Annotated in this window: 215 protein-coding genes and 8 pseudogenes (2 of these 223 only partly in view); 112 read left to right on the plus strand and 111 right to left on the minus strand. The window is 54.0% G+C overall.

Annotated elements, in window-relative coordinates:
• On the minus strand, positions 1-600 hold the 5' portion of the coding sequence (locus LIW51_RS25515; RefSeq protein ID WP_227378933.1) for a ring-cleaving dioxygenase. Its footprint begins 348 nt before the window's first position; the window shows 600 of its 948 coding nt (coding positions 1-600); the start codon lies at positions 598-600; its stop codon lies beyond the left edge, outside the window.
• 269 nt (positions 601-869) lie between these two features.
• Between LIW51_RS25515 and galK the strand changes: the two genes are divergently transcribed.
• A complete protein-coding gene (gene galK / locus LIW51_RS25520) occupies positions 870-2,045 on the plus strand; it encodes a galactokinase (protein WP_227378934.1) in 1,176 nt (391 codons plus the stop codon).
• Positions 2,046-2,917: 872 nt separating this feature from the next.
• On the opposite strand, the gene LIW51_RS25525 is transcribed toward galK, so the two are convergent.
• Both LIW51_RS25525 and LIW51_RS25530 read right to left on the minus strand, forming a co-directional pair.
• Positions 2,918-5,209, minus strand: a complete 2,292-nt coding sequence (locus LIW51_RS25525; protein WP_227378935.1) for a glycoside hydrolase family 3 N-terminal domain-containing protein — start codon at positions 5,207-5,209, stop codon at positions 2,918-2,920.
• A gap of 228 nt (positions 5,210-5,437) precedes the next feature.
• Positions 5,438-6,370, minus strand: coding sequence for a PLP-dependent cysteine synthase family protein (locus LIW51_RS25530; RefSeq protein ID WP_227378936.1), 933 nt, complete (start codon positions 6,368-6,370; stop codon positions 5,438-5,440).
• Between the two features lie 306 nt (positions 6,371-6,676).
• Between LIW51_RS25530 and LIW51_RS25535 the strand changes: the two genes are divergently transcribed.
• On the plus strand, positions 6,677-7,660 hold the full coding sequence (locus LIW51_RS25535) for an LLM class flavin-dependent oxidoreductase (RefSeq protein WP_227378937.1): 984 nt from the start codon (positions 6,677-6,679) through the stop codon (positions 7,658-7,660).
• 142 nt (positions 7,661-7,802) lie between these two features.
• On the opposite strand, the gene LIW51_RS25540 is transcribed toward LIW51_RS25535, so the two are convergent.
• Positions 7,803-8,072 (minus strand): hypothetical protein, encoded by a 270-nt coding sequence (locus LIW51_RS25540; protein ID WP_227378938.1) that lies wholly within the window; start codon positions 8,070-8,072, stop codon positions 7,803-7,805.
• Between the two features lie 559 nt (positions 8,073-8,631).
• Here LIW51_RS25540 and LIW51_RS25545 point away from each other — a divergent pair.
• The 3 genes from LIW51_RS25545 (at position 8,632) to LIW51_RS25555 (ending at position 12,898) form a co-directional block, all read left to right on the plus strand.
• On the plus strand, positions 8,632-9,408 hold the full coding sequence (locus LIW51_RS25545; protein ID WP_227378939.1) for an IclR family transcriptional regulator: 777 nt from the start codon (positions 8,632-8,634) through the stop codon (positions 9,406-9,408).
• A 76-nt stretch (positions 9,409-9,484) separates the two neighbouring features.
• Positions 9,485-11,491 (plus strand): AMP-binding protein, encoded by a 2,007-nt coding sequence (locus tag LIW51_RS25550; RefSeq protein ID WP_227378940.1) that lies wholly within the window; start codon positions 9,485-9,487, stop codon positions 11,489-11,491.
• Positions 11,492-11,626: 135 nt separating this feature from the next.
• Positions 11,627-12,898, plus strand: a complete 1,272-nt coding sequence (locus LIW51_RS25555; RefSeq protein WP_227378941.1) for an acyl-CoA dehydrogenase family protein — start codon at positions 11,627-11,629, stop codon at positions 12,896-12,898.
• Positions 12,899-12,901: 3 nt separating this feature from the next.
• Here the strand turns inward: LIW51_RS25555 and LIW51_RS25560 are convergent, their stop codons facing one another.
• Positions 12,902-14,101, minus strand: a complete 1,200-nt coding sequence (locus LIW51_RS25560) for an MFS transporter (protein ID WP_227378942.1) — start codon at positions 14,099-14,101, stop codon at positions 12,902-12,904.
• A 122-nt stretch (positions 14,102-14,223) separates the two neighbouring features.
• Here LIW51_RS25560 and LIW51_RS25565 point away from each other — a divergent pair, with 122 nt between their 5' ends.
• The 4 genes from LIW51_RS25565 (at position 14,224) to LIW51_RS25580 (ending at position 16,696) form a co-directional block, all read left to right on the plus strand.
• The gene (locus tag LIW51_RS25565) at positions 14,224-14,766 is read left to right on the plus strand and encodes a carboxymuconolactone decarboxylase family protein (protein WP_227378943.1); all 543 of its coding nucleotides are present in this window, start codon (positions 14,224-14,226) and stop codon (positions 14,764-14,766) included.
• Positions 14,767-14,804: 38 nt separating this feature from the next.
• Entirely contained in the window at positions 14,805-15,581 is a 777-nt protein-coding gene (locus tag LIW51_RS25570) for an enoyl-CoA hydratase/isomerase family protein (RefSeq protein WP_227378944.1), read from the plus strand.
• Positions 15,582-15,692: 111 nt separating this feature from the next.
• Entirely contained in the window at positions 15,693-16,442 is a 750-nt protein-coding gene (locus LIW51_RS25575) for an SDR family oxidoreductase (RefSeq protein ID WP_227378945.1), read from the plus strand.
• 50 nt (positions 16,443-16,492) lie between these two features.
• Positions 16,493-16,696, plus strand: coding sequence for an FAD-binding protein (locus LIW51_RS25580; RefSeq protein WP_227378946.1), 204 nt, complete (start codon positions 16,493-16,495; stop codon positions 16,694-16,696).
• Here LIW51_RS25580 and LIW51_RS25585 read toward each other — a convergent pair.
• Both LIW51_RS25585 and LIW51_RS25590 read right to left on the minus strand, forming a co-directional pair.
• The gene (locus LIW51_RS25585) at positions 16,693-17,124 is read right to left on the minus strand and encodes a universal stress protein (RefSeq protein WP_227378947.1); all 432 of its coding nucleotides are present in this window, start codon (positions 17,122-17,124) and stop codon (positions 16,693-16,695) included. The genes LIW51_RS25580 and LIW51_RS25585 overlap by 4 nt on opposite strands.
• Before the next feature lie 40 nt (positions 17,125-17,164).
• Positions 17,165-18,649 carry an aldehyde dehydrogenase family protein gene (locus tag LIW51_RS25590; RefSeq protein ID WP_227378948.1) on the minus strand — a complete coding sequence of 495 codons (1,485 nt, stop codon included), beginning with the start codon at positions 18,647-18,649 and terminating at the stop codon, positions 17,165-17,167.
• 78 nt (positions 18,650-18,727) lie between these two features.
• On the opposite strand from LIW51_RS25590, the gene LIW51_RS25595 reads away from it, so the two are divergent.
• Positions 18,728-19,555, plus strand: coding sequence for an enoyl-CoA hydratase/isomerase family protein (locus LIW51_RS25595; RefSeq protein ID WP_227378949.1), 828 nt, complete (start codon positions 18,728-18,730; stop codon positions 19,553-19,555).
• Between the two features lie 3 nt (positions 19,556-19,558).
• Here LIW51_RS25595 and LIW51_RS25600 read toward each other — a convergent pair whose 3' ends face one another.
• Both LIW51_RS25600 and LIW51_RS25605 read right to left on the minus strand, forming a co-directional pair.
• A complete protein-coding gene (locus LIW51_RS25600) occupies positions 19,559-20,275 on the minus strand; it encodes an SDR family NAD(P)-dependent oxidoreductase (RefSeq protein WP_227378950.1) in 717 nt (238 codons plus the stop codon).
• Between the two features lie 101 nt (positions 20,276-20,376).
• Positions 20,377-22,482 carry a TRAP transporter permease gene (locus LIW51_RS25605; protein WP_227378951.1) on the minus strand — a complete coding sequence of 702 codons (2,106 nt, stop codon included), beginning with the start codon at positions 22,480-22,482 and terminating at the stop codon, positions 20,377-20,379.
• Between the two features lie 119 nt (positions 22,483-22,601).
• Here LIW51_RS25605 and LIW51_RS25610 point away from each other — a divergent pair, with 119 nt between their 5' ends.
• The 4 genes from LIW51_RS25610 to kce all read left to right on the plus strand — a co-directional run bounded on the left by LIW51_RS25610 (position 22,602) and on the right by kce (position 26,302).
• Positions 22,602-23,375 (plus strand): SDR family NAD(P)-dependent oxidoreductase, encoded by a 774-nt coding sequence (locus LIW51_RS25610; RefSeq protein ID WP_227378952.1) that lies wholly within the window; start codon positions 22,602-22,604, stop codon positions 23,373-23,375.
• 231 nt (positions 23,376-23,606) lie between these two features.
• On the plus strand, positions 23,607-24,038 hold the full coding sequence (locus tag LIW51_RS25615; RefSeq protein WP_227378953.1) for a PaaI family thioesterase: 432 nt from the start codon (positions 23,607-23,609) through the stop codon (positions 24,036-24,038).
• Between the two features lie 53 nt (positions 24,039-24,091).
• Positions 24,092-25,306, plus strand: coding sequence for a CaiB/BaiF CoA transferase family protein (locus LIW51_RS25620; RefSeq protein WP_227378954.1), 1,215 nt, complete (start codon positions 24,092-24,094; stop codon positions 25,304-25,306).
• A 57-nt stretch (positions 25,307-25,363) separates the two neighbouring features.
• Positions 25,364-26,302, plus strand: a complete 939-nt coding sequence (gene kce, locus LIW51_RS25625; RefSeq protein ID WP_227378955.1) for a 3,5-dioxohexanoate:acetyl-CoA acetone transferase — start codon at positions 25,364-25,366, stop codon at positions 26,300-26,302.
• 33 nt (positions 26,303-26,335) lie between these two features.
• Here kce and LIW51_RS25630 read toward each other — a convergent pair whose 3' ends face one another.
• The gene (locus tag LIW51_RS25630) at positions 26,336-27,262 is read right to left on the minus strand and encodes a ketopantoate reductase family protein (RefSeq protein ID WP_227378956.1); all 927 of its coding nucleotides are present in this window, start codon (positions 27,260-27,262) and stop codon (positions 26,336-26,338) included.
• 142 nt (positions 27,263-27,404) lie between these two features.
• Between LIW51_RS25630 and LIW51_RS25635 the strand changes: the two genes are divergently transcribed.
• From LIW51_RS25635 to LIW51_RS25665, 7 genes are all read left to right on the plus strand, one after another.
• Entirely contained in the window at positions 27,405-28,301 is an 897-nt protein-coding gene (locus tag LIW51_RS25635; RefSeq protein ID WP_227378957.1) for a DUF6282 family protein, read from the plus strand.
• Between the two features lie 2 nt (positions 28,302-28,303).
• Complete coding sequence (locus LIW51_RS25640) at positions 28,304-29,302, plus strand: LLM class flavin-dependent oxidoreductase (RefSeq protein WP_227378958.1); 999 nt, start codon at positions 28,304-28,306, stop codon at positions 29,300-29,302.
• Positions 29,303-29,394: 92 nt separating this feature from the next.
• Positions 29,395-30,582 (plus strand): CaiB/BaiF CoA transferase family protein, encoded by a 1,188-nt coding sequence (locus tag LIW51_RS25645; protein ID WP_368411866.1) that lies wholly within the window; start codon positions 29,395-29,397, stop codon positions 30,580-30,582.
• A 68-nt stretch (positions 30,583-30,650) separates the two neighbouring features.
• Complete coding sequence (locus LIW51_RS25650) at positions 30,651-31,592, plus strand: HpcH/HpaI aldolase/citrate lyase family protein (RefSeq protein ID WP_227378960.1); 942 nt, start codon at positions 30,651-30,653, stop codon at positions 31,590-31,592.
• Positions 31,593-31,624: 32 nt separating this feature from the next.
• Positions 31,625-32,632, plus strand: a complete 1,008-nt coding sequence (locus LIW51_RS25655) for a hypothetical protein (protein WP_227378961.1) — start codon at positions 31,625-31,627, stop codon at positions 32,630-32,632.
• Positions 32,633-32,762: 130 nt separating this feature from the next.
• Positions 32,763-33,893, plus strand: a complete 1,131-nt coding sequence (locus tag LIW51_RS25660) for a TAXI family TRAP transporter solute-binding subunit (protein ID WP_227378962.1) — start codon at positions 32,763-32,765, stop codon at positions 33,891-33,893.
• Positions 33,894-34,454: 561 nt separating this feature from the next.
• Positions 34,455-35,018 (plus strand): polysaccharide deacetylase family protein, encoded by a 564-nt coding sequence (locus LIW51_RS25665; protein WP_438267435.1) that lies wholly within the window; start codon positions 34,455-34,457, stop codon positions 35,016-35,018.
• An 809-nt stretch (positions 35,019-35,827) separates the two neighbouring features.
• On the opposite strand, the gene LIW51_RS25670 is transcribed toward LIW51_RS25665, so the two are convergent.
• Both LIW51_RS25670 and LIW51_RS25675 read right to left on the minus strand, forming a co-directional pair.
• On the minus strand, positions 35,828-36,184 hold the full coding sequence (locus LIW51_RS25670) for a DUF7344 domain-containing protein (protein ID WP_227378963.1): 357 nt from the start codon (positions 36,182-36,184) through the stop codon (positions 35,828-35,830).
• A gap of 174 nt (positions 36,185-36,358) precedes the next feature.
• Positions 36,359-36,865: an Lrp/AsnC family transcriptional regulator gene (locus tag LIW51_RS25675; protein ID WP_227378964.1), complete on the minus strand. Its 507-nt coding sequence runs from the start codon at positions 36,863-36,865 to the stop codon at positions 36,359-36,361.
• Between the two features lie 257 nt (positions 36,866-37,122).
• Between LIW51_RS25675 and LIW51_RS40080 the strand changes: the two genes are divergently transcribed.
• Positions 37,123-37,338 carry a HalOD1 output domain-containing protein gene (locus LIW51_RS40080; protein ID WP_438267436.1) on the plus strand — a complete coding sequence of 72 codons (216 nt, stop codon included), beginning with the start codon at positions 37,123-37,125 and terminating at the stop codon, positions 37,336-37,338.
• 45 nt (positions 37,339-37,383) lie between these two features.
• On the opposite strand, the gene LIW51_RS25680 is transcribed toward LIW51_RS40080, so the two are convergent.
• From LIW51_RS25680 to LIW51_RS25700, 5 genes are all read right to left on the minus strand, one after another.
• On the minus strand, positions 37,384-38,148 hold the full coding sequence (locus tag LIW51_RS25680; RefSeq protein ID WP_227378965.1) for a ZIP family metal transporter: 765 nt from the start codon (positions 38,146-38,148) through the stop codon (positions 37,384-37,386).
• Between the two features lie 89 nt (positions 38,149-38,237).
• Positions 38,238-38,597: a 2Fe-2S iron-sulfur cluster-binding protein gene (locus LIW51_RS25685; RefSeq protein WP_227378966.1), complete on the minus strand. Its 360-nt coding sequence runs from the start codon at positions 38,595-38,597 to the stop codon at positions 38,238-38,240.
• A 4-nt stretch (positions 38,598-38,601) separates the two neighbouring features.
• Entirely contained in the window at positions 38,602-39,987 is a 1,386-nt protein-coding gene (locus LIW51_RS25690) for a selenium-binding protein SBP56-related protein (protein ID WP_227378967.1), read from the minus strand.
• A 342-nt stretch (positions 39,988-40,329) separates the two neighbouring features.
• Positions 40,330-41,124 (minus strand): helix-turn-helix transcriptional regulator, encoded by a 795-nt coding sequence (locus tag LIW51_RS25695; RefSeq protein WP_227378968.1) that lies wholly within the window; start codon positions 41,122-41,124, stop codon positions 40,330-40,332.
• Between the two features lie 410 nt (positions 41,125-41,534).
• Positions 41,535-41,732: a hypothetical protein gene (locus LIW51_RS25700; protein ID WP_227378969.1), complete on the minus strand. Its 198-nt coding sequence runs from the start codon at positions 41,730-41,732 to the stop codon at positions 41,535-41,537.
• A 375-nt stretch (positions 41,733-42,107) separates the two neighbouring features.
• On the opposite strand from LIW51_RS25700, the gene LIW51_RS25705 reads away from it, so the two are divergent.
• Positions 42,108-42,335 carry a hypothetical protein gene (locus LIW51_RS25705; protein WP_227378970.1) on the plus strand — a complete coding sequence of 76 codons (228 nt, stop codon included), beginning with the start codon at positions 42,108-42,110 and terminating at the stop codon, positions 42,333-42,335.
• A 333-nt stretch (positions 42,336-42,668) separates the two neighbouring features.
• Here LIW51_RS25705 and epsC read toward each other — a convergent pair whose 3' ends face one another.
• Both epsC and LIW51_RS25715 read right to left on the minus strand, forming a co-directional pair.
• On the minus strand, positions 42,669-43,235 hold the full coding sequence (gene epsC / locus LIW51_RS25710; protein WP_227378971.1) for a serine O-acetyltransferase EpsC: 567 nt from the start codon (positions 43,233-43,235) through the stop codon (positions 42,669-42,671).
• Positions 43,236-43,358: 123 nt separating this feature from the next.
• A complete protein-coding gene (locus LIW51_RS25715) occupies positions 43,359-43,700 on the minus strand; it encodes a DUF7853 family protein (RefSeq protein ID WP_227378972.1) in 342 nt (113 codons plus the stop codon).
• 206 nt (positions 43,701-43,906) lie between these two features.
• On the opposite strand from LIW51_RS25715, the pseudogene LIW51_RS25720 reads away from it, so the two are divergent.
• Positions 43,907-44,929: pseudogene (locus LIW51_RS25720) on the plus strand (threonine ammonia-lyase).
• Between the two features lie 215 nt (positions 44,930-45,144).
• On the opposite strand, the gene arsN2 reads toward LIW51_RS25720, so the two are convergent.
• From arsN2 to LIW51_RS25755, 7 genes are all read right to left on the minus strand, one after another.
• Positions 45,145-45,609: an arsenic resistance N-acetyltransferase ArsN2 gene (gene arsN2 / locus LIW51_RS25725; RefSeq protein WP_227378973.1), complete on the minus strand. Its 465-nt coding sequence runs from the start codon at positions 45,607-45,609 to the stop codon at positions 45,145-45,147.
• Positions 45,606-46,943, minus strand: a complete 1,338-nt coding sequence (locus tag LIW51_RS25730; protein WP_227378974.1) for an amidohydrolase — start codon at positions 46,941-46,943, stop codon at positions 45,606-45,608. The genes arsN2 and LIW51_RS25730 overlap by 4 nt, the downstream gene beginning before the upstream one ends.
• Before the next feature lie 4 nt (positions 46,944-46,947).
• Entirely contained in the window at positions 46,948-47,310 is a 363-nt protein-coding gene (locus LIW51_RS25735) for a hypothetical protein (protein ID WP_227378975.1), read from the minus strand.
• 395 nt (positions 47,311-47,705) lie between these two features.
• Entirely contained in the window at positions 47,706-48,377 is a 672-nt protein-coding gene (locus tag LIW51_RS25740) for a right-handed parallel beta-helix repeat-containing protein (RefSeq protein WP_227378976.1), read from the minus strand.
• 165 nt (positions 48,378-48,542) lie between these two features.
• Complete coding sequence (locus LIW51_RS25745) at positions 48,543-50,045, minus strand: cobyric acid synthase (RefSeq protein WP_227378977.1); 1,503 nt, start codon at positions 50,043-50,045, stop codon at positions 48,543-48,545.
• Positions 50,045-50,752 carry a cob(I)yrinic acid a,c-diamide adenosyltransferase gene (locus LIW51_RS25750; protein WP_227378978.1) on the minus strand — a complete coding sequence of 236 codons (708 nt, stop codon included), beginning with the start codon at positions 50,750-50,752 and terminating at the stop codon, positions 50,045-50,047. The genes LIW51_RS25745 and LIW51_RS25750 overlap by 1 nt, the downstream gene beginning before the upstream one ends.
• A 2-nt stretch (positions 50,753-50,754) precedes the next feature.
• Positions 50,755-52,053, minus strand: coding sequence for a cobyrinic acid a,c-diamide synthase (locus LIW51_RS25755; RefSeq protein WP_227378979.1), 1,299 nt, complete (start codon positions 52,051-52,053; stop codon positions 50,755-50,757).
• A gap of 169 nt (positions 52,054-52,222) precedes the next feature.
• On the opposite strand from LIW51_RS25755, the gene LIW51_RS25760 reads away from it, so the two are divergent.
• A complete protein-coding gene (locus LIW51_RS25760; RefSeq protein WP_227378980.1) occupies positions 52,223-53,296 on the plus strand; it encodes a PGF-CTERM-anchored ABC transporter substrate-binding protein in 1,074 nt (357 codons plus the stop codon).
• A 16-nt stretch (positions 53,297-53,312) separates the two neighbouring features.
• Here the strand turns inward: LIW51_RS25760 and LIW51_RS25765 are convergent, their stop codons facing one another.
• The 7 genes from LIW51_RS25765 to LIW51_RS25795 are packed head-to-tail and all read right to left on the minus strand — an operon-like array spanning position 53,313 to position 58,806.
• The gene (locus tag LIW51_RS25765) at positions 53,313-54,050 is read right to left on the minus strand and encodes an adenosylcobinamide amidohydrolase (RefSeq protein WP_303659921.1); all 738 of its coding nucleotides are present in this window, start codon (positions 54,048-54,050) and stop codon (positions 53,313-53,315) included.
• Positions 54,010-55,020 carry an aminotransferase class I/II-fold pyridoxal phosphate-dependent enzyme gene (locus LIW51_RS25770; protein ID WP_227378981.1) on the minus strand — a complete coding sequence of 337 codons (1,011 nt, stop codon included), beginning with the start codon at positions 55,018-55,020 and terminating at the stop codon, positions 54,010-54,012. The genes LIW51_RS25765 and LIW51_RS25770 overlap by 41 nt, the downstream gene beginning before the upstream one ends.
• Entirely contained in the window at positions 55,010-56,011 is a 1,002-nt protein-coding gene (cobT, locus tag LIW51_RS25775) for a nicotinate mononucleotide-dependent phosphoribosyltransferase CobT (RefSeq protein WP_227378982.1), read from the minus strand. Before cobT ends, LIW51_RS25770 begins: the two co-directional genes overlap by 11 nt.
• Positions 56,008-56,553, minus strand: a complete 546-nt coding sequence (locus LIW51_RS25780) for an NTP transferase domain-containing protein (protein WP_227379006.1) — start codon at positions 56,551-56,553, stop codon at positions 56,008-56,010. The genes cobT and LIW51_RS25780 overlap by 4 nt, the downstream gene beginning before the upstream one ends.
• Positions 56,553-57,293 (minus strand): adenosylcobinamide-GDP ribazoletransferase, encoded by a 741-nt coding sequence (cobS, locus tag LIW51_RS25785; protein WP_227378983.1) that lies wholly within the window; start codon positions 57,291-57,293, stop codon positions 56,553-56,555. The genes LIW51_RS25780 and cobS overlap by 1 nt, the downstream gene beginning before the upstream one ends.
• On the minus strand, positions 57,284-58,186 hold the full coding sequence (cbiB, locus tag LIW51_RS25790) for an adenosylcobinamide-phosphate synthase CbiB (RefSeq protein ID WP_227378984.1): 903 nt from the start codon (positions 58,184-58,186) through the stop codon (positions 57,284-57,286). Before cbiB ends, cobS begins: the two co-directional genes overlap by 10 nt.
• Positions 58,183-58,806 (minus strand): HAD family hydrolase, encoded by a 624-nt coding sequence (locus LIW51_RS25795; RefSeq protein WP_227378985.1) that lies wholly within the window; start codon positions 58,804-58,806, stop codon positions 58,183-58,185. The genes cbiB and LIW51_RS25795 overlap by 4 nt, the downstream gene beginning before the upstream one ends.
• A 241-nt stretch (positions 58,807-59,047) precedes the next feature.
• On the opposite strand from LIW51_RS25795, the gene LIW51_RS25800 reads away from it, so the two are divergent.
• The 7 genes from LIW51_RS25800 to LIW51_RS38750 all read left to right on the plus strand — a co-directional run bounded on the left by LIW51_RS25800 (position 59,048) and on the right by LIW51_RS38750 (position 63,129).
• Complete coding sequence (locus LIW51_RS25800) at positions 59,048-59,518, plus strand: phosphopantetheine adenylyltransferase (RefSeq protein WP_227378986.1); 471 nt, start codon at positions 59,048-59,050, stop codon at positions 59,516-59,518.
• A 135-nt stretch (positions 59,519-59,653) separates the two neighbouring features.
• Complete coding sequence (locus LIW51_RS25805) at positions 59,654-60,433, plus strand: DUF7344 domain-containing protein (RefSeq protein WP_227378987.1); 780 nt, start codon at positions 59,654-59,656, stop codon at positions 60,431-60,433.
• On the plus strand, positions 60,426-60,812 hold the full coding sequence (locus LIW51_RS25810; protein ID WP_227378988.1) for a hypothetical protein: 387 nt from the start codon (positions 60,426-60,428) through the stop codon (positions 60,810-60,812). Before LIW51_RS25805 ends, LIW51_RS25810 begins: the two co-directional genes overlap by 8 nt.
• 480 nt (positions 60,813-61,292) lie before the next feature.
• Positions 61,293-62,498 carry a NosD domain-containing protein gene (locus LIW51_RS25815; protein WP_227378989.1) on the plus strand — a complete coding sequence of 402 codons (1,206 nt, stop codon included), beginning with the start codon at positions 61,293-61,295 and terminating at the stop codon, positions 62,496-62,498.
• An 86-nt stretch (positions 62,499-62,584) separates the two neighbouring features.
• Positions 62,585-62,707 (plus strand): VOC family protein, encoded by a 123-nt coding sequence (locus LIW51_RS38745; protein WP_255767556.1) that lies wholly within the window; start codon positions 62,585-62,587, stop codon positions 62,705-62,707.
• Between the two features lie 24 nt (positions 62,708-62,731).
• Positions 62,732-63,025 carry a geranylgeranylglyceryl/heptaprenylglyceryl phosphate synthase gene (locus LIW51_RS25820; RefSeq protein WP_255767557.1) on the plus strand — a complete coding sequence of 98 codons (294 nt, stop codon included), beginning with the start codon at positions 62,732-62,734 and terminating at the stop codon, positions 63,023-63,025.
• Positions 62,977-63,129, plus strand: coding sequence for a geranylgeranylglyceryl/heptaprenylglyceryl phosphate synthase (locus LIW51_RS38750; RefSeq protein ID WP_255767591.1), 153 nt, complete (start codon positions 62,977-62,979; stop codon positions 63,127-63,129). The genes LIW51_RS25820 and LIW51_RS38750 overlap by 49 nt, the downstream gene beginning before the upstream one ends.
• Before the next feature lie 54 nt (positions 63,130-63,183).
• Here the strand turns inward: LIW51_RS38750 and LIW51_RS25825 are convergent, their stop codons facing one another.
• Entirely contained in the window at positions 63,184-63,426 is a 243-nt protein-coding gene (locus LIW51_RS25825) for a hypothetical protein (protein ID WP_227378324.1), read from the minus strand.
• Positions 63,427-63,706: 280 nt separating this feature from the next.
• Here LIW51_RS25825 and LIW51_RS25830 point away from each other — a divergent pair, with 280 nt between their 5' ends.
• The 5 genes from LIW51_RS25830 to LIW51_RS25850 all read left to right on the plus strand — a co-directional run bounded on the left by LIW51_RS25830 (position 63,707) and on the right by LIW51_RS25850 (position 72,876).
• Positions 63,707-64,090, plus strand: coding sequence for a hypothetical protein (locus LIW51_RS25830; protein WP_227378325.1), 384 nt, complete (start codon positions 63,707-63,709; stop codon positions 64,088-64,090).
• Positions 64,091-64,151: 61 nt separating this feature from the next.
• Complete coding sequence (locus tag LIW51_RS25835; RefSeq protein WP_227378326.1) at positions 64,152-65,624, plus strand: TrbL/VirB6 family protein; 1,473 nt, start codon at positions 64,152-64,154, stop codon at positions 65,622-65,624.
• Positions 65,624-65,995, plus strand: coding sequence for a PrgI-related protein (locus LIW51_RS25840; protein ID WP_227378327.1), 372 nt, complete (start codon positions 65,624-65,626; stop codon positions 65,993-65,995). Before LIW51_RS25835 ends, LIW51_RS25840 begins: the two co-directional genes overlap by 1 nt.
• 18 nt (positions 65,996-66,013) lie before the next feature.
• Positions 66,014-69,058 carry a VirB4 family type IV secretion system protein gene (locus LIW51_RS25845; protein ID WP_227378328.1) on the plus strand — a complete coding sequence of 1,015 codons (3,045 nt, stop codon included), beginning with the start codon at positions 66,014-66,016 and terminating at the stop codon, positions 69,056-69,058.
• Positions 69,058-72,876, plus strand: a complete 3,819-nt coding sequence (locus tag LIW51_RS25850) for a type IV secretory system conjugative DNA transfer family protein (protein ID WP_227378329.1) — start codon at positions 69,058-69,060, stop codon at positions 72,874-72,876. The genes LIW51_RS25845 and LIW51_RS25850 overlap by 1 nt, the downstream gene beginning before the upstream one ends.
• Positions 72,877-73,013: 137 nt before the next feature.
• Here LIW51_RS25850 and LIW51_RS25855 read toward each other — a convergent pair whose 3' ends face one another.
• From LIW51_RS25855 to LIW51_RS25900, 10 genes are all read right to left on the minus strand, one after another.
• Positions 73,014-73,238 (minus strand): hypothetical protein, encoded by a 225-nt coding sequence (locus LIW51_RS25855; RefSeq protein ID WP_227378330.1) that lies wholly within the window; start codon positions 73,236-73,238, stop codon positions 73,014-73,016.
• A gap of 417 nt (positions 73,239-73,655) precedes the next feature.
• The gene (locus LIW51_RS25860; RefSeq protein ID WP_227378331.1) at positions 73,656-74,132 is read right to left on the minus strand and encodes a transcriptional regulator; all 477 of its coding nucleotides are present in this window, start codon (positions 74,130-74,132) and stop codon (positions 73,656-73,658) included.
• Between the two features lie 518 nt (positions 74,133-74,650).
• A complete protein-coding gene (locus tag LIW51_RS25865; RefSeq protein ID WP_227378332.1) occupies positions 74,651-74,914 on the minus strand; it encodes a hypothetical protein in 264 nt (87 codons plus the stop codon).
• A 1,614-nt stretch (positions 74,915-76,528) separates the two neighbouring features.
• A complete protein-coding gene (locus LIW51_RS25870; protein WP_227378333.1) occupies positions 76,529-76,711 on the minus strand; it encodes a DUF7835 family putative zinc beta-ribbon protein in 183 nt (60 codons plus the stop codon).
• 168 nt (positions 76,712-76,879) lie between these two features.
• A complete protein-coding gene (locus LIW51_RS25875) occupies positions 76,880-77,707 on the minus strand; it encodes a hypothetical protein (RefSeq protein ID WP_227378334.1) in 828 nt (275 codons plus the stop codon).
• Between the two features lie 927 nt (positions 77,708-78,634).
• Complete coding sequence (locus LIW51_RS25880) at positions 78,635-79,711, minus strand: TIGR00341 family protein (RefSeq protein WP_227378335.1); 1,077 nt, start codon at positions 79,709-79,711, stop codon at positions 78,635-78,637.
• A gap of 127 nt (positions 79,712-79,838) precedes the next feature.
• A complete protein-coding gene (locus LIW51_RS25885) occupies positions 79,839-81,092 on the minus strand; it encodes a WD40/YVTN/BNR-like repeat-containing protein (protein ID WP_227378336.1) in 1,254 nt (417 codons plus the stop codon).
• 260 nt (positions 81,093-81,352) lie between these two features.
• Complete coding sequence (locus LIW51_RS25890) at positions 81,353-82,534, minus strand: DUF7972 family membrane protein (RefSeq protein ID WP_227378337.1); 1,182 nt, start codon at positions 82,532-82,534, stop codon at positions 81,353-81,355.
• A 783-nt stretch (positions 82,535-83,317) separates the two neighbouring features.
• The gene (locus LIW51_RS25895; RefSeq protein ID WP_227378338.1) at positions 83,318-84,931 is read right to left on the minus strand and encodes a cbb3-type cytochrome c oxidase subunit I; all 1,614 of its coding nucleotides are present in this window, start codon (positions 84,929-84,931) and stop codon (positions 83,318-83,320) included.
• 32 nt (positions 84,932-84,963) lie between these two features.
• Positions 84,964-85,761, minus strand: coding sequence for an MFS transporter (locus LIW51_RS25900; RefSeq protein ID WP_227378339.1), 798 nt, complete (start codon positions 85,759-85,761; stop codon positions 84,964-84,966).
• Positions 85,762-86,755: 994 nt separating this feature from the next.
• Here LIW51_RS25900 and LIW51_RS25905 point away from each other — a divergent pair.
• The gene (locus tag LIW51_RS25905) at positions 86,756-86,929 is read left to right on the plus strand and encodes a hypothetical protein (protein WP_227378340.1); all 174 of its coding nucleotides are present in this window, start codon (positions 86,756-86,758) and stop codon (positions 86,927-86,929) included.
• A 445-nt stretch (positions 86,930-87,374) separates the two neighbouring features.
• Here LIW51_RS25905 and LIW51_RS25910 read toward each other — a convergent pair whose 3' ends face one another.
• Entirely contained in the window at positions 87,375-88,079 is a 705-nt protein-coding gene (locus LIW51_RS25910; protein ID WP_227378341.1) for a DUF2182 domain-containing protein, read from the minus strand.
• Between the two features lie 898 nt (positions 88,080-88,977).
• Between LIW51_RS25910 and LIW51_RS25915 the strand changes: the two genes are divergently transcribed.
• From LIW51_RS25915 to LIW51_RS25955, 9 genes are all read left to right on the plus strand, one after another.
• The gene (locus tag LIW51_RS25915; RefSeq protein ID WP_227378342.1) at positions 88,978-89,928 is read left to right on the plus strand and encodes a WD40/YVTN/BNR-like repeat-containing protein; all 951 of its coding nucleotides are present in this window, start codon (positions 88,978-88,980) and stop codon (positions 89,926-89,928) included.
• Between the two features lie 89 nt (positions 89,929-90,017).
• Positions 90,018-91,598: a permease gene (locus LIW51_RS25920; RefSeq protein ID WP_227378343.1), complete on the plus strand. Its 1,581-nt coding sequence runs from the start codon at positions 90,018-90,020 to the stop codon at positions 91,596-91,598.
• Positions 91,599-91,951: 353 nt separating this feature from the next.
• Complete coding sequence (locus LIW51_RS39490; protein WP_368411868.1) at positions 91,952-92,068, plus strand: YHS domain-containing protein; 117 nt, start codon at positions 91,952-91,954, stop codon at positions 92,066-92,068.
• Positions 92,069-93,030: 962 nt separating this feature from the next.
• The gene (locus LIW51_RS25930) at positions 93,031-93,855 is read left to right on the plus strand and encodes an MFS transporter (RefSeq protein ID WP_227378345.1); all 825 of its coding nucleotides are present in this window, start codon (positions 93,031-93,033) and stop codon (positions 93,853-93,855) included.
• A gap of 497 nt (positions 93,856-94,352) precedes the next feature.
• The gene (locus LIW51_RS25935) at positions 94,353-94,646 is read left to right on the plus strand and encodes a helix-turn-helix transcriptional regulator (RefSeq protein ID WP_227378346.1); all 294 of its coding nucleotides are present in this window, start codon (positions 94,353-94,355) and stop codon (positions 94,644-94,646) included.
• Between the two features lie 108 nt (positions 94,647-94,754).
• A complete protein-coding gene (locus LIW51_RS25940) occupies positions 94,755-95,069 on the plus strand; it encodes a hypothetical protein (RefSeq protein WP_227378347.1) in 315 nt (104 codons plus the stop codon).
• 114 nt (positions 95,070-95,183) lie between these two features.
• Positions 95,184-95,507, plus strand: coding sequence for a hypothetical protein (locus tag LIW51_RS25945; RefSeq protein ID WP_227378348.1), 324 nt, complete (start codon positions 95,184-95,186; stop codon positions 95,505-95,507).
• Positions 95,508-95,846: 339 nt separating this feature from the next.
• Entirely contained in the window at positions 95,847-96,518 is a 672-nt protein-coding gene (locus tag LIW51_RS25950; protein WP_227378349.1) for a DUF7504 family protein, read from the plus strand.
• A gap of 218 nt (positions 96,519-96,736) precedes the next feature.
• On the plus strand, positions 96,737-98,806 hold the full coding sequence (locus tag LIW51_RS25955; protein ID WP_227378350.1) for a hypothetical protein: 2,070 nt from the start codon (positions 96,737-96,739) through the stop codon (positions 98,804-98,806).
• 112 nt (positions 98,807-98,918) lie between these two features.
• Here LIW51_RS25955 and LIW51_RS25960 read toward each other — a convergent pair whose 3' ends face one another.
• Positions 98,919-99,479 carry a hypothetical protein gene (locus LIW51_RS25960; RefSeq protein WP_227378351.1) on the minus strand — a complete coding sequence of 187 codons (561 nt, stop codon included), beginning with the start codon at positions 99,477-99,479 and terminating at the stop codon, positions 98,919-98,921.
• A gap of 667 nt (positions 99,480-100,146) precedes the next feature.
• Between LIW51_RS25960 and LIW51_RS25965 the strand changes: the two genes are divergently transcribed.
• Positions 100,147-100,362: a heavy-metal-associated domain-containing protein gene (locus LIW51_RS25965; RefSeq protein ID WP_227378352.1), complete on the plus strand. Its 216-nt coding sequence runs from the start codon at positions 100,147-100,149 to the stop codon at positions 100,360-100,362.
• A gap of 426 nt (positions 100,363-100,788) precedes the next feature.
• Entirely contained in the window at positions 100,789-101,403 is a 615-nt protein-coding gene (locus LIW51_RS25970) for a hypothetical protein (protein ID WP_227378353.1), read from the plus strand.
• Positions 101,404-101,472: 69 nt separating this feature from the next.
• Here LIW51_RS25970 and LIW51_RS40085 read toward each other — a convergent pair whose 3' ends face one another.
• The gene (locus tag LIW51_RS40085) at positions 101,473-101,607 is read right to left on the minus strand and encodes a DUF7503 family protein (RefSeq protein ID WP_438267411.1); all 135 of its coding nucleotides are present in this window, start codon (positions 101,605-101,607) and stop codon (positions 101,473-101,475) included.
• Positions 101,608-102,161: 554 nt separating this feature from the next.
• Here LIW51_RS40085 and LIW51_RS40090 point away from each other — a divergent pair.
• The gene (locus LIW51_RS40090) at positions 102,162-102,242 is read left to right on the plus strand and encodes a hypothetical protein (protein WP_438267437.1); all 81 of its coding nucleotides are present in this window, start codon (positions 102,162-102,164) and stop codon (positions 102,240-102,242) included.
• Positions 102,243-102,258: 16 nt separating this feature from the next.
• On the opposite strand, the gene LIW51_RS25975 is transcribed toward LIW51_RS40090, so the two are convergent.
• Positions 102,259-102,708, minus strand: coding sequence for a universal stress protein (locus LIW51_RS25975; RefSeq protein ID WP_227378354.1), 450 nt, complete (start codon positions 102,706-102,708; stop codon positions 102,259-102,261).
• A gap of 574 nt (positions 102,709-103,282) precedes the next feature.
• Between LIW51_RS25975 and lpdA the strand changes: the two genes are divergently transcribed.
• The 7 genes from lpdA to LIW51_RS26010 all read left to right on the plus strand — a co-directional run bounded on the left by lpdA (position 103,283) and on the right by LIW51_RS26010 (position 111,532).
• On the plus strand, positions 103,283-104,707 hold the full coding sequence (gene lpdA / locus LIW51_RS25980) for a dihydrolipoyl dehydrogenase (RefSeq protein WP_227378355.1): 1,425 nt from the start codon (positions 103,283-103,285) through the stop codon (positions 104,705-104,707).
• Between the two features lie 106 nt (positions 104,708-104,813).
• Entirely contained in the window at positions 104,814-107,006 is a 2,193-nt protein-coding gene (locus LIW51_RS25985) for an alpha-ketoacid dehydrogenase subunit alpha/beta (protein WP_227378356.1), read from the plus strand.
• 81 nt (positions 107,007-107,087) lie between these two features.
• The gene (locus LIW51_RS25990) at positions 107,088-108,530 is read left to right on the plus strand and encodes a dihydrolipoamide acetyltransferase family protein (protein WP_227378357.1); all 1,443 of its coding nucleotides are present in this window, start codon (positions 107,088-107,090) and stop codon (positions 108,528-108,530) included.
• A 48-nt stretch (positions 108,531-108,578) separates the two neighbouring features.
• Positions 108,579-108,908, plus strand: a complete 330-nt coding sequence (locus LIW51_RS25995; protein ID WP_255767558.1) for an OsmC family protein — start codon at positions 108,579-108,581, stop codon at positions 108,906-108,908.
• A 158-nt stretch (positions 108,909-109,066) separates the two neighbouring features.
• Complete coding sequence (locus LIW51_RS26000) at positions 109,067-109,708, plus strand: phosphoribosyltransferase (RefSeq protein WP_227378358.1); 642 nt, start codon at positions 109,067-109,069, stop codon at positions 109,706-109,708.
• A 195-nt stretch (positions 109,709-109,903) separates the two neighbouring features.
• Positions 109,904-111,142: an RNA-guided endonuclease InsQ/TnpB family protein gene (locus tag LIW51_RS26005; protein ID WP_227378359.1), complete on the plus strand. Its 1,239-nt coding sequence runs from the start codon at positions 109,904-109,906 to the stop codon at positions 111,140-111,142.
• A gap of 15 nt (positions 111,143-111,157) precedes the next feature.
• Positions 111,158-111,532 carry a DUF7522 family protein gene (locus tag LIW51_RS26010; RefSeq protein WP_227378360.1) on the plus strand — a complete coding sequence of 125 codons (375 nt, stop codon included), beginning with the start codon at positions 111,158-111,160 and terminating at the stop codon, positions 111,530-111,532.
• A gap of 26 nt (positions 111,533-111,558) precedes the next feature.
• Here the strand turns inward: LIW51_RS26010 and LIW51_RS26015 are convergent, their stop codons facing one another.
• Positions 111,559-111,903: a hypothetical protein gene (locus tag LIW51_RS26015; protein ID WP_227378361.1), complete on the minus strand. Its 345-nt coding sequence runs from the start codon at positions 111,901-111,903 to the stop codon at positions 111,559-111,561.
• Between the two features lie 847 nt (positions 111,904-112,750).
• On the opposite strand from LIW51_RS26015, the gene LIW51_RS26020 reads away from it, so the two are divergent.
• Both LIW51_RS26020 and LIW51_RS26025 read left to right on the plus strand, forming a co-directional pair.
• Complete coding sequence (locus LIW51_RS26020) at positions 112,751-112,900, plus strand: rubrerythrin-like domain-containing protein (RefSeq protein ID WP_227378362.1); 150 nt, start codon at positions 112,751-112,753, stop codon at positions 112,898-112,900.
• 9 nt (positions 112,901-112,909) lie between these two features.
• The gene (locus tag LIW51_RS26025; RefSeq protein ID WP_227378363.1) at positions 112,910-113,776 is read left to right on the plus strand and encodes a universal stress protein; all 867 of its coding nucleotides are present in this window, start codon (positions 112,910-112,912) and stop codon (positions 113,774-113,776) included.
• Positions 113,777-114,980: 1,204 nt separating this feature from the next.
• Here the strand turns inward: LIW51_RS26025 and LIW51_RS26030 are convergent.
• The 4 genes from LIW51_RS26030 to LIW51_RS26045 all read right to left on the minus strand — a co-directional run bounded on the left by LIW51_RS26030 (position 114,981) and on the right by LIW51_RS26045 (position 119,149).
• Complete coding sequence (locus tag LIW51_RS26030; protein WP_227378364.1) at positions 114,981-116,438, minus strand: alkaline phosphatase family protein; 1,458 nt, start codon at positions 116,436-116,438, stop codon at positions 114,981-114,983.
• A 275-nt stretch (positions 116,439-116,713) separates the two neighbouring features.
• Complete coding sequence (locus LIW51_RS26035; protein WP_227378365.1) at positions 116,714-117,553, minus strand: ABC transporter permease; 840 nt, start codon at positions 117,551-117,553, stop codon at positions 116,714-116,716.
• Complete coding sequence (locus LIW51_RS26040; RefSeq protein WP_227378366.1) at positions 117,550-118,512, minus strand: ATP-binding cassette domain-containing protein; 963 nt, start codon at positions 118,510-118,512, stop codon at positions 117,550-117,552. Before LIW51_RS26040 ends, LIW51_RS26035 begins: the two co-directional genes overlap by 4 nt.
• Before the next feature lie 415 nt (positions 118,513-118,927).
• Positions 118,928-119,149, minus strand: coding sequence for an SWIM zinc finger family protein (locus LIW51_RS26045; RefSeq protein WP_227378367.1), 222 nt, complete (start codon positions 119,147-119,149; stop codon positions 118,928-118,930).
• A gap of 194 nt (positions 119,150-119,343) precedes the next feature.
• On the opposite strand from LIW51_RS26045, the gene LIW51_RS26050 reads away from it, so the two are divergent.
• The gene (locus tag LIW51_RS26050; protein ID WP_227378368.1) at positions 119,344-119,514 is read left to right on the plus strand and encodes a hypothetical protein; all 171 of its coding nucleotides are present in this window, start codon (positions 119,344-119,346) and stop codon (positions 119,512-119,514) included.
• A 261-nt stretch (positions 119,515-119,775) separates the two neighbouring features.
• Here LIW51_RS26050 and LIW51_RS26055 read toward each other — a convergent pair whose 3' ends face one another.
• Complete coding sequence (locus tag LIW51_RS26055) at positions 119,776-120,249, minus strand: class I SAM-dependent methyltransferase (protein WP_227378369.1); 474 nt, start codon at positions 120,247-120,249, stop codon at positions 119,776-119,778.
• A 414-nt stretch (positions 120,250-120,663) separates the two neighbouring features.
• Positions 120,664-121,371: a helix-turn-helix domain-containing protein gene (locus tag LIW51_RS26060; RefSeq protein WP_227378370.1), complete on the minus strand. Its 708-nt coding sequence runs from the start codon at positions 121,369-121,371 to the stop codon at positions 120,664-120,666.
• Positions 121,372-121,656: 285 nt separating this feature from the next.
• On the opposite strand from LIW51_RS26060, the gene LIW51_RS26065 reads away from it, so the two are divergent.
• Positions 121,657-122,097 carry a DUF6069 family protein gene (locus LIW51_RS26065; protein WP_227378371.1) on the plus strand — a complete coding sequence of 147 codons (441 nt, stop codon included), beginning with the start codon at positions 121,657-121,659 and terminating at the stop codon, positions 122,095-122,097.
• Positions 122,098-122,784: 687 nt separating this feature from the next.
• Here LIW51_RS26065 and LIW51_RS26070 read toward each other — a convergent pair.
• The 3 genes from LIW51_RS26070 to LIW51_RS26080 all read right to left on the minus strand — a co-directional run bounded on the left by LIW51_RS26070 (position 122,785) and on the right by LIW51_RS26080 (position 124,912).
• Entirely contained in the window at positions 122,785-123,165 is a 381-nt protein-coding gene (locus tag LIW51_RS26070; protein WP_227378372.1) for a DUF1428 domain-containing protein, read from the minus strand.
• 229 nt (positions 123,166-123,394) lie between these two features.
• On the minus strand, positions 123,395-123,817 hold the full coding sequence (locus LIW51_RS26075; protein ID WP_227378373.1) for a VOC family protein: 423 nt from the start codon (positions 123,815-123,817) through the stop codon (positions 123,395-123,397).
• A gap of 288 nt (positions 123,818-124,105) precedes the next feature.
• Positions 124,106-124,912: a DUF1801 domain-containing protein gene (locus LIW51_RS26080; protein WP_227378374.1), complete on the minus strand. Its 807-nt coding sequence runs from the start codon at positions 124,910-124,912 to the stop codon at positions 124,106-124,108.
• 453 nt (positions 124,913-125,365) lie between these two features.
• Between LIW51_RS26080 and LIW51_RS26085 the strand changes: the two genes are divergently transcribed.
• On the plus strand, positions 125,366-126,781 hold the full coding sequence (locus tag LIW51_RS26085) for a CehA/McbA family metallohydrolase (protein WP_227378375.1): 1,416 nt from the start codon (positions 125,366-125,368) through the stop codon (positions 126,779-126,781).
• A gap of 115 nt (positions 126,782-126,896) precedes the next feature.
• Here LIW51_RS26085 and LIW51_RS26090 read toward each other — a convergent pair whose 3' ends face one another.
• The gene (locus LIW51_RS26090) at positions 126,897-128,081 is read right to left on the minus strand and encodes a glycoside hydrolase family 76 protein (RefSeq protein WP_227378376.1); all 1,185 of its coding nucleotides are present in this window, start codon (positions 128,079-128,081) and stop codon (positions 126,897-126,899) included.
• Between the two features lie 192 nt (positions 128,082-128,273).
• Complete coding sequence (locus tag LIW51_RS26095) at positions 128,274-129,362, minus strand: TrmB family transcriptional regulator (RefSeq protein ID WP_227378377.1); 1,089 nt, start codon at positions 129,360-129,362, stop codon at positions 128,274-128,276.
• 164 nt (positions 129,363-129,526) lie between these two features.
• Between LIW51_RS26095 and LIW51_RS26100 the strand changes: the two genes are divergently transcribed.
• From LIW51_RS26100 to LIW51_RS26125, 6 genes are all read left to right on the plus strand, one after another.
• Positions 129,527-130,903 carry an extracellular solute-binding protein gene (locus LIW51_RS26100; RefSeq protein WP_227378378.1) on the plus strand — a complete coding sequence of 459 codons (1,377 nt, stop codon included), beginning with the start codon at positions 129,527-129,529 and terminating at the stop codon, positions 130,901-130,903.
• Positions 130,904-131,005: 102 nt separating this feature from the next.
• Positions 131,006-131,956 carry a carbohydrate ABC transporter permease gene (locus LIW51_RS26105; RefSeq protein ID WP_227378379.1) on the plus strand — a complete coding sequence of 317 codons (951 nt, stop codon included), beginning with the start codon at positions 131,006-131,008 and terminating at the stop codon, positions 131,954-131,956.
• 1 nt (position 131,957) lies between these two features.
• On the plus strand, positions 131,958-132,818 hold the full coding sequence (locus LIW51_RS26110) for a carbohydrate ABC transporter permease (protein ID WP_227378380.1): 861 nt from the start codon (positions 131,958-131,960) through the stop codon (positions 132,816-132,818).
• 81 nt (positions 132,819-132,899) lie between these two features.
• On the plus strand, positions 132,900-134,048 hold the full coding sequence (locus LIW51_RS26115) for an ABC transporter ATP-binding protein (RefSeq protein ID WP_227378381.1): 1,149 nt from the start codon (positions 132,900-132,902) through the stop codon (positions 134,046-134,048).
• Positions 134,045-135,070 (plus strand): Gfo/Idh/MocA family protein, encoded by a 1,026-nt coding sequence (locus LIW51_RS26120; RefSeq protein WP_227378382.1) that lies wholly within the window; start codon positions 134,045-134,047, stop codon positions 135,068-135,070. Before LIW51_RS26115 ends, LIW51_RS26120 begins: the two co-directional genes overlap by 4 nt.
• Positions 135,071-135,591: 521 nt before the next feature.
• The gene (locus tag LIW51_RS26125) at positions 135,592-135,846 is read left to right on the plus strand and encodes a hypothetical protein (RefSeq protein ID WP_227378383.1); all 255 of its coding nucleotides are present in this window, start codon (positions 135,592-135,594) and stop codon (positions 135,844-135,846) included.
• A 381-nt stretch (positions 135,847-136,227) separates the two neighbouring features.
• Here LIW51_RS26125 and LIW51_RS26135 read toward each other — a convergent pair whose 3' ends face one another.
• The 7 genes from LIW51_RS26135 to LIW51_RS26165 all read right to left on the minus strand — a co-directional run bounded on the left by LIW51_RS26135 (position 136,228) and on the right by LIW51_RS26165 (position 142,525).
• Positions 136,228-137,061, minus strand: a complete 834-nt coding sequence (locus tag LIW51_RS26135; RefSeq protein ID WP_227378384.1) for an ABC transporter permease — start codon at positions 137,059-137,061, stop codon at positions 136,228-136,230.
• The gene (locus LIW51_RS26140) at positions 137,058-137,978 is read right to left on the minus strand and encodes an ABC transporter permease (protein ID WP_227378385.1); all 921 of its coding nucleotides are present in this window, start codon (positions 137,976-137,978) and stop codon (positions 137,058-137,060) included. Before LIW51_RS26140 ends, LIW51_RS26135 begins: the two co-directional genes overlap by 4 nt.
• Positions 137,978-139,069 carry an ABC transporter ATP-binding protein gene (locus tag LIW51_RS26145; protein ID WP_227378386.1) on the minus strand — a complete coding sequence of 364 codons (1,092 nt, stop codon included), beginning with the start codon at positions 139,067-139,069 and terminating at the stop codon, positions 137,978-137,980. Before LIW51_RS26145 ends, LIW51_RS26140 begins: the two co-directional genes overlap by 1 nt.
• Before the next feature lie 5 nt (positions 139,070-139,074).
• Positions 139,075-140,193: an ABC transporter substrate-binding protein gene (locus LIW51_RS26150; RefSeq protein WP_227378387.1), complete on the minus strand. Its 1,119-nt coding sequence runs from the start codon at positions 140,191-140,193 to the stop codon at positions 139,075-139,077.
• Positions 140,194-140,314: 121 nt separating this feature from the next.
• A complete protein-coding gene (locus tag LIW51_RS26155; RefSeq protein ID WP_227378388.1) occupies positions 140,315-141,400 on the minus strand; it encodes a pyridoxal phosphate-dependent aminotransferase in 1,086 nt (361 codons plus the stop codon).
• Positions 141,401-141,832: 432 nt separating this feature from the next.
• Positions 141,833-142,234: a PIN domain-containing protein gene (locus tag LIW51_RS26160; protein ID WP_227378389.1), complete on the minus strand. Its 402-nt coding sequence runs from the start codon at positions 142,232-142,234 to the stop codon at positions 141,833-141,835.
• A gap of 3 nt (positions 142,235-142,237) precedes the next feature.
• Entirely contained in the window at positions 142,238-142,525 is a 288-nt protein-coding gene (locus LIW51_RS26165) for an AbrB/MazE/SpoVT family DNA-binding domain-containing protein (RefSeq protein ID WP_227378390.1), read from the minus strand.
• A gap of 13 nt (positions 142,526-142,538) precedes the next feature.
• Between LIW51_RS26165 and LIW51_RS26170 the strand changes: the two genes are divergently transcribed.
• Positions 142,539-142,949, plus strand: a complete 411-nt coding sequence (locus LIW51_RS26170; protein WP_227378391.1) for a hypothetical protein — start codon at positions 142,539-142,541, stop codon at positions 142,947-142,949.
• A 358-nt stretch (positions 142,950-143,307) separates the two neighbouring features.
• On the opposite strand, the gene LIW51_RS26175 is transcribed toward LIW51_RS26170, so the two are convergent.
• The 9 genes and pseudogenes from LIW51_RS26175 to LIW51_RS26205 all read right to left on the minus strand — a co-directional run bounded on the left by LIW51_RS26175 (position 143,308) and on the right by LIW51_RS26205 (position 150,000).
• Positions 143,308-143,661 carry a DUF7344 domain-containing protein gene (locus LIW51_RS26175; protein WP_227378392.1) on the minus strand — a complete coding sequence of 118 codons (354 nt, stop codon included), beginning with the start codon at positions 143,659-143,661 and terminating at the stop codon, positions 143,308-143,310.
• 60 nt (positions 143,662-143,721) lie between these two features.
• Entirely contained in the window at positions 143,722-143,889 is a 168-nt protein-coding gene (locus LIW51_RS26180) for a helix-turn-helix domain-containing protein (RefSeq protein ID WP_438267412.1), read from the minus strand.
• 95 nt (positions 143,890-143,984) lie between these two features.
• Positions 143,985-144,425 (minus strand): annotated as a pseudogene (locus tag LIW51_RS26185) (RNA-guided endonuclease InsQ/TnpB family protein); the annotation flags it as partial.
• 727 nt (positions 144,426-145,152) lie between these two features.
• Positions 145,153-145,269, minus strand: a complete 117-nt coding sequence (locus LIW51_RS40095) for a DUF7344 domain-containing protein (RefSeq protein ID WP_438267438.1) — start codon at positions 145,267-145,269, stop codon at positions 145,153-145,155.
• A 613-nt stretch (positions 145,270-145,882) separates the two neighbouring features.
• The gene (gene ddfA / locus LIW51_RS26190; protein ID WP_227378393.1) at positions 145,883-146,167 is read right to left on the minus strand and encodes a DdfA family disk-determining factor; all 285 of its coding nucleotides are present in this window, start codon (positions 146,165-146,167) and stop codon (positions 145,883-145,885) included.
• 170 nt (positions 146,168-146,337) lie between these two features.
• Entirely contained in the window at positions 146,338-146,760 is a 423-nt protein-coding gene (locus LIW51_RS40100; RefSeq protein WP_438267413.1) for a DUF7344 domain-containing protein, read from the minus strand.
• A 630-nt stretch (positions 146,761-147,390) separates the two neighbouring features.
• On the minus strand, positions 147,391-148,218 hold the full coding sequence (locus tag LIW51_RS26195) for a metal ABC transporter permease (protein ID WP_438267439.1): 828 nt from the start codon (positions 148,216-148,218) through the stop codon (positions 147,391-147,393).
• Positions 148,205-148,942, minus strand: a complete 738-nt coding sequence (locus LIW51_RS26200) for a metal ABC transporter ATP-binding protein (protein ID WP_227378395.1) — start codon at positions 148,940-148,942, stop codon at positions 148,205-148,207. The genes LIW51_RS26195 and LIW51_RS26200 overlap by 14 nt, the downstream gene beginning before the upstream one ends.
• Positions 148,939-150,000, minus strand: coding sequence for a metal ABC transporter substrate-binding protein (locus LIW51_RS26205; RefSeq protein WP_227378396.1), 1,062 nt, complete (start codon positions 149,998-150,000; stop codon positions 148,939-148,941). Before LIW51_RS26205 ends, LIW51_RS26200 begins: the two co-directional genes overlap by 4 nt.
• A 129-nt stretch (positions 150,001-150,129) precedes the next feature.
• Between LIW51_RS26205 and LIW51_RS26210 the strand changes: the two genes are divergently transcribed.
• Positions 150,130-150,462 (plus strand): type II toxin-antitoxin system VapC family toxin, encoded by a 333-nt coding sequence (locus LIW51_RS26210; protein WP_255767560.1) that lies wholly within the window; start codon positions 150,130-150,132, stop codon positions 150,460-150,462.
• Between the two features lie 577 nt (positions 150,463-151,039).
• On the opposite strand, the gene LIW51_RS26215 is transcribed toward LIW51_RS26210, so the two are convergent.
• From LIW51_RS26215 to LIW51_RS26230, 4 genes and pseudogenes are all read right to left on the minus strand, one after another.
• Positions 151,040-151,714, minus strand: a complete 675-nt coding sequence (locus LIW51_RS26215) for a bacterio-opsin activator domain-containing protein (RefSeq protein WP_227378398.1) — start codon at positions 151,712-151,714, stop codon at positions 151,040-151,042.
• Between the two features lie 1,119 nt (positions 151,715-152,833).
• Positions 152,834-153,136 (minus strand): hypothetical protein, encoded by a 303-nt coding sequence (locus tag LIW51_RS26220; RefSeq protein WP_227378399.1) that lies wholly within the window; start codon positions 153,134-153,136, stop codon positions 152,834-152,836.
• 309 nt (positions 153,137-153,445) lie between these two features.
• Positions 153,446-154,666: pseudogene (locus tag LIW51_RS26225) on the minus strand (RNA-guided endonuclease InsQ/TnpB family protein).
• A gap of 3 nt (positions 154,667-154,669) precedes the next feature.
• Complete coding sequence (locus LIW51_RS26230; protein WP_139328907.1) at positions 154,670-154,822, minus strand: DUF2080 family transposase-associated protein; 153 nt, start codon at positions 154,820-154,822, stop codon at positions 154,670-154,672.
• A 208-nt stretch (positions 154,823-155,030) separates the two neighbouring features.
• Between LIW51_RS26230 and LIW51_RS26235 the strand changes: the two genes are divergently transcribed.
• Together LIW51_RS26235 and LIW51_RS26240 are read left to right on the plus strand one after the other, a co-directional pair.
• Positions 155,031-155,261, plus strand: coding sequence for a DUF7120 family protein (locus LIW51_RS26235; RefSeq protein WP_227378400.1), 231 nt, complete (start codon positions 155,031-155,033; stop codon positions 155,259-155,261).
• Positions 155,262-155,786: 525 nt separating this feature from the next.
• Positions 155,787-156,125: a DUF7344 domain-containing protein gene (locus LIW51_RS26240; RefSeq protein ID WP_227378401.1), complete on the plus strand. Its 339-nt coding sequence runs from the start codon at positions 155,787-155,789 to the stop codon at positions 156,123-156,125.
• A 135-nt stretch (positions 156,126-156,260) separates the two neighbouring features.
• Here the strand turns inward: LIW51_RS26240 and LIW51_RS26245 are convergent, their stop codons facing one another.
• Complete coding sequence (locus LIW51_RS26245; protein WP_227378402.1) at positions 156,261-156,752, minus strand: Lrp/AsnC family transcriptional regulator; 492 nt, start codon at positions 156,750-156,752, stop codon at positions 156,261-156,263.
• A 158-nt stretch (positions 156,753-156,910) separates the two neighbouring features.
• Here LIW51_RS26245 and LIW51_RS26250 point away from each other — a divergent pair, with 158 nt between their 5' ends.
• Together LIW51_RS26250 and LIW51_RS26255 are read left to right on the plus strand one after the other, a co-directional pair.
• Positions 156,911-157,225 (plus strand): DUF7344 domain-containing protein, encoded by a 315-nt coding sequence (locus LIW51_RS26250; protein WP_227378403.1) that lies wholly within the window; start codon positions 156,911-156,913, stop codon positions 157,223-157,225.
• A 484-nt stretch (positions 157,226-157,709) separates the two neighbouring features.
• Positions 157,710-158,579: a TrmB family transcriptional regulator gene (locus LIW51_RS26255; protein ID WP_227378404.1), complete on the plus strand. Its 870-nt coding sequence runs from the start codon at positions 157,710-157,712 to the stop codon at positions 158,577-158,579.
• A 271-nt stretch (positions 158,580-158,850) separates the two neighbouring features.
• On the opposite strand, the gene LIW51_RS26260 is transcribed toward LIW51_RS26255, so the two are convergent.
• The 4 genes and pseudogenes from LIW51_RS26260 to LIW51_RS26275 form a co-directional block, all read right to left on the minus strand.
• A complete protein-coding gene (locus LIW51_RS26260) occupies positions 158,851-160,119 on the minus strand; it encodes an RNA-guided endonuclease InsQ/TnpB family protein (RefSeq protein WP_227378405.1) in 1,269 nt (422 codons plus the stop codon).
• Positions 160,120-160,663: 544 nt separating this feature from the next.
• A pseudogene (locus tag LIW51_RS26265) lies at positions 160,664-160,792 on the minus strand (IS5/IS1182 family transposase); the annotation flags it as partial.
• Between the two features lie 395 nt (positions 160,793-161,187).
• Positions 161,188-161,991: a hypothetical protein gene (locus tag LIW51_RS26270; RefSeq protein WP_227378406.1), complete on the minus strand. Its 804-nt coding sequence runs from the start codon at positions 161,989-161,991 to the stop codon at positions 161,188-161,190.
• Between the two features lie 82 nt (positions 161,992-162,073).
• On the minus strand, positions 162,074-162,265 hold the full coding sequence (locus LIW51_RS26275; protein WP_227378407.1) for a 30S ribosomal protein S17e: 192 nt from the start codon (positions 162,263-162,265) through the stop codon (positions 162,074-162,076).
• An 845-nt stretch (positions 162,266-163,110) separates the two neighbouring features.
• On the opposite strand from LIW51_RS26275, the gene LIW51_RS26280 reads away from it, so the two are divergent.
• The 3 genes from LIW51_RS26280 (at position 163,111) to LIW51_RS26290 (ending at position 164,811) form a co-directional block, all read left to right on the plus strand.
• A complete protein-coding gene (locus LIW51_RS26280) occupies positions 163,111-163,329 on the plus strand; it encodes a DUF7979 domain-containing protein (RefSeq protein WP_227378408.1) in 219 nt (72 codons plus the stop codon).
• Positions 163,330-163,479: 150 nt separating this feature from the next.
• Positions 163,480-164,397 carry a DUF8073 domain-containing protein gene (locus tag LIW51_RS26285; RefSeq protein WP_227378409.1) on the plus strand — a complete coding sequence of 306 codons (918 nt, stop codon included), beginning with the start codon at positions 163,480-163,482 and terminating at the stop codon, positions 164,395-164,397.
• Between the two features lie 264 nt (positions 164,398-164,661).
• Complete coding sequence (locus tag LIW51_RS26290; protein ID WP_227379008.1) at positions 164,662-164,811, plus strand: 30S ribosomal protein S17e; 150 nt, start codon at positions 164,662-164,664, stop codon at positions 164,809-164,811.
• A 15-nt stretch (positions 164,812-164,826) separates the two neighbouring features.
• On the opposite strand, the gene LIW51_RS26295 is transcribed toward LIW51_RS26290, so the two are convergent.
• From LIW51_RS26295 to LIW51_RS26305, 3 genes are all read right to left on the minus strand, one after another.
• Complete coding sequence (locus tag LIW51_RS26295) at positions 164,827-166,623, minus strand: archaea-specific SMC-related protein (RefSeq protein WP_227378410.1); 1,797 nt, start codon at positions 166,621-166,623, stop codon at positions 164,827-164,829.
• On the minus strand, positions 166,620-167,264 hold the full coding sequence (gene rdfA / locus LIW51_RS26300; RefSeq protein ID WP_227378411.1) for a rod-determining factor RdfA: 645 nt from the start codon (positions 167,262-167,264) through the stop codon (positions 166,620-166,622). Before rdfA ends, LIW51_RS26295 begins: the two co-directional genes overlap by 4 nt.
• Before the next feature lie 357 nt (positions 167,265-167,621).
• On the minus strand, positions 167,622-168,920 hold the full coding sequence (locus tag LIW51_RS26305) for an amidohydrolase family protein (RefSeq protein WP_227378412.1): 1,299 nt from the start codon (positions 168,918-168,920) through the stop codon (positions 167,622-167,624).
• Positions 168,921-169,140: 220 nt separating this feature from the next.
• Between LIW51_RS26305 and LIW51_RS26310 the strand changes: the two genes are divergently transcribed.
• The gene (locus LIW51_RS26310; protein ID WP_227378413.1) at positions 169,141-170,487 is read left to right on the plus strand and encodes a dihydroorotase; all 1,347 of its coding nucleotides are present in this window, start codon (positions 169,141-169,143) and stop codon (positions 170,485-170,487) included.
• A gap of 137 nt (positions 170,488-170,624) precedes the next feature.
• On the opposite strand, the gene LIW51_RS26315 is transcribed toward LIW51_RS26310, so the two are convergent.
• Positions 170,625-172,343, minus strand: coding sequence for an NAD(+)/NADH kinase (locus tag LIW51_RS26315; RefSeq protein ID WP_227378414.1), 1,719 nt, complete (start codon positions 172,341-172,343; stop codon positions 170,625-170,627).
• 595 nt (positions 172,344-172,938) lie between these two features.
• Between LIW51_RS26315 and thrC the strand changes: the two genes are divergently transcribed.
• Complete coding sequence (thrC, locus tag LIW51_RS26325) at positions 172,939-174,198, plus strand: threonine synthase (RefSeq protein WP_227378415.1); 1,260 nt, start codon at positions 172,939-172,941, stop codon at positions 174,196-174,198.
• Between the two features lie 215 nt (positions 174,199-174,413).
• On the opposite strand, the gene LIW51_RS26330 is transcribed toward thrC, so the two are convergent.
• Both LIW51_RS26330 and LIW51_RS26335 read right to left on the minus strand, forming a co-directional pair.
• Positions 174,414-175,451, minus strand: coding sequence for an LLM class flavin-dependent oxidoreductase (locus LIW51_RS26330; RefSeq protein WP_227378416.1), 1,038 nt, complete (start codon positions 175,449-175,451; stop codon positions 174,414-174,416).
• Positions 175,452-175,628: 177 nt separating this feature from the next.
• A complete protein-coding gene (locus LIW51_RS26335; protein WP_227378417.1) occupies positions 175,629-177,284 on the minus strand; it encodes an N-acyl-D-amino-acid deacylase family protein in 1,656 nt (551 codons plus the stop codon).
• A gap of 264 nt (positions 177,285-177,548) precedes the next feature.
• On the opposite strand from LIW51_RS26335, the gene LIW51_RS26340 reads away from it, so the two are divergent.
• The 3 genes from LIW51_RS26340 to LIW51_RS26350 all read left to right on the plus strand — a co-directional run bounded on the left by LIW51_RS26340 (position 177,549) and on the right by LIW51_RS26350 (position 180,721).
• Positions 177,549-178,784, plus strand: a complete 1,236-nt coding sequence (locus tag LIW51_RS26340; protein ID WP_227378418.1) for a Zn-dependent hydrolase — start codon at positions 177,549-177,551, stop codon at positions 178,782-178,784.
• 154 nt (positions 178,785-178,938) lie between these two features.
• Positions 178,939-180,267: a 5'-deoxyadenosine deaminase gene (locus LIW51_RS26345; protein WP_227378419.1), complete on the plus strand. Its 1,329-nt coding sequence runs from the start codon at positions 178,939-178,941 to the stop codon at positions 180,265-180,267.
• Positions 180,268-180,490: 223 nt separating this feature from the next.
• Entirely contained in the window at positions 180,491-180,721 is a 231-nt protein-coding gene (locus LIW51_RS26350) for a sulfurtransferase TusA family protein (RefSeq protein ID WP_255767592.1), read from the plus strand.
• Between the two features lie 53 nt (positions 180,722-180,774).
• Here the strand turns inward: LIW51_RS26350 and npdG are convergent, their stop codons facing one another.
• A complete protein-coding gene (gene npdG / locus LIW51_RS26355) occupies positions 180,775-181,443 on the minus strand; it encodes an NADPH-dependent F420 reductase (RefSeq protein WP_227378420.1) in 669 nt (222 codons plus the stop codon).
• 306 nt (positions 181,444-181,749) lie between these two features.
• On the opposite strand from npdG, the gene LIW51_RS26360 reads away from it, so the two are divergent.
• From LIW51_RS26360 to ade, 3 genes are all read left to right on the plus strand, one after another.
• Positions 181,750-182,277, plus strand: coding sequence for a (2Fe-2S)-binding protein (locus LIW51_RS26360; protein WP_227378421.1), 528 nt, complete (start codon positions 181,750-181,752; stop codon positions 182,275-182,277).
• Positions 182,270-184,723 carry a xanthine dehydrogenase family protein molybdopterin-binding subunit gene (locus tag LIW51_RS26365; RefSeq protein WP_227378422.1) on the plus strand — a complete coding sequence of 818 codons (2,454 nt, stop codon included), beginning with the start codon at positions 182,270-182,272 and terminating at the stop codon, positions 184,721-184,723. The genes LIW51_RS26360 and LIW51_RS26365 overlap by 8 nt, the downstream gene beginning before the upstream one ends.
• A 269-nt stretch (positions 184,724-184,992) precedes the next feature.
• Positions 184,993-186,684 carry an adenine deaminase gene (gene ade, locus LIW51_RS26370; protein WP_227378423.1) on the plus strand — a complete coding sequence of 564 codons (1,692 nt, stop codon included), beginning with the start codon at positions 184,993-184,995 and terminating at the stop codon, positions 186,682-186,684.
• A gap of 145 nt (positions 186,685-186,829) precedes the next feature.
• On the opposite strand, the gene LIW51_RS26375 is transcribed toward ade, so the two are convergent.
• From LIW51_RS26375 to LIW51_RS26385, 3 genes are all read right to left on the minus strand, one after another.
• Positions 186,830-188,293: an NCS2 family permease gene (locus LIW51_RS26375; protein WP_227378424.1), complete on the minus strand. Its 1,464-nt coding sequence runs from the start codon at positions 188,291-188,293 to the stop codon at positions 186,830-186,832.
• A gap of 250 nt (positions 188,294-188,543) precedes the next feature.
• Positions 188,544-188,933, minus strand: a complete 390-nt coding sequence (locus tag LIW51_RS26380) for a glycosyltransferase family protein (protein WP_227379010.1) — start codon at positions 188,931-188,933, stop codon at positions 188,544-188,546.
• 392 nt (positions 188,934-189,325) lie between these two features.
• Positions 189,326-189,592: a glycosyltransferase family protein gene (locus LIW51_RS26385; RefSeq protein ID WP_227378425.1), complete on the minus strand. Its 267-nt coding sequence runs from the start codon at positions 189,590-189,592 to the stop codon at positions 189,326-189,328.
• Between the two features lie 202 nt (positions 189,593-189,794).
• On the opposite strand from LIW51_RS26385, the gene LIW51_RS26390 reads away from it, so the two are divergent.
• The 6 genes from LIW51_RS26390 (at position 189,795) to yqeB (ending at position 195,475) form a co-directional block, all read left to right on the plus strand.
• Positions 189,795-190,355 (plus strand): (2Fe-2S)-binding protein, encoded by a 561-nt coding sequence (locus LIW51_RS26390; protein ID WP_227378426.1) that lies wholly within the window; start codon positions 189,795-189,797, stop codon positions 190,353-190,355.
• Complete coding sequence (locus tag LIW51_RS26395; RefSeq protein WP_227378427.1) at positions 190,352-192,802, plus strand: xanthine dehydrogenase family protein molybdopterin-binding subunit; 2,451 nt, start codon at positions 190,352-190,354, stop codon at positions 192,800-192,802. The genes LIW51_RS26390 and LIW51_RS26395 overlap by 4 nt, the downstream gene beginning before the upstream one ends.
• A 126-nt stretch (positions 192,803-192,928) precedes the next feature.
• On the plus strand, positions 192,929-193,300 hold the full coding sequence (locus LIW51_RS26400) for a DsrE/DsrF/TusD sulfur relay family protein (RefSeq protein WP_227378428.1): 372 nt from the start codon (positions 192,929-192,931) through the stop codon (positions 193,298-193,300).
• Positions 193,297-193,650, plus strand: a complete 354-nt coding sequence (locus tag LIW51_RS26405) for a DsrE family protein (RefSeq protein ID WP_227378429.1) — start codon at positions 193,297-193,299, stop codon at positions 193,648-193,650. Before LIW51_RS26400 ends, LIW51_RS26405 begins: the two co-directional genes overlap by 4 nt.
• Positions 193,651-193,676: 26 nt before the next feature.
• The gene (locus LIW51_RS26410; protein ID WP_227378430.1) at positions 193,677-193,898 is read left to right on the plus strand and encodes a DsrH/TusB family sulfur metabolism protein; all 222 of its coding nucleotides are present in this window, start codon (positions 193,677-193,679) and stop codon (positions 193,896-193,898) included.
• Positions 193,895-195,475 carry a selenium-dependent molybdenum cofactor biosynthesis protein YqeB gene (gene yqeB, locus LIW51_RS26415; protein WP_227378431.1) on the plus strand — a complete coding sequence of 527 codons (1,581 nt, stop codon included), beginning with the start codon at positions 193,895-193,897 and terminating at the stop codon, positions 195,473-195,475. The genes LIW51_RS26410 and yqeB overlap by 4 nt, the downstream gene beginning before the upstream one ends.
• On the opposite strand, the gene selD is transcribed toward yqeB, so the two are convergent.
• The gene (gene selD / locus LIW51_RS26420) at positions 195,472-196,506 is read right to left on the minus strand and encodes a selenide, water dikinase SelD (RefSeq protein ID WP_227378432.1); all 1,035 of its coding nucleotides are present in this window, start codon (positions 196,504-196,506) and stop codon (positions 195,472-195,474) included. The two genes, yqeB and selD, sit on opposite strands and share 4 nt — an antisense overlap.
• A complete protein-coding gene (locus LIW51_RS26425) occupies positions 196,499-196,759 on the minus strand; it encodes a sulfurtransferase TusA family protein (RefSeq protein WP_227378433.1) in 261 nt (86 codons plus the stop codon). The genes selD and LIW51_RS26425 overlap by 8 nt, the downstream gene beginning before the upstream one ends.
• A gap of 94 nt (positions 196,760-196,853) precedes the next feature.
• Between LIW51_RS26425 and yqeC the strand changes: the two genes are divergently transcribed.
• Positions 196,854-197,612, plus strand: coding sequence for a selenium cofactor biosynthesis protein YqeC (gene yqeC / locus LIW51_RS26430; protein WP_227378434.1), 759 nt, complete (start codon positions 196,854-196,856; stop codon positions 197,610-197,612).
• Positions 197,613-197,657: 45 nt separating this feature from the next.
• Here yqeC and LIW51_RS26435 read toward each other — a convergent pair whose 3' ends face one another.
• Positions 197,658-198,089, minus strand: a complete 432-nt coding sequence (locus tag LIW51_RS26435; RefSeq protein WP_227378435.1) for a hypothetical protein — start codon at positions 198,087-198,089, stop codon at positions 197,658-197,660.
• Positions 198,090-198,224: 135 nt separating this feature from the next.
• Here LIW51_RS26435 and LIW51_RS26440 point away from each other — a divergent pair, with 135 nt between their 5' ends.
• Genes LIW51_RS26440 through LIW51_RS26450 form a run of 3 tightly spaced genes read left to right on the plus strand, consistent with a single transcriptional unit; the run spans position 198,225 to position 201,193 of the window.
• Positions 198,225-199,271: a PLP-dependent cysteine synthase family protein gene (locus LIW51_RS26440; RefSeq protein WP_227378436.1), complete on the plus strand. Its 1,047-nt coding sequence runs from the start codon at positions 198,225-198,227 to the stop codon at positions 199,269-199,271.
• A gap of 39 nt (positions 199,272-199,310) precedes the next feature.
• Complete coding sequence (locus tag LIW51_RS26445) at positions 199,311-200,549, plus strand: molybdopterin molybdotransferase MoeA (RefSeq protein WP_227378437.1); 1,239 nt, start codon at positions 199,311-199,313, stop codon at positions 200,547-200,549.
• Positions 200,546-201,193: a nucleotidyltransferase family protein gene (locus LIW51_RS26450; RefSeq protein ID WP_227378438.1), complete on the plus strand. Its 648-nt coding sequence runs from the start codon at positions 200,546-200,548 to the stop codon at positions 201,191-201,193. The genes LIW51_RS26445 and LIW51_RS26450 overlap by 4 nt, the downstream gene beginning before the upstream one ends.
• A gap of 148 nt (positions 201,194-201,341) precedes the next feature.
• Here the strand turns inward: LIW51_RS26450 and LIW51_RS26455 are convergent, their stop codons facing one another.
• The 3 genes from LIW51_RS26455 to LIW51_RS26465 are packed head-to-tail and all read right to left on the minus strand — an operon-like array spanning position 201,342 to position 203,858.
• Positions 201,342-202,391, minus strand: coding sequence for an ABC transporter ATP-binding protein (locus LIW51_RS26455; RefSeq protein ID WP_227378439.1), 1,050 nt, complete (start codon positions 202,389-202,391; stop codon positions 201,342-201,344).
• A gap of 2 nt (positions 202,392-202,393) precedes the next feature.
• Positions 202,394-203,194, minus strand: a complete 801-nt coding sequence (locus LIW51_RS26460; RefSeq protein ID WP_227378440.1) for a molybdate ABC transporter permease subunit — start codon at positions 203,192-203,194, stop codon at positions 202,394-202,396.
• Positions 203,169-203,858 (minus strand): substrate-binding domain-containing protein, encoded by a 690-nt coding sequence (locus LIW51_RS26465; RefSeq protein WP_255767561.1) that lies wholly within the window; start codon positions 203,856-203,858, stop codon positions 203,169-203,171. The genes LIW51_RS26460 and LIW51_RS26465 overlap by 26 nt, the downstream gene beginning before the upstream one ends.
• Positions 203,859-204,313: 455 nt before the next feature.
• On the opposite strand from LIW51_RS26465, the gene LIW51_RS26470 reads away from it, so the two are divergent.
• Entirely contained in the window at positions 204,314-205,693 is a 1,380-nt protein-coding gene (locus tag LIW51_RS26470; protein WP_227378442.1) for a uracil-xanthine permease family protein, read from the plus strand.
• Positions 205,694-205,773: 80 nt separating this feature from the next.
• Here the strand turns inward: LIW51_RS26470 and LIW51_RS26475 are convergent, their stop codons facing one another.
• Positions 205,774-206,133: a hypothetical protein gene (locus LIW51_RS26475; protein ID WP_227378443.1), complete on the minus strand. Its 360-nt coding sequence runs from the start codon at positions 206,131-206,133 to the stop codon at positions 205,774-205,776.
• A gap of 880 nt (positions 206,134-207,013) precedes the next feature.
• Between LIW51_RS26475 and hpt the strand changes: the two genes are divergently transcribed.
• The 3 genes and pseudogenes from hpt to LIW51_RS26490 all read left to right on the plus strand — a co-directional run bounded on the left by hpt (position 207,014) and on the right by LIW51_RS26490 (position 209,492).
• Entirely contained in the window at positions 207,014-207,559 is a 546-nt protein-coding gene (hpt, locus tag LIW51_RS26480; RefSeq protein ID WP_227378444.1) for a hypoxanthine/guanine phosphoribosyltransferase, read from the plus strand.
• Positions 207,560-207,849: 290 nt separating this feature from the next.
• A pseudogene (locus LIW51_RS26485) lies at positions 207,850-209,084 on the plus strand (RNA-guided endonuclease TnpB family protein).
• A 27-nt stretch (positions 209,085-209,111) separates the two neighbouring features.
• Positions 209,112-209,492: a S8 family serine peptidase gene (locus LIW51_RS26490; RefSeq protein WP_227378445.1), complete on the plus strand. Its 381-nt coding sequence runs from the start codon at positions 209,112-209,114 to the stop codon at positions 209,490-209,492.
• 235 nt (positions 209,493-209,727) lie between these two features.
• Here LIW51_RS26490 and LIW51_RS26495 read toward each other — a convergent pair whose 3' ends face one another.
• The 3 genes and pseudogenes from LIW51_RS26495 to LIW51_RS26505 all read right to left on the minus strand — a co-directional run.
• Positions 209,728-210,165: a DoxX family protein gene (locus LIW51_RS26495; protein ID WP_227378446.1), complete on the minus strand. Its 438-nt coding sequence runs from the start codon at positions 210,163-210,165 to the stop codon at positions 209,728-209,730.
• Entirely contained in the window at positions 210,162-210,329 is a 168-nt protein-coding gene (locus tag LIW51_RS26500) for a hypothetical protein (protein ID WP_227378447.1), read from the minus strand. Before LIW51_RS26500 ends, LIW51_RS26495 begins: the two co-directional genes overlap by 4 nt.
• A pseudogene (locus tag LIW51_RS26505) lies at positions 210,326-210,688 on the minus strand (SRPBCC domain-containing protein); the annotation flags it as partial. The gene LIW51_RS26500 and the pseudogene LIW51_RS26505, both read right to left, overlap by 4 nt.
• A 110-nt stretch (positions 210,689-210,798) precedes the next feature.
• Here LIW51_RS26505 and LIW51_RS26510 point away from each other — a divergent pair.
• The 8 genes from LIW51_RS26510 (at position 210,799) to LIW51_RS26545 (ending at position 219,160) form a co-directional block, all read left to right on the plus strand.
• The gene (locus LIW51_RS26510) at positions 210,799-211,761 is read left to right on the plus strand and encodes an endonuclease/exonuclease/phosphatase family protein (protein WP_368411860.1); all 963 of its coding nucleotides are present in this window, start codon (positions 210,799-210,801) and stop codon (positions 211,759-211,761) included.
• 558 nt (positions 211,762-212,319) lie between these two features.
• Entirely contained in the window at positions 212,320-212,964 is a 645-nt protein-coding gene (locus LIW51_RS26515) for a helix-turn-helix domain-containing protein (protein ID WP_227378449.1), read from the plus strand.
• A 131-nt stretch (positions 212,965-213,095) separates the two neighbouring features.
• The gene (locus LIW51_RS26520) at positions 213,096-213,593 is read left to right on the plus strand and encodes a DoxX family protein (protein ID WP_227378450.1); all 498 of its coding nucleotides are present in this window, start codon (positions 213,096-213,098) and stop codon (positions 213,591-213,593) included.
• A 3-nt stretch (positions 213,594-213,596) separates the two neighbouring features.
• Positions 213,597-213,839 (plus strand): hypothetical protein, encoded by a 243-nt coding sequence (locus LIW51_RS26525; protein WP_227378451.1) that lies wholly within the window; start codon positions 213,597-213,599, stop codon positions 213,837-213,839.
• Positions 213,836-215,371, plus strand: coding sequence for an MATE family efflux transporter (locus LIW51_RS26530; RefSeq protein ID WP_227378452.1), 1,536 nt, complete (start codon positions 213,836-213,838; stop codon positions 215,369-215,371). The genes LIW51_RS26525 and LIW51_RS26530 overlap by 4 nt, the downstream gene beginning before the upstream one ends.
• A gap of 712 nt (positions 215,372-216,083) precedes the next feature.
• Complete coding sequence (locus LIW51_RS26535; protein ID WP_227378453.1) at positions 216,084-217,130, plus strand: thiamine pyrophosphate-dependent dehydrogenase E1 component subunit alpha; 1,047 nt, start codon at positions 216,084-216,086, stop codon at positions 217,128-217,130.
• A complete protein-coding gene (locus LIW51_RS26540) occupies positions 217,127-218,131 on the plus strand; it encodes an alpha-ketoacid dehydrogenase subunit beta (RefSeq protein WP_227378454.1) in 1,005 nt (334 codons plus the stop codon). Before LIW51_RS26535 ends, LIW51_RS26540 begins: the two co-directional genes overlap by 4 nt.
• A gap of 9 nt (positions 218,132-218,140) precedes the next feature.
• On the plus strand, positions 218,141-219,160 hold the full coding sequence (locus tag LIW51_RS26545) for an NAD(+)/NADH kinase (RefSeq protein WP_227378455.1): 1,020 nt from the start codon (positions 218,141-218,143) through the stop codon (positions 219,158-219,160).
• Positions 219,161-219,220: 60 nt separating this feature from the next.
• On the opposite strand, the gene LIW51_RS26550 is transcribed toward LIW51_RS26545, so the two are convergent.
• Together LIW51_RS26550 and lipP1 are read right to left on the minus strand one after the other, a co-directional pair.
• Positions 219,221-220,564: an E3 binding domain-containing protein gene (locus tag LIW51_RS26550; RefSeq protein WP_227378456.1), complete on the minus strand. Its 1,344-nt coding sequence runs from the start codon at positions 220,562-220,564 to the stop codon at positions 219,221-219,223.
• Between the two features lie 208 nt (positions 220,565-220,772).
• Positions 220,773-221,714, minus strand: coding sequence for a LipP1 family hormone-sensitive lipase (gene lipP1, locus LIW51_RS26555; RefSeq protein WP_227378457.1), 942 nt, complete (start codon positions 221,712-221,714; stop codon positions 220,773-220,775).
• 412 nt (positions 221,715-222,126) lie between these two features.
• On the opposite strand from lipP1, the gene LIW51_RS26560 reads away from it, so the two are divergent.
• On the plus strand, positions 222,127-223,359 hold the full coding sequence (locus LIW51_RS26560) for an RNA-guided endonuclease InsQ/TnpB family protein (protein ID WP_227378458.1): 1,233 nt from the start codon (positions 222,127-222,129) through the stop codon (positions 223,357-223,359).
• Positions 223,360-223,401: 42 nt separating this feature from the next.
• Here the strand turns inward: LIW51_RS26560 and LIW51_RS26565 are convergent.
• Positions 223,402-223,578 (minus strand): annotated as a pseudogene (locus tag LIW51_RS26565) (inorganic phosphate transporter); the annotation flags it as partial.
• Positions 223,579-223,702: 124 nt separating this feature from the next.
• Here LIW51_RS26565 and LIW51_RS26570 point away from each other — a divergent pair.
• Complete coding sequence (locus LIW51_RS26570) at positions 223,703-224,107, plus strand: CBS domain-containing protein (RefSeq protein ID WP_227378459.1); 405 nt, start codon at positions 223,703-223,705, stop codon at positions 224,105-224,107.
• Positions 224,108-224,261: 154 nt separating this feature from the next.
• Here the strand turns inward: LIW51_RS26570 and LIW51_RS26575 are convergent, their stop codons facing one another.
• Positions 224,262-225,008: a S1 family peptidase gene (locus tag LIW51_RS26575; RefSeq protein WP_227378460.1), complete on the minus strand. Its 747-nt coding sequence runs from the start codon at positions 225,006-225,008 to the stop codon at positions 224,262-224,264.
• A gap of 314 nt (positions 225,009-225,322) precedes the next feature.
• Between LIW51_RS26575 and LIW51_RS26580 the strand changes: the two are divergent.
• Positions 225,323-226,200: pseudogene (locus LIW51_RS26580) on the plus strand (geranylgeranylglycerol-phosphate geranylgeranyltransferase).
• A gap of 399 nt (positions 226,201-226,599) precedes the next feature.
• Here LIW51_RS26580 and LIW51_RS26585 read toward each other — a convergent pair.
• Positions 226,600-227,862, minus strand: coding sequence for a PQQ-dependent sugar dehydrogenase (locus LIW51_RS26585; RefSeq protein ID WP_227378461.1), 1,263 nt, complete (start codon positions 227,860-227,862; stop codon positions 226,600-226,602).
• 377 nt (positions 227,863-228,239) lie between these two features.
• A complete protein-coding gene (locus tag LIW51_RS26590) occupies positions 228,240-228,824 on the minus strand; it encodes a YqaA family protein (RefSeq protein ID WP_227378462.1) in 585 nt (194 codons plus the stop codon).
• A gap of 336 nt (positions 228,825-229,160) precedes the next feature.
• On the opposite strand from LIW51_RS26590, the gene LIW51_RS26595 reads away from it, so the two are divergent.
• Together LIW51_RS26595 and LIW51_RS26600 are read left to right on the plus strand one after the other, a co-directional pair.
• Positions 229,161-229,985: an aldo/keto reductase gene (locus LIW51_RS26595; RefSeq protein ID WP_227378463.1), complete on the plus strand. Its 825-nt coding sequence runs from the start codon at positions 229,161-229,163 to the stop codon at positions 229,983-229,985.
• A 548-nt stretch (positions 229,986-230,533) separates the two neighbouring features.
• A protein-coding gene (locus LIW51_RS26600) for an MSCRAMM family adhesin SdrC (RefSeq protein WP_227378464.1) crosses the window boundary here: on the plus strand, positions 230,534-230,686 show its start. Its footprint extends 552 nt past the window's final position; 153 of the gene's 705 nt are visible here — the first part of the coding sequence; its start codon is at positions 230,534-230,536; its stop codon lies off the right edge, out of view.

The raw sequence follows: 230,686 nt of genomic DNA on the forward strand, positions 1-230,686 counted from the left end.
CGACCCCGGTCCGCCGCCATCCGCACGATATCGTCGACGCCCCTCCGTTTCGGCCTCGAGTTCGAAGCCAAGGACATCGGTAAGTACTGACGCAGTTGGGCCGACCTCTGCAACGGCGAGCGTGATACTGTGAAATCCGCGGAGTTGATGATCAACAGAAACGGGGCTCCCTTCCCACGGCTCGGCAGTGGTTTCAGCGTTCGCGCTTGCAACGAGTTCGAGACCGATTCCGTCCGGGTCGCTGAACCTGAGCACGGTATCTCCGAACCGGGTCGTTCGCCCGATGTCGATGCCCTCGGCTTCGAGCCGATCAGTCCAGTAGTCGATTGACTCGGGACGAATCAAATAGGCCGTGGCAGTGGTCTGTCCAGCACCGAATCGGCCCTGTCGACCACCGATACTCCACGGGAAGAACGTGATGTTTGTCCCCGGCGTGCCTTCACGGTCGCCGAAGTAGAAGTGATACGTTCCCGGATCGTCGTGGTTTACGGTTCGCTTGACGAACCGCAATCCGAGTGTGCCGACGTAGAAGTCTGCGTTGCGCTGTGGATCACCTGCAATCGCTGTCACGTGGTGCAGACCAGGGGTTGTCAGCGCCATCGTACTGGAATAGGATTTGAGCGAGTATGAGTTCTGTGGGCACGGATATCACCGCACACTTATTTATTGAACCCGGAATTTTCACTATCCGATCGGGTTTGTCCAAGAACGTCTCGTACATCCACTGGAGTACGTCGTCAGCGTACGAGAGATCGTGTTCTTCCGAGAAGCTGGCATCTCTCATCAGAAGCCCAGTCCCGCGGGAAGCATTGACGTCGGTCGTGAAGAAATGAAGTAGAGTAAAGGGATAGGGTCGGGGAACAACAGACATGGAGAAAGAACAGTGGGTGACCGATGGCAAAGCTGCATTCCGATCAGTATTCGATGGCGAGCCCGACTGTATTTCGGTAGCACCCGGACGTGTGAACCTCATCGGTGGGCACACCGACTATAACGATGGCTACGTGCTTCCCGTTGCAATTGACCGTCACACAGTCGTCGCCGGTCGTCGTCGACCCGACCGGACGGTCGTCGCTCACTCACAAACCCTCGCGAAAACGATACGATTCGACCTCTCTTCGGTCGAGCAACAACGAGACGCTTCGTGGGGCGAGTATGTCGCCGGCGTCATCGATGCTCTCAACACTGAGTCAAGCCTCGGAGGTATGGAGTTCGTGATTACAGGCGACATCCCACTGGGGGCGGGGGTCTCTTCGTCAGCGGCGCTCGAGCTCTCCGTCGGTGCCCTTGTCCGAGACCTCTTCGACCTCCAAGTAGACGACCGGACACTCGCCGATCGGTGTTGGAAAGCAGAAACTGAATTCGTCGGTGTCGAATGTGGCATCATGGATCAGTACGCCGCGGCATTCGGCAAAGCAGACCATGCGCTTTTCCTCGACTGCCAGGATCAAACACACGATGCTGTTCGGTTATCCGACGACGTCCGTATCGTTGTGATCGACACCAACGTGAAGCACGAACTCGCTGCGTCGGCTTACAATGACCGGGTTTCAGAGTGCCAGGAAGGGGTTGCCGAATTCGATGCTTTGCTTTCACACACGGTGACCTCGCTTCGCGACGTTTCAGTCGAGGAATTCGAGAGACACGCCGAGTCCATTCGCCAGCCCGTTCGAGATCGATGCGAACACGTAATCAGCGAAAACGACCGGGTCCGAATGGCTGCTGAGGCTCTTGAGAGCGGTGACTCAGAACGGTGTGGTACTCTCATGTTCGCCTCTCATGAGAGCCTCAAAGAGCTCTACGAGGTGAGTTGCCCAGAGTTGGATCTGGTTGTCCGCTGTGCACACGAGACTGAAGGAGTCATCGGCGCTCGAATGACTGGTGGTGGCTTCGGTGGATCCGTCGTCGCACTCGTTCGTCCCGACACGATTAGCTCGTTCGCTGAAACGCTGCACAAGGTGTATCCGGCAGAAACCGGTATCGAACCCGACGTCTACACCTGCCGGACCTCCGACGGCGTTTCGGTTTCAACTTCTCAACAGTAAGCGTTCGATCGTCGATTGCCATCTCGCTGTCGTACACCGTCCGCAGATCGGAGATTCGATCGCGGATTCGGCAGTCACTCTACCGATTTGCAAATAACGTGATGCTTAGCCGGCCAACTTATCTGTTTTAAATATCGAAACCCGACAGCACACAATCCTTGGCCGAGGAACAGCAGCAAGAGCAATTTGGCGGGGACGTCGTACGCCGTTAGTAGTTGGTGGACTGCCAGACTCGCGAGTATGCCGCCAATCATGAACCACGAAATCATTTTCACGGTCTGTCCGGAGGATACGAATTCAGTGAATCGAGCTTCGTTCGAACGCACGACTGAATCCTCCCACTCCTCTTGCCCTGACTCTTGTAGTGGCATCCTATCTTGCTATTGGATACCACGACATATGAAATCCTTGGGCGACTATCGGTTAAGTTCTTAATCAAAGTAATTGCAGAACAGTGATATTATCAGCGGTTTTGAGGGGGATGCTTCCCGAGACACCTCAGTGATTCCCTTCGATTCGGACGAGGGAGATCGACGGTCCATAAACTATCAGAATTTATATACTTTCGTCAGACGTCGAACTGACTGGCGGCAGTATCTCGAAAACGAGTCTGGCAGAGTCTGCGCTTGCGCTTAGTCATCAGCGGTTTGTGACCGATTCGTACCGGACGTTTCGTGCACACCGTACTGAGTGGTGATATACAGTTTATACTGAATTAGTGACTGATACTGCTATGATGATTTCCGAACTGTTCTTCGCAGCCGTGAGAGACGTGAACGATGCGGTAGAGTACAATAAACCGTGATGAAACGGCAGGTGAGAAGGAATAACTTTCGAGCACGGCGGCGACTGAAGAGGAGCGGTGCAGGCAGTCAGATGACCGAGAGACTCTCAGCCAACTCGCCGACGGCGAGCCAATACTCCCCCGTGTCGACGACCAGTTCACCGCGGGCGAACACATCGCCAAGCACGGTCGCGAGCGGAAGAATCGTCGCTCGAATATCGACTCGCTTGGTTTCACCCGGCTCAAGGGCGACGCGATTTAAGCCGACGACGACTTTCCGCGGGTAGAGCACCTGACCGTGGTCGCGGCCACCGTACACCGGGACGGCCGTCTCGCCCGCTCTGTCACCGGTATTGCGAACCGAGACGGATACGGTAATCTCGTCCGTCGCGGCGCGTTGCGGAAGCTTCGTCGGACGAATTTCGAGATTCGAGTACTCGAAGTCGGTGTAACTGAGGCCGTGACCGAACGAGAAGAGCGGCGTCTGATCCGACTCGGGGGGCCGATTATCGCCGGCCTCGTTGAACTGATCCGGCGGGTAGTTGTTGTGGAGATTGAGCAGTTGACCGGTTCCCGTCGGCCACGTGAACGGGAGCCGACCGCTCGGATTGTTGTCGCCGAACAGGGTCGCAGTGACCGCCGGTCCGGCCGCGGTTCCCGGAAGATAGGCCATCAGGGACGCCGAGAGATGGTCGAACACCGTCGTCCCCCGAGGCCGACCGGCCATGAAGACGCCCACGGTTGGTGTCTCGGTGCCCGCGACAGTCTTAACGAGTCGCTGTTGGGCGGTCGGGAGTTCGAGCGTATCCGTGTCGCCTTTCTCTTCGGCGTACGGCCCCTCGCCGAGGACTGCGACGACCACGTCGGCGGACTCGGCCGCTGTGCGCACCTTCTTTTCGTTCGTGAATTCCCGTAGACCGGTGGGAACGTGCGTGACGGTCGTCGACGCGGACGCCGCGTCGGTGATTCCTTCGAGAACGGTAACCGCCGGTGGCTTCGTCTCCCCGACACCCTGCCATCCGAGCGACCAGCCTCCCATCTGGTTCGCCACGCTATCGCCGCTCGGGCCGGTGACGAGAACCGAACCGACGTCGGAGTCAAGCGGGAGCGTGCCGTCGTTGGTGAGGAGGGTCATCGATTCTGTCGCCACGTCCCGCGCGAGTTCGCGGCTCTCGGAAACTACTTCATCTACCTTGGAGGGCTTGGCGTACGGGTCTTTGAACAGTCCGACGTGCTCTTTGAACACGAGGATGTTCGTAACCGCTTCGTCGATGCGCTCCATCGTGACGCTCCCCTCCTCGACGAGTTCGATGAGGCGACTCTGATAACCCTCGGCGGTGTCGCCCTCGATACCAGCGGCCGGCACCATGTACATGTCTACGCCGGCGTTGATTCCCAAACGGGTCGCCTCCTTGAGGTCCTCGGCGTATCCGTGTACCTTGATCATCCGATAGAAGTCGTGCCAGTCGGAGACCACCATTCCGTCGAATCCGAGTTGATCACGGAGGATATCCGTGAGGAGTTCTTTCGAAGCGTGCGCGGGAACCCCGTTCAGTGACCCGCTGTTGACCATCGCCGTCTCGGCCCCGGCGGTGAAACCTGCGGAAAAGGGTGGGAGAATTGTGTTCGTGAAGGTTCGGTACGGTAGCAGCGCGGCGGTACGGTCGTTCCCGTTCGCCGGTTCTGAGTACCCCGCGAAGTGTTTGACGGTGGCGCCGGTTCGCTTGTAGCCGTTCGTCTTCTCCTCGTACCCTCGAACTTTCGAGGCAACCAACTGTGACGCGAGGAAGGGATCCTCGCTGAATCCTTCGTAGAACCGTCCCCAGCGCGGGTCACGCTGAAGATCGGCGACGGGCGAGAAGTTCCAGTGCGTTCCGGTGACGCGCATCGTTCGACTCGTAATCGACGCCATCTCCTCGGCGTTGTCCGGATTCCATGTCGCACCGACACCGTGGTTGTGCGGGAAAATCGTCGCCCCTTTGAGGTTGTTGTTGCCGTGAACCGAGTCGATACCGTAAACGAACGGGACTCCTAGTCTCGTTTCCTCGACCATCGCCTTCTGCAGTTCGTTACTGGTCTGGGCGACCTCGTTCGGGTTCTTCGAGGTCAGGAACATGAGCGAGCCCGGCTTGTACTCCCGAAGCACCTCTGCCGCCTTGTCGGTCGGCACCTCGTAGGCCGCCATCTGCGTCATCTGGCCCACCTTCTCTTCGAGCGTCATCTCGTCGACGAGCCGCGTCACCCGGTCGCTCGGCGTCGCCCGTCCGGTGGCGACCGCCGACTCGCCGAGATAGCCTGCGAGCGCCGTTGCCAGGGTAATTCCGCCGGAGTTTTCCATGAACTGCCGTCGAGACGTGCCGTCTGTGGTATTCTTTCGCATACTATTGAAAATGGAGAAAGATAGTTAATCAATTTTTCCTCCACGAAATAATTCTAACCCTTATAAATATATTATCACTGGTAGTATGGGATAGGAAATACCGGAAGTAATCTAACAGATGGATGCCCTCCCGAAGCCCAGTTACTCAGGTTTGTCAAGCAACCACTTCATCCAGCGAGCTGTAGCTCGATGTTCCTCGAGACACCCGAAACGATGCTATACGCTTCATCAACACCGTTTTCGAAAGAGGTCGCCATCAAGATATTTGAGTCCCGTATCGACAGCGATCGTCACCACGGCGGCATCGGTCGGCCGGTTCGCTGCAACTTGGGTGGCTGCTGCGATATTCAATCCCGTACTCGTCCCGGCGAAGAGTCCTTCATCGGCGGCGGCCCGCTGGGCCACTCGCCGGCCCTCGGCCTCGGGAATGGCGACGACATCATCGTACAGGTGTTCTTCTAAATGCAGTGGCTCGAACCAGACGGCCATACCCTCGACGTTGTGCGAGCCGGACTCTCTCCACAACAAGGCCGCGGATTCGTCGGGTTCGACCAGCGTGACGTACACGTCGCGGCTGCCATCACGGAGGACGCGTGTAGTCCCCATCGAACAGGCGCCGGTGCCAACGCCCATGACGAAATCCGTTATCTCGGAACAATCGGCTACGATCTCCTCACTAAGGCTCGCGTATCCCGCGGGGTCGTGAGGGTTGTTGAACTGGTCGTGATAATAGGCACCGGACTCTTCGACGATCTCCTCGACCAAGACTCCCATGTAATCGATGAGGCCGGGGTAGATCTTTCCTTCTGGCGTCTCCATGACCGTCACGTCATCACCGAGCGCACGCATCATCTGGATTTTCTCCTCGGCGAAACAATCGACCGATACCAGGGAAATCGGATGGTCCTTCACCGTGCAGACGAACGCCAGGCTGGCGCCGGTGGAACCGCGGGTGAGTTCGACTACCCGCTGACCGGGTTCGAGGTTGCCGTCCTGTTCAGCGCTTTCGATGGCCGACAGCGCCATCCGGTCTTTCATGCTCCTTTTGGGATTCGCACCCTCCCACTTGGCAAAAACGCGGGCTCCCCCTTCGGGACGGACGCTTGCGAGTTCGATCAGCGGAGTGTCTCCGATAGCCCCGAGCACAGATTGGGCTTGCATACTTGATTTGAGATTTTGAAGTATTAAAATGGTTTCAAGACTGGTTCATTATTAGACTGACTACTAGAGGAAATTTCACTCGAAGGGAGCCGATGAGCACGCGCGTTTTATGCACGTGGTCTCGCTACTATACGTTTCTGATAAATATTCCAGCGGTACGCACACAGAGCTGCTTACCGGCTGTTTCACGCGGAATGGCTTCTAAACACTGGAGTTTCACCGGCGCAGATTGTCTCTCCGAAACTAAAGACCATCGACTGCAATTATCCGCCCGGATTTTTCACCCTCCAGTTCGTGGGGTAGACCATGCCAACCGACCTGCTGTTGCCACAGGTGACGAACCTCGACCAGACCGAGCTCGGCGTCCGCGCCGAGACGCTCGGCTACGATGGCCTCTGGCTCGGCGAACTCTGGGGAGCAAGCTCCGTCGTCCGGCTCACCGACATTGCCGCCCGCACTGACACCATCGCGCTCGGCACGGCGATTCTCAACGTCTTCTCACGGACTCCCGCCGTGTTGGCGATGACCGCCGCCACGCTCGATCAGGTCTCTGACGGTAGATTCCAGCTCGGCGTCGGAACGTCGACGAAGAAGGCCGTCGAAGACCTCCACGGCATGGACTGGGACGACCCCAACCCGGTTCGGCGGGCGCACGAGACCATCGAACTGATCACGGCATTTCTCGGCGATGTGGGCCGTGTCGACTACGAGGGAGACGTCTTCGATGTCCAGGACTTTCCATCGCTGGACATCGACGTTCCCATCTACCACGCGGCGCTCGGAAAGGCAAATCGGCGCGTCGTCGCCCGGCTATGCGATGGCTGGATACCCCACAATATCCCGTTCCCGGATCTCGAAGAGAACTTCGCGTACATCGTCGACCAAGCGGAAGCAGCAGGCCGCGACACTACTATCGATGTCGCGCCGTACGTCCCCACGGCTGTCAGTGACGATGCTGAAAAAGCCAAGGACGCCATCCGCGGCCACGTCGCCTACTACGTCGGCAACGGTCAGGGCTACGAGCAGGCGGTTGCCCAGCGGTTCCCCGACGACGCCGCGGCCGTCGCCGACGCCTGGAGGGGCGGCGACCGAGAGACCGCCGCCGAGAACGTCACCAACGAAATGATCGAGGCACTCGGAGTCGCTGGGACGCCCGAGCAGGCCCGCAAGCAGTTCCAGACCATCGCCGATATCGACTGCGTCACCCGACCGATGGTGACCATTCCAAGCAACGCTGACGAGAAGATGACCGAGCAAACCATCGAAGAGATGGCGCCGTCTAGCGATTGAACTGTTACGCGTTCTTCTCACCGAAATTGACCAATTGTTTCATAATAGTCTACCCATACCCTTCGATAAATTGGTGCGTGCTGATGCGCGAATGTTCCACGTCGAACTGTTCTTTTAACAACCGTTAAACGAGTAGCACGTTCTATTCTTTAGCGTCGTATTCGGTGTTCTCGGGCGTCTCTTGTGAGAGATAACGGTCTTCAATGTCTTCCCTTTGGTCGAGTTTTGGCGAGTGACCGGTGGGAGCCGTCTCGCTGGCCGCAGTGAGAATCGAGTCAGCCTCGAATCGTCGCAGCCAGTTATAAACCGTTTTTCCAGGAGAGTCCGTCCCCTCGGCTAATTCCGTCTGCGCGACGCCCCGTTTGTAGGTGATCGCCACCTTGAGCTGCTTCCTCGCACGGACGCCATCCACGTTAACGTCGACCCGTCATCGAACGCACTCCGGTGGTAAGTGACAGAGACATTCCTCGAATTTACTACCACGAAAAGCAGCGAAAGGTACGAGTAAATAATTTTGAAATAACGTTGCGAATTTCGACCTCCGTCTGCGCGCTTCATCGGGGGAAGTAGCGCACAAAGATCAGCTTATTTCGATTGTCTTGCTTGCCGTTACAGATATAGTTATGTAACGAATTTTCAGTGAGAGAAACGAGCGGAGAGAATCTACGATTTCCAGCGGAGAGCACTCGTTTGCTCTCAAAACGATCGTAAAACCGTTCTTCCAGCCCTATCCTGGCTCACGGTACGGTATCACGTCTACTGTCATTACAATACTATAGCCGTAATCGCTCGTGAGAATGGATACAGATGCCGATTTTCGCGGCTTCTCAGTGTCTAAGAGGAGTGAACGGGTTTGTTGCACCTCTCTTTATATCTAATACGAACTAATGCTGTCGCAGACGCTGAAGCGGGATCGTAGGCGCGTTCAATAGGGGTGAACACTTAAGTGGTGTGTGTGCATACCCCATGCCATGGCAAAACCCGAACCCAAAGCGGGAACAGGAATCGAGGCAGTGAACAAGGCCATCCAGATCATCGAACTCCTGAAGGAGCGAAACGGTGCCGGTGTGACCGAACTGGCTAGCCAGCTCGACTGGCCGAAAAGCACGGTTCACGCTCACCTACAGACCCTGAAGGAGAACGAGTACGTCGTGTACGAGAACGACGAGTACGTCCTTGGATTCCGATTCCTCGAACTCGGTGAATACGTAAAACATCGCAAGGACGTCTACGCACTAATCGAGCCTAAAATCGAACAACTAGCGGAGGAAACCGGCGAACGTGTCCAGTTCGTCGTGAATGAACACGGTGACGGGGTCTACATTCGCATCGCCGAAGGAGAACAGGCGGTAAGTACGGGTAGCAGCCTAGGCCGAAGACGAACGATGCTACACGCGACGGCGGCAGGGAAGGCTATACTCGCCTTTCTACCCGAAGAGCAGGTGTACGACATCATCGAACGCACGGGACTGCCTGAGTTGACACCGAACACGATTACCGAGGAATCGGAACTCCTCGACGCGTTAGAGGAGGTTCGAGAGAGGGGGTACGCGTTCAACCATGAGGAACACATAGAAGGCCTACAGGCCGTCGCAGCACCCGTTGAAGATTCCGGTGGTGACGTTATCGGAGCGATCAGCGTCTCGGGACCGGCTCATCGAGTGAAAGGAGAGCGCATGACCGAGGATATCCCGGACAAGATACTCGGGGTCCGGAACGAAGTCGAGTTGGATATCATCTACCGCTGACCGAATCGTTCTTCGTTTTCACCGCTCCCCGGAACAATCAAGACAATCCGACCAGTGCAACCAATCGGAACAACTCATGACCAGCGATACCACAGCTGACGGCGATCGGCCGGTTCACACACCGAGCCGGGAGTTCGTAGAATCGACCAACGTTTGGCAGTTCATGCGGACGTACGGGATCTACGAATACGATGAATTGATCGAACGCACCTGTAAGGGAATCGAGGGCGTTGACGAGTCGGGCGTGGACTGGTTCTGGAACGAGATCGTCGACTATCTCGATATCGAATTCTATCACGACTACGAGCGGGTGCGAGACGATAGCGAGGGGCCACAGTTCACCGACTGGTATCCCGGTGGGAAAATCAATATCGCCCACAACGCGCTGGATCGTCACGCTACGATCGACAGCGAGCGCCGAAACAAAGTAGCGTGTATCTGGGAGGGGGAGGACGGGAACGTCCGAGAGGTCACGTTCCACGAACTCCATCGCCAAGCCAACAAGGTGGCGAACGCGCTCGAAGCTCGAGGAATCGATACCGGGGATACGGTCGGCATGTACATGCCGATGGTACCGGAGGTCGTCTCGATTCTCTACGGTTGTTTCAAGGTCGGCGCCGTCGCCGTCCCCATCTTCTCCGGATTCGGCGTCGACGCCACCGCAACGCGCATCGAAGACTCGAACTGTTCCGTTCTTTTTACCGGCGACGGGTTCTTGCGTCGGGGGGATGAAATCCTGCTGAAAGACACCGCCGACGAGGCGATCGACGAGGTCGGCCACGTCGAACACACCATCGTCTTCGACCGCCTAGGTCGGGCCACCGCGGAAGAAATCCCCTGGTACGACGATAGAGACGAACACTGGGAAAACGCTGTCGGAGTGCAGGACGACAAGTACGAGACGAAAGAACTCGACGCTAGTCGGGAGTCGATGTTGCTGTACTCGTCAGGCACCACCGGAATGCCGAAGGGCATCGTTCACACGAACGCGGGAATCCAGATGCAGACGGCCAAAGAGGTGTACTTCGGGTTCGATCTGAAGCCGTCGGATCGATTCTTCTGGGTCTCCGACATCGGCTGGATGATGGGGCCGTGGACCTTGATTGGCAACCACACCTTCGGTGGTACAATCTTCATGTACGAGGGCGCTCCCGATCACCCGCAGCCGGATCGGTTCTGGAAAATGATCGACCGACACAAGCTCACCCAATTCGGTATTTCACCCACCGCGATTCGGGCGCTACGTAAGCAGGGTGACGAGTGGGTCGAGGGTCACGATCTCTCGAGCCTGCGATTGCTGGGCTCGACGGGAGAACCGTGGGACGAGGAGTCGTGGTTGTGGTTTTACGAGAACGTGGGGCGAGAGAAGGCACCGATCATCAACATCTCCGGCGGCACCGAGATCTGCGGCTGCTTCCTCATGCCGATGCCCATCCAGTCGTTGAAACCCAGCACCCTCGGCGGCCCGGGCCTCGGCATGAACGTCGATATCGTCGACGCGCACGGCTCTTTCATCGCTGATGACCACGGGCGGGGCTACCTCGTCGCCCGCGACTCCTGTCCGTCGATGACCAAAAGCCTCTGGGCGGGTGATGAACGCTACTTAGAGGAGTACTGGTCGACGTGGGACGATCTCTGGGATCACGGCGACTGGGCCCAGATGGACGAAGACGGCCTCTGGTTCCTACACGGGCGCGCCGACGACGCTCTGAACATCGCAGGTCGCAAGGTCGGCCTCGCAGAGGTTGAAGGGGCAGCGATGGAACACGACGCGGTCAATCAGGCCGCCGCCGTCGGCGTTCCCGACGAGACGACCGGTACTGCCGCCGTCCTCTACAGCATCGTTGAGCGGGGACGCGAAGAATCGGACGCGCTCCGCGAGGAAATCCGCACGAGCGTAGGAGAGGAACTCGGGAAGCCCTTCAAGCCCCGTGAAGTGTTGTTCATCGGCGAATTCCCCAAGACTCAAAGCGGGAAGATCATTCGGCGGGCCGTCAAGGCGACCTACACCGGCGACGAACTCGGCGACCTTTCCAGCATCGAGAATCCGGAGGCGTTGAACGACGTTGCGTCGGCGCGATAACCGGTAAATCAGGAGGCCGTTGCATTCGTCACCGATATGTCTCTGCCGTTGGTCGGCGGTCGGTGACCCGCTGATTTCTCGTGTCACCGCAACACTTACTTGATAGTTCTTCCAATATTTGTGTGCCACAAACCCATGGACTTAGAGTTCTCCAACCAAACCAAGATGCTCCGGCGGGAGATTCGCAGATTCGTCGACGACGAATTCAGACCCATCCTGAATGATCTGCCGGATAAAATCGAACGCTACCACGACCTCGACCCCGAGAACCCGGAACTCACCGATGATGTCCGCCCCCATCCCATCAAAATCCCCGAGGAAGATCGGAAACGGCTCCGGGCGAAGGCCAAGGAGGTCGGCTTCTGGGCGATGGGCGTTCCGGAACAGTACGGTGGTGGTGGCCTCAACCTTCTTGAACGCTGCGTCGTCTTGGAGGAGTTATCCAAACACCGTATGGGGCTATATCAGCCGGGGATCGGCGTTATCGAACTCGGACCGGGGTTGACGGTCGGCGAACCGTCGGCGTATCTCAACAATGCGAACGAAGACCAGATCGACCGCTTCTTCCAGCCCTGTATCGACGGTGACAAGCAGAGCTGTTTTGCGCTCACCGAACCCGCCGCCGGATCCGATCCGCGCGGTATGGAAACGCGAGCCGAGAAAGAGGGTGACGAGTGGGTCATCAACGGAACGAAGCATTACATCTCTTGGGCGGGTGACGCGGACTTTCTCATCCTGTTCGCGCGAACGGAGCCCAAGAACGATGGTATCAACGAACACGGCATTACGACGTTTCTCGTCCCCGCCGACAGCGACGGGGTTTCGATGCGCTCGATTCCTGTCATTCGTCCGGAGTACCCCTTCGAAGTCACGCTGAAGGACGTTCGGGTTCCCGACGAGAACGTCCTCGGGGATATCGGGCAGGGGCTGAGCATCGCCAAAGAGTGTCTGGGCGAATCCCGGGTACTGTACGCCGCGAACTGCTTGGGTCCGATCGACCAATCGATTCGGATGGGTATCGATTGGGCCAACGATCGGCAAGTCGGCGGGCAACCGCTGGCCGATCGACAAGCCATCCAGTGGAAGATAGCGAAATCGGCCGTCGACTACCAGGCGGCGAAATACTCCGTCTATCACGCCGCGTGGAAGTTCGACCAGGGAGAGGATATCAGACACGAAGCATCAGTCACGAAGTACCAAGCGTCGGAGACCCTCTGGACGGTTCTCGATAGGATGGTTCAGATTCACGGAGGTGCCGGCGTCGACGCCGATCTGCCGCTCGAACGGTGGCTCCGCGAAGCGCGCGTTCGAAGAATCGGCGAAGGGCCGACGGAGATCCACCTCAAAACCATCGCACGGAACCTACTCAAGGGCTACGAGGATCCAGATCCGATTCCGCTCGATTGACCGCTATCGTGGAACGCTCCGTCCGACACGAACCGCGGAAACCCCGGCACCGAGGGTGATGAGCCCGATGGCTCCTAACGGTAGGGAGTAACTCCCCGTCGCTTCCACGATAAAGCCGAATACGGGTGGGAAGAGCACTGCCCCCGCCATCACGGCGGCCACGCCCATCCCGGTTGCGACGCCGGCATCTTCATCACCGGCGAGTTCCCCGGCGATTGTGAGATAGACCCCGTTGTAGCCGAGGGACACCGCCCCGACGACTACGAGGACGCCGACCACGATAGGGAGCCCGGTGTTCGCGGTGAACAGCGCCATCGGGAGAAAGAAGACGAATCCGACGATGCCGAGACCGGCCAGTACGAGTTGTTTGTTCTCAGCGAACAGCGAGTCCGTGAGGAAGCCGAGTCCGATGCGGGAGACGATGCCAGCGAGTTGCATTCCAGTGTAGAGCACGCCCGCAACCGCCGGCGCGAGGAACAGATTCTCGGTCAGGTACAGAACGATGTACGCCATGATCGTGAACTGGGACATGCCGAACAGAACACCGCTGACGAGCAGCGGAAGCACGCCGGGTTCGCTGGCAAGTCCATGCATTCGTTTGAACTTCCCGACGATACGGTCGTGGGGAGGGAGCCAGCGTCCGGACGGCTGCTCGCCCGGCGAGTAGACGTACAGGACGCCGAGCGTTGCAAACGCGAGGGAGCTGACGATTCCCCAAACCGACCGCCACCCCGTGAGTTCGGCGAGGGCGGGCAGAAACGCCGCCCCTATCGCACCGCCGAACATCACGCCGGTCTGTTTGATGCTGATACCGATCGTTCGCTGCTCGGACGGAAACCAGTCGAATATGCCTTTGTTCGTGCCCGAGGGAATCGTTCCGTATCCGAGACCGAGCAGGAAGACTCCGCTGCACAGCATCCAGTACATGGGAAAGATGCTGAGCGTCACCGCGACGAGTCCGACGGTCGTCATCCCGAGCGCTAAGGTGAACCGCTCGCCGGCGAAATCCGTCAGGATTCCACCGGGCGTCAACGAGAGAAAGTATCCCAAATACAGTGCCGTCACGAGGAACCCGATGTCCGACGTTGAGACGCCAAAATCGCTCTTGATGAAGGGTGTGAGGACAGTCAGCGAGAGGAACGTGAGACTCCCTACGCATTGGATGACGAACATCACTCCCAGCGCGTGCCAGCGGGGTTTCATTGAGTGTGAGTGAGACTATCGCTCCGCGTCCGGGTTAAGTAATGCGATTCCGGCGGTCGTCCACACGAAAGCGAACCTTCCGACCAAAGGGTTCATTATCGCCATCCTCCTTCGAATAGACAATGGCACGCATTCCCCTACTAACGCAATCGGATCTGCCCGAAGAGTACCGGTATCTCCTGAGCGAGGACGCGATGGGGGAGATAAACCTACTCTGCGCGATGGCGAACAACCCGGCGGTTCTCCAGTCATACATGCGCTACGGTTCGACGCTGTGGTCCGATGGAGGGTTGAACTCGGTCGATCTCGAACGTTGTATCCTCGCCGTCGCCCGGGCGCTCGATGCCCGTTACGAGTGGCACCAACACGTCCCTATCGCTCGAGAGCAGGGTGTCGACGACGAGGAGATCCTCGCGATCTCCCGTGGCGAGTTCGACCAGTTCGACGAGCGAACCGCCGCCCTTCTCGGCTACGTCCGAGACGTCGCTCTTGGCGAGATCGATGACGAATCGTTCGACTCGCTCGGTGTGCACGTCACGGACGAGAGCGTGATCGGGGCCACGATACTAGCAACCCACTACCTCGCAACCGCACGGTTTCTCACCGCTCTCGCCATCCCGCTGGAAACGGAGTTCGTCGGGTGGGAACTCGAAGGCGAGACGTGACCAAGAGTTAAGAGCGTTCGCGGGAAAGCTAGCCATCGATGTCAGACCGTGTGCTCGTAGAACGGAGTGGCGGCATCGCGACCGTCACCGTGAACCGACCGGAAAAGCGCAATGCGATGGACGTCCCGACGCGAAAGGATCTCCGGGATTCCTTCGAGACCGTCGGCGAGGACGATTCCGTGCGTGCAGTTATCCTCCGCGGCGCGGGGGACGGCTCGTTCATCGCCGGCGGTGACATCGACTCGTTTGCGGAGTTCGATCACATGGAAGGGCTGGAGTACGCGACGAAATACGCGCAAGGACTGTACAACTACCTCGCCGAGCTTCCGAAGCCGACCGTCGCCGCGGTCGACGGGTACGCGCTCGGAGGGGGAACGGAGATCGCCCTCGCCTGCGACATCCGTCTTGCGACGGAGGATGCGAAGTTCGGACTTCCGGAAGTCGACATCGGCGTCCTTCCCGCCGGCGGAGGGACACAGCGCCTCGTGCAGGTCGTCGGTGCAGGGAGGGCAAAGGAGCTCATTCTGACCGGCCGCATCATCGACGCCGGAGAAGCGAAGGAGATCGGCCTGGCGAATCACGTATATCCGGCGGCTGACTTCGACGATGCCGTTCTGGAGATGGCTGAGTCCCTCACCTCGAAAGCTCCCGTGGCACAACGATTGGCAAAGGAGTCAATCAATCGAGGGCTGAACGCCGAACAGGGTCTCGATTTCGAGCGCATGGCCGGTGCGTTCCTCTTCGGAACCGAAGACCGCGAGGAAGGGATGAACGCCTTTCTCGAAGATCGTGACCCCGAGTACGAAGGTAGATAACGACCACCGACGGCGCGACTGAGTCTCATCGTAGCGTGCGTTACGTTCTTCGTCTCACTCGCTTCCAGTGTTCGGGGGAATACTTATCGTCGTTCTACGAGACGTGTATCTATGGATTACGGAATCGAGGGTACCGTCGCACTCGTCACGGCATCGAGCAGTGGACTCGGCAAAGGCTCGGCCATGGCGCTGGCTCGGGAAGGCGTGCACGTGGTCGTCAACGGACGGGATCGGGAGAAGTTGGCCCACGCAGTTGCGGATATCGAATCGGTTGCGAAGGGGGACGTGATCGGCCGTCCCGGGGATATCACGGATCCTGATGACCTCACAGCACTCGTCGACGACACCGTCGAAGAGTTCGGTCGCTTGGATCACCTCGTGACGAGCGCCGGTGGACCGCCACGACACTCGTTCTTCGAGCTTACCGACGAGCACTGGTACGACAACTTTGACATGCTAGTGATGAGTGTGGTTCGCCTCGTCCGCGAAGCCGCACCGTACCTTCGTCGGGATGGCGGTGGATCGATAGTCAACATCACCTCGCTGGTCGTGAAGGAGGCGTCGCCGTCGAATCCGCTCTCGAGCTCCATCCGAATGGCAACGATGGGACTGGAGAAGTGCCTCTCCTACCAGTTAGCTCCGGAAGTGCGAGTCAACGCGGTTCTTCCTGGCCTGTTCGATACCCCGCGTCGAAACGACCCGGGGAGTGCGCGAGTCGAGCCCTCGGACGTACCCGCAGGCCGCCTCGGCGAGGCGATCGAGCTGGGCGAAGTGGTGGCGTTTCTGTGCTCGGAAGCCGCAGGGTACCTCACCGGCGCTTCGATTCCTGTCGATGGCGGTGCCCTCGAGTCGACGTTGTGAGGACGGCACAATAATAATCACTTAGCGCACAGTCCGTGGTGTCTGTATCCATGGTACACACAACGGGAGATGCGCGCGTCGTAAGCGACTACGACGTCGTCGTCGGGTGCGGAATGGCCGGACTATCCGCCGGAATCAGAGCGGCGGAACAGGACGCGAGCGTCGTCATTCTCGAGAAGTTGTCGAAGGAACACCGGGGCGGCCATACGCGGCTTACCGAATCGTTCGGGGTTCCCGCGGCAGATACCGATTAGGCTTCATCCTCGACGGAGTCCCCGACGACGAGCACCGGAAACGGCGAACGTAAGATGACGTCTTGTGCCACGCTTCCGAAGACGGCCTTCCCGACGGGCGACCGCTTTCGACCACCGACGACGATCTGATCGGCACCGAGGTTCCTCGCAACGTCTAAAATTTCGTCCGCGGGGTCACCGCTCGCCCCGGTCTCGCTGACGCTGATACCTCGCTCTTCGAGGTAGTCGCTCGCGACGGCGACGCTCTCCGGCGGCTCGGCGTACTGTTGCATATCGAACGTCCCGCCCTGATCGCCGTAAACCTCCTTGAACACGTGCAACACCGTGACCGCAATGCTTTCTGTAGCGTCGGGGAGCGATGCGATCGCCTTGGCTTGTTTCCGGACGCGCTGTTCGTTTCCGTCGGTCGCTAGAACGATGCGGAACATATCCTCTTCTCAGGCTCGAGGGAGTATAAATGTAGGCCAGTTAACGGCGATCGACTGAACTCATCGAATCGATGTTCGCACAGACGTTTTTCGTCGTAGTGAACGTTCTGAGTGCTTCCATCCCCTTCTCACGGCCGAATCCACTCTGGCGGTACCCGCCGAAGGACGTTTCGACGCCGCCGGCGAACCACTCGTTGATGAACACCTGTCCCGCCACGACATCCCTCGCAAAGCGATGCGCACGGTTTAGATTCCGCGTGAAAATTCCCGCGACGAGGCCGTAATCCGTCTCGTTGGCGATCTCCAGTGCTTCCTGCTCGTCTCCGAAGGTCAACACGGACAGAATCGGCCCGAAAATCTCCTCCTGTGCGATTCTCATATCTCGCTCGACGCCGTCGAATATCGTGGGTTTGACGAAGTAACCGTCGGACGAGGAGCGGTCAGACGCAGTACCGCCGCACAGCGGCTCTCCGACTTCCTCGATACCCACGTCGATGTAGCCGGTCACCTTCTCGTACTGCGTTTCGGACACTAAGGCTCCGACGTCCGGGTCTTCCAGCCCTGCCCCGACCGTGAGTTTACCGACGCGGCTAACCAGTCGCTCGCAGAACTCGTCGTGAATATCCTCGTGGAGAAGGAGTCCATCTCCCGCCGAGCACACTTGGCCGGCGTTTCGGGTGAATATCGAAATCATCGTTTGGTCGATGGCCCGTTCCAAGTCCGCATCGGGATACACTACGATCGGGTTCTTTCCCCCCGCCTCGATATGAACCGGCGTTAGCGTCCTGGCGGCGGCGGCCGCGACTTCTCTGCCCGTTGGAACGGAGCCGGTGAACGCAACCCCGTCGACTCCCTCGTGTTCCGAGAGGGCCGCCCCGGCCTCAATTCCGTACCCCGGAACAACGTTCACTGCACCGGCCGGAACACCGGCATCGTGGAGCAACCTCCCGAGTTCGACCGCAGTAAGCGGCGTCTGCTCGGCGGGTTTTACGACGACCGCGTTCCCCGTCGCCAGTGCAGGCGCAACCGTTCGCGCGAACAACGAGACCGGAAAGTTCCAGGGGACGATGTGCCCGGTCACGCCGAGTGGTTCGCGGAGCGTGTAATCGAGGTATTCGCTGCCGAGCGGAATCGTCTCTCCCTGTACCTTATCGGCGGTACCTGCGTAGTACTCGAAATAGCGGGCACCGACCTCGATTCCCGTCTTCGATTGCGAGATCGGTTTACCGTTCTCCCGGGTCAACAGTTCGGCCAACTCCTTTTTCTCCGCGTGCATTCGGTTCGCCATCCGCTGAAGAACGCGCCCCCGGTCGACCGGTTTGATTCCCCGCCAGTCGGAGAACGCTTCGCGCGCCGACTTGAGCGCTCGGTCGATATCCGCGCTGCTACCGGCCGCGACGGTTTCGAACGGCTTACTTGTAGAAGGATCCGTTACCGGAATTTGCTCACCTGACTCCGAAGGGGTCGGCTTTCCGCCGATGAACAGCTCGTAACGCTCGTCGGACGAGTCGTAATCTGTGGACATGCTGTTCGTTCCTAGTAATCGCGAGCGAGGGAATAACGTTTTCCACAGCGATGCAGATCACCGATATCTGTAAATGAGATGGGTGTGTTATCACAGTTGCTCATGGAGCAAGGTATTCTCTCGCAAACGGAGAAAGTGCGATACGAAACGGACGGTCGTATCGGGAAAATCACGATCAACCGCCCTGAGAAGCTGAACGCGATGGACTCGGAAACCTATCGGGCACTGTCAGAAGCTTGGACGACGTTCCAAACGGACGACGACGTCTGGGTCGGGATAGTTACCGGCGAAGGGAATCGTGCGTTCTCGGCCGGTGCAGACCTGACGGAGGCGGTCGAACCGGGTTCCGTCGAGTGGCCGGAGTTCTGGCGTACGCAGGAGGAGATGCTCCTGAACAACGGATTGGACGTTTGGAAGCCCGTTATCGCGGCAGTCAATGGGTACTGTCTGGCCGGCGGGCTGACGCTTTTGTTGGCGACCGATATCCGCATCGCCGGCGAAAGCGCGCAGTTTGGGCTCTCCGAAGTCAAACGTGGCATTCTGCCCGGGAACGGCGGTACCCAGCGGGCGATTCGCCAACTCCCGCACATGGCCGCCATGGAACTCCTGCTGACCGGCGACCACGTCGACGCAGAGCGCGCTCGTGATTGGAACCTAGTAACGACGGTCGTCCCGGACGAGGAGGTGATGAGCGTGGCCGAAGAGTACGCCGCACGTATCCTCGCCAACGGTCCGCTCGCGGTTCGGGCGATCAAAGAACTAACCGTGCGCGGTCGAAACATGTCCCTCGCCGACGCAATGCGGCTGGAGGAGTCGTTCCAGTATCACCTCCTCCAGACGGAGGACGCCAAGGAAGGTGTGGTGGCGTTCGCTGAGGACAGAGAACCCGACTATCGAGCGCGGTGACGGTCAGAGGTAGCGCCCGCCTGCGATTTCGATCACTTTCCCCGAGGAGTACGCGTCCGTCACGAGGAACCGAATCGCTGCGGCCACTTCCTCCGGTTTGACGATGCGATTCTGGGGAAACTTCTCCCGCGCGGCTTCGCGGCGTTCCTCGGACAGCATGGGGGTGTCGGTAACGGACGGAGCGACGGCGTTTATCATGATACCGTTGGCCGTATATCGTTTCGCGAGCGATTTCGTGAGCGCGACGAGGCCGCCTTTGGACGTTCCGTAAATCGGGTCGGACGGACTGCCGTGAACGCCCGCGGTCGAGGAGACGTTGACGATTCGTCCTTCTTCACGCGTCCGCATGGGCCCGATAACCTCTTGAGCGCAGTAGATCCCCCCGACGAGATTCACCCGAAGATGGTGCTCGATGCTCTCCGGTGTTCGATCCAAGAATCCCGATTTCGGCCCCACGCCGGCGTTGTTCACGAGTACGTCGATCCGTTCGAACTCCTCGCGGACGCGCTCACAAAGCTCCGCAACAGCACCCCTGTCGGAGACGTCGCACTGTAGCGCAAGCGCACGTCCCCTGTCGTCTTCGATCTCGTCGACAAGACGCTTCGCGTCGCGTTCGTTCGAATAGTATTGGACGACGACGTCGTGGTCCGTCGCTAACGTTCGGGCTGTCGATCGACCGATACCACCGCTGCCGCCGGTGACGAGAGCTGTCGAAGGCATGACCTACTGTTTCCCTCCGGTGGTATAAGTACGGTACGTGACTTTCCCTGCGAAACAGAGGTGAGAGAAACGGGATAGACCGATTTCGAGGTGTACGTCGACTAGGCTAATCTGCCGGCGAGACTGCGAACGTGCGTCGCGATGCCGTTTCGCCAGACGATGAAGCCGAGCAGTGCGACCGCGAATATACTTCGAACGGCCAGGGTGATCGACGAGGCGACGGGGAGAACCGGTGCGAACAGAACCACGAACGAGCAGAGGATGAGCCCCAGTTGTACCGTTCGCGTCAAACTCCCGTTCATGTAGCGGATGAGCGCCGCGGAGAGGCTGATCATCCCCAAGAAGACGATGGGAACCAAGATGAACGTCGACGGGAACGTCCAGTAGAGGAGTTCGTTGTTCACGAGGAAGATGTACGGTAGTATGAACAGCGGTGCTCCGAGCAGGATCGATTTCTTACACACCTGCCAGAAATCCCCGTTCGCTATCTCAGTCGTGATGATACACGCGATCGCGACCGGTGGCGTGATTGCCGAGAGGATCGCGAAATAGAAGACGAAGAAGTGGGCCGTCTCCAGTCGGACGCCCATCTGGGCGAGCGGCGGTGCGACGAGCAGAACGCTGACGATGTAGGCTGCGACCGTCGGCATCCCCATTCCGAAGAGAATGGCGGCGCACATCGCGAAGAACAGGAGCAAGAACAACTCTCCGCCGGAGATAGTTATGAGGCTCTGTGCCAGCGTCTGCGTGAAGCCGGTCAGACTCAACACGCCGACGAACAGCCCCATGACGGCGGCGGCGAGCGCGATCGGTGCCGTGTTCTGGATACCGAGGCGGCACGCGTCGAGGGTATCCCCGATGAACGTCCGAACCGCAGACCGCGGGTCGTTCCCAAGTAGCAGCTCTTGAACGAGTGCCGTGGGTATCGTAATCAGGGTCGCCCAGAATCCCGCGTACAGCGGGTCGAACTGCAGGATGACAAGCGTGTAAACGAGTACCCCGACGGGAACCCAGAGGTAGAGTCCTTGAAGAACGGTGTGAAGAAACGAATCCGACGACGTCGTCTCTTCGAGGAGATCCGTCTTGGAGTTCGTATCACCGAACGAGACGTCGTCGACCGTCGTTCGCTCGTCTTCGTCGAACGCGGACTTCGCCGAGTCGATGTTCTCTTCGAGATTGGCGAGCGCGGCTCCTTCCTTGAGAGTCAGCATGTGAACCGCGAATGCGACAGTTCCGTAGAACAGGAGGGCCGGAATGAACCCAATTTTGATGATGTGGAGATACCCCGTTCCGGTGATCTCCGCCATGATGAACGCCGCTGCGCCCATGATCGGTGGCATGATCTGCCCGCCGCTGGACGCAACCGACTCGATTGCCGCCGCGGTGTTGCGGTCGGTTCCTTGGCTCTTCAGCAACGGTATCGTGAATGCGCCGGTCGTCGCGGAGTTCGCCGCCGCGCTCCCGTTGACCGACCCCATTCCGAGACTCGAGATAACGGCGGTCTGGGTGATGCCCGATCTGATGTATCGACCGGCACTCGCGCCGATCTTGATGAAGTAGGCGAGTGCGCCGTACGATTCCAAGAACGCCGCGAAGATGATGAAAATCACGATGTAGGTGGCGGACACCTTCACAATCGTGTCGAATATCCCGCTGAATTCGACGGTCGTCGCGGTCAAGACGCGCTGGAAAGTGATGCCTTGGTGCTGGAGAATTCCCGGGAAGTAGCTGCCGTACACCGCGTAAATAAGACCGACGACGCCGACGACCGGGAGAACGAGTCCGAATGCTCGCCGTGAGAGGTCGAGCACGATCAGGATGAGGATACCCCCGACTAACACGTCCGTTTGCGAGTAAATCCCGATCGCGCGGAACGCCAGCCGTTCGTAATTCATCCAGAGATAACCGGTTACGCCGATGGCAGCGACGATCTCTATCGGCAGGAGGACGAAACTGTCGACGCGCGTTCGGAGATCATCGGTATCCAGCGCATACGGATCGAACGCGACGATGGCCACCCCGACCATCATGATTCCGAGGTGGAAGATCATGTGTTTGTCCATCTCGATACCGTACGTCCGGGCGAACCAGAGGTGGTAGACGACGCCCACTATTCCGAGCAGGAGAAGTACGGTGTACTTTGCACGTACCAATCTCGGCCCGTCGGCTATCCGGAGGGGGGAGGTATCCGTGGCATTTCTAGCCATACGATTAGCTTACAGTTATGGAGGTAATATATTCTTTGCTACCTCGTCCCACAGGTCAACGACTCGCACTGACCTACAGATTTATCTGGAGCCGCGTTTTTGATGAAAACGGTTTGTGAATGAGTGACTCGAAATTCCGAATCGATGGTTCCTCAGCCATCGTTACCGGTGCATCGAGCGGTATCGGGCGGCGAATCGCTGAGCAGTTCACGGCGCAGGGTGTCGACACAGTCATCTGCTCACGTGAGCAGGAGAACGTCGACTCGGTCGCCACGTCGATAGACGAGAGCGACCACCCGGGGCGCATCGTTCCCATCGAATGTGACGTCCGAGATAGGGATTCGGTCGATGATCTGATCGATCGGACGGTCTCGGAATTCGGGGGCCTCGACGTTCTCGTCAACAATGCTGGTGCAGTGTTCAAGTGTTCGTTCGACGAGATGAGCGAAAACGGGTGGAAGACTATCATAGACATCAACCTGCACGGCGTCTTCAACTGCACCCACGCTGCGAAGGACGCGCTCAAGGATGGCGGCGGATCGGTGATCAACATCTCCAGCGTCAGAAGTCAGGAAGCCGCTCCGCTCGAAACGCACTACGGCGCGGCGAAAGCCGGCGTGAATAATCTCACGGAAACGCTCGCCAGCGAATGGGCCGCGGACGGTGTCCGCGTCAACTGTGTCGCACCGGGATTCATCGCAACGCCGGGGGCGGTGACGACCGGCGACGTTGACCCGACGACCCTCGAGCGAGCGGATCCGAAACGGAAAATCGGAACCGTCGATGAAATCGCCGACGTCGTCGAATTTCTCGCCAGTAGCGCGTCGTCGTTCATCGTCGGCGAGACGATCACCGCGCGCGGCGTGCCTAACCACTCCGAGAAACCGGATTAACCAACCTTCGACCGCGACGACTCCATCGTACCAGCGACCACCCATCGTCGTTCACTTCTCCGAAGCACCGTCGACCGTCCGCGATGTGGCGAATCCTCGGCGTCACGTCCTCGTTCGTCCCGTTGGCGCGAATCCGGAGTGGCGTTCGATCATAACGTCGTGGTGCGACTGCCGGCGAAACGTTGATTGCTCTGGTGTCTCTTCGAGAAGATGCCAGAGGTAGTTTCTCACATGTACAACGATTCGACCGCATCCGAACGTGTCCTCGACAGAACCGAATTCCTCTCGTGGTTGGACATCAGTATCGACGTAGAGGACGAAGGAAGCGCAGAAATTCGACTCCCGCACGCTGAAAAACTGACGAACCCCGACGGGGATGTCATCCACGGCGGGATAATCGCGTCGTTCATCGACAACGCTAGCGGCACGGCGCTACGGAGCGTGCTCGAGAATCCGAACACGGCGACGTACGCGACGACCGATCTAAACGTCTCGTATCTCAGACCCGCAACGGGCAATCTGCGAGCGGCGGCCACCGTCAGACGCGCGGGAAAGTCGATGGCCGTTATCGAGGTGGACGTGGAGTCCGAACTCCCTACCGGCGAACGAAAGACCGTAGCCCTCGGACGCGCCACGTACTTCATCGCAGACGATTCACCGTAGGCCGGCGTCACCGATACTATTAATCGGTCTGCACACCCCGTGCTTACGTACGAATGTCCAGTGACCGTTCCCTGCCGCTCGCAGGTCTCACAGTCGTGGAACTCGGAAACATCGTGGCGGCTCCGTTCGCCAGCGTGATTCTCGCCGATCTCGGCGCTGAGGTCGTGAAAGTCGAACGGCCAGGCGTGGGCGATATCGTCAGAAACACCGGCGACAGCGGCCAGTCAATAATCTACGCTTTCAGTCGAAACAAGCGCTCAATCGCTCTCGATCTGAAATCCTCCGAGGGCCGGACCGCCTACCGTGATCTCGTCGCGGACGCGGACGTAGTCGTCGAGAATCTCGGTCCCGGCGTGACGGATCGCCTCGGTATCGGATACGAGGATCTGCGCGAGGCGAATCCGGGGCTCGTGTATCTCTCCATCAAAGGTTTCATGCGCGGATCGTACGGCGATCGGCCGGGCATGGACATGGTGGCTGAATCGATGTCGGGTTTGTCGGCGATGACCGGCCGCCCGGGCGGCAAACCGCTTCGCGTCGGTACCTCCATCGCCGACATCGGTGCCGCTCTCTACGGTGTTATCGGCGTTCTCACCGCGCTCCGAGCGCGTGATCGAACGGGAGAGGGACAACGAATCGACGCCTCGCTCTTCGAGTCGGCAGTTCAGTGGATGGGGTACTGGATAACCCACGCCGACATGACCGGCCAGGATCACCCCGCGCTCGGCTCCTCGCATCCCTCGTTCGCGTTGTACGATATCTTCGAGACGAACGAGCCGAACGAGTGGGTGTTCGTGGGCGTCACGAGCGAGCGACACTGGCCCGCGTTCTGCCGCGCCACCGGTATGACCGAACTGCTCGCCGACGAGCGCTTCGAAACCGTCGCCGCCCGGCTACATCACGAATCGGAGCTCATCCGAGAGGTACAAGAGGAGCTCTCGACGTGGGATCGGGAGAAGCTACTAGCGGCACTTCTCGAGGAGAGCGTCCCTGTGGCACCGGTGAACAAGCCGTCCGACCTGCTTCACGATTCCCACCTCCGCGAGACAGGTCTGCTTGTCGATATTTTCGACGATCAGCACGGTTCCGCGGAATCCCTGCGGACGCCGCTGACGCCGATTCGAGGGTCTCGCACGACGACCCGCCAACGCCGCGACCCGCCGAAACTGGGCGAGCACAGTCGGGAGATCCTCCGCGAACTCGGATACGATGCGAACGAGATTGCGGAGTTGGTAGCCGCCGATATTGTCGGAGAACCTGACGAGTGACACGTTCCCGATCGACGGAACGCTTTTGATAGATGGTATCATCGGGCAAGATAAGCCATGACTCGTAGCTTAGACGATATCGTGATCGCCTGTGCGCTTACCGGCGCGATCCACACGCCGTCGATGTCCGAATACCTCCCCGTAACGCCGGAGGAGATAATCGACGAGGGGATCGCCGCCGCAAAGGCAGGCGCCGGAATCATCCACATCCACGTTCGTGACCCGGAGACAGGTGAACCGGTGAGTGATCTCGACCTATTTCGGGAGGTGGCCGCCGGCATCCAAGCGGAAACGGACGCCATCATCCAACCGACGACCGGCGGCGGTATGAACATGACCGTAGAAGAGAGGATGAAGGTCGTCCCTGAACTCGAACCCGAAATGGCTTCCTGCAACATGGGAAGCATCAACTTCGGTCTCTATCCGATGCTCGAGAGCGTCGACGAGTTTGAACACGATTGGGAACCGGACTACCTCGAGGGAACGTGGGATCACATCTTCCCCAACACGTTCGAATCCCTCAAGAAGACATTCGAGATGTTCCAGGAGAACGGTACTCGACCGGAGTTAGAGTGTTACGACGTCGGCCATCTGTACAACGCGAAGAGCTTCGTCGAGTCGGGGGAACTCGAACCCCCCATCCATCTCCAGTTCGTGATGGGTATCCACGGCGGAATCGGCGCCGATCAGGATCAGCTCAATCACATGGTGCAGACGGCCGAGAAACTGTTCGGCGACGACGCCTCGTGGAGCGTTCTCGGGGCAGGTCGGATGCAGTACCCCCTAGGAACGCAAGCCGCGGCGATGGGAGGTAACGCCCGCGTCGGTTTAGAGGACAATCTCTATCTCGAACGAGGGACGCTCGCCGAGAGCAACGCCGACCAAGTCGAGAAGATAAAACGGTTGACGTGGGAGATATCGGGCCGCGAACCGGCGTCTCCCGACCAGATTCGGGAGTTCCTCCGGTTAAAAGGCCGAGAGAACGTGAACTTCTGAGGTAATCGACGCGGACTGGAGCAGGCCGGTTTCCTACCTCCCATCGAGATAGCTCCGTTCTAACCCTCGAACGAGCCACGTCACCAGCTCGTTCGCCGGCACGTCGACACCTTCCTCCCGAGACAGTTCCACGATCGCTCCGTTGACCGCGTTGATCTCGGTCTTTCGCTCCGCCAGTACGTCCTGCAACATGCTCGAACGGTGGGAGTCGCCCGCTTCACAGATTTCGATAACCGTCTCGAGCGGTTCCTCGTTCGGAATCTCGATTCCCTTGGCGGCGGCCACCCGCTCTGCTTCCATAATGATCTTATCCATGAACGCAACGAGTTCCTCCTGCTCGACGAGTTTCCCGCTCGGGAGGCGCGTCAGTGCGGCCAGCGGCTTGATCGGGAGACTGATGAGTTGCTTCGACCAGATCGCCGGGAGCGGGTCGTCGACGCGCTTGATGGGAAAGCCCGCATCGACGAGTGCCCGCTCCGCTTTACGCGCGAACTCGGCATCTGCGCCGCCGAAGGTCGACGACCCATCGGACGTGTGCCGGACGACGCCCGGTTCCTCGACGACCGCACCCTGATAGGTCACACCCGCCAACGCGCGTCGCTCCCCGACGAAGTCCACCAGATGGTCGTAGTGGCGAATTCCGTTCTGCAGCGATAGCACGCGCGTTTCGGGGCTGATGCACTCTTTGTGCTGTTCGAGGGCGGCTCTCGTCTGATGCGCCTTGACGAACACGAGCACGAGATCGACGTGGGCGACCTCATCGGCGTCCGTCGTGGCCGGGATCGAGACGGTGGTCGATTCCAGACCGTCGACGTCGCTCTCGATTCGAAGGCCGTCTTCGTTCAGCCTGTCGACATAGGACTGTCGGTGATGTAGGAGCCACACGTCTTGCCCGGCGGCGGCGAGGCGGCCGCCGAACAGGCAGCCGAGCGCTCCTGCTCCCACTACTGCGACGTTCACGCTCTATCGCCTCTCTTCGGAACGGTGGTAGTCAGCATCTGGTACCACCCTTGGTGAGAATCCTATTAATAGATGGGTTCGGAGGGTGACCGAGCGGTGTTTTTAATACGGCTCCTACTGAGAATCAGATATCCGGACACATATGACGGTAGACGCACTCATCGCTGGTTCGTGGGATACGCACGTTCACGCTAGTCCCGACGTACGTGATCGAAAACACGATGTTGTCGAACTCGCCCGCCGAGCATCGGACGCCGACATGGGGGGATTGGTGTTGAAGAACCACCACTTCCCGACGGCGGCGGACGCCCGCATCGTGACGGAGCTTCCCGATATCGACGTGAATCTCGCGTCGACGATCGTCTTGAATCGGTTCGTCGGCGGAATCAACACGGACGCCGTCGTCGCTGCGGCGGAGATGGGAGTTACACGGGTCGAACTTCCCACGATGACGGCGAAACGAAATATGCTAGATCAGGGTGAAACTCGGACGATCGATCTGCTCGCCGAGGACGGAACGCTGACCGATTCGACCCGTGCCGTCGTCGATGAGGCACTCGAACGCGAGATGGTGATCGGAACCGGCCACATCGGCGTCGACGAGGTGACCGCGGTCGTGGAGTACGTGACGGACGCCGGCGGTAACGTGATTATCACGCATCCGGAGTTCCACGCGGCCCGGGACGGGGAGGGGCTCACTCCGGCCGACCAGAAACGGCTGGCAACGGACGGGGTCTACTTCGAACGGTGTTTCATCGTCGTCGACGAAAGCGTTCGAAGCCTCTTTCACTCTGATGCGCCAGAAGCAGCACACGACGCCTTCCGAACGGAGGTCGTGTTCGAGAACATCGTGGCGGGCATCGAGGCGACCGGGCCGGCGCGCAATCTCCTCTCGACCGACTACGGACAACCCGGTCGAGAGTCGCCACCGGACGCGCTCGGAGCGTTCCACGCTCGACTCCGCGACGCGGGCGTACCGAAGTCCGCGCTCGAACAGATGGCGCGCGACAATCCGGAAGCTCTCTTCGGGGGGAGTTAATCGTGGAACTCGGACTGATGGCGCTCACCCAGCATCCGAGCGAGCGCGACCCGGGCGAGTGTATGATGGAACTCGTCGAACAAGCCCGAGCCGCTTCGGATCGCGGGTTCGCCTCCTTGTTCGTCGGCGAACACCACTTCACCGAGGACAGCTACTTCGATAACTTTCCCACTCTGGCCCGCGCCTCAGCCGAAGTTCGAGACGAGATGCGGGTCGGAACGAGCGTCTGCCTGCTCCCCCTTCATCACCCGGGACTGGTCGCCGAACGGGCGGCGACGCTCGATGCGATTACGAACGGCCGATTCGTTCTGGGTGCTGCAGCAGGCTATCGTGACGAGGAGTTCGAGGTGCTTGGTATCGACAAAGCCGATCGGGCGGAGCGACTCACCGAGGGGGTGGAGGTGATTCGCAAACTGTGGACGGGCGACGGAGCTTCGTTCCACGGTGACCACTTCGAGTTCGAAAATCTCACCTCCCGCCCCCATCCCGTTCAGGAGGGCGGACCGCCGATCTGGCTCGGTGGCTCTGCCCCGAGCGCCGTTCGCCGCGCGGCCACGCTCGGCGACGCCTGGATCATGGATCCCGTTTCCCAGATCGATAAACTGGAGAAGGCGGTCGAGCTATACGATCGGGAGACGCCGACCGTGCCGGTTTGTCGCCCCATCCGACGTGATATTTACGTGGCCGAGACGTCGGAGGAGGCGGTCGAGACGGCGATGCCCTATCTTCTGGACAAGTTCGATTCGTTGACGGAGTGGGGGATCATCGATGGCGGCGACACCCCGACGGACGACCGGGAACGATTCGAGGCCGTTCGACAAGGACGATATATTATCGGTTCGCCCGATCGAGTAGTGGACGAACTGGAGGCGCTCAACGAGCGACTGGGCGTCGACCACGTCATCGGTCGCGTTCAGTGGCCGGGCATGAAACACGACAGGGCGATGGCGGCCATCGACCTCCTCGGTCGTGAGGTCCGTCCGCGGGTGGAGACGCTTTGAGAACGTACTGAAAGCGTATTTGCTCACCATCCGATTTCTCGAAAGTCCTCTTGCGTAAAATTCTTGTATCGCCGAATCGGCTGTGAATGTGTATGAATCGCAAGGCGCTAGATGATATCGAGGTCATAGATCTCGGTCAAATATACAACGGCCCGTATTGTTCTCTCTTGCTCTCGTATCTCGGGGCGGACGTTACGAAGGTCGAACCGCCGCACGGGGAACCGCTCCGCGCTCGTGTCGACAACGGTGAGCCGCCCGAACTCGTGATGCTGAATTCGAACAAGAAAGGAATCACGCTCAATCTCAAGGCCGAACGGGGGAAGGAACTCTTGAAAGAACTCATCGAAGACGCCGACGTTCTGGTCGAGAACTACGCCGTCGGAACGATGGACAGGCTCGGACTAGGATACGAGACGCTCAATGAGATCAATCCGGAACTGATCTACGCGCACGGCAGCGGCTTCGGCGAAGACGGCCCATACCGCCAGTATCCGGCGATGGATCTCACGATTCAAGCTATCGGCGGCGTTATGGACGTGACGGGATTCTCCGACGGTCCCCCTGTGAAAGCGGGGGTGGCGGTCGGCGATTTCATGGGTGGGATTCACCTGGCGGCGGGCGTTTTGGGTGCTCTATATCAGCGTGAACGAACCGGGGAAGGACAGTTCGTCGAGGTCAGCATGCACGACGCGGTCTATCCGACGCTCATGTCGCCGATGGCGGCCCACTTCAACGGCGACGACGTACCGCCACGGACGGGGAATCGACACAGCGGCCTCGCCCAGAGTCCGTACAACGTCTACGAGACGGCCGACGGCTACATCGCGATCTTCGGCGTGACCGACGATCACTGGCACTCGCTTCTCGACGTCATCGGCAGATCGGACTTGAAGGACGACCCTCGTTTCCAGAGTAACGTGAAACGCTCGAAGCACGCCGATGAAGTGGATCGAATTGTCGAGAACTGGACGAGACGATATGAGCGAGACGAGATCGAGGAGATTTTGCTAGAGGCCGGCGTTCCGTGCGGTCCGGTAAAGGAGATTTCCGAGGTCGTCGAAGATCCGCACTTGAAAGATCGGAAGATGATTAACGATATCGAACATCCGAGCTATGGGAACATCTCTGTTCCGGGATTACCGATTCGACTGGAGGATTCGGATATCCCGGATATTGAACCCTCGCCCGAGAAGGGCCGGGACAACCGGGAAGTCTACAGGAATCGACTCGGACTCTCCGCCGAGGAGGTCGACGAACTGGAGACGCACGACGTCATTTAGCGTGCCACAGCGTATCGCCGCCGCCGAGCAGGACAACGTATAAGAGCACGAGCCATGAGCATACAGGTATGGATCCGATACGATCCGCCTTGTTTATCCCGGGGAACAGAGAGAAATGGGTTCGGAACGCCCACACGAACGGCGCGGACGTCGTCGTGCTCGACTTGGAGGACTCGGTTCCCCCGAGCGAGAAGGAAGACGCCCGCGAACTCGTCGCCGAATACGTTCCAAAACTCCACGCGAAGGGCCAGCGTGTATTCGTCCGAGTGAACGGCCATCCGAATACGGACGAGGGCTACACGGAGCACGATCTTGAGTCGGTCGTGTGCGAGGAACTAGAAGGATTGATGATTCCGAAGGTACGAGAACCGGACGATATCGAGCGGCTCGACGCGGTTTTAACCCACATCGAGAGACGGGAGGGATTCGATCCCGAGAGCACCGACTTGGCCGTTAGTATCGAAACCGCCCGAGCGATGCGACAGGTGTACGAGATCTGTAGCGCAGCGGATCGAGTCGCCACCATCGGTTGCGGAGCCGTGAAAGGAACGGACACGAATCATGCGCTCGGATTCGAATGGACGGGGCCGGGAAGAAAAGGCTTGGAGACGGTTCACCTCCGGGAGCAGGCGCTTATGGATGCTCGTGCCGCCGGTATCGATTACCCGCTCGCCGGGACGTACGTCGACGTGGAGGACACCGAGGGACTCCGGGAGGACATACAGTTCTCACGCGAGATGGGGTACACCGGCTACGTCGTAATTCATCCGTCGCACGTCGAACACGCGAATGAGATGTTCACGCCCGATTCCGACGAAGTGGAGTACTGGCTGGGCGTTCGAGAAGCACTCGCGGAGGCCGAAGCGGAGGGAAAAAGCGCCGTTCGATACGAGGGCGATATGATAGATACCGCGAACCTCGGCACCGCAGAGCGCTATCTCAAATACGCCCGGGTATTCGAGGATGAGCTCGACTTAGAGGTAGCGGTCGATCGAACGCAAGAAACGTGATCGAATGACCAATCCCCGGAGATAGACGCCTCATGACCGACGATATCGCTATCGGGGCCGACGGGCTACCGGCTGTACAACCGACCCACGAACGTGTCGATGCGTTTCTCGAACAGATCAATCGGAGTGCAACGGACACGATCGGCCCGTTCCCGCTGAGTGAACGACCCGCGTCGGTCGAAACGCTCGCGGCCAACGCGGTGATGGCCGGCTGTGACCCGGCGTACTTCCCGGTGGTGCTGGCGGCGCTGGAAGCGTCGCTCGCCGAGGAGTTCAACCTCTACGGACTGCTCGCCACGACGGAACCACACTGGCCGATCCTCATAGTCAACGGGCCCGTGACGTCGGAACTCGACATCAACGCGGGAGCGAACGCGTATGGCCAGAGCACGCGTGCGAACGCCACTATCGGCCGCGCCCTCGTCCTTACGTTCATGAACGTGGCCGACGCACACCCCGGGGTTACCGACATGGCGACCCACGGCGGGCCGCATAAGTTCGGCGTGTGCGTCGCGGAGAACGAAGAAGCATCGCCGTGGAGTCCTCTCCACGTCGACCGCGGCTTCGAGCCCACCGAGAGCACGGTGACCGTCCTCGGCACCGAAGCGCCTCACAACATCAACGACCACGTCGCCGACTCGCCGCAAGGAGTTCTCACCACCGCGGCACACACCATGGCGAAGACCGGAACGAACCTCGCCTATTTGAACGAGCGCGGAGAACCGCACCTGGTTCTCTCGCCAGAACACGCAGAGACGATCGCACGAGCGGGATGGACGAAGACCGACGTGCAGCGCTTCCTCTACGACCATGCGCGGATTCCACGCCATCTTCACCGCGATCACGGGATGCACGATCAGGCGGACGGTGGTTTACCGAAGCATGCTCAGGGCCTTGAGGATGAGCAACTAGTACCACTCGCAGCGACCGCCGAGAAGTTTCTCGTCACAGTCACTGGTGGCATCGGCCGGCACTCGCTGTTCCATCCGAGCTTCGGAGATACGGAATCGGTGACCATCTCGATCGAAGACGCGACTTAGCGTAGACTGGCTTTTCTTTTTGCTTACTGGAAAAACATCGTATTTATGCACAGACATAGTGAATATACACATGTAACCAAAGCACCTTTTTACCCTAATGTTTATTAATGCTTAGATAATCTCCCTCGATATGGCGAAAAGCCACGGCGGTGTACGACGGCGAAGTCTCCTCAAAGCGGCGGGGCCCGTTGCCTTAATGGGGCTCGCTGGTTGCTCGACCAACCAGGGGAGCAATAAGAACGGTGACGGAAACAACAATAACAACAACGGCGGCGGTGGCAATGGCGGCGGCGGTTCCTACAATTGGCGGATCGGTACCAGCGGACAAGAGACGGCGACGCACGCGTCGGGTGTCGCATTCTCTAACGTTATCAATAAAAATTCGGATATGCTCCAAATGAGCGCGCAGACCACCGGTGGAACGACCGCCAATCCGCGCCTCATCGATCAGGGAAGTATCGATATTGCTCAGAGCACGTCGGCGATGGTCTGGCGAGCAAATACGAGGCGTGATCCGTACAAGAACCCGAAGATCAGTAAGACGATGTGCCAGACCTTCTCGTACATGACGCTAGACGTGTTCCTCGTAAAGCGAAACATCGACCGACTGAGCGACGTCAAGACCATCAGCGACATTCCCACCGACGGATCGGTGAAGATGTCTTGGGGGCCGCGGGGAACGTCCGCCTGGGACACGCAGGTTGACGCATTCAAGATGGTCGGAATGAAGAATCCCGAGAAATCGTTCAATCTCAAGGTCATGGGTCTCGGTGACCAGGCGGCCGCCATGCGTGACGGCCGTCTCGACATCGCGAACGTCTACACCGCCAATACGAAAACGCTCATCGGTTGGATTCAGGAGCTCGATGCGACCACGAATATCGATGTCGTCCGATATCCGTTCGACCAACAGACGGTTCAAAAGAGCGGGAAGCCGATCACTTACTCGGAAGTGTCGGGAGACGTTTGGAACCAGGATATCTCGTCCGATAGCTTCCCCACGCTCTCGCTCGGATACATGACGATTATCCCGGAAGACATCCCAAAGAAAGCGGTCTACGAGTACACCAAGGTTCTCATGGAGAACAAAAAGAGTGTCCGACAAGCTCACTCCGTTCTGTCCGAATTCGGTCCCGAGTTCGGGACGAAATTCTTGGTCAAGAACGGTGAGGTACCGGTTCATCCCGGTACCGAACAATACCTCAAAGAGAACGATCTGTGGTCCGATAAGCTCACCTCACTTGCCGACTATCAGGGGTAATCAACGATAGCCAACGTGGCGCGCGCCGTGGGTTATTGAATCTCCTGAATAGTGGATTCCATAGCTGAATCCGTTTCGAGTACGTCTCGTATACGGTTACGGATGATAGATCAACGGTACACCGAATCCCAGCGCTGACTCTTACCTTATCGTCCGCTTGATCACGGCTATGCGTCGTTTCCGTGAGTGCTAACGGTACTTCCTCGAAACAAAACTACTCTTATCACGAGTATCTGACGCGACCAATAGGCTATACGGACGCCTCAGTCACGGAAAGATATCCTCCCACCGTCGAAACAACTTAACAGCTTCTCTCAGCCGCCGCTCTCTTGAGGAAGGTTCATGTTTCGTCCGTGCATTAGACCCGCCATGGATTCCGTTCCGGAAGGTAAGTTGCGGGAACTGTCTCCGTATTTATAATTTCTTAGATAATTAGACGAAAATATCAATCTCGATACTCGCCTCTTTCACGTCTTACACGCGTTCTCTGATAAGAATTTCACCCGACTGCTTGACTCTCTATCCGATGCGAGCGTAATCGCGGGATTTCCCGTTCCGGCTATTCACCTCGAAGTGTGTCAGGAAGTCGTCGGCTCGTTACGGCGAGTCGTTGACGAAGGCCACGAGCTCATCCTACACGGATACCGACACACATCGTTTAGAGACACCCCCTACGAGATAGCGGAAAAAGAGATCGTAACTGCATTAGATTTATTCGAGAAAGAGCTTGGAGTCACCCCCGAAGGATTTCACGTATCGTTTATGAGCGCCAGCGAGGGAACGCTTCGTGCGGCAGCCGAGCAAGGGATCGAATGGGTCGTCGGAAAACCGGCGGGCTCGACACCGTCAAGACTCCCAATGGTTGAACCGACGCATCCCTACGACCTCCAATTACTAGAACGAGGATTCACGCCGAAAGAGACGTTCAAAATGCTTGAGACGGAATCCGACGAATCGTCGTTTCTTCTGTGTCATCCGAATATCCACCGTCACCACAATGCATACCGTGACTTTGCTCAGTTCCTTCGGGACGGCGCGTACTCGTCGCCGGTGGAACTAGTCGAAGGCCAAAATGAGAATCCCGGCCTTCTCCTCGACCGTTTTCCCCCGTTCCGGGTGCTCTAGCGTCTTCTCACTCACAGTTGCCGTCTACGGTTGCTGACTACACTCCGTTCCCGTTGCAGGCTGGCGCTAGTGAGGAGACGGACGATTCCCTCTTGGTTACTAGTGAGTGCGCTGAGTGAGTCTAGTTTAACATTATATTTTCAAATACTCATGATGATAATCAAACTGATAGATAGTCGTGCGGTATACGACTACTATCACATGGTTTACAGCCGCCGTGTCGACCGAATTCGGTAGTTTGCGCCAGTGAGAGCCTGTTGCAAGCGTTTTATTGAATAACCGGGGGAATCAGCGAGATCGTTACGGAGTAAGGGAGCACGAGTGCTGAGGTCGTTCTGCGGAATTCTTCCTCTGATTCACAAACGTTATCGCTCCGTCGAGAGCATATGTGGGATTGGGAGAGGCATTTAAAGATAACTCTCTGATTATCCCGATACTGTTCAAATCGTCCGAAATGATGAAGTCCGGCGATGTGACGTTCGTATCACTACTCGAGAATTCCATCGGCGATACACTCGGGATTGCGCTGAGCGACGATCACCGCGGCCGCTGCTCTCGACCGACGTTTCCGACACCTCGCTTTGCTTCATCGAATATGTCAGAGAATATAACCAACAAGAAAATATGTGTGTAGAGCACTGCTCTTATCAGTTCGTGTGGTATTCTGCCTGAATCATCTCGGTGATCCGGTGAAGATGTCGTGTGGTCATGCTCAGTCTAAGAAGCAGACCCTATACGTAGATCGACCTCGCTACGAATTTTCTAACCCTAGTAACGATTCTGGCTTGAGTAGGGAGTAAATCGATCGATCAGTCGGTCGAGACGGTCGGTGGATATCCGTCGAGTAGTGCTGTTTTCTCGAGGAACGGTGTAAGGTCGTCCACCTCCTCACGTTCGATTGTTCCCTGAGTTCGGTTACACGTGATGAAACCGGCATCGGCCAACTTCGGGAGGTGGATATGAGAGAGAGAAACCTTGACCGAGCGCACGAATTCGTCACTCACTGCGCTGGTATTGTTTGCTTCCACGACCGCGATGCGTTCAGCGAGGTCGTTGGAGTCTACTTCGTCTGACTCGAACGTGAGATAATACAGGACAAAGCGGCGGCGCTGGTTGCTCAGGAGGGCGAATATTTCGTTTAACCGAGGCGTGTCAATCTGCGCCATCATCATTAGTAAGAATTGTATCAGCATAGGTCTTTTTTCCAACAATATAACAGACTTGAATATCTCCACACTACTCAGTTCGGTGCTTGAGAAAGTCAAGGAAACCAAGTAGGACAGCGACGCTATTCGGTGTCGGCTTGGGGAAACTCAATGCAAAATTTCTCTAGAAGATGGTTAGTCCTCTGAACCATCAGTCGCTGGTGGATCGTTTTCGCTGGCCATCCCGTGGAAGTGATTCCACGGCTGAACCGTCTCAGTCGCCAGGAGGTTACTTCGGTGAATTGTGAGTCCAAGTCCGTCGAGTTGCTTGGTAATCTCCTCGATGCGGGAAATCGATTCTGCGACGACTTCGATGTGGAGGTTCTGTTCACCGGCCATCATCTGTCGAATGTTCACGACGCCAACAATACCAAGCGCTTGTTCGCAGATGGTTGACCGGTCTGCGAGTGGGGCGGTGCAGATGAAGAGGACGACGAGCGGGTAGCCCGCCTGTTCGTAATCGATGTCGGGATGGTAGCCACGGATGATCCCTTGGTCTTCGAGCTTTGTAATCCGAGTCGCGATAGTCGTCCCGGTCACATTACTATCTTCAGCCATCTCCGTATCGGTGATGCCGCGGGCGTCGACCTGCAAGAGGTGTAGGATACGCCGGTCAAGATCGTCAAGTGGTTCGTCGACCATGCCTGACTGTATCGCCGCCGAATACCGTGAATTTCTCGGTGCGAGCGGTTCACAGCGGGGTGCTGTTCGGTGATCGTTCGATAACTGGCCACTGCGTACTGCTTGCTTTGGTTGATTGGTTGCGTAAATCGGATGTAGAATTTGGAATTTCTACGAATATTTTCACCCCTCTGCACGCTTGTTCACCAAGAGCATGAGATTAGCGACCAGACATGAAGTGGAAACGCGACGCGATGGGGGTGAGCCCCAAGCGTGTGATGTCGTGTTCGACATGTTGGCGGACTACGAGGGCATCCGATACCAACTCGGGAAACTTCACACTGTACGACTATATCGAGCCTGATGCGTTCAATTCTCTGTTTGCTCATAACCCAGAGGCAATCACTGCTGTCGCGATCGAGATCGAAGAGGTGATAGTTACGGTTTGGGAAAACGATGGACTATACGCTCATGTTAGCGACGACAGAGAGTAAGACCGATATTTGACCTGCTAGAAGTACACGGTGACAGTTCGTGTCTCAGGTATTTTCGCTGAGCGTCGAGTCACCCGCGACGATCGAGCGTTCCGTCTCACCCGCGCCAACGACTAGGAGCGCCCCGCCCACGACCGCGAGCGCGAGGGTTCGAACTGACACAGGCACCAAGTCCGCGATGCTAAGCCCTGCGGCGGCCCCGATGACGTAGCTAATCTGAACGAAGACGACAGCGCTGACCGCCAGGGTTCGACGCGGGGTGGTGGCGTACAGCCCTCCGACCGCGGCCGTTTCGAGCGCCGTATGACCGGCGAGGACGACCGTGCCCAGCAGACCGACCGCCGCACCGGCACTGTAGAGAGTCCCCAAGACGACACCTTCAAGCAGCCGGTGTGTGACGATAACTCCGAGCGTGAGTTCCGAGTGGTGCCGACAGCCAAATCCCGAAGGCGTCCACCTGTCGGCGACCAACAGGGTGATGACCGCCCCGATGGTTCCGCCAGCGACTGATAGCCAGAGGTGCCCCGTCACTGCCGGGAAGAGGCTCGCCACTCCTAGCCCGACGAGCAATAGACCGATGGTAATGCTCGATTCTCGATGGATTGTCTTCGAGCTACGGCGGCTCCGGCATCGAACGGTCGCTATCCCACCGACGAAACCGACAAGAACCGGCAGCCCGAGCACGACTACGAACGTCGCACCAGCGCCGCCACGACCAGCGCCGTGCGCAAACTCGTGCGCACACGCGATAGCCGACAGGCCGACGAGCCCTGCTACACCGACGCCAAAGCAAACGAGCAGACGGCGCACGCTCCTTCGCGCCGTTCCCCCGTCCTGGGCGTGTCGGCACCCCCTCCCAGCGTCATTCGGGACTGCTCTCAGCTGTAGCGCCGATTCGGTCATTTTCGTGGATACGATATCAGATCCGCCTGCACGTCGACGCCGACTTCGATGTGACAGTCGGTCTGTAGCTCGGCGATACACAGCAACGCGTACCCGCTGTCGAGATGGCGCGCTTTCAGTCCTCGCGGCGGACGAGGATGCTCGACGCACCCGTCGAGTACCCGCCCGGTGCAGGTCGTACACGCCCCAGTGCGACAGCCGAAGGGCAGGCTCACGCCCGCTCGCTCAGCCGCGTCAAGCACCGTCTCGCGTACGCCAACGGGAATCGTTTCCTCCTGATCGTCTCGCCACATCAGCGTGAGTTCGTGGGCCGCGGGCCGGTCATGCGCGGCGGAACTATCCCCATCCGTGCCCATCGTTTCACTGCCAAACATCGCTGGTGCAGTCGCCGTCGGGCCACCGAATCTCGTGGGCGCGTGCCGGACCCGCGGACAGGTCGCCAAAGTCCACGAGAAACTCCTCGTCGAGGTCGAGCGTCCCCTTCCGTGGATTCACGTTGGCTTTGAGCATTACCGATCCCTTTTCGGCCTCCTCGGGGAAGAACTGGTTGTCCCACGTCGAGTAGAGCGATGTCGTCCAGTAGAGGCGCTCACCGTCGAGCGAGAGCTGGAGCATCTGTGGGCCCGCAACCAGCTTACGTCCCTGAACGGTCCGGATGTCGCCGAAGTATCCACCGATAGAGATGGAGTCGGTCTTCCGTGGAGTCGCCGGGACGCTGATGTCGTACATCCACACCTCACCGTGAAGCCAATTGCTCCCGAACAGGTAACGGTCGTCCATCGAGATCAGTATGTCCGTGGGCGTTGCCGGGGCGGGCATCCCCAAGGGTTCAAAGGCGGGATGTTCGCGGCCCTCGAAGTCGATCACCTTCTCCGTGCGGTACTCACCCTCGTCCTTCCAAAAGTGGAAGATGTTCGAGGAGAGTGCGGCGTTGACGTAACCGTGGACGGACTCCGGGCTATGCAGGAACCGGACTTCGAGCGGGACGAGACCCTCCTCGCCGAGATCGATTGTCTGCTCGACCGTTCTCTCCTCCCAGTTCCAGAAGTGGAGTCGACTCCCGTATTTCCCGGCTTCGACGTCTGCCATGTCGAGCCCCGGCTGGTAAGTCACGGGTGCGGCCCATTCCGAGGAAACCATCACGTTGTGGCGTGGCTGATACCAGAAGTCGTAGTTGAAGTTGATTTCACCTGGGAGTTCCCAGCGTCCGTCGATCTCGAAGTCATCGTTGAGTTCGAGAAAGCCGCCAGGAAGTTCCCCCTTGGCGTTCCCGAGCATACTGATCATAATCTTTCCGTCGGGGATGCAGTGGGTCGTGTGCGGGCCTGAAAGGTCGTATTCGTGAACTTCGTCGGGTTCGATGACTGTTTCCAGCTCGGGATGCCGTCGGTTTTCGGTGTCCACGATATGGATGCGCCCGGATCGGTTCCCCGGAATCACGAGATGCTGGCGCTCCAGACCGTCGATGTGACACGACGACGAGCAGGCGTTCCAACCGAAGTGGTGGAGTTCATCGCCCCGGGTCGGCATCTCAGTGCGCTCGATGATCTCTTGGTAGGTTTCCGAGTCCGGGTCGAGGTCGACGACCGCGATGAAGTCGGGGGCGTCGACGTCGGTGCCGACGTACAGCCCGATTACGTAGGCGATGTCTTCAGGTTGGGATCGTTCGATGGCGGCCTGGGGCGTCGTATAGCCCGGCCCCTCGACTCCGTGGTCGTGATCGTGGTGGTGTTGGTCTGTTGCCATGGGTTCTGTCTCTCCACGTGTGGAGCCCGCACCATGGGTATGAGTCGCTTGAGCAAACCCGTGAGGCTCCATCGTTTGTTGCTACCATTGCGGTGGTGCTGCGAGTAGCGATACGAGTGGGAATTCGATATAAACTCGCCGTGGGAATTTCTCAGGGTGTGAGAGTCGCACACAGTATGAATCCGTTGGTGACGACTTCGGGCACGCCGAACCGTCGTCGAACGAGCACTGCGTCGCTTCTACTACCGTTTCGCGGTTCGTTGCCGTAATGGATTCCGAATAGATAGATCTACCAAACACAGGATATGTATGTGGTGAAAACTACTCTACTGTAGGCGGCTCTCATCCCGTGAACTGTGCTGGGTCAAGTCGCTCTCCTTCGCGACAGTAAGTATCGATGGTGGATTCGGCCCACGACCGAACCGTCTCATTGTCGGTCTCAATTACGGCATGCGGAGCCCCCTCGCCGCCGGACAGGCACAGCAACACCACGTCGTCGATGATAAACACGGTGGATGGGATGGTGCCTTCGTACCAGAAGACCTCGGCCTGCCCGGACTCGAACATCTCCTGTGCCTGATTTACCAGTTCTGGGTCTGTTCCGAAGCTACCGAGCGCTCCCCGGTCAAGGACGCTTTCGAATTCGAGGCTTCCGTTGACGGTTCCACGCCAGCAGACTTCCATGACGTCAGGAAGTACGGAATACGTGATAACTCGAGCGCGGTCGGCAGTCCGGAGTCGTTTGGCAATGTGAGTCGTCGGCGCAAGCGCGTCGCTCTTGCTAGAACGGATTATCTCCACCCCGGTGAGACATCCGAGGTCGAATCCGAACCCCTCCTGTGGAAACCATTGACCCACTTGGTTGAGTGCGGGAACGGGCTCGAACCGCTCGACGAGTCCCGTGAACTCCCGAGCGACGTAGTTACCGACGTGTGTCGTCTCGTACTGCCGGCCCTCTCGCGTAACCCACCCTCGCTCTTCGAAGTCGTCGAGGATACGACCGAGGGTAGCCCTCGAAACGCCGGTCGCATCTTCTATATCGTAGCGTTCGATCGGTTCCGCTGTCAGCGCGTCGAGCACTCTGATGCGGTTGGGCGAACGAGCCAGAAATTCGATCTCGTCGAGTGCTGTGTTCATGGTACTAGTACGCACTCGACGCTAAATTTGTATGGGGCAAGACGGGGGTGACCGGCTCCAGCGAATCGTACCCTTGTTCTCGTATAATTCGTGGTATCGATAGCGCCCCCGATAGTAGTCTAAAAACGGTTATCTCGTCGACACCGGACGGATGCGCGAACTTGGCGATGTACTTGACGTGATACTCGACAGCACGCGGTGATTCAGTGCGGCGAAACGCGAGTGTATATCCGATGATTGTTACGATGAGAACGTCGTTCGGAATCACGTGAGAGATAATCTAGCGGAAGCACTATGCGTCAACAAAGAGACGGCGAGTAAAATCCTCCACAGGGGGAGAGTGCGATCGTCAAGGAGTTCATGAGTGAATTCCTGATAGACTGGAAACAATACGAGTGACCCAACCGATGTCACGGTTGTGAATAGTCTATTTTCCCTTCGTCTTCGCTCATGTGGATCCAATAGAGACGAGTATACGGAATATGAAGAAAACCTTCTTCTTTGAGGTTGACTCTGATTCCCTCAACCTTACCGGAATCAGAGATACTATCTGCGTCTACATTCTGTTCATTGATTCCGTCTGGCCCGTCGTAGACGACTCGTGCCATACCTCTTAGAAGCGTCCTAGTTCAATAAGCGTGTTCCAGTAGGACGTCGATTAAACATTGTCCGCCTCGTGTGCACCCCACAGACTACTGTGGGAATACGCAGTGGTCGCTACGTTCTGACAGATGAAAATTCCAACGTGCCACTGCGAGTTCGACCCAATCGTCGAAGTGTAGTGCGGTTCGGTCGCAGGTGCTGGATGTCGAGGATGTGGTGAAAGCCGGTGGTCACTGGCGGGAGTACTCGCCGTGTTGCGGGGGGGTATTATATGTCGTTCTTGACCGTCGGAAGGAGGATACGCGGACGCGAAGCTTACTTGCGTATTAACTATCACCGCCTCAGAAGTCAAGTTCCTGAAGACCGTATGAGTGATCAAAATGGAAGGAAACGACAACTCACGAACGCCGCTCAGTCCCTCTGCACGCGAGGCGCTCGACGAACTCGCCCCAGTTATCGAAGAGACCGACGACCACCTCTCTCGTGAAGAGGCACGGTCTCATCTTCATCAGATTGATTTCGATGCAGAATTCGCTCGCACCACCCTCGACGAGCTTCTGAACAAGGGGTATCTCTACGACGTGCACGGTGAACTTCGTCTCCCGTAGCCGCGACTATAAGACAAGAGATCAACGATGCGAGGTTCGGCCCAGCGAGTCCGATTGGAATCTAGTGGCTGTACGATTCGTATGGGTATTACGGGGGCCGCCTGAGAGCAAAGGTGAGGGAAAAACGAGATTCAGACATATACGGCCGCGATTACGCCGATTAATGAGGTCGATCTTAGGGCAAATCATCAAACAGTCTCGAAAAACCAATCGAGTAGATTGTTCATCAGTGAAATAGAGTAGTAGATCGAAGAGCGAACTAATCTACTCCCCATAAATATGCCCACAGTTCTTCTACCTTGTCAAAGTTTCAATCTATCAGAAGAATCGCGACTACGATTCGTCCACATCGCCGAGTTGCGTCTCCCACTCGCTCACCGTCTGTGTGCACTCACCCACGAGTTCTGCTGGATTCCCGATCGCGGTACAGTGCGGTGGAATCGAATCGAGGACGACGGACCCTGCGCCGATTTTCGCCTCCGTTCCAACCGTAATTGGGCCGAGTAGAGTTGCTCCCGCCCCGATCGTAACGCCGTCTCGAATCGTCGGATGACGCTTTTCGCGCTTCATCGAATCTCCGCCGAGGGTCACCCCGTGATAGAGCATAACGTCGTCGCCGATCTCTGTGGTTTCGCCGATTACCACACCGGCCCCGTGATCGATGAAGAACCGCTGACCGATCGTCGCACCCGGATGAATTTCAATTCCCGTCAGGAACCGGGCGAACTGTGAGAGTAAGCGAGCGAGAATGTAGTAATCCCGCAACCACACCGCATGAGCAACGCGATGGAGCCAAATCGCGTGCAGCCCTGGATAACAGAGGACGACCTCGAGCGGATGGCGCGCAGCGGGATCCTTTTCGAGCGCAGTTTGAATATCCTCCGTGAGTTGGTCAATCATCGCTCAATATGCGATTGGTCGTCTGGCATAAAAAGACCTCCGCGCTCATGTCCTTGGATGTCCGTTATCGTGGACAACATTCCCTTATTGAAAAAGCGTGTACGACCGAATCGGTCGGGGAGTTTACCCTGTCTGTGGTGGTTGGTTCGCTTCAAGGATCGTCGCGACGCGATGGAGGAGTCGTTCGATCCGAGCGCGTTCAACCTCCCACCACGTAGTTGCGTGATGGTACTCAGCAAGCACCTCTTGAATCGCCTTGAATTGGGCGATGGTGAACTGCGTATTACCAGCATCGAGTCTCTCGAATGCATGGAAAATTTCGAGTGGCGGTGGTTCGACTGTCGATGTCTCTTCCGCAGTTCGTTCTTGCTCGATTCGGTGGAGGAGCACGTGATGGAGTGTCCAGTGTTCAGCCGGCGGTAGCGGCAGTGGTATCGATTGAGATGACGTTGAACGGGCAGCCATGGCGATTCTGTGGTGTAGTTGCGCGTAGGTGCTACCCAGCTATAGTTCTTCGTCCAACGGTAGCAGATGACACAGCGTCTCGGTGAACAGACAGTGAGCCATCGCAAGAAGAACTGCGGAAGTGATCAAGGGTGACCTGGGCACGCCGTAGGTGTCGAATGGCTACCGTGAACACTTAACACGAATAGGGGCAATATCGGTACGAGATGCCATCATACAATCCGATCGAGTCCTCCGACGAGACGACGATCTTTCCCTATCACGACCTCACACCACCGACAACCCGGGATATCTACGAGGCGCGGAACATCGTCCAGCAGTATCTTCCGCGGACGCCACTGGTGCGCAGTGAGAGCCTCTCGGCCGACCTTAACGCCGATGTCTACCTCAAGCGGGAAGATACACTCCCGACGAGGTCGTTTAAGATTCGTGGTTTCTACAACCTCGTCGCCGATCTCGATCAGGAGTTTCGCCAAAAAGGGCTTATCACATCTAGTATGGGGAATCACGGCCAAGGAATGGCGACCGCTGCACGCGAGTTTGATATCCCGGCAGTAATCGTTGTCCCCGAGACACTGGAGAATCCAACCAAAATCAACAGCATGAAACGGCTCGGAGCGACCGTCATCGCGCACGGCCGAGACGTCGACGAAGCTCGCGAGTACGCCGAGCAGATGGCGGCAGCGGAAGGCTAACGATACGTCCACGGTGGGAACGAAACCCACCTGATCGCCGGACGCGCCAGTGCTGGCCTCGAAGTGATGGAAGACTGCCCCGAGGTGGACGTCCTCATAAACCCTGTCGGAGGAGGAAGCAGTGCCGCAGCATACGCACTCACTGTCGGTAAACTCCTTGGTGCCACCGTTATCGGCGTGCAAGCAGCGGGCGCTGATGCCGTCTACCGCGCGTGGAACGATGGGGTGATCGAACTCCAAGACCACGCCGATACGTTCGCGGAGGGAATCAAGACACGAACGCCGTTCGCACTTCCGTTGGAGATCATGCAGGAGCATCTCACGGAGATGGTACTCGTCGAGGACGATGAGTTATGGACGGCTATCCGACGGTTACTCACTGACGACGCGATTTTGGCCGAGGGAGCAGCGGCCACCAGTATCGCGGCGGCACTCAAACTGGGCGACGAACTCGAAGGAAAGACCGTCGTACTGCCGATATCGGGGAGTAACCTCTCCACAGCCAAACTTCGAGAGATTCTCACCAAGCAATGATGGTTGGTCGTTAACGTTGCGAGACGAATCCGAGACGCCCGGCGACCGATTTCTTGACCGCTGCCGACGCTGCGTTCGAGACCGGAATATCGCACTCACGGTACGCCGGAGTAGGTAAACTCGCGGACTTCATCGTTGGGGCTCACTACCTTCGACGAAAGGCAAACCGAACCCTGTATTACTGGTGTACTGCATCAGAACGGCGTTACTGGGGTTTAACTGCATTCGCTGGCGGAGAGCGTCTTGGACATACAGACCGCAGATGACGGGCAGAGATCCGTGAACTGGCTCGTCTCCTGGATCGCGGTGGGGATACCTTTGCGGTCGATTTCCTCGAATCCCAGTCGCCGGAAGAAGACGGCAGCCGTAGTCGTGAGGAGAAATACCTGTCTAACGCCCGCCTTCCGGCCGCGGTCGAGGAGGCGTTCACAGAGCGCGCGACCGTACCCTTGGCCTTGGACAGCCGAGTCGATCACGACGGAACGAAGGAGTGCGGCGCAATCGTGCCGTTCGAAACCGCCGACCCCTACGCACTCGTCGCCGGCGTAACACAGGTACAGGGCTTCGCGATGGTCGCCGATGTCGGCGGTGGGAAGGCCGTTTTGTTCGAGATGCGCTTCGATGTACGGTAAATCCGCTGGTCGAGCCGGTCGAAGGTTGACGTCCGGGGACGCAGTCATGTCGAATCTACCTCCTCCGTGGCCGTACGTGAGTCACCGCTGATTCCATCGAGCGGGTCACGAGCGGCCGTAGTGAGGATTGCGTCGGTCAGCACCTCGACTGCGATCGGAAGCGTCGCTTCGTCGATGTCGAACGTCGCCGTGTGATGGCCGGTCGGATGATCGGTACCGACGATAGCGTACGTTGCCAGTCCGCCGTGCTCCTGGACGGCGCGCATCAAGTAGGTTCCATCCTCACTAGCACCGAACGATGTATCGTCGATGACACGGTCGACAGCCGGGTGGGATCGTGCAGCCTCGCCGACGAAAGCGGCCAGCACGGGATCGCTATCGGCGCGCGGCGCCTGCCCCTCGACGGTCACGTCGGCGTCACAGCGATGCATGTCCGCGGCAGCGCGGACGGTCTTCTCGAACTCCGTTTTCATATACTCCATCAGGGCGGTCGTCTCGCCGCGAACTTCGGCTTCCGCCTCGATATACTCTGCTGTCACGTTCGACGCCGTGCCACCCTCGACTCGGCCGAGGTTGACCCGAGTCGTCCCGTCGGCGTGTCGAGGAATCGCGTAGACGTTCTGAATCGCAGTGCCGAGGGCCTGCATTGCGTTTCGGCCCTCGTTCGGTGCGAGGCCGGCGTGGCTCGACTCCCCCCGGAACGTGACGCCGAGGTTGCTAACCGCGAGCGGTTCGATCATTCCAGCGACCACCTCGCCGGTTGGATGATCGAGACCGATATGGACGGCGAACAGATAGTCAACGTCGGCGATGTGCTCGCTTTTCGCCATCGGTCGGCCGCCGCCTGCCTTCTCCTCCGCTGGCTGGAAGAAGACCTTGAACGTTCCGGAGAAATCACTCTCCGCCACGGCTTCGAGCACGCCGAGGCCGATGGTCATGTGCGCGTCGTGCCCGCAGGCGTGCATCACGCCATCGCGTCGGGAGTGAAATCCCTCGGCTGCGGGGCGATGGACCTCGTCGGTCGATTCATCGCGAAGGAGACCATCGATGTCGACGCGTAGGGCGAGTGTTGGTTCGTCGCCACGGTCGAGGACTGCGATTGCACCGGTGCAATCGCCGAGGGCGTCAAGGAGATCATCCCGGGAACCGTCCTCGCGGGCCCGGTCACGCCACGTCGCAATATCACCGGGAGAGGGGACGGCCAGCCGCTCGGTCGGATTCATCGCTGCTCGGCCGAGGTAGAGTCGGTCGACGCCGATGGCTTCGATCTCCTCGACGAGTCGGCAGGTCGTATAAAACTCGCGCCACGCCGGTTCGGGGTAGCGGTGGAACTCCCGTCGGAGTTCGGATAAACGGTCGCGGATGGGGGTGTCGGTCGTCATGGAATCACCGTTGGTCGCCTTCGTCGCTGGATGTGTCCGGATTCGTCCCACCGTCCGTAACCACGCCCGAGGGTGGTTCGCGTGCAGAGCGAACGGATTCGGGCCGAGAGAGGCGGATGAGCTCGCGTGCGAAGTCGATATCGTCGACTTCGGTGACGAGGCTCACGGGAATAAAGACGGCCGTGGTTGCGAGGAGACCCCAGAGTCCAGCGTGGAGTTGGAGTGGCGATGCGACGAAGAAGGTGAACAGCACCGTCACGCTCGCGCCGGCGAACAGCCCCGCTAACGCTCCCTCGCGCGTGGCGCGCGGCAAGTATAACGCGCCAAGATAGTCTTCCGAATCCCGTACGGATTCTGTTTCGCTCATGGGTTGGTCTGTGGGAGGTAATGGTCACTGTTGGTCGTGCTGCTACGATGTGATATCTGATACCACGATATTAAATGCCCATTCTGTCTCAGATTATATTTCCATACTAGGAGAATTAACCGATGAAACAGACCATAGCAATCACTATCTATCGAAAACTGAAATTGGTATTCACTGACTGTGTTGCAGTGGAAACCAGCGTTTATTCTCTGCAACTCGATCCGAGGAAGTACGCCTTCGGCTCTGGTGATAGGAATGGACGTTTCACTCGATTAACCACGAGCGGTACGACCTGTCGATAGGAGTCACGAACCTCGCAGCCATAGTAGTAATTGCCGTGCAACGATGGCAGACGAAGTATTTGATTCGCACTCGGAGAACCGTAAAGTGATATATCATCGATTCGCTCGGCGAACAACCGGCTCATCGATTTTCGTTGTCGCTGTCGATGTGTTCGACCTGGATCGGTCGTCACTCCAACTGATGTTGCTAGCAACGTTGCGTTCGACGTGTGCTGACGAGAGGGTGAGATGGTGACTCGGTCGATCAACCACGAGGCCAAACAGATTCTGCGTCAGCCGTACGTCCGTAATGATGACGTCGGTGCTATTCCACACCGTAACCCCCTCTGCGTTCTCCCACGCATCGATATTCTGGAATGTGATATCGGAGCCGTTAGCGACGTGAACACCTCGATTCCAGCCCGTCGTTTTGACTGACCGAACTGTTACGTCGGTCACGCCTCGGGGCTGTGAGACGTAAATCGCAGTGGAATCTGTCGCGCCATTCCCGCGAAGCGTATGGCCCCGTCCCTGAAGCGTGACGTGGCTTTCATTGACCTTAATGCAACTATCCGCCAGTTTCCTGCCCTGAATATCCTGCGTCAATTTATACGTCCCCTCGTGTGAGATGACGGTACAGTGCGACACCGGGCGGGGATCCGCCTGTGTAAGGCCACCGGTGGACGGATGGTGAATGAGAAGACTGGTTGCTGCAAGGAGCAATCCAAGCCCCAGGAAGACAACCATCCATCGTTTGAAGGATTGACGGGGACGGGTAGGATCCATCGGTGACGAATGCGAAGGAACAGGAGAAAAATTGTATGGCCACTGAGTGACTTCCGCTTTCCCTTGGTTCTGAGTGAAAGTAGTCTTTGGACCCGAGAAAACCCTTGTTTTCGGTAATCGGGTGCCGACGTGCCTCGTTCTGGAGGTTATCGGTTGCGAAACTGTTCAGTTTCGACTATTCCTCTGGAGATCGAGATATGTACATATATCTGGGATGTTCTTTGCGAGCAGATTAGCGGCACCGTCGTAGGGTGACCGCGATACCGTCTCCTTGGGATACGATTTTCCAGCAGACCGGAACACGGCCTCCGTGAACGCGGTTCGAACGTTTTTGTTTTCGAAGAGACCGTGGAGATACGTCCCGAGAACACGATTCACCGCGGCACTTCCCTCACCGATTGGTCTTTCAATTGGTTGCGTCGGCGTTGTCTGACCCATGTGGATCTCATACCCGTGAACTACGCCACGTGCACCGGACAACACCTCGCCTGGGTCAAGCGTCCGAGTGACTCGCTCGACGCGTTTCTCGGCCAAGAAACGGGTTTCAACGGGGAGCAACCCGATACCGGCCACGACATCGTGGTCGGCAGTGCTTTCGATCGACGCGTTCGTGATCCGTTCACCGAGCATCTGGAAACCGCCACAAAGTCCGACGATGGGGCCGGAAAAGTCGGTCAGTCGCGTGTCGAATCCGGCGTTCCGCAGGGCGAGCAAATCATCGACCGTGTTCTTAGACCCGGGAAGCACGACCGCGTCGACCCAATCGAGGTCGGACTTGAGTGGGAGGTACGCAACGCGGACACCGGGTTCGTTCGCTAGCGGTTCGAGATCGGTAAAATTCGATATCCGGGGTAATCGTGGAACACCGATCGTTATGGATCGACGATCGGGGACGGTATCGTCGTCGCCGAGAATGGCCGTGTCTCCCATCTGTGGTAACGAGACGCTGTCCTCCGCTGGAAGACCGGGATCGTCGTACGGAAGGACGCCGAGAATAGGGACGCCCGTTCGGTCTTCGATCGCTTCGATACCGGACGCTAAGAGCGTCTCGTCCCCGCGAAATTTCGTGATGATCGCCCCTCGAATACGGTCACGGACGTCGTCCGGCACGAGTTCCAACGTGCCGTACAGGCTGGCAAAGGCACCTCCACGTTCGATGTTCACGAGCAGGAGAATCGACGCGTCCGCAAACCGTGCCATTTCCAGGTTCGCAAGATCTCTGTGGCGAAGGTTGATTTCGGCGATGCTACCCGCTCCTTCCGCAACGATGACGTCGTAGTGATTCGCCAGTCGCTCGTAGGATTCAATCGCCGCACGTCTCGCCCGCTCCCACTGCGACTCGTAGTACGATCCGGCAGCGACGTTTTCGACGGCCCTACCGTGAAGGACGAGCTGGCTCTCGCCGTCTCCACGTGGTTTCAGAAGAACCGGGTTCATATCCGTCGTCGCCGGAATCCGAGCAGCCCGTGCCTGGACGTACTGCGAGATGCCGATTTCGCCCCACTCTCCGTTGGGATCGACGGCCACCCGAGCATTGTTACTCATGTTTTGGGCTTTGAACGGTGCGACCGACACGCCGCGTCGGGCGAGGAGCCGACACAGTCCCGCAGCGACGGTGCTCTTCCCAACGTGGCTTTCCGTCCCGGCGACGAGCACCGTTTTCGTCATCAGTACTCGGTTCCTTTGCGAGCACGTTGCCCGTCATCGATGGGATGTTTCTCCTTTTGGACGTTAGTGATGAGGTTCGCGTGGTCGAGGAGATACTCCGGTCTTCGGTGCCCGCCCGTGAGAACCAATTCCAAGCTATCGGGCTTCGAATCGACGAGTTCGACAACCGATTCCGGATCGATCAGCTCCCGGTTCACCGCGTAGAGTATTTCGTCCAGAATCAACATATGGACGCCCGCTTCGGGTGAGCCGTCGAGCGGAAGCGATTCATGGAGGTTCGCTTCCCCTGCAGCGCGGACGAGTTCTTCGGCCCGGGCAAACCCGGCTTTCGCCTTGGCGACGTGTTCGTCGTCGTCCGACCCGTCGAGGAACCCATGCCATCCGTAGTTCCCCGTATTCTCGTATGTGAATCCGGGGAAGTAGTCGATGGCATTGTATTCGCCACGGACATCCTCGACACTCGACGCCCCACCCTTCATGAACTGGAGCATGTGGACGCGATAGCCGTGCCCCGCCGCGCGAAAGCCCATTCCCAGTGCGGCAGTGGTCTTTCCCTTGCCGTCGCCCCACCAGAGTTGGACGAGCCCGAACTCGTCGGGAGCGTCGGGCTCGATGGGCCGGACCGTCGGTGTCCGCCCTTTTCCGGGCGTCCGTTGTAGTTGCTCGTCGCGGTTCGTCTCGGTGGTATTGGTATCGTTCTCGGTCATGGTTACAGTGTGTCGATGAAGGCGTCGAATGCACCGCTCTCGGCGTGGACGTGACAGTACGTGCCGACCGTCTCGAACTCGGTCAGTCCGTCGTGCTCCCCGTCGATTCCGGTTCCACGTATCACGTCGAAGGCGAACGTTGCGTCGGACGCGACGTCCGCGCTCGAATAGTGAAATTCGTGCCCCCGAAGCGTCTCCCCATCACCGGCAGTCAGCGTATTCGAGCGAGCGCGCAGTTCGACGTGGTCGAGTGCTTGATACCGCTCGTACATTCGAACGTCGGCAGGAAGCACGCCCGCCATCGGGTACGTCTGGCCGGCTGCGGTGGTGAGCGATTCGGCCAACGCCATCAATCCGCCGCACTCGCCGAGAATCGGCGCTCCGCCGGTCGCTCGTTCGGCAAGGGTCGAAAGCGATGGACTGTCGGCGAGCCGTTCCGCGTGGAGTTCCGGATAGCCGCCGGGAAGGTAGACGCCGTCGCAGTCGGGAAGATCATCGCCGGCCGTCGGCGCGAACGTCACGACCTCCGTCTGAGCGCGAAGTCGTTCCGCGACGGCAGGGTACACGAATCGGAATGCATCGTCCCAGGCGACCGCGATGCGACGATTACGAGTCGGGGTCAGGTCGCGGGTCGGCGGGCGCGGTGGCTCGCGAGCGATATCCGTCAGTCGGCTCACGTGAATAGAATCCGTGACCTCGTCGAGTGCATCCGCGTCCACCGGTTGCTCGTCGCCCATATGTAATCCGAGGTGGCGGTCGGGTATTTCGAGACCCGCTATCGGCGGAATCCGCCCGAAATACTCCAACTCGTCGGGGAGCGCGTCGCGGATACCTCGCTCGTGCCGCCCACCGTGGGCGCGTTGTGCGAGTATGCCCATAACATTGATGTCCCGTCCCGCACGTCCGGCGTATTTCTGAAATCCGAGCGCCGTCGCGGCGACGCTCTCCATCCCTGCACTCGCGTCGACGACGAGAATCACTGGAAGGTCGAGGACGTCGGCAACTTGCGCGGTACTCGATTGATCTCCGTCGTACAGTCCCATCATGCCTTCGACAACGCACACGTCACCGTCCCCGGAATGATAGTTTCGCCGAACTCCGTCCTCCCCTTCGAGCCAAACGTCGAGCGTGCGCGACGGACGGCCCGCGACGGTGGCGTGGTGACTCGGGTCGATGAAGTCCGGCCCCGCCTTCGCGGGCTGAACAGTCCGTCCCGTCTCTTGCAGTGCCTCGATCACAGCAAGCGTCGCGACGGTCTTACCGACGCCCGAAGCCGTTCCAGCGATGACAAACCCCTTCATCTTCGAACTACCATGAGTTTCGCTTTCTTATCCGAAGGGGCGACTCGTACTTCCCTTTCGTCGAGGTGGGACGGTGCCACCCTTCGTTCAAACCGATACGACAGTTCATCGTATACAACTCTATTTGCATTAGGTAAATATTTATTGTATACCTCTGTACAGCGCTCGTATGCGAACGAGCACGATACTTATCAGCCTCTTGTTCTTGGCAACTGTCACCGTTCCACCGTCGGCGACGGCGACGGCGCCGCAAAAAGCGAGCTGTTCGTTTCCGGTATCAAAGGTAGACGCGACCGGAACGACGGTATCGCTCGACAAGGAACCGGAGCGCGTCGTAACGCTCTCACCGAGCGCAGCACAGATAATGTGGGAAATCGGTGCCAAGAAGAAAGTCGTCGGCATGACGCAGTACGCGAGTTACCTGAAGGGAGCGGACGAGAAGGCCAACGTGTCCGGTTCCGGCCAGGCGTTCGTTAACATCGAGAAAGTCGTGTCGCTCAAACCGGATCTCGTCCTCGCACCGAATTCCGTCCCGAAACAGACCGTCGAGAAACTTCGTGACGCCGGACTGACGGTGTACTACTATCGAAGTGCGACCTCTATCGAGGACGTCTACCGGGACACCACTGTCACTGGTCGCCTCGTTGGTGCATGTGATGGCGCGCAGGAAACCGTTTTGTGGATGAAAGATCGCATTCGTACCGTTCGACAGGCCGTCAAGGGAGAAGAGCGTCCGGACGTGTTGTACCTTTTCTACGGGTACACCGCCGGCAAGGGAACGTTCATCGACGAAATCATTCGAACCGCGGGCGGAAACAACGTCGCTGCCGAGGCTGGAATCTCCGGGTACAAACAGATCAGCAAGGAAGTGGTCGTCAAACAGAACCCCGAGTGGATCGTCCTGAACGACAACGACCCCGCCGTTCCGGATGGTGCGGGATACGAAAATCTCACCGCCGTTCGGAATAACAAGACCGTCGTGATTCCCATCGAGCACCTGAATCAGCCCGCACCGCGAGTGGTCTACGCTGTGACGAACCTCACGAAGCAATTCCATCCGAACGCGTATGCGGCAGCGAATGCATCTACAACTAAGACGACAAACGAAACGACGACAACCTCCGTCAGAAGCGAGGAAACGACGACGGGATCGCAGGGCCAACCGGGATTCGGCGTGACAAGCGCCGTCGTGGCGATGTTCGGTACGCTGCTGTTGGTCGGCCGGTGGCGCTGGATCGACTGACTGCAACCGGTAACTCTCAGAGTTCGAACGTCTCGGCCTGTGCGTCGGTCGTAACACCATATTTTGCATCTTCGACGGAGGACGGAAGTGCTCGCGTCTCGTAGCGCGAGCGAAGGCTCGCTCGGACGGCGTCACGAACGCAGACCCGCGCCGCCGCACCGATAGGTGTACCGCTCCCAGCGAAGGTCGCTTCGTCCGCGTTCGGATCACACGCTGCAATAACCGCGTCAGTAGTGGTTCCGGGGAATCCCGTCTCAGCGAGAAGTGTCGTAGCCTTCGCCTCGACGGCGACCGACAGTAGAGTGGCGAGGCTCCCGTCGTCGAGCGAACGCGTGGTTCCGACGATAACGTTCACAGTTCCCGGCTCTGCTTCCTCTTCAGTCGCGTCGCCGAGCGAAGCGGTTGCGTCGGTGTTCATGGGAAGCGCCGCTGGATTCGAGATGCCGGCGGTAACGACCGCCTCGACCGAACCGCACCGTGCGCCGCGAGCGTGTTGGAGATCGACGCCCGTGAGGAGTGCCGGGCCGGTTCGGTCGAATCCGGCGCTCGCTCGCCGTTCGTCGATGTAGGCGTCCAAATCAGTCCGCTGGAACCCCTCGGGAACCGAGATGTTGTAGGCGGCGTCCGCGTCGAGCAGCCCGCCGTTCCAGCCGCTGCTGAGCCAGGTCGTCCCGGGACGGACGAGTTGGAGGACGTCGTCGCGGATAGCCACATCAAACATCGCTAAGAATGTCCAACATTCGGTCGTTCTCATCGGGCAACCGCACTGCTACCCGAACGTGCGAGTCGAGGCCACGGAACGTCGTCGCATCGCGGATGGCGACATCGCGCTCACGAGCCGTCCGAACGATTGCGTGGGGGTCACGGTCACCGACGTCCAGCAGGAGGAACGGTGCGTTCGATCGATGGACATCGAACCGACCGACGAGTGCATCTCGCATTCGGGTGCGCTCTTCTCGAACACGCCTTCGGGTCTCGGCGATAAATTCGGCACACCCCATACTGTACGCCCCGACCGTGGCAGCGGGGGTGCCGAGCGTCCATGCTCGGCGGGCGATTTCGAGGCGGTCACCGACCGTCCCCGTCGCCACCGCGAATCCGGCGCGAAGACCGGGCAGTCCGAACAACTTCGTCAAGGAGCGAGCGACGATAACGCCCGGATGCCCTGCCATCGACTCCTGTTCGGTAAAGCCGAGGAATGCCTCATCGACGAGCAGCGGCGTTCCGGCATCCCGACACTGGGAGGCGTAGCGACGCAGTTCGTCGGCGTCGCAGGCGTCACCGGTTGGGTTGTTCGGATTGCAGACGATGACGAGCGCGTGGTCGGCCGGATTCGTCGCAAAAACGCTGTCGTACGGAACGAACTTCGGGGTTGCACCCTGAAGGCGCACCTCACGAACGTACTCGCCAAAACTGGGAAATGGAACGAGTACTGAGTCACCTGCGGAAACTGTAAGTTCGATAGTCAACCGAATCGCCGCGAGTCCGCCGGGCGTCGGAGTCACTTCATCGGGCGCACAGCCAACGTAGTCCGCCGCCGCACGACGGTAGTCTGGGTAATCGTCCGGTGGATACGTTCCGGACTGCTCTAACGCGTCATGATACACCTCCTTCACGCCGGACGGAATCCGCGGGTTGATGTTGGCGCTGAAATCGAGCAGGGTCGGATCGTCGGAGCTTCCGTGCGGAACGCGTCCGACGCTAGTAATGGAATCAGGGTTCATGGGTGTCACCGCCGAGTCGGTTGTATGCTTCGATAACGCCGTCCCGTACCGAATCCATTCCGATGCCCGCTCGCCGCGCAAGTGCGAGCGCGCCGCCCATGCCGACGCCTTCTTTTCCTTCACCTTCGACGTACCGCTGCATCGAGACGTGGTCGCCCTCACAGAATCTTGGATTCGTGATTTCAAGGTCGAGGTCGAGAACGTCGCATGCGCGGTCGAGTGCGACCGTTTCGTCGTCGGCGACGAACGACGTCGTCGCCAGCCCGAGTGGCGCGTCGATTCCGGCGTGTCGAACGAGCGCTGCCGCCGCGAGCATCTGCGTTCCCCCTGCGAGGGTTACGTCCGTCCCAGAGTCGAGGGCACCGGCGGTAAGTCCCGCAACCGCGGCGAGGACGGGGTCGCCTGTGCTTCTCACCGCATGAATCGGTTCACCAGCCGCTCCACCGCTGTCGAGTTCGCTCGAGGCCAACGCCGCTTCGACGACCTGTCGTTTGAGGTTGAGCGGATTTTCCGGAAGCGACGACGAAACGCCGATATCTTCTCCTAGCGCGGTAAGGACGCCCAGTGCAGTCGTCGTCCCGCCTGGAATCGTTTCGCCGACCATGATCGTCTGGTCGGGAAGCGCCGCGCCAAACTGCCGTCCGGCCTCGTACACCTCGTGCGCGACGGGAACCGGCTCCGTCTCACGAATATCCTCGCCTTGCCGTGCGCCGACCGAGACCGTCGGTGCACCTGTGGGTCGCACCAACCCAGCGTCGATAACCGTCGTCTCGAAGTTACATCGTTCTCGGATGGCCCGCGTGATGACGGCAGGTGTCGGGCAGCCACTCGGGCTCACCGGAACGATAGGTGCCCGAATCGGTCGTCCGTACTCGACGATTTCGGCGTCCGCGCTCGGCGTGTGCGCCATCAGATCTGGGGCCGCGCCGGCGGCGCTGATGCCATCGATTTCGGCAGTCCGTGTCGTTCCCGCGACGAGGACGAACCTCATAGGAACGCCTCCGCCACGGTGACGTCGGTCTGTCGGTTCACATTGATGGCGAGTCGCGCATCGTAAGTAACGTAGGTGGTTTCGGCGTCACCGTCATCCACGACGTTGATTCCGGTCGGGGCGAGTTCCCTGCCCTCGTGCTCGAACGTCATGTCGGTACTCGTCCCTAACTGCCGCTTGAGCGCGGCGGGCACGCAGACCGTGAGCGAACCGCGGTCGTGGGCGGCAAGAACTCGATCGAGACAGGCTCCGTCGAGGAACGGGAGGTCGGAAACGACGGTGAGAACGGGCGGTTCGACGCGGTCGAGCGCGTACGAAAGGTCTTCCACGTAGCCGTCCCCCGGTGCGTCGACGATCGGTATCGAAAGGGCGTCGAGATGATGTCGCGTTTCGGGCGTGTGCGGAGAGACGACGGCGTGAACGCCATCGATTCGACTGTCGGCCACGGCGGTGCTGACACGCTCCACCATCGGGACGCCGTCGATTTCGAACATCGGTTTCTCGACGGGGGTGTCGAGCCGCGTTCCTTTGCCGCCGCACATCAGAAGAGCGTCCACACGACCACCCCCACGTGAAGCGCGACCACTCGGGAAAGTTCGTTGGCGGCCCCGAACACATCGCCGCTGATCCCGCCGAGCCACGACCGTGCCCACCAACCGACTATCGCGGTGGTGAGCAAACCGGCACCCATCGTTCCGATTCCGACCGGCACGGGCCACGAGAGAGCCGCTGCCGGAATCGAAACGACGACCGCGACCGCGAACCCTCGACGCGTCTGGTCGACGAGCTGCGAGCCCAGTCCTTCGTGTGCCGCCGTTCCGAAGGCTGCCAGTCCTGCCATTCCGAGTTTCGCGCTGACCTCCGCACCGACCACGATGGCGATGACAGTTTCGAGCGGGAGTGTGACTAAGCCGACCGCGGCGAGACCGAGTCCGGCAATGACGAGGGTGACGGCGAGAAGGGCACCGACGCCGACCTCCGTGTCTTTCATCACGGCGCGGCGGTTCTCCGGGTCGTGCACCACGGCTGCATCGCCGAGGTCGGCGAGCCCGTCGATGTGATTAATTCCGGTGACTCCGTACACGGTTACGAGAAACAGCGCGGCGTCAACGGACGCGGGGAACGGGAGAACTAGCGGAATGGCGAGCAGTGCACCGATAACGTATCCCGCCAGCGGAAACGCCGCCGCCGTACGCCGGAACGCATCCCATGCACCCTGGTCGTGTCCGACCGGAAGTCGACTTAGAAAACCGAGCGCACCGCGAAGCGCCGCTACAACCACGCGAACACCCCCGTCATGATGTACGCGAGGATGCTCGCTCGCCGAACGACGCGCACCCCGGCTTCCACGTTCGCAACAGTTGGAAGCGATGCGTTCGGATTGAGCGTATAGACTCCCGGCTTCTCGAAACGAGTGTCGAGCACCGCGGCGAGGGTCGCCATCGGCCACCCCGAGTTCGGCGACGGTGGCTCGTGTGCCCAAGAACGAGCCATCCAAAGAGCATCACCGGCGGTATCGGCGACTGCTATCAACACGGCGCTGATTCGGGCCGGAATCCACATGACTATATCGTCGAGCCGAGCACTCGCCCAACCGACGGGTTTCGAACGGTAGCCGAGCATGGAGTCCAGCGTGTTGACCGCCTTCACCCACGTCGCGGCGGCGGCAGCCAGCGGAAGAGAGAATGCGGCACAGACGCCGAACGCTATCAGCGGTGCAACGAGGCCGTCGGCCAAATTCTCGGACAGGCTTTCGGCGACCGCGCTCCGAACCTGTCCCGGCGAGAGGGTCGACGCGTCGCGTCCCGCGAGCGCCCGAACCTCCCGCCGGGCGGTCTCGACGTTCGTCTCGGTCAGTTCGGTCACCTCGAACGCAGTTTCGAGGAGCATTCGCATGCTCGTCATTGTAAACAGAACGATGCCTGCGAGAATTGCGGCGAGGATGGGATGTGCTGCAAGGGTGAACTGAACGAGGATACCGACAACGACAGCGACTATCACGGGAAACCCCACCGCGATTAGCACGCCGGTCTCTCGGGGAGTCGACCATTCGCGGTCGGCCGCGGCGACCGCGTTCCCGAACCAGACCACGGGATGCAATCGCGTCGGTGGTTCCGCGAATCGCCAATCCAACAGAACTGCGATGGCGACCGCGAGGACACCATAGAGGGTCATTTCGACCACTCCATTTCCGTCAGAACGTCACTTAGTGGAACATCGTCGAGGAGAATGACACTGGCTCCTGCATTGGTTGCCCCACCGTCCGTTTCTGGGTCGTCGCCGACGTGTATGAGTTCGGAGAGTGGAACGCCGAGGTGGCTAGCGATTTCACGGAACGCGCGTTCGTCCGGTTTCCGCCACCCGCAGTCAACGCTACTGACGACTGCGTCGAAGGTATCGGAGTTAAGCGCAGAACTAGCGAGAGTTTGTTGTACCAACCCCGGAACGCTACAGTTCGAGAGAATTCCAACTGATCCGTAGCTGGCGGCGGTGGCAACGGCAGTTCGAGCCCCCGTTCGTGTGCGAACGGTTGGTTTGAAAGCGTCAAGTAGCGCCGCGCGAACGACCGCACTCGAAATTTTCCTGTCACGGGATTCGAGTCCCGCCGCGACGTGCTCGACGAGCGAGAGCTCCGCACCTGGAGGGGTTTCGATATGGTGTGTCGTATAGACGCACTCCCAATCCGAAGGAACGGAGACGCCTCGTTCGGTGAGTGCTGCTGCAATGGCTCGTGCAGGGTCGTCTGGAGGATCGACTTCGACGAGTGTTCCGAAGAGGTCGAACGAAACTACCACGCACAGTCAATATGAAGGCTGCCTATTTGAATTGTGAGGAACTCCTCATTTTGAAAGGCTCACTCGTGACCGCCAGTGGAGGTGCCGGACATCTCTTCGAAAAACCCCCCGCGAACTCGAAGGGATTGCCGATCGCGCCGGGCAGTGGTTCACCACCCGTCTCGCTTGACCGTCGCCGATTCGCGAGTGGGTTCTCCGTCGCTTGGCGTAGGTCTATAAGTCTCGCCGCCGGAAATCTGGTATGCGAATTGCTGTCGCTGGGACGTTCGGCCCACTGCACGATGGCCATCGGGCGTTGTTCCAAGCGGCACTCGAGCGTGGCGATGAGGGTGTGGTCGTTGGACTCAGTAGTGACGAGTTCGCCACAGAGACGCGACGGCCTGATCCCCGTCCGATTCCTCCGTATGAGGAGCGCAAGCGGCAAGTGAAAGCGACGCTCGATGCGCTCGACGAGTGGGATCGAGCAGTTGAGATTCGAAAATTCACCGATGAGCACGGCTTCGCGGACGACGATCCGTCACTGGATGCGCTGGTCGTCTCACCTGAAACCGACGAAGAGGTCGCCGCAATCAACCACCAGCGGACAAACCACGGGATGAATCCGCTCACACCCATCGTGGTTCCGTACGCGCATGCCGAAGATGGTGAGCCAATCTCGTCGACACGTATCGTGAACGGAGAGATCGACGAACACGGCACCCTTCTCGAGTAACTGGACACTAAATCACTTACTTCCATCCCGGTACCGTAACGGCTATTCTCTCGACGATGAGACGAGGGTCGAGTGTGCTAGCGCTAAGTGATTAGCCCGTGCACCTATAGGAACACGAGAAAGCAGAGACAACGAATGAGAAAACGGAAGCGCACACCACGGAGCGAGACACAGAATCCGCTATTTACCGTCCTGGGAACAAGCCGACGGCGGGCGATCCTCAGAATCCTTCGTGACCGAACCACGGTGATATCCGAACACGAGCTTTCGCTCACCCTTGCGGCGATCGAGCAGGAACTCTCGGTCGCAGACGTCTCGAACGAAGAAGCGAGAGATATCCGTATTGATCTCCGCCATTTCCACCTTCCGCTGCTAGAAGACAGTGGCCTCGTTAACTGGAAGAGAGAGGAAGGAACCGTCTCCACAACAGATCACGTGGCACTCACAGACCCGCTGTTTCACCGGCTCCTCACAGTAGAGAGTACGGAGCTGGACGAAGTATTGTCTGTACTGTCGAACAAGCGCCGACGTCTCCTCCTCGCGATCCTTCGAGACGACCCAACGCCACTATCGCGGACAGCACTCCTTCAAGAACTTGCCCGGCAGGAGACGGGCGAGACAGCGCCGAGTCAAGCGGTACTCGATGATATCATGGTCTCACTCTCTCACGATCACCTCCCAAGGCTCGCTACGGCCGGTATCATCGACTACGACGCCGAAACGGATCATGTGGCATACATAGAGCATCCTGAGCTGGAGGAGCTATTCACACTTCTCCACAAACCGGACAACCGTCTCGTCAGTAAGCTGGACGGCTTCTTCGGGGGACTACTAACCTCTTACAGACAAGCGAACAAGAGTTCGGGAGACCCTATCGAGTGGCCAAACTTCTGGAGCGAGTCGCATCATGACTAGACCGCCGGAGTTGTGGGCGTTCATTTTGGCTAACGCACTGTTATTTCTCACCGGCTGTCTCCTAATGGCGTTGAGTTTCTTTGCGTATTATCAGAACCCACGAGAGCCATCGTATCGATATTCCGCTATCGGATTTGCATTTATCGTTCTCGGCGGGCTCATCAGCCCCGTGTATCGACTTGGTATCCGGAGCGACTACCACTTGAATGCGAGCCAACGGCTGCTTCTCCAATCCGGTGAAGGTATCTTGCTGGCGGTGGGACTCGGCTTGCTCTTCTATGCGATCACGCGCCACGGCGCAGGTTCGCCACCGGTAGACGACCGCAATGCCGGTGACACGGACTCGAACGGCGCTGATAACCACTGGCACGACGACTGAGGAAAGCGGCTGGTAATGGCGCGTGGGTTCTCCTGCGAACGTCGCCAGTCGCTCAATCACCGATCGGTGTGCGTAAGCAAATGTGATCCTGCGCGAGCTCGACCAGGACGAAGAAAAGGCCAGGAAAACGTTTCCCTCAACTACCGCGAAGTCTCACAAGATCGACAAGTAACTGGTGTCTAACGGACGGGTCGCTTGTAAATGGTGCCCGATCGCTGGCAACCGTTGATGCGTGATCGAGTAAGGTAGGGAAGAAGTCACTATCCTGCTCGTTTTTTACGGTCGATCGCTGTATCGAGGTCATGGCGCAGAGCGTCGACGACCCTCTCACGAAGCAGAATCTCGAGCGGATTGGCTCGAATACAGCGAGACACCACCACGGGCGGCGTTCACGATTCCCGCCGGCAGTTCGCCTCGGCAATAACGGCGCCCCGAAGAGCAAAACAACCGTTTCGCGTACATTGAAGGTAGGTGGGTGAAATGAAACGAACTCGAAGAAGCGTCCTCCGGACAGTGGGCGTCATGGGTAGTACTGGAATCACAGTGACGTCTGCGGCACACAACGCTCCCGATGCCTTCGACACGATCCGGGTTCCGGAGGTCTATCCGACGATCCAAGACGGGATCAACAACGCCGACGAAGGGGATCTCATCCTCGTGAGTCCGGGAACGTACGAGGAAGAAGTCGAGATTTGGACGCCGGGAATTACGGTGCGCGGAACTGACCGCAACGCGGTCGTGGTAGACGGTGCGTTCGAACGACCGTACGGAATGCACGTTGAGGCCAACAGGGTCGCCATTGAAAACATGACGGTGCGACACTGCACGGACACCGCCTTCTACTGGACGGCCGTTCGGGGATTCCGAGGAAGCTACCTGACGGCCTACAACAACGGCAACTACGGGATCTATGCCTATCGATCCCGCGACGGTCGGTTCGAATACAGTTACGCCTCGGGTCATCCCGACGCCGGGTTCTACCTCGGCCGGAACAACCCGTTTCACGCGGTTATCGCCGACGTCATCGCCGAGCGCAATGCCATGGGATATTCAGGGACGAGTGCGGGCGGCGATCTAACGATCAAAAATTCGGTATGGCGACACAACATGGCGGGTATCGTTCCGAATACGCTTGATACGATCGACCCGCCACAGCGGTCGACCCGGATTGTACGGAACCTAGTTCACGATAACGACAACGTCGCTGCCCCGAGCAAGCCGCTTACATATCCGACGTTCGGTACCGGCATCCTCGCCTGGGGCGGAAAGAACAACCAGATCACAGACAACACCGTTCGCAATCACGAGAACTTCGGCATCGTCGCACAGTACCACGTCGTACCGCCGTCCGAAAACGTCGTTCGCGAGAATCGAATCCAGAGTTCGGGAACTGCGGATCTCGCGCTCGGTACGCCCGCAGGGCAAGGCAACCGGTTCAAGCGCAATCAGTTTTCGACAAGTCTTCCGCCGGCTATCGAGTCCAACTCGACCAGCGGAGATCACCGGGTCACCGCCGTGTTCACGAAACAGGAGCGTCGCGCAAACAGCGGTGCCTTCCCTGGCGGGAATTGGCGCGACCAGCCGGCACCGAACGACCAGCCGACGATGCCGAATCCGGAGGCACCTCCACGCCCCGTTAGCAAATCCACGTCGTTGGGTGCGGAAGAGACACGACCGACGGAATAGTTTCACCGCGAGACGGGTTTTTATGAGGAGTCCTCGCAAACCGAGGAACTGGTATCAACGATGGTACATCGAGAGGTGCGTTCAGAATGGAGATAAGCTCGGTCTACGTCGGCGTCGAGGACATGGCGCGAGCGGTAGACTTTTACCGGGAACTGTTCGAGAAGTTTCGTCCCGTCTGTGGGCACTTGAATGCCGATGACACGGCGTAGATAATAGGGGCACACACTGGTTGGTTGCGTTCAACAAAGACCATTGATTGGGAACACACCTACCCCGAAACATACATCGTTCTAAATCCAGTGTCTGCCATTGCAATATACACCCGAGCCACCTGTGACCTTGATGCAGCAGACATCGCTACCTACGCTGAAGTTGCCGAACATCTCTTCGGCCAGGAGATCGTCTATCTCGAAACCTCCGGTGCACTCAGGATCCTGCTATCGTCGCGGCGGCACAGGATTCTCTGTCCTCGGCAACTCTGGTCTACGGTGGTGGCATCCACGACTACGACTCAGCATACGAGATAGCGTCAGTCGCGGACACGGTCATTGTTGGAGTTATACTCCACGAGAAAGGGGTTGAAGCGGTTCATGAGACGGTTCGCGGAATCCACGATGTTCGCCAAAACTAGTCTGAACGAGCGAGATAGTCGAAGGAATGGATTTACTTCCAATCAGGAAACGAGTTAGGCGTTGACGGGAGCGAACACGATCGACAAGAACACGAGTACGAGATAACCGAGTTTTGCTGCCAATCCTGATAGTCCGCGAACGTTGTGGGGTTTAAGCGAAATCGCAAGCACACCGGCGAGGACGAGGAAGCAAAATGAGATGATGCCCCATTCAGAGAGTGCAGCAACCGCACCGGCGAGCGTTGCGAGGCCAAAAACAGTCGAGGCTTTGGCATCCATCCGTGCGTGGAGCCCCATTTTGGTCACCTTATGAGCATTCGATGCGAGTTTCTCTCTTTACTTTTGTGCACATAAATAGGAATACTGTCATCTTCTCAGTAGTCTGTTACTGCTCTACCGTTTCGAGTAAAAACCGAGGTACGAGGATGCGAGACGAAATCTCGATTCCACATTTGGGTGCATAAAAGCTAAGTCTAGAAAAATTAGACAATATCTCACACTCAACCGGCTAAACCGTTCGGAAAACCAAGAAAACTGCCGTAAAACCAATTTAGACACCACTATGCACTCTCAATTAGTGACATCGCTCGTCATCCGCGAGTCGCTCATGACTGCCCTCCTACGTCGCGTCGCACCCATGCTCCTAACCGGTGGGAGCACGGTTCTCATGACCGGTACAGCCGCTGCCCAAGACTTCTGTAGTACCGAAGGCGGCCAGTTTGCCGCTGCTGCTCAAGGCGGTATCGCTGGAATTGCACTCGCATTTCTCGTTGCAATGTTGCTTGCTGCCGCCGTCCTGAAAGCCCTCCCAGTGAAGGGAACTTCGAAACTGGGCAACATCGCGATCGGCGGATTCTTTGTCGCCGTCGGTGCGATCGTCCTCGGTCTGGCGTTTGCTGATTTCGCACTCGGATTCTCACCTATTGACCCCAGTAGTACCTGCGGGAATATCCTCGGATAATCCGCAAACGACCCTTCTGACCGATCTTCCCGAACTCGACTTCGATTCCAACATCAATTGCATGACACCCACTCGCCGTCTATTCCGGACCACCGTCGCATTCCTCGTCGTTTTCTCCATGCTTGCGACGGCAGGGATTGCCGACCCAGTGGTCGCCCAGTCCGGTTCTCTTCCAGCAAACAATACAACGACCAACAGCACTTCTAGTCTTGGCAGTAATCCCGTGCCTGGTAGCCAGAGCCACTGGACGAACGGATCGAACAACACCAGTACGGGCAGATTTGATGTTGGACTCAATCCGACGGAGTGGGTGGTCGATATCGCAGACTGGAGCAAGCAGCAAGTAGCCGAGGCACTCCGCTGGACGATTCAGTCGTCAATGTCGCTGTGGATCGGCACGCCCTACGCCCACATAGGTTCGAACGGCGTTCCCTCGAATGAGCCGTTCACCATGATCCACACTGAAGTCTACGGTGATTACGTCTTCCCGTTCACCGTCCTATTCCTCGGCTTGTTCATCGTCATGAGCGCTGTCGCAATGAGCGCGAGTACGATGTTCAGTAGAGGGCGGATCACTCGATGGTTAGGTCGGATGGGAATGGCGATTATCGTCGTCGGCCTCGCCTACGATCTCACCAATTTGATGCAGCATCTGTCGCACGCAATTGCGTGGGCGTTCGCACCATCACCAACCGAACTCACGAACTCCATGAAAGGAGTATTCAAACTCGGTGCAGGGCCGGTCGTCGGTGTGATCGGTCTCTACGTCGCTGCTTGGACAGAAGCTCTCTTGCTTGCACTTGTCTATGGCTTCCGTCAGCTAGTACTGCTACTCGCCCCGGTTATGATGCCAATCATCCTGCTAACAGCGTACGCCGCGCCGCACCGTCGCTTGCGGATGCTCGGAAGTCTCCTGTTCTGGCAATGGTTCGGCCTGGTCTGGGTGTCGCTGCCAGTCGCGATTCTCCTCCGAATTGCGTACGAACTGGAATGGAGCTTCGGCGTCGGTGGCTTGATTGGATTCTTCCTGACGCTCGCGATTTTCACCATCGCGCTCGTCCTCCCATTCGTCTTCTCGTATGGGTTTTTCCGGTTCCCACCCGCAATCACAACAGGCGCCGCAGCCGTCAGTGGCGCAGCTGCTTCGAAAGCCGGCACCCTCCGCGACCGCTACGGCACCAATGACGACGATAACGACAGTATCTCTCCGTCGAAATCCAGAGCATCGCGTCCGAAAGATCGAGTTGTCGCTGCTGATGGTGGTATCACAGAAGGGCAGGCCAGCCTGCTGGCCGACCGGATGAACGCCCGGAAATCGCGGCCAGACTGCGTGCAGACTGCCGAGCGCATCCGTGCTGTCGATGACACCGACAAAATGCCACGCATCTTCACGAATACGCGAAAACGAGCGTTCGAGACGAAATCCCGGCAGTTCGCTCGTAACAGCAAACTCGACAACCAAGTGTCAATATCGTCGGAGTCCTATCAGGCGAAACCACGCTACCGACTTCGACGGACGGGGGATGACGACTGATGGCCCGTGACGACGGTGACATCCGCCTTGTGCTGTCAGATTACTCTGCGAGTGCAGACCTCTACGGCTATGACAAGTTCGATTTAACCAAGCTGTACACGCCGTCGATGGTGCTGTACTTGGTCGTGAAATTCGTGTTGACCGGTTGGCTTGCGACCGCTGGGAGGGTTCTGCTGGTGTTCATCGTTCTTGTGACAACCATCAGTGTGCTAGCGACACCCGACCACATGGGCCCGGTCGAGTATCTCTCGGTCATTATCCGCTACTACACCCGTCAGCATGTCCTCTTGCACGATCGCGACAGTCAAACACCTGTTCTTGGGTATCAACTCGACGATTACCGTCCCGAAGAATCACCAACAGACGACTAACCAGTCCCCCCCAGAATCATGTTCAACAACGATACTTCGAACGATTCGACCGACACCGACGCAGACGACCGGCTATTCAACCAACCGCAGAACGATAGTCTTCCGGCACGACTTGCACGAAACCCCCTACTGACCCGCCTGCCCGGTGTCCCGGATGGGAACGACAAACGCACGCAAGATCTGGTTGCACTCAACTATCCGTTTCGGGGCGACCCTGCCCTCGTCGATGAATCGGGGGCACTTATCGGCGGGGTAAAAATCGATCCGGCGAACATGGCGCTCGCCGACGCTGGGACGTGGGAAAAACGGGTTCGGTCACTCGCAGATGCGCTCGCGACCACGGTTTCGTACGAAGCTCAGTGGTACAGCCCGATGCGAACAGTTGACTACGACGACCGTCGTGACCGTTACAAACAGGCAGAACTCGCACTCCGCCGTCAACCGGACGAGCTCTCCTTTGACGAGCAGCTGCGAGCCGCGATCTACGAGGAACGGTCTGCCGTCGTGAACCTATACCAGCAAACCACACTCAGCCGTGAATACTACATGCTGGTGAAAGTCCGCCCCGGCGAAGGCGTCCTCGACACAACGAGCGGTGAGGGCGGACTCGGGAACGTCCCCGGTCTTGGCCAACTGATCGAGACGAAGGAACTCCGAGAGAAAGCAGGGAGTGCTGACCTCGTGAACCAACTGCTGGATACCCTCCGTCGGCGCGTCGACCAACTCTCGACTGTCCTCGGTCAAATTGAGGGACTGTCGGCACATCCGGTGAGTTCGTTCGATCTCGCGCAGGTCGCAGCGGACTACTATCGAGCAGACGACATCGGTGCTCGTGACGACTGGAAGACCGCGCTTCGCGGTGCGCCAACGCCCGGCACGCTCGAAGATCCAGAACACGAGATGACCTACCAGTACGTCACGGCGCTCGATGGCAACGAGAGACGTCAATTAATGGAGGGAGACAGTGAAACAGTACAGCGATCTTCCCATAGCCAGTCTCGTTCACAATTGCAGCCGGATGTGAATACGACTGGTGAGACGACGGCGTGGGAATTCGACACTGCGTCAGTGAACGCGAACGCCGTGGTGGACGTTGTTTCCGGTGAAGACGCTGCAGCAGAACACTTCCGAAGCGTACTCGCACCCGAGGTGTTCGACCGAAGTGACCCTGACTACGTTTGGATTGACGATGAATTGTATTCGACGACACTCGCCTTACGAGAGTGGCCGGGACAACCCGCGTATGGAACACTTGAGAACGTCTTGAACTACGGAATCCCTGGCGTCGAAGTTGTCGTATCTACATCGATTGAGGGGGTAGACGAGCAACAGGCCCGACGGGAGTTAGCGGACGCGCAAGATGCGTTAGAGAAGAAAGCCAAGGATGCTCTCTCCTCGAAGTGGAACCCGTTCGGGAGCAAATACAAGAAGAAGTTCCACGAGGTCAGTTCAGTACTTGACGCGCTGGAAGAGACTGACTACGGCTTGTTCGATACGCAAACGTATGTGACGGTGCGTGCACCGGATACGGAGACGTTACAGACGGCAGTGAATCAGATTCGAGCGCGCTTGCAGGACAAACGCGTGTCGGCCAAACGCATGAAGTTCAATCACGAAGCTGGGTATCGAATGACCGCGCCGACCGTTTCAAAATCGGCGTATAAACCAGTGAAAATGCTTGGCATGGGGCTTGCCAGTTTGTTTCCCTGGAGTACACAGAACGTCGATGAACCCGACGGAATCGAAATCGGCGAACACGCTTTCACCGGAGAACCGACCGTTGTGGACTGGTTTGACTGCCAGACTGGGTACAACTTCGGCATCTACGGCAACATCGGCAGCGGGAAAACGACGACGGGTAAGCAGATTGCATTCCGCCAGAAGACAAAACATCCCGAGATGAAGCTGGTGATGGTCGATCCCTTGCAGGAGTTCACCGGCCCGTGTGAGGCGTTCGACGGCCAGCACATCATCGTCGGCGGGGACACGCCGATCAACCCGATGCGGATCGAACCGACGCCCACCGACCGCTTGCAGAAAATCGGTAAGCACACGCCATACAACGACGCTGTCACTCAGACTATCGGGTTCGTCGGGAACTACTACCACATCGAAGGGCTGAGCGGGTTTGAGGAGAAGAAAGGGACGTGGCAGAAGGCGGTCAAGGACGCCTACAAGCGCGCTGGAATCACCAAAGATCCGACGACCCACAGTAAGGAGAGTCCGACGCTCGCCGACGTGATCGACGTGCTGAAAGACATGGTGACGGACCCAGAGGACTACGTCGATGAGGAAATTCGGGAGTCGGACGAGGCGGTGAGCGACCGCCAGCAGACGGCTATCGACATCGTAAATAACGATATTGAGGCGTTCAGTGACGAATACGCGCAGTTGACCAAGCAGTCGAACATCAGCTTTGACGACGCCGACACGATCTATCTCGACCTCCAGCGCTACGAGAACGAGCAGAAACGCGGCGGCCTAATGATGGAACTGTTGCTCAAGGAGATGTATGAGCAGGCGAAGACCTCGCCGGAGCCGTTGATGATGTTGATCGACGAGGCCAGCTACATGCTCAAAAACTCCGCCAACTTGGAGTCGTTGAAGCAGGCCCACCGCCACAGCCGCCACTACGACCTCGCAATCGGGTTGCTCACCCAGTCGGTGTCTGAGTTTTTCGCCGAAACCAGCGGCGATGACGGCCAGACCGAGACGCTAACCGAGAGTGCGGAAGTGATTTTCCAGAACCAATCGCGGCAGATCTACCACTACCTCAAAGAAATGGACGAGGAACGCGGCCGGGAAATCGGGCTGAGCGAACACGCAGTCAACTATATTCAGGACGCTGATCCCGGCGAAGCAGGCAAAGGCTGGTCGGACGCCCTACTCGACATCGACCAGAAAGGTAGCTATCCGCTCCGTGTGGTGATGACCGACGAGATGAACCCACGTGAGTTCGCACTCTACGAGTACGACGCTGCCAACGACGGGACTGACCTCAAGGCGTTCTTGGAGGACTACTGTGCGGACAGTGACGAGCAGTGGGACTGGGGGTGGAGCTAATGGGTGGTCTCGTCAATTCGATTGTCGAGAACGTCCGTGGGCAGTGCAACCCCGCCGTTCGGCAAATGGACGATGACCTCGTGACCGACCTCTACGACCACGCCCGCGAGCAATCGGCGCTCATCGGCATTCGCCCGTACAAAGACGAGGGGGGCCTTCAGCGAGGGATGCAGCTACTCAGTTCGCTGCATGACGTGCGGTTAGACGGGCGGGTTCGCAAGCGAAACGTGACGCCGGGGAGTGCGTTCGAACTCGTCTATGACGACGACGAAGAAATCCTGCAATATCGGTTCGCGCCCGGTGACGGGGGGATGCACGACCGGCTTGACCGACAACTCAAAACGTACTATGGGGACTCAGATATTGTCGAGATTGAACCTGAGTTCTTGGACATGGCCGCCGGCCAGTACGTCGCCGCCGCCCGGCTCAAACTCCGCCAAGACGATTCGTTCCTGCCGATTAAGCATTTCAAGCTCGATCCGGATCACTTCGAGACTGACCCCTACGACTCGATTACCTCAGAAATGGTCGGTGCCCCACACCGCCCGAATGCCGACGTGATGGTCCAGATCATGATCAAACCCGCCATCAGTAATGCGACGTGGGACCGGCGGAACTGGTACCACGGCATCGGGAAAACAGTGCGCCGGCTCAAGCAGTCCAAGAGCGGCTTCGATGCAGGCGCAGTACTGGAGGAGACAACCTCGGCGATCGCAGGCGGGAAGCTCGAAGGCGTTGACTCAGACGAACAGCAGAACTTCACGAAGTATCGCGAGGAGGCCAGCAACTCGAAAGCCGCGAACATCGTCGCAAACCAACGCGGCAAAAAGGGCTATCACGTCGATATTCGTGTCGTTGCGGTCTCTAACAGCAAAGAAGAGGCCGTTTCACGGGTCGAGGAGACCGCCGGAATGTACCGCAAATTCTACGATTCCAGTTACGAGCAGGGGTTCACTCCCAAATTCTTGAAGGAGAAGAAGCTGGATGGGTTCTTGGAGTCGATGGCGGGCCGGGAGTGGACTGGCACCGACCAAGGCATTACGTTCGCCACCGACACGCTCACTGGCATTTGTCACGTCCCAACCGACCTCAACACCCAAGAGATCGAGTATACCATGAGCAAGTCCGGACGCGGCATTCCGCCAAGAACGCCGCGGTTCGACTACGACGCCCACAATCTCGAACGCGCGACGAGCGATCCCGGCGCAATTCAACTCGCCATGCTCTCGGAGGACGACCCTGCCCGTCCCTACTGGTACGGACGCGGCAAGAAGAACGGGATTGAGGCGGGCGTGGCTCCCGAGATCCTGAACATTCACCAATTTGTCGGAGGAGGGACAGGTATGGGCAAAACTACATTCTTGGTGAATCAGGCGAGCCAGATCATGAATCGGGGCCATGGCTGTCTCATCTTCGACCCCAAAGGCAAGGACGCCGACGAGTTCTTGCGGGAAGTCCCCGAAGATCGTGAGGATGATTTGGTATTCGTCGATCTCACCGACGAGTACGACGAACAAGTCACGTTCAACTTCATGGAAGTACCAAGCAATGCGCCGCCGGACAGTCGAGCGTTCGCGAGCGCCGTCGAAGCGCTGGCCGACGACGTGGTCGCGATTGCTGCACAGGCTGGTGGTGACGACAACTACTGGGGTGCGTTGATGAACCGAGTGACGCGGACGCTTATCCGGGGGATGGCCAAGTCAGGCCGGGACTGCACGCTGCTCGATCTCGCGTGCTGTGTCGCGGACAGTGATAACCTCGATAAGTTCCATAACTGGATGGACGAAGAGCGCATCCACTTCATCCGAGAGTCGGCCAAACGCATTGCCGAGAAAGAGGATAGTGACCTCGAACCGCTCGCCGGGCGCTTCAGCCAGTGGATTGAGAACGACGCCGTGCGGAACCTGATTAGCAACCCGGACAGTACGGTGTCGATTCAGGAAGCCGTCGAGGACGGGAAGATCGTCGTCGTTCGCAACGACCCGAGCAGCGGGGAAACCGAAAAACGACTGTTCGCGACGGCGCTGATTCGTCGGGCATGGGTCGCCATTCGGGAAGCCGACGAGAATCCGCCGTTCTACGTGATTTGTGACGAGTTCGACTCTATCGTGACCGAGGAGTCGAACATCCATAAGATCCTCTCGGAAGCCCGTGCCTTCGACTTCTGCCTGACGCTCGCATGCCAGAACCCGTCGAATCAGTTGCCGAAGAAAGTCGAGAAGGCAATCGCGAACCAATGTCGGACGTTCATCTCCTATAATCCCGGTGGGGACGAAGACGCTCGGTTGATCGCCAAGCAGCATTCGCGGGATATTGAGTGGGACGACCTGATGAACATGAGTCCGTACACGTTCTTCATGCGGACGCTGGACGACGACGATCAGCTGACCCACTCCTACAAGGTGCGCGCGTTCCCCCCAGTCGGGGAAGTCCGCACTGAGCAGACCGACCAGCCCGGTCGCACCGACGCCGAGTTAGACGGGCTCAAACGGACGTCGCTGGAAGAGTACGGAACAACGCAACTTACCCCCGAAGAACAGCAGGAAGTCTCGCACTTCTACAACGGTGAGCAGCCAGACGCAGAGCCAGCAGCGGCCGCGAGTGATCTCAGCGAAAAGGCGTGGCGTAATCAGGCGCTGAAAGCCGTCTACGACGAGACAATCCGGCAGGGCGATCCTGGGGGGTGGGTTCCCGTCGCGGACTGTGTGGACCGATTGAACGACTACCTGCCGGAGACGAACGTGAGTGATGCCGGGAAAGCATGGCGCAAAGTCCTGCAGGAGATTCCCGATCCATACATTGACCGGCGCGAGGTCGAAGACGAGATGCAGGTCAAGCCCCTCGATACGGGCTTCCTGAATCTCGGCGACTCAGAGAACGACGGGAAGGCCGAGCATTGGGCACCAATGGCTGATGCGTACGTCCCGATGACCCAACTCGGCTTTATCTTCGAAATCCCCGAGCAGACAGGGGAGGCAATGCCCGACGGTCTCGCCCGCCTCGATGACGTACTCTCGATTGCGCCGGACGACGATCCTGAGACGATAGCAGACACAGTGAACAGCTATCGAGAGAATCACACGCTCTTACATCGGTTGGCGGGGACGAGTGACGCCTACATCGAAAGCGAGCATACAACCGGGAGTACCCAACCCTCACAGACGGTGCGGAATCTCGCTCAAGCGCACAACGCAGGGCATCGGTGTCTGTTCTTCGCCCGTGAAGAGGTGGCTGAGAAGGTGTATGAAACGGTCGCAGCGGAGCCGTTCTGTTGTCGGAGCCGTCACCCGGTAGAGGGTGAACGGCGGTTCTACACGGGGACACAGACGCTTACTATCGAGGGCGAACCGATCACGCGGCCCGGTGGCCGGGAGAACGTCTGGGTGTACGACGAGCAGACCGACGAGTACATCCTCCGCGACGGAGAGGGAACCGTGCATGCCCGCTTCGAGACGGCCGCCGACATCTTCACCGACGCCAGCGTCTACCCGGAGGGTGGCGACCGAAACGTCAAGCCGCCGGTGATTCCTGAGTACGAGATGGACGGCGATTTGAGCGAGGTCAAGTGGGACGTGATCGTCGTCCCGCCGGAAACGACCACGCCAATGGACATCCGGCTGTACAAGGGCGACACGCAGTCACCGTTGACCGATCTAGTAGACGATGACGGAGACTCGTCCGAGAGTGCGGACGAGCAGAACGAGACAGCGACTGAAACACAAATTGAGGATGTGACGCGCGAGCCAGTGCAGAGCGTCGAGGAAATCGATGATGAGGAGTCGGTTGAAGAGGGATTGAGTGGACTGTTTGGCAAGTAGATCGCGTTGGCTCTGTTGAACCCTCAGAGCGTGATAGGAATAGCGTGCTGGATAGAGAGGGCGTATTCGGCAACCCGCCACCCCTTGATCTATACATAAAAAATTGAATAGACCGATAGGAAGAGTATGCGTGTTGCTCAGTGAGGGGTTCCAGTTGGCCTGTTGAACAAGGCGATGAAAGTATATCCGAGGTAGAAGCCAGTTCCGTGAATCCCCGTCTGGATCAGGAGTTCTTCGGGTGTGATGATTCCCAGAAAATGAATAAACCACATATCACTAAGGGAGATGAGAAACGCGAGAGCGTACGTGAACACCGCCCTGCGAATACTGAGCAGAGGACTTGCCCGTAATTGTTCAAGCATATTGTTGAATCTCCCGGCGAGGTGTATAGTCTTTTTCTGTGTCTATAACTCCGAACTGCCGACAGATGACAACCAGTACATGACCGATTCGCATTTTGTATTTTGCAGCCGCTCAACGAGTTACCGAGCTGCTGTCACAAAACGTCGTGCTGAATAGAGAGGGTGTCTCTATCACTGAATATCTGGAGAGAGTGCCAGAACTTCCACAAAGATTAGATACGTATTGTGAATCTATTAGCACATGTCTTCCAACAGCTAGCCAATCAAATGGACAAATCCAGAGTATATCGCAGCTGTTACTCCCTGCTACTCTCGCCTACGAACTTGCTCGTCGCTTTCAGTGATCAATACGCACCCTCTATTCAGCACGACTTTCTCAAATTGTCACTGATTGAGAGATTCAACAGAGCCACGGCGTTATTGAAGTAACGCCGCTGCTTTCTCGTCGTCGATGAGGTCGGCTTGCTGGGCGACTTTGACGAGCATTTTCTGGGTATCTTCAAGATCGCTGCGGAGCGCGTCAATTTCATCCTGCTGTGCCTGTATCTGCTCATGGAGGGCGTCGGTAGTCACACCGGGTGTAACCGCGTCGTCCATCTGTGTTTCTGTGAACGTCTCTCCCTCGTCGGTGAGCCGCCACACACGTGCTTTGGACCCCCCGTGGGAGACGTACTGACGCTCTGCGGTTTCCGTGATGAGACCCCACCGCTCTAGGGTATTCAGATGGTGGTTCATACTCCCGCTGGGCACGCCACTGCGTTGGCGCAGCGTGGAGGTATCAAGTTCTCTTGTATCAGCTTCCTTGAATACGGTGAGGAGATTCCGGCGCTGCTCTCCGAGTTGCGCGGCAATCTCGTCTGGTGCCGGTGTCCCGGCGTGAGTATCATCTTCCATAGGCTTCTACACACGGCTATAACGGGTTATGACGGCATTAATATTATGACTAAATATAACCGTGGTTAGAAATACCGACACAAAACACCTCCCAACAGAACATCGCCGAGTGCTACAGGAAAACTGGATACTACGAGAAAGTAAAAGGCAGATGATAGTGGGAGGCTGTGATGAAAACCGAGCGTCTACATAGTGGGCACCCAACAGGGCGCCATAGACTGCATCCCCAATATATCACAAAACAGACGTATACTACAATAGCGCAAGTGGGCACCCCGGAGGGCAAAGCAGAGCCGAGCAAATCCCGTGAGAAGCGGCGGACAGACCACGCCGACACATGGGACAGTCCACCCGAAGTCACGCGAGAAAGCAAAGAGCGAGACAGTGAGACAGTCAAGCCATAGCGAACCTAGAGGGGGAAGAAGCAAAGAAGCGAAAAGGGACAGTTCAAAGGTAGCTCATAGTCACTCTAGTGGAATGAGAACGTATCTATATCTCCGTGTATAGTGCGAGAACCCTCAGTTCTTGCGTTGGTAATAGAGTTCAACGAGTTTGAAGACAGCCCAGACCGTGATTAAGATGGAACTGATGAAGACAATGTTCATCCCGAGCAGTGAGAGTGGCTGAGCAATCCCAAGCAGGTCAAGTGTGAACCCGACGAGTGCGCCCAGGGCGCCGAAGATGATGGGGCCGACGATGATGAGCGCTAGCAGCGACGCACCGATGACTTCGAGGAGGTTCCGCGTGTAGGGCTGCTTGAGTGACTGGACAACTGAACTCATAGATAATAGCACAACTGCAGACACAATAAAAATTTCTATAATATTCACAGTGCATCTAATAGGGGCACAAGAAGTGGTTTTCAAAATCAGCGACAGTAAGAGTGAGGACAGTCCTCTACTACCGAACAGACCCAAAAAAGACGCAAAACGCCCACGATGGGGTGTTAGCCGGAACTCACGACAGGTGAGGTGCCACTATGCGCGACACACGGCAACTCACTGTGAGAGACAGGCTGGGGTGCCAGCAGGAGCACGCACTGTCCGGGTACCGGTGTGACAGCATCATCTGGGTGCCACTCTAAGCGCACCAGTGGGGTGCCCTCTTCTGCGAGACAGCGCAATTTCAGTGAACGAGATCGACAGCGGGACGGCAACAGCACGAAGGACTGTCCACCAGCGACAGACTGCGGTTCCGCCGGCCACCGACAGGGGAACTGTCAACTCTGGCGACCAGCACGCCCTGGACTCTGGCGGTGTCCCGCTGGAGGGACTGTCCACCCTCCCGGGAAAAACTGGACGTCCAGTAGCGAGAACGGGGACTGTCAGTAGCGAGCTCCGTTAGTGGGACTGTCACTGTAAGCGTACCAGCCATGAGAGGCGGTGAAACGCCTGAAAGCACCCAGATTACTACGGAAATCTGGTGTCCGGACCACGCGAAATAGGGGACTGTCAGCCAGACCAGTGCAGGCCGACTGTCCCACCCGCGATAGCAGGAGCGGTCATTCGGCGCAATCTTGTGCAGTCGAGAGGGTCAGTAGTCGTTCGTTGAATAGAGAGCATGGATTAAGCAAGTAGGAACGGTGTTGGAAAATAGATGAAATAGTAGTTTCACTCTTCACAATATTTTCCAATTAAGAAAGCATCCCACTTTCTATGGAGACCGAATCTCGCTGGCCACGTTGGGATGTTTTTTTCCTCCTGTTAGGTGTTGGATTCCTCCTTTTTACAGTATTCACTGGCGCTGGAGGGTGCGCACCGGTTGGTGGATATAACGGCCCATCTGGAATCCATTATTATATTCTTGAAATTTCAGAGATCGGATTTGCGTATGGAAACAGATGTCAAATTACCTGTCAAACACTTGGGATAGTCCTCAGTCTCCTTTGCACTGGAATATTCACTGCCGGTGTTGCACTAAGCAGTTGTGGTACACCGATCTCGAGTGATTGTGAAGTGGGCTGGTTTAGTTCAGTAGACTGCCTTCTGTAGATCGGCGTAAGAACTGTCACTGACAGCGAACCGATGAGAGTATCTGTGAGAGCAAAAGTGATTGTGGGAGGAAAGGGAGTCTACCTGCTGTGTACGGACGATTTACTTCGGAAATGTGGTGTGGTAAAAGTGGACTATCCAGATGGCAGAAGCCAACTGTCTGCACTGTTGGGATTCACTTGAAAGATGGGGTGGTTCACACCGGGTGGGCACCATGTTTTCGCCTGGCCGACTGTCCGCTGAGTACGACTATTTGTAAGCAGCAGATATTCTGTTGGGTGCTGGCTACAGTCAAGGCAAGTAATTAGATTGGAGATCCTCTGAAATCCGGAGTTTCGTGGCGTTGACTGTTCACTGCTGAAGCCATTAATCCATAGAGTTTCAGATGCTTTTTATCACGCCTTTTCAGACATCATTCATACGTTGGCTTGTTCCCGTACCACATTCTAAACATTCTGCAATACGATATGGTTCCCGTGAAAACCCAACTCCATCATTCTCGCCTTCTTCGATTATTTCTATGGAAATCTTGTGCGTGGTTTCCCCTTCACAGGTTGCACATTCCTCGACATGGGTTTCTTCATCCATATCGGATCTTCGGTAGCCACCTTTAATTAGCTGCTCGAAAACTCCAAGGCATAAAGGACAAAATCAGAACCTTTGCCATCCGTGGTGACGCTTAACGCCTGTATTCTGCTCATATGTGTTACCAACACAGATGCAAGAACTACAACGGTGACTGTAACAAATCCTGGTTTATATTTTCTCTGGGTTATTCGTTTTTTCCCTAGCAGCCTCTTCGGCCGACATTGGAACCCCTTCTGGTGGGTTTGTTTTCGAATTTTCTCCTGTTTCTGTGTTCTTAGTAATGATTTCACCGCCGTTAGTACCAACAAGAGACCCTTCAATATTTGAGTTAATGACCTTCGTTGTCCCGTACCAAGACCAGACACCGCGATTATTGACTGTTCCAGGTTGTGAACAGTTTTCACCGCAAGGCGGTGTGGTTTCATCTACTTCAACGACGGTGTTTTTTACATACGCTGTTCGGTCGCCTTTTGCGTTCATTCTGATATTAGAAATATTGTTGCTTCGGAAGTAGGAATCTTCAACGTGTGTTATCCCGACTGCACCCTGAGTTCCAGGTCCGGATGCATAAAGGCCGTTATTGACCATATTAGCCATGTGAATGTGACGGACGTTGATAGTACCTCGATGAGGGAGATTAGCATTCACCCATATTCCACCACCACTTTTTCGGGGTTGCATACCATCTCCCAGGTAGACATTCTCAATAAGACCGTGTCCGTTGGGAGACTTAACGCCAGGAGTCATAATGAAGTTTGCACCATTATGTTGACCCTTGATGCCGACGTTTCGGATCGTCCAGCCACTGCCATTCGTTTTGAACAACACCCCCGCATTCTTTGCGGTAATGTCGATGAGAACGTTTTCAAACGTCTCTTGGTCACTGATCTCAATGAGTCTGTTCTCACTGGGAGAAACGGTAATCGTCTTATAGGACTTTGATCCGGCTTTACCGCTCCTGCTCATCGTGGCAGCTGCAGCAATCGTTGATCCCACTGATTTGAGGTATGCCCGGCGGTTGCAGAACGATTCAGTATCTTTTTCGTTATCGCTAGGTAGACGCCTCATAGTATGCTCTTTAATGAACTTTTTGTCAATTTTGGAACTCAGAAGCGAGTCTTGCGATTCTACGATAAATATTCGTTATAAAGTAATGATCAAGACCTAATGAAAGGACGAAGCTAACGAATAAACGGTGGTAGTTCACTGTTTGATTGTCTTCCCTATTTCGTGCTGAGCGGTATACTGCATCCCCGGTACTTGTACCGCGAGAGCTTGCTCGGCGGTGTTCCGTCTTAGTGGTGTGCCGGTTCGAACGCTTTCAAGAAAGAATTGTAGTTCCGCTGTAAATGCATCCTCTGTTCAATGAAGGGCTGCGCAGAGGATGACGACTACTCTGAATTCGGATAAGATAGTCTATTCCACTAGCAGTGTTGTTCAATGCATGGGATGCGTTTGTTCTGCGATACTCGTTCATCGTAGTGTTTTTTCCCTAACAGTCGGAGCTGGTTTTCGGATATCCTTTGGCAACATTATATCAATTTTCTCAGTGGAAGCTATTGAGTACTCGGTCAGGATCTCATTCATACCCACCCAAGTAGGTATGTCGTCCGAACCTGGCTTATGCCCACACCAGCAGTTTGTCTCGTATACGTAAAAAAAGGGAGTATAGTAGAATTTTCCATCCTATTCAAAGCGGTCAAATGTCTAATACGCTCGATTATTAAGCGATGAAGTGGGGTTCCGCGAGGACTTTGGGTGCCGTTCGGCAAACCCAGTCTCAATGTGTATCTCACAACGAGAAGCAGAATTTCCAGTAAAGTCGAACGTTTTAAATCGGTGGTCGCCATCTAAATCTCTCCGCTACTATATTCATCGTCCATTATCGTTAGCTATCGTTATTTTACTCGCTTAGAGGTATCGTCATGGATTGTAGTGAATTCCTGGGATATGGTTTAAGTCACCTCGAGTGAGCTGGAACAGTAGTATTATAAATAACAGAATTAGGATAGAAAATAGTACAACCCTTTTCAGGATTATGCTTCGCGTCTGCCGCAACTCCGACCATGTCGCGGGATGATACCCCATATACCAAAGTGTGAGGGTTCCAGTCAGCGTCACAGATAAAAGGTTCAAGAGAACTACTGCGCTCGTTCCGACTACTATTGTGAGTCGCCCCCACGCAAGGGCAGTACCTAAGACACCGATCGGCAGAACGACAGCAACGGCAACAACCATACCAACGAGACCGGTCATACTCTGATTCCCGAGGCTAAGTGCGCCGACGGTGCCAGCACTCAGAGCAATAACGACTAAAAGAAACGGGGGAGCGGTGTAGCTGCTGATCTTGAGAAGCGAATCAATGCTCCTATCTAGCAAGACTAGCGGAGTAATCTTAACTAAGAGGGCGAAGATGAACGCGCTTACGACTGCAACGACTACACCAACGATTTCCAATTTTATACTCCGAATAAAGAGATTCTGATCGTCAAGCACTGTTGCAACACTTATTGCGATCGGAGGCCAGATCAATGGTGAAAGCACCATCGATCCGATCAGCACCGTCACTGAGCCAAGTAAAACTCCGGAGGTGACCAAGATTGCACTGATGATGGACAAGGGAATGTAGATGGAAAAACTCGGCAGTAGATCGGCCATCTGCGAATGTAATTCGTTTCGAGAAATACGATGACGATCAAGGTTCGTGACCGACTTTAGTGGTTGCTGTAATTGCTCGAATTGCTTCGAAGCGATAAGTTCTGGATCAGTCACGATCGTATACATATCGTTGCTGATCCCCTGATCACGTAATCGGTCTCGTATTGGTTCGACTGCACGTGTCGGTAGTGGAAAGGAGATTACAGCGAGGGCGTCCGACTCATTAGTCTGCTTGGATATAGTATAATCGATACCTTCCGTCTCAATGATTTCAAGTGTCTTCTCATGAGCTTTTTCCGATAGTACTGTAACCTCGACTAATCGTACATCTTCCTTTACCATTGTAACCTATATAAATATATTCTATAAAATTGCTAAAAGGGTAAATTGTTCCCTTATTCAAATTTTAGAAACAAACGGCACTTGCGTAGTGGTTCTATTGCAAGTATATACGGGATAATTATTATCGTCAGTTACTTGTTCCACTCTCGTCTTTTATTGATATTAGATCACCATTGACGATAGCATAAATTTCATTTGGATTACCGCTCGTAACGGCGACCTTATTGATACTCCCGGAGAAGCGAAAGTCATCGATGAACCCCTTGACGTATCCTCTAGCTGTACTACCTTCATGAATATCGACCGTGACGCGTTCATCGTCCTCGCAACGTGGGCTTTTCTCAATGGCGCCGTCAACCTCAACCAGATACTCGATTCGCTCACCTGACCCGCGACTTCCGTCGATTAGAAGCTCATTGTCTTTCGGTTTTGTAGCAGTGTAGAAGCCGCGTTCGAGGATCGTTCCGCTCGACCCAACCGCAACGCTAGGGAATTTTCCGGTCGTATCGAGTGCGACGCCGCGGAACGTAGCCGAGGTCGGTGTACTTTCGGAATTCCATCCCTGGTGCTTGCGGTAGTCAAAGAGATTTCCACTACCGCCGCCGGCAAGCCCCTTTCCGTTGTTCCATTCGATGTCATAGAGAATAGTACCGCCAGCGTCGGTTTTCGTCCATACGGCACCGTTATATCGGAAGATCGATCCGTCACCGCCGGTCACATAGATTCTATCCTGAGAGACCGCAGTAATCCCGTAGAGTGCGACGCTTCCGCTTCCACTAAGACCGATCGTTGACCAAGAGTTTCCACCATCGGTCGTTTCGTATACCTTACTCGTTGTATCGCAGATATAGCCAATTTTCTTGTCGAGAAAGTCGATGCCCTTTGCGCTTGAGCCACCCCCGGGTTTGATGACATTACTCCACTCCATCCCCCCTTCAGACGTCTTTGTTCCCGTGAGAAATTCACCGGAACCGTTGACAAGACTTACACGCTCGTTATCTGCTTGTCCAACCGCTGCGATTGCCTCCCAAGTGCTCGTTTTTCCCTTCGGTGCGGAGTAGTCAGTAACCTTCTCTTCGACGACGTCGTACTGGCCGATGACGCCGCTACCGCCTGCGAACCAGACATGGCGACCGTCGCTCGTCACGTCGCACGAGCGCAAGGGATTGCTCTTTACTGTCGGTCCTTTATCGAGAACTTTCTTCCATCCGTCGATGCGGCGAGCGAGTACATCACCGCTTGCACCGACTGCGTACGGTCCTTCTTGAGTCATTGTCGCATCGTAGAGTACGCTGCTGGACGGGGAGTTCACTTCATCCCATGAGTATTTGCCTGCCGAAACCGTTCGTGGGACGCCGACGCCGGCCGTCACCGCACCCATGAATTTGAGAATTCCACGCCGAGTGTGCTTTCTACGCATCTCATTACGACTGTTGCGGTATGTGGTGTTAAAGTGTCATGTATGGTCAGTTAGATATACAATCATTGTTGAAGATGTCATAAGATGCTTGGTTGAGATCTCATGCTTTAGGAGTGATACGCTTGGTTGTCTATGTCCGCCGATACTACTGAAGTGACCTATTCAGTTCCTAAATTAGTACAGTGAATCACTCTTACTGAAAATAAGATATTTACTTTTTATTAAACGCTAAACACTCCAGGAGCCGCACTCCGTTTGACGATGGTCGCAATCCGTAGAACATACGAAAATAGAATAACAAATGGAGCGACTGCAACCGTGAGCGACAGGCTGATTAGCAGCAGAAATCCCAATCCGCGACTAGGAGTGGAATCACCCGAATACAGCATCACGATGAAAATAGAAGTTAACACCGCAGCGACGCCACTGTACGCTAAAAATCGGGAGAGTTTTGCGAGCTCCTGTTGGAAATAGATGATTTTGAAGTACTCACGTAGCACATCCGTCGCCACCAAGACCTCTCGTAAATCATCTAGCAAGGCGATCGCAGTCTCCGAAAGAGTTTCGGCATATCTTTTCTGAATTCGGCGTGACGTGTTGATCAGATCTGAATAATCACCGTTCATGAGGGACAAGAGTAGCTCAAACACGGAGGGATCGCCCTTCTGTAGTTGGTTGTCTATGTTCTCAATTCGATCGACGATAGAATTCAAATACTCGTCGATTTCTCGCCGAAACTGGACGTTAGGGTTATCGTCACTTATTTCGTCAAGAGCGCTCCCGCGGTCTATGATGATCCGGTTAATGCCTAAAAGGAACTCCGACGGTTTGGTGGGACTCACATCGGTGTCCGGCGTCATCTCTTCGATGTGTATCCGAAACTCGCTCAAACTATCGAATTTTCCCCGAATACTAGTCGGTGTACCGGGTGCGCCGAACAGCCGCGCTAAGGCAAGCTGATTGATTCCAATTACGATAGGAACGAACGAGAATAGCCCGGCGATTATCGTACTAAACATCGTCGTCACGAAATTGCCGTTTTGTACTCCAATAATTTGAGTCATTCCGAGTACGATCGAGCCAAGAAAGACCATCGCCAGTATGCTACCAATAATGGTCCACCGATTTCCCTCAAGTAAAAACCACTCGCGGATGCTAGTGCGGGTCGTCTCGTCTTCAATTATCGACTGTCCTATACTCAGCCCGGCCATAACGACCCATCCAATTGCCCAGAGGAACGCACCAGCAAGCCATCCGATCGCCCAGAGAGCCGCCCCACCGATCCGTAATATCTTCAGGAACAGCGGAACCACTGACTCGGATAACTCTTTACGCGGATTTTGTGAAAAGGGTAGTGTCTTGCCGTTTGACTGTTCATCTTGAGTTGTTTTATCGTCGGCCATAATGATAGTGTCAGAGTGTACGTCACAGGTGAGTCGAACAATCGATGATTCTTAGAACGTCAATTTGTTCCCAATTATACATAGAATTATTATCAAGATATTTGGTGCAGTTTGACTACCGCATTCGATGATAATGAAGCAGTTCCGTATCGGTATCTCCGTTGGACGCAACGGTCGAACGATACTTTTCTCAAGGAACGGAATATTCTACTAGTTTATCATCGTTCAACCGCAAATTGATACGGACTTTTCTAGCTAGGTGTGCTTTGCACTCCCCTATTCGCGCCTTCGAACCTTCGGAAGTGACTTTCGAACTGAATGCGTTGTACTTTCTGAATTACGTCGAACGAGAAACTCAGATCTATTCGGCTGGGATGTCATCCATGCCTGAATCGAGTGGCATGTCGTCCAAACCAACGTCCACCTTCTGTTCCACCTCGTACCGTGAAAAGATTGCTGATGGTTCAGTTTTCCATATATTCAATTGATGTACCGTTTTCGATTGCGGTACCTAGTACGGTTTGGTGTGATACGAGACCGAGGGAATATGTTTCAGTGGTAGTTGTTCCATCTCAGTTATATTATCATCGATGAATCGCGAATGTCTTGTGGAATCGTTCTACACTACAGTTGTGGGTTTTCGCCTGGAATCTATGTAATTACTCAATCTGAAAGCGTTTGGTGGACAAGACGGTGATAACGTTAGTAGCGTCATTGGAAGGCCGTGGTAGCTACAACCATCTCATTTAAATGTTTGATGAGATGTATGCAATTGCGCCGTCGCTAATCATCGTCGTCCGTCCCAGTGTGCTCCTCTAACCGATTTTCGAGCCACTCCCACTCACGTGTGAATGCATCATTCGCTCTAAGATCCCATACATCAGCGTTCTCAATTTTGCGCCCGATGCGCACCGATCGAAGCATATTCCAGATCCAGAACAACTGTCCGAAGCCGATGAGGTATGCGCCAACAGTTATGATTTGTTGCAGCGGCGCAAACTGGTCTGGGTACACCGCCATGCGTCGTGGCAGGCCACTCTGGCCGAGGAAAAGGAGGCTATTAAAGGTAATAATCACGCCCACAATAGTTAGCCAAAAGTGGATCTTTCCGAGTTGTTCGTTGTACATTCGTCCGGTCATGACGGGAAACCAGTAGTAATTCGCCGCGAACATCGCAAATAGAATCATTCCTACTAGGATAAGGTGAAAGTGTCCAACAACATAGTAAGTGTCGTGGAGCAGAAGATCAACCGGGACGGCCGCCAGAAAGACGCCAGTGACACCGCCAATGATGAAATTCACGATCGCACCGACGCAGAACAGCATCGGAGTAGTCAGCCTGATTCGGCCGTTCCACAACGTCGCCATCCAGTTGAACGTTTTCACAGCACTTGGCACGGCGATGGCCAGCGTCACCGCCATGAAGCTCGCGCGAAGGCGTGGGTCGATGCCAGTGGCAAACATATGGTGTGCCCAAACGCCAAAGGAGAGAACACCGATGGCGAGCGTCGAGTAGACAATGAACTTGAATCCGAATAGTTTTCGCCCGGCGAACTTCGGCAGGATATAACTGATCAACCCCATCGGGGGGAGGACGAGGATGTACACTTCAGGGTGTCCAAAGAACCAGAACAGATGTTGCCACAGGAGCGGGCCGCCCCCCTCGACGGTGAAAAACGTCGTTCCGAAGTTACGGTCAAGCAGAAGCATCACGAGTGCGCTACCTAATACCGGAAACGCGAAGATGATTAGCCCACCTGTTGTGAGCATCGTCCAAGAGAAGATGTCGAGGTCGGCCCAGTCTACGTCACTGCTTCGCTGCGCTATGATAGTCACGACGAAGTTTATCCCGCCCATTATTGTACTGAGTCCACTGAGGTGAAGCCCCAGAAGCACCAGATCAACATCTGGATTTGGTTGCTCGGCTGAGAGTGGAACGTAGAGCGTCCAGCCCGTCTTCGGCGGTTCGATGGCCTCGATCCCGATGAAGCTTGTGAGCAACCCCGCCCGCATCAGGAGTAATGCTGGAGGTAACACCCAAAAGGCGACTGCGTTGACGCGGGGAAACGCCATGTCGTTCGATTCGACGAGGAGTGGAATAAAGTAGTTCGCGACGCCGAAGAGAACCGGCATCGCAAACAAAAACAGCATCGTCAGCCCATGAGTCGTGAAAAGGGCATTGTACATTTCTCTCCCCCAAATACCCGCTTTCGGTGTCAGGAGACTCGTCCGGAACATCAACGCGTCTATTCCGCCCCACACCCCCGTCAATACGCCAAATACAATATATAGAGTCCCAATATCCTGGTTATCGACCGTCGTGAGCCATCTGACGATCCCATCCGGTTTTTCTCGTCGGGCATCGCCACCGCCGTCGCTAGTGTTTCTTCGTAACATACTGATCAACCACTGGAAAGGTTCGTCTATGTTTATTGTTCTGAATCCGACCACCCTATTTGGGCGACGAAGCGCAGAAATTCCAATACTCCGAGAAGGCCGATGACGGTTGCAAGACCGAATGCAAGCTTCGGATTGATCCCATACAACCAACCGCCGATCAGTGCACTCGGAACGGCGACCGTCTCACGGACTAGGTAGTACGAATCGACAGTTCGACTATGCGCGCTTGTGATCTGGTCGGCAATCAACGCCTTGCGGGCGGGTAAACCAGCGAACCGTAGACCGGAAAATGCAAAGAGTAGTCCGACAACAGCTGGATTCGCCGGAATGGTGATGTAAAACAGCGGGAACAGTGCAGTGATGAGGATGCTGGCCACTGCGATCGGTATGGGCCCGGCCCGGCGCGCGATTTCCGCGCCCGGACGAAGACTTAGCGCTACGATGAAAGTTTCAATTGCGAGTAGTACGCCGAAGAACGCGGTCGGCTCGAGATGATGGTCGAAAATCGTCGCATCGATGCGGAGGATGTCGGTGACGATGAGCACGAAAAAAATGGACACCATTCCATTGGCGAATCGGATCAAAGCGTCGCCAACAAGCAGTCGACGGTTGCTCGGCCGCGAGCAAATGGGGAGTAGAACGTGGGCGGAACTCACGATCTGTTCCCCGGTCACGCTGCTGTTCCCCTCACCGAGGACGTGTTGGATGACCGTGATCATTAGGCTGGTGCTGGCTGTAAGTGCGAGCAGAATCTGAAAGCCGGGGATGAATTTGACGGTAGTCGCGAGCAGACCGACCACGACCAGAAATCCGACGAGAAAGCCCACTCTGCGGATCGTTTCTACAGTAGCGAAGTCATCTAAAAAGCACTTCAACGTCGAACTCCGGGCTATAACTGGAGATGTAGCTTTGAGTCCGAATGATCTCCATGCCTGTACGAGTGGTAACCCGGCGAAAATCCAGACCCACGCTGGAACCGTAATACCGATAAATGTGAACCGGAGCTGTGGTGCGGCCAACCAGAGGAAGAATCCGAATGATGAAATGGCTCCCGCGGCAGTCAAGACGATTCGCGAGTTGATTTGATCTGGAACTCGACTACTGACGTACAAATACAAAGTGTTACTGAGTATCCCGACGGTACCGTAGAGACCGATAATCTCGGGACGTGCGCCGAGAACGAACAGATATTGGGGAACATACCATCCTATGACGTGTATCGACGCATTGAACAGGAAGACAGTTGCCGAAAGAGCAAATACGCCGGGATCGACGGCCAACAAACCTCGAAACGGATCTAGCCACCTGAGAGGATCATTGTCCGTGTCCATGTTCCAATAACTTACATCACTGATTGAACGATTGGTTGCTACGATGGCTCACAACGCAGTTTCGGCGTCGATCGTCAGATCAATTCATCGGCGAATATTACCGCCAATGTTCCGCCTTTTTCTGATCAAGCTACCGCAAGTTCCGCTAATGATGAGAAACGGCCAGCTATTGGTCGAGATTTCATCCGTGACTACTCGCGCCAGCCACGTCATCTAGACCTGAGTTCACTCTCCGTTTGATACTTAGCCATAAAAAGAGGATAAATATTCTACTTTTTCGACCCATTTTCATCATCTATTATTGTTATAGATGTGTGTGGTTCAAGTGAGCGGACACCACACAGAGATATATGGAGGATTTGCAACTCCATATCGAAACGACCTATCGGAGGATGGCACAGAGCGCGCTGCAGGCAAATAAGGGAGAATTAACTATCGACGGCAGAGCTAAATATATATTCGGTGTCAGAGGACAAAAAGATCGAAAGGGATGTCGACGATGCTAGCTATTGGATCGCTTCTCCTGTGGACGTTGTTTTGGTTCCTCATCGGTCTCGCCATTGTAGGCGGATTAATCTGGTGGATCGTTGAGGAGTGGAACGACGACGACGATCTTATTGACTACGACGAGCTCGAACGACGATGGAGAAAATACCGAGAGTAGCCGAATAGTAATTTAAACGTCCATTAATATTTTCTATTGTTTCGACTTGGCGATCCGATGGGGTAGACTACTCGTCAGCCGAGCAATTTTGTGATGATGGCAACGCGCAATAGGTACAAAAAACGGCGAGAATCAAGTCTCAAGTGAATGGAGAATGGCTAGTGTTCAGTTATTAAGGACAGTTACGGTAAACAAGGAAATATATCATTCTGGGTTACAGTGAATCAGTTACTGTGGGAGCTGAACTCCACAAGGAGAGATGCTCAGCGAGCATCTCCTCAGTTGAAGAATTGCGAATAAATCCCTTAGTTAACGGAGAAAATTCAGTCGTCCTGATGACAGATATCAAAAAGTAATATTTTTCAACGCAGTAAATTGATATATAACCTGCAAGAAAATACATGGCTCTAACCGCGAGAGGAGATTAAGACGGCGCGACGAGAATTTAAAAGACGAGAAGAACAAGACCACCGATAACACCAAGAACGCCGATGGCGGTCGCTATCTCCAATCTCCAATCGTTCATTCGTTCGATGGTGACGACCATCGTCAAGAGCAACATCCAGAACTGATTCATGGAACCGACAATGACCAAGAACGTAAAAATCATCCACGTACAACGGATGCAACTACGTCCGTGCTTGATACCATTGCGCACTGATTTGAGAAATATTGAGGAATGAACATCGTTAGAGACAGTGCACCGTACACAGCAGTTCATGAGACTTTCCCGTTTAATACCCGATAATTGGTAGATACCTGCTGTGACGGCTACACCGCCGACCACTAGCGACCCATGTGTACTTATTAACGCGGAAATATCGATAATACTAGCAACCGTCAGCGGCACGATAGCGGTACTGGTCCAGACCAACGAATAAGGGACAAGAAAACCAACGATGTATAGCGTTCGCGATACAAGCGAGCCCTCGGTTTGGTTGTAGTACTCACGGACGTACGGCGTCATCGCCGGAAACATCATCGCATTCATCATAACCCCCCACATGAGTGTAAACATGGCAGGATGGGATGTTCCCCACTGTTCTGGTACTCCCGGATACCACATTGGTTTCGTCATTTGCGACATTCCCGGAGTTGGTAGCCAGCCCTGGACAATGATCAGCCAGAGTAAAACGTCGACTGCTCCCATAACAGTAGTGACACTCAGTATGTTACGCCTTCTAATGTATTCGAAAAGTTGTTTATTAATAGACATCATGACTTCGATAACCGTGTTTCGACAGTGATCTGTCACTGTATTCGTGGATCTTCGCCTGTAATCGTGGTTTGCTAACTTTCCTCTTGATGAATGACCTCGCAATTACTCGCAAACTGTTTTCAAAAGCGTCGCACCGACTTCATCTCGGCATATATATCGCCCTCTCTCTTCGCTGAGAGACTCAGGACTATTCGGTCGGGACTTCATCCGTGTTTGCATAGAGCTTGACACGTCGTCCGAACCAATCCTGCAATCTCCACAAAACTGTCTTCCGGTAAAAAGATGGGCAGAATGATAGAAAAACAACTTATTAATAAAGATTCTCCCCTATCCAAATTGGGAATAAGCAGGATACGTAACTATTCAAAGCTACAGATGAAAAATCACCTATAAGAAAACGAGAGACCGTATAGGGGTGAGATCGGCGATCAAGCTAATTGAATCGACCCCCTTCATCCGATGGATATGGCGGTAGATTCATCGACCCCAGGGTTTTTATTTGATAGCCAAACTACCGGCAAATCATTCGCTCGGCTCTTTTTCATCGAAGAGATCGAAAGCACTCTACAGTCGAACGTTATCATCGTAACTTAACTAAATAGTGCCCGTATTAGAATATTATACTATCATTGATATTTTAGACCATCGGGATAGAAGTGTAACCCGAGACTTAGTTCGGATGACACGCTCTCTTCGCTGGGCGTGGATGACGTCCTAACTGCCAGCATGTTGTCTCGCATTTGAGCTAACGATAGATGAATCAATCCAATTAAAGGAATATATCAATAAAATGAGCTCCATATGCACTCGGCGTCGACTTCTCAAACTCATGAGCACCACTGGAATCATAATCGGAGTCGCAGGTTGTTCGTCAGAAACAGACACTACAAGCGGCTGGAGGAGAGTAGAGTCGCCAACTGAGAAGACACTTTATAGCGTCGTCCAGTCCACCAAGGGTCCGTACGCCGTCGGAGAGGGTGGCAAAGTCCTCGCCGAACGTCGCGACGGTTGGGTGGTCGTCGTGAAGCACGGCCCAACCGGTGAAGGAAACACCCTCAGGGGGACAGCTGTTTCAGATGACGGTCGTCATGTCTGGTTCGCCGGGGGAAGTGGCGTCCTCGGTGTCTATGACGTGGTCAATAGACAGATGACCGATTACTCCGCTCCCAAGGAAAAGACGAGTACCTGGGAGGATATTGCTGTAACAGGCTCCGCAGGTGGGGAACACATCTACTTGATAAACGGTTCAGGTGAACTTCTTCAGGGTGAGAACGACGGCGGTAAGGTCAATTGGGGAACGGTCATCAAACCCGGCGGTGGATCGAGTATGAAGGGGATCGCATTCGTCGACGAAGGGATCGGGTACATCTGTGACACGAACGCTAAAGTCTACGAGACGCTGAATGGTGGCGATAAGTGGAGTACGATTGGCATCGAAGGCGGCAGCGTCGGTCTATACGACGTGGCTCCCGTCAGTCCAGATAGAATCAATGTTGCGGGCGGTAGTGGATCCGTCTTTCGGTACAACGGATTCACGTGGACGAGGCTCAAGCTTGGTGAAAACACGATCAACGCAATCGATCGAACGAAGGATGGTGGTCTCGCTGCTGGCGGCGGCGGCAGTATTTACCGTCTAACCGACAATTGGCAGGTCGAACCAACACCGACAACGAACACATTGCACGGGATCATCGTTGGAACTGAGGATTTTTCAGAAACTGCCATTGGCGGTAGCGGGACAATTCTCCAGCGGTCACGTAACGACGGGTTCCTCAGCTGACGACCCCCGCTTAGCGGGCGTACTGGATCCTGAGTTTATCCTCACTATGCGTAGCATTGCAGATCCAAACTAAGGAATGAAAGTGGAAGATGGTTAACATTGTAACAGTTATCGGAACGCTCGTCGACGGAGTGGAACTCGCTGTCGATATGGCGTGGGAAACATGGTGGGCGCTCGTATTCGGCTTCACTCTCACGGGTGCCGTAAAAGTGTTCGTAAACGAGGAATGGCTGACACAAGTGTTGGGCGAGAACGGGTGGCGCGAAGTTGCGATCGGAACCTTGTTCGGCGCTTCCTCGTCGAGTTGTTCGTACACGGCCATCGCGACAACGAAGGCAATTTTCAAGAAAGGCGCATCGCCGGTCGCAAGCCTCGCGGCGTTCCAGTTCGCCAGCACCAATCTAGTAATCGAACTTGGTTTGGTGCTGTGGATTCTCCTCGGCTGGCAGTTCGTCGCGGCCGATTTCGTCGGAGGATTAATCGTTATCAGTCTGCTGGCGGCGACGTATATGTACGCCGTGCCAAATGAATGGTTCACGACCGCACAGAAGCGCCTTCAGTCTCGAGAAGAGGTTCGGGATCCGGTGTGCGGGATGGCAGTTGAACCGACGAGTGGCGAAGTAATCAAGCTCGAAACCGAGGGCGGAACGGAGTATTTCTGTTCAAATTCCTGTAAAGTAAGCTACGAGAACCGAGACGATGACCTCAGTTGGCGCGATCGATTTCTCAACGTTGACGGGTGGAAGAACGTCTTCCGCAATGCGATCGGCGAATGGGATATGCTCTGGGAGGAAATCGCTTTAGGCTTCCTCATCGCGGGACTACTCGGTGCATTTGTCCCCCGATCTTGGTGGACGGCGCTGTTCAGCGTTGGTACCCAGGGTTCTCTGACGTGGGTCATCGCTGGCTCAATCATCGGTCTCGTCGTGGGCATTACAACATTTGTGTGTTCGGTCGGGAACGTCCCATTTGCTCTCGTGCTCTGGACCAACGGAATTCCGTTTGGTAGCGTCATCTCATTCATTTTCGCTGATCTGCTAATTCCGCCACTCGTCAACGGGTATCGGAAGTATTACGGGGTGCGGATCGCAGCCGTACTGTTTGCCTCGATGTTCCTCGCTTCCGTTGTCGCGGGCGTGTTGATCCACTATTTCTTTGGAGCCTTTGGTCTAATCCCACCGCAGGGTGAAGCTGGAGGAACCGCGCCCGAAACCTATACTACGGTGTTGAATGTGGTCTTCACGGTGGTGTTCGCCCTCGAGGTGTACGTCACGTTTGGACTTGACCGCTTGTCGGAGATGGTAATTGCGGTTCCGAGAAAACTAAAGAGCGAGATTCGACGCGTAAAACGAATTCTTCAGGGGGGTAGGGAAACGGTGAGAGAGATGGTTCATGAACTACGAGAAGCGGTCAAACTTACGAGGGAGGCATTTAGTGCGCTAAAAGAAGCGCTCCGACTAGCGATTCAAGCATTCAGGTTAATGAAAGAAGCGTTCGAACTGATGCGGGAAGCCTTCCGACGGACAAGGAGGGCGGGACGAAAAATGAAGGAGGCCGTCCTTACGACGAGACGAGCGATCCAACGGTTGAAAGCTGCGATAGCTAGGGCTGGAGGGGCATTCTTAGTGCCATTTCGAAAAGTGAGGAATGCGCTACAAAGGTCAAATTGATCGATTGTCATTGTATGATGATTATGTTAATGATGTCCATATTTCAAAACAACTGGTCACCTCTATCCGTACATGGGGCAACAACAGCACCATATCGAACGACCGTTCCATAATCGATGTGACGGGGAAAGGAGGGTACGCCCGCAACGATGATCCTACCACTTCAACCGCTTTGGATTGTTATTGGGATTGGACTATGGTTTTTGTTGTTCCTATTAGTCACAGGAATCATTATTGTCGGTGTCGTCTGGTGGGTCATAAATTCAAATAGTGACTCGGCAGATGCCGAACCAACAGGAGATCCAACGGCAACTAGCAAGGACGATGCGACAGTCACGGATCCGGTCTGTGGAATGACGGTGGAGACGGAGACCGCCTCTGCGGAGGCTGACTATCACGGTGATCCGTACCACTTTTGTTCTGAAATATGTAAAGATCAATTCAAGGAAGATCCAGAACAGTATCTATAGTACAGTTATTTCTGATTAAAACATGCTTCAGACTGTACTACCGGATATGCATCGATTCGTGAGATGCCAACGGAGAGCGCCATAAAACAAGACAACTGATTGTGAAGAGACTGGAGCAGCGATATTGATCGAGATCGATCCGGACACCCTATTACTGAGAACACCAGTTCATGCACCGATCACTGACGGAAAATATAATGATATCCAGATTAGCATGGTTGAACGACGAAGATCACTTTCGGTATAGAATTCTATACGTTTTACTGGTTTTTTGTTGGTGAACATCGGACGTGTTACTGAACACCAGCTCGGACGACGCGCAACTTGCGCGGATGAAGTCCTAGCCCGACGAGTTACTTCTTGGTGGTTGGATCGATAGATAGTCATCACTCCGTTGCCGAGCGGTATCATTCTTGGATTTGGCAGGGAACCCGTAACAAACGCTCAAGCTCATGTGTATTTCGTCACGGCCCCACTTTGCCCCACAACTGCGGTAGATTGCTATCTGGATCACTCGGTAATACCACTCAGACGCTTCGGCTAACGATCGAACAACTGCACAAGCCATATTGGAGACTTCGATGCCCAACAACTGTACCCCCTCTTTCACTTTGTTCGTCACTAGCTCGTTCATCGTCGTGGTCGTCCTCTATACTCCTGAGTACCTCCGTCTGCTTGGTGCAGAGGCATGGTCAATCGGTCTGTTCGGGAGCGTCACGTTGTCTCTGCTGCTCATGGTTCCTGCCATTTTAACGAGACTATATATAGTGACGGGCGGGCGAGTTTTGTTGCCTGGATTGCTAGTCTCGATCGGGCTGATACTGTGGCTCACTGCGGCGTACCTCGGGGACGTTTCGCTCATCGTTGAGGTTCAATCGTGGGTCTGGATATTGATCAGTTTGCTCCTTCTCAGACGTTGGCACGGCGAAAAACGGTGCAAGTCACCCACGTCCTCCCAGCGAATGGATACCTTCGGCGCACACGCGATGATTCGTTATCAGGCTGCGTTCCTCATATCTGTCGGTATTGCAGCCGTGCTGTTTATCATCGTACCTAACTTCATCAAGGGTTATCAGATTTTGCTCGTGCTTACGACAATTATGGTAGCTGTTCTCAAAAGTCGTGTGGCTCACGACGCAAGCAAGTACGAATTTGATACGCTCAACAGTAAACGCAATCACCGTTCGTCACTTCCGGATACGTTTATCATGCTGAGGAACCTCCCTCCCTCTCTTCGCTCGCTACTGATCGCGGATTTGTTGCTGTCGTTCTCGGTTGGGATGGTAGCGTTCTTCGTCAGCATCGTCATCGTTCACCACCATCAACTCAATACGACTATCCTCAGCATCGACCTTCAGTCCGGCACAACGTTCGCACTCCTACTCGGTATTCAGACAGTGATGGCACTCATGGGAATATTTCCTTCTATGTGGCTTGCAAATCAAGTCGGATCGCGAGTTGTGGTCGGCACTGCGTTCTTCATCGTCGCCGTTTTTCCACTTCTGCTCATCGGTGGGGAGTTCGGCGGGACGATCACACTGTTTGCCGGTGTCGGTTGGTTTCTCGCAACCATACCTGTTCAAACGTCACTGCTCGCTGAACGAACCCGACGTCACCACGTATTCGACACCTACAGCATTGTGCGCCGGGCGGCAATTATCTCGGCACCCTTTGTTGCTGGGTTGCTCTACGGGAACGGTCCAGAACTTATGCTCGGGTTCTCCAGCTGTGTTGGCTTACTCGGCTATTGGGAATTTCTGCGGTTCGTTCGGAGGTCAAGAACGTGAACGATGTGAGAAAAATCCCAAAGGAGATCAATTGGTTGAGAATCATGATTATGATATCGGCTCTCTTGTCCCAGAATCACTCCCTTTCCACCATCACCGTGGAATGTAGTCTACTTTCACGTCTATTTTTCCTGATTCCAGGAAGTACCGTGTTCGTCTCCGTCATCGAGAGCGACGATTCTGACTTCATGAAATAGAATAGAAAGAAGTCGTGATTTCACCAAGGCGATTCTTGATAGTGTACTCTAGTAGAGAGACGATGCTTTCGCTTACAGAAGTCCTCTCCTATAAGGTGGCGATCATCTCTGAGTCGTCGTTTGTCAGCTGTGAACTGTGAATTGCCTATAATTTCAACTTGACTGCACTCGGTAATCAGGCCGATTAGCGGGTTCAACCCCCGTGTGCAGTCCTCGGCGGCACGGTAGCCGCCAGTGAGAACGATGAATACGAACGTAGAAAAATATGACACACAGATCCAGCCCTGTCCGCTTTTAGGCATGACAGGGTTCCAGCGGGATTTACTGCTCACTGTAGCGCTCCTCTCAGGGACGAACCCGTCGGGGAAAGACATCATGCATGAACTTGAGTCAGAGTACGGGGCGGCTGTCAACCATGGACGTCTCTACCAAAACCTCGGTGACCTCGTCGATACAGGTTTCATCCAGAAACTTCCGCTGGATGGGCGAACAAACGTTTACCGATTGACTGAACGAGCAAGCACGCAGTTGCACGCCCATTATGCGTGGGAGGAGAAATGTCTGCAATCGATCAATGAGGAGACCGTCGATTAAATCCGAGAATTATCCGGAAGCGGTCGAACATGAGGGTGGCCCCGTGGCGTGACATCGCCTAGTAGTCTCCCTTTCATGCTGATCGTCTGCATACACGGATCAAGGACTATGAACACGAACATCGCACTCGCGGTTCTACAATTGCTCGCGCTCGCGATTCCACCGATCGCGGTGCTCATCAAGATGCTTCGTCAATCCGAGAATCTACCATGGCGTTATCGACAGGTGAGCTTCGCGCTTGCACTGTCGAGCATCGTACTGTTTCTCGCCTCGGGAGGGGCGGTGTTAGTCTATCTGCTGTTGAATGTTCGGCTTTCACCGCTTCTTATGTTAGCATTAGCGTTCACTGTACTAGGGTTGGTACCATTTGCGTTGTTCACTGGCATACTGTATAAAGAACATAAGATGACTTTTGGACCGTGATTATAGAACCCAAACGAGAGTAGCGAATAGAAGAGCAGAATTACGACAACACGACATCAAATGAGATCGAGATGGCGGAGACTGATCTCTTGGACGTGGCTGTTGGAGAAACTGATGAGCCTGTTGGCGTCAATGAAATGGATTGAACTCAATGACGTACTCGGTGCGAAATTAGACCGAGGTCTCTCTCGCCACATCGAAGTATCGCTCCTGACAGACTCTTATTTGTTAGTTCTTATGATTGGGAATGGGAATTCAAAGTGGTACGACGTACCGCGTGATCCGACAGGGGAACACTTAGGCTACAAACGAGACAATTGGGCCGAATGGGAGGACGATGGAAAAATTGTCTTCACACCTGCAGCAGAGGCAACGGCTGACCCTGCAATAATCGTCGTGAATGTTGATTCGGTAACGACCGTGAAAGAATGGATATAATCACCGTTTAGGTTACGTCCCCTCATTTTAAGAGATTTTTCGCTTCCAGCATTTCGGCTTCCTCTATTCGCAACTTCGCTTTCTTTCAGTAGTACACAACCTGTTTTACATTACTAGTTCTGTAATTGTCCCTGTTATATGGTCAGAAATCCCAGAAAAAGCTGTTGTTTTATTGTGGTGCTAAATAATATTTTCCAGCGTACAGAGAGTGACCTGGTACGATAAATTCACAGAAGTAATTAGTTTGTATCCTTTTATTTTTAAATTGGAATATTATCCGAAGAACTATAGTGTTCTTCCTAGTAGTAACTGCATGGGCCACGTTCGGCGTGATACGTGATGAAGCGCGAAGAGACAAAATTTAGAAAATTACTTGAGAAATACAAAGAAGAAGGTTGTAACTTACTTGTCACAGGAAAAGTGTCAGATACGTCGAGAGCCCAATTGATCGAAAATATCCTCGGAACAAATAAAAAGGATCGGAAAAGAATTCTTGCTTTTACGCATACAAGCACTCAACAGATCGAATCCTACCTGCCCCCAGGGATTAGCATGGAGGATCCAGATGTTTGGGTTATTGATCAAGTAAACAATCATCGATCTATTCCAGCGGCTGCCGCAGAGACTGGAGTTTCGTCCTCGAACGATTCCTCTAGCAGCTTGGAACAACTTCAAAACGAAGTCATTACCGCTATTAGCTTTTTTGACTATTCAGAAGGCGGTCTTAACCCAGCACAGCTTCGTTTTTCTATTGATTCTATTAGTGGCTTATTCGACGCAAATAAATACAGAGTGGTTATGCAGTTTCTTCACGCAGTTACTGCGATGGTTCGTGGAGTACACGGAATGGGTTGGTATCATTTACCAGTAGAAGACGATTCTCAGATGGTCAACGAAATTTTACCAATATTCGACGCAAGAATTGAATTAAGACAGCAGAGTAGTCTCGTTCCAGATCAACGGTGGCATTTTCCAGATCATGATCTGACAACAGAGTGGGTACGGCTATAAACGGAAACGCAGTACCAAGAAACAAGTTAAAGGTTGAGTCTCAGTGCCGAAATAAAACGGTACTAGTGAAATTAGGATGAACTACACCACCGGTTCAAACTACCAACCCAATCAAGAAGAACCATACAGCTCCATGACAGGTTTCCATCGAAATAGTATTAGTAGCCAAACTTTCGCAGGGTTTAAGATTAATGAGTGAAAAATAGCGATGAGAGTCAATGGAGCTAGAATTTGAAATACATCCTAACCAATCCGGTATTCAAATTATAGATCCAGTGGAAAACGTCCAGTTTTCACTACACACCTTTACACCTATAAACCCCACCTCAACGAGCAAAGTTGATTTTCATTTTCCTATAGACAAAGTGACGAGTTTTATCACCTCCGCAATCGAGATTCCCAAGCTTATGAATGTTTTTATCCGTTCTCACTGCGGAACATTGATTGAGGAATACGATGTAAGTCATGAAAAGAAATCGTTACCATTAAGGAAATACAACATTGAACTTACCACTGCTCCTATCAAGCTCTATATTTTAGTCGAAAGTGAGATCACTTTGTATCGAAACGATGACTCAGTAGTTATCGAATTCAGTGAGCGTACAACCGTTGATATTGGCGCGCGTTCTTTCCATGAAAAACCAGCGGGAACTATAAGAACAACTAACAAACCAGATGATATGATGCGTGCGCTGTCTTTACTGGGATCGGCACTAAAAACAACCTCATGTGAGCGGTCATTTCCGACGCTTCGTGGGCATCCACCTACCATCAGGCTCGATGAGGAGCTAGTAGTTCCTGACGGGTTGAACAAACCGAATACCGAGATTCAACTCATCTTACCGCCAGAATATGATAGTATCTTCTCCGCATCTACCCTTGCTTATTACTTAGGTGCCGAGGTAATCCCTGGAAAGAATCCACGAATTCTCTCAAACGAGTTTGAGTATTCGCTGAACGGATCACGTGGTTACGAACAAACAGTCAACCGTGTTCTTCAACAGATATTTTTCTTAGATTGTCTTACTCGAACCGAAGGTTTCTATCAAGTTGACTTGTATAAACGAGATGCAGTGGAGTCGACTTTTGACCTCGATTTTGCAGATCTTTATGAACAACCTCTGTCAACCCAACTCACCACATACCTTGACATCCCGTTTGACTCGATCGCAAAATATATTCCAGAATGGCCTCTTACGACTGATATCCTTCCTCAACCTGAGAATGTCGAATTATTGCCCTTCGTCACGAATAACCTTGCATTGACCCGATGTATTTCGGAGGTGAATGCCACTTCCTCTCAACCCTCACCAGACTTCCTCACCGATTTCTACAGAAGTGGCTTCAAAAGGAGTGCTAGCCGTAGAACTTCGGAAGATAGAATCGTACAGCCTGATCCCGCCGAGACGATTGAACATGAATGGATAGGCAGGGGTTTTCCACTCGGTGCAAACAAAACAACTGCTACCTCGTACCGACGCCGGTTAGAATACCAGCCTCCAGAAAAGTCGAGTATTGATATTCACGTTGTTTGCAACGACGAACGGATGAAAAAGGAGGGTGTTGTAAACGAATTCTACGGATTTCGCGAACAACTCCGGTTCAATGTTTCAATCAACTACAACCTCAAATCCGAACAACTTCGAGAGCTACTAACTACTCCAATTGACTTCTTTCACTATATTGGCCATATAGATGATCACGGTATTCGATGCGCGGACGGCTACCTAGACGTCAGGTCGCTAAAGAACGTTAACGTCAGAGCATTCTTACTGAACGCGTGTCGCTCCTATAAGCAGGGAAACGCCCTTATCGAAAAGGGGAGCCTTGGCGGGGTTGTTACGCTCTCGGAGGTAGAAAATAATGCAGCTACCCGTGTTGGTCGATCGTTAGCACGATTACTTAACTGCGGTTTTCCATTACGTGTTGCCCTTTCGATCGCACAGGATGAATCACTAACCGGCTATCGATACATAGTCCTTGGAGATGGAAGTTTAACATTGGTACAACGTGAAAGTGGAACCCCAATCCTAATTAATATAAATTCAAATTCAGACAATCGGTTTGTGGTCGAACTCCAAGCATTTCCCGCTCCTGGCTACGAGGTCGGTACTATTTTAAGCCCTAATCTCCAGAATAATAGCGCCTATTATCTGAATTGGGGGAATATAGGTTCATTCGAAGTGTCAGGTGAAGAACTCGACCAATTTCTTGATCTTGAAATACTCCCTGTAAAAGATGGGAAAAATCTTTCTTGGAGTGATGAAATTTCTGCGTCAGACTTCTAGCATGGTTTTTCGCGCTTTTTGCACTTCTTTATTGGAGATTAATAGAATTAATTCTAATATATTTTTATGATTTAATTTAATATCATCCTACGCACCCAGTTATTCAGAATAACTAGAGTAAAAGTAAATCCCCACTATCTTGGGCTTTAAACGCATCAAGATAAAGTTCAAGAATTATTTCGCGAATGTAATTAAGACGATCAGCTCTATCATCAGTGCAATTCGTCCCACACTTAGCGATTATTTCCCCACCATGAAATTCCATATACTTCAGGTTTCCTGCGCAGTGAGGACACCGGAGTTCAGTATGGGCTTTCATCCACTTCGTTTCGAATCCTTCTCTGGCGAGCCATTCCCCTAATGCGAACCAGATGTAAATGTCCCATTCGTTTTTCCCATTGGCAGCTCGTTTAAGCCTACTAAGGCCGACTGCTGCTTTACGATAGAGTCGCTGATCTGGTTCGTGATGATATTTGTGACATCGGCGGAAATAGTTGAGTAATGCCCTCTTTGATGACCTGAGTGAGCCATTTGTCAATTCACCATTTGATGAATCTTCTGTTTGGGATCGATCTTGTAATGGTACACGCTGGGATCTTCCCCGCTCATCGTAGTGTTTTTCTTCAGTAAGTGGAGCTCCCGTTTTCGGACAGAATGCGTGGGGTCCTTTCATGGTTTGTTTTGCTGGGATATCATTGACTTTTGATCGCGATGCCCAATATGTCTGACTACCGTAGATATGTCATCGTGATCGGCGTGTATGCTGATAATTTAGACACGCGGAAAAAGGTTGAACATAGTAGAAATTCCTAACAGGAATTTCATCGCTGTCACCGTCTTAATAACCTCTTCAGGGACCAATATGTTTCACTGTATTACACGTGCTAAACTCCTTCATAAAGGAACAAACATCGTAAGCGAATATGGTGAGAAGATAGCCGACATCGCTCACTTTCACCACACAGAATAGTCTCGCTACACCAGCGATTAAAGGAAGTGGTTCAATATCCATTAAACTCACGTTTTAAATTAGGTCTGTAGTACGTATTGAACGTGTGCCCTAAGCGTTGGGTTGATAGAAATAGGATACTCTAAACCTCCTAGTAGGAGCATCCCGTAAGCTAGGAGTTAATGTGGAAACGGTTTTGTGCGTTTCAAAAGAAGAGGGAATCTTCACCTCACCAATCGCGAGCAAGCAGCCCCGCAAATGTACAGTGGAAATTTTCAAAACCATCTCATCTCTTAATATTCTGAGTCTCTGAAGATAAAATTTAGGGTCTTCTATCCATTCCACTACCATATTTATATAGCTTAAGTGAATTCGCTTGCTATTCCTGGATATGGAGAAGCACGAACTCCAAGTTAATGGGATAGATTGTATCGCTTGTACACAGCTTATTGAACAGAAGCTAAAAAAGATCGAAGGTGTCAATAAGGTAGCTACGGATTTAGAAGATGGTATTGTTACAATCACCGTCAATGATTCAGAGACAGGAAGTTTTGTGGAATATATCGTTAAGGATATCGGATACGATGTTCTAAGCCATACTTCGTGATAGACAACACGAAAAGAAACGACCGACGATCAACAGTTGAATCACTGAGCAAGGAAAACCACCCGGTGTCGAATACGATTTGGATAGAGATGGAATTCTCTGCTAACAGCTGGCGGAAATCGATATTAACAGTGTAGAGGATTATAACGGAAGCCACTTTCACGCAGATGATTTCTCAACTTTCATAATTACTTTTATATAAAGTGGAAATTAACCTTGCCACCAATCGTTGGAATTCCTAAGGATAGTGCTTGTCAATATTCATCGACCGATAATAAAAGAGTACTCCAATGATCCACACCTAGCAACAAAGCTAATAAAACGGGAAGTTAAGGTCTCACCTGCAATAGCCCAGTTAGACAATACATCCCCAGAAGAAAAAATGCTGATCCTTTTAAAGTCTCGGATAGTAATCAGGAGAAGACCATGACTTACAACAAAACCAATCCCGTCGAAAGCACTTATATTGAATCAGCTATCGAGCAATTCGAGGAATTAGAACCTCAAGACCCAATAACAGTTGAGGAGGTAAAAAATTTTATTTCCTGTATTCAAGATGAAAATCAAAAGCATCTCATTGGCATGTTGGATACAGCGTACTCCATTGATGGGCACCTTAAAATCATAAAGGAGACCGAAACCGAGTATTATTTCCATGATGAAGACGGATCGGAATTAGACGATATGATAAGTTTTATAGACCGATCAGGTACAGATGTAGAGAACATAATAAAGCAATCATTCAATGAAAAGGTCGAAGCGAACACTGATTCAGAGATTTCTGGTGATGGTTTTGTTGTAGAAAAGCCACCTCGATGGGGGGACGCAGAGTGGGTCAACCGACGGGAATTGAAATATCTATTAGAGAACGGTCTTTCACCCGCAGAGGTTCTTGACTACTGGTTCATTGTTCAACAGGGATACTCGGAAACGGATTGGGTGGAATATCGCGGGACCTCCCAACAAACCATAAGTAATAATATTTATAAAGCGAAGAGAAAACTGTCAGAAAGGAGTATGCTACGCCTTTTCATCTCATAATTGAATGGATTTCCGACAGTTATTTCCTCCTCTGGGAAAAATAAGAATCAATTAATTCTACCTTTTAACTTAGGGTCCACTGACTGCGCTAGCGGCGTTGGCAGCTGCATTCCCTGTTTCTAGGACTATTAAACCCACAAAAAACAACACACCGATCATTCGTGGATTCTCTTCTAGGTATTTTACTGTGGTTTTCTGGCTCATAGCTCCAATTCACTATCTTCTCAAAGAGCCATAAATATCTCTAAATCATAATTATAATTACAATGTTATTATTACAATCAATGTTATAAAGTGAGTATTGTTATATTAATTAATAGAATCAAGGTATCCTAATGAAAACCGGGGTACAAAAGATGTTCGTAAGGTAAAAAGCTGATTCGAATTCGAAAGCATTGCTACTGAGCCACAGAACTATCGTAACGTAAGTCAATATCCAATCTAATTTCTTTGAACTTGTTGCTTCGTAGGTAGGATAGGTTGTATCCATTGGACAGTTTTGACCTTCATCCTGAGCGAATGGTAGATCTTCGTCAATTGAGCATTCTTCGTTGCCTTAGGAACGGAATAGTGCGCATTTCGACTAAAGTGTGTCAGCGGCAATGGTGAGGCTGCACGGCACAACGTTCTTTCATCGCGAACCTCTCGCCGAGGCAGGGCAAAGAAATTCGATGCGCGACGATAGTAGGGTGCCTGTTCTGTTCGCACCCTAGGAGCCAATAGTCTTCACGCAGAATCTAGGTGCCAACTGTGGAGAGATGGGGACACTCGAAGACTGCCTACCGTCTGAGTGTCCGGACTGTGGATCTGCGAACGTCTACAAGTGGCGCGAGGACTAACAGTGAGTACTACACTTTATTCATCGAGTTGGACAACCAGCACTGGCACCTCTGCCGTTCGAAGTACCTTTTCAGCAACGCTTCCAAGAAGGTGGCGGTCGAGACCAGACCGCCCATGTGTGCCAATGACGATGAGATCAATTCCCTGCTCGGACGCATAGGATTGAATCTCTTCGTGGGGGCGGCCGTACTCAACCATTTCTGTGGTGGTTGGCACACCGGCTTCTGCCGCCTGTGTTGCGACCTCGTCGACAAACGTCTGTCCCTGCTCATCAAGTTGCTCGTGAACGACCTCCGATGTCATGCCGTCCGCCGCTGGTGTTGCAGTAAGATCGATTGCTGACTGGTCGACAACGTGGAGTACATGCAGTTCTGCGTCGTAAGTTCTGGCGTGCGTGATAGCCTGCTCCACTGCAGTTTTCGTCCCTTCGCTACCGTCCGTTGGAACGAGGATTCGGTCATACATCGTGACTCGTTTTCGTCGCTACGCGGAAAATATCTATTGGGCGATGCACGACGAATTCGAAACACAGCAGGAGAACCCAGTTAATAGACCCACTTCCCAAGACATACTGATGGGAGCATATTGCAGTTGAGAAGTCATACCGCGTGCTTTCCGAATCAGCTTCTGTCCGACATAAATGTTTCAAGAACCCGTAGCAGACGAAGGCGGTGAGCCCGCTGTACACCCGGCTGACTGCCCATTCTGACACGTATAAACGGCCTCGCGAGTCGATTGCATGAGGAACGCGGCACCGAGGATGGCCATCAGAGATTATGCACTGGCGATCGCTAATTCAGTTGTTGGATTCATATCGAACTTGGACGAGATGCTAGTTCGATATCGTCCTAAGCTAGGTTACAGCTGTGAGAATAGCAAATCAGGATTCCAGACCGACGTTCGACAGGCTCCCAGCGAGCACGCTGAGGTAGGCAACCGCGACGGCAACGCGTAGTTCGACATGTAACGATGCGTCGGCAGGAACACGATAGCAAGTCGTACCGCACGAAAACCGGCCGCAATCAACCCCTACCAGAGAATGTCTGCGCACCACGTTCCGGACGAAACCGACGTCGTCATCGTTGGCGCGGGGCCAGGCGGATACGTCGCCGCGATCCGCGCCGCCCAGCTCGACATGGACGTAACACTGGTCGAGAAGGGGGCCGTCGGAGGGATGTGTCTGAACGACGGTTGTATCCCGTCGAAAGCACTCATCTCGGCGACGGACACAGCTCATGCGGCGCGGCACGCCGAGGAGCGGGGCATTGACGCTGACCTTACTATCGATCTACAGCGGATGGTCAACTGGAAAGACAGCGTCGTCGACCGGCTCACAGGTGGTGTCGAAAAGCTGTGCGAGCAGGCCGGTGTGACTCTCATCGAAGGGCGGGCAACGTTTGCTGACGACACGACCGTTGAGATCACCAGCAAGGACGAGGAGACGACTGGCAGGCTGACGTTCGAGCAGGCCATCATTGCAACCGGAAGCCGACCGACTGAGCTTCCGGGCTTCGAGTTCGACGGTGAGCGTGTTCTGGACGCGCGAGATGCGCTCACGTTGGAGACAGTACCAGATTCCCTCCTCGTGATTGGTGCTGGTTATATCGGCATGGAGCTCGCGACCGTATTCACGAAACTCGGCGCCGACGTGACCGTCGTTGAGCCGCTCGATTCCGTGTTGCCCAGGTATGAGGACGATGTCTCAGACGTGGTTCGGACGCGAGGCGAGGATCTTGGGATCGAGTTTCACGTCGGCGAGGCGCCGGCGGAGTGGCGCGAGCACGACAGTGACGGCATCATCGTCGAAACCGAGGACGAAGATGGCGAACAGACGGAATTCGACACGTCGAAGGTGGTCGTGGCTGCCGGCCGTAAGCCCGTCACAGACACCCTCAACCTTGCTGCAGTCGGCCTTGAACCGAACGAGGATGGCTTCGTCGAGACTGACAATCACACTCGGACAGCCGTCAAACACGTTTTCGCGGTCGGCGACGTGGCGGGCAAACCCCTACTGGCGCACAAGGGAATGATGGAAGGTGAAGTCGCTGCCGAGGTAATCGCGGGCGAACCCGCCGCCCTTGACTACCAAGTGGTGCCGGAAGTGATGTTCACCGATCCCGAAATCGGTACTGTAGGGATGACCGAAACCGAGGCCGTGGACGCAGGCTACTCCACGACCGTCGGTACAATGCCGATGCAGGCGAGCGGACGCGCGCTCACGTTGAACGACGACGAGGGATTTGTCCGCGTCGTCGCCGAGGCCGAGGAGGGATATCTTCTTGGCGCGCAGATCGTCGCTTCGGAGGCGTCAGAGCTGATCGCTGAATTCGGCCTCGCCATCGAACTCGGAGCAACCGTCGAAGATGTTGCCGCGACCATCCACACCCATCCGACACTCGCAGAGGCCGCAAAAGAGGCGGCCGCAAACACCCGTGACCGTGCCATCCACACTAGAAACGAGTGACGCGAATACATCAAAACAATGACTGAATGTGCCACCTCACCGACGGCAGCCTCTGGTCGCATCGACATGGAACCACAAGCCGTACACCGAGTATCGGGACATACAGATGTCTGAAGAGACCTGGTCCGAGAGCCGGCAGCCACGCGACTTCCACCAGCTCCTCGACGAGGATGGCGGTCTCCTCGACGGCGCTAACGTGCCTGATCTTGACGATACCGAACTCGTTGACCTCTACCGGACGATGGTCACGACGCGAACGCTCGAGGACAAGATGCTGAATATGCAGCGAAGCGGAGAAGCGAGTCTCGTCGCACGCTCGCGCGGCGAAGAGGCAACGTCACTCGGCACCGCCGCTGCCCTCGATGAGGACGACTGGGTGTTCTACACCTACCGGCAGAACGCAGCACTGCTGCATTGGAACGTGCCGATGGCGAAGATCATCCTCGGGACGACCGGCCAGGAACCCGAGACAATCGCCGAGGGGCTCGGTGACTGGGAGTCCCCCGTGAACTTTGCGCCAGACTATACGCCAGTCGCGGTCAACGTGACGAACGCGGCCGGGTCGGCGATGACGGATCGGTTCCGCAACCGTGACACAGTATCGATGGTGTTCGTCGGGGATGGGTCGACGAGCGAAGGGTCGTTCCACGACGGAGTGAACTTCGCAGGCGTCTTCGACGCGCCAGTCGTCATCGTCGTCCAGAACAATCAGTGGGCTATTTCAGAGCCGGCGAAGCGCCAGACCGCTGCCGAGACGTTTGCACAGAAAGCCGAGGCGTACGGCGTGCCCCACACGCGTGTCGACGGCAACGACGTGCTCGCGGTCTACGACGCGGCGAGCGACGCCGTCGAGCGCGCCCGCGATGGCAACGGGCCAACCCTGATCGAGTGTGTCACCTATCGGATGGGGAACCACAATACCTCCGATAACGCAGCTCTCTACCGCGACGAGGACGAGCTGAAAGCGGAGTGGGCTGAACGCGACCCGATCGACCGGTTCTCAACATATCTCGGTCATCGAAACCTCCTTGACGACGACCGTCGCGAGGAGATCCAAAGCGAGGTAGACAATGAGGTGGCTGACGCCGTCGAGACGGCCCGGAACGTGCCGGACACCGATCCGATGCGGATGTTCGACCACCACCTCCACGGAACCTCGTGGCGCGAAACCCACCAACGAACCGAGTTCCAGCGCGAACGCGAGGGAACAAACCCGTTCACGGATTTCACCGGCGATGAGTTCGATACTGACCAGTGGGACGAGCAAGGCCCCAGCCTTGGCGTTGACGTCTTACCGCTCGACCCCGACACCGAGGAGGTCGAGACGGAGGAACTGAATGTCGTGACGGCAGTGAACCGGACGCTCCACCAGGAGATGGATCGCGACGACGCGATTCGCATTCTGGGGTATGACATCGGACCGATCGGCGGCGTCTACCGCGCCACCGAGGGTTTGCTCGACGCATTCGGGGGAGAGCGGGTGATCGACACGCCGCTGTCGGAGAACGGGATTATCGGCACCGCCGCTGGGATGGCGATGCGCGATGATCGTCCCATCCCCGAGATCCAGTTTATGGGGTTCTTCTACCCAGCGTTCGGCCAGTTCATGTACGCCGTGGCAAAGATGTACGAGCGCAGCGGCGGCAACGTCGAAATGCCGATGACAATTCGGATGGCGTACGGTGGTGGCATTAAGGCATTGGAGTACCACCAGGAATCGACCGAAACGCTGGAGATTCATGTTCCAGGCGTCCGGGTCGTCTGCCCGAGCACACCGTATCAGACGAAGGGACTGCTAGCATCAAGCATCCGGTGTGACGATCCGGTCGTGTTCATGGAGCCCAAACGGATTTACCGAGGATTCGAGGAACGAGTGCCGACCGACGAGTATACACTCCCGCTGGACGAAGCGCGACTCGTCCGCCAGGGTGCGGACGTCACCGTGCTCACGTGGGGTGCGATGGTTCGCCACGCAAAAAGCGCCGCTGATGAGATCGATGCTGACGTGGAGATTATCGACCTTGTCTCTCTATCGCCGCTCGATGTCGACACTATCTTACAATCAGTGAAGAAGACGGGCCGATGCGTCGTTGTCCAGGAGGCGCGCCGGACACTCGGCCTTGGGGCCGAACTCTCGGCGTTGATAAACGAGTATGCACTCGACCGATTGAAGGCTCCGGTCAAACGTGCAACGGGATACGATGTCCACTTCCCAGACAACGACATCGAGGACGATTACCTCACTGACGCGGAGCGTGCCAAAGACGCCATTGAGGCGGTGATGAGCTATGAGTTCTGACCGTTCAACACCCACACTCACGTATCCACCGGCCATGGAACAGTTCGAATATACAACCGCCGATGGATTGAGGTGGTGGGTATGACTCGCTACGAATTCGACCTTCCAGACCCCGGCGAAGGGTTGACTGAAGCCGAACTCGTTGAGTGGCACGTCGCTGAGGGCGACGATATCGAGGAGCACGACGTCCTCTGCGAGGTCGAAACCGACAAGGCAGTCACTGATATCCCGTCGCCGTGCCCTGGAACCATCGAGGAACGAAGAGCCGAGGTGGGCGATGCCGTACAGGTCGGCGAGGTACTCGTTGTCATCGAGACGGACGCTCCACCAAGCGGCGAGGCCGAAGCCGAGGTGGCCGAAGAGGCGACTGAGGAAGCCGACACCGATGAGGAAACAGCAGAAGACGAAGACGCAGCCAAGGAAGCAGAAACAGAAGACACCGAACAAGAGGCAGAGGCACAACCGGAAGAGCCTGCGGCCGAGCAAGAGGAGGTCGTTCAGGAGTCCGAAGCGGAGCCTCAGGCTGAGCAGGAGGCCGACACTGAGACTGAGGGCCGGGAGACACAGTCGCCGGCAACAGCCGACGAGCGGGTGTTTGCAGCGCCGCGAACCAGAGCATATGCCCGTGAGCAGGGGATTGACCTCTCGACCATCGACGGTTCAGGGCCAAACGGGCGGGTACTCCGCGAGGATATCGATGCACATCTTTCGAGCCAAACCGAGCGCGAGGTCGGTGGCGGCAGTACGGCCGCGGGCGAAGCGGCCTACGCGATCGAACATCCGACGACCGAGATCGAGCCGGTTGCGATTGACGAAGACGAGGAACGCTCCGAACGTCGCGACCTTTCGGGACTCCGCGGCCGCATCGCCGAGAACATGTCACGCTCCGCCGCGGTCATTCCACAGCTGACCTCTGGATTTCATGCCGACGCCACTGACCTCGTCGATCTTAAAAAACGCCTCGACGAGAAGCACGACGTCCACATCACCTACACACCAATCCTACTCAAAGCAGTCGTCCCGGCCCTGAAGGAGTTTCCGGTGGTTAACGCCAGTGTCGACGACACGACCGACGAAATCGTCGAGAAACATTACTACAACGTCGGGTTCGCCACCCACACCGAGGACGGATTAATGGTTCCCGTGATCAAAAATATCGACAGCAAATCCATCGTCAAGGTGGCACGGGAGATGACCGATCTCGCCGAGCAGGCCCGCGACCGCTCCATCAACGTTTCCGATATGCAGGACGGCACATTCACGGTGACCAACCTTGCATCGTTTGGCGAGCATCGGACGTTCGGGACGCCGATAATCAACCATCCCGAGGCTGCAATCATGGGAATTGGGCGTGTCCGGACGGAGCCTGTCGCTACCGAAGACGGCGAGGTTGAAGTGCGCCCACAAATCGATCTCTCCCTCTCGTACGACCACCGTATCATCGACGGGGCGACGGCGAACCAGTTCATGGAGTATCTCATCGAGGGTATCGAGGACACTGACATCCTCCTGGCGCGGCTGTAGACAGTGATGGGCGGCTAGAACCAGGGGCCGAGTCCACTGGAATATCTGTTGGCGGGGCAGGCGGGGTGTCTCAACGTCACCGGCCGCCAGGTCGCTACGGAGATGGACATCGATATCGACGATCTCAAACTCACCATCGAAGGTGAGTTCAACCAAGCAGCGTTCGCGGGAAATGTCGACGGCCGTACTGGTTTGCAGGATATCGAGGTGTGGATGACAGTGGATGCGGAGGCGGACGAGGACACTATCGAGGAATGGGCCGAACACGTTGAGGCGCGGTGCCCGGTTTCCGCCAACATCAAAAACGAGACATCGGTCGAACTGGCAATAGACCGGGTCAGACGGAGGCTCACGGCAGTGTTCGTAGAAGCGGCGTAATCGGTTATTCTAAAATCAAGTCCGGACGCTCTATTTCGAGATGTAATAACTTACCGTATCGATCAGTAGGACTACTTTTCACGCCGAGAGACAGCCCTTCCATCGAGGAGGACGACAGCCACAAAGGCGTGGAACCAATACGTTTGTCGAGGGAGAGCATGTTTCAGGATCGCACGGATGCTGGCGAGCGCCTCGGGACACGATTAATGGACACAGATGTCGATGCCGACATCGTGCTCGGGATTCCGCGAGGAGCACTGCCAGTTGCACGGCCAGTTGCTGACGCGCTCGACGTGCCGCTCGATATCGTCGTCGCGTCAAAGATCGGTGCCCCGAGCAACCCGGAACTGGCGATCGGTGCTGTCGCCAGCGACGGGAGCCTCTGGCTCAACGATGACCTCGTCGAACGATTGCAGATCGACGATGACTACATTGAGGGACAACGCGACCTCGAAGCGGAGACTGCCCACCAAAAGGCCGACCAGTACCGCGAAGGTGGGCGATTGCCGGAGTTGAGCGGCAAACGAGTCGTGGTCGTCGATGATGGGGTGGCGACCGGCGCGACCGCCATGGCCTGCCTGCGGCAGGTACAGGAGGCCGACGCGACCCACGTCGTGCTCGCAGTACCGGTTGGATCGCCGGATTCGATTCGGCAACTCGAATCGGAAGCCGACGAGGTTATCAGCCTGCAGACGCCACAGGACTTCCGTGCAGTCGGTCAGTATTACCAGGATTTCGGCCAAGTGAGCGACGAAGAGGCGATGACCTACCTTGATCGCGACGAACCGCCGCGAGAGTAGTACCGACTGTCAGAGATACCGCTACATGTCGAACTGTGATCGCGTTGTTGGATTCATAAGAGAACACAGCGCGGATACCCGCGACTTGAGGCGCGGGAGGAAGCGCGTACGCTTGATTACGCTACCACTGTTTACTGCTGGGCCGACTCCCGGTCGTATATTAATCTTTATAAGTATAAGTGTTGCATATGATATATGGAGGTTCGGCGGACTGTTCAAGTTAAGCTTGCTATGAGCGAAAGCGACGCCGACCTTCTTCACGAGACAATTCGGCAGTTCCGCTGGGCCGCGAACTACGTGGTTCTGAACGCTCGAAACGAAGAAGGTTACGTCGAAACGAGCAAAGGCAAACTCAACAGTCGCACTTACGACGATGTTCGTCGTGAGACGGATCTTCACGCAAATCTTGTTCAAGCGGCACGTAGCCGTGCAGCAGACGCGTTGAAATCCGTTGTGGCAAAGTGGAAGCGCGGGAAGAACGCGAGTCTTCCATACTTCTCGTCGCCGTTCCTCGAATACGACAAACGGAGCGCGACGTTCCACGACGACCACGCGTCGCTTTCGACTGTTGACGGTCGCATCACCGCTGAATACGTATTGCCCGACGATGGGCGAGAGACGCCCCACTCGGAGTACTTGTTTTCCGACGACTACGAGACGACTGGCGCGACGCTTCACTACCGCGAACACAGTGACGAGTTCTACCTTCACGTCAGAACAAAAGCTGACGTGAACGCTCCCGAACCATGCGAGAACGGAACGGTTCTTGGCGTGGATCTCGGGGTCGAAAACATCGCCGTTACTTCGACTGGCGTGTTTTGGTCGGCATCCGAACTTGACCACTGGCACCGCGAATACGAGAAGCGACGTGCGTCGCTCCAACAGTGTGGGTCGCGCTCCGCTCACGAGATCATGCAAGCGATCGGTCGCAAAGAGACGAGCCGCTTTGAGCACCTGTTGCACCGCGTGTCGAACGAGCTGGTTGAAGAAGCCGACGAACGAGGATGTTCGCATATCGCGTTTGAGGACTTGACTGACATTCGTGACCGAATGCCGGGCGCGAAGCGTCTTCACGCATGGGCGTTCCGCCGCCTCTACGACTACGTGGAGTACAAGGCTGAAGAACGCGGTATCTCGGTTCAACAGGTGAATCCAGCAAACACCTCGCGGCGGTGTTCCTCGTGCGGCTTCACTCACGAGGATAACCGCTCGTCGCAGGACACCTTTGAGTGTTTGAAGTGCGGCTATGCGAACCACGCGGATTACAACGCGGCGAAGAACATCGGTTACAGACTCCTTGGCACGCAAACCGCTGGCGAAGGAGGCGCACCCGTAGGTGTGCGCTTGAACACCGGGATGATGAACGCGAACGGCGTTACAGCCGTACCAACGTTGGTTAGAGCGGGAGTCCATGGTGAATGCCACGGCCGTTAGGCCGTGGTAGCTTACATGAGCGCTCCCCTCTCCAATGCAACAGCCGAAGAGGTTGTGCGAGCGTGTCGGACACAGATCGGCGATGAACTCCGAAGTATCACGTATTTCACCCCCGAAGATGCGCAGCATCTCTATCTCCGTGAGGATCTCGAACGTGGTGATAAACTGGGTTTCGTCGAGACCGAGCGCGTCGGGTTCGACCTTCAGCGCACCTACAACTGGTCTGAACTCGGCGAGTACAATTTCACGCTTAGAGACTTCGAGAACGGCTATCTTGTTCGCATAATCGCTGATACCAATGGCGTGTATCTCACCACTGATTCACTGACGATGTCTCAATTTGAGGAGGTAACGAGTGCGGTCAAACGCATTCTTGACGAACTTGACTAACCACCTCACGGTGTCCACTACCGCATCTATTGATCCGTATCAAGCGGTTCTGATGTGAGGGTATCTTGCGTTCGAAGCCACTCGACCAGTGAATCGTAGTTTTTATTCAGCCCTTCTCGGTGGAACTCACGTTTGAGAAGATCGGTACAGCGGTGTGCGATCGTCATCGGCTTCACTCCTTTGTACTCTGCGTGTTCGATGATGGTGGCCAGAAGGTGGGTCATCTGGGCAGCGGGTCTGTCCCAGGTAGGTGGCTCGAGACGGAGTACATGCTCCTCGTCGCCGATCTTGCTCGTTTCGACTGTCACGGATTCTTCCGTAATCAGCTTGTGCAATGCGTTTGCCGTGAGCGAAATCGTCTGAGTAGTCATGATAGATTTAATCTTTCTGCTTCAGTCGTATAGAACTTGGCACGATTTACGTAATTGCAGGCGAGAAAGCCTCGCCCTTGAGGGCGGGGATGAATCGCCGTCTTTGTTCACTTTTACTGTACGGTACAGTCTTCGGTGCTCTCCGTGCGTTTTTCTGGGTATCCGACGCGGTACATCCGCGCCCATACCGGGACAATCGGACAAATTCGGACTTCCCGACCGAGGCTCGAAGTACCCCTTCGGGATCGGTTGGGTACCGACGCTAAACAACCAAGTACCTCCGAATCCCTCACGGGAGAGGAGTAACGGCTACTCGGCATGGCCAGCACCTCGTCGGTGTGTAAACCGTAAACTCCCACCGAACCAGCGACCGACGTTGTGGGAATCCTCGCCCTTCAGGGCGGGGAGGATGTCAACTGAACCAGTTCCCCTAACTCTAGATTGCCGAGCGTTTCAACGAGGTCAGACATCTGTGATGTCTCCATCGAAGAATCGGCAGGCCAAGTAATATGGTTTCTGGGGACCATTGAGACAGCTGTTTTCACGTCTAAATTGTCCTATATACATACTTCCTTGCAGACGGATTTAGACATTGTTCTATCGATCAATATCTGCAGTTCCGTTTTCGACGAGACAATATTCGAATAGCACGAAACACCGAGGGACCGTATGAAAGGGGAACTGACGGACTAAAATACCCGCTAACGTATTCCACCTTCCGTCCTACTCCCAGAGAACACCACTAAATTTCAAAGCATGCACCGCATATCACTCACCGATGACAGGGTTGATTGAAAAAACCAGGAAGGGCCCCAAACCATAGGTCTGTACAAATATATATACTACTATGGCCGAACGCGATCCCATCGATGGAGAACCGCCCTATACACATGAATGTCAGGATTGCGGCCACCGGGTTGAAGCTGATGATCAACCTGGCGAGTGCCAAAACTGTGGAGGACCAATGCAAAATATCAGCCTCCCACGCGAAAAGTAGTATTTGACAATGTTCGATTCTATCCTGATTCCGGTCGACGGGAGTGCCACCGCAAAGCGCGCCGCCACATTTGGCTGTGCACTCGCAAAGCAATACGACGCTCATATCGACGCACTCCACGTGCTCGAAGAGCAGTCGCTGCTCCCCGGCGAAATAGGGGATCAAAACCCATCAGAGCAAGGACGTGAGGCACTTGATGAAATCACGGAGCTTGCTACCAGATGCGACATCATGGTTGAAACCCATCTTGTGGAAGGCCAACCCAACGAGGTTATCACTGGCCACGCAGATGAGAACGATATTGATCTTGTTGTGATGGGTCGCCATGGCCGAGGTGGATTGAAAGAGCGTCTGCTTGGTACCGTCACCGATCGCGTGTTACGCCAGACCAGCGTCTCAGTGCTCACTGTTCCTGGTGGTGATGTCGAGAACACCACTAGTATTGAGTATGATCGGATTCTCATTACGACAGACGGGAGTGAGAATGCTGAGCAGGCGGCACATTACGGTGTTGATTTCGCCCAGCACCTTGACGCTATGCTCCATCTACTCAACGTGGTCGACGTGCAGGCCGAGGCGGGTGCCTTCGACGCTGGTGGCGTCACAGAGGACTACATTGAGCACCTCGAGACAGAAGGCCGGGAGGCAATCGAGCGACTTGCACAACAGGTCGATGATAGCGATATCACGATGCAAACAGCTGTGGAACAAGGAGTTTCGCACGAAGCCATTGCTGAGTACGCCGCTGAGAATGGTATCGACCTGATCGTTATGGCGTCCGAGGGGGAGTCGAACATAGCGAGCCAATCTCTCGGCAGCGTCACGGATCGTGTTCTCCGCACCGTGGACGTGCCAGTACTAGTTGTCATCGTTTAACAACAATACACACTCCCAAACGGACGTGTCGTTCAATCGGTGGAAGCATCACCGAGATTCATACGATGTGACTGCATATCACTACTACACCAACCTAACAATCCACTACTTAGTCACCGAAATGGCTGCGCCACTCATCACTGATTTCAGCCCAAGTATACGCAACAAACACCCTGTTTCGAAAGACCGTTATTCCCCGTTTTCAGCATGTAACGTGATCGGTTGCGACACCTACAATAAACTGTCGAGCAAAGGAAATAGGTATTGGAGTATTAGGTCATCGAGAGCGTGGCAATTGTCTCATCAGTATTTCCATACAAATGAGTTGACTTAAGCTCAATCGTCCTTGACCCACAAGAAGGCGTCGTTACTGTCACTGTGGAACCGGATATCATATTGCCCATCGCCATTTGTATCCCTTTCATATTGTAACTCACTTCCGATTGAACAGTATACACTTAGCCAAACGGTCTCATCGGCAGCAACATCGGAGAGATCATGATTTGATGTACTATCAATGCATGCATCTGGACGCGAATATTCTCTCTCATCCAATTGCTCATCGGTAGGCGGTCTTCATTATCTGGCTATGTACGGCACGAACCGAGTGAAAAGACGTCGCTATAGCGGACGTGTTCGTAGTTGAGCGTCGACCCGGCCAGATAGATTGTAATAAATGATTAGTCGCCAACGATAACGGGAGTGGCGACGGCTGGATTCTCCGGCGATGTTTCAAGGTCACTGTTATCGAAAAGATACGTCCATTTTTGATCGCCGATTACTCGATCGAGGCAGCAACAAACGCTCGACCGGGTTCGGATGACGATTCCGGCACATATCGTCTTCCCGGATAGACCATTTCATTGACGACGGTTGGACTGCTAATGAAGCCTCTCTATTATTCCTGTTGCCATGCTTGCAATTCGGTCTCCGCTGAGAGCGCAATCACGGCTTTCTATGTTACCGATGAAATCACTTCGACAACAGGGAGTAGGCCAGCGACGTAGACTGTGAATGGATAGCCGTACAACCCATAGCTCCATCAACCGAATTTTCCGTATAATTTTTTAAGTAACAAGGTCGTCTACGGTGGGTTGGCAGTCGTCACTAGGTTTCGTGGCATCAAATTAGTTAAATTCATATGCTGGTCACACTATGACAATAGCGACCGTTGCTGCTAGTGAGATTAATTGCCTTAAGTGTATTATGGTGTGCGCTCGGCATTCCTATCTGTCGCAAAAATCGATGTCCGGATGCGCCCATCCATGTCGGAGGGAACTGCACAGTCATGTGCATGCAGGAGTGTTGGCGCGAGGTCAAGAATCGAGATCTCATCGATCGTCCCCGTCGTAAACATCGGTCCGGTTGCAGCGAACAATCCAGAGCGGGTGTTGACACCGCGCCACTTCTCGTGCTCCCGTGTGAATATCTCGTCTCCACCAAGTGTATCCGAGATGTGAAGAGACGGTGCTTTGTCAACGACGATATCAGGCCATTCATCGGCGTATACACCGCTATAGACGTTCTCACCACGATAGACCGCACGCGAAATAGGTCGTCCGTCAGGCGTCGTCAGCCGTTCTAATTTATCGATGAGTTCGTCGCGTACAGATTCGTAGTCTGGGCTATCTACAGTAAGATAGAGGGGACCTTGTGCGCTCGCGATTGCTGTCGTTTGCTCCCAATTGGCTGTGTCGAGTTTTCCTCGACCAACGTTCCCTTCATCATTTGGGAGTCGATTGATAAGGCTGTCGGGGACAAATTGCTCGGCGACTGATTGCGGGTCGAACGGCACGTGAGAATCCATTTCGGCGAGCGTCTCATTTATCCGATCAGCCGTAATCCCTGCTTCGTGAAGGGTGCTGCTAACTTGAGTGTTGAATGAAAGATACCCTTCCTGTTCGAGCCACCGATTAATATAAAAGACAGCTTGGATCTCGGCATGGCCGTGGTCGCTCATGAGGACGAGGTTTGTCTCATCATCGAGAAATGATGCGAGATGATCGTCGATCAGTTTCCACGCGCGGAGTGTACGCTCGTCATCCCAGAAATGATGGTGAAGAACATTGATATAGAACGTTGTCAATTGCAAAAAGGAGAGATCACGACTGTCAAGCAGGTATTTGCCTGCCTTGAATTGGGCATCAATCCGATCAAGGATTTCCTCATACGCAGCAGTCGTCTCTGATTGTAGTGACCGTCGTGTTGTCACCCGATAATCGAACCGCCCATGAAGCTCATCCTCAAGTTCAGCGGGGACTGTAAATCCAGTGGTATCTGCGTCTGGTGCACCCGAGACGTACGCTTCCCCGACTGATTTCGGTGGGAAAGTAGTTGGCACTCCAATGACGCCGACACGTTCCTGCTTGGCAAGTAGATCCCAATATTCAGCGTGGTCATGGTACCGATCTGCTGGAAGATAGACACGCTGATTGGCAGTATCGATATTATACCACCAGAAGATACCCAGTTGACCTGGATTCTTGCCGGTCGCGTAGGCTTTCCAATTTGGCGATGTGACTGGCGGCAATACAGATTGCAGATCGCCTGTTACGCCTTGTTCGGTGATTCGTTGCAGTGTTGGGAGTTCACCCGCCCTGATCCATGATTCAAGCAGTTTGAACCCCGCTCCATCAAGTCCGATAACAATAGTCCTTGCCATGTGTAATCACCGTCTCTGATTATACTGGGTCCTCGCTGAGAGTACACGAGTATCGTCGTTTCCATAGTTATTCAGCACCTACTGAAAGATATATTATAAATATAGCCGAGATGTTACAGTACTTCAACTTATAGTTACCTATAGAACAGAAAGACTGACAGTCGGCGTTGATCACTAGATCACTTCACAGCATTTTTCTGTTGCAGCGAACACGTAGGTCGGTGGAGCGTGCGTCGGTCATGCAGGTCCACTCGTAACCTTGCCCGAAATCGGTGCTACCGCTCCTTGCGGTACTTCCGGAGCGATAGCGGCGCGAAGACGGCGACGATCACAGCGGAGGTGACGAGCACCCACGCGACGTCCACGAACTCGACGCCACCGTGCATGAGACCGCGGGTGGCGTCTGCGAGGTGCGTGACCGGGTTGACGCCGACCACGATTTGGAGCCACCCTGGCATGGTCGCGGGGTCGACGAAGATGTTGGACACGAACGTGAGCGGGAACAACAGGAGGAAGCTCGTCGTCATAACGGACTCGGGCTTTTCGACGGTCAGCCCGACGACGATCCAGATCCAGGAGAGGCTGAACGCGAACACGAGTACGAGCGCCAGCGCGAGTAGCACACCCAAGAGACCGGCCCCAGGCCGGAAGCCGAGCACGACGCCGAGCCCGATGACCATCACCGCGGCGATGGAGTAGCGCATGATGTCGCCTAAGAGCGCGCCGACGATAGGTGCGGGTTGCCAGATCGGGAGTGACTGGAAGCGGTCGAACAGGCCGTTGTCGATGTCCGTGTTGAGCCCAAAACCGGTGTAGACGGTGATGAAGACGATGGACTGCACGAGGATGCCCGGTAGGAGGAACTGGATGTACTCGCTAGGTGACCCCGCGAGGGCCCCTCCGAATAGGAAGGTGAACAACAGCGTGAACATGAGCGGGAACGCCGTGACGTCGAACAGCTGGAACGGTACATGCTTGATTTTCAAGAGGGCCCGCCATCCAAGGGTGATCGAGGCGGAGACGGCTCCAGCACGTGGCGGGCGCTCGGCCTGTGAGAGGACGTCGCTCAGATCCTCCTCCACGACGAGCGGCGCCTCCGTGGTCTCGGTGCTCATGCTGCCACCTCCTCGGTCTTGTTCTCCGGGGGGTGGCCTGTCAGTGCCAGAAACACCTCGTCTAAACTCGCCTGTCCGAGCGAGAATTCGGCGACGCGCACACCGGCGCCTGCGAGCGCCGAGAGTGCCGCCGCTGCGTTCTCGTCATCCGTGATGCTTGCAGAGAGCGTGTCACGGCCGGCTCCGTCGAGGATCTCCACACCCAGGAGGTTCCCGAGGATGGTCTCAGCCTCCGCACGCCGTTCTGGGTCGTGCAGACGGACGTGGAACGTGCTGGCGCCTACGGCGGCCTTCAGCTCGCGGCTCGTGCCCTCGGCGATGACCCGCCCGTCGTCGATCACGGCGAGCCGATCCGCCAGACGGTCTGCCTCGTCCAGATACTGTGTGGTGAGGAGCACAGTCGTTCCCTCGGCGGCGATGGCGCGGATGATGGCCCAGACCTGGTTCCGGCTACGCGGGTCGAGGCCCGTCGTCGGCTCGTCCAGAAAGAGCACCTCGGGCGTGACAACCAGACTCGCGGCGACGTCGAGGCGGCGCTTCATGCCGCCGGAGTACGTCCGCACCTGTCGCCTGGCTGCCTCGGCGAGGCCGAAGGAGGCTAGCAGCTCGTCGGCGCGCTCACCGGCATTGCGCCACGAAAATCCGAGCAGACGCCCGACGAGAACGAGGTTCTCGCGGCCAGTTAGTTCCTCGTCGATGGAGGCGTACTGGCCAGTGAGGCTCACCTTCGCGCGAACCGCAGCCGCATCCCGCACAACGTCGTGTCCAAGGATAGTCGCGGTGCCCGCGTCCGGGCGGAGCAGCGTCGCAAGCATCCGGATCGTCGTCGTCTTCCCGGCGCCATTAGGACCGAGGAGACCGAACACGGTTCCTCGGGGTATCTGTAGGTCAATGCCGTCAACGGCGAGCGTGTCCCCGAAGGACTTACGCAAGCCGGTGGTCTCGATTGCGAGCGTCATTTCGTCGTTCTCCTTGATGTCGTATCAGATATGCGGTCCCAACGATTCGCCGGAGTGGTCGTCGCCGTTTCGACCGATTGCACGTGGTTCCTTGAGTACCGTGTCGTCTCTCCGCCCTCCGCGAACTGTTTTAGCGTCGTGTCTCCGGCTTCGGAGAGCGCCCGACGTGCTAGGGCGGTGAATTTTACTCGCGTTTCTGGTACGGTAATTGTCTCTCTCGACCTCTTTATGTAAGTCATGGAATATTCTTCGCTTGGAGGTCAATCCTCCACTAGAGCTTAGGCTCGCAGCGAAGATATAGTAGCGCCTAGTGGAGTGTAAGTGAGGCAATTTAGTCAGTGTCACAGATGGGAAATAATCTCTTTGGACTGATCACAGCCATCCAGTATAATATCAAAAAACGAGTGAACGGAGGTTAGTTCGGCAGTTCCTTCCGTCCCGTTCTCACGCACGGCCAGCACGGGAAGCCATTGAGCCCGTCACAATCGCATTTCTCTTGTTCAGCTTCGCCGTCTTCCGAGGGGAAGGCCTCAAGCGTCCCATCGTTGCTCGCCTTCACAACAGCGGCCATGTGTTTACAGAAAGCGTTGCGGTGGACGTGGTGCGGGCAGGTGCAGGCCATCAGTTTTTCGGTCACGTCGTCGATAGAGACAACGTACTGGTGGTCTGCGGGCTTCTCGTAGTTCTCATTGGTGCTGGCGAATAGTCTGGCAATGATTCTTACAGAACCTCATCGCGATTTGAGTCAGAATCGCAGAACGAGCAGGTATTGAATGAATAGGGTAGTAGGAAAATCGCTATAGTTATCATCCGTTTCAGTGTAGCAGTTGTATGGCGAAGAGCGATACTGCCAAAGAATCTGACAACGGCATTGAGTGGATCGCAATTGGGGCAGGGTTAGGCATGGCAGTAGGCGCAGCAGCAGGAATGACTGGTGCAGGACTCGTCCTCGGAGCAGGTGCTGGTGTCGCATATCAAACCGCTAAATCCAGGAAGAACTAACAAGAGCTCGTTATCTGAATTGCAGGCGCTAAAACCCCGCCGTAAACGGCGGGGAGACAGCGTCGTCTTTGATTTACTTTCACTGTGCGACACACCGTCGTAAAAAAGCATTTCGTGGAAGCAGGAAGCCCTGCCCTGAAGGGCGGGGTAGTTCACACATAGACCCCCTTTCTATCAAAAATTTATGCAAATTTTTCCCATGAAGTACTTAATATCACCGCTGAAAGTCCCTACAAAACGTCGACTGACCATCACTAGAAACTACTTCGATGCAATAGCACAGATTCCCATCTCCTTCTCCTCAATTCGAATGTTGTCGAACCCTCCATCTGAGAGAAGTGGTTGTAATTCATCAGATGATTGACCGGCACTCGGTGTGAAGCCAAGCACCACTCGACCAGACGGCTTCAGAACCCGACGTATCTCCTCAAGACCCTCGATGGGATTGGGCCAGACTTGCATCGAATTGATAGAAAACGCCAGATCAAAGGTTCCATCCTCGTAAGGCAAGTCATCAACTGAACCAAATCGTAGCTCGACATTACCGGCCTCAACGTCCTCTGCGTTCTGGTTTAATGCGAGTTCAACCATCACCTCAGAGTAATCAACGCCAGCGACAAAGCCATCTGGAGTTCTGGCAGCTGCCGATTGAATACCAATGCCCGGACCGAATCCAATCTCGATGACGTGGTCAGTTGGCTCAACGTCCAGCTCTGACAATACCCACTCGGCCATTTTGCGCTTTCCGCGTGTCGCCAATAGTCGTCCTCCGATTCTACCAAGGAGCCCACGCGGACGCCCGAACATCCGATCCAACAGAGTGTTTTTCGGATTCAATACGACCACCATGTTGGCTGAAATTGAGGACCATTCGCTATGGTGTCTGTCTTTGGATATGGCACTCCCGGTTCGGTGGAGTGGATCTCAGTGGGACTCATCTCCAATCCCAATCGGGGGAGTCTCAGATGAGATTGACCCGATTTTCTGGCATCTAATGGCATATTCGATTAGGCGTGGTCAAGGTGATTAACACCACTGCCGGAGATTTTCGGGACATCAAAGTAGCCGAGTGAACTCATAAATCACGTCGGTGATTCCGTCTCACTGTCGTCTGTCATTTGCAACGTGTGCAGTCGTAGAATGAGGTACTCAAACGAGGCGTGAAAGAACCTTGGACTCAATTTTTTGGAGATGTTCACCAACGGTTGCCCGGCTACGATCCACTTTCGCCGCGATATCCTCGAGCGTTGCCTGTCTCGGCACCTCGTAGTAACCCAATTCGACGGCCACTGTCAGCATCTGATGCTGCCGGTTCGTCAGTGTAGCTCCGAGATCTTGAATCCCAGGATGATACTCACCTGTCTTCTGGAGACGTATCTCAACAATATCGGAGAGTGCCTCGAGCGACTGCCGGAGTGACGGTTCTTCGCCGATTAGTGTCGCTTTGACGAAACCGCCGTCACAAAATTCTAGAGGAGTGTCAAGAATGACCTCGAATTTGTGAAGCGTCGAGACAATCGATCTAACAGGGTCAGTGAGTTCACAATGGACATACGCAAAGCCCTCACCATCTCCCTGACCCACGATATCGTAGTTTAGAACCTCTGATGCTGTGTCAAGTTCTTCATTGATTTGATCGAGTTCCCCCCGGAAATGATGGAGCATGACGATTGTTCCATCGTCGACGAGATTAAAGTGATGGAGGTACTCTCGTGATACTGATGTACCTTCGGGGGATATCTCGTCGTCTATTTTCAAGAGTATTGTTGCATACCTCGTTCGCGTATTTGTCTGTTGATTCCTGTAGTCCTCGTCAGTTCGTCGCTCGGGTAATTTGGTGGAGTGGCTTCCCGTCATGTGTTCGCCTCCTCGATAAACTCTATAAGAGGAATACTGGCCCCTTTATTTAAGTGAGCCGAATACCTCCGGCGGCGAATCCATGTTCCATCGGTTCTCGTTTATTAGTAGAACTAAACGATCTATGACGAAACAGAACAACCAATTTGACACAGGGCTGTTCGGCAGCGTCGGAACTGCCCTCCGCTACTTCGCTATAAATCCGACAGAGGGGCGGAATAGATGCGCTCCGATTGAGGTTTCAGTAACGTACTTTCAAATGAGCATGGGCATGGGAGACTGATCATGGGAGACGCAATTCTTTCTGCAGGAAGTACCGAGAGACAAGAGCCCATTTCTCTATCCCGACTGTGGTGGGTCGGGCCTATGGTGATCGCCACGTCGGTGGTCGCTAACATCGCAATACGTGAGTTCTCGTTGGCGATATTCAATATCTCACCTTCGTTCCATCATTTGATGTGGAGACACCTCATTACGGTCACTATTGTCGCTGTCAGTGTGGCTGTCCTCACTTTTGTAGTGGTAGCTCGGTATAGTCAAAATCCCATCTCCCTTTACCGCCAGCTAGCCGTTGTAGCCCTCACCCTCTCGATAATTCCAGATGTTGCAATGCTGTACGGGAGTGGGCCGGGACACACCCCTGCCGCGATCATCACCTTGATCAGTATTCACATAGTTGACGCCGTAATATGCATTCTATTACTTCCGATACTGACTAGTCAATGATACTAATTTTCACTTGGGTAGGCCAGGATTTATGCGAATCAAATGGTGAAACAGCCTTTCCTCCGAAACTGAGGTCGCCAAACAACCTCGAAGGTTGGATTTGATGCGTGCCTTAGCTGTATGCAGGCGCTAAGCCTCCATTCTCAAGGAGCGACCGAAGGGAGCGAGTAGGGTGGGGAGACAGCGCCGTCTTTGGTCACTATCACTGTGCGCCATAGCCTTACTACCCCCGCGTTCGAACGGTGTAGTAAGACACTCACTCCAATGCGTCTGGTGTTCAAACGCGACAAAAAGCGTGCATCAGTCGTGGTGGTTGAGTGTCCATCCGGTAGGAGTGGGACACTCCGAACCACCTGTCAAGGGAAATCGCCTGCGGAGTCTGGAACCGTCCTCAGAACCGACGGTTCTGATGGACCGCACAAGAGCGAAGCTCTTGTGGACGCTGTGGAAACGGTTTCTGCACGTTCTGACACAGAAACAGGAAGCTCCCACTTCAACAACTGAGGGCTGGGTAAGCCCGAACGCGGTAGGGGGGAGTAGTTCGCTTCCGTTATTGTCTGATGTGAATGTACCGTTCAGTAGGAATACGAATTTCGCATAGTCAGTTGATGCGAAGACTCCGTTGGCGGCAGCCGGATCTGTATTAGTATCGGGGAACGAACAAATATGCCTCTTTAGGCTCGTTCCTCACTTCGCGTGGCTGACAATGGAGCGGAAGCCGCCGTAAGCCATCTGTTCCGGGTCGTGGGGCATCTCCTCATCAAAGTTTTCTGCATCCATGGCAGGATCATCCATTACCTTCGCGTTCACCTCGTCGCGGTGCTCCCGAGACTCGTACACGATGAACGAGAACACAACCGATTCATCCTCCCCGGTTTCGGCGAGCTGTGGGAAGGTTCGAATCGTCATGCCCTCCATGTCGGGTTCCATGTCGTCTCCAACCCCTTCAAAGTACTCAAGCGCGCCGTGTTTGATCCAGAGCTGTCCGGCCTCGTCGGCCATTTCGCGGTAGGCATCAATCTTATCGTTCGGGACGGAGAGAACGTATCCATCGACGTATCGTTCCATGACCTACGTATAGAGGACCCAACAGGAGATATACTTTTCCGCCCGCCGAGATCTATCCGTAGACACTGTCCTGTTGTCCAATCTACTATCACGACCTTGGAGGATGATTTCAATGCGTGACTCATTTCCAGATTTGTTGAGATTGAGTCAACCAATCAACAGAACATGCATGTAGAGTGGAGACCATTAATAACTTCACATATTAAGAAGGTTGGCTGAGGAGATCAATCTATTCTTCGATTTCTAATTCAGGATTCCAAACAACTTCCCATAAGTGATCGTCAGGATCTTTAAAGTGCCCTGAATAGCCGCCCCAGACACGATCACGAGGTGAGTCTGTGATCTCCGCTCCAGCATTTTCAGCTGCCATCATTACTACATCGACTTCCTCTTTCGACTCAACATTGTGGCCGAGGGTGAATTCCGCTGAACTCGTCACCGCTCCATCAACATTCGCGTCTTCCGCAATTTGATCTTTAGGATAAAGTGCGAGCTGCAAGCCATTGTTTAATGCGAAGAAAGCAACATCTCCACCTTCGAATTCGGTCCCGACGATACCTTCAGTAGGCCAACCTAACCCATCACGATAAAAGGCAAGTGATTCTTCTAAATCGCCGACCCCCAATGAAATAACGGTGATCCGTGGTTCCATAGTCAGAATAGTACGGCCCAAGTCAAAAATATATCCGCGACGGCGCTACCTCGATCCGGGAAGTGAGCAGTTCATCTTCAGTCTTGAGCGATCTCAGAGCTCTTCCTTGATCCAGAGAGCAATCGGTTTTAGCCATGCTCCGAAACTACCTGCTCGACTGTCATGAAGGTGGTTTCGCCCCACGAGAACAGGTTGCGAATCGCGAACCTTAATATCTCAACGCGGTCGGGAATCCTCGCCCTTCAGGGCGGGGAGGATGTCAAGGTCATTACACAGGCGCGGGCTTCCTCACCAACCCATCCCCGGATTGTCGGCAGCTTGCCGGACCCAGGAAGCTACCTGCTCCTCGTCCAGCGTGTCCGTCTCCTTCAGATCCAGTGCCTGTCTATCCGGACCCGTCCCACTGGGCGGCTTTGGCTCAAGGTACGATTCGCACACGAATGTCAGTTTCACGTGTTTCGAGAACGCACTGAATGACGCGAACCATCCTTGATCCTCGACGCCATAGAACGGCTGGTGATACTTCACGGCGCGGCGCACATCGGACACTTCGTGTTGAATTATCTCGTCGAATTGTGTCGCAACTTCACTCTTCCAGCCCGGCAGCGCTGCAATATACGCCTTGACCGCTGCCGATCCATCGGTATCATCCTTCCTCCGTGCCGCCTGGTACCGTTTTTGCCGTTCCTCCCATTCCTCCTGCGTCGGAACCTGGTCTGACAGCTTGATTTCGCCGAAATTCTCGTCCACGATGGTTTTCTTTCCCTCTCGGCCTGATATCGCAGTCACGACCAAGATCGAGTCTAGCTCCTCGGGTTCAGAAAACAGGTCGAAGTCCAGCCGCAACGTTTCTCCTCGCCAGTGGCGAGCGAAGCCCACCCAGCCGTCGGGGTGGTCGTCCTGGGTGTCTTGCTCAACCCGGAAAAGACCCATCAAGGCTGGAATGACGTCGGCACCCCATTGGAGCCCCCTATCCAGATCCGTGAAACGAACCCCCTCGTCGTGGTCGGCATCGTAGTAGGGTGCTCTGATTACTCGGTTCGCCATCACGAGTTCGTTTACCCGATGGACTGTAAGAGGGGTGGACACGCTCATTATCACTCACCAATAGGTGGTATAGGATTATCAATATTTCCACGGGGTGTAGCTATCGACCAATCCGTACCGATCAGCCGTGCGAGATACGCGCCTTCTATTCAGCACAACATCAGGAACGCACCATCTATTGGTGATCTCAATATAGAATCTATTTTTGTCCCCATGGAGCCGCAGATGGGCAACAGATCCCCCTCTCTAAACGTGTACTCGTTAGAGAAACGATTTGAGGCTGATTACGCTGGTTGTCTGAAGGGGTTACGACAGTGTGATCTGATTTTCGTAACCATACCACTTATGGCCATATAAATAATATAAACTAAATCGGGGGTTAATTATTTATATAGTTATCTACAAAGATCTATTATACAGAACTATTGCAACAAATAACGAGAGATTTGGTACAATATGACACGTAAGAATTCACATACGCGCCGAACAATGTTACAAACAATGGGTGGTCTCGGGGCACTGAGTCTGGCAACAGTAACCGTCGAAGAGGTCACTGCATCGAAACCGAAAGAGCGCAAGAAACGGATTAAAGGACACATCGAACCTGATACCCCAAACTGGGTGTACGTTCCGTTCGACGTGTCTGACGATGTGACCGAACTTCACATCAGTTACGACTACAACAAGTCACAGAAGAACCTGCTTGACATCGGTATCTTTGATCCGAGCGGATACGACCTTGGCAATGCGGATGGGTTCCGTGGATGGTCGGGGGGCGAGCGCACCGAATTCATGCTCTCGCGCTCGGAGGCAACACCTGGCTACTATCCCGGTGAGATTAAAGCTGGCACTTGGAACGTCATTATTGGACCCTACCGCGTCGGTGCGGGGGGGATCGACTATACGATTGAAATCACCTTTCGGGAAGGCGAGCCAGGGCCGACGTTCGAGCCGACACCTGCATCGAACGACCCACTCACCGACACCGCCGGATGGTTCCGCGGCGACCTTCACCTTCACACAGTCCACTCTGATGGCGACTATACACCAGAAGACATCATCGAAGGTGCGAGAGACAATGGACTTGATTTCATTGTTTCCACCGAGCACAGTACGACGACTGCGAGTCTGGTGTGGGGGAAATACACCAGTTCAGATAGGCGACCACTCATCATCGACGGCGAGGAAGTCACGACACGGGCGGGCCATTACAACGCAATCGGCTTGGATCCCGGCCAATGGATTGACTGGCGCTATCAGCCGGAAGATGGCGTCCTCGATCAATTCATTGAGGATGTCCATGATGTCGGCGGCATCACGGTCGCTAACCATCCATTCTGCCCATACAAAGGCTGTGACTGGCGGTTTACCTATGAACTCATGGACGCAATCGAGGTGTGGAACGGGCCATGGTCTTGGGAGGACGAAGCTGCAGTTCAAACCTGGGATCGAATGCTTCGTGAAGGTCAAGCACTCCCTGCTGTCGGTGCGAGCGATGCACACGACCCAGGTGACGTAGTAGGCCGCCCACAGACGGTCGTGCGGGCAGACCGACTTGGGCCTGACGGGATCATAACTGCACTTGCAGACGGCCACGCCTATATTGCTGAATCAGACGATGTAACGGTTACATTGACAGCCGAATCTAACGTCGGCGAGGCTTCGATTGGTGAGACCCTCGAAACTCGTCTGGAAACGCCGGTCGAAATAACGCTTGAAGTGACCGGAGCCTCTGGCGCCGAAGCGACGTTCCACACGCAAGAAAGCATTATGAAGATAGTGCCGATAGAGAGCAAACAACAGAAAACGACCTACAACACGAATGCGAAAGCCACCGATTTCGTACGAGTCGAGATCCGTAAACAAAACAGAGATATGGTAGCACTCACGAATCCCATCTTCCTCAAGTTGCTCTGATGAGCCGGGGCAGTCGCCCGACCGTGAGCCGTTGATTTGGTAATTTATATGATACTGCAACCACGATCACAGAAGCACTCAAGGGACAACAGCAAACAAAAGGTGAAAATACAACTTATGCTAGGTTGATATAATCTGGTCTGACCCAGGCAAGTGATGCATTAATCTGCACGAAAGCAGATTGTTGAAGCAAATGGGTCGGGTCATCGCCCCGCTTAATCAGGTTTGTCTCTGGATCACGGGCATTTTGCCAAATTTCATTAGCATATTTCTGCATGGCCTTGAGGTATTTAGGATTATTTTTGATTTTCTGTAACAGAAGTAGGTTTTTGAAGAAAATTGCGCTAAATGCCATGTCTTCTTCAAAAAGACGGTTTGCTTTACCGAAGTATTCTAGTGCGCGATCGGCAATCCTTTCGGCTTCAGTAAGGTAAGATTCCTCCTCAGTAATTTCGTATAAGAGAACGTTGACACCAATCATCGTTCCCTGATTGTAAGTGAAAATCCACTTTGTAATTGTGCCGTCCATATTGACGTGATCCCAATAAAGTCCATTTGGAGCCTGTAAATATTCATTAACCCAATCATACATACGCTTAGACCAACCCAAATAATACTGTTTCCGCTCATCCTCATCCGTTAATTGATAGAGATGCAAACCAAGTTCTGCTCCAGGTGCGTTCGAGACAGTGTTGCGGTCATCACTCCATGGAGCTTGCGTCCAGAATACGCCGCCAGGCTTGGGATGCGAGGGATCGTCATCCCATCCATGGACTACTAAGTCGAAAATTTGACGTGCTCGTCTAAGAAACCGTTGGTCACCCGTCATTCGGTATAACTGAATTAGCTCGAGACCGATCCACTCGTTATCGTCATAAAAGATGTCCCCACCACCTCCGTATGGTGGTCGGACATACGAATCATATCCTTTTGGATCTTTGTTTGGGTTCCAATAGAGTTCTAATGCGTCAAGACGATCTTGCACATCATCAGCATAGTCTGCACCAACACTCCCATTCCGGATCCCGAATAAATCAACGGTGCCAGCCATCGCTTGTGAGAATGGCCAAACATAGCTGTATGGATTGTCGCTTTGGTTTGGATACTCCTCTAAATAGAGTTTAGAATTTTCCTTGTAAAAGTACTGCTGAAGGGCATCGTATGCAGCTATAGCACGGTTAATATTCTCTGATCGACTGACAGACTTCAAATGGCCTGGTTTTGCAGCTGAATCTCTCGCATGAACATTTCCTGTAATCATTGGTAAGGCAAAAGAGGTCGCTATGCCCGTTCCAGCCACACTCTGCTTTATGAACTCTCTTCGTGAAGTTAGACATCGATTGTTTCTCATGGTGTGCATGATGGTAATTATGGTGCATCAATATAATGTTTCCTACAACCACAATATAATATAGTGTTTCTCTATAGAAGATGTTATGGAATTTACTCCTTCCAATCTATGATCAAAGAATATAATGACGTTTCATGATTTTTAAGCTTGTTCAGAGAATTCGATCGATTGGATAGTCAATCGCTGCAGTTCAATATCCTCGACTTGTGGAAGCCACCCACCAATGCTGAAAGTGTTATTACCATCATCAACAAATATCGAAACCTGACCAGAAACTTCAGAAAGGGACGGATAAGCATTATCAGTAATAGGGCCCGAGAAAATCATATCAGTAATTCGTCCGGAGATGTTCCTTTTTTCCCCCGTTGTTGTATCAAATCCTTGTACGGAGAGTTGAATAGTCGCCCCCTCGTGGAAAAGTGGTGCAATATCAGCGACACATTGTCGGATATTTACATACGTAATCGGAGGCGAAGTATCATGGACGGAATAGGCTGTTTCAAGGGAATCCCATAATGATGTCTGATAGTACCAATGGAACACATACGTAAGTGATCGATTATCTGCTATGATTCCAAATTCAGTTCCATCCCCACGTTGTGGAGCAAAACAAACTTTCGAATGATCTACGATGATAACAAACGGAGCGAGAAATTCACGAAAGCACACCTCCGACGTAGTATTCTCAAAGTCAAGTTCACGTTCAGCGGGAAGAGAACCATCTCTCGACGGGGAGAGAGAGAGCTTAATAAATATGTCTCGGTCATGAGCTTCGTGGAGCACTGGACAGAGTTCGTGATACTGTTTGGGCAAGACGGCTAACCTCACCTCGTTTTCTGCAGTTCGAATATAGTGCTTAGCGCGTTCAATCACTGTCTCAAGTCGTTTGACAACAGTCAAATTGTTCTCGGTAAGTTCGGGCGCATCCCACAGATCATCAAGTTCATCAGCTGTGTCTTGAAATGACTCGGCTCGTTGCCGGAGATCTGTAATGACTGCATCGGGGTCTAAAACCCGTGCCCGCAAGTTATCTTGTTTGTAAATTTCAATGTGACCGTCGGACTCAAGTTCTCTGAGAACATCGTAGACACGAGATTTTGGCACGTTACTCGCATTTGCAAGTTCAATAGCAGGGGCTGATCCACGTTTTAAAATTTCAATATAAACTTCCGCTTCATATTGTGTAAAACCTGCATTCTGGAGTGCTTGCAGAGATGATGTCTGCTGCATTGGTATCGAGGAATAACGATCCAGAGGATAAATCGGTTACTACTACAGTGAAGATGAAACTGGTTAACTCTTGGAGTGGCTAAAGGATCAATTCACTAGGTGAGTCATTAACTCGGGGAAAGGTTAATATAGTATAAGGCAGATATGGTTACTAGCTTCACGCCATGCGCAAACAAGCCACAACCGATGATTTCTCACGTCGAACTGCATTAAAACTAGGTACCGCCACTGGGATGAGTGCCCTTCTAGGCGGTCTCGCCGGCTGTCTCGGTGGTGGATCCGATAAATCATCAGGGAAGTTAGTGACGAAGGATCAGATTGGATCTGATGACGCTAAAACGTCACTAACCTACTGGATGCTTCCTGATCAATCTCACACTGCTACAGAAAACAAAGAAGTAGCAAAAGTCGTTGAAAAATTCCTCCGTACGTGGGCGAAGAATCACTCAGATGCTGGCATGCAGATCGAGTACCAGACAAACCTTGAGCAAATGAAAACAAAGTTGCTCCAGGTAGTCGCAAGAGGAAGCGCACCGTCAATGTCACAAGTAGATTCCTTTTGGGTGCCTAACTTCTACAAAGATCTCCAGCCAGTGACTGACGCTATTGAAGATCCTGACGACTGGTATCCCTTTGTGAAAGATGTGATGGTACAAGGCGGAGAGTGGAAAGCTGTTTGGAAAAACACCGATTGCCGAGCGTTGTACTATCGACAAGACTTGATGGATAAATATAATGATGGAAAGCCACCAGAGACATGGGACGAACTCATCAATGTGGGCAAAACTATCAAAGAAAAGGAGAATATGAACGGATACATGTACAACGGAGGAAAATGGGAGGCTACTACCTTCGATAACTTAGCCATGTTCTGGGCACAGGGTGGTGATCTTGTAAATGACCAAGGGAAACCCGTCATGGGCAATGGTAAAAATAAGGAAGCACTTCTTAATGTTTTCAAATTTTTCAAGCGAACTATCGACTCAGGAGTAACTCCGAAGCGCATTGCTAATATCAATGACTATGCGCTCCTCCGGCAAGCAGCATTGAACGAAGAAACTGCGATGTTCCTCGGAGGGAATTGGCAGATAACGGTAATGAAGCAGAAAACGGATAAAAAAACGTGGAAAAACTGGAAGGTTGCAAAAATCCCGCAGATGAAAGCTGATATGGATTCCACGGGAACAGGTGGATGGACTGAGGGTGTGTTCGCCTCGGATAAACAAAAACGAAAAGCCGCTGCAGATTTCGCTGGGATGTACGCAAAGAAGGAAAATATGGCGACGTACTGTAAAGCATCGGGTAATTTACCGACTCGAAAGTCGGTCTACGAGGGAACTAAGTACTTCTCGGAAGACCCGTACATGCAAGTATATAAAAAACTGCTCGAAAATGGTCGTGCCCGACCAGGCTACCCGATCTATCTCACTATCTCTTCGGAATGGCAGACTGCTGCTGGGAAAGTCATTACTGGACAAGCTTCTCCCGAAAAGGCAGTGAACACGATGATTCAGAACGTCAATTCGCAATATAACAGCTAAGACAGAGCAATAGCCATAACAATGTTGAAAGAATATTCAGGATTATGGCGACGATCAGCCAATAACTGGCATGCAAATGCTCCAAGGAGAGTGGTCTGATTCATGTCAGTACAAACAGAACAGCTGCCGGAACGTGCTCATGACGTACTAGCAGCCATTACAGGACGCTTAGAGCCGATTCTAAATACGCCAATTACGTGGATTCTCCCAGCGATATTGTTCCTGCTGACCTTCCGACTTTATCCGCTTCTCGAGGCGATTCGGATGAGCTTTACGAATATGAGCCTCATGAACCCTGAGAACTACCAATATGTCGGATTAGAAGCCTTTCAGCAAGTTATTTCGTCACCGTCGTTTTGGACGATGGCAAAGGTGACGGTCATTTTTGTCGCTATTAGCGTTATTCTCCAGATTATTTTGGGAATGATACTCGCCCTCGCGATCAACTATGGCGTTAAAAAGCATCTATATGGAAGTGTATCGACTCGTGTTGCAGTGCTATCTGCATGGGTCATTCCAGGTATTGTAATTGGTATTCTCTGGAAGATCATGCTCATCGAGACGAATTATGGAATCGTGAACTACTTTCTCGTACAATCTGGATTTCATGTCGTCTCATTTCTGTCCGACCCACAGATGGCACTCCTCTCAACGATTGCTGCCAATACGTGGCGAGGGACAGCATTTTCGATGATTATGCTATATGCTGGTCTTCAACAAGTGCCCCAACATTTGTACGACGCAGCGAGAGTGGACGGGGCAAGAGCGCTACAGCGCTTCCGGTACGTCACCCTACCACAAATAAAGCCGGTCGTGTTCATCAATCTCGTCCTAATCACTATCTATACGCTCAATACCTTCGATATGATAATGAGCCTCACAGGAGGTGGTCCTGGACACGCAACCGAGGTGCTTGCCCTCTTCATGTATTTTGAAGGGTTCAATCGATTCAATCTGGGGCAAGCTGCTGCAGTAGCAGTTATGATGTTGCTGGTAAACGTCGTGATGACGATTATCTATATGCGCTTGTTCATTGACGAGGAGGAGTTCTGAAATGAGTACAGAAACTCGGATACACTCGGCTGTCGACGAACTATCGACTTACACTACAATCACCTATATTGTGTTCGCTGTCGGGATGGTTTTCTTCTTGTTCCCAGTTTTCTGGGTAATCTCGATGAGCATTCGCCTTCCTGGTGAAGTGCTCACCTACCCAGTGCAGCTAATTCCTCAGCAAATCACGTTCGAGCCGTATCGACAGGTGCTACAAGATTCGTCGATGGTGACCTGGATCTTTAACTCACTGAAAATTGCCGTGTTGGAGGTAATCGGTATCATCCTTATCGCAGTGCCTGCAGCGTACGCATTTTCCCGATTCGATTTCAGAGGGAGAAAACACGCCCTCTTTGCGATTCTCTTGTTCCAGATGATCTCACCGGTTGTCATCGTAATTCCGCTCTACAATATGATGGCGCAGTTGAACCTGCTCAATAAACACTTTGGACTCATCCTGTTGTACATCGGTCTGCAAGTACCATTCTCGATATGGCTTTTAAAGAGCTACTTCGATACAATTCCATCCGGACTCGATGAAGCAGCACGTGTTGATGGTTGCAATAGGTTACAAACACTGATCTACATCCTCCTACCATCAATGGGTCCAGGTATCGCAGTGGTGGCCATTTTCAACTTCGTCTTTTCGTGGGCAGAGTTCGTAATGGCATTTACCGTTCTTGGAGAGTCAGAGCTCTATACAGTCTCCATCGGCCTATTTTCCTTCCAAGGTCAATACTCGACAGACTGGAGAGTGATCTCCGCAGCCAGTGTTATTGCGATGTTACCACTACTGATCATGTTCATCGGGTTACAGCGGTACTTTGTCAAGGGCCTTGTAGAGGGAGCAATCAAAGGATGAATTCCGAACCGTTCACTCCTACGAGTAGCAACGATTCGCAAATCGATCACAAAAATCAGAAGCCAAAGTAGACGAAAGATAATGTCAACAATAGAAATCGACCACCTGACGAAGAAGTATCAAAGTACCAGTGATAATGGAATTGTTGCAGTGGATGATCTCAATATCAAACTCGCCGATGGAGAATTTCTCGTCTTAGTTGGCCCTTCGGGGTGTGGTAAATCAACCACACTCCGTTGTATGGCGGGTCTCGAACCGGTGACAAAAGGTCAAGTTCGTTTCGGTGGTGAAAACGTCACCGATCAAACTCCCGAAGAACGCAACATCGCAATGGTGTTCCAGAACTATGCATTGTATCCAAATATGACGGCAGAACAGAATATAGGATTTGGGTTGAAAATGACGACAGATCTCTCGAAGGAGGAACGAACCAAGCGCGTACAAGAAACTGCCAAAATGCTCGACATAGAGGATCTGTTGGACGACAAACCTAAAGAACTATCAGGTGGGCAACAGCAGCGAGTAGCACTCGGGCGTGCAATCGTCCGCGAGCCGGAAGTGTTCTTGATGGACGAACCGCTCTCGAATTTAGACGCCAAACTCCGAACGACTATGCGGACAGAAATCCAACAGTTGCAGTCGGAACTCGGGATAACGACAGTGTACGTCACCCACGATCAAACTGAAGCAATGACGATGGGTGATCGCATCGCTGTTCTGGACGGTGGTCAACTACAGCAAGTCGGAACGCCACTCGAATGCTATTATGAGCCGGAAAATCTGTTCGTAGCAAACTTTATTGGCGAACCATCGATGAACTTGTTCCCTCTTGAGGTGAATGGGGACGAACTGGTCGGAAACGAAGTCAATTATCGCCTTTCAGATCGCCTTCGAGAAGCAATTGCAGGTTATCGCCATGTCACGCTCGGGATTCGCCCAGAGGACATTGAAATCGTGGAAACGGAAGATCTCAACACGTTCGCCGGTACCATCCAGGTGGTTGAACCAATGGGTGACCAAAACTTCCTTCATCTCACTGTTGGAGGACAAGAAGTGACGGCTGCAGTTCCGGGTGAATATGAGGCCAAGGAAGGTGCGAGAGTATCACTCAAATTCCCTGAAGATAGCATTCATATATTTGCCACGGATACTGGAGAGGCGCTTCTCAACTGTAAGCGTCATAGTACACAACTCCCGACGATTACGAACACGGGAGGTGAAACTGCATGACTGTCAAACTTGCTGCGATCGGACTTGGGCAGCTCTGCAGGTACGAATTAGATACCTACAATGAAATGGATGGCGTCGAAATTGTCACTGGAGCTGACATTGCTTCGAATGGTCGTGACCAATTCAAAGAACGGTTCAATGTTCCCGTGTATGAGGACTATGAGACGATGCTTCGAGAACATGCATCCCAACTCGATGCAGTCAACATTGTCACTCCTCACACACTTCATTACGAACAGGCGATGGCCTGTTTGGAGAATGATCTCCATGTCTTTCTTGAAAAACCATTAGTGACGGATGCCAAGGACGCACAAAATCTCGTCATTGCTGCTCAACGGCGTGATAGAGTGCTTGTCGTTGGGTATCAGCGGCATTATCATCCGGTCTATTCAAAGATCAAGGGGATAATCGATAGTGGAAAACTTGGAGAAGTTCACACCGTTTCCTGTTATATGGGACAGAACTGGATTCGAAAATTCCCTGATGCCTGGCGAACTGATCCTGCCCTCTCAGGAGGTGGTCAGTTATATGACTCCGGGTCACATCTCATCGATACCCTCCTTTGGACGACAGGAACGACACCCGTTTCTGTCTCCGCTGTGATGGACTATGAAGAACATAGTGTTGATGTAAACAGTTCGTTAGCAGTCGAACTCAAGCGCAATGGTCGACCAGTAACAGCTAGCGTCACCGTCACTGCAGATGGTGTCCAAGACCCGGATACCTATGAGGGACTTAACATATGGGGAACGAAGGGACGCCTGACTTACGGACAGGATGTCTTGACTGTAACTCAACGAGGAGAGTCACCAGAGAAGATACCTATCGATGGCAAAACCGACTTTCAAACACTATTGACGAAGAAATTGCAGGATTTCATCGAAGCAGTCCGTGGTGAACACCCACCAACGGTTCCAGGATCCTTTGGACAAATTGTTGTTGCATTGACTGAAGCTGCGTACGAGGCCCACAAGACTAAATCTGTTGTAGATGTGCGCCCCTACCTTAATCCAAATTCTTAAATTTTAGTATAATATCCCCTTTTAGCTGAATTGCAGGTGGGTAAGCCCTCTTCCTCAACGAACGACCGAAGAGAGTGAGTAGTACGGATACACCCGCCGTCTTTGGTCATTTTCACTGAACGGCAAAGCCTTACTACCGTCGCTGTCGTCCGGGGTAGTAAGACACTCACTCCAATGCGTCCGGTGTTCAAACGCGACAAAAAGCGTGCATCGGTCGCGGCAGTCGAGTGTCCATCCGGTAGGAGTGGGACACTCCGAACCCCCTGTTAAGGGAAATCGCCTGCGGAGTCTGGAACCGCTGTGGAAACGGTTTCTGCACGTTCTGACACAGAAACAGGAAACTCCCACCTCAACAACTGAGGGCTGGGTAAGCCCGAACGCGGTAGGTGGGAGTAGTTCACAAGGTGTATTCTATATCGGAACTGGGTTGTCCGCTTCTAATCCACTAGTGAGAAACCTTCATCAGGTGACCAGGTTCGCATCACGACGACCGAGCTGACGTCGCCAAGACGAATGACGTGATGGTTGCACAACTCGGCTATCGCGAAGTCGCGACCCACTACGGCTATGCGTACAAGAACGACAGCTATCGCGTCATGGAGAAGATAACCGAGCGCGTTTCCGGTGTAAGTTACAAGATGTCGCGGACGTTGGCGGTCGATGACGCGATTGGCTTTCGGAGCATCCGCCTACATTCGAGCGCAGAGCAATACAGTTCGAATCCGCCGAAATTGCTTCGGACGAACCGATCGCTACCGCACTACAAACAGCAATGAGAAACACGAGGACTGAACGACACGGAGCCACGCGGAGCAACGTACGGGACCGATTCGCGCCACTACATCGCCGCCGGAATTCCAACTATCTTTCATCAGCGAGAGAATCCCGCTGTTTACGGCGGGCGAGGATGTCACCAAACAAGCCCACTTCCCGAACGAAACTATAGAATGGCTGGATGTCCTGACGGCGACGGCGGTGCTCGCAGACGCTACCGTGGAATTTCTATCAACAGGTATGATTGAGGCGTGAGCTGTCTCGTCGCTCGGCCGTAAAACCATGGCGTTGTGTCTTCACTCTTCGCTCACGTTGTTCATTTGTGAAGGGAACGACCGCCAGCGTTCGGTAGTCGCAGCGGAATCAAACTGTAGATGGGGGATTCATCGCCGGGTGAGTAGTTCCACTCGCGTTAGTGAGACGGCGATGAGAACGAGTGAGACGGCGAGAAGGAGGAAGACGACGCTGATGACATTTACTTCTGGTGTCACGTTATAGCGGATTTGATTCCAGATATAAATGGGTAGCGTCGTGGTGGACGAATCCTTGACGAAGTAGGTGTAAACGAATTCGTTGAACGAGAGCGTGAATGCCAGCAATCCACCCGCGATAATGCCGGGGAGAACACTTGGGAGGGTCACCTGCCGAAACGTTTCGATCTCATTCGCTCCAAGGTCCTTCGACGCTTCCTCGAGCTGTCGGTCGAAGGTCAGGAACGTCGGTAGGATGACGAGCGTCGCGAACGGAATCGTTCGGATAACGTGCGCGAGGACAATCGACCAGTACCCTTCCTGGAAGTTGATTGCACCGAAGAACAATACCATCGCGATTCCGGTGACGACGAGGGGAACGACGATAGGAAGCGTCGCAAGCAACTGGAGGACATTTTTTCCGGGGAAGGCGAATCGGTCGACGGCATACGCGATCAACGTTGCGAGAACAACACTAATGAGCGATGCGACGATGCTTATTTTCAGCGTCGTTACGATGGCGCTGATCGCAGCCTGGTTGTTCAAGAATGTAATGTACCACTGGAAGGTGAGTTCCTTCGGCGGGAAAGCCAAGACGCCTCCCTTTGCGAAGGACATGAACACGAGAACGCCAATTGGAAGCCAAAGGAACAAAAAGACGAGAATCATCGCAAGACGTCCCAAATGCGAGCCATATCGGTGGATGATTCGTTCGACGGGCCGAAGGATCCGATTCAGTTGATTCATCGTGTGTCATCCCCCTGTGCAAGAAGGTTACCGCCGGCACGTGCACCGACGATGAGCAAGGTAACGACCAGAATCGTGACAATCATTCCAATTGCTGCACCAAACGGCCAGTTGAATGCAGATTTGAACTGTTCTTCTATCACCATCCCTATCATCACGTTACTGGTACCGCCGAGCAATCGCGGCGTGATGAACGAGCCGAAAGTGGGAATGAAGACTAGGAGAATTCCAGTAATAACCCCGTTCGCAGTCGTCGGAAGCGTCACTGTGAAGAATGCCTTGAGCGGCCCAGCCCCGAGGTCTTTCGCTGCATCGATGAGTGCGGGATCCATGTTCGTCAACGATGCGTAAAACGGTAAGACGGCGAGAGGAAGCCAAACGTATGCGAATCCGATCAGCACGGCCTCCTGACTGTACAGTAACCCGACTGGTTTATCGACTACGTTCATCAGCAAAAGAACGGAGTCAAGCACGCCACCGCTTTGAAGAATGTTAATCCATGCGTACATTCGAATGATGTAACTTGTCCAGAACGGGAGAATCACGAGCAAGAGCAGGAACGTCGTATAACGAGTGAAGCGGACGATACTGTATGCGAGAGTGTACCCAATGACGGTGACAATAGCCGTCACTTCGGTTGAAATGACCAAGCTTCGCCACACGACCGTCAAGTAGGTGTCCGACGTCAGGAACTGAGTATAGTTCTGGAGGGTGAACGGACCGTCGATCTGTCCCTGTCGAAATGAAATGATAAGCATCGACAGAAGAGGCAGTGCGAAAAACAGCGTGAGGACAGTGAGTGGCGGAGCGACGATAAGCACTTTGTGGAGACGAGGGCGCTCTCGAAGATATCGTAGAAGACTCTGTATAGAACTCTCCGCCTCCGATGGCTCGTCCGAGCGTGTAGCATTTGCCATCACACAACCTCCTGTGGTGGTGTTTCCTTGGCCGGGAAGATGTGCATGTCATCCGCATTCCAACCGACGATAACGTCGTCATCGACCGCGAATTTTTGACCCCGGACATTCGCGGTCAGCCGTCCCCACGGAGTTTCTATTACGTAGACGACATCACTCCCTTGGTAACTTCGCTCCCGAACCGTTCCTTTCGTTTCGAGGTGGTGGTTCTCGGTATCAGCGTTCGATACCGTCACTTTATGCGGACGAACGCAGACACGTACTTTGTCACCGGACGAAACGGGTGACGACCCATTGTGAGCGAATGAAACGCGCTCTGACTGAACTTCGACTGTGATTTCGGTTTCAGTTGTCTCGATTACGACGGCCGGTACCTGGTTGACATCGCCGATAAAATCCGCGACGAACGCCGATTCTGGCGTTTCGTATAGACTTTCGGCCGAACCTATCTGTTCAATTTCGCCGTCGTTCAGTACGACGAGTCGATCCGAGACGGACAGAGCCACCTCCTGGTCGTGCGTCACGTAGAGGAACGTCGTTCCCGTCTCGGACTGAATCCGCTGGAGTTCCGCTTGCATGTGCTGCCGAAGTTTCCTATCGAGCGACGAAAGAGGTTCATCGAACAGGACCAACTCTGGTTCATTGACGAGCGCACGTGCGAGAGCGACGCGTTGTTGTTCACCACCACTCAGTTCGTTAGGGGAGCGGGAACCGTATCCGTCCAAGTGAACCATCTGGAGCATTTTTTTGGTTCGCTCTGCGCGTTTGGCTTTCTTCACTCCAGTCTGCTTGAGACCGTACCCAATGTTTTCTGCGACCGTCAGATGAGGGAAGAGGGCAAGGTTCTGAAACACCATGTTGATGTCCCGTTCGAACGGTGGCACGCCGATAAGTTCACTCGTATTGAGTCGAATTGACCCATCGGTCGGCGTTTCGAATCCGGCAATCATTCGCAGTATCGTCGATTTCCCTGAGCCGCTCGGACCGATGATCGAGACGAATTCACCGTCTGAAACATCGAATGAAACGTCCTGAACCGCGGTGACGTCGTCGAACTTTTTGGTCAAGTTTTCGACAGTGAGTAGTGACATTGTAATCAGGCTGATTTCACTGCCGTAAAAATTTCGCTATACTTGTCCCGAACTTTCTTGCTCAGCTGCTTCTGGAACACGAGCTTCCAACTATCGGGCCAGTTCGTGAACTCGCGCTGCTTTTGAGATAGTTGGTTGTCGATGTTCACGGCAGGCATGTAACCCATCTCAGTGAACAACTTTGCTGCGTGCTTTTTCTTGGATGCCCAGTTGATGAACTGGAGGCTTGCCATCGTATGCGGTGCCCCTTTGGGGATTACAAACAAGTCGCTGGTGAACAACGCACCCTCTTTCGGGACGGTGTAGTTTACCGGCGCGTTCTCTCGGAATTTTGCGGAGTATGTACGCCCCATAGTCAGTGGGCCGGCAACGACCTCTTCGTTGACGAACATGCTCATTCCCTGCTGGTAGTCACTCCAGTAAGTGTTCAAGAGCGGCTTTTGCTGCTTGAGTACCTCCTCGATCTCCTTGAAATCGCTAGGGTTGATCGGATCTTGGCCAGTGTAGAGCGCGGCAATTTGGCAAGAAACGGTACTATTGTCCCACATCGTAATTTTACCCTTGTTTGCGTCATCCCAAAGGACATCCCACGACGATGGTGGCTTGTTGAAGTGATTCGTGTTGTAGGTCAGTGGATAGAGGACGATACTTTCCGGAACGCCGTACGTCTTTCCCCCCTTTTGGTATGTTCCAACCTCTTTCATACGTTTGGTAATGTTCTTCCAAGACGGCATTTTCTCAACCGGCAGTGGATAGAGGAAGTCGTTTTCGATTGAGCGTTCGACCCAGTTAGCTGTCGCCGAAATATTATCTATTTCGGAATTTTCGCTTTGTAATTTCGAGTACCATTGGTTCGGTTTAGAGAAACCACTGTTCGTGATGTTGACGTCGAATTCCTTGCTAAAGGCCTTTTTTGCGTAGGCTGCCCAGTCGTCGTACCAATTCCACATGACGAGTTTGTTCTCTAAATCCTGTGGCGGCCAGGAGTTGATATCCATTGGTGCTTTTCCTGAGCTACCGTTGTTGCCACCGAGACACCCCGAAAGTGTCGATAAACTTGCCGCAGATCCAACACCAGCCGCCTTTATGAAGGTTCGCCTCCCAATCTTGGGATTATCTAGCATATACACATCGTCAGAGAGTACTCACTTATACTGTCCGGTAAGGGTAAGCACTCTAATCAATCGTCCACTGCATAGGGGGTTTGCAGCAAATATATTGGCTGTATTTAACTCATTTGCCTTGTTACCACCAGCGGTGATTCGCAAGCTGGTTCACCGCCTGCGTTAACGTTTCCTCGTTTCGGGAGAAAGTAAACCGAATCCAATCCGCTGATCCATCTGTGTAGAAACTACTTCCTGGGACGGTCGCCACACCCGCTCGTTGGATGAGCTTCTTCGAGAATGCGACATCGTCCTCGTCGGTATTGTATTGAACCATCATATAATACGCGCCGTCGGGTTTTACCGGATTCAATCCGATATCATTGAGGCCGTTGTAGAGAAGTTCTCGCCGCTCACGATATGAGTTGCTGAGTTCGGAATAATACTCCTCTGGGAGCGAGTACGCTTCGATGCCCGCGACTTGAAACGGCGTGGGGGCACAGATACTAGTATAGTCGTGAATTTTCCGGAGTTCTCGGGACAACGGCTCCGGTGCAAGTGCGATACCAACTCGCCAACCTGTGACGCTGTACGTCTTCGAGAGCCCGGTGCAGACTACCGTTCGGTCGGCGAGATCACCGACTTCGACCGGACTTACGTAATCACCGTCGAAGACGATGTGCTCGTATATTTCGTCGGTGATGACGATCAGATTCTCATCCGCCGCAACGTCGGCGATGATTTCCAGCTCGGACCGGCTGAACACCTTCCCGGTTGGATTTTGCGGGGTGTTTAAGATTAGGAGGGACGCATCCCGCGCCGCATCCTGTAATTCGTCCGCATCGAGCATCAAGTCCTCTGTTATGTCGAGCGGGACACCTTCCGCACCCGCGAAATTGATCGCAGGAATGTAACTTTCGTACGTCGGTTCGAAATAGAGTACCTTGTCTCCGTCTCCGCAAAAAGCCAATAGTGCAGACATTACTGCTTCGCTGGTTCCACACGTGATCGTTACTTCCGTCTCCGGATCGTACTTGACACCCTTCCAGTCATGATATTTCCTACTGATTTGCTGGCGCAGCTCCGGAAGTCCCCACGTAATTGTATACTGACTGTTCGATGTGATCGCCTGCTGTGCAGCTTCTTTTACCGCTTTTGGAGTCTCATCCTCGTCTGGGATCCCCTGCGAGAGATTGATGGCACCTACTGCGAGTGCTTCCCTTGTCATCTCACGGATCACTGATTCATTTACGCTCTTCGTGCGACTCCCCCCGAACTGTAGCTTCTGCCTGTTTGTGTCTGCCATAGAGTAATCTTTGAGGGCACGTATATCAATCTATTATCAAGAATTCATAATTATATTACCTATACCCATTCGTATTGTTTGACAATAGCTAATTCTGAGGAGAAGCTGCATATACAAATCGTCGTAACAACGCAACTGTGCTCACACAGATCGAAGAAAGTGCACCGTGTCACGTCGCTCGTTGATTCTCGGCCATGAACCAGCGTTCCTTTCATTGCAGATAAGTGTTGTCGGCTAACTAGCTAGTAGCACCGGAAATAGATGCTCGCGAGGAACCGACTGATAAAAGATGAACTCGTCCATGTTAGTAGCCAATACTAACCATTTTTCTTCGAGAAACAACTGTAGAATCAGTCAATCTTCTTCTAAAGGAGCAAGCGACACCCGATTGAGACCGACGGTGTCGTAATCTTGTTCGGTCGAAAGTACTTGCTCACCTTTCGTCGCGACAAGACCAGCGTGGAGAGCATCGAACGGCGTCATGTGATACTCGTCGATGTACGTTGCAGCCGCAAGAATCGCATCTTCGTGAATTTCTGGAACGATGGGAACGAGTTCGAGCAAGTTCGTAATAGCTCGCGGTGCATCGGTCTCATACTCTGCCTCAATGCGATCATAGAAGAGGACTAGAACCTCGGCGTAAGAAAGAATGGAGGTATGGATATCATCGTACTCTTCGAGGGCATCCAGTGCCGATTCTTGGAGCCAGTCGTCGTCTTTCACTAATGCTGTGAGAAAATCTGTCTCAACGTACACAAGCTATTCCTCACTCTGCTTGTGTCCCATCTCGTTGCAATCACGGTGACGCTCGTTAATCTGTTCGGTCGCAGACGTGCGAGCCTCCTCTTTCAGCTCAGTTGCGTCTGTATCAGCGAAAGTATCCCCCACAGCGTCTCGAAGTCCTTCAAGCGGGTCGTCATCGATCGGAATGAGTTTAATCCCATTCTCCAGTTCGACGAGTCGATAACGCTCACCAAATCGCTCGCGTGTTTTCTGCGGGATCGTGATACGGCCCCGTTCGTCAGTAGCTATTTCAGTCATACCCATTACTAAGTACGAAATGGGCAAGTATAACTCTGTTCCCACAACTAGAACGATTTCCAATATACGCATCCGGTCAGGGACAACACGAAAAGCGAGAGAGAGCCAGCAGGTTGAGGACAAGTACCTCGACGTCCTCGAGCGTGCGAAGAACGTCACCAAAACGAAGGACGTGATGGTCGCGTTGTCGAGATACCGTGAAGTCGCAGCGCACTACGGCTGTACGTACAAGAACGACAGGTATCGTGTGATGGAGGAGAGGGCTGAGCGTGTGCCCGGGGTGAGCTACAAAGAGTCGCAGATGTTGTCGGTCGATGATGCAATGGATGTCGGTGGTCATCACATCAAAATCACGTTCGGCCATCCCGATCTCCAGGGGTGGATGCGAGCCCACGAAGCTAACGCGGAGATCAAAAACCGAGGTCGCTAATTACAACGGTATAATCACGGGGGTTCGTCGAACCCCCGCTTCGGCGACGCCACCACCCGAGATTCACACCACACTGCCGGTGATACATGTGGTAGTAGTGTATTGAATACTGTGGAGTGCGCCATTTTCTGCGTCTTTTTCTGCGAAACGGAGGGGATCGCGAACGCTACCCCCTCTATTACAACGGTGTAACCAGCGGTACAATTTGGCGACAACCGATGGTAAGAATTGAGGATGTAATCTACGACCGAACAGCGTCTGTGCGAACCACAAACAGGCCTCATGAGCGCAATTCCAGATCTACTGTAGAACGTATTTTCTCTCACCTAAATCCGCTTTCAGACAAGTGGAGGAAGAATTAAATTGGGTATTCATCGCTGGGAACAGCCTTGAGGATGGTTTCGAGTTGAGAATCACCCCAATAGCATACCGTTTCACTTCGCTGGTCGTATTCGAGCACACCAGCATCTGCTAGTCTCGGCAAGTGGTTGTGAAGCAAACCGATTGTGACCTGTTTACGGCGCTCTGCCGGAAGTTCCCCTCTCTTTGGATCAAAAGAGATAATATATTCAATAAGGTCATCAAAGCTGGCACTATCGGTCATCTCCTGATCGAAATACGTAATGATTGCTTGACGGTGTTCATGCCCCAGCAGGCCAAGTACCTGCTCTTTGGAAAGAGATCCCGAACTGATCGATTGTCGCGTACTCATGGATCCTAATTGTAGCTCAATCTTCAAGAGCAATAGCCCTAAACAGTTAGGAACGATTTGCTATTCCATTGTCTCCGCTTCTCCAAAGAACACTGCCAAGAGTTTACGTTCGCTTGCTCTCAGATGCTGGTGGAACGTGGGCGCCAAAACCCCAAGTGAATCTGCGACCTCTTCGCCAGTACTCTCACGTGGCCACTCGAAAAATCCGGCATTGTATGCCGCCGTCAAGGACGCTTGCTGGCGGTCGGTTAACTGGTGTGTGATACGGGCGTGCTGTCTTCTGAGTGGCGGGAGAGAACGCTTTACCTCCTATTTCATTGTGGGACGAAGTCCGATCGGTGTTCTTTGAGGTTGCGGCCTTTCGAGAGGCGAACGCGCTGATACTGTGCATCATGTTTGAAGCCAGCCGCTTTGAACGACACAGTAGAACGTGGGTGTGAATCCCCCTGTTTGCGGAAGCCAGGCGGTCGGGCACGGTCATCTCCGTTCCGACGCTTGCCGACCCAACCGGTAAACGCTTCAGCGAGTTCTTCGAGAACGCGCTGACTGGATTATGAATGAAGGTCCATGTAGCGTTCATGACCTTTGAGTTCGGCTTTGAGTTCCCCGTCATCAGGGATCTCGCCTGTCGTGTCCCATCGTTCTTGTGCGTAGTAGCGACCGACGTCCCAAAGTTTGGAAGCAGTCCATCCGAGCTGGTCGAGGTCGTCACTTACCTGTTTTAGGTTCGTGATTGTAACCTCGAATGCTCGGACGGTTCGCATTGGATTTTGCCTTCATAACCAGTTATGAATCATGAAAACATGATACTACCGATTCAACGTGGAATATCCGACCCGACTATCGACGACGGATGTGTAAACAAGCGGACGGCGCGTATCCCCGCCCTAAAGGGCGAGGTTTTGCGCCTGTCACTTCCATTAGTGATCCAGTAAATGGCAAATATATTATAAAACATCAAATTCGGCAATCTCGGTAGACCCACAGGTTGAACACGTCTGCTCGGCGGCGTTCAGCGTCGTTCCACAGCGTCGACATTCGTAAATGAAACCATCCTCATCAACTAACCACTGCCGCAATGCAGTAGAGAGTGACATAACCTTTCTGTTCTCGCTAGCCTCTATAATAAGTATTCTGCTCTTTCATCGACCCCGTTATAACATAGACATCGACCAATCGGTTCACAAACTTGAGCTTCGCTCATAGTTCGTCTAGAGTAGAAGAGTTGATCCCAATGATACTGGAGGAAAACTTATCAACTACGACTAGTTTGATGTCGTGCATCTATTGCTTGCTTTGAATCATTTTGATAGTCCGGAAGGATGGAAAGTAGGATTTCAGAACGATGGGACGAACTGCATTTGCGGTCAGAGTGAAGTGAACCATATTTCCTTTTGAAAAGTTACAAGCTAAAACTTACGCCGATTTAGCGTTCGTAGGCACAGCCGCAAGAAGCATTTCTAGTTTCGTCTTATTCCAAATGCAAACATCCTAGTCTTGGCGATCATATTTGATGATCTCATAATCAACAAGCTTCGGAATATGAGTATGAGCAAGTGAGAACTGTATCTGTTCAGCCGCCCTGGCTTCATTACTTTCTTCGTGGATGGCACAACAAGCTCGTCGAGGTCTGCAACGTCAGCACCCTTCCTTTGGAGATAGAAGAGAAGCGGGCGCCAATACGAGCTAGATAATATCCGACAAGATTTACTCAGTGAAAGTGAGGGACGAGCATGATGGGCTATATTGTTGGCCATACCAGAACAAATTATACAAGCACTTGAGCTGTTCAAATGACGCGTTTTAACTAACCACGAACAGAACACCTCACTCAAGCGGGGTAGAAACGGCGATCATCAACCTGATTAACCTCGATAAGTTTTTGCACCTGTTCACGAGCACGAACACAATGATCAAATCATTGAAATCAGCATTCCAGGTCCAAAACAAGGAAATGGCATCCGTTCCAACGGGGCAATTCGCTCGAATTTGGTCTATGTCTCCGTCCCTGCAGTGAGCAAGCGATCATGCGGGAAGTTCGTCACAAGTAATGAGAACTCAACGATCGTTACCATCAATCTGTCTCTTATTCATTCTGAACCGCCATAGTAACTCGTATGAAACCGGCGGCTGTCGCGTTTTAATACGAATCAGTGAACTGATGATAAAAATTGTCGTTTTTCATGGCACTGGAGATTAGGGTCTCACGTCAGCTTCCTACTTATCGGTCGTCGGGCTGAATCTCAACGGCACCCTCACTCGATACAGTGACCCAATACCCTTCATAATGAAACGAGACTTCACCGACTGGTCGCGACGTCCCATCTGCACGAGGCGCGAAGAGGGCATCAAGTGCTTCTGGATCGATTACATTGTATAATGGTTTGTGTTCATAGACTGACTTTCCCTCCGTTTCTGCGATTGTTTCAACGGTTTTCTCGGTGAGCATACCTGGCGTCCCATCAGTTGCTCTTTTATCCCTCATATCGGGTGAATCCATTTTCATATGTTTCTCCTTTAAGAACAGCTACTTTGCCTTAGCAAGGTACTCTTAAGTGCTGTCCTTACTGACTCGGTCAACTGGTGCTATCGATAAAAAACTAATGGTATGTTCTTGTACTTCAGTGTCTAACGTTAATCGCCAGGAGAGCAGACCACTGTGTCTCGTCCAGACAACTACTCTCGTTCGTGGTGTTGGCAGACCCCTAACAGTGTTTCAAGTCGGTCGCTGCTGTGATAGCGAATGGTTTGACTCCGCGGATCATACTCGATGATGTTGTAATCAGCCAACTTCGGTAAGTGGCAGTGGTGTAAATCTATTCGAAGATGTGTGCGAGTTGCAGTGACGTCTTGCGCAAGCACATCAATGAGCTCCGAGAGTGTAATTGTCACTCCCTTCATTTTTGAGAGATGGTAAAGGGTATAGCGACGCTGTTGGTTGGCGAGGATCTCAAAAAGGGCGTCAAACGTAGACTCTGATGTCTGAGTCAAGTCAGTTGTCATTGTATGGTCACCGATTTGGAGACGACGGACATCAGTAGCATCACGTCTGGTTTGTGAAAGTTGATGGAATAGAGACCGATATCCGTCATGCATCATCTTTATGAATGTGATTGCCTAGATTTTAATTTTATGGCCATATGCATTTACAGTAGAATTCGACTAGGTCGAGATAACCATTCTCATGACCTACCATTCGTTTCCTCGAGATAATGGTAAGATAACTTATCGAAGAAGCCTTTCGTATATCATTATCTGAACGACGAAAAGCTAGACTCGATATATTGCACCCGCTTCTGCTTGATGTCCAATTTACGCCACCCAAGCGGTGACACCATACTCACTGCGGCACGAACCAATAACGCTCGATAAAACTCAGATCATACTTAGTCAACTCCTCACTTGCCAACGCCACTCGCTCATGCGAGCATTTTGCATCGTCGACCACCACATACGAGACGCTCTGCCCAGGCGACCGCGCTAACCCAAATCAACTGTCCATTCTAGTGCTACCACACTACGCGTGGACTGCGTATAGTCTTCTCGTTTCTTCGAAAGCCGCTTTGTGATCACTAACTTACTCGGATCAACTGACCCGTGCTTGAGTCGACCAACCCATGACCGTAATTCCTCACAAACTTCCGCTGGGTCACGATGTCCGTCCACCACTCGAATTATGCGACGTCCCGAATCGGCATGTGAGCTCCCAAAACAGGAGATGAGAAGGAGTCACCAAAAGACGAGAGCCATCAACACGAACGCGAAGATTGCAACCAGCACGATCGTTCCGCCAGCGGCCAGTCCGTAGGCATACGATAGCATGATGCCGATGACGACGGCGATTTCACCGACGATTACGCCGAGCACGATCGACTGGCGGAAACTCCGTGCGATCTGCGACGCGACAGCAACGGGAACGACCAGCATCGCCGCAACGAGGATGACACCCATGATCTGCATGGCCGCGACGACGACCAATGAGGTCAGCACGACGAGCAGACGATTGTACCGTTGCACTGGAATTCCGGACACGTGGGCCGCCGTCTCGTCGAACGTGACGGCGAACAGTTGCCGCCGTGTTACCCCAATGACACCGACCACCAACGCCGACAGCGCAACCATCACCCGGACGTTTTCGGACGTGACCGTCGCCAGACTCCCAAACAAATACTGGTCGATACCCACTGCAATACCGCCGTCCGAAACACTGATCAGGACGCTTCCGAGGGCGAATCCACCCGACAGCACAATTGCCATCGATACGTCACCGTAAGCGTCAGTGTGCTCCGCGAGCGCTTGAATTGCCAGTGCCGCGAGCACCGAAACCACCAGCGCAGTGAGATACGGCGACACGACGACGTTCAGGCTTCCGAGGAACACCCCAACCGAAACCCCCGCGAAGGCCGAGTGAGCCAACGTGTCACCAATGAGGGCCATCCCCCTGTGGACGAGAAATGATCCAACGAGCGGTGCGACGAGACCCACGCAGAGTCCCGCGACGAACGCCAGACGCATGAACCGGTAACTCAGCATCTCCCCGAGATCAATCATGGTCATGGTGAAGTCGGCGCTGATTTGCACCGTACGCATCAGTTAGCACGCCGCTCGCCTCGAACTCGTCCGCGTTCCCGTGGAAGTAAAGCGTTTTGTTCAGGCAGGCGATTCTGTCCGCGTGTTCGGTGACGACGCCAATGTCGTGCTCCACGAGAATGACGGTCAAGCCGTTCCCGTTCAGATTGTGCAGAAGGTCGTAGAACTCCTCGCGGGATTCGGCATCGACGCCGACGGTTGGCTCGTCCAACACAAGTATCTCCGCTTCGACAGCCAGTGCGCGAGCAATGAATGTACGCTGTTGCTGGCCGCCGGAGAGTCGGCTGACTCGGCGATCCGCGAGGTTGGCGATTCCGACCGTTTCCAAGGCGCGTTCGACGGCCCTTCGGTCTTCTTTTCCGGTGAATCCGAATCCGAGGTGGGAACTCCGACCTGCGGAAACAATCTCCCTGACCGTCACCGGTATCCCTGAAACCGCCGTCGCGTCCTGCGCGACGTAACCGATTCGTCCACCCTTTCGCCCCTCTTGAGGCGGCTGGCCGAACAGACGAACCTTCCCCTGGTCTGGTTTGTGTAGACCGAGAACAAGTTCCAAAAGTGTGCTCTTGCCCGATCCGTTCGGCCCGACGAGTCCGAGAAACTCGCCGTCTTCGACTACCACCGAAACACTCGAAAGCACGGGGCGATCGCCGTATCGGAACGTCACATTATCGACTTCGACGGCCGTCATTTCACACTGAGAGCCGTTTTCAGAGAGGGAAGATTGACCCGTTCCATGATTTCGATGTAACCCCATCCTCTCTCGTCCCATTCCTCGGTGACGCCGGGTATCGGCGTGATAGGTAAGTGGTCTTTCGCGTTGGTCTCCGAAACGAGTTGTTTCGCGGCCCTGTCGGACTCGAACACCGGCGCGAGGACATGCTTGATACCGTGTTCCTCAATGAGTTCTTGCGCACGTCGAACGTCCGCAGGACTCGGTGAAGCATCCGGCGCGAGTTCAGTAAGCGTGTGGATCTCGAACCCGTATCGCTCCCCGAGATACTGGAAGGCGTTATGTCCGGCGATGAGAACCGCGTCTCGTTCCCTCGATTTGAGTTCGAATTGGAATTTCGCATCGAGTTCGTTCAGTCGGTTTCGGTAGTTCGTCGCGTTTTCGGCGAGCACGTCGTCGGAGAGGCCGTCTACTTTCGAAAGACTGTCTTCGATGGTTGTAACTGCCTGTTTCGTCCGTTGCGGATCGAGCCAAAAGTGGGGATCACTCGTTCCGTGATTTTGTTTCTCTTCGCCCGTTCCATGGTCGTGGTCTCCTTCGTCTGTTCCGTAGTCGGTTTCGTTCCCGTGGTTTGCGTCGTGTCCGCCTTCCTCTTCGTAGTGTTCGCTTTGTCCTTCATTGTGGCTCGGCGGTGACAGGAGGTCAATGCCGTGTCTGGCCTCGATGATGGTAATTTCAGGCCGTTCGGATTTCACGTTCTCGACCATCTTGTCGGCCCACGGCTGGAATCCTTCATCCATGTAGGCGAGGGCGTCGCATTTGAGTGTGTCTCGTTGCACCTGCGCAGATGGTTCCCACCCGTGGCCGTGCTGACCGATCGGCACCAAACTTTCGACGGTCGTGGTGTCTCCCGTGACGTTTCGCGCGAAGTCAGTCAAAACAAAAAACGACGTTCGAACCGTCTTCGAACTCCCCGCATCGTCGCCAGAAGAGGTACTGAGGCAGCCAGCAACGGCTCCGCTTGCGAACAGCGCAGTTCCGATCTTGACAGCGTGTCTTCGAGTGAGTATCGTCATCAGATGGTTGTTAACTTTATTCTCTTAGTTAATAAACACTGCTATTCGTCTATGGGATGTTGTTAAAACGGTCACTCAGTCTTTCCCGTCGATACCGGTGGGTTGTACGCTGCCTTTGACGAGGATGATGTGAATCACGAGAAGGCGGATGCGGTATTCGATGGGATGGCAGCAGGTGGGTACGGGCCAGTGTTTAATGTTGACCAGATCGGGCACACAGCGGCAGTCGACGCACTCTCGACTGTGCGCCAGTCACAGACGTTCAATATCCTGCCGGTAGGAAAGGAGACGTTCGAGACGGTCTGTGAAGAGTTTGAACGCTACGACGACCAGCCGATTTCGTTTATCGATCAGACGAGTGCGGTGCTTGCTCGGGAGCACGAGATCAAGCATATGTTTGCCATTGATAGTGATTTTCGAACGCTAGGGTTTGAACGGGTGCCGGTCGATAGAGAGATCTGATAGACGCCCGACGCAACGGTACGACCAGGTCGGCATAGATTAGGAAAACAGGCACTTCGCGTCCTCGGAAAGAACTAGGAGTACGCGTTCGCACCGCTCCCCGAGGTTGCCCATAAGCTGCTTCGGCGATGGCAGGATAAACTCGATCCGGTAACCCGGAGTTCCGGTATTCCCGACTGACCACGCGCCCTCGAAGTGTCGAGCGGTTCGGTCACAGATACCGGATGTAGATGTTGAAAGTGTAGATATCGGTTTTGTGATTTGTGAAAATGAGGTCGTACTGCCTGCGATTTCGACGGAAGGGGCACGGTTGGTGATGAAGCGGCTGTGCGACGAGGCGGATCTGGATATTGAGGGTGAGTATCTGAAACCGTACGGCGCTCGACGCGGGCTTGGCGATGAATTGTATCGAACCAATTCAACCGACGCACAGGCCGCGCTGCGCCACTCGTCGATTGCGATAGCGAACAAGAGCTACTCGCATATCGAGGCGGGCGAGATCAGTGACGTGATCGATAGCACGCGAGGAGGAGAGGATGCACCTTACGGCGCAGGTCGATGTCTCAACAGTGCACCGTTAGAGATTACGATTCGCGTCCTCCTCATCAGAGGTGTTCGGAATGACCTTCTTGAGGATTCCCTTGGTTCCCCGGCGGAGCCGCTCAGAAAGCGCTTGATGTGACACGCCAAGTTTGTCGGCCAGTTCAGCCTGGTCGACCTCCCGTGGGACATCGTAATAGCCCTGTTCGACGGCCAGGATAAGGGCTTCTTGTTGGTCGTCGGTGAGATCGAATCGAACGCGCTGGGCGCTATCGACATCGTAGATGCGCGAAACATCGAGGGAGAACCCGTGTTCGTGCGCAAACTGGCTCGTTTCCGAAATCTTGTTCCGCTCGGGGAACAGTACGCGAAGACTCCATTGGTCGTCGTGCGCAATTGCGCGCTGAACGGTCGCGCCCTGTTCGAGCAGCAGGTACGCGATAATCTGGGTCTTGGTGACCCATTCCATTCGATAGAGCCGTTCGTCCTCAAGTTCAGTGAGAAGTTCAACTTTTCCAACACTAGGGTCGTCTTCGAGTGTCGCTGTCAACGTCTCAAAACCACCGTTTGATGCCCAAACGAACGGCATTACGTAATCTGTATCATGCGCCACCACCCGATCGATTGTGAACACCATTTCGGGCAGGCGCTCCAACGTCTCGGATAATGCAAACTCCTCCGCTGGGATACTGAACTCCGCGATTGTACTCATATCTCGGAGTAGGTCTCTAAAGAGCTATGGATGTTTGGATAGAGAATTGTAGTACGTACTGCGACCACGCATACCGTATTACCCTGATAGATATGCGTCCTGTATTCAGCAACAAGTGAACGTACTGCCGAGCTGGTGTCATGAGAGCCGTGCTGAACAGAGAGAATGTATTCTTCATCTCGCTGGTCACAGTGAGTTCCTGCTGAGTACCCTGGTGGGAGCGCCAGCGTTTAGATCACTGGTCGGGAGGACTCGCTCGAATAGATCTAAAGATGGCGGGTTCTAATCTGGTATTCCGGCATCCCGCCGCGAGATTAACGTCAACAGCCCAGAAACGATTCTCGTCATCTTTCAGAATTTATCTTCCTGTATAAATGTTCGTGCTTCCACACTTTGGACACTGTGTGAGCATTCCAACTGGTGGATGCGAAACCTTGTTCCAGCTATCACCTGATGGCGCTTCAAAGCCACACCGAAGACACCGGAGTTGCTGTCTGTCAGCGGATTCAGCCATAGTGGTAGTTATTCGTACAGCAACAAAAATGTCCCCCAAGAAAAGATCTATAACGAAATCACTGAGTAGGGTCTGTGACATCCTCCCCGACGTTTACGACGGGGCTTCCCCACACAGGAGGAAACCCGGCCCGGTGCCGAGCAGGTTTCAGGACCGTCTCTTCCGGCGTCAAAGGCGCGGGTTTCACGCCACCGCTCTTCCGAAAGCGTCCTGTGGCACTGCCACGGGTACTCCCATCGCCAAGCGTGTCATCGCCAACGGTTTTCAATCGTTGTCTCTCACCCAAGGCGTCAACCTCACGGTCGAAGGCGGTTCGGTCACACTTAGCCGCCCAGTGGGTTGGTTTACCGTGCTTACGAACGACGCGAACCCCGCAACCGGTTGCAGAACCAGCCCGTGGGAACCGACGCCCCGAAATATTCAGGACGTTGGTTTCAGCGCGTCTCGTATTCCCGTACAAGTGCCGGGAGCCGACGTAACCCTTGATATTACGCACGTCACGGCGTGTACTAAGCGTTTAGGTTTCAGCCATGCAACTGACGGCAGTTGCGTCACGAAGCGTACGCGATTCACGCCCGCCGTAAACGGCGGGATTCTCTCGCTGTTTAAAGATAGAGCGTCTCATCCTGCAGAACCGCCGAGAAAACCTCGATTCCTTCGATTTCGACCTGCCACTCACGATCGCCGGTCGCCCGGTCAAATACTATCGCACAGCGAGCAGTCGCCACGATCATCGTTTGAATCGCCACCTTCTGTGAAAACTCGATGGAGGTCATAGATACGAGATTTATGTTATTTTCTTTTCCAATTGGTTTTGGGGTACGCACCGCATAACAATACCCGATGCGGCCATTGGAAAAGTTGCGGGCGTCATACTGAATGAAGCGTTTCGGTTGACGCTTGAGCACAGAGAAGCACATCGCACAACGCCTGGTGCCATGCCATTGGTTGCGCGGGGGAGGTCACTCCACCCCTCCCCTCGCGTTTCCGCCGCTAGGGGATTTCCGGGAGTGAGAACGGGTCGCTTGCTGGTAAGAGCACCATCGATACGAATATCAAATATTGCAGTGTTGATGGCGGCCACCTTGTGGCTCCGGTGGTTCGATTCCACCCCCGTTCGTGTCTTCACATCCTTACTTGATGTACATCTCCGATCTCCTGGTAGAACTGTCTTTGATGACTATACGTAGCTATACAATGGGTGACTGCTCCTCGCCCTACTCGCTCGCTGGTGCTCGCTCGGCAAGGGCGGGGCTTCCTGTTTCGATGACGCGCTTTGCAGACACAACCGTGTCCGTAGGGAGCGCAGTCTCCGCAGGCGTTGATTCGGGACAGCCCGTCCCTATCTGGTCGAGACCACGAGCAAGGATGTTCCATGCCGCATTTGCGTCTCTATCCGCTTCGAACCCACACGCCGGACACGAGTGTTCCCGCACCCACAGCAGTTTATCCGTCTTCACGCCGCACGACGCGCATTCTTTCGTCGTGTTTCGTGGATCAACCGCGACGAAGTACGTGCCTTCGCGTTCACACTTGTATTCAAGTATCCGAAGAAAAGTACCCCATGCGGCAGATGCTCAGTTGCGTGAATTTGACTCAAGCTGCATCATCCCGACAACATTCAGGTCTTCAACCGCAACGAAGTCGTACTCGCGGGCATAGTACGCCGAGAGTTTGTGCAAGAAGTCACGGCGTTTCTGTTTCAACTCCGCGTGACGACGCGCCACAACACGCCGTTGCTTGTGGTAGTTCGACGACCCGTGTTGTTTCCGCGAAAGGTCACGTTGTGCGTGTTCCAGTCGGTCACGCTCGTCCGATAGGTCGAGTGATTCAACGGCTGTTCCGTCAGTATCGTGAGCGTATTTGAGAATCCCAACATCGATGCCCACTACATCAGTGAGTGTATCGGGCTTCTCGGGCGGGTCGTCGGGTGTTTCGATACCGAAGACGGCGAACCATTCACCGGTTGGTTCTTTCTTCACCGTGACTTGTTTGAGATTCGCACCATCCGGAATATCTCGGTGCATTCGAACGGGTATCTCACCGATTTTTGAGAGTCGGAGAACAGGCTGACCACTCGTGTTCTTGAGTTCGAAGCCAGACTGTCGATACGTGAACGACCGATAGTCGGTTGGCGCTTTCCACATGAGGAGGCCGCCCTTCCGACCTGTGTCTTTCGCGTCCTTCAGCCGTGAGAGGTTAGTATACAATCTCTCAACAACATTCTGAAGTGTGCGAGAATACAGGTCAGTGAGATCATCCCACCACTTCTTAATCGATGGAAGTTGATTGATTTCGCCGTACTTCGTCGTCCTTTCTTCCCGGTTAAGACGGTGGAGGAAGTGATTGTACACTTGCCGATACAGGTCACGGTGACGGTCTAACATCTCTCGGTGGGCGTCGGACGGGTTGAGCCTGTATCGGTAGTTGTAGCGCATGGTCTACTCGTCGGAATCGGAATCTGGTTCAGAAACACGGACGATTTTCACGTCCGCGCCGAGCCACCGGCGTGGAACATAGACGTGAGCGCCGTTACCGGTTGGACGCACATCGCCGTCCACGACTTCGTGGCCGTTGATTTCGAACCGTTCCATACACATTGTGTAGACATTGTGGGGACGTAAATGTACCGATTCGTGAGCCTGCGAGACGGCAGTCTCACGTACAAGCAAGACGATGACGGCGCTGTATCCCCGCCGTAAACGACGGGGTTTTAGCGCCTGCAATTCAGATAAAACAGCATCACAATGTAGAACTACTACTAACCCAAGGGTTAATCTCCTTCAGGGATGAATTTTGTCTATGGTTACGTCTGAGGTGACGCTGCCCGACCGAATAGATAGTGACATTGACCGCCTCGTTGAACAGGATGATTTCTTGAATCGCGAACAAGCAATCGAAGAACTCCTCTCTCTCGGTGTGTCCTCCCATAATGCGGCTGGTGAATCCGAAGAGGAATTAGTTGACGATGTATTTACCCAAGCCGTCGACGACCAGCAAGACCCGGCCAACCATCAAGATGACCAGCTCTAGTTTAGATTTAAAAGAGGAGTTCGTTACCAGCGGATAGCACAAAGAGAATAAGATCCATTTTCGTACTTGAGGAGCATTAACACACCAATCAATAACAAGTATCTGAGGCTAATGAGGTCGTCGATTATTCCGGAGGAAAACAATGAAATCAACAATGTGTTAATCGAATCTGAGGAGAGCTTCATTTACCTCTTTCCACTAAACCTTCTGAGATAATTTGAATCGCTGGCCATCTGTGGGCCACCGACCAAGAGCAAGGCGATTCTCACAGACGTTCAATTCACGATGAAGAACCAAAAGTATACATTGTTTGATTATCTGGGTGAACAACGCCCTTATCCGACTCAATGACCACGTAGAAAACACGGAATCACAGCGAGAGACTGTGCGTTTGAGCCCCACCAATGGAGGGGCCGCTTGAACCGGGTTCACCGGCCATGCAGGGTTTTCCTTGTTTGCTTCGCGTGGGTCGTCACGCGGAACGTTCAGAGAGTCCGACCGTTCCACACTACCGAGTAGATACCCATGCCACACACCACCAATTCGGCGTCGCTTGACGCCATGCTCGACATGCTGAGTAACCCTCACCGCCGTCGCATCATGATCGCAGTGTCAGACCACAATCCCCGTGACGAAGACGAATTCACACCAGATGACGTCGCAGCAGAAGATCTGGATGACGAGCTTCGCTCGGTGAAAACACAGCTCCAGCACACGCATCTTCCCAAGCTAGCAGACAAGGGCTATATTGAGTGGAACCCAGATACCGAGACGATTCGTCGCGGACCCAACTTCGACGAAATTGCACCACTCCTCACATTGATGGTGAATCATGCAGACGAGTTACCCGCCGACTGGCCATAACTCGCGAATACCTGAAACCGAGTCCGTGAGAGATGGACAACACATCCCTTCTAGTTCTATTAGAGTATTGGTTAGAGTGGGAAAGTTAGGAGACCCGCGTGATAGCCTAATATCGCTGATCTATCGGCTTCCAGCCTAACGCTCCTGTGTTTCCTCTATGATTTCATCACTGAAGTAGAAATAGTCAAATGGTTGTCTATACCGCTTGCGCATCATTTCTGCTGATTCGACTGTGAGATCCATTTCATGCAACACATCCGTGATGCGCGTGATATCTTGGGTACTCGTCCCAACCGCCTCAATATAGATATTCTGCCGCCCAACCAACATCTCTCGAACATCGATCACCCCCTGCACGTCGAGTACTTGGTCGACGTACTCAGCGCGCTCGACAGGTGGCGCTGTGCACACAAATTGCACGCGAAGCGGGAGATTCGCTGCCTCATAATCGATCTCAGGATGATAGCCCTTGATGATTTCATCATTTTCGAGCGCTTCAATGCGGTTGCGAACCGTACTCGCAGAGGTACCCACTGTTTCAGCGATCTCTTGGGTAGTTGTATTTCGAGCATCTCGTTGGAGATGGTAAAGGATACCACGATCCACATTGTCAAGTCCTCGGCTCATGCTCCAAAGCAGATGGCGAGACGTAAATATTGTGTGAGAATGTGAGTGACATTTAGACAGCTTATTTGTTCATGTATTCACTCGGTTCCTCAAACAATGAACAATCTATAAAATCTGCGGTGTTTAACTCTATACGAAGTGTTACTGGGGTGGAAACCATGATACTTGATGACAAACTCTCAGTGCTCTCGAATAGCCATAGACGCCGACTTCTTCGGACACTCATAGATGACTCCGCGCCCAACACGCCCACCGTCTCCCCGAACGCTGTGGAGACAGACGGCGGCGACCGAGAATACGCAATTGTACTGCACCATGTGCATCTTCCGCAATTGGAAGACCATGGCATCATCACGTGGAACCAAGCAACAGGAGAGGTGACAAAAGGACCGCAATTCGACGAAATCGAGCCGCTGCTCGCAGCAGTCACGAAAAATCACAGTACACAGCCCGCTGGTGAGCCCCCCGACTAATTCAGACGTTGGAAAACTACCACATTTGTGGTAGTTCTGGTACGGAGTAGCAAATGGTTGGGACCCAATCGAATTCCGTACCACTTCGGAGTTTGAGCTAGTCCTGTATAACCCTACTGTGATTATTTAGGTCACCAATTAATATCGGAACAGTGGTCGCAGAAACATGGGTCTCCTACCCTAATCCCGTCGAAAGCACTCCAGCAGAGGAGCCATCTACCTGCTAAATCAGCAATTAGCACACCATAAATTGCGTATTCATGATCACCTACCTGTGATTATCTGAGTAAATGGTACGTTAGCTGGTGAATCAGCAAAATAGCTGTTCAGTGATGAGTGCCTTTGATACGTGTGGAGAAATAAAATGTATTGATGGTGAATAGTTCTGTCAGACCCGTTCCACGAGTTGGACACCAACCAACTTATCAGCGACAACAGAATGGTCTGAACAGCACCAGTACAATCGAACCAATGGTTGGGACCCATGAACGAGATTTCTAATCAACAACAGTCGATCGAACTGCTCCAACAACTCGGGTTAAAAGAGTACGAAGCACGCTGCTTTGTCGCGTTAGCACGGCTTCCGAAAGGCACCGCCAAAGACATCAGCGAGACCTCCGAGGTTCCGCGCACACGCGTCTACGATGCGATCAGAGTGCTCGAAACCAAGGGTCTCGTCGAAATCCAACACTCGAACCCCCAGCAGTTCCGGGCCGTCCCGATCGAAGAGGCCGCCGAAACTCTACGCCAAGAGTACGAGTCGCGGACGGACACGCTGGTTGAGACGATAGCAGATCTCGAACAAGGACAGACAACGAGTGACGAGGAAATCTCGCACGAAGTCTGGGCACTCTCGGGTGTCACATCGGTTGCGAATCGCACCCAACAACTCATTGATGCCGCTGACAAGGAAATCGTTCTTATCATCGGGCATGAAGACGTCATCACTGATGAGCTGGTTGCCCATTTGCAGGCCGCTCTGGATAGTGGACTCAATGTTCTCGTTGGCACAGCGACAAAGCAACTCCACACAAAGATCACAGAGACACTGCCCGAAGCAGAGGTGTTCGTCTCCGAGTTGGAGTGGCTGCATAGTTCGCCACTCGATCTCGATGACGAGACCACAATCAGTCGATTGCTGCTCGTAGATCAGAATACGATCCTGGTGAGCTCGATACATGAAACGGAGACTGGCGGGATTGACACGGAGAAAGCCGTGTTCGGCAGGGGCTTCGACAATGGCATTGTCGTAATTGCTCGGCGACTGATGGCGACCGGATTGCGACCGACTGACGATCCTGCGACAACCACTAGGTCTGCTGATCCTGAAGAGGTCGGCGAGCACCACGACTAACAAGTTTCCCTATCGAGTATGAGAAGGGATGTCGAGTCGCAGTTGCGTATATTTTCAGAGCCTTCCCCTAGGGGCGTTGCACTTCCACTTATCGATTCATGGGGCAAAACGGGATTGGAGTAGGTGACCTCGGTTCCAAACAAGTAGTCACTCCGGTTATCTCGCATTCCTATAGTCTTCGAACACCGAGCACTCGTGCTCAACAGGTTTGACATCCTCCCGCGCCTGAAGACGCGAGAATCCCACGGCATCGCACCGCTGAGTTGGGATATTACGGTTCACGGTTACCAACCTGTTCCCGTGGGGCGAAACAACCCTCACTGCGGTCGAACAAGTGAACCGCTGGCTGTGCCAACCAGCCGGTACTCCTATCTCCTCCATCACAGACGAGACTCGGAGTTACTTTTTGTCGAATATTCTCAGCACCGTTCACATCGGCATTCATCGCCATATCGCATTCGTCGCAGACGTACAACCCGCGTTCAACCCGCTGGTCGCCATCGACCGTTCCACAAACCGAACACGACTTCGACGTGTTGCGTTCCGACACCAGTTCAACCTCGATACCTTCGGCTTCGGCCTTGTAGTCAAGGAGCGTGGTGAACCTGTCGAACGCCCATCCATGCAAGTCGAGATTGCCGTGTGTTCCCCAATTTCGAGAGTCGCCGTTTTTGTCGTCACGGATTCCGCCGAGGTCACCCACGACGATAGTTCCGACGCGTCTCTCAACACATTCTGAAACGATGTGTTTCGTGAGTATGTGGAGGAAATGTGAGCGACGGTCTGTGCGTTTGCGGTCAATCCGTATCCGTTTCCGAGACCGGGAATCGTCACATTTTGCTTTCTCTTTCCCGAAGTAGTATTCGTCCTCTTTCAGGACGTTTCCGGGAAACAGAATCGACTCGCCGCCGAACGAAAGCGCGACGAAATTGCAGATACCGAGGTCAATCCCGGCTGTTTCGTCGCCCGGTGGTTCCGGGTCAATGGTGGTTCGACAGACGAATTGAAGCCGCCACTCGTCGCGCTTGTAAACGGCACGAACCTGTTGGATATCCCACTCGGTCAGGTCAACATCCGGGCGAGTCTGGTACTCACACAGAATGAAGTCCGACCGGTGTTCTTTGAGGTTGCGACCTTTCGAGAGGCGAACGCGCTGATACTGTGCATCATGCTTGAAGCCAGCCGCTTTAAACGACACGGTTGAACGTGGGTGTGAGTCTCCGTTTTTGCGGAATCCGGGCGGTCGGCAACGACTATCGCCGTTCCGACGCTTACCGAACCAACCGGTGAACGCTTCAGCGAGTTCTTCGAGAACTCGTTGACTGGATTGAGAATGAAGGTCCGTATAGCGTTCGTGGCTTTTGAGTTCGGATTTGAGTTCCCCGTCATCGGGAATCTCGCCCGTCGTATCCCATCGTTCTTGTGCGTAGTAGCGACCGACGTTCCAGAGTTTGGACGCGGCCCATCCGAGTTGGTCGAGGTCGTCACTCATCTGTTTTTGGTTTGTGATTGTAGCCTCGAATGTTCGGACGGTGCGCATTGGATTTTGTCTTCATAACCAGTTATGAATCATGAAAACATAATATTATCGATTCAGCGTGGAATATCCGGCCCAGCCATCGACGGCGGGTGTGTAAGCAAGTTTACGGCGCGTAACCACGGTCTTTAGACCGTGGTATTGCGCCTGTTCAATCTATAACTCCAAATGAGAGGTTCATGCGTTTTTCGCCAACTCCGGCAATTTGCCGTTGATGGCGATTTTAACCAACAAACCCGGTAGCCACCCGCTCAGTGTTGGTTAAGATCATACGTTCATCTGTAGAGCTTCAGAAAAGGAGTCAGTCCCCTCCCTATTGAGAGATACAGGTGTTCTCTCTCAATAGTCATCTTTGGGCGAGGATTTGACAATGGATTGGTTGCCATTGCCCGGAGGCTGATGGCGACGAATAATAAGTCCGAGTGCAGCATGGGGGCAACCGTTAGTTCACCTCAGGTGTCGGAGTTCTGCTACCACCTCTTTATCGCACTTCAACAAGAAGCAGAATCGTTCACCAACGCATGTGCCTCGAACGATGATTCGGAGCTACGGCATGCTGGTGGAGCGTATAGCGTCGTTTCGAGAACTTCGAGGAATACTGTGCGACAGCTCGTCGAGCTAAGTGGAATGCCTGTTCGACGAACCGCAGTAACCGCGACTTTAGGAGGGCCTGCATCCAATCACACTACTGGTTGAACCTATAACTCTCCGAGGAATTCATGGAGCGTCCAAGTAGTTTGGTGTGAAGAGAATTAAATTGAAGCAACCGTTTTTTGTGGAGTGAACAGAGAAGGAATATCATATCAAGGTTAGTGAACTACCCTACTCGCTCCCTTCGGTCGCTTGTTGATGAAGGGGCCGTAGCCAAACTACCGCTGTGTGTCTTCATTCAGGAATCTTACGAGAAAATGCCAGTATTACTATTGACGAACCACAAGATATTCACTAAAATATTATGTTTGGAGTTAATACCCATCACCGTTACACTTTTCTTCTCATTACTAATAATACTTAAGAGTTCAGATCCGAGTTTTTATTGATTAGTATTCTTTGCTCCTCATCATGAATTCACTATTCTACGTAGAGATCACGACTGAGGATAAGATCCATGACCGTGGTAGGTTTCCATAATTCAGTTTCGGCTTCTTCTTTACCTTCACTGTTAGATAACTTCTTTACTCGATAGGTATTTGCCGAACTTCTATCCTCAGCCATTTGTTCAATTACTTCTATTCGGTCATCTGTACGCTTATTATGATATTTTTTCCCTTGTTTTAAACCAATGACCGGGATGTCCGTCGGCCAATCCCATCCAAATTCGTCTCGAAACTCCTCAAATTGCCGTATCAACTGTTCCTCATCGAGATTTTCCTCAGGGTTTGGTTCAGTAGCTATCCGTTGTATTGTTCTGTCCCAGTAGTCGATGACACACGCTTTTAAATCCTCGTCTAATGTCTCTTCAATTATTCGTTCCTCTATTGGATACCCAATTTCGATACCGACGATAGCATGCTGATTTAGGCGAGAGAGACACCGCTGACACTCCATTTCAAATATAGGAATTGAAATCGGGTTTTCAACGCCGAGATGTGCGATTTCGTTTCCACAATTTGGGCACCAGAGAAATAGAACGCCATTGTCTGCGTGGACTAGTTCCGCAAGTACTGTTAAGTTATTGAAGATTTTATCAGTAGGTTCGTCAGGGGTACCTTTCGTTTCTTTTTCTTCTCCTTCAAGCGAAGTGCCAGCGAATTTTGCCAACTCTCGATCCTTTAGGAGTGCCTTGATAACTGAATCGTGAGATGAATGCGATTCTTTTTCTCGAACCTCTTCTATTCGTTCCTTGGTCCAATCGCGAACTCTAATCGTTGCCATTGTGTATACAGTGTGTGTACGCCATCTTAGTAATTCACATTGAAGCTATTTTACAATAACAAGAAGTCACTACATTCATGCTTTACTGGGATTTGGTACGGTTGTATCTACGGGTAATGTAACCAGCAATTCGGTTTCTAACGCGTTTAGATCGAAGTTCAGTAAGCTGCTCTACTTTCCGTTTGTTCGTTGCAAAATCTTCACTAAAGGTATCTGGATACCCGTTCAACAAGTCATCACCAATACTCATAATATCGTGAGCGTCGACCGCCATTTGGTAACTATTGACCCGGTGCCACAATAATTCTTGCCCCTTCCAACATCGCCACACAAATGAAACAAAAACGAATACAGTTCAAATCAGGTGATTCCATAAGAATCCGTGAGATAAAGATGGGATTTTTATTATAAAGACTATTTGCTCTAAGACCGAGAGAAAAGACTGATAAGATGGCAGATTGGTGTATACAAAAAGTGTATGGTGAGTATACAAACCGTTTACACCATCCAAAACATACCTTCTTGAACCAAGCAATGGGTGAACTTGAGAACCGCCTCGGGGTCAACCCCGGGGCATTCAATCTACTCCAACTGTAGAGGAAAGCTAATATATTGACCTCCTCCACTCGTGAACGACTGAGAATCCCACCAGGGGAGTTCGACCAGTCGTGATCTCCGAAGTTCCAACCTGCACTCAGCAGGAATCAAGGATACACTGGGGAAGGTCCCCTATCACTCTCTCTCTCTCTCGCGTATAGGGCTATGACGGGGTCAACAACGCCCAATCGGAATCCACGTCATCGTAGTATGACCACCACCGTGGTAGTGGTCACACCCGTATTGTTCGATGACTGCCTTACACCGATCCCGTATTAATTGCCCATGGTGTGGAATGAAATAAATTTTTGCGGTAAGAAATTCAGTTATCCCTACGGCCATTGACTGGTTCGCCAAGCCTCCCATCCGACCTCCGCCTGAAGACGGAAGTAGGTGCTATCGATTTGTAGCAGCCGTCAGTACTTAAAATGACGTAACTGCTAATCAGTTACAGTATCCTTCTCATCAGCGGCGATATATTGAAGATGAAGGACGCTGAATCGTGGTACGAGTTGGCATCTCATGGGTTCGCAAATCACAATCAAGCGTATTGAATCAGTTCCAGAGGATGTTGATGTCTCTCACTTCGATGAATTACCAGAACTGGCAAAAGACTACTTCGCTTCCTTTGTCCAGGATGGTGTGGAGATTTCGGGCGAGACTGAGATAATCGACGAACTCGCTCAATATGATATCGTAAAATATACCGAGTATTATGAAATATGCCTTAGTATTTCTTGAACTTGTAGATTCATTAGACGAATAAAACTGACGATTGCTGTATGGTAACTGATGACAAGGTTATTCCTGGAAAGAATGATTTAAATTTGGTAGAAGAAATACCGATTCTTTCCGCGAACATTAATGTATATCTAATAGAGAATGGTAAATATGGTGGTTAGCACCGCACTAGGGGAGTTAGCCGAGATACTGGGGTGTTTGGAGCATAACGATATTGAGGTGAGGAACATCTCAATAAATGAACAATCTACGAACGATGCAGACGAGATACAGATGGATGTATGTGCTGGTTTTCCAGTTCTGGATGGGATAGAATTTTGTGACAGCGTCGTTATCGAGGCAGGAGATACAGAATTAACTGAAGAGCGACTAGAGGTCGAGATGTCCGTTTCGATTCCGACCGAGTCTCTCAATGAATCGGCTACCATTGCGTCCACCCCGCAACAAGAGAAGGTATCACCAAACATCGAGACTATCACATCTACAGTACCAGGTGTTCCGGCATACAAGGATCCTGAAGCGCTGCAAACCGTCTACGAGAACTACGAGACTTTTCCCCAAATGACAGCGGCTCTCGACGTTGACGTCACATCCGAAACAGTTCGTCGATATATGGTGAAACACGGTATTCACAATCCAGAGGATGAGAACGAGAGAAAATCAACCGGTGGTGACACGGATGATGCGATTAATTCCGAACTTGAAGAAATCAAGGCCACAGACAAAAACAAGGAAACAAACTATGGTGGTGAGTCTGTGGCAAAACTACTCGCATCGATGGATCGGGACGAAACAACGGAAGTTGTTATGGCCGATGGAGTAGGTATTTTGAAGGATTTAACCCTTAGAGAGTTCGTTGATGTTATCAATCAGTCTCGAACCGTATCTGAAGTAAAGCAGAGGCTCGAAACTGATTATGATGATACCCGACGCCTACTCACCGAACTTGACCTTCTCAAATTTGTCACTGGCCGTCTCTCGGCCACTCAAAATGAACTGACGCTCGCAGAGTTCTGTCAGCAAATCGACCTTGGTGATCACTTAGAAGATGGAACTAACTCTCTTTGATGGCATCTAAAGAGTACCATTTTCATGAACGAATTCAGACGAAAATTTTGTCATGAGATTTTCTTCCGTTGAACCATGTTGCCGAGCCTCTACTGCCAAGCGATGTGCCAACAGTGACAACGTTATAAGTAAAATCCGTGCAAACTGTGAGCGAGTAGGAAAGGGAATTTACTATAACTCTCCCACAACTGTATATATGAAAATCCTTATATTGTAATACGTAAAAGGCAGGTATAGTAAATGACTGTGGAGCCAAAGGACGTTATGAGTATTGGAGATCGCCTCATAGAGCAATATCCAAACACCTTCACGAAGGAATTCAACCGGAATCGAAATGCAGTGAAAAATCTCACTAATCTCCGTTCCATCCATCTCCGGAATCGTATTGCAGGCTACATCACTCGCCAAATGTAGTCTCATTCTTAAATCCTAGTGCGCTGTTGCCTGTTGGTCGGTAGCCACCTCCCAATCAGAGGGGTCAATCTCTGCTCCTTCGAAGGAGGTGTACTCTGGATAAATAGTAAAGACAAGGTAGTCTACACGCTCCTGAAGGTAGTCAATGAGCGTATGGAGGTTCTCGTCATCCAGGCCGCCAACACCGTCAACGAGCATAATGGGGGTGACATCCGCAACGTCGAACGACTTGTGACCAGCAAGTGCCGTCACGAATCCGAGAAGCTCAAGCTCACCTTCGCTCAAGGCATCAAGGCTTGCCTCGCGACCTCCTCGGGCGACCACCAAATCAAAATCTGATGTTAGTCGCGCCGTTTCAAATCCGGTATCGAATCGCGTAATGATCTCATTCATCGCTTCGTCGAAGGCCTCTCGTGCTTCGTACTTGATCTGATCCTTCCGATTGCGTAAATCCTCAATCTCTGTTTTGAGTTCGTCGCGTTCGTTCTCCAGCATCTCGACTTGGTTCGCACGGCTTTCGAGGGCCGCGAGTTCATCTTCTGCGTCCTTTAACTCGGCCTCTCGATACTTAATATCACTTTCGACATCTGTAATTTTCTCTACGGTCTCATCGACAGATTCGGATAGTTCCTCGACGCGTTGTTGGGCATTTTTACGACGCTCTTTTGCATCCTCGAGGCTCTGTTCGTGATCTGCCAAGTTATCCTCGAGGGTACCGATTTCTGATTCCAGATCCCGCTTGCGTCGTCGGCTCTGTTTGATATCTTCTCGGCGGGCTTCTAGCTGTTCCACCTCGTCCCGTTGGGACTTGAGTTTTGAGCGCAGATTAACGATCTTCTCACCGAGGTCATCAAGCTGATCTTCGACCTCGGACCGACGTGTTTCATTGCCACAAATCCAACAACTGATCTTATCACCTGTTAGTTCTCGCTGAACTTCGCTGAGAAGGTCGAGACGGTTCTCATTTAAAACCATCTCATTAGCAGAGTATATTGCTTGCAATACTTCGGCGTCTCGTTTAATATCCTGCAACTGTTCCCGCGCTGCTTTGAGTTCTGATTCCACATTTTCGTCTTCTACGATTTCAATATCTTCGAGTTTTGTTTGTTTTTCTTTTAAACGGGAACCAAGTCGTTGGATACTGCGTTCGAGGCGTTCAATTTGATTTTCAGCTTGATCACGTTCAGATCGAGCTTGGGCTAACTTGCTTTGATTGGATGTTGTAGATGAGGCTTGTTCCTCATCGTCTGAGCCAGTTAGTTCGTCGTAGTCCTCTCGTAGGTCTTCCAGTTCAGTTTCGATTCGTGTGACCTTCTCTTGTACCGAGGGCAGTCTGTTTTTCGCCTCCTTTGCTTGGGCAAATTCCGACTTAATTTGTTCACGTTCTCGTTTTAAATCTGCTATCTGCTCATCAATATTCTGGAAGTCAAGAGGACGCATTAGCACTTCTTCGAGGTTCTCACCCTCTCGAACAGCTCGTCGAATTTCATTTTGTTCATCGAGGCAACTGAAAAGCAGAGTTCGTATAACGTCGTACTCATCCTCGAGATACGGCTGACCGTTCCGATGCACAGTTCCGTTCTTGCGGATTAGTTCGACAAAAACGTCGTTCCCAGGGGTTTGAAGGTGTACCTGTCCGTGTTCTTTACCTTCAGTAAGAGATGTTGAAACTCCGAGACCAGTCTTAATAGACTCGATAAAGCTTGATTTGCCTTGCCAATTCGAGGCACGAACTGCATTTAGCCCCGGCTCGATTTCTGTACTTCCATTGAGAATTCCAGCGATGTTTTCGATTTCGATATTCCAAGTCATGCGTTAGTCTCCGTGTTCGTCACTATATGTTGCTCACAAACGTAACCTTGCTCAAGCGCCACTTCAAGCGGAACGCGAGTGGGACAAATGTCACAACTAACTTGGATTTGAACTGACACTGAAGATGTCTCGATACCGTCGATCTTTTCTTTTGATGCCAACGAAGAAAGGGCATCCTCAACTTTTTCACGAGCAAATGACTTCGCCATCTCCACACTTTCGCGCTCCCAATCGCTACTGCTCGTTTTCTGCTCTTTTTCTCCGTTTAGACAATTAAGCAGGTGTGTCCGCATTGTTCCCCACGACACCATATCCTCGCGAACTTGGTCAGCATCAATACCGTCGGCTTCGAGACTTTCCGTGACTTCTTCCCGGAGGAGGTCATCGTCTCCAATTAACAGTCCGTAATCGTGCTCAATACGGGCACCGAGGGCGTCACGACCGTGTTCATTGAATACTTCCCGAAGCAAACGTTTGTTGAACCACTCTGTTAGCGATCGGTACCCTTCGGCGGTGTGTCTCTCGTCTCCAATCCACCGTGCAAGTAACCGTTCATCGATGGATGCATAGCGAGAATTCACCTCCTCAAGTCCATATCGCTCAATTACGTGGTCGACTTTGCAACCATTTTCCGTAGGCATTACACTGCTCTTTCGCCCTAGTCTTAATAATTGTGTTGGAGCGTATACGTCTTGAGAACAGGATTGTATATCGGAAACACCTCACCCTTCTGTCACGCGTTGGCCGCTCCTCTTTCTTATCAGGTTTCGTGAAACAGCGTTGGTTAACAGACTTAGTCTGTTAATCATAGCCCCCACGAGACTTCTCTTTCTCGCGAAGTGATTAACACGCTAAGTCTGTTAACTCAGAGGAGGAGAGTACTGCAGTGGAGAGATTTCTCCAAACAGTGTACAGCCCTATAACGACGAGTTTGGTGATCTGTGAAACAATCAACCGAATCTATGATTGACCAACTAAGAGAAGAGTTTCTCTCGAGATCAGAGCCGATCCCAAAGTTTGGCGCTCGCTTTGCCAACCGCATCCATATCTGTATCGTCCACGCCACGTACACCCTTTTTCTGATCGTAAGCGATATCCCCGTCAACAATTGTCCGAGTGACATCCCCTGCGTTTGCGGCGCTAACGACATAATATGGAGCACTTCCAGGGAGAACCGGATTCGGGCCGAGATCCAATGTGACGAAGTCACCGCGTTTTCCTGGTTCAATACTCCCTATCTCATCATCCATACCCATAACGCTGGCAGAGCCGATAGTTGACCACTCCAAGGCTTTTGCCATATCAAACCCACTGGGGTTGTTTTTCTTTAGTTTGTGGATGCCGACTGCGGACCGCATTGTCTCAAACATATCGGGATCCCAGCCATCGTCACCGATACCGATAGTAAGACCTTCCTCTTCCATCTTCTCTACGTTGGCAATTCCAACGGCATTGTTAGTGTTAGAATACGGATTATGGGCAACACTAACATCATGCTCTGCCAAAATTTCTATTTCGTTTTCTGTCGAGTGAACACAGTGGGCAGCGATGATATCTGCGTCGAAAAAGCCCATCTCCTCTAGGGCAGGAACTGGCCGTTTACCGTAGTTCTCGATTGAACGATGGACATCGACGAGTCCCTCCTCAAGGTGAATCTGGATCGGGCGATTATCAGTCACTGCCTGATCGACACAGTCCTCAATGACATCCTCGGTGTTTGTAAACAGAGTGTGCAAACAATAATGTCCACTGAGTCGGTCATAATCATCCTCACCTTCACCGATGAACCGGCTGTTTTCCTCAATACCGGCCAACGCTTCTTCCTCCGTGTTGCGAGCTGTTGTTTCAAAGGTTATCATCCCCCGAATTGGTGTCTGAGCAACACCTTTAGCAACGGCGTTGAGTGCTCCCGGGAGTGTATTTGGCCCCGAGTAGTTATCACAAAAAGCCGTGACACCTCCTTGGAGCATCTCGGTGCACGCTCCAAGTGAGGATAGCCGTGCATCCTCCAGTGTGAAAGTCTCGTCAACTTCCCACCAAATATCAACGAGTGCCTCATAGAAGCTCTGTGGCTCTGCCGTTAGCGGTGCGCCTCGTATCGGTAACGCATACATATGAGTATGACAGTTGACGAGACCCGGAATAACAACCTCCTCACGGGCATCTATGACCTCGGGGCCTGTCTCGAATCCATCGTTAATCTCAGTTATTTCGCCGTCCTTGGTGACGACGTGCACTTCTTCTCGTATCTCGCGCTCATCATTCATCGTGATGAGCGTGCCAGCGTTCAGTATCACATCATGTGGATTGCTAGTAACGCACAAAAATCTATTTTTACTATAACTGACAAAACTGGGGAAGAAGCTTCCAGACTGTCGCCACAAGAAGTTGTGCATCAGTTCGGTACCGTGCCATAAATCGACGAGGAGTGTGGCAAATGCAACTCAAAGTCGATATATAGTTGATCAAACTACATTTTCGGCAACTGTTTTACTTGTACCGAGAGTGAATTGAGGCATGACCGATTGCCTCATCTCAAACACTCGAATCGTAGGGAGGGCAGGTGTTCGAGACGGCGATATTGCAATCGATGACGGTGTGGTGATCGCGATTGGCTCCACACTTGAGAACGAATTCCCTTCCCCCGAGGAACACATCGATGCTGACGGGATGGTCGCACTCCCTGGAGTTGTAGACGTTCATAATCACATGCACGATGTGAAGTTGTTCCCTGAAGGGATTGACTTCACTTCCCAGACGGCAAGTGCTGTCGCCGGTGGGGTCACCACTGTCGTTGAACTTCCAACACAGACTCCCATCACGACTCCACAGGCGTTTCGGGACAAACGAGAAACGTGTGAGAAACTTTCGCATATTGATTTTGGCTTGGTCGCAGGGAACGTCGATGATTCTTCAATCGACATTGAGGCTATCATGACCGAGGGGACGCGTGACTTCAAAGCGTTCACTGCAGAACCCTACCTTGCTGACGACGAGACGATTATTGAATTGATGTCCAAAGTCGGAACCGCTGGTGGGAAAGTACGTGTTCACTGTGAAACGCAGGGGATTCTGGATCACGCTCGGGGAGAAATCGAGAGCGATGAACCTGAGGTATATATGGACTCAAGACCCCTTGAGGCGGAACTTGATGCTATCAACCGGGTTGGGTGGTTTGCAGAGTATACTGACTGTCCGGTACATGTCGTCCATGTCTCAAGCGGAAGTGGCGCACGTGAAGGTGCACGGTTCCAATCCCGTATGAACACAGCAGTCACGTTAGAGACGTGTCCCCACTACCTTGCGTTCTCCAAGGACGATGTCGCTGAACTTGGGCCATTTTTGAAGGTCAATCCGAGTCTGAAGTCGGCTACCGAGGTGGAACGGTTATGGCGAGCCGTGCAAGACGGAACGATCGATCTCATTGCCAGCGAACATTTCCCTACCTATCGTGAAGAGCGCGAGCGGGGGTGGGAGAATATCTGGGAGCCGTACGCTGGTCTTCCGAGCATCGAAACGATGCTCGAATTCCTCGTCAGTGAGGGTGTCCACGAGGGACGGCTTACATGGTCACGCCTCCATGAACTCGTATGCGCCCGCCCTGCTCACGAGGCAGGTATCTATCCCCGTAAGGGCTTAATCCGTGAGGGGACAGACGCTGATATCGTCCTCTTACGCGAGGACGACTACGAAGTATCAGCCGATGATCTCACATTTAACGGTGGCTGGACACCCTATGAAGGTCGTAAATGGTCTGCTCGTGTTGATACTGTTATCGTCGGTGGCAAAGTTGCCGCACAGGATCATAAAGTGCTATCGTCTCCTGGTGACGGGGAATTCATTCGTAGAGAACCCATGTCCTGATTCTTTCTTCGTATCAATTCACGGTAGAGACTGAGTTCTTTCGCAACTACATGGAGATTGAAGAGGTATAGTCTACAGCTCAGGTCCGTATTAGTAACGACCAAAACTTGTTTCTAAAAACGGTGTAATTGGATCGGTTAATCGGTCGCGTTATTTTCGCTTTTCTGAAGGTTTTGTTCGTCTTCGAGATGAGAGAGAAGCGTCTCGTGAATGACTCCGTTTGTGCCGATCAGTTCGTTGCGTGACGTTCCCTTCGACAGTAGTTGGTACGCACCCCCGCTTGCGTTAGTGATAGTCGCACCGGCTGCCTTTGCGATGACAACGCCAGCCGCGACATCCCACGGATAGGTATCGTACTCCCAGACAGCGTCGGCGCTCCCACTAGCGAGGTAACAGAGATTCAGAGCGGCCGACCCGACTCGACGGACACCACGGGTTTCGCGGTAACAGTGTGATAGAAATTCGCCATCCGGGTCGTACCCCGACAGCAGCATACATTCGTCAAGGGATTGCCGATTGGTCGTAGAGAGCTTGTTGCCGTTCATTTGGGCAGGTTCACCCTCTACGGCACTAAATAGCTCATCGGTCTCAGGAGCGTAGACAATGCCCATAATCGGGCGGTCATCCTCCAAGAGGGCGATCGAAATTGAGTAATTCGGATTTCCATGTGCGAAGTTTCCTGTTCCGTCAAGTGGATCGATGAGCCAGGTATACTTGCTTTCACCTGTAATCTCCTCGCTCTCCTCCGACCTAATGGTATGGTCAGGGAATTCATTGTTTATCACTGTCGTGATTATATTGTCCGCTTTGTAATCCGCCTCCGTCACTATGTCCGACTTATCCGTCTTGAATTCGATCAACTCAGTCTGGCCATGGAGTTCACGTAGCGGTTGGCCAGCAGTTCGGGCAGCTTCCGCCGCGATTTCAAGTGAATGGGAGATAAAATCACGCTCCGCGTTGTCGTTTTTGTTCTTGATTAAATGCTGTTTGCCCGTATCATGGCGATCTTCGCGCACACTCCAGCCGAGTTTCTCCGAGACTGATGTGAAGAAGTCATCGTCGAAGCTCGTAGTAATGACAAGTGCAGGCGTATCTGACCCCTCAATGGTAACTACATCATCCGGCGATAATTCAGTATGGGCACGTCCACCGTCAACGAGGAGACTCGCCGCCTTATGGGATACAACATTCACAGTTGTGCTAGCATCAAGGATGAGCGGCCGAACCCCCATACGATGAGTATGGAGTGGCACAACCTGAATAGAACCATTGTTCTTTGGGTAGTGGATTGGACCGAAAGCCGACAGTGAGACACCAGTCGAACCTGTGGGTGTTGCGATGGCGAGGCCGCTGCCTTCGTATTCACCGACGAACTCTTCATCGGCAAACACCTGAAGTCGCGTTATCTTCCGATCAACGGGGTTCTCGGGCGGTATATGCTCTATCATCACATCGTTAATACCTGTGCAGTGAACATCATTTGCCCTGACTTCGAGTTGCTGGCGCTTATCGACCTTGGCGTTCCCTTGGATGACCTCGTCGAGAGCGTCAGTGAGCTCGGTTGGCGATATGCTTGCGAGGAATGCGAGGGTTCCAGAATTGACCCCGAGAATCGGAATTTCTTTTGGACTGAACTGGCGAACTCCCTCAAGGTACGTTCCGTCTCCGCCGAGCGTGACCCCGAGATACTCCGTCTCCTTGGAGAACACTGGGTTGATATCTTCTCCGACCTGGATTGGGTGAACGGGAATCTCATGATTGCTAGCCCATCCCTTCAGTTGAGCGAGTTCTTCGTCACTATCTGGGCTTACAAGGGCAATGATCTCTTCTATCGTGACTAAACGTCGTCCGTACATGGCTATCACCGTGCTAGCGGCTCACCTGTGTACCGGGTGATCGACTCACCCGAACGTATGTGAGTCACGCTAGCATCACTCACAGTGAACATCGAAGTTCATTATAAAACTACGGTTAGCCACTCATTTTTGACGCAGACCCCCTCTGACCATGTTTGAAGATGAGTATCGCAACATATTATGGCACAGTAAATGTGTGTGCTTATTCTGGCTACTCTTTGCGGTAGCAGAGAACCCCACTTGCGGGATGGTCAGTTCCGGTCGTAATCAACTCAACGCCGTCTGCGACATTGAGTCGATCGCCTGCCTTTGCCTTATCAATAGTGTTTTCGAACGGCTAATCTGTTTCTGGGCGATGTCTATACTCAATACGGCCGCTAGGGCCACTAATCCCAGCTCTGAATGCGTCCGCCATACGAGTACCACTATGCTAATTCGACAAAAAGGTTCGTCAGCGGACGGCGTCATCAACCTGTATACAATGCGTTCACGTATCTTCCAAAAGAGACATACCCCTATGGCACAGACCCTCGTTGCTTGTCTCGGTGCCCTCACTGGCGTGGTTTTTATGTAGTATCACTCTCTTTTCTTTCCTATGGCAATGAATCACGTGACTGCCTTGGAGTGTACCATTTGCGGGAAAGAATACGATCCTGATCAAATAATCTACACCTGTTCAGAACACGAAGATGTCAAGGGTATTCTTGAAGTCAAATATGACTACGACATCATCCACGACAATTTCAACGTCGACTTGGATGGTGATATCCGCAGTCAGTGGAAATACGAATCCTTCCTTCCTGTTCACGATGACGCTGTGCCCGTGACACTCAACGAAGGCGGAACGGATCTCTTTGATGCGCCGAATCTCAGTGACGAACTTGGCGTTACCATACTCGTTAAGGACGATGGCCGTAACCCAACTGGATGTTTCAAGGATCGTGCTAGCTCAATCGCCGTCACGAAGGCGAAACACGCTGGCCGAGACATCATCACCTGTGCATCAACTGGGAACGCGGCGGCTTCACTATCTGGCTATGCTGCACGTGGCGGGCTCGACTGCCGCATCTTCGTCCCGGGTGATGCCCCCGCCGGTAAACTTGCACAACCGCTCGTCTACGGTGCTGACGTCCTCGCGGTCAACGGTTCCTACGACGAAGCATACGATTTGAGTGTTACAGTCACCGATGAGTATGGCTGGTACAACCGCAACGCGGCGATCAATCCATTCCAAGTCGAAGGTAAACGCACGGTCGGTCACGAACTAGCCGAGCAGTCGAGAGTTAGGGGTGAAATTCCAGATTGGTTCGTCTTTTCGATGGGTGATGGATGTACCATCGCCGGGGCATGGAAAGGGTTCCGTGAGTTCTACGATCTTGATTATGTAGAAGATACACCAAAGATGCTCGGCGTTCAGGCCGAGGGTGCCTCAGCAATTCACGACACATTCCATGACCACGACGATGTCGATGAGATCGCCAATACACTGGCTGATAGTATCGCTGTCGGCCGCCCGCGGAACATCATTAAGGCATGTCGAGCGCTGGAAGAGAGCGGTGGCACATCCGTCACAGTTACCGATGAAGAAATCCTCAAGGCCGAGAAGTTACTCGGAAGCTCCGAGGGGATCTACTCTGAGCCCGCTGGCGCGACACCTGTTGCGGGCGTCCGAAAGTGCCTCGAGGAGGGCATCATCGAATCTGACGAGACCGTAGTCGTCACTTCCACTGGTTTTGGTCTGAAGGACACCGAGAGTGCCAAGCAAGCCACCAGCGACGTACAACATATCGATCCTGATCTCTCGGAGGTGCAGAAGCTATACGGCAACGCCGAGGCAATGGCCACTGACGACTGAACACAGCGAGACGGTATCGCGGAAAATCATTTGTTCCAACTGTGGGATGAACCGGCCGTTGGAGAAACTAGTGCATCCGAATGAAAACTAGCATTCCGATGTAGTTCCCTCGGTTCTCATCCACCCCGTAGAAGGAGGGATTGCCACATGCGAGAGTGTTTGGCTAGTGCTGGACTGCAACTACGTTTCGTGTACCGAACTTCTGAAGGCGTATCTTACATATATCCGTCGGCAAATTCGTCGATCATGAGGCGTGGGTCATCGCCTAACGGGTACAGGATGGGACACTGACAACCAGTTTCTGCATACTCTCGAACCTTCTGCCGGCACTGGTCAGGTGACCCGCTAGCGGTCAATTTGTGGACAACTTCGTCGGGAATAAAATCCATTCCCTTCTTGATATCATCTTTGTCGGCAGGCCACCCGCCGATGGCTTCGCCGACTTCGTCGATAAGATCCTGGCTAACTCCGCTGGCCTTCATTATGTGTGGCTGCTGTCCAAGGTACTGTGTAATGAGCTCTCGAGCGTTATCCAAGGCTTTGTCGGCATCGTGATCCATGGAACAGACAACTAGTTGCGGGCGATCGATATCGGCGAGTGTCCGATCCCGACGCTCAGCACCTTTCTCAAGATGGTTGAGTGCCTTTTTGTTGTACTCCGGACTAACAAGGTAGTTCAATAAAGCACCATCGGCGAATTCGCCGGTCAATTCAAGCATTGTGAACCCTGTTGCGCCCACATATACGGGTACTGTGCGTGGCCCAGCGTCGCCATGGACGACGTCAAGTTCGATATCGCGAACATTGACGAAATCACCATCGTATGTGACGTTCTCCATGTCCAGCAACTGCTTTGTCACCTCAACGCACTCTCGCATTGCCCGAAGGGGATTCGACCTATCAATACCGACCTTTGAGGCGAGTGGATCCCACCAGGCACCAATGCCACATAAGATGCGGTTCGGGCCAGCAAGTTCCTCCAAGGTACTCATCGTTTGAGCGATGAGCGCGGTGTTGCGCGTCCAGTTGTTGGTCACGCCCGAACCGATTTTGATGTCATCAGTTACGGCGGCGTACGCCGCCATCGGCGTGATGGCATCGCGGGCTAAGCGTGACTCCGCCTGCCAAACCTCGTCGAATCCCTTCTCCTCCGCATACTGGACGAGTTCCATGTTCTCTCGAACTGGATGTTTGTCTTGTAGGTAAAGGCCAACACGGTCTCCTCGGTCGCTTACCTCATTGCTAGCACTCATAGAGTCCTCTTTAAAGTATACCAACACCTTATAAAAAACTATGGGTATGTCTAACACCCTCATTCAGCCACAGAATATGTGAGCAGTTTGTGGGCCACCAACCTGTTGGTCAATATTTAATTTGGTTCGGTTGCCACCGTCTACTTCGATTATGGTGAATAGGTTACATAGCCAAGCTTACTCGGAGGAAATTTCGCCTGTCGCCTGGCGATTGAGTGGCGGGCGTTTCTCACCCTCCCACTCGTCGGTTGACCGAAGAACCGAGCCATTTCGTTTCTCAGTTATTTTACCATCTTTAACGGTGATTTCACCACCGACGAGAACATATTTCATGCCATCCGTTAACTGATATGGATCCTCGTACGTTGCATTTTCCGTCACTGTATCAAGGTCAAAGGCGACGAGATCGGCAACATAGCCCTCTTTGATGTAACCGCGATCCTGCAGGCCGAGAATGTCAGCAGGTCTACCGGCGGCCTTGTAAACCATCTTCCGCAGTGAAAGAACCTCATGTTCGCGGACGTATCGCTCAAGGATGCGTCCGAACGTGCCAATAGCTCGTGGATGCGGCTTGCCACCGAAGATGCCATCGGTGCAGAAAGTACCTCTTTCATCGGCGAGGAACCGCTCGATATCCTCTTCAGACATGATGAAATCCGCCATCGTCACATCAAGATCCTCTTCAACGAGTAACTTACACATTGCCTTTACAGGGCCGATGTTCCTCGTATTGGCGATATCAGCTACTGTTTCACCCTGATGATTACCGCTCGCAGTTTGGGTAATAAGGATATTGTCCCACGTGCCGGCGGCCTTAGCAAGGTTTTCCCATTCACCTGGTTTTTCGATATCTTCGGTGATTTTCTTGATCGAGTCCTTCTCTTTGAGTCGTTCCAAGATATCTTTAGAGTCTCCTTGTCGCGCCCATGGTGGTAGCAGGGCGGTCAACATGGTCGAACCTGCTGTGTATGGATACTGGTCGAAGGACACACGGTGCCCAGTCGCTTCCGCTGCATCGAATAGCTCTAATACTTCCTCGGATTTTCCCCAGTTATGTTGGCCACCAACCTTGAGATGCGAGACATGGGCATGACAGCCGGCACGCTGACAAATATCGAGGTACCGGTCGATCGACTCAACGACGTAGTCCGTCTCGTTCCAGACGTGGGAAATCATAAACGAGTCGAATTCAGCTAAAACCGCCGCCAGCGCTTCGAGTTCTGGATCTCGACCGTAAGAACTTGGAGGGTAAATCATCCCCTTTGACATCCCAAACGCGCCTTCGTGAATTGCGTTCCGAAGTTCTTCCTGGACGGTGTTGATGTCAACATCTGAGAGTTCGGCATCTTCGAAGCCGACAACGAGTGACCGAAGGTTCCCATGTGGTGCATAGTAGGCAGCGTTAACGGCCGTCTCAGCCGAAGCAAGTTCGTCGAAATACTCGTCGACTGTTAGCCAAGGCCATTCCTCTTCCAGTTCGCCATCCAGCGATTTGATACGCGTAGCCCATTCCTCTTTCAACTCCTTTGGTACAGGTGAGACGCTGACACCATCCTGTCCGAGCACCTCCGTAGTGATTCCCTGAGTCACCTTTTCCTCTGCACTTGGCGTGTGAATCAACCGTAGTTCTGAATGTGCATGCATGTCGATGAAGCCGGGTGCAAGATAGGATCCTTGGAGATTAATTTCATTATCGGCTCCCGCTGGTTCATCAGCGATGCGTTGTACCTTCCCATCAGCGACGAGGACGTGCGCCATGAACGCCTTCCGCCCGCTTCCATCGAGAACATGCGCATTCTGGAATTCGATAGACTCGGTGCTGGTTGACGACATAAGCCGAGCAATGTGCATCGAAGGTTTGGTTCTTTCGGTTTTGTGAGTCGTTGGCACACATTGATGAGATGTGTGCCCGACCATCGACGTGCATTGGATGAGTGCTGTTCAACTAGCACGGTAGAGCGATCTCAATTTCAGATACTCACCTTACTTCGCTCGTGACCCACGGCCCTCTCGCACGTTGCGTTGCTCCTTGAGAAAGGAGTTACCGCGATTCGAATCTTGCAAAAGTTAAAGTTCGTACTGAGAGTGAGTGTGATTATGGGAGATGTAACGATCGACAATCAGCGGTACCGTGAGCGGTTCGAAAAATTTAGCGAAATCGGCGCTACCGACCGCGAAGGCGTCAACCGACCTTCGCTATCGAACGAGAACAAAGAAGCCCGTTACACTATTGTTGAGTGGTTTCGGGATGCAGGTCTTAGCGTCACGATCGATGAGGTAGGCAATATTTTCGGTCGTCGAGAGGGTAATGATGCCGACCTTGATCCAGTTCTGTTTGGTTCCCATATCGATAGTCAATACAACGGTGGGCGCTACGACGGTGTTATTGGAGTCCTCGGTTCCCTCGAGGTAATCGAAGCCCTCAACGACGCCAACATCACGACTGAACGACCTCTTGAAGTCGTTGCTTGGAGCAATGAGGAGGGAGTTCGATTCCAACCAGATATGCTCGGAAGCGGTGTATTCTGCGATATCTTTGATGTCGAGTACGCTTATAGTCGTGAAGACAAAAATGGGAAAACCTTCGGCGAGGAACTTGAGCGCATCGACTTTAAAGGTGATACACCGAGTGAACCACGACCCCTACATTGCTATTTCGAACTTCACGTCGAGCAGGGACCGTTTCTCGAGCAAGAGGATTTACCTGTAGCCGCCGTTGAAGGGGTTTTTGGGTTCTCTTGGATGAATGTCACCTTTGAGGGACAGGCAAACCACGCCGGCCCAACACCGATGGACATGCGCCACGACGCGATGGTGGCGACCAGTGATGTTGTGCAAGCAGTGCGGCGTATCACTGCCACTGAGGGCACTGATCTCGTCGGCACCGTTGGCAGTGTCGACGTTTGGCCGAATGCGATCAACGTGATTCCTGAGACTGTCGAATTCACCCTCGATTTCCGCTCATACGACGATGAAGTCGTCGAGACAGCCGTCCAGCGTATCCAACAGGAGATTGAATGGGCTGCCGAACGAGAGGGTCTCAAGTATGAATTCGAAGAAATCATGCGGATCGACGCCGATCCGTTCGACCAGGGCTGTATCGACACCGTCGTGGAATCCATCGAAGAACTCGGATACGACTATACCCGCCTTGTCAGTGGCGCTGGACACGACGCAAACTACCTCAACAAGATATGCCCGACGAGTATGATCTTCGTTCCGAGTGTCGACGGTATCAGCCACCGTGAGAGTGAATACACCGAGTGGGAAGATATCCAAGTCGGCACGGAGGTACTCCTTGAAGCAGTCCAAAAGCAAGCTAGCAAATCGTAGTCCAACACAGATCGAATAGTTTAGTTTTCCCGTGCTGATTGGTTTATCGATAATTCGATGAAACGTTCCTGTTGCCAAGGATTTAACTCGTTAACCACAATCAGGGCATCGGTGCCAAAATTTATTTTACCGTAGCTTGTGGTACTTGGTTGGGATGATACTCTCGGGCACTGTGATTGCCGATTCATCGACGGTTATCAGCGATGGCGGTGTAGTCATCGTCGGTTCAGAAATAGAGGCTGTAGGTACACGCGAGGAAATTTTCGATACGTATCCGAATCATGAACACAAAGAATACGATATTATAATGCCGGGCTTGGTGGGAGGCCACATTCACTCCGTGCAATCGCTCGGTCGAGGCATTGCCGATGATACCGAACTTCTAGACTGGCTATTCGATTACATCCTCCCCATGGAGGCCTCTTTGACAGAGAAGTCGATGGAGATTGCTGCGAAGTTGGGATACTTAGAACTCATCGAAACCGGAACCACAACCGCTATCGATCACCTTTCAGTTGCACACGCTGACCGTGCCTTCGAGGTCGCTGGTGAGATGGGATTGCGAGGCATCTTTGGCAAAGTCCTGATGGACCGTCGGTCACCTGACGGTCTTCTAGAGGACACCGACCAGGCGCTGAACGAAACCAAACGGCTCATACAGAAATACCACAGGTCATACGACGATAGAATCCGATACGCCATCACTCCGCGATTTGCAGTCTCCTGCACCGAGGAATGTCTTCGAGGTGCTCGCGAACTCGCCGACGAGCACGACGGTGTCAGAATACACACGCACGCCAGCGAGAACCGTAGCGAAATCGAGACGGTCGAAGAGGATACAGGAATGCGTAATATTCAGTGGCTCGACGAGGTCGGACTCACCGGTGAGGACGTTGTGCTCGCGCATTGTGTCTGGACCGATGAGTCTGAGCGGGAGATCCTTGCCAACACGGGCACCCATGTGACTCACTGCCCATCATCAAACATGAAACTTGCTTCGGGCATCGCCCCTATCTGGGACTATCACAACCGGGGTATCAATGTTGCACTTGGCAATGATGGTCCGCCCTGTAATAATACGCTAGATGCGTTTACGGAGATGCGTCAAGCAAGCCTCCTCCAGAAAGTCGACAAACTGAATCCGACTGTGACACCGGCGGAGGTTATCTTCGACATGGCCACGATTAACGGAGCGAAGGCGGCTGGCTTTGACCGCGTGGGGAAAATCCGCGAGGGTTGGCGCGCCGACATTCTCGGCGTTCAGACGGATCTCACCCGCGCGACGCCATTGCACGATGTGCTCTCCCACCTCGTATTCGGAGCTCACGGCGACGACGTCGCCTTCACGATGGTCGACGGAAACGTTCTTATGGAGGATGGTGAGGTAACAGTCGCCGATGCCAAGGAAATACGCCGCCAGGCTCACAATATCGAGCTTGACCTCGAAGAAGCTCGCGAAATTTCTCAAGAGGTCAAACCGTAGCAAGACAGCTCTATCCCACGTATGGTCTCCCGTTTTTGCTGTTTGAAGACGCTCAATAGACTATCCGTGAACGGCGGTCAGAAACGTCACTAGTGTGTATTTTGACCATGCTCCCATGTGTGTCGGCATGTGAATGCAGCAGTAGGCAGAATCATTATGAGTGTCGATACCAAACAAACAGACCGTGCAAATTGATGTGAGCGGCTTGGTTTGCCCGCAACCGGTGCTCATCGTTCGCCGGTGTCTTCAGGAACTCGATTCTGGAGATGAACTGACTGTCGTCGGTGATTATCCACCGGCAGAGCGGAGTATCAGGCGAACATGCTACAAACATGGATACAAGATATCAGACGTGCCCCAATGCGACACCGAGACCAGGTTTTCGCTACGCATTTGCGTACCTGATTCGGCGCCTGATTCGGCGTCGCCCACTGACGAATCAGTCATCAGCTAAGGCTGGTACCTGATGATACGATTCGACTGAAAAACAGCGGATTTCTATGTCCCCTACTGGAACCGGACGCCGAGGTTGTGCATCCCCTCGTTGTTCATTGCGAGGTTGATGAGTAGCGGCGTGATGCTTTCGACGATACCGGTATTGGCGAGCGGGCCTCCGTCAAGGGCACGAAGCCCCTCAATGTCTTCAGCTAAAGACTGTACCAGTGTCTTAGCTTCGTCGTCGTCACCGGTAACGACGATATCGGCTGCTAGCTCGTTATCAAGATTGCTGAGTGCACCAGCGGCGATGTTTTGGAACGCGCCGACGACGGGAACTCCCTCTGGAGCGGCGGCCGCAATGACCTCAGCTACAGTTCCTTCTTCAGGCGGATTATAATGGAAACCAGCTGCATCACGAGACATTTGGACTGCTGGACTCACGAGCACATTGTCCTCATCAAGTGCCGGGCTAACAGTTTTGATAGTATCAGCGACGTACAGAGGTGGGACACTCACCACGATTACATCGGCGCGATTTGCGGCCTCCTCGTTTCCGTACCCCGTCACCGTCTGACCAATTCCGCGCTCAGCTAGTTGTGTTTGGTACGCATCGGCTTTACTCACTGCCTTCTCAGGCTTTCGGAATCCGATGAGGACTGTATGATCCGTATCGTGAGCCCACCGCAGTGCGAGTCCTTCACCGATATCTCCAGTGCCGCCTAGGAGTGCAATCTCCATATGGTTGAGTTCCTCTCACTGATTGAAAAATGTATGTATAATTGTGAAACTCCACTTTATGACCAAGAGTTGGGACGGAAGTTGCCACATCGTTTGCCACGAATTGATGTGAGAATCACATTGACCGAAATACTCCACATTGACATCGTATCGTCGACTGCTCGTTTGCAAATCGACGATTGGTATCGGTGGTTCGCAGTACGCCAAACCATGTCAATCACAACCATAGATATATGTGTTGTTGTAACCCATTCTATAATACGATGCATGTGCACCTAGCACATACGCTTTAACGGAGGTAACACCGTGAAGGTTGACCTGACAATTAACGGCGAACGAAAAACAGTCGAAGTCCGGGAGAACGACGACCTGGCGACAGTACTACGATGGGAGGGCTATACCGGCGTTAAGTGTGGTTGCGACGGAGGAACCTGTGGCGCCTCTAAAGTACTCGTCGACGGTGAAACAGAAATGGCGTGTGGCTTGGCGGCCGAGGACGCCGACGGTTTTGAGATCGAAACTATCGAAGGGCTCGGTAGTCAGGACGATTTGCACCCGATCCAACAAGCATTCGTCGACCATTTTGCGGTACAGTGTGGATTCTGTATACCGGGGATGGTGATCGAGGCCAAATCACTGATAGCCGCCAATCCGGATCCATCGGAGGCGGAAGTCCGCGAAGCCATCGACAACAACATCTGCCGGTGTACAGGCTACCAAAAACCGGTCGAGGCGATCCTCGACGCGGCCGGTCGAATGCGTGGTGAACAAGCTGCCGTAACCGATGGCGGTGCGAGGGTCGACTCCTGCGATAGAGGTGATCTCAATGAATGAGAAGACAAACGATCCAAAGGCAGACGGTGGAGCGACATCACACCCCCCTGGAGAGCAAATCGAAGAATTCGGAGAGCATCCACTCGAATGGGACGAACCAGCGAACAATAGAAAGGCTCCTGACGAACGGGCGAGCATCTCACGGCCGTCTGAAAAAGACGACGACCGAAAGCTCGTCACGGGCGAGGCGAAGTATACGGCAGACTACGAGAAACAGTTCCCGGATCTCGCGCATGCTGCAGTCGTTCGAAGTGAGATTCAACACGGACGTGTGACTGATATCAAGACGAGTGAAGCCGAAGCGATGGACGGCGTTTATACCGTCCTCACACCGTGGTCCGATGCGGTGCCAAACGCGAAGTACACCAGTGCCGGACAGTCTTACCCTGAACCAAGCCCGTGGGACATGAATGTGCTCAACGAGCACGTTCGCTACATCGGAGATCCCATCGCAGCTATCGCCGCCGAGGACGCCGAAACTGCCGAGGCTGCCGCCAAAGCCATTGAGGTTCAGTACGAGGAATACGATTACGTCCTTGACCCTGAGGAGGCGTTCAGCGAGAACGCGCCACAGCTTTTCGATGAAAATGAAGTCGAAAACAAGATTGTCGGTCATGACTACGATCGTAATCGGATGTCTCACATCGAGGGTGAGATTGGCGATGTTGAGGCGACGCTCAAACGTGAGGACGTCCACGTCCACGAAACTGCGTGGGAGACTATCCGGCAGTCCCACGCGCAGGTGGAAAAGCATACTTCGCTTGCGTATACCGACGAGGACAACCGGCACGTTCTCATCACAAGCACACAGGTGCCCAACCACACCCGGCGGCAGCTAGCCCACCTATTCGACATTCCGATTCGCGACATTCGAATCAAGAAACCTCGAGTGGGTGGCGGTTTCGGAGGTAAACAGGCGATGGTCGTTGAGCCAATTCCACTGGCACTGTCGCTAGCGGCCGAACGCCCCGTTATGTACGAGGCTTCCCGTGAAGAGGAGTTCTATGCGATGCGTTCGCGTCACCCGATGACGGTGCGGGCTCGCTCGGCAGTGACCGATGACGGCCAAATCGAGGCTATCGAGTTGTACGCGCTCTCGAACACCGGGGCGTACGGAAGCCACGGCATGACGGTCGCCGGCAATGTTGGTAGCAAGCCATTGCCACTGTATTCGAAGGTACCGAACGTCCGTTTCGAAGCGGACATCGTGCATACGAACACTCCCCAGACCGGAGCGATGCGTGGATACGGTGCACCACAGGGAACTCTCGCACTCGAAGGGCATCTCGATGAGGTCGCACGTGATCTTGATCTCGACCCTGTCGGATTTCGACAGCGCCACTACATGGAGGTCGGCGACCTCGACAAAATAGCAGGTATGATGGGCGGCGAAGGTGCAGAACGCCGTATCCGATCGTGCGGTCTTGACGACTGCATTGCGCGCGGCAAGGAGGCGATTGGCTGGGACAACGTCGAGCAACCCGATGCCGATCATCTCCACCGTGGTATTGGCATGGCGCTCTCCGCGCAAGGAACGGGCGTCGCTGGCGACGAACTCGGTGCTGCTCAGCTTATGATGAACGAGGACGGCTCGTTCCACCTCCAGGTCGGTGGTGTCGACATTGGAACCGGGGCAGATACTGCGTTCATCCAGATTGCCGCTGAAGTTCTCGGCGTTGACGAAACGGATATCGTTATTAGATCTTCGGACACCGATATCACGCCGTTCGACTACGGCGCGTACGCCTCCTCAACGACCTACATTAGTGGAATGGCGGTGAAGAAGGCTGCCGAAGACGCAAAAGAGCGAATCCTTTACTGGGGGTCGAAGTTGCTCGACGAACCGGTGGCGAACCTCGACACCGGCAATGGCGAGGTCTACAGCGACGGGACCAAGAACAGCGTCTCGCTCGAGGAGATTGGGTACGAGGCCGCCTACGGCGACGAGGAACGAGAGCAAATTCTTGGCAAGGGTACCCACTGTACTGAGGAAAGCCCACCGCCGTTCGCGGCTCAGTTCGTCGACGTCACCGTCAACGAGGAAACTGGCGAGTTCGAGGTCAATAAAATGGCGGTGGCGGTCGATTGTGGCGTCGCTATTAATCCCGGAATGGCCGAAGGACAAGTTGAAGGCGCCAACCATATGAGCTACGAGATGGCCGTCAACGATGGAATTACGATCGACGATGAGGGCCGTGTGGAGGTTCGAGACTTCGACGATTACGCATTCCCGACGGCCGCGGAGTCACCACCGATCGAGTCCATCCTTGTCGAGACCCACGAGCCGACCGGGCCGTTTGGTGCGAAGTCTGTTGCCGAAGTGCCCACGAACACGGTTCCACCGGCGCTCAGTAATGCCATCTGTGAAGCTGTCGGCGTCCGCATCTACAATATGCCGATCACAGCCGCCAAAATCAAACGGGAACTTGACGAACGCGACGACTGACGCAAACTGTTTCAATTCCGTTGATCCTCTGTTCTTCCTTTCTGTTCCCATCGTCAGTCGCCTGCTGGACAATTGTGTCGCTCGGTCCACGACAGAATATCGTGGCGAATTTGCTTTGGGTAACGACGATGTATGTTAGACGTCAACTCGTAACAAGCTATTTGTACTCGGTCGTGTCACGGTCAGGATATGCTCGCTGCTGTCACGGAAGCAACGCCAGAAACGAATAGCAGCCGGTATCTAACGCGCTTGGTCGAGAGGTTAGTGCGATGAGCGACCGAGTCGATCTATTGATTCGCGGAACGTTGGTCAACGTCAACACCGGTAATTTGGAAGATCGACCGGTGGCAGTCAACGATGGAGAAGTGGTCGCACTCGAAGAACGGCCAGCGAAGCGCGAACTCAAAACCGGTTACATCGCACCAGGTCTGATTGATGCGCATGTGCACGTTGAATCGTCGATGGTCACCCTTCCACGATACGCTGCCACCGTAGTCCCACGCGGTGTGACCAGTGTAATTCATGACCCTCACGAAATTGCGAATGTTCTTGGAACACAGGGTGTACGTGCCGTCATCAACGACACGGCACACACCCCATTGAAAGCCCGATTCACCGTCCCGTCATCAGTACCGGCGTCTCATCTCCAAGACGGTGGCGCAACCATGGATGCAGATGCCGTGGCGGATTTACTTGGCGCTGACAAGGTAGTCGCACTTGGCGAGGTGATGAACATTCCAGGAGTGCTTGCTGGCGATGAGGAGGTTCATTCGAAGATTATCGCCGCCCGCGAACGTGGACTGACAGTCGATGGGCACGCACCTCAGGTTACTGGGCACGACCTCCAAGAGGTCGCCCGTTATCTCGACAACGACCACGAGAGTATCGCTATCGAGGAAGCACGACAGAAGGCTGCTGCCGGCCTCCGTGTTTACCTCCGTGAGGGGTCGGTAAGTAAGAACCTCGAAGACCTCATCGGAATCGTAGACGAAGTTGATACCCGTCGCCTTTCGCTGTGTACCGATGACCGAGACGTAACGGATCTCGTTGAGCATGGCGGTGTCGACTTTGTCGTCAAGAAGGCCATCCAACTAGGCGTTGACCCGATGGAGGCAATCCAGATGGCGACAATCAATACCGCTGAAAGTTATGATCTCCCGTTTGGCCGAATTGAACCCGGTGCATCTGCGGACATTGTGTTGCTCGACGATCTTGAATTGTGGGACGTCGAACACGTCCTCATCGATGGTGTACTTGACCCGACTGAGGGCGCGGACGAACCACCAGCTTCAGAGGTTGCGACTGACACGGTGCAGTTCGATCCGGTTACTGCTGCTGATCTTGCCACTGAACACGATGGATCTGGATCGGTCGAAGTTCGCGTCGTCGATGCTGAAGGTGGTCTCCAAACAGCACGTATGGCGGCCAGGGTACCGGTCGAGACTGTAAACCCTCCAACCGGATTGGATGGAGTTCTCACCGCCAATATGGACGCAGATGTTCTTCCAATGGCTGTCATCGAGCGCTATGGCCGCGACGGCAGCATCGGTCGTGGATTCGTCCACCGGTTAGGCCTCGAACGTGGTGCTATTGGTTCTACTGTTGCTCATGACGCTCACAACTGTATTGTGGCTGGGGTGAGCTACGACGCCATGGCCCAGGTGGCTAACCACCTCCGCGAGATAGAGGGTGGCATCGCGGCATACGATCCTGTGTCCGACGAAATGACGTCACTCTCGTTGTCTGTTGCAGGGCTCATGTCTGATGAGCCCCTTACTACGGTCAAGGAGAAATTCGAAGCGGTCGAAGACGCCGCTCGTGGGATTGGTCTCTCCCATGAAGGGGGTCTGATGGAACTCTCATTTCTCGCCCTCGAGGTCATCCCAGAGTATCGTCTCACCAACAACGGCCTCGTCGATGTCGAAGCATTCGACTACGTCGATGTGGTCGTCAGCAACTAAGGTAGCACTTTGTAGTTGTTCCTTTTACATAACTCTCGAGGTGAATTCCACAGAGTTAGGTATCGGACAACTCACGCCCATGCCATTCCGTTACTAGGTCGGAACTATCCAATGAACATCTAAAATAGAAAATCTCGAGGGTTGATTAAGCGACTGTTTGCATCACGCCGCTCGTCCTAACAGCGAAGTAGAGGACGAACGCTGCCGCGAGAGCCCATTGACCAGCGTGTACGTCACGCCATTCTCCCTGGGCAGTCTTGATGGCCGGGTAAGTGATGATTCCCGCTGCGATGCCGTAAGCGATAGAGAATGTTAGCGGCATGATGAGTATGGTCATCCCTGCCGGGATAGCGTGCGAGAGATCATCCCACTTGATGTCCGTTACGTTCTGCATCATCAGCAGCGCCACGACGACCAGTGCGATATGCGATGCATATAACGGAATCGCTGCAGCAAGGGGGACAATTACCAGTGCTCCGAGGAACAACAGGCCGACGACGAGCGCCGTCATCCCCGTTCGACCGCCTTCTTCGACCCCAGTTGCGGACTCAATATAGGTCGTGACTGTTGAAGTGCCAAGCATACCACCGGCAGTCGTTCCAATGGCGTCGGCCATCAGCGGTTTCTCGATCTCAGGAAGGTTACCGTCATCGTCAAGGAAGCCAGCAACCTGTGAAACACCCGTGAGTGTCCCAGCCGTGTCGAAGAAGTCGACGAAAAAGAAGGTAAAGACGATGAGCGCGAATGCGAAGGCATCGAGGTTTTGGAAACCCTGGATGAACGCACCGACGAGAGGAGTTATGTCGTACTGTGCGCTTGGAATCTCTTGGGTCAACGTTCCGGATTTGACCAGCCCTGCGACTTCAATCGCATAGCCCGCTACCGTCGTTGCGATAATCCCCAAAATGATCGATCCCTTAATGCCCCGTGCGTACAGCATTAACGTCAGAAACAACCCGAGTACCGAAACCAGGGCGACTGGACTTGACGCGATACTACCAAGTGTCACGAGTGTTACCGGGTCACCAACCACCACTTGCATCTCTTCTAAGCCAATAATAGCGAGGAACAGTCCAATCCCCGTCCCAACCGCGAACTTCACAGGTTCGGGGAATAAGTGAATGATGTACTTGCGTGCCCCGACGGCGGTCAGGCCGATAAACAATACACCTTCGGTCACGACTGCGGCGAGTGCGGTCTGCCACGGGATGCCGAGCGCACCGATGACGGTGAACGCGAAGAATGCGTTCAGACCAAGTCCGGGTGCCTGTGCGAATGGTCGATTCGCATAAAATGCCATCACGAAGATGGCGATTGCTGCCGCCAGAACTGTGACGACAGCCAGCATCTGCTGAACTTCACCTGGTGTGTAGCCATCAATAATTATTCCTGGCTTTGAGCCAGGGATTCCCGCCATGATCGCTGGATTCACCACGACAATGTACGACATCGTCAGGAAGGTCGTGATACCAGCGATTATCTCGGTTCGTACATCGGTACCGTGTTCTGCTAAGCCGAAATAGCTTGCAAATCCCGACTCCGGCACCCCCTCTCGGTGTTCGGTTTCTTCACTAGCTATGACATCGTCGGTGCTGGCTCCCCCTGACATACGATAACATGAATGTGGATATCACACATCCTCTTATAGCTAATTTTTTACTAGGAGGGGAGAGTAGTATAAATCGCATCTCTCCAGTAATCAGCGAATTTGTGAAAATGTGTGATAGTGTGCGAGAAGTCGTCACACAGCAACCACAAATCCTCAGGCAAGACACAGCAAGGGCGAAATCACGTACCAGCCGTGAATCTCAACAGACAAAGATAGGAGGTCAAAGTCGTCGAAGCGGAGAATCTTGCCCTCACGGTACGTCATTGATACAAGAAGACCCTGAACGATTCATAATGTTCTGATTTTTCATCCGTTTGGCCGTCACGCGTCTATCACCGGTGTAGAGCCGGAATCCCCTACTCGTAAGCCATTTACGTGCTTGTCCGTCTCCATGAAGAAGAATTTCGACCAAATCCTCCGGTTGGTCGATGTCCACGGCGAATCTGAACGAGTCCAATTCAGTCACCGATATATTGCTGTTCTCAGTGGCTTGAAGATGATCGTAATATGACGTTCCGTGATAATCAACCTCGAAATCCGGATGCCGAGTCACCAGTGCATTCGTTCCACCACCTAACCCTCGCGCGAGAACGACTTCGCCTTGCGCTTCGAATAATCGAGAACAGGTAGAGGGTGTAATTAGCGGGAGATCGGCCGTGACATCCTCCCCGCGCTAAAGCACGGGGCTTCCCACAAGGCCGGTCCTTGGTTCGTTGGTCTCTTCGGGTTCGCACCCCGACGAGGTGCTGGCGATGCCACGTAGCCGGTACTCCTATCTCGACCGGGAAACGGGCGGGACTCGGAGTTACGTGGTTGTTTTGTGTCGGTTCGCCGTCCGAGGGCTTACTTATTTGATAAGGCAAACACCGAGTCAACTGCCAGTTTTCGGACTGTCAGAACCCGATGGGGGTACCATCGAATCGACACCAAGAGATACGCAGGGAGAGCTCCTAAGACTATACCGTACAGTGAAAGTAATCAAAGACGGGCGCTGTATCCCCGCCCTGAAGGGCGAGGTTTGAGCGCCCTGCACTACATAACCACGGCAGTCGGGTCTGCTGTTGCATCGAGTGTCGCATTTACGGCGGCGCTCAATGGACGGTCGTCGACGAGAATCGATGCCCCACGTACTTCGATCCGTGTCGGGGTCAATACTTCCGGAGTGATGCCGGTTTCACGAATTGCCTCGATTACATCTTTCAACATCGTTCTCGCGAACTCCTGTCGCTCGTTCTCGCTGAGAATCGGAGCAAGTCGCGACTTTGGATCCCGTGGATCAAACGGTACGAGAACCCTCATGTTATCGACTGATCGCGCTGTGACTTAACGATGCATGACGCTAAACGAGTTGTTGCCAATCTCGTGGGAAATCGGAGGTAGCTGAACTACGACTCACATGAAAGACCTCATTTCAAGCTAATCTCGGTCGAAACCTCAACAGTTTATTTATACTCCACTGTCTCAGTATAACAGTATAACCAGCCACTGGTCGGTGATTCACTTGCAAGTGGAACTAGAAATCAACGGGGAAGAAAGACAGTTAGACGCATCAAGATCGGATAGTCTCCTCGACGTCCTGCGGAAGAACGGATACACAGGTGCCAAGCGAGGCTGTGACACAGGTGCATGTGGATTCTGTACGGTCGTGGTTGACGGCGAACCTGAAAAATCGTGTATAATGCCAATCGTGAAGGCTGATGGTGCCGAGGTTCACACCATCGAAGGACTAGGAAGTCAGGACAACCTCCATCCAGTTCAGGAGGCCTTCGTCGACAACTTCGCGCTCCAGTGTGGATTCTGTATTCCCGGGATGATAGTGCGCTCGAAGGTTCTCTTGGACGAAAATCCTGACCCGACCGAACAGGAAGTACGTGAGGCACTATCGGATAATCTCTGTCGGTGCACCGGCTATAAGAAAATCGTCGAGGCGGTTCTCGACGCAAGCAACAGAATGGACAGTAACAAATCCGTCGCTACTGACGGTGGACTATCCGATACTACCGACGATGATGGAGTCTGTGGCTGCGGTCGGGATGGCTTTCAGGGGGGTTGTGACAAATGAGCCGACCCACGGAAAACAGACTCGATATTGATGAAACTATACCAGAAGAGGGGGGTGTCGAGGGGCTCGGAGATACCCTGCTCGAATCCACGGAATCCGAAGACGCTCCGAAAAACTCGACTAAGCGAGAACATATCAGCGACGATACTGAGAAGTATGACGCACGGAAAATCGTCACGGGTGATGCACGCTACACCGCGGACTACCGCGAGCGCTTTCCCAAACTCGCTGAAGGCAAGATACTTCGCAGCGACATCGCACACGGCTACGTAACTGACATCGACACGAGCGCAGCAGAAGAGATGGATGGTGTCTATGCTATCATCACGCCCTGGGACGATGTCGTTCCAGACAAATTATACTCCAGCTCTGGTCAATCATATCCAGAGCCGAGTCCGTGGGATATGCGCATCCTCCGCAAACACGTGCGATTCGTCGGGGATCCCATTGCCGCTGTTGCTGCAAAGGACAAGGGCACCGCCGACCGTGCTATCCGTCAAATCAAGGTCGAGTATGAGGAACTCGATGCCGTGTTCGACCCCAAGGATGCGATAGGTCCTGAGGCCCCGCAGCTATTCGAATCCAACGATGTCGACAACAAGCAATCCGGTGCGAATTACGACCGCAATCTCGAATCCCATTTTGAGGGTGAAATCGGCGACGTTGACAGCGTATTCGAGGAGACCAACGCCGACCGAGTGCTCGAAACGGAGTGGGAGACACCGTATCAGTCACACTGCGTTCCTGAGCCCCATGCCACGATAGCATATACGGACGAAGACGACCGGTACACGTTCATCACGGCGACGCAAGTACCCTTCCACACACGGCGGCAGCTCTCGCACTTATTCGACATCCCGATTCGAGATATTCGGGTGAAGAAGCCGCGAATTGGCGCGGGATTCGGCTCGAAACAGGAGATGGTTATCGAACCGATTACCTTCGCCCTGCACTTGAAGGCGGAGATGCCGGTCAAGGTAGAGTTGACCCGCCGTGAGGAGTTCTACGCGATTCGATTCCGTCACCCGATGCGGATGCGGATGAAAACAGCCGTCTCCGAGGACGGCGAACTCGAAGCGATGGATTTCTACACGCTGTCTAACTCCGGTGCGTACGGCACTCACGGAATGACCGTCGCTTGCAACGTTGGGACGAAGCCGCTTCCGCTGTATCCGCGTGTTCCGAACGTCCGTTTCAAGGGTGACGTTGCTCACACGAACCTTCCGATGGGTGCGGCGATGCGCGGCTACGGCGCGCCGCAGGGTCACTTTGCCGTTGAGTCACACATGGACGAAGTTGCCCGAAGTCTCGACCTCGATCCCGTCGAATTCCGCATGCGAAACGCCGTCCGAGAAGGCGATCTCGACAGGAACTCGGCCATCCTCAAAGATGATGACCGGTTCACCAGACGCATTCGGTCGTGCGGCCTCCGCGAATGCATCGAACGCGGAAAGAAGTCAATCGGGTACGATGCCATCGAGCAGCCGGACGAGAACCATCTCCACCGTGGTGTCGGTATGGCCATCATCGCACAAGGGAGCGGTGTCGCTGGCAAGGAACTGGGTGCTGCCCAGCTCACAATGAATGAGGATGGGTCGTTCCATCTCCAAGTTGGTGGTGTCGATACGGGTACCGGTACAGACACGATGTTCAGCCAAGTCACCGCGGAAGTCACCGGCTGCGAGCCAGAAGATGTCGTCGTTACATCCTCCGATACGGATCTAACCCCGTTCGATTATGGTGCGTACGCATCCTCGACGACTTACATTAGCGGCCAGGCTGTAAAGAAGGCCGCCGAAGAGGCGAGAGAACGGCTTCTCTACTGGGGGTCGAAGTTGCTCGACGAACCGGTGGCGAATCTCGATACCGGCAATGGCGAAGTCTACAGCGACGAGACCGACGACAGCGTCTCGCTCGAGGAGATTGGGTACGAGGCCGCCTACGGCGACGAGGAACGAGAACAGATAATGGGCAAAGGCCATCATTCAACGGATGAGAGCCCACCACCGTTCGGGGCTCAGTTCGTCGACGTCACCGTCAACGAGGAAACCGGAGAGTTTGAGATCAACAAGATGGTCTTCGCTGCAGATTGTGGCGTCGCCATCAACCCGCCGCAAGTCGAGGGACAGATCGAAGGCGGCGAACACATGAGCCTCGAATTCGCCACTAGCGGTGGTCTCGAATTCGACGAGGAGGGTCAACCTCAGACGCTCGGATTCCGGCAGTACGGCATGCCCCGAACCACCGATCACCCACCGATGGAAACGATTCTGGTCGAGACGCACGAGCCAACTGGACCGTTCGGCGCGAAATCAATCGCGGAACTGCCGACGAACGGAGTTCCCCCGGCGCTCAGTAACGCCATCCGAGATGCGGTCGATGTCCGGGTTACCACGCTCCCTATCACGGCCGAGAAAATCAAGCAGGCGTTAGAAAGTCGCGACTGACCATCCGTCGTTCCACTACGTTTTACCACTACTTCGGATTAGCCACTGTAAGCTGGAAGTTTTGGCGAGGGATGGCGGTGGGATCGGGGCAAATGCTATTAAAGACTAATACGCTACATTGCAGGTATGGCCCATCTCGGATTTCTCGTTACAGGCGGTCCGTTTGACAGTGAACGGTGGCGAACCGCCTACGAACTCGGACGGGCGGCACTTGACGCTGGTCACGAAGTAACGTACTTCCACTACCTTGACGGTGCGTTCGTCCCCGTCGCCGACCAAGAGTTACCGGACTGTTCAGACGCTGGACTATACGACGAGATGCCGACGGAAAAATTCCAAACTCTCGTCGCCGACGGTGCCGAAGTAATCTGTTGTGGCCTTTGTGTGAACGCACGCGGCATCGACGCTGAGACGGATTATCCCGAGGGCGTCGAACTCGGTTTACTGCCAGACCTTGCAGATATCCTTGGGGAGGCTGACCGGGTGATCTCATTATGAAGTGTACTGTCGCCGTCTTACTCACACGCGGCCCGTATGGCCGCGTACACGTGCCTGAGGGGCTGCGTGCTGCGCGCGGTGTCGCAGCGGGATTTGACCGCCACGATGTGACTGTCATCTTCACCGACGACGCCGTCTACGCCGCCCGTGCGGCTGTTGACCGGGATGCGTTGAACATGCCCGGTCACATAACTGACCTCCATGCGGAAAATGGGAAGATGGTCGTGGACGCCGACGCGATGAACGAGAGAGGTATCGACGCCGACGAAATTGCGAATGACGTAACGGTGCGCTCTGGCGAAGCGGTCGCCGAGCTGATCCGCGACGCTGATCACACACTTGATTTCTAATAATGCTTTATCTCGTTGACAAACCAATGGCCGAGATCGCGTTCAGAACCGCCGAAGGTGACGACGACGCCCGCATCATCCTAATCCAGGACGGCGTCCTCCTAGAGCCAGAACTTAATGTCTCTACTTACGCAGTCGAAAAGGATGTTGCGATTCGTGGTGTCGACCTCCCGCCGGACGTCGAATGTATCTCGTACGATAAGGTAATAGAACTCGTACTCGAACAGGAGACAAAGAACTTCGTATGACCGTCTTCGAAGAAATCACCGAACTTGTCGATCGAGGCGAACCGGCAGCGATGCTGACCGTGGTTGGGAAGGACGGCAGTGCTCCACGGAACGTCGGTACGCGGATGCTCGTCACCGAGGACGACGAACTTGGCACCATCGGCGGTGGCACAGTTGAAGGACTCGCCATCGAAGCTGCCCGATCCGTATTACGGGGCGACGAATCCCCCGGTGTTAGGACGTATGAACTCAAACCTGGCGGAAACACAGGCATGGTGTGTGGTGGCTCGATGGACGTTTTCATTGACCGCATCCGCGGACGAGCGCGCCTTTACATCGCTGGTGGTGGCCACATTGGTATCGACCTGGCGGCGCTTGCAGAGCGGCTGGGCTACGACGTCACTGTCGTTGATGACCGCGAGGAATTCGCCGATCCGGAGCAATTCCCCAGTAGTACAGACGTAATTCACGGCGAGTACGGTGACGTACTCCAGAGGTTCCCGATGACATCCGAGACTGCAGTCGCTGTTGCAACACGCAGCGGGACGTTCGACCAGCAGGCCGTCGCCGCTGCCATCGACGGGGGCGCCGGTTATGTTGGCCTCGTTGCTAGTGAGACGAAAACCGAGCACGTCATCGAATCGCTCGTCGAGGACGGGTACAGTCGTCGCGACCTTGCACGGGTACGTGCCCCAATCGGGCTCAAACTCGGTGGCGGTGGCCCAGAGGACATCGCTTTGTCCATCCTTGCGGAGATGAACAAGGATCGCTACGACGCGTCCGGGCGACCAGCATCACGATTGAACCTTGACGATCTCGTAGTCGTCAGAGGCGGTGGCGACCTTGGGAGCGGCGTCGTTTATCGCCTTCATCAGGCGGGGTATCCTGTTATTGTTACCGAGGTAGCTGAACCGACTGTCGTCAGGCGTGCTGTCGCCTTCGCCGAAGCGATGTACGAGGACGAAGTTTCCATCGAGGGGATCAGTGGTCGACGCGCCGCTACCGTTGACGAGGCGCTTGAAATTCTTACTGACGACGGAATACCAGTCCTTGAGGATCACGAAGCTACAGTCGCGAACGAACTCAACCCTGGCGTCCTTGTCGATGCGATCATGGCGAAGGGTCGATTCGATACCGGAACACGCCGCGAAGACGCCGATGTCGTTATCGGACTTGGGCCAGGATTCGAAGCAGGTGATGACGTCCACGCCGTCGTTGAGACAGATCGCGGCCACGAACTCGGGCGCGTTTTCTACGAGGGAACGACTAGCGCGTACGATGGCGAACCCGGCGAGCGCCGCGGGTATACGCACGAACGCGTGCTTCGTGCTCCGACGGACGGTTACTGGGAGACGAAGGCTGCCATCGGAAACGTTGTTTCTGCCGGTGACACCATTGGGCACGTAGACGACGAACCGGTGAAAGCGGAAATCGATGGGCTCGTTCGAGGCCTAGTCCATGAGAATATAGAGGTCTCCGAAGGAGCGAAGCTTGGCGATGTGGATCCACGAGGTGAAGCGGTCGACCATACGAAGATTTCTGACAAGGCACTCTGTCTCGGTGGAGGCGTCCTTGAAGCAGTACTGCGCCTCCGCTAGCGCGAAATCTCTTCGATCGTAGGTTCGACGAGTTGCACGCCGATAGTGTTGGTCACGTGGCCAATTTGTCGGTAGAACACGCCAATATCCGAGAGTGCAGTCTCTAGCTCTGTAGTCCGGTTGGACGGCACTGATAGGAGGAGACCGCCGCTCGTCTCTGCGCTTTCACCGTCTTCGAGGCCATATCCGAATAGTTGTGACAATTCGATCGTCCCTTCGATGATGGGAAGAGAGGTTATCTCGACCCCGACATCAGCGTTCTTTGCGAGGACTCTGGCCTGTCCTAACAGGCCAAACCCGGTGACGTCCGTCGCCGCCGTGGCAAGTTCTCGGGCAGCCGCGGCGGCCTCGCGGTTTGGTGTAGTCATCCACGATAGCGCTTCGCCCCCTATTTCATCGATTGACCGCTCAACTGTGTCCCTGACCGTCGCGCCGAATTCACCGTCTTTGACGCGAAGAGCGCCCATCGCGGGTTGGGTTCCGAGTGGCTTGGTTAAGTAGAGTTGCTCACCCGGTGTCGCATTGCGCGTACTGAGAAGGTCACTTGGTTTTGCGGTCGCCGTAACTGCACCGCCTGCAAACGGCCAAGGATTCAAGATCGTGTGGCCACCGGCGACTATCCCATCCATCTCTTCAAACGCATCGAGGATACCCGCGAGCACGGCTGGCGCGTGTCCCGTCACCTCTCGCGGAAGCCCGAGGACTACCAGACAGCTTAGGTTGTCGATAGCTCCAGTGGCAAATGCGTCGCTTGCCGCGTTACAGGCTGCGACCCGTCCAAAGTCGTACGGATCGTCGATAATCGGCGTGAAGAAATCGACTGTAGAGACCAATGCAAAGTTGTCGTGTAATCGTTGTGCGGCGGCGTCCTCCCCGACGCCGAGAAGGAGGTCGTCCTGCCGTTCATCAAGGCCAACCTCAGCTAACAGCGATTCGAGATCGTTCTGTCCCACCTTACAGGAACACCCATGTAATTCGGCGAACTCGGTGAGAGCAGGAGAGTCATCACGGTTAGAATCGGTATCAATCATTGCGGTTCCGCTCCGATGTGATTGCTTCTTCAGTCATCGTAATACGGAGTTCGAACGCTTCAGTTGCGTCTTCATCACTGCTCTCGGTCACCTTGAATCCGTGTTTCGTACACGTCCGTCGCAGGTTCTGCTCCGCCGGCGGATAGTCTCCTCGAACGAACAGCTCATCGCCAGGTTCCATCTCCGCGAGTTCTCGTCGAACGATGAGTGCTGGACGCGGGCAAACTTCACCCGTAACGTCAACGTGTTTCATGTTCGTCCATTCTCCATGCGAATCAATAACATTGTCGTCTCTTCCCGTCGGTCACTAAGACAAAACTATTGTCCGTCGGATGTGACCGTGAAGTATGAACCTCGCCGGAGCATTCGGATTGAATGACCGGGAACTCGTGTCGTTCGTCGGCGCAGGCGGCAAAAAGACGGCAATGCGCTATCTTGCCATGGAGATGACGAACCGTAATCTCACGGCGGGGTATACCACAACGACTCATATGCCACCGCCGGACGAGTTCCCGCTCGTGTTGGCTTTCCCGGATGAACTTCCAGCGGCACTTGTCGATTACGAGACTCCTGTAGCATTCGCCAGCGATCGAGTCGAAAATCCAAAACGTGCTGACGAGAAGGTTCGTGGATATGACCAAACTGTCATCAATTCATTGTTTAGGCACGGCACACTTGACGTGATTTTGGTCAAGGCCGATGGCGCTCGCCGTCGCGAATTCAAGGCTCCCGGATCGAACGAACCCGTCATTCCGGAGCTGAGTACGTCGGTCATCGTGGTCGCTTCGGTTCGCGCAGTCGGGGCTCCACTGGAAGCACCGATAGTTCACCGTCCAGAACGGGTATCTACGATCACTGGACTCGACATCGCATCTCCTCTCACGTCCGAAGCTGTGGGTACAGTACTCGCGGACGAAGCTGGTGGGCTTAAGGACGTACCTGCTGAGGCGACCGCAATACTGCTGGTCAATAAGGCCGATACACCTGCCCAGAGGGAAACAGCGCGCGATATTGTATCGACGGTTTTTGAGCAAACTGATCGATTTGACCGTGCCATTGTCTCGTCCTTCGAGACAGAAACGCTCGAAGTTGCCGAAAATAAGTAATAGGCGGTCGCCGTCAGTCACCTTCTGTTAATCAGCTCCCCGGCACTAAGGCTCCAGTAACGCGGCTGGGACGCCAAGATCCCTGTTTTCTATCTGAATAACAGTGAAAGCTAAGGCCAAGATGGTCGCAATGTATGGGTAGGTGGCCATGATTATCGGGTGCAGAAGGAACTCTAAAACCGGGTTGACGATGTCTGCCAGTGGCGTTCCCGCACTGAGTTGGAGCGAGATCGCTTGTGCCCGCAACTGGAGCGCATCTAGCAGTCCGAAGAGGTACGCACCACTGTTGACGAATGGGGCCCAACTGTCCTGGGCAAGGTCAGGAACACAGTATCGAAGAAGCGATCGGCCATCGAAGATTGTAACCTCGATGTATGGGAAAATAGCATGTTCTCTGATAAGGACGAATCGTACCTCTTCCAGAAGATGAGTAGCTCTGTCGAGGGAGTCGAGGGGAAGTGCCATAATAGCGTCCATCACCTTTTCAGACAATCCTTTCAGACTCGTCCATTAGATAGGATACGTTCAAGCAAATTCTCCATATTAGGTAAGTTATGTAAATAATCTTTAATTTCAGTGGATATTTCTACTTTGGAGTAGATGTATGGACGTATGACCCCGTCAGACAATAATATAGATTCCGCCGCGACTGATATACTCGCAAACATCGGCGAGACGCCATTGGTGGAACTCCCGAACGCTAGCGACGACGTTGATGCGACCATTTACGCCAAACTCGAATTCGTCAACCCGTCGGGCAGCATCAAAGACCGTATTTACCACGAAATGATCACCGCTGCTGAGGATCGCGGTGAGCTCGAATCGGGCATGGAGATCATCGAGTGCTCGACGGGTAATGCCGGGATCGCATGCACGCTAGTCGGTACCCAGCTCGGCTACGACGTGACGATCGTCATGCCAGAAGGAATGAGCGAGGAACGCAAGAAGGTTATTCGAGCTTACGGCGGTCGACTCATCGAAACGCCCGGTGGTGAGAGCGACGTTGATCTCGCAGTGAACCGCGTTGAGGAGATGCTCGATGAGTCCCCAGGCAAGTATTGGTTTCCGAACCAATTCAGCAATCCCGACAACCCAATCGCTCACGAAAAGACCACTGGCCCGGAAATCGTAGAGCAACTCGGCGGCGCCCCGGATGCATTCGTTGCGGGGCAGGGTACGGGTGGAACCGTCACTGGCGTCGGTCGGCGACTCCGCGAAGTAGATTCGAATACGTCTATCTATGCTCTCGAACCGAAGGAAGCGCCCTTATTATCCTGTCGCCAGTGGGGAACGCACGAAATTGAGGGTATCGGTGACGGGTTCGTACCTAAGAACCTCGATCCAGAACTCCTCGACGGTGTGGTGACTGTCGAGAGCGATGCCGCTATCGAGCGCGCCCGTTCGCTCGCCGAGGAGGAAGGCGTCTTCTGCGGCATTTCCAGTGGGGCCAACGTCGAAGGGGCTATCCGAATGGCTCGTGAACACCCCGAATTCGACGAAATCGTGACCATTGTCACAGACACCGGTCATCGCTACTTCACGACGAAACTCTTCGAGCCAGACCACGAAATTGATATTCCTGACCGGGATCATCCACTCGACGAGCACTCTCGTGAAGTCCTTGAACGCTACCAAGATCAGTGGGTTATCATCGATTAGCGACATAAAGGATATAGACGAACACCGAGACCTCCAAGTATGTCAGATGATCACGGTCATCCCACCCATGACCACGGTGATATAATCAGTCGATCCGAAGCCGTCGAGTTGGTGCTCTCGCTTCGGTCTCAAGCACTGGAGACACAGTCGGCCGAGCGTGTCCCGATAACTGAAGCATTCGAGGGATACGTGCTGGTTGACTCACTCGTTGCTGAATTTGACGTGCCTGCGCATAGTCACTCTACAATGGATGGATTCGCGTTTGACGCGACCGAACCGTACCCGTTTGAAGTCATCGACGGGGAGGTGTTTCCTGAGGACGACCCGCCATCCTTGGAAGCGAACGAAGCCGTGCGCGTTGCCACTGGTGCGCCGATTCCTGAGGAGGCTAATGCTGTACTGAAAATCGAAGAAGCGACCGTTCGCGACGAAACCCTTCGCGGTTCAGACATCGATCCCGGTACGTACGTATACAAACGAGGTAGCAACGTCGCCGCAGGGGAGACCCTCTTTGAGGCCGGTGAACGTCTCTCAGCAAAGGATGCTATCCTGCTCCGAGACCTCGGGTACGATTCCGTCTCCGTTGCAAAGCAGTTCGATATTGGGCTGCTGGCAACTGGAACCGAAATTCAGGAGGGGCGAACCGCCGACCTGGACTCACCAATGCTGGCGTCGCTGGTTCGGTCGTGGAATCACGAGGTAGAATACGAGGGAGCCGTACCTGACGAGTACGACCGCGTTGAGGACGCTATCGCAACAATTGCAGCAGAACGCGACGTGGTTATTACTACAGGTGGGACGAGCGTTGGCAAAAAAGATCACGTCATTCGTGAACTCCGGTCGTTGGGTAATGTCCGGTTTCACAGAGTTCGTGTCCGTCCCGGAAAACCGATTGCAGCCGCGACGATTCCAGATTTCGATGCTGTCGTATTTGCCGTCCCTGGCAAACCAGTCGGCGCTCATACTATTGCGACGCTTGTGTTGCGGCCGTTCTTTACCGGCGTAAAGTCTCTTCCGCGAGTGACAGCCACTGCTAGTGTCGGAATAGATGTGCCGACGGAGGGGTTCGAGTATGCCATTCCTGTTACTCTTAATGACGGTGTTGCAGAACCGCTCGGACACGAGAGTTCATCACTTTCCGTGTACGACGGTATGTTCGATCCGAGCGTCCTCTCTTCAAGTACTCGGGCGACCCGTTCGGATGGATTCGTCTTGACAGAGTCCGGATTTGAAACAGAGGAACCAGTAAGCGTCGTCCCGTACACAGCGACAGAATGACTGGCGATGAAATTTCAGACAGCAAGGGTAGTGATCCACTCACTTTCGACGATGATAGACGGGTCATCGGCGGCATTCTTCTCGCCGCCGGCAAAGGCGAGCGTTTTGAAGGCGGTAACAAACTTCTTGCATCAGTCGATGATGAACCCCTCATTCGTCACTCGGTGCAGTCACTCTTGCACGCTGGTCTCGATGAAACCTTCGTAGTCATCGGACATGACGCCGAAGCAGTTCGCGATCAACTAATTGATTTAGGTGTATCATTCCGGTACAACGAGGATTACGCCGAGGGTCAGAGTACGTCGGTTCACGTCGGGGTTGAGGTTGCTCAAGATCGAAATTGGGATGCCGCCATCTTCGCACTTGGAGATATGCCGTTTGTGGATTCCGAAACGATGGACGCTCTAGTGAATGCGTATCGGAGTGGTACAGGTACCATCATTGCGGCAGCGTACAATGGAAAACGCGGCAACCCCGTTCTCTTCGACGCGAAGCACTTCGCTGCACTTTCAGACGTGGCTGGTGATCGGGGTGGTCGGCGACTAATCGAGGAACACGACGAATCCGTGCTGATCGAAACGAACGACGCTGGTGTCACACAGGATATTGATTCCCGGGACAATCTCCAACAGTATACTGAGTAGCCACATGGTTTCAACTCCATTCTGCCACAAGCCGTGAGAAGAGCGGACGTATTTGGCAATTTCTGTGACTCAACTTCGGCTGTGGACGTAGTTCTTTTTCGCAAATCACATCCCAATTGATATCATACCGATCCTGAAGAACAGGGTCTTAGCATTGAGTCTTCCAGAGGTGAATAGCCATCTTTGGAAGTGAAATACAAATACGGTCGCGGTTGTCAATATTGTATTGTTTGTAGACCATTGGAGACAGATGAACCATCACCTCATGGTCGGTGCCGTCGGGCCGCACCGTCACCCAGTATGAGTTGCCGGCGAAATGTTGCCGTATTAGTTTACACGGAATCACGTTCTCTTCAGGGTCATTCTCGGCATCGCCAGAGAGACGAATCTGTTCAGGACGAACACAGAATACAACATCATCACCCGGTGAAACGGCCGAATCAGCTCCCATTTCAATAGTATAGCTCTCCCAATCCAGTTGAGTTGCGGATTCACACTCGCGTACTAGCGCTCTAAACTGGTTCGGATTTCCAGTGAACGTAGCAACGAACGAAGACGCCGGGCGTTCGAAGACTTCCTTCGGCGTTCCGGCCTGACGAACCGTCCCGTCCCGCATCACTACAATGCGATCACCGAGGACGCTCGCATCCTGTTGATCATGGGTCACGTAAAGCACCGGGATGTCGAGATCAGCGAGAAACGACCGTAGTTCCCCACGCAGCCGATTTTTGATCGGGGCATCGAGGTTTGTCAACGGTTCGTCGAGGAGCAGTGCTGCTGGGTCGGCAGCGAGAGCCCGTGCCAACGCGACACGCTGTTTTTCACCACCAGAAAGCCCATTCGGTAGCTTATGGAGTATGTCGGTGATTTCTAGACTCATAGCGAGTTCCGTGATAATATTCGGGGATGTAGCTGCGTAGGCAATATTCTCACGGGCAGTCATATGCGGAAACAGTGCTCCATCCTGAAAGAGCAAGGAAACATTGCGGTCTTCCGACGCTAGGCCGTCGAGGATGCGACCATCGAGTCGAATAGTGCCTTCGTCGGGCAAACAGATACCCGCAATCATTGATAACAGCGTTGTCTTTCCGCAACCAGATGGCCCGAGCACGGCAAGCACCTCATCCTTGACCGTCATGTTGACTGGACCGAGCCTAAAGTCAGAATACTGTTTGACAAGGTCATCGAGTTCCAGCATTATTATCTCCATGGACTTTTGCCGAGAACAGTGAGCACTACAAGTGCTCCGACCGAAATCAGGAGTAGGATGATCGCCACGGGAAAGGCGGCTTCAAGACCACGGGACATAAACGCGAACCAAATCTGAATCGGCATTGTCCGCGGGTAGTAAGCCATCATCACCGTCGCACCGAATTCTCCCATCGCGCGAGCGAACGCCAATGTGATTCCAGCAATGATTCCCGGCTTTGCTAACGGCAATGAGATCGCCCAGAATGTTGTCATGCTATCCTTGCCGAGCGTTCGTGAAACGTGTTCGAGTTGTCGATCCACACCCTCGAACGCGGCTTTTGCCGTCACCACCACAAAGGGTGACGCAACGAATGTCTGTGCGAGTACGACTCCAGCGAACGACCGCGTAAGTGGGATCCCTGCTTGGGCGGCTGCAGCCCCGATGGGTTCATTCGGGCCGAACACTGACAGAAGCACCATTCCACTGACGACCGGAGGCAAGACGAGCGGCAGGACAACGAGTGCAGTTACAACGGTTTGTCTCCAAGATGTCGTGCGAGCGAGCCAATATGCCAGCGGAACGCCTAACAGGGTGGCGATCGCTGTACTCGTCAGCGCACTCGCTAGTGAGGTGGCTGCTGCATTCCTGATTTCACTCTGCAGTAGCTTCACAGTGAGCGTTCCTGGCGTCTGACTGATGAGCGAGACGAGCGGTACGAGATAGTAGAGGAGCAAGATAGATCCAAGTAGTACTGTTATTGTTCGCCAGTCACTGGTCAATGTGTTACGGCGTGAGCGTCGCTGGAACATGTCCTTTGTATGTTGGGTATGATGAGGGGATACGGAAACCGAATGTTTCGAGGTAATTCCCTTGAATGAGTGTTTCGAAGACGCTGCGCGTTCGTTCGTTGTAGTGACCGTCACAAATCGTTGCTGCGTAGCTAATCACCCCACCAGTCACGGATCGGTTTTCTGTTAGCGAGTGCGATACGGTCGAGTACCAGTTGTCAACGTACTTGGGATTACTCAAGTCGATTTGGTCAGGAAGGTCAATATACTCGTAGTCCCGTTCAACCGCCATATTACGATAGACGACGGCCGCATCAAGGCCACCCGTCTCGAAATGACTGAGAAGTTCGGTTTCGGGATACAGTTGCCGTGCCCTCAGTATGTCGTTGGTGAGATCAGGTCGTTCGTAGAACTTGCTTGCGAGGCGGAGCAAGAAAAGTGTGCGATAGCCAAGTGGATCGAGTGTCGGATCGGTGCGACCGAGGGTCACTTCTTTATCTCGCAGTGGTGCATACCAATGATCTGCGCTGGCAACTCGTCTTCCCGCTTTGGTATCCGAATTATAGGCAACGACGATAGCATTGCTGGCATACTTTGTGTACCACGCTTCTTGAAGGATAGAATCAAACAGGGCTGGCTCAGCGAGTGCGACGATGTCAGGGTTTCGTTGCTCTTCGTCAACCATTCGTGCGGCGGTAACAGAACCGTGGCTCTCGATTTCGAGAGGAACGTCAATTTCTGATGTGAGTCCTTCGCTGAGCGCGAGCTGTAGACTACCTGCAGAGAGGATCGAAACCGATGGTGAAGCTCGAGACTTCTGCCGGATAGCCTGACAGCCCCCAAGCCCCGCTATAATCCCTGGAGCTGTACATGCAAGTACCGCTCTTCGGGTCACGGTCGGGCTATCCGACTCCATTTCGGTGAATAACTGTACAGGGTTACTCTAAACTCTTTTGTTAACCATATTCAGTTAAACATCAGCTTTATAGATTTTCTGACGGCATGAAGTGGATTCACCGTTCGTGGCAAATCGTTTGCGAACTTTCACAAGATATGTGGCTTTGTTTGGCCACACAATTGTATGGCTATCGTGCCAACAAATACCTAGCTATATGATAACGTAGGTAATATCTCGTAACTATGTCGCGTGAGACATCTAATGTCGACATTATTTACGGAGCTGATGACAGGCCACCGCTGCTCGAATCAATTCCGTTAGGGTTGCAACACATCCTCGCAATGATCCTCCCAAACATTGCACCACCGCTTATCATCGCAGGTGCAGTAGGGCTTGCAACAGGGCAAACGACATTTCTTATTCAGATGGCACTTATTTTCGCCGGACTCGCGACGATTGTACAAGCGATCCCAATTGGCCCGGTTGGCGCACGTCTCCCCATCGTGATGGGAACGAGTTTCGCATTCGTCGGCGGGATTATCGGCGTTGCGACACAGTATAGCCTCGCAGCAGCCTTCGGTGCGTGTATCGTTGCAGCCGTTGTCGAGATTTTCATCGGCTGGAAGTTTGAATGGTTTGAGTCATATTTTACACCACTGGTGAACGGACTCATTGTTGTGATTATCGGCCTGTATCTTATTCCAGTTGGAATGGATTATCTTGCTGGCGGCGTCGAGGCCTCAAACTACGGTGCCCCAGTTAACCTCGCTATCGGTGGTCTGGTGTTCGTTGTCGCAATCGGGCTCAATCAGTTGTTCTCAGGTTATCTTCGAATCCTCAGCCTGCTAATCGGCATCGCTGTCGGCTACGTCACTGCTGCAATACTCGGCCTTGTTGATTTCTCCCCCGTTGCTTCCGCAGGGTGGTTCGCCTATCCTGTCCCGCTTAAATTTGGTATCGAGTTCAAACCAGTTCCAATTCTAATTCTGGGGGTGCTGTACATAACAACCTCAATGGAAACGATCGGTCATATATCTGCAATTACAGCCGTCGAAGACCGCGAACCAGAGGAGTCAGAACTCAAAGGCGGTCTCATCGCAGATGGAGTAATGAGTGGCTTGGCGGGTGTCTTCGGAGCTTTCCCGAATACATCCTTTGCACAGAACGTTGGTGTCGTTACGTTCACTGGAATCATGAGTCGGATCGTTGTTGCTATCGGGGGTGCGATCTTGGTGCTGTTTGGTTTCGTTCCAAAGGTGGGTGCATTGTTCGCGACGATGCCGAACCCAGTTCTTGGTGGTGCAACGCTCGTCATGTTCGGAATGGTGCTATCAAATGGGTTTAAAATCCTCAATGACAATGTCACGCTCAATCAGCGGAATATGGTGATTATCGCTGCATCTATCGGCGTAGGCCTCGGTGTTGCCACGCGTCCAGACGCCCTTCAGCAACTCCCGAAGCAAGCACAGACATTCTTCGGTGAAGCTGTTGTAATGACTGCGTTGATTTCGCTCATCCTTGATAATGTCGTCCCGAAGGATACGAGTCACGTTCAGCAAGATACCGCCGACGAGAGCACTCCTCAAGATATTACTCCCGCCTCCTCTCCTGATCACGAATGAAATTGCTCTCGGCATATTTTCGCCTCTTGAACTGGTGGAGACAGAGACCACTGGAAGTGAAGTCGTTCAATCTACCTGTGTTATTCGACGTAGTCAAAATCAAGTGACGATAACATCCCTTCTCCACTGAGTAAAACAAGACCAAGAGCAATCGAACCCATACTTGCTAGTTTTAGTTCCGATATAATTCGATTGATTGAAATTTCTGGGTTTGGATTAGTAGGAGCGCTAACGAAGAGCCAGAGTAATAATATCCATCCGAGTACAATACCAATCAAAGAAACTGGAAGTAACCAATTCTGCTGGATTTGTTCAGTAACCGGTTGGGTTTGTTGAGTATTTTCATGTGATTCTTCAAATTCAAGCTCATGTTCTTTTGAAAAATGCGGCTGTAAGGTGGTATAAATGGCCAGCTCTACTGTTACTGCTACTGCAGCCACAATCGGAATCGCGATCAGCCCTATTCCGTACGCTTGATAAAAATATATCGAACTCCCTAGGGACAACACTAGGAGAAACCCAAGATCCCTTCCGCTGAATGTATCTCTAAGGAATGCGGGGAGAGAATCATAGTTACCTGAGGGATGGTTCATATTAGGTTTCGTGACGCAGTCATCACAGTTAGCTTCTTTGACTATAAAGCACGGTGACGACCCGCGGGCGGCACTCGACGGTCTGCTCAGCTCGCCGGAGACCGGTATTTAGGTTGATAGCAAATAGCCCATTTATACCATATTCGGAAGATCTCACATAAAAGAAATGCTGAGGAGCTACCGTACTTCCCAAAACAAATTGCACAATCCGTTCGTTATCTGCTGTGATGAGATATTTGGAGAACGTTTCGGTCGATGAACTCCGGAATACGCTCTATGATGTGGATGACGTTCAAGCGACGAAACGGTTCATGGTCACGATTGCATATAAGTAGAGTATCTTATAGACGGATCTAGCTGAGTGGTACGGGCTTTCTCGCAAGACCGTGTAGAACTGGATCTAACGATTCGAAGAAGACTCAATTAACAACCTGACCAGCGATAAAGATCATCCCGGTTATCCGCCAAAACTTGATTCTGAAAAGCGAATCGAAGTCTCCCAACTACTGTAAGAACCACCTGCCAACGCCGGTTACGACGCTGAAGATTGGAATGAATTTCTTGTCCAACGGCTATTAGATGAGCAGTTCAATGTCACATATTCACGTACAAGCGCTTACCGACTTCTCGCAGAGGATGAGTAATCATTTCTGTACTATGTCTGCTAATCCACTGGCTCGCTGGCGGAGAACGAATAGCTTTTCCTCTAATTAGTTAATCGAAGTTCATGGAACGGCTTCGCGAGTCACTGCACGAAGCACCGATTATCGATAAAGATGGGTATCAGTACCTCGTCCATCCAATCAGTAACGGGGTACCAATGCTCGAACCCACACTGCTGCGGGAGGTCGTAATTGGAGTTGCGCGCGCGGCAGACTTGGATGTCGACAAGATCGTCGCCCCGGAAGCGATGGGCATCCACATTGCGACTGCCCTCTCGCTTCAAACGGATATTCCACTTGTAGTCATTCGCAAGCGCTCGTACGGCCTCGAAGACGAAGTGGCACTCCATCAGACGACCGGCTACTCAGAATCGGAGATGTACATTAATGACATCGACGAGGGCGACCGTGTGCTCATTGTCGACGACCTGGTTTCGACAGGCGGAACGCTGGCGGCTATCTGCGACGCTTTCGACGATATCGGCACGGAGATTGTGGACATTGTGGTCATCATCCGAAAGGTGGGCGAGACCGCGCTTGACGAGACTGAGTACGAGGCAACGAGTCTTATCGACATAAGCGTTGACGACTACGAGGTTACGATTCATTAAAATTCGAAGGCGAATTCTCTGTCCTAGTGACGTTCTATCTTTATTCAGCGAGAGAATCCCGGCCTTTAGGCCGGGCGTGAATCGTGTAATCTCTACTACCAGTCCACCGTTAATCGGCAGAACTGGATTCCATACGTTCGTCAATACAGCCTCGGACAAGACTTGAGAGGTTGATGTGGTTTTCATTTATCCACTCTTCTTGGTCTTCTCGAATCGTTATCTGCTTTCGTTGCATCACATCGCTCTACAACACCGCAATGTATAAGTGTGGTGTCTGTGTATAAGTACACATAGTAGGGACGGTGACGAAGACACTCGAAGCCACGCTTGCCCCGCCAACACAGGGCAAAGCGGTTCGTCTTTGTCGCCTTCTCTCGACCTACCGCGAAGCCTTAGACGAAGCGTTCGATTTAGGGGCAGATACGATGGGTGGCGTCAGTGACGTTGTGACGCCGTTCGACTTACCGTATCAGGCAAAAGCGGCGCTCTGTAGTTACGTCCCGCAACTTCACAAGACGTACAACGCCCATGAGTTGGACGACGAGCATCCGCTCCGATTCACGAATCAAGCCGCGAAGTTCGACCGAGACGAATCACGGCACTATGAAATCTGTTGGAACGTCCCACTTCCCGGCTACAGAACGAACTTCTGGATACCGCTTCGGTTGAACCCGGAACAACGATCGCTTTGGAACGACCTTCTCGAAGGTGACGCTAAAGCAGGCCAGATACAACTCAAACAGAACCGGAGTAGTTGGGTGTTCCACATCGCCGTCGAATACGAGGTAGACGACCCCGAAACTGACGGTGGCGAAACGTACATCGGGTTCGATATCGGCGAATCCGCGTTGATTACGGGCTGTGCCCTTAGGCGCAATACGCCGACGAAACCGATGCTTGAGAGTGGTAGTCGCGCCCGATACCTCCGGAAAGAGATGTATACAACCCTGAAACGCCTTCAGGAACGGAACACATCCGAGTGGCGTACCGATGAACGATTCGGCCATTACCAGAACGCGCTCACGGATATTGTCGAGAAAGTCTCTCGGCGGGCCGTCGAGTACGCCCGACAGTTCGAGAATCCTGTAATTGTTCTCGAAGACCTGTCGTACATCCGTGATCATCTGGATTACGGGAAGTTTATGAACCGCCGTCTTCACGCCTGGGCGTTCGCGCGCCTACAGGACTGGATCGAAGATAAGGCGACGGAAGCCGGCATCCCGGCTCGATACGTGAACCCAGGTACACGTCCAAGACGTGCCACGCGTGCGGTCGCATCGGACGGCGTGGTTCGCAAGCTGAGTTCCGGTGTACGAACAACGACTGCCACGTTTCAGAGTTCCAAGCGGATATCAACGCGGCGGCGAATATCGCCGGTCGCGTAGACCCGTGGGGTGAGAGCGTTCCTTGGAAACCGGAACGCGATGACACGCCACAGGACGGGAGCGCCCGTGACAGCGCCACAGTCCACCGCGAGACGAGTGAGAAACCCTCGCAGATGACGCTCGCGGCTTACTCGGACTGAAACCTACGGCATTGCCGGAATCTCACTGTGTGGAAGCCCCGCCGTTCACGGCGGGAAGGATGTCACGGAACGAATGCCATCGATCTCGGCGCTCCCGGTGGCGATGCAGATCTTGAGACTGATAATCCCCTCTGGTATCTTGATCTCGTCTTGAGCACCGTCGCTGAGTTCAAACGGAACGATGATGGCGAGATCACAGGTGACGTTGAGTACTCTTACGGGTGGGCTGCGGGTACATCGATGGCAGCACCGAATGTCTCAGGCGCTGCTGCTCTCGTGAAGGCGAACAATCCTAACTACAGTCCTGCACAACTCGAATCGGCGCTGAAGCAGGCTGCTACTGTACCTGACGGGTACAATAAGGCCTACTATGGGTCGGGGTATCTGAACATCCTTGACGCAATCTGATTCTTCCACGACATTATAGAATTTTGGTTTCGATGGAGGCTTTCTCCCTTCTCACTGATACACCCATCATTGTTGATTGGTATCTTATAGCACTTCAGACGGCCAATAAGAAACTAGGTTCTCTTCGTATTACCGACGATGAGTATGTCGAGTGGAGGTGTGTAGAAAGTACTCACCGAAGCTCGTCAACGTATGGGGTCGAAAAATACGAGCCTTGTAGGTTCTTGATACAGTTTCAGTCGCTGAGCGGTCGGAGAGACCAGCGGGCGTAGGCGACAAACGCTGCAAGGAGCCCTATCACCAGCGGAATTAGCGCCAATGTGCCACCACCGCCCACCACCGTGAGCACCGTTGCACCGCTCATGATGATCACCAACCCTGCGGCGGCCAGCGGTGTCAGGCTCACCCAAACGTGCAGCAGTCCTAGGAGGATTAGACCAAGTGCCTCGAGTACTTCAGTCACGCCCAGGAATCGCACGAAGCGACCTGATAGTGGTACTGGCGTCTGCGCTGTCAACATTTCAAGCGGTAAGAGTAGCTTCGTTCCGCCAGTATACAGAAAGAGGAGTGCGAGTAGCCCCTGAATAATCCACAGTGCATAGCTTATGAGCGGTCTCCGGGGTCTTGACTCATCCACATCTTTCTGAATCCGTGGTTCGATATTTGTCGTCATCTGGACTCCTCCCTCGTATTCTCTCTGTCAGTAGCTTTCATACTGATGAGCGCGTTCACACGCTCATGCCAGGAATTGTTCCACACCCCATACATGTGCTCGTCCAGAGCGTCAAACGTTCGTTGGATGGGCAGGCCGCTGTTGGGTGTCTCGCTCTCGGTCATGCTTCCTCCAATAGCCGAGCGAGGTTTTCGAGCGAGTCAGTCCACCCTGCCGTGGCATCGTCAACGGGGATATCCGTGGGAATACCTTCCTGATGCACGGAGACCTCGGTTTCATTGGCGACCGGCTCGAAGGTGATCGTGGTCGTCATCTCGCTGGCCATTCCCGGCTCATCGGTCTCGAACTCGTCGGTATGGACGATCCGCTCGCCCGGCACCAGCTCCAGGTACGTTCCGTGGAACGAGTGCGAGTAGGGTTCTAACTCCTCGGTGTCGGCTGTGAATGTGATGCGGAACTGGCCACCCTCTTCTGGCTCCAGCTTGTGGACTTCGGCGCTGAAACCGCTCGGGGGTAACCATTTAGCAAGATCTCGACTATTTGGCCCGGCACAACCCCCTTATCGCGCGAATACTTATGATGACATACACCTACTTCCTTAAAACGAAGATCAGTGATTTGAATATGCCCCACATGACAGACACGCCTCCAGACGACGTTCAAGCGGATCTCGATGCGTTTACTACGTCACTTGATGAAGCAATTCCACCTCGAATCGTCGACGAAAATCTCCTCATCGGAACATGGAACATCCGTGAGTTCGGTGACTTGACCGAGAAATGGCTGGCGGGCGATGGCGATAGTCCGAAACGTGATCTGCACTCACTTCGTGTTATTGCTGAAGTCATCCGTCGGTTCGACATCATCGCCATTCAGGAGGTCACGGGAGCGCTCAAAGCCCTCCGGCACGCCCTGCAGTTCCTCGGCGACGACTGGGGGCTCGCATTAACCGACATCACTCGAGGCGATGCAGGTGATGGCGAGCGTCTCGCCTTCCTCTTCGACCGGCGTCGTATCCAGCTCAGTGGACTCGCTGGTGAACTCGTCGTTCCCGCTGAGGAGCTTGACGATATTGACGCGGATGCACTCCAGCGGCAGTTCGCCCGGACGCCGTATGCGGTGAGTTTTCGAGCTGGAAACCAGACGTTCATCCTCGTCACATTGCACGTTCTCTATGGGGATTCCGCTGACGAACGGACACCCGAGCTCCGGGCGATTGCCAACTGGCTCGACCAGTGGGCGCGAAACGTCAATTCGTGGGATCACAATCTCATCGCCCTCGGTGATTTCAACATCGACCGCATCGGCGATGAGCGCTACGAGGCGTTTACCTCGTCCGGGCTCCACGTTCCGGCGGACCTCCACGAGGTGCCGCGCACGATCTTCGCCGACGTCGACCACCCGACTGCGAAGTTCTATGACCAGATCGCGTGGTTCACCGGTGAGCACGGCCAGCCAGCACTGTCACTCGAATATCGAGAGGCAGGGTCGTTCGACTTTCGAGAGATTGCGCTCCCACGTCGCGACCTGACGATGCACGCCCTATCGTTCCGTATTTCGGATCACTACCCACTGTGGACGGAGTTTGGACTTTAATGTTGTTTGTTGCTCACTTGTGGAAGTATTCGATGAGTGCCTTGGAATCTCGAAATTGGTGAGTTCGAATAGTTGTAGCGGACGCTGCTGAGATGGGCGAGTCAGACGGAGAATATATCAGGATGGACAGGTCGGACGATAAAAATGACGTGCTTGAAGACGACCGCACTGTGACCTGCCTGTTTCACGCCAGTTCAGAGCCCGAAGATATCTTGGCGCGTCACCCCCCTCTCCGATGGGTTGCTCGCGTTCTACACGCCGTGTACCTACTGCTTCCCCGATTGGGAGGTCAATGTGGAAGTGGTCATTCGAAGTAGTCGCAAGGGGGACGTCCTCCATCGTCCAGCACAACCAGTGAATCCACTGGAGTTGGATGACGGATGAGGCAGTCAGACATCTCATCATCAGCCACAATTGTCGTGAGAGTTGAGACACTCACTGGGTGCGTCATCGCTCTCGAAGCCAAACTTGACGAATTCGTCGCACACTTCAATCCCTCCGTCGATCCCAAGTAACTCAAGCAACTGTTTTTCTTGCCACCCTTCCTATGAGATGACCATGAAGTACATGACGGTCTTACTTGATCCGGACGATGGAGCCCTCATATCGGCCTTTGATTTGATGAATACCGATACAGTGATTCGAGAATATCTGCACCACTTCAACGTTTTGACTGATGGAACGGTCGTTTTACTCTACCAGCTTCGCGGTGACCTCACCCATGCGCGAACAATCTTCGACGAAAACCAAGATGTGTTACACTATGATGTCCATGAGCACGGTGACGGGATTGTGTATCTACACTGCAAGCTGGATGAACCGCTTAAATTACTCCTATTGAGGCTTCAGAATGTCGAAGTGATAATCGACATGCCAATAGAGTTCCTACCTGACGGTCGTCTTCGAATTACGTTTATCGGAGAAACCGATCGATTGCGTCGGCTTCTCGACGGGACGAAAGAGTTAGTTGCCACTACACTTGAACGAAAAGGTGAGTATCATTCTGAGAGTAATCGCCTCCGATCATTACTAACTGATCGTCAGCGTGAGATTCTGATCACTGCCGTTGAACAGGGGTACTACGATGTCCCGCGGCGGGCGGGTATCAGAGATCTCGCCGACGAAATTGGACTCAGTGTGGCGACAGTGGGCGAGCACCTCCAGAAAATCGAAGCGAGGATTCTTACTCAAGCAGTGTATTGAGTTCGGTTCGCGGATTCAGCGACACAACTATATTTACCACCGCTGACGGATGCGACCCATGCTTTGGGTTTATCGAGGTCACCAGAACTGTTCGGCAGTACCCTCATGCTCCGTTGAGACGTCGGAGTACCATGGAAAAAATCGCAATCGAGAACGTTGATAACAGGCGCAGTAATCCGTACGTCGTCGTCCCCCTTGTACTGCTCCTCGCCGTACTGGTGGTGCTCCGCAGTCTTGGCACGCTCGGCGTGACGACCTTCGATTCCTGGGCGACTGCCACTCGACTTGGGCTGGCTGTGATGTTCATCTTCACAAGCCTCTCTCATTTCGCGGGAACTCGAGATGCTCTCATCCAGATGGTACCCGACGCGTTGCCGACTCCTGGATTGTTAGTGACGCTCACCGGCCTTGCAGAGATTGCCGGCGCAATTGGGCTACTCCTGCCAGCGTTCGCATCGTGGGCTGGTCTCGGACTGGCCGTGCTTCTCGTGGTGATATTCCCGGCGAACGTCGTTGCCGTACGAGAAGGCATTGAAATCAACAGGAAGCCAGCGACACCTCTCGGGTTTCGGTTGCTAGTTCAACTCGTCTTCATCGCCTCACTCCTTTGGGCAACTGGGTGGATCTAAGGAATGACGACGTTCGTATTCGTTCCCAGCGCGTGGCTTGACACCGGGGGCTGGAAGCGACCGCTCCCTGCTGATGAGGATTCGGTAGGTATCCTGACACTGACCGAGATCAATGAATGGAAACAGACAGTTGTTGAGTTGAGCGATGACCTCCACACGGTTTTCAACACTATTGACGGATCGAGGCGGTACGCCCAGCAGGTGTCTAATTTCGCAACTATCGGGAGATTTGCGAGGATCGAATGACCGATGAGAATTATCCGGCTAGCAATGATTCGAACAGCGAGGAGATCACGGCCCTGAAGCAAGATGCGTCGAACACGATCATTAGCGATCGATCAGTCAACGTAACCGATGGGAAGTTGTTCAAACCACTGCTTCTCCTCTCTGCTCCGATCGTTCTATCACAGACTCTCGACATTGTCTATTATTTGGTCGATCTGTACTGGATCGGCCATCTCGGGGCCAACGCGGTCGCAGCGATGAGTTACTCGTGGCCGGTCATCTTTCTCGTTATCAGTATCGGGCTTGGGTTGACTACGGCGGGGACAGTTCTTGTCGCACAAAACAAAGGCTCTGGCCGCATAGTCCACGCGAACACAATTGCAGGCGGAACCGTTTCGTTCATTACGATTATTTCGATCGTGTTATCGATCGGCGGCTACACGCTCACACCGTGGTTGCTCGCCCTCGTTGGCGCGGCACCTGGAACGGAACCGCACACACTTGCTGTTCGATACACACGTATCACGTTTCTTGGATTAGTGCCTATGTTCTGGTTTTTTATCTTCGATTCGATAGCTCGAGGCTGGGGCGATACGAGAACGCCGCTTGCATTGATGGAGCTCAGTGTGTTCGTTAACGTCCTCATCGATCCGATTGCTATCCACGGTTTTGCTGCCAATCCGCTCTTCGAATGGGCTGGACTTGACTCGCTCGAAACGATGCTCCAGGCGCAAACGGGGTTCGCCGGCTACGGCGTTGAGGGGGCTGCAATCGCGACGGTGTTCTCTAGGTCGATTGCCGCCTTGCTCGGCCTCTATATTCTCTTTTCCGGCCGGAGTGGACTCAACGTCACACTTGAAACGCTTAGATTGCGACGAACGACGCTCTCCGAAATTGTCACGGTCGGCGTCCCGACGGCAATCGAGATGGGTGTTCGTGCGAGTGGCGTCGCAATTCTGACCGCGATCATCGCGATAGAAGGCGACGCCGCCGTCGCAGCCTATGGAATCGCCGAATATCTCGCCGCACTTCTGTTCTTACCGGCCCTCGGGCTCGCGAGAGGAACGGAGACCACTGTCGGCCAGAATCTCGGGGCTGACCAGGTGACGCGCGCAAAACAAGCAGTGTACTTGAGCGCAGGAATGGTCGTAGTTGTGTTCGTATTCGCCGTTGCGGCCGCATATCCCTTTGCGGAAACTATCGTCAGCGTCTTTCTGACCGCTGAGACGAACGATGGCTCTGTCGAGTCCATTGTCCGGAACAGTGCCGCATATGTGTGGATTGTCGGCCCTGCAATGATCTTCCTCGGCGTGTTCCAGGTTACACTTGCGGCCTTCCGAGGGAGCGGGAATACGAAACTCGCGATGGCACTTTCCGTCCAGGAGCTGTGGATGTTCCGACTCCCGCTGAGCTACGTATTTGTACAGTGGTTCGAGACGGGCATCGTCGGTGTCTGGTATGCGATCGCGTTATCGTATGTTATCTCAACATTGATCGCCGTGCTGTGGTTCCTCCGAGGAAGATGGATGACATCCCCCTCACTCGGGGGGTGAATGGACACTTTCTCGGCGGAACGATGTGCTCCGATTGAAAGTGATCGTCAAACAGATGGGTGTCACGGAAGCGGACTACTGCTCAATCGTTGAACGCATCATCGTCTCGTGGATACTCTATCCGTACCGTAGGAGGACAATTTTCAGTTCACACCAAACGCCGAGCAGCAAGATCGCGATGGTGGCGGTAAAGGCGATGGTATCGGTGCGGCCTCTGATCTTGATAAACCCGATTACGACGAAGCCTCGCGGCAACTTGACGTACCGAGTGACACCAGCAATGTCTACCTTTTCGGTGAGGAAATGGAGAGTCCGGAAGCGGGTTTCGTTACCGATGGCTCACTGCATGTCCAGATATTGTTCGAGAAAGGAGACTGTGCTCCGGCAGAAGTCCTGCCAGATCATCTGCGTCGGGGGACGAACGGTCGGTTTCGGCCATATTCAGTACGTGCTCACACAGGCGCATAAGTGCCCGCTGACTCAGTATCTACAGAAAAGTAGCTGGGGTGGTATAGCCAAGCGAACACGCTTCCTCCTGGGCCTAAAGTCGCGGGTTTCCCCGATATAGTATTTATGACAGATGCGACGATGAAGAAACAGAGATGAGACACCAGTTATTATTCCTAAATTAATATAACAAAATACAACTCTCTGTATCTACGGAAATGATAATTAAGCATATATCGTGATGAATGATAGCATACAACGTATCATGGCTGAGTATGACTTAAATACAGAAGATGGGCGTCGAGAAGCACTCCGTCGAATGCTTACCATTCGAGAGTTCGACACTACAGCTGGCGAATACTTTGCTGACGGTGAAATCCCGGGATTCGTCCACTTGTACATCGGCGAAGAGGCAGTTGCTGTTGGGGCATGTGCTGCCCTCGAATCGGACGATTACATCGCCAGCACGCACCGAGGCCACGGTCACTGCATCGCAAAGGGACTGAATCCCAAGTTAATGATGGCCGAACTGTTTGGAAAACGGGACGGCTATTGTAACGGGAAGGGAGGGTCGATGCACATCGCCGACGTAGACTCCGGAATGCTTGGCGCGAATGGCATCGTCGGGGCAGGGCCCCCGCTAGCGACCGGCGCGGCGCTCACGATCGATTATCAGAGCCGAAATCAAGTCGCGCTTGGATTCCTTGGCGATGGTGCGGTCGCCCAGGGGCAAACGCATGAGGCTATCAACATGGCGTCAACGTGGAATCTCCCGGTGATTTACCTCGTTGAGAACAATCAGTACGGGGAGGCGACACCGGTCGGGAAACAACATAACGTCGGCAATCTTAGTGATACTGCACAGGCATACGACATTCCAGGTGTGACTGTCGATGGAATGGACGTGATAGCGATTAACGAGGCTGTCACTGAAGCACGGAAACGTGCTCGTGCCGGCGATGGCCCAACACTCATTGAGGCTAATACATACCGATACCGAGGCCACTACGAAGGTGACGAACAGCCCTACCGCGACGAAGACGAGATCGAGCGCTGGAAGGAACAAGACGCTATCAAATCGTTTAAAGATCGGCTCATCGAGCGCGACGAACTCACTGAAGACGAACTCGAAGAGATGCGAACCGAGGTCGAGGAAACCATTGCCGACGCAGTCGAGTACGCGCAAGACGCCGACCTGCCGGCTCCCGAGGAAGCGTACGACGATATGTTCGGCGAATCGGTGCCCGAGATCGAACAGTTCGCAAACAGACCACGTGCTGATGGCGGCATAACCGATGGTGATTCACAATGACAGCACAAGCAGAACTCGAACAACAACAGACGGAGACGATGACAGTTCGCGAGGCTATCCGGGAGGCACTGAGAGAGGAACTTGAACGCGATGAAGACGTCTTCATCATGGGTGAGGACGTCGGCCTGTTCGGTGGGGTTCTCGAAGTGACAGGTGACCTCTTCGAGCAATTCGGTGAGGAACGCGTTCGCGACACGCCCATCGCCGAAGCTGGCTTCATTGGTGCTGCAACGGGCGCAGCTGCGACCGGATCGCGTCCAGTCGTCGAGCTCATGTTTAGCGATTTCATGGGCGTCTCGATGGAGCAAATCATGAATCAGATGGCGAAGATGCGCTATATGTTTGGCGGAAAGACGGAGATGCCTGTCACCGTCCGTGCGACCGAGGGCGGCGGCATGGGGGCGGCCAGCCAGCACTCAGGGACTGTCCATACCTGGATTGCACACTTTCCAGGTCTCAAGGCCGTTGCTCCTGGCACAGCCGAGAGTGCGAAGGGACTGACGAAGGCTGCGATTCGGTCGAACGATCCTGTGTTCGTCTTCGAGAACAAGATGATCTACGAACAGGAGGGGGAGGTTCCGACGGACGAGGACTTCACGGTTCCACTCGGTGAAGCCAACATCGAGCGAGAAGGTTCCGACGTAACTGTGGTGGCAACACAGCGACTCGTCGGTGAGTCCCTGACCGTCGCTGAAGAGATGGAAGGAGAGGTGAGCATTGAGATCATCGATCCGCGCTCGCTGTATCCGCTGGACACCGACACCATCGTCGAGAGCGTCGAGAAGACGGGGCGACTGGTGGTCGCCGACGAGAGTCCACTTTCATACGGTATCCACGCTGAGGTCGCAACCCGCGCGATGGAGAACGCATTTTACAGCCTCGATGCGCCGATCCAGCGGGTCGGGACACCCGACACCCACATGCCGTTCAGTCCGCCGCTCGAACAGGAGGTTCTGCCCGACGGCGAAGAGGTTCAAGACGCTATCGAGCGAATCGTCTGAGTCCCACACGTGGCCCACGTTGGACTCATCGTCAACCCCGCTGCTGGCCGTGATATTCGCCGGCTCACGGGCGGTGCGAGCGTTGTCGACAACTATGCGAAGCGTCGCGTCGCAGAGTGCGTCCTCAACGGCTTGACTGTCGTCGACGACCCACCAAGCGTCGAAGTCATGCCCGACAGGACTGGAATCGCCGACTACGCTATCGGGGAAGCACCGGACGAGATTGCCATCGAGCAGGTAACCATGTCTCTTGAGGAGTCGGCAGCAGATACGCGGCGAGCAGCCGCGCATTTCCGTGACCGCGCTGATATCGTCGTCGTCCTCGGCGGCGATGGGACGACTCGTGACGTGGCGCTCGAACTTGGTGATGTGCCACTCGTCTCCGTCTCAACGGGGACGAATAACGTCGTGCCGACACCTGTCGACGGAACAGTGGCTGGCTCAGTTGCAGCAGTCATGGCCACTGGCATCGTCGACACTGGCGGGGTGACCTATCGACACGGGATGATCGACGCACGAGCCGATGACGTCAGTGGTGAAAAGCGTCTCACCGGTTTGGCAGCCGTCGAGGTCACCGACCGACCGTTCGTCGGGACGCGAGCCGTCATCGACCCATCGGATTTGCTCGGCGGGGTCGTCTCTCGGGCACACCCCTCCGAGATCGGTCTCAGCTGCGTCGCAGGGTGTATTGAACCCGTAGCACCCGATGCAGCTGGCGGCGCTGCACTCCGTTTCGGAGCCCCCGATACCGCACCCCAAACCGTCCGGGCGATCATCGCGCCCGGAATGACGACATCGGTCGGCGTTCTCGAACACGAACAGCTCGACTGGAACGAACCGGCGACGTTCGAGGTGACAGACGGCGTCATCGGTGCTGACGGCGAGCGCGAGCTCGAACTCGTGGATGCAACCGTCGAAATCACGCCGGTGGCGAACGGGCCGCGACTCGTCGACGTGACGGCAGCGCTCGAGGCAGCCGGTGAAACTGGTGTTCTGATTCAGGATATGTCGGCAACGGAAGAACGGTAGTCGACTGCGCTTCTACAGGCTGAGGAGGGCGAGTGCCTCGGGGTCAAGCCCCGAGGCAGTTCACTCTCTACCGCGGTACGTCCCCAGTACGAGTTCGGACGCCTGCTGGGCGTGCTCGAAGAACCGTTCCAGGAACTGCTCAGCGTCATCGAAGCCAATCGCATTGGTATCATACGTCAGACTTGCCGTCACGAGAGGTTGGAGCTCGACGCCCTCGCCATCTGGGATTGCTCGCTGGCCTGTCGGGTCGACCTCGAGGGTCGCGACTCCGGGTGGATTGACGAGGCGACCATCTGCATCACCAGTAGCCGCGTTTGCCAGCGTGAAGGTGGGCTGGTGCCCACTCGCATCGTCACTGCTGCCTTCTTGCCGTGCCTTAACGATGTCCGTCACGGATTTGCTTTCAACATCTGCAATCACGCTTGCGATTGGGTCGTCATCGATGTCGGTGGCGATAGCAACATCCTGTTTCTTCTGCAACTGGTGGGTCGCTTCCGAGTAGGTTGCGTTCAAAGTAGGACAGTCGGTCAACGTCGCAGAAGTGACGACCAGCATTACGTCACTTATCGTTACACGTTCCTCAAATGCTGTCCGAACAGCTTCCGTCGTCTCGAGCAGTGCCTTCGCGGCCGGTGGGTCGGCGACAGCAGTCGTTTGCTGGTATCGATACGCGCCTTCCTGCTCGGGGGTGATTCGACGGATACCCTCCGGTTCACCTGTGTCTGCTGGTGGTGTCTCTGCGACCGCTTTGACGTCGTCAGCAGTGATGGCTCCCTGTGGCCCTGTTCCATCGACGGTCGTCAGGTCGACGCCGAGTTCTTCTGCCCGCTTTTTCGCCCGCGGGGACGCCTTTACCGAATCCGTGGATTCGTCGGCACTTTCAGTGGCCGCCTCGACATCCTCGGCGGTGATCGCATCCTGTGGACCCGTCCCCTCGACAGTCGTCAGATCGACGCCGAGTTCCTCCGCACGTTTCTCCGCTCGCGGAGACGCCTTCACCTCGGTCACGGTCGCCGTCGACGAGGATACGGATGCAGAGTCTTCACTGTCGGGTGTACTCGCGTCTGCGTTTGCGTCCGTCGGCGCTGCTTTTGTCTCCCCTTCCTCAGTTACCTCCCCATCGAGTTCGGCCTCGGCCTCTGTTTCGAGACCGGAGATGTCGGCATCGGCCGCAGCGACGATGCCGATGGGCTTGCCTGGTGGAACGGATTCGTCCACCTCAACGTAGATGCGACGAAGAACTCCGTCCTCACGTGCCTCGACCTCTCCGATGCTCTTTTCAGACTCGACCTCGGCTATCATGTCCCCTTCGGCCACGTCGTCGCCAGTTTCGACCGACCACGTCAAGACTGTCCCCTGTTCCATCTCGAGACCGAGCTTCGGCATCTTGACAATATATCCCATGCTAACGTCATGCATGCAACCCCACTAAAATGTATCTTTTAGCGGGGCAACGGCTAGGCCTACCACCTAGAGCATCACAGCCTACTCCTCCGTTACAGATGGAATGGTCATGACCTCAGAATCGGCACCTGCCTTTCTCAAGTGGAGCACGGTACATTCAAGCCCAAACGACCGATGGCTCCTCGCTCTATTTCGACAAGTTTTGATTTCAAGTGAGTTCGTTACGTACCTCACTACCAATCTCGTTGATGGCTTCACGGGCTCGGTTCAGTTCCGGGTCAGCGAGCATCGTCAGGAATCCATGAATCATATCGTCATCGTGAATGTGGTGGGTCGGGACTCTCGCCTCCGACAGTCGGTCTACAAGTGCCTGTCCGTCGTCACGGAGCGGGTCGAACCCGCACGTCAAGACAAGTGAGGACGGTAACCCGCTCAAGTTCTCCGCACAGAGCGGTGACGCGTACGGATGAGCTCCGTCCAATTCACTCCGGAGGTATCCGTTCCAGAAACGTTCTAAGTCTTTTCGCGTCAGGAAGTAGCCCTGTGCGTTCTCCTCGTAGGATTCCGTATCGAAGGCGAAATTCGTCGGCGGATAGGCAAGTACTTGGTAATCAATCGCCGGCCCGCCCCTATCGCGGGCGAGGAGACCGACGCCCAGAGCGAGGGTTGCCCCGGAACTGTCCCCGCAAATGGCCAATGCGTCGGACTCGGCACCAATCGTCTCAGCGTTGGTCGCGATCCAACGCGTTGCAGCATAACAGTCTTCGAGCGCTGCCGGGAATCGGTGTTCGGGTGCGCGGCGATAATCGACGGCCATAACAACACATTCTGTCGCATTCACGAGCGCTCGACAGAGAGCGTCGTGCGTATCGAGTCCCCCAAGCATCCACCCTCCTCCGTGGAAAAACACGAGAGGTGGGAATGGACCGTTGCCTTTGGGTGTATAGACTCGAACTGGGATGTCACCGTCTGAACCGGGCACGGTGCGCTCCGTCACGGTACCGACCGTGTCTGGTGGCTCCTCGGGTACGCAGAGATCACGGTACGTCTCACGAGCATCCTGTAACGGCAATCGGTAGAGCGGTGGCACCCCTTTGTCTGACAGTTCATGGAGGTACTCTTCGACTTGTGAATTGAGTGCTGATGACATACCTTGCGTCGTGCTAACGTGTGGAACAGTATAATTGTACCTCACCTCACTGTGCCAAAATCGGGAATTCGGCAGTGTATCACCGACGTTGAATTAACAGTGCATGATCGGCTCTTTTCAATCTTTAGCTGAATTACAGGCGCTAAGCCCCCTTCCTCAGGGAGCGCCGAAGGCGCGAGCAGGGAGGGGATACAGCGCCGTCATCATCTGTTTGTACACTGTTCTATTGCAGGCTCACAGGCCCACGTAATCCGTATATTTAATTTATAATAAATGCATATTATATATACGGTGAAGCGAACTACAATCACAATCCGAGAGGACCAACTCGAATGGGTGCAAAAGCACCATCTGAACCTCTCGTCGTTCATCCGCGAGAAATTGGACGACCATATCGAAGAGAACGAGTAGTATGTACTACGCCTACAAATATCGTCTTGAGCCATCCGACACTCACCGCGAGGAGTTGGACCGCCACCGCGATATCTGTAGGCAAGTCTACAACCACGCGCTCTACCGCTTCAATCAAATCCCCGAGGTCGCAGGTACCCTCAACCAACGCGTTCGGTCTATCCGCGATGAACTCCCCGCCCTCAAAGACTGGTGGAGTGGTCTCTCGGACGTGTACTCGACAGTTCTGCAAACTGCTGTCATGCGGATTGAGGAAAACATCAAGTCGCTCGGGAAGCTCAAGGAGAAAGGCTACGGCGTCGGACAACTCAAGTGGAAGCCGCCACGGGAGTTTCGCAGTTTCACCTACAGTCAATCTGGCTTCAAGCTCGACAAGAAGGGCGGTCAGACCGTGCTGTCACTCTCGAAACTCGCGGATATCCCGATACGGCTTCACCGCGCCATTCCTGACGACGCCAAACTCAAGCAAGTCACCCTCAAGAAAGAGCCGACGGGTGAATGGTTCGCTACCTTTGGCGTCGAAGTAGACCGCGAACCACCTGAGAAACCCGATGAAATCACCGACGTGGTGGGTATCGACGTTGGGATTCTCAAGTACACTCACGACACTGACGGAACCGCCGTCGAATCGGTTGACCTCTCGGACGAACGCGAGCGGTTGGAACGCGAGCAACGAAAACTCTCGCGGAAGCAACACGGTTCGAACAACTACGAGAAGCAACGGCGGCGAGTCGCGGAATGCCACTCCGACCTCCGCCGGAAGCGCCGTGACTTCTTGCACAAGTTGTCGAACTACTACGCGAAAGAGTACGACCTCGTGGCCGTTGAAGACCTGAACGTCGCTGGAATGATGCAGTTCGATTCAAATTCGCGCAATCGAGCATCCGCCGCATGGGGTACTTTTCTGCGGATGCTCGAATACAAGTGTGAACGAGAAGGAACGCACTACGTTCCAGTGAATCCCCGAGGGACGACCAAAGAATGTTCGGCGTGCGGTGTGTCGTCCGATAAGCCGTTGTGGGTGCGTGAACATTCGTGTCCGTCGTGTGGCTTCACGGCGGATAGGGATGGGAACGCGGCGTATAACATCCTCGTTCGAGGTCTAAAGAAAGTAGGAGTGGGATGCTCCGAATCACCGCCTGTGGAGACTGCGCTCCCTACGGGAACTGCTGTAGTTCCTGCAAAGCGCGTCTTGGAAGCAGGAAGCCCCGTCCTCACCGCGCGAAGCGCGTAGGGCGGGGTAGTTCACTCTGTACTGATACAAGCGTTCCAACCATCCGACGAATCCGAGAATACCAACAAAAAAGCCAGCCCGCATTACCGAAATCACACGGACTCCGACAGCTGGAGCAAATGGGGTAGATCCCGACGAACCAGCGCCAATAGTCCACGCTATAATGAAACTCGCACCGCATGCGATGATGAGAATCAGTACTTGTCCGAGGGCGACCATGTATAAACTATCCAAACTGTACGAAAGTCCTTTTGGCTTGCCAGTGCAGCGTGTTGTCGGCGAATCATAGGCAGCAATTCCGAACAGCGACAATTTTTATAGTTATCCCAAGCAAACCTTTGGCATGGACGATGTCTTCGTCGGACAGCTCATGTCCACCACTCTCTACACCGTTTCGCCAACCACGGTCGTTGAAGAGGCGGCACAGATGATGCTCGCCAACGATATCGGCTCGGTGATCGTCGTTGATTCCGACAACCGTCTCCAGGGAATACTGACCACTACCGATTTCGTCAGAGTCGTCGCCGAACGTCGACCGAAGGATGAGACGCCCGTCAAGACCTATATGTCGACAGACGTGATCACCGCGTCAGCACAGGATTCCATTCGCGACACCGCGGACGTCATGATCGAACACGGGTTCCACCATGTGCCGGTCGTGGACGACGTCGAGGGGGTCATCGGGATGATTTCGACGACGGATCTCGCAGCGTACCTCTCACACATCCAGACGCCGAGTCCGTCGTAATCGACCTCCACAACAGATCGAGTCGAACTACCTGGTTAAACCTGTACAGCACTCTCTCAATGTCTTGTGTTCGATTTTGCTTTAGATAGGGCTTCACGAGATTATGCGACTGCGAATCAGCGATAAGGGGTTTGAGACCGCGTCAGTCGATGATTCACTGCCATTTCGCCAGCCACTTTGTAATCGTTCTCGCAGGCGTCGCAGTTGCCAACGACTGCTTCTCTGGATATGCAGTGAACACTGAATCAGGCCGGTCAAGTCGGTGTATCTCGCTCTTGGTCGGCGTCGTTCCGTGGATACATCCGACGACGCCACCATCGAGCGTCAGTAAGGGCGAACCGCTACTGCCATCTCCCGTTGGGATATCCGCCAATAGCCAGTTCGTTCTAGGGTTGATGGAATCGTACCGCCCGAGACCAATTACCCAGTCCCCGACCTTCCCCGGGTGCCCTACCGAAAGCAGCGGGTCGCCCTTCGAGAGGGTCGCCGTCACTTCCGTCGAAAGTGGGAGCGGGGTTTCGATGCCAGTCTTCAGGAGCGCGATATCCGGGAGCAGGTCACGGTGAAACCCGACGCGGGTCGCAATCCCGGTTCGCTCGTCGAATGTCTCGATATCGAACGTTGTCGCATCTTGGACGATGTGTGAGTTGGTGAGGAGGTAGCCGTCGTCAGCGACCCATCCTGTACCGACCATGTCCTCATCGAGTATCTTCACGACCGACTGTCGAACTTTCTTTCCGAGAGTTTCCGCTCGTTTTCGAGTTTCCTTTGAGAATCCATCGGAGTCGGAACCCTGTTCGGGAGACGGTGAACCAGCGGTTCGAGAGCATCGAGCAAGAAGGGAAAGAGAGACGAGACCAGTTGAACGGAGAAACCGTCGTCGGGTGTGCGTGTTGGTCATCGTTCTCGGCCGGTTCTATTACCGTTCTTACCGCTATTAAGTCGATTGTCCGACTCTACTTTCCCTACGTCGTACCGTCCCGGCGGCAGCTTCGAAACGAGAACCGGCGAAATCGAGTCCACTGCCGAGCACCAGCAGGCTTGACGGAGCTGTTAGATGCCGAGGTTCCGGGGCATACTCTCACAACCATGCAGCAGTCAGATTAAGCCACTGTACACTGGTTCTCTGATTTGTCAATATAACTGTCTTGAAGTTGTCGGAGAGCGGTTCACTATGCTGTGTTCGGCTGTTGTAGCGCGTACTTCGTGCGGTTTATTGCCCGGCCATCGAGAGTCGGAGGCGCGTCGCCTGCCGAGCGTGTTCGTGGACTCGTCGAACTCACCCGCCAGGCAATGCTATCGCCTCCGGCGTGCTCACGTTCACTGGCGCGTTCGTTGCCGACGGCAGTGGTATTCTCACTAATGGCAGTACCGTTGCGATAGCGACCGTCACAACGATTCTCGCGACAGGCGCGGGGATGGCGATTAACGACTACTTCGACCGATATATCGACCGGATCAACGCACCCGAGCGGCCAATCCCACGCGGAGCGCTCACCCCCCGAACGGTACTTGTCTTCAGTCTCATTCTGTTCGCTATCGCTGGGGTGTTTGCATTCCTGCTCCCGACGCTGGCGACGGCCATTGCAGTGGTGAACCTGCTCGCGCTTATGACGTACACGAAGCTCTTTAAGGGACTGCCTGGAGTCGGCAACGTCCTCGACTCGTATCTTGGCGGGAGTACATTCCTGTTTGGCGCTGCCGCAGTTGGCCAGTTGAGTGCGCCAGTAATCGTGCTGTTCCTCCTAGCAGCACTCTCGACGTTCGCTCGGGAAGTCACCAAGGACGTCGAAGATCTCGCAGGCGATCGCGAAGAGGGCTTGAATACACTGCCAATCGCGATTGGCAAGCAACCAGCACTAATCATCGCGACAGTCGTGTTATTCGTAGCAGTGGCCGCCAGTCCGGCTCCATACTTGCTTGGGACATTTGGAGTGGCTTACCTCGTGATAGTCACGCCAGCGATTCTAGTAACGCTCTACGCTGGATATCTGAGCTATACCGATCCGACGGGTGGCCAGTCGCTTCTGAAATATAGTATGTATCTCTCAGCGACGGCATTCGTTATCGGACGTCTCACACTCCTGCTATGAAGAAAGGTGTGGAAGGTAGCCGAAGTCAGATCTGATTCGCTGTAAGTAGACCTTGTTGAAATTCTCAAGTGGTGATGGGTTTCGCTGGGTGTTCTGAATAGAGGGCGCGTATCTTGCAGGACGTTGAATCTCGAATCCTCCGAAATCTCCAGCCGCGTAGTTGACGCCCAGTTGCTATCACCGTAATTAGGAGCTTAGTGAGCAGGTGCCGAATACAGAGAATAATTGTCCTCTCGACAGGGATCAAGGTTGTTACCCGGGGTGGCCGCTCGGCTTGCGTTGACACCGAGGGACTGTCGATCGCTTCTCACAGCGGCACGCCCGGGACGGCGCCGAGCGAGGCTGTCAATCGCAGTTCGACGATTCACGACCACTCGGATCCGTGGGCCCCCGTCTGTCTTAGGCATGGCGCGATGGAATGATCTGATAGACGTGGCCGCGGCGCGACCGCCCTGGCTCGAGGTGCGAGCAGGTGAGGGCGTAGAGTTCACCGTCGCTGTCGCGGCCGAGGGTGTAGAGGTAGCCATCGAGGTGATTGTCGTCGGTTCCCTCGATCCCGATCGATCGATGGGTCCATCCGCCGTCACCGTCGGGTGGGATCGCGACGAACAGCCGCCCTGCCGGCTCGTCGTATCGCCGTGAGACGTCGCCGAAGACGTAGGCCCCCACGAGGTCCTGAATAGCGTTACCCTCGTAAACGAAGCCGCCGATGACTGCACAGCCAATGGGCTCGCCGTCCCGTTCGTGAGGGTACTCGACGATGGGATCCAGGAGTGGTTCGCCTCGTGGGGACTCGTCGGCGCAGTCCTCCGGTGGATCTTCCATGGCGTCTGGGTCGAAGCAGTGGGTCCCTTCCTTGATGTTCCATCCGTAGTTCCCGCCCTTCTCAACGAGGTCTACCTCCTCGAACAACGACTGGCCGACGTCACCAGTGAAGAGCCGTCCACGCGAGTCGAACGACATACGCCACGGGTTCCGGAACCCCCAGGCGTACTGCTCCTTGAACCCCTCGTCGTTTTCGACGAGCGGGTTGTCCTCGGGGATGGAGTAGGCGTCGGTCCCCCCGTCCACGTCAATGCGGAGGATGCTGCCCAGCAGGTTGTCGGCGATGTCTTGGCCGTTGCCGCCCTCCACGTGTCCCAGGCCGGTGTCGCCCATGTGGCCCCCGTCACCGATCGAGAGATAGAGATGACCGTCGGGGCCGAACGCGAGCTGACCGCCGTTGTGAGTCACCCCTGGTTGAGGGAGTTCCATGATCGTGCGCTCTGAGTCCAGATCCGCAGTGAGGCCGTCCGGAGAAACCTCGAACGCCGCGAGCACTGACGTGTGATCGTAGTCGTCGGGTGTTCCCGGTCGCGGTGATGCGCTGTATCTGACATAGCACGTGCGATTGGTCTCGAACGATGGGTGGAATGCCAGGCCGACCAGCCCGCGTTCATCGCCGTCGTCCAGAAGGTCCACCACGCGATCACGCAGGTCTAAGAACGGCTCCGGTGCGAACCCGTCGTCAGTCAGCACGCGGATTTCACCGGTCTGGTCGGTCACGTATCGGCGGCCCGTATCGGACGCGACGGCGAAGTCCGTCGGGGCGATCGGCCCAGCCGCGACCTCTTCGAGGGCGACGTGGGCGAACGGGGTCTCAAGGTCGTTGGTTCCAGACATCTCTCTTCGACCGACTCAATCGGTATGAACCGTGAAAAATGGGTTCGACCGTTTCTGAATTATGGTCATCGTACCCCCGCCAAACGAACCGTTACGGCGGTGCAACCTGCATGAGATCGATGTCGCATTCGTGGATACACCGTCAGACCGGAAAAGTCCCGGATCCTGGGTGAACGTGGACGAATACCGCCACGGAAAACAGCCGTTTCGAATAGTAAGAATGGGCCCGATTCCAATGTCGTATCTGTACGTCCAAGCGGTTGAAACAATCTGCGGTGCCGCCAACCGGCCGTCGGGGAACACGGGAAGTGCTATTATCACGGCGGGGTCCTTGGGCGGTGAGGAGTGTCCGGTACTGGAGGTATGCAAAGTTGAGATCACTTAGTCAGAGGTATCCACCGCCGACGGAATAAATACGCGACGGCCGTGAGGATCGTTATGGCGCCCGTGATGGCGTACAGCTCTATCTCGCCTAACGACTGGATGGCCTCTCCCAGGGCAAGCACCAACACAGCTTCAAGGGCGTATTTTCCGCCACGGCCGAGCAGTGACGCCAGGAGATACGACCGTGGACTGAGTCCAAGCACCCCCGAGGCCACAGAAAGGAGTTCGTAGCCTTCAGGAATTGGGGCAAATGCACCAACGGCGAGGGTGACCAGTCCATGCTTATCGAAGTATGCTTCTGCACGGTCAATTCGGTCAGCGGTAAATCGTGATTCAAGGACAGGACGGCCGCCTTTCTGACCAATGTAGTAGCCGATCAGCCCAGCGGTCACAGAGCCCGCAGTTGCGATAGCGGCATACATAAATGCCAACTCGGGGGTCGCGAGCGCAAGCGGAATGAGTACGAGGTCAGGCGGGATCGGGAGCAGAAAGAATTCGAGAAAGGCGACGAAGAACAGTCCTGGGGCACCGAGCGAGATAAACAGGTCGCGTGAAAGTTCAATCTCGAAGAGACCCATCTGTCGGATAACGTCGAGTACGGTAACAACTCACATAGGTCCATTGGAGAAGCACAACGACGGAACGGTCTGATTCGACGACATGATAATTTTAGACATTTCAGAGGCCGATGTTGGGCACGTAGGGCCATTCGGTACAACTAGAGGTATAGTATGGGCTCGGCGCCGAAAAGTGTGAAGGTTTCTTCAGGAATTTCGTCATCGCAGCCTGCCGCTATTCGGGGTCGTCGACGTCGGAGTCGCTGTTGAGGGATGATTCGTCGGCTCTGAAGGTTCGTCATACGGTGGTACTCGAACGCCCCCAACACCCGTGTATTTGCACGTCGTGCATGCGCTATGCCACCTGTAACAGAATCTGTGACCGTCGACGACGCCATCATCCCTGCACTTGGCCTTGGAACCGCCCCGATGACGGGTCGAGAATGCCGTACATCGGTCGAGCAAGCACTTGAGTTAGGCTACCGCCACGTGGACACCGCGCAGATGTATGACAACGAAGAGGCCGTCGGAGCGGGGATCGCCGCTGCTGAAGTCGACCGTGCGGATATTTTCGTGACAACAAAGCTCAATCGTGGTAACTTGGCCTCCGAGAACGTGCGGTCGTCGGTCGACGCGAGTCTCGATCGGCTTGACACGGCGTACGTCGATTTGTTGTTGATTCATGCGCCGAGTCACCGCGTTCCCATCGCAGAGACCGTCAAAGCGATGAACGAATTGCAAGAGCGTGATCAGGTGCGGCATATCGGTGTCAGCAATTTCTCGGTTGAGCAGACGCAGGCCGCGATCGAGGCGTCGGAGACACCAATCGTCACGAACCAAGTGAAGTACAATCCATATCATCGCCAAGACGAATTGCTCGAGTTCTGCATCGAGCAGGACGTAAGTCTCACTGCGTATACGCCGCTCGCTAAGGGCCGAGTTGCGAATGACGAGACGCTCGTCGCAATCGGCGAGCGGTACGGAAAGACTGGCACACAGGTCACGATACGATGGTTGCTTCAGCAGCCGAACGTTATCGCGATCCCCAAAGCCTCACATACTGAGCACTTGCAGGAGAACCTCGACGTCTTCGACTTCGAACTCACTGACGAGGAGATGGATGCAGTCTTTGCCGTCGAAGGTGGACTAGTCGATCGTCTTCGAGGGCTGTTTCGGCAGTGACGTCCTCACTGTCCCGGAACTCCTCAACCGTACTCGTCCCCTGAAATGCCACCAAAACGTGGATTACCGAATCGTCTTAACCATTCATCTATTCCCAGCCTTGGTGGGTTACCAAGGAAAAGGTAGGTTCACAATCAACAGGGGGATGGAATCCTGTCTGAGTGGCCTCTTTGGCCAAGATGAGTCGGTTCAAATTTTATCGGCTAGTGAATATCGGATGCAAGAGGAATAAAGAACGCTACCTAAATTTGGGCGTTAGTCAAATAGAATATCCAATTCTACCATTGGCAAAACACTGAATAGAGAGAGCTGAGTGAGAGAAAACTAGGAGACTATGCTCAACGAAAACGAACAGAGAGAGCGAGGAACGCGAGGCGAGCTCTTCCAAGAACGCAAGCCATCGGAGGTAGTAACGGATAGACAGGCTCTTGAATCCTCTCTGTCGAGCGAAATCACCGAAGTATGTAAAGGGCCAGCCAGTCGGCCTATCACATCATGGGCAACCTTGTGGACTACTAGAGGATTCGTAAGAGGTCGGTAGAGTTATCATGAGTTGTTTAGCGATACTTCGGACAGTAGTTCTCAATCGTGACCGGCAAATCCGGCCACATCTACGGCAAGTTTTAATCCTAGTAATCCTTCTTCAAATTCTATCAGCAGCATTTGTCGCTCCTGTTGCAGCGATCGCGAATACGGGAGAC

Origin of the sequence: Haladaptatus halobius (genome assembly GCF_020618475.1) — an archaeon.
Taxonomy (GTDB): domain Archaea; phylum Halobacteriota; class Halobacteria; order Halobacteriales; family Haladaptataceae; genus Haladaptatus; species Haladaptatus halobius.

What these genes read in the sequence shown, in the direction of transcription:
- galK (WP_227378934.1), top strand. Translation starts at nt 870, where the DNA reads ATGGAGAAAGAACAGTGGGTGACCGATGGCAAAGCTGCATTCCGATCA.
- LIW51_RS25525 (WP_227378935.1), bottom strand. Translation starts at nt 5,209, where the DNA reads ATGCGAAAGAATACCACAGACGGCACGTCTCGACGGCAGTTCATGGAA.
- LIW51_RS25530 (WP_227378936.1), bottom strand. Translation starts at nt 6,370, where the DNA reads ATGCAAGCCCAATCTGTGCTCGGGGCTATCGGAGACACTCCGCTGATC.
- LIW51_RS25535 (WP_227378937.1), top strand. Translation starts at nt 6,677, where the DNA reads ATGCCAACCGACCTGCTGTTGCCACAGGTGACGAACCTCGACCAGACC.
- LIW51_RS25545 (WP_227378939.1), top strand. Translation starts at nt 8,632, where the DNA reads ATGGCAAAACCCGAACCCAAAGCGGGAACAGGAATCGAGGCAGTGAAC.
- LIW51_RS25550 (WP_227378940.1), top strand. Translation starts at nt 9,485, where the DNA reads ATGACCAGCGATACCACAGCTGACGGCGATCGGCCGGTTCACACACCG.
- LIW51_RS25555 (WP_227378941.1), top strand. Translation starts at nt 11,627, where the DNA reads ATGGACTTAGAGTTCTCCAACCAAACCAAGATGCTCCGGCGGGAGATT.
- LIW51_RS25560 (WP_227378942.1), bottom strand. Translation starts at nt 14,101, where the DNA reads ATGAAACCCCGCTGGCACGCGCTGGGAGTGATGTTCGTCATCCAATGC.
- LIW51_RS25565 (WP_227378943.1), top strand. Translation starts at nt 14,224, where the DNA reads ATGGCACGCATTCCCCTACTAACGCAATCGGATCTGCCCGAAGAGTAC.
- LIW51_RS25570 (WP_227378944.1), top strand. Translation starts at nt 14,805, where the DNA reads ATGTCAGACCGTGTGCTCGTAGAACGGAGTGGCGGCATCGCGACCGTC.
- LIW51_RS25575 (WP_227378945.1), top strand. Translation starts at nt 15,693, where the DNA reads ATGGATTACGGAATCGAGGGTACCGTCGCACTCGTCACGGCATCGAGC.
- LIW51_RS25580 (WP_227378946.1), top strand. Translation starts at nt 16,493, where the DNA reads ATGGTACACACAACGGGAGATGCGCGCGTCGTAAGCGACTACGACGTC.
- LIW51_RS25585 (WP_227378947.1), bottom strand. Translation starts at nt 17,124, where the DNA reads ATGTTCCGCATCGTTCTAGCGACCGACGGAAACGAACAGCGCGTCCGG.
- LIW51_RS25590 (WP_227378948.1), bottom strand. Translation starts at nt 18,649, where the DNA reads ATGTCCACAGATTACGACTCGTCCGACGAGCGTTACGAGCTGTTCATC.
- LIW51_RS25595 (WP_227378949.1), top strand. Translation starts at nt 18,728, where the DNA reads ATGGGTGTGTTATCACAGTTGCTCATGGAGCAAGGTATTCTCTCGCAA.
- LIW51_RS25600 (WP_227378950.1), bottom strand. Translation starts at nt 20,275, where the DNA reads ATGCCTTCGACAGCTCTCGTCACCGGCGGCAGCGGTGGTATCGGTCGA.
- LIW51_RS25605 (WP_227378951.1), bottom strand. Translation starts at nt 22,482, where the DNA reads ATGGCTAGAAATGCCACGGATACCTCCCCCCTCCGGATAGCCGACGGG.
- LIW51_RS25610 (WP_227378952.1), top strand. Translation starts at nt 22,602, where the DNA reads ATGAGTGACTCGAAATTCCGAATCGATGGTTCCTCAGCCATCGTTACC.
- LIW51_RS25615 (WP_227378953.1), top strand. Translation starts at nt 23,607, where the DNA reads ATGTACAACGATTCGACCGCATCCGAACGTGTCCTCGACAGAACCGAA.
- LIW51_RS25620 (WP_227378954.1), top strand. Translation starts at nt 24,092, where the DNA reads ATGTCCAGTGACCGTTCCCTGCCGCTCGCAGGTCTCACAGTCGTGGAA.
- kce (WP_227378955.1), top strand. Translation starts at nt 25,364, where the DNA reads ATGACTCGTAGCTTAGACGATATCGTGATCGCCTGTGCGCTTACCGGC.
- LIW51_RS25635 (WP_227378957.1), top strand. Translation starts at nt 27,405, where the DNA reads ATGACGGTAGACGCACTCATCGCTGGTTCGTGGGATACGCACGTTCAC.
- LIW51_RS25645 (WP_368411866.1), top strand. Translation starts at nt 29,395, where the DNA reads ATGAATCGCAAGGCGCTAGATGATATCGAGGTCATAGATCTCGGTCAA.
- LIW51_RS25650 (WP_227378960.1), top strand. Translation starts at nt 30,651, where the DNA reads ATGGATCCGATACGATCCGCCTTGTTTATCCCGGGGAACAGAGAGAAA.
- LIW51_RS25655 (WP_227378961.1), top strand. Translation starts at nt 31,625, where the DNA reads ATGACCGACGATATCGCTATCGGGGCCGACGGGCTACCGGCTGTACAA.
- LIW51_RS25660 (WP_227378962.1), top strand. Translation starts at nt 32,763, where the DNA reads ATGGCGAAAAGCCACGGCGGTGTACGACGGCGAAGTCTCCTCAAAGCG.
- LIW51_RS25670 (WP_227378963.1), bottom strand. Translation starts at nt 36,184, where the DNA reads ATGGCGCAGATTGACACGCCTCGGTTAAACGAAATATTCGCCCTCCTG.
- LIW51_RS25675 (WP_227378964.1), bottom strand. Translation starts at nt 36,865, where the DNA reads ATGGTCGACGAACCACTTGACGATCTTGACCGGCGTATCCTACACCTC.
- LIW51_RS40080 (WP_438267436.1), top strand. Translation starts at nt 37,123, where the DNA reads ATGTCGTGTTCGACATGTTGGCGGACTACGAGGGCATCCGATACCAAC.
- LIW51_RS25685 (WP_227378966.1), bottom strand. Translation starts at nt 38,597, where the DNA reads ATGGGCACGGATGGGGATAGTTCCGCCGCGCATGACCGGCCCGCGGCC.
- LIW51_RS25690 (WP_227378967.1), bottom strand. Translation starts at nt 39,987, where the DNA reads ATGGCAACAGACCAACACCACCACGATCACGACCACGGAGTCGAGGGG.
- LIW51_RS25695 (WP_227378968.1), bottom strand. Translation starts at nt 41,124, where the DNA reads ATGAACACAGCACTCGACGAGATCGAATTTCTGGCTCGTTCGCCCAAC.
- LIW51_RS25700 (WP_227378969.1), bottom strand. Translation starts at nt 41,732, where the DNA reads ATGGCACGAGTCGTCTACGACGGGCCAGACGGAATCAATGAACAGAAT.
- LIW51_RS25705 (WP_227378970.1), top strand. Translation starts at nt 42,108, where the DNA reads ATGGAAGGAAACGACAACTCACGAACGCCGCTCAGTCCCTCTGCACGC.
- epsC (WP_227378971.1), bottom strand. Translation starts at nt 43,235, where the DNA reads ATGATTGACCAACTCACGGAGGATATTCAAACTGCGCTCGAAAAGGAT.
- LIW51_RS25715 (WP_227378972.1), bottom strand. Translation starts at nt 43,700, where the DNA reads ATGGCTGCCCGTTCAACGTCATCTCAATCGATACCACTGCCGCTACCG.
- arsN2 (WP_227378973.1), bottom strand. Translation starts at nt 45,609, where the DNA reads ATGACTGCGTCCCCGGACGTCAACCTTCGACCGGCTCGACCAGCGGAT.
- LIW51_RS25730 (WP_227378974.1), bottom strand. Translation starts at nt 46,943, where the DNA reads ATGACGACCGACACCCCCATCCGCGACCGTTTATCCGAACTCCGACGG.
- LIW51_RS25735 (WP_227378975.1), bottom strand. Translation starts at nt 47,310, where the DNA reads ATGAGCGAAACAGAATCCGTACGGGATTCGGAAGACTATCTTGGCGCG.
- LIW51_RS25740 (WP_227378976.1), bottom strand. Translation starts at nt 48,377, where the DNA reads ATGGATCCTACCCGTCCCCGTCAATCCTTCAAACGATGGATGGTTGTC.
- LIW51_RS25745 (WP_227378977.1), bottom strand. Translation starts at nt 50,045, where the DNA reads ATGACGAAAACGGTGCTCGTCGCCGGGACGGAAAGCCACGTTGGGAAG.
- LIW51_RS25750 (WP_227378978.1), bottom strand. Translation starts at nt 50,752, where the DNA reads ATGACCGAGAACGATACCAATACCACCGAGACGAACCGCGACGAGCAA.
- LIW51_RS25755 (WP_227378979.1), bottom strand. Translation starts at nt 52,053, where the DNA reads ATGAAGGGGTTTGTCATCGCTGGAACGGCTTCGGGCGTCGGTAAGACC.
- LIW51_RS25760 (WP_227378980.1), top strand. Translation starts at nt 52,223, where the DNA reads ATGCGAACGAGCACGATACTTATCAGCCTCTTGTTCTTGGCAACTGTC.
- LIW51_RS25765 (WP_303659921.1), bottom strand. Translation starts at nt 54,050, where the DNA reads ATGAGAACGACCGAATGTTGGACATTCTTAGCGATGTTTGATGTGGCT.
- LIW51_RS25770 (WP_227378981.1), bottom strand. Translation starts at nt 55,020, where the DNA reads ATGAACCCTGATTCCATTACTAGCGTCGGACGCGTTCCGCACGGAAGC.
- cobT (WP_227378982.1), bottom strand. Translation starts at nt 56,011, where the DNA reads ATGAGGTTCGTCCTCGTCGCGGGAACGACACGGACTGCCGAAATCGAT.
- LIW51_RS25780 (WP_227379006.1), bottom strand. Translation starts at nt 56,553, where the DNA reads ATGTGCGGCGGCAAAGGAACGCGGCTCGACACCCCCGTCGAGAAACCG.
- cbiB (WP_227378984.1), bottom strand. Translation starts at nt 58,186, where the DNA reads ATGACCCTCTATGGTGTCCTCGCGGTCGCCATCGCAGTTCTGTTGGAT.
- LIW51_RS25800 (WP_227378986.1), top strand. Translation starts at nt 59,048, where the DNA reads ATGCGAATTGCTGTCGCTGGGACGTTCGGCCCACTGCACGATGGCCAT.
- LIW51_RS25805 (WP_227378987.1), top strand. Translation starts at nt 59,654, where the DNA reads ATGAGAAAACGGAAGCGCACACCACGGAGCGAGACACAGAATCCGCTA.
- LIW51_RS25810 (WP_227378988.1), top strand. Translation starts at nt 60,426, where the DNA reads ATGACTAGACCGCCGGAGTTGTGGGCGTTCATTTTGGCTAACGCACTG.
- LIW51_RS25815 (WP_227378989.1), top strand. Translation starts at nt 61,293, where the DNA reads ATGAAACGAACTCGAAGAAGCGTCCTCCGGACAGTGGGCGTCATGGGT.
- LIW51_RS38745 (WP_255767556.1), top strand. Translation starts at nt 62,585, where the DNA reads ATGGAGATAAGCTCGGTCTACGTCGGCGTCGAGGACATGGCGCGAGCG.
- LIW51_RS25825 (WP_227378324.1), bottom strand. Translation starts at nt 63,426, where the DNA reads ATGGGGCTCCACGCACGGATGGATGCCAAAGCCTCGACTGTTTTTGGC.
- LIW51_RS25835 (WP_227378326.1), top strand. Translation starts at nt 64,152, where the DNA reads ATGACACCCACTCGCCGTCTATTCCGGACCACCGTCGCATTCCTCGTC.
- LIW51_RS25840 (WP_227378327.1), top strand. Translation starts at nt 65,624, where the DNA reads ATGGCCCGTGACGACGGTGACATCCGCCTTGTGCTGTCAGATTACTCT.
- LIW51_RS25845 (WP_227378328.1), top strand. Translation starts at nt 66,014, where the DNA reads ATGTTCAACAACGATACTTCGAACGATTCGACCGACACCGACGCAGAC.
- LIW51_RS25850 (WP_227378329.1), top strand. Translation starts at nt 69,058, where the DNA reads ATGGGTGGTCTCGTCAATTCGATTGTCGAGAACGTCCGTGGGCAGTGC.
- LIW51_RS25855 (WP_227378330.1), bottom strand. Translation starts at nt 73,238, where the DNA reads ATGCTTGAACAATTACGGGCAAGTCCTCTGCTCAGTATTCGCAGGGCG.
- LIW51_RS25860 (WP_227378331.1), bottom strand. Translation starts at nt 74,132, where the DNA reads ATGGAAGATGATACTCACGCCGGGACACCGGCACCAGACGAGATTGCC.
- LIW51_RS25865 (WP_227378332.1), bottom strand. Translation starts at nt 74,914, where the DNA reads ATGAGTTCAGTTGTCCAGTCACTCAAGCAGCCCTACACGCGGAACCTC.
- LIW51_RS25870 (WP_227378333.1), bottom strand. Translation starts at nt 76,711, where the DNA reads ATGGATGAAGAAACCCATGTCGAGGAATGTGCAACCTGTGAAGGGGAA.
- LIW51_RS25880 (WP_227378335.1), bottom strand. Translation starts at nt 79,711, where the DNA reads ATGGTAAAGGAAGATGTACGATTAGTCGAGGTTACAGTACTATCGGAA.
- LIW51_RS25885 (WP_227378336.1), bottom strand. Translation starts at nt 81,092, where the DNA reads ATGGGTGCGGTGACGGCCGGCGTCGGCGTCCCACGAACGGTTTCGGCA.
- LIW51_RS25890 (WP_227378337.1), bottom strand. Translation starts at nt 82,534, where the DNA reads ATGGCCGACGATAAAACAACTCAAGATGAACAGTCAAACGGCAAGACA.
- LIW51_RS25895 (WP_227378338.1), bottom strand. Translation starts at nt 84,931, where the DNA reads ATGTTACGAAGAAACACTAGCGACGGCGGTGGCGATGCCCGACGAGAA.
- LIW51_RS25905 (WP_227378340.1), top strand. Translation starts at nt 86,756, where the DNA reads ATGTCGACGATGCTAGCTATTGGATCGCTTCTCCTGTGGACGTTGTTT.
- LIW51_RS25910 (WP_227378341.1), bottom strand. Translation starts at nt 88,079, where the DNA reads ATGGGAGCAGTCGACGTTTTACTCTGGCTGATCATTGTCCAGGGCTGG.
- LIW51_RS25915 (WP_227378342.1), top strand. Translation starts at nt 88,978, where the DNA reads ATGAGCACCACTGGAATCATAATCGGAGTCGCAGGTTGTTCGTCAGAA.
- LIW51_RS25920 (WP_227378343.1), top strand. Translation starts at nt 90,018, where the DNA reads ATGGTTAACATTGTAACAGTTATCGGAACGCTCGTCGACGGAGTGGAA.
- LIW51_RS39490 (WP_368411868.1), top strand. Translation starts at nt 91,952, where the DNA reads ATGACGGTGGAGACGGAGACCGCCTCTGCGGAGGCTGACTATCACGGT.
- LIW51_RS25930 (WP_227378345.1), top strand. Translation starts at nt 93,031, where the DNA reads ATGGATACCTTCGGCGCACACGCGATGATTCGTTATCAGGCTGCGTTC.
- LIW51_RS25935 (WP_227378346.1), top strand. Translation starts at nt 94,353, where the DNA reads ATGACAGGGTTCCAGCGGGATTTACTGCTCACTGTAGCGCTCCTCTCA.
- LIW51_RS25940 (WP_227378347.1), top strand. Translation starts at nt 94,755, where the DNA reads ATGAACACGAACATCGCACTCGCGGTTCTACAATTGCTCGCGCTCGCG.
- LIW51_RS25945 (WP_227378348.1), top strand. Translation starts at nt 95,184, where the DNA reads ATGAGCCTGTTGGCGTCAATGAAATGGATTGAACTCAATGACGTACTC.
- LIW51_RS25950 (WP_227378349.1), top strand. Translation starts at nt 95,847, where the DNA reads ATGAAGCGCGAAGAGACAAAATTTAGAAAATTACTTGAGAAATACAAA.
- LIW51_RS25955 (WP_227378350.1), top strand. Translation starts at nt 96,737, where the DNA reads ATGGAGCTAGAATTTGAAATACATCCTAACCAATCCGGTATTCAAATT.
- LIW51_RS25960 (WP_227378351.1), bottom strand. Translation starts at nt 99,479, where the DNA reads ATGAAAGGACCCCACGCATTCTGTCCGAAAACGGGAGCTCCACTTACT.
- LIW51_RS25965 (WP_227378352.1), top strand. Translation starts at nt 100,147, where the DNA reads ATGGAGAAGCACGAACTCCAAGTTAATGGGATAGATTGTATCGCTTGT.
- LIW51_RS25970 (WP_227378353.1), top strand. Translation starts at nt 100,789, where the DNA reads ATGACTTACAACAAAACCAATCCCGTCGAAAGCACTTATATTGAATCA.
- LIW51_RS40085 (WP_438267411.1), bottom strand. Translation starts at nt 101,607, where the DNA reads ATGAGCCAGAAAACCACAGTAAAATACCTAGAAGAGAATCCACGAATG.
- LIW51_RS40090 (WP_438267437.1), top strand. Translation starts at nt 102,162, where the DNA reads ATGGGGACACTCGAAGACTGCCTACCGTCTGAGTGTCCGGACTGTGGA.
- LIW51_RS25975 (WP_227378354.1), bottom strand. Translation starts at nt 102,708, where the DNA reads ATGTATGACCGAATCCTCGTTCCAACGGACGGTAGCGAAGGGACGAAA.
- lpdA (WP_227378355.1), top strand. Translation starts at nt 103,283, where the DNA reads ATGTCTGCGCACCACGTTCCGGACGAAACCGACGTCGTCATCGTTGGC.
- LIW51_RS25985 (WP_227378356.1), top strand. Translation starts at nt 104,814, where the DNA reads ATGTCTGAAGAGACCTGGTCCGAGAGCCGGCAGCCACGCGACTTCCAC.
- LIW51_RS25990 (WP_227378357.1), top strand. Translation starts at nt 107,088, where the DNA reads ATGACTCGCTACGAATTCGACCTTCCAGACCCCGGCGAAGGGTTGACT.
- LIW51_RS26000 (WP_227378358.1), top strand. Translation starts at nt 109,067, where the DNA reads ATGTTTCAGGATCGCACGGATGCTGGCGAGCGCCTCGGGACACGATTA.
- LIW51_RS26005 (WP_227378359.1), top strand. Translation starts at nt 109,904, where the DNA reads ATGGAGGTTCGGCGGACTGTTCAAGTTAAGCTTGCTATGAGCGAAAGC.
- LIW51_RS26010 (WP_227378360.1), top strand. Translation starts at nt 111,158, where the DNA reads ATGAGCGCTCCCCTCTCCAATGCAACAGCCGAAGAGGTTGTGCGAGCG.
- LIW51_RS26015 (WP_227378361.1), bottom strand. Translation starts at nt 111,903, where the DNA reads ATGACTACTCAGACGATTTCGCTCACGGCAAACGCATTGCACAAGCTG.
- LIW51_RS26020 (WP_227378362.1), top strand. Translation starts at nt 112,751, where the DNA reads ATGGCCGAACGCGATCCCATCGATGGAGAACCGCCCTATACACATGAA.
- LIW51_RS26025 (WP_227378363.1), top strand. Translation starts at nt 112,910, where the DNA reads ATGTTCGATTCTATCCTGATTCCGGTCGACGGGAGTGCCACCGCAAAG.
- LIW51_RS26030 (WP_227378364.1), bottom strand. Translation starts at nt 116,438, where the DNA reads ATGGCAAGGACTATTGTTATCGGACTTGATGGAGCGGGGTTCAAACTG.
- LIW51_RS26035 (WP_227378365.1), bottom strand. Translation starts at nt 117,553, where the DNA reads ATGAGCACCGAGACCACGGAGGCGCCGCTCGTCGTGGAGGAGGATCTG.
- LIW51_RS26040 (WP_227378366.1), bottom strand. Translation starts at nt 118,512, where the DNA reads ATGACGCTCGCAATCGAGACCACCGGCTTGCGTAAGTCCTTCGGGGAC.
- LIW51_RS26050 (WP_227378368.1), top strand. Translation starts at nt 119,344, where the DNA reads ATGGCGAAGAGCGATACTGCCAAAGAATCTGACAACGGCATTGAGTGG.
- LIW51_RS26055 (WP_227378369.1), bottom strand. Translation starts at nt 120,249, where the DNA reads ATGGCCGAGTGGGTATTGTCAGAGCTGGACGTTGAGCCAACTGACCAC.
- LIW51_RS26060 (WP_227378370.1), bottom strand. Translation starts at nt 121,371, where the DNA reads ATGACGGGAAGCCACTCCACCAAATTACCCGAGCGACGAACTGACGAG.
- LIW51_RS26065 (WP_227378371.1), top strand. Translation starts at nt 121,657, where the DNA reads ATGGGAGACGCAATTCTTTCTGCAGGAAGTACCGAGAGACAAGAGCCC.
- LIW51_RS26070 (WP_227378372.1), bottom strand. Translation starts at nt 123,165, where the DNA reads ATGGAACGATACGTCGATGGATACGTTCTCTCCGTCCCGAACGATAAG.
- LIW51_RS26075 (WP_227378373.1), bottom strand. Translation starts at nt 123,817, where the DNA reads ATGGAACCACGGATCACCGTTATTTCATTGGGGGTCGGCGATTTAGAA.
- LIW51_RS26080 (WP_227378374.1), bottom strand. Translation starts at nt 124,912, where the DNA reads ATGAGCGTGTCCACCCCTCTTACAGTCCATCGGGTAAACGAACTCGTG.
- LIW51_RS26085 (WP_227378375.1), top strand. Translation starts at nt 125,366, where the DNA reads ATGGGTGGTCTCGGGGCACTGAGTCTGGCAACAGTAACCGTCGAAGAG.
- LIW51_RS26095 (WP_227378377.1), bottom strand. Translation starts at nt 129,362, where the DNA reads ATGCAGCAGACATCATCTCTGCAAGCACTCCAGAATGCAGGTTTTACA.
- LIW51_RS26100 (WP_227378378.1), top strand. Translation starts at nt 129,527, where the DNA reads ATGCGCAAACAAGCCACAACCGATGATTTCTCACGTCGAACTGCATTA.
- LIW51_RS26105 (WP_227378379.1), top strand. Translation starts at nt 131,006, where the DNA reads ATGTCAGTACAAACAGAACAGCTGCCGGAACGTGCTCATGACGTACTA.
- LIW51_RS26110 (WP_227378380.1), top strand. Translation starts at nt 131,958, where the DNA reads ATGAGTACAGAAACTCGGATACACTCGGCTGTCGACGAACTATCGACT.
- LIW51_RS26115 (WP_227378381.1), top strand. Translation starts at nt 132,900, where the DNA reads ATGTCAACAATAGAAATCGACCACCTGACGAAGAAGTATCAAAGTACC.
- LIW51_RS26120 (WP_227378382.1), top strand. Translation starts at nt 134,045, where the DNA reads ATGACTGTCAAACTTGCTGCGATCGGACTTGGGCAGCTCTGCAGGTAC.
- LIW51_RS26125 (WP_227378383.1), top strand. Translation starts at nt 135,592, where the DNA reads ATGGTTGCACAACTCGGCTATCGCGAAGTCGCGACCCACTACGGCTAT.
- LIW51_RS26135 (WP_227378384.1), bottom strand. Translation starts at nt 137,061, where the DNA reads ATGAATCAACTGAATCGGATCCTTCGGCCCGTCGAACGAATCATCCAC.
- LIW51_RS26140 (WP_227378385.1), bottom strand. Translation starts at nt 137,978, where the DNA reads ATGGCAAATGCTACACGCTCGGACGAGCCATCGGAGGCGGAGAGTTCT.
- LIW51_RS26145 (WP_227378386.1), bottom strand. Translation starts at nt 139,069, where the DNA reads ATGTCACTACTCACTGTCGAAAACTTGACCAAAAAGTTCGACGACGTC.
- LIW51_RS26150 (WP_227378387.1), bottom strand. Translation starts at nt 140,193, where the DNA reads ATGCTAGATAATCCCAAGATTGGGAGGCGAACCTTCATAAAGGCGGCT.
- LIW51_RS26155 (WP_227378388.1), bottom strand. Translation starts at nt 141,400, where the DNA reads ATGACAAGGGAAGCACTCGCAGTAGGTGCCATCAATCTCTCGCAGGGG.
- LIW51_RS26165 (WP_227378390.1), bottom strand. Translation starts at nt 142,525, where the DNA reads ATGGGTATGACTGAAATAGCTACTGACGAACGGGGCCGTATCACGATC.
- LIW51_RS26170 (WP_227378391.1), top strand. Translation starts at nt 142,539, where the DNA reads ATGGGCAAGTATAACTCTGTTCCCACAACTAGAACGATTTCCAATATA.
- LIW51_RS26175 (WP_227378392.1), bottom strand. Translation starts at nt 143,661, where the DNA reads ATGAGTACGCGACAATCGATCAGTTCGGGATCTCTTTCCAAAGAGCAG.
- ddfA (WP_227378393.1), bottom strand. Translation starts at nt 146,167, where the DNA reads ATGAAAATGGATTCACCCGATATGAGGGATAAAAGAGCAACTGATGGG.
- LIW51_RS40100 (WP_438267413.1), bottom strand. Translation starts at nt 146,760, where the DNA reads ATGATGCATGACGGATATCGGTCTCTATTCCATCAACTTTCACAAACC.
- LIW51_RS26195 (WP_438267439.1), bottom strand. Translation starts at nt 148,218, where the DNA reads ATGACCATGATTGATCTCGGGGAGATGCTGAGTTACCGGTTCATGCGT.
- LIW51_RS26200 (WP_227378395.1), bottom strand. Translation starts at nt 148,942, where the DNA reads ATGACGGCCGTCGAAGTCGATAATGTGACGTTCCGATACGGCGATCGC.
- LIW51_RS26205 (WP_227378396.1), bottom strand. Translation starts at nt 150,000, where the DNA reads ATGACGATACTCACTCGAAGACACGCTGTCAAGATCGGAACTGCGCTG.
- LIW51_RS26215 (WP_227378398.1), bottom strand. Translation starts at nt 151,714, where the DNA reads ATGAGTACAATCGCGGAGTTCAGTATCCCAGCGGAGGAGTTTGCATTA.
- LIW51_RS26230 (WP_139328907.1), bottom strand. Translation starts at nt 154,822, where the DNA reads ATGGAACGGTTCGAAATCAACGGCCACGAAGTCGTGGACGGCGATGTG.
- LIW51_RS26235 (WP_227378400.1), top strand. Translation starts at nt 155,031, where the DNA reads ATGGTTACGTCTGAGGTGACGCTGCCCGACCGAATAGATAGTGACATT.
- LIW51_RS26240 (WP_227378401.1), top strand. Translation starts at nt 155,787, where the DNA reads ATGCCACACACCACCAATTCGGCGTCGCTTGACGCCATGCTCGACATG.
- LIW51_RS26245 (WP_227378402.1), bottom strand. Translation starts at nt 156,752, where the DNA reads ATGAGCCGAGGACTTGACAATGTGGATCGTGGTATCCTTTACCATCTC.
- LIW51_RS26250 (WP_227378403.1), top strand. Translation starts at nt 156,911, where the DNA reads ATGATACTTGATGACAAACTCTCAGTGCTCTCGAATAGCCATAGACGC.
- LIW51_RS26255 (WP_227378404.1), top strand. Translation starts at nt 157,710, where the DNA reads ATGAACGAGATTTCTAATCAACAACAGTCGATCGAACTGCTCCAACAA.
- LIW51_RS26260 (WP_227378405.1), bottom strand. Translation starts at nt 160,119, where the DNA reads ATGCGCACCGTCCGAACATTCGAGGCTACAATCACAAACCAAAAACAG.
- LIW51_RS26270 (WP_227378406.1), bottom strand. Translation starts at nt 161,991, where the DNA reads ATGGCAACGATTAGAGTTCGCGATTGGACCAAGGAACGAATAGAAGAG.
- LIW51_RS26275 (WP_227378407.1), bottom strand. Translation starts at nt 162,265, where the DNA reads ATGGCGGTCGACGCTCACGATATTATGAGTATTGGTGATGACTTGTTG.
- LIW51_RS26280 (WP_227378408.1), top strand. Translation starts at nt 163,111, where the DNA reads ATGGGTTCGCAAATCACAATCAAGCGTATTGAATCAGTTCCAGAGGAT.
- LIW51_RS26285 (WP_227378409.1), top strand. Translation starts at nt 163,480, where the DNA reads ATGGTGGTTAGCACCGCACTAGGGGAGTTAGCCGAGATACTGGGGTGT.
- LIW51_RS26290 (WP_227379008.1), top strand. Translation starts at nt 164,662, where the DNA reads ATGAGTATTGGAGATCGCCTCATAGAGCAATATCCAAACACCTTCACG.
- LIW51_RS26295 (WP_227378410.1), bottom strand. Translation starts at nt 166,623, where the DNA reads ATGACTTGGAATATCGAAATCGAAAACATCGCTGGAATTCTCAATGGA.
- rdfA (WP_227378411.1), bottom strand. Translation starts at nt 167,264, where the DNA reads ATGCCTACGGAAAATGGTTGCAAAGTCGACCACGTAATTGAGCGATAT.
- LIW51_RS26310 (WP_227378413.1), top strand. Translation starts at nt 169,141, where the DNA reads ATGACCGATTGCCTCATCTCAAACACTCGAATCGTAGGGAGGGCAGGT.
- LIW51_RS26315 (WP_227378414.1), bottom strand. Translation starts at nt 172,343, where the DNA reads ATGTACGGACGACGTTTAGTCACGATAGAAGAGATCATTGCCCTTGTA.
- thrC (WP_227378415.1), top strand. Translation starts at nt 172,939, where the DNA reads ATGGCAATGAATCACGTGACTGCCTTGGAGTGTACCATTTGCGGGAAA.
- LIW51_RS26330 (WP_227378416.1), bottom strand. Translation starts at nt 175,451, where the DNA reads ATGAGTGCTAGCAATGAGGTAAGCGACCGAGGAGACCGTGTTGGCCTT.
- LIW51_RS26335 (WP_227378417.1), bottom strand. Translation starts at nt 177,284, where the DNA reads ATGTCGTCAACCAGCACCGAGTCTATCGAATTCCAGAATGCGCATGTT.
- LIW51_RS26340 (WP_227378418.1), top strand. Translation starts at nt 177,549, where the DNA reads ATGGGAGATGTAACGATCGACAATCAGCGGTACCGTGAGCGGTTCGAA.
- LIW51_RS26345 (WP_227378419.1), top strand. Translation starts at nt 178,939, where the DNA reads ATGATACTCTCGGGCACTGTGATTGCCGATTCATCGACGGTTATCAGC.
- npdG (WP_227378420.1), bottom strand. Translation starts at nt 181,443, where the DNA reads ATGGAGATTGCACTCCTAGGCGGCACTGGAGATATCGGTGAAGGACTC.
- LIW51_RS26365 (WP_227378422.1), top strand. Translation starts at nt 182,270, where the DNA reads ATGAATGAGAAGACAAACGATCCAAAGGCAGACGGTGGAGCGACATCA.
- ade (WP_227378423.1), top strand. Translation starts at nt 184,993, where the DNA reads ATGAGCGACCGAGTCGATCTATTGATTCGCGGAACGTTGGTCAACGTC.
- LIW51_RS26375 (WP_227378424.1), bottom strand. Translation starts at nt 188,293, where the DNA reads ATGTCAGGGGGAGCCAGCACCGACGATGTCATAGCTAGTGAAGAAACC.
- LIW51_RS26385 (WP_227378425.1), bottom strand. Translation starts at nt 189,592, where the DNA reads ATGAGGGTTCTCGTACCGTTTGATCCACGGGATCCAAAGTCGCGACTT.
- LIW51_RS26395 (WP_227378427.1), top strand. Translation starts at nt 190,352, where the DNA reads ATGAGCCGACCCACGGAAAACAGACTCGATATTGATGAAACTATACCA.
- LIW51_RS26400 (WP_227378428.1), top strand. Translation starts at nt 192,929, where the DNA reads ATGGCCCATCTCGGATTTCTCGTTACAGGCGGTCCGTTTGACAGTGAA.
- LIW51_RS26405 (WP_227378429.1), top strand. Translation starts at nt 193,297, where the DNA reads ATGAAGTGTACTGTCGCCGTCTTACTCACACGCGGCCCGTATGGCCGC.
- LIW51_RS26410 (WP_227378430.1), top strand. Translation starts at nt 193,677, where the DNA reads ATGGCCGAGATCGCGTTCAGAACCGCCGAAGGTGACGACGACGCCCGC.
- yqeB (WP_227378431.1), top strand. Translation starts at nt 193,895, where the DNA reads ATGACCGTCTTCGAAGAAATCACCGAACTTGTCGATCGAGGCGAACCG.
- selD (WP_227378432.1), bottom strand. Translation starts at nt 196,506, where the DNA reads ATGATTGATACCGATTCTAACCGTGATGACTCTCCTGCTCTCACCGAG.
- LIW51_RS26425 (WP_227378433.1), bottom strand. Translation starts at nt 196,759, where the DNA reads ATGAAACACGTTGACGTTACGGGTGAAGTTTGCCCGCGTCCAGCACTC.
- yqeC (WP_227378434.1), top strand. Translation starts at nt 196,854, where the DNA reads ATGAACCTCGCCGGAGCATTCGGATTGAATGACCGGGAACTCGTGTCG.
- LIW51_RS26435 (WP_227378435.1), bottom strand. Translation starts at nt 198,089, where the DNA reads ATGGACGCTATTATGGCACTTCCCCTCGACTCCCTCGACAGAGCTACT.
- LIW51_RS26440 (WP_227378436.1), top strand. Translation starts at nt 198,225, where the DNA reads ATGACCCCGTCAGACAATAATATAGATTCCGCCGCGACTGATATACTC.
- LIW51_RS26445 (WP_227378437.1), top strand. Translation starts at nt 199,311, where the DNA reads ATGTCAGATGATCACGGTCATCCCACCCATGACCACGGTGATATAATC.
- LIW51_RS26450 (WP_227378438.1), top strand. Translation starts at nt 200,546, where the DNA reads ATGACTGGCGATGAAATTTCAGACAGCAAGGGTAGTGATCCACTCACT.
- LIW51_RS26455 (WP_227378439.1), bottom strand. Translation starts at nt 202,391, where the DNA reads ATGCTGGAACTCGATGACCTTGTCAAACAGTATTCTGACTTTAGGCTC.
- LIW51_RS26460 (WP_227378440.1), bottom strand. Translation starts at nt 203,194, where the DNA reads ATGTTCCAGCGACGCTCACGCCGTAACACATTGACCAGTGACTGGCGA.
- LIW51_RS26465 (WP_255767561.1), bottom strand. Translation starts at nt 203,858, where the DNA reads ATGGTTGACGAAGAGCAACGAAACCCTGACATCGTCGCACTCGCTGAG.
- LIW51_RS26470 (WP_227378442.1), top strand. Translation starts at nt 204,314, where the DNA reads ATGTCGCGTGAGACATCTAATGTCGACATTATTTACGGAGCTGATGAC.
- hpt (WP_227378444.1), top strand. Translation starts at nt 207,014, where the DNA reads ATGGAACGGCTTCGCGAGTCACTGCACGAAGCACCGATTATCGATAAA.
- LIW51_RS26495 (WP_227378446.1), bottom strand. Translation starts at nt 210,165, where the DNA reads ATGACGACAAATATCGAACCACGGATTCAGAAAGATGTGGATGAGTCA.
- LIW51_RS26500 (WP_227378447.1), bottom strand. Translation starts at nt 210,329, where the DNA reads ATGACCGAGAGCGAGACACCCAACAGCGGCCTGCCCATCCAACGAACG.
- LIW51_RS26510 (WP_368411860.1), top strand. Translation starts at nt 210,799, where the DNA reads ATGACAGACACGCCTCCAGACGACGTTCAAGCGGATCTCGATGCGTTT.
- LIW51_RS26515 (WP_227378449.1), top strand. Translation starts at nt 212,320, where the DNA reads ATGAAGTACATGACGGTCTTACTTGATCCGGACGATGGAGCCCTCATA.
- LIW51_RS26520 (WP_227378450.1), top strand. Translation starts at nt 213,096, where the DNA reads ATGGAAAAAATCGCAATCGAGAACGTTGATAACAGGCGCAGTAATCCG.
- LIW51_RS26525 (WP_227378451.1), top strand. Translation starts at nt 213,597, where the DNA reads ATGACGACGTTCGTATTCGTTCCCAGCGCGTGGCTTGACACCGGGGGC.
- LIW51_RS26530 (WP_227378452.1), top strand. Translation starts at nt 213,836, where the DNA reads ATGACCGATGAGAATTATCCGGCTAGCAATGATTCGAACAGCGAGGAG.
- LIW51_RS26535 (WP_227378453.1), top strand. Translation starts at nt 216,084, where the DNA reads ATGGCTGAGTATGACTTAAATACAGAAGATGGGCGTCGAGAAGCACTC.
- LIW51_RS26540 (WP_227378454.1), top strand. Translation starts at nt 217,127, where the DNA reads ATGACAGCACAAGCAGAACTCGAACAACAACAGACGGAGACGATGACA.
- LIW51_RS26550 (WP_227378456.1), bottom strand. Translation starts at nt 220,564, where the DNA reads ATGGGATATATTGTCAAGATGCCGAAGCTCGGTCTCGAGATGGAACAG.
- lipP1 (WP_227378457.1), bottom strand. Translation starts at nt 221,714, where the DNA reads ATGTCATCAGCACTCAATTCACAAGTCGAAGAGTACCTCCATGAACTG.
- LIW51_RS26560 (WP_227378458.1), top strand. Translation starts at nt 222,127, where the DNA reads ATGTACTACGCCTACAAATATCGTCTTGAGCCATCCGACACTCACCGC.
- LIW51_RS26570 (WP_227378459.1), top strand. Translation starts at nt 223,703, where the DNA reads ATGGACGATGTCTTCGTCGGACAGCTCATGTCCACCACTCTCTACACC.
- LIW51_RS26575 (WP_227378460.1), bottom strand. Translation starts at nt 225,008, where the DNA reads ATGACCAACACGCACACCCGACGACGGTTTCTCCGTTCAACTGGTCTC.
- LIW51_RS26585 (WP_227378461.1), bottom strand. Translation starts at nt 227,862, where the DNA reads ATGTCTGGAACCAACGACCTTGAGACCCCGTTCGCCCACGTCGCCCTC.
- LIW51_RS26590 (WP_227378462.1), bottom strand. Translation starts at nt 228,824, where the DNA reads ATGGGTCTCTTCGAGATTGAACTTTCACGCGACCTGTTTATCTCGCTC.
- LIW51_RS26595 (WP_227378463.1), top strand. Translation starts at nt 229,161, where the DNA reads ATGCCACCTGTAACAGAATCTGTGACCGTCGACGACGCCATCATCCCT.